The 230,686-nt window shown below is 39.2% G+C and carries 151 protein-coding genes, 2 tRNA genes, 40 pseudogenes and 2 riboswitches (2 of these 195 running past the window's edge); of the genes and pseudogenes, 92 read left to right on the plus strand and 101 right to left on the minus strand.

The genetic code is table 11. The annotated features are described in order from the left end of the window. The 10 genes from lolA to NYR89_RS04380 all read right to left on the minus strand — a co-directional run. Positions 1-63, minus strand: partial view of an outer membrane lipoprotein periplasmic chaperone LolA gene (gene lolA / locus NYR89_RS04335; RefSeq protein WP_279446491.1) — the 5' end (the start) only. 579 nt of this gene lie to the left of the window's left edge; 63 of the gene's 642 nt are visible here — the first part of the coding sequence; it begins with the start codon at positions 61-63; the stop codon falls past the left edge of the window. A gap of 138 nt (positions 64-201) precedes the next feature. Next, the gene (locus NYR89_RS04340; RefSeq protein WP_279446492.1) at positions 202-495 is read right to left on the minus strand and encodes a type II toxin-antitoxin system RelE/ParE family toxin; all 294 of its coding nucleotides are present in this window, start codon (positions 493-495) and stop codon (positions 202-204) included. Then, positions 485-640, minus strand: coding sequence for a hypothetical protein (locus NYR89_RS04345; RefSeq protein WP_279446493.1), 156 nt, complete (start codon positions 638-640; stop codon positions 485-487). The genes NYR89_RS04340 and NYR89_RS04345 overlap by 11 nt, the downstream gene beginning before the upstream one ends. A gap of 97 nt (positions 641-737) precedes the next feature. Then, the gene (polA, locus tag NYR89_RS04350; protein WP_279446494.1) at positions 738-3,611 is read right to left on the minus strand and encodes a DNA polymerase I; all 2,874 of its coding nucleotides are present in this window, start codon (positions 3,609-3,611) and stop codon (positions 738-740) included. A 108-nt stretch (positions 3,612-3,719) separates the two neighbouring features. After that, positions 3,720-4,868 (minus strand): restriction endonuclease subunit S, encoded by a 1,149-nt coding sequence (locus NYR89_RS04355; protein WP_279446495.1) that lies wholly within the window; start codon positions 4,866-4,868, stop codon positions 3,720-3,722. Between the two features lie 11 nt (positions 4,869-4,879). Next, positions 4,880-6,895 carry an HsdM family class I SAM-dependent methyltransferase gene (locus tag NYR89_RS04360; protein WP_279446496.1) on the minus strand — a complete coding sequence of 672 codons (2,016 nt, stop codon included), beginning with the start codon at positions 6,893-6,895 and terminating at the stop codon, positions 4,880-4,882. A gap of 232 nt (positions 6,896-7,127) precedes the next feature. Then, entirely contained in the window at positions 7,128-7,937 is an 810-nt protein-coding gene (trpA, locus tag NYR89_RS04365; protein ID WP_279446497.1) for a tryptophan synthase subunit alpha, read from the minus strand. 1 nt (position 7,938) lies between these two features. After that, entirely contained in the window at positions 7,939-9,129 is a 1,191-nt protein-coding gene (gene trpB, locus NYR89_RS04370; protein WP_279446498.1) for a tryptophan synthase subunit beta, read from the minus strand. Between the two features lie 271 nt (positions 9,130-9,400). Beyond that, positions 9,401-10,150 (minus strand): SDR family oxidoreductase, encoded by a 750-nt coding sequence (locus tag NYR89_RS04375; protein ID WP_279446499.1) that lies wholly within the window; start codon positions 10,148-10,150, stop codon positions 9,401-9,403. Positions 10,151-10,247: 97 nt separating this feature from the next. Beyond that, positions 10,248-10,694 carry a YcgN family cysteine cluster protein gene (locus tag NYR89_RS04380; RefSeq protein ID WP_279446500.1) on the minus strand — a complete coding sequence of 149 codons (447 nt, stop codon included), beginning with the start codon at positions 10,692-10,694 and terminating at the stop codon, positions 10,248-10,250. A 100-nt stretch (positions 10,695-10,794) separates the two neighbouring features. Here NYR89_RS04380 and NYR89_RS04385 point away from each other — a divergent pair, with 100 nt between their 5' ends. Beyond that, a complete protein-coding gene (locus NYR89_RS04385; RefSeq protein WP_279446501.1) occupies positions 10,795-12,465 on the plus strand; it encodes a formate--tetrahydrofolate ligase in 1,671 nt (556 codons plus the stop codon). 54 nt (positions 12,466-12,519) lie between these two features. Here the strand turns inward: NYR89_RS04385 and NYR89_RS10960 are convergent. Further along, positions 12,520-12,597 (minus strand): annotated as a pseudogene (locus NYR89_RS10960) (DMT family protein); the annotation flags it as partial. Here NYR89_RS10960 and NYR89_RS04390 point away from each other — a divergent pair. Beyond that, positions 12,598-12,957 (plus strand): annotated as a pseudogene (locus NYR89_RS04390) (transposase); the annotation flags it as partial. 62 nt (positions 12,958-13,019) lie between these two features. Here the strand turns inward: NYR89_RS04390 and NYR89_RS04395 are convergent. Both NYR89_RS04395 and NYR89_RS04400 read right to left on the minus strand, forming a co-directional pair. Beyond that, the gene (locus tag NYR89_RS04395; protein WP_279446502.1) at positions 13,020-13,994 is read right to left on the minus strand and encodes a substrate-binding domain-containing protein; all 975 of its coding nucleotides are present in this window, start codon (positions 13,992-13,994) and stop codon (positions 13,020-13,022) included. Between the two features lie 214 nt (positions 13,995-14,208). Beyond that, a pseudogene (locus NYR89_RS04400) lies at positions 14,209-15,734 on the minus strand (Na+/H+ antiporter NhaC family protein). 123 nt (positions 15,735-15,857) lie between these two features. Then, a riboswitch (Lysine riboswitch) is annotated at positions 15,858-16,028 on the minus strand. Between the two features lie 247 nt (positions 16,029-16,275). Between NYR89_RS04400 and NYR89_RS04405 the strand changes: the two are divergent. From NYR89_RS04405 to NYR89_RS04425, 5 genes are all read left to right on the plus strand, one after another. Further along, a complete protein-coding gene (locus NYR89_RS04405) occupies positions 16,276-16,683 on the plus strand; it encodes an H-NS family histone-like protein (RefSeq protein ID WP_279446503.1) in 408 nt (135 codons plus the stop codon). A gap of 400 nt (positions 16,684-17,083) precedes the next feature. Then, entirely contained in the window at positions 17,084-18,676 is a 1,593-nt protein-coding gene (locus NYR89_RS04410) for a lactate permease LctP family transporter (protein ID WP_279446504.1), read from the plus strand. 168 nt (positions 18,677-18,844) lie between these two features. Beyond that, the gene (locus NYR89_RS04415; RefSeq protein ID WP_279446505.1) at positions 18,845-19,570 is read left to right on the plus strand and encodes a (Fe-S)-binding protein; all 726 of its coding nucleotides are present in this window, start codon (positions 18,845-18,847) and stop codon (positions 19,568-19,570) included. A 9-nt stretch (positions 19,571-19,579) separates the two neighbouring features. Beyond that, positions 19,580-20,989: a LutB/LldF family L-lactate oxidation iron-sulfur protein gene (locus NYR89_RS04420; RefSeq protein ID WP_279446507.1), complete on the plus strand. Its 1,410-nt coding sequence runs from the start codon at positions 19,580-19,582 to the stop codon at positions 20,987-20,989. Between the two features lie 127 nt (positions 20,990-21,116). Then, positions 21,117-21,815 (plus strand): LutC/YkgG family protein, encoded by a 699-nt coding sequence (locus NYR89_RS04425; RefSeq protein WP_279446508.1) that lies wholly within the window; start codon positions 21,117-21,119, stop codon positions 21,813-21,815. 91 nt (positions 21,816-21,906) lie between these two features. Here NYR89_RS04425 and NYR89_RS04430 read toward each other — a convergent pair whose 3' ends face one another. The 9 genes from NYR89_RS04430 to mepM form a co-directional block, all read right to left on the minus strand. Beyond that, positions 21,907-22,227, minus strand: coding sequence for a YbjQ family protein (locus NYR89_RS04430; RefSeq protein ID WP_005600559.1), 321 nt, complete (start codon positions 22,225-22,227; stop codon positions 21,907-21,909). Between the two features lie 27 nt (positions 22,228-22,254). After that, a complete protein-coding gene (gene rdgB, locus NYR89_RS04435; protein ID WP_279446509.1) occupies positions 22,255-22,851 on the minus strand; it encodes an RdgB/HAM1 family non-canonical purine NTP pyrophosphatase in 597 nt (198 codons plus the stop codon). A gap of 39 nt (positions 22,852-22,890) precedes the next feature. Beyond that, positions 22,891-23,409 (minus strand): GNAT family N-acetyltransferase, encoded by a 519-nt coding sequence (locus tag NYR89_RS04440; RefSeq protein ID WP_279446510.1) that lies wholly within the window; start codon positions 23,407-23,409, stop codon positions 22,891-22,893. Between the two features lie 26 nt (positions 23,410-23,435). Next, positions 23,436-25,085, minus strand: coding sequence for a nitrate/nitrite two-component system sensor histidine kinase NarQ (gene narQ, locus NYR89_RS04445; RefSeq protein ID WP_279446640.1), 1,650 nt, complete (start codon positions 25,083-25,085; stop codon positions 23,436-23,438). A 69-nt stretch (positions 25,086-25,154) separates the two neighbouring features. Further along, positions 25,155-25,973, minus strand: a complete 819-nt coding sequence (locus tag NYR89_RS04450) for a pyridoxal phosphatase (RefSeq protein ID WP_279446511.1) — start codon at positions 25,971-25,973, stop codon at positions 25,155-25,157. Positions 25,974-26,056: 83 nt separating this feature from the next. Beyond that, positions 26,057-26,905 carry an OmpA family protein gene (locus NYR89_RS04455; RefSeq protein WP_279446512.1) on the minus strand — a complete coding sequence of 283 codons (849 nt, stop codon included), beginning with the start codon at positions 26,903-26,905 and terminating at the stop codon, positions 26,057-26,059. A gap of 133 nt (positions 26,906-27,038) precedes the next feature. Further along, positions 27,039-28,754: a single-stranded-DNA-specific exonuclease RecJ gene (recJ, locus tag NYR89_RS04460; RefSeq protein ID WP_279446513.1), complete on the minus strand. Its 1,716-nt coding sequence runs from the start codon at positions 28,752-28,754 to the stop codon at positions 27,039-27,041. Between the two features lie 251 nt (positions 28,755-29,005). Beyond that, on the minus strand, positions 29,006-29,692 hold the full coding sequence (dsbC, locus tag NYR89_RS04465) for a bifunctional protein-disulfide isomerase/oxidoreductase DsbC (RefSeq protein WP_279446514.1): 687 nt from the start codon (positions 29,690-29,692) through the stop codon (positions 29,006-29,008). A gap of 19 nt (positions 29,693-29,711) precedes the next feature. Continuing rightward, positions 29,712-31,229, minus strand: coding sequence for a murein DD-endopeptidase MepM (gene mepM / locus NYR89_RS04470; protein WP_279446641.1), 1,518 nt, complete (start codon positions 31,227-31,229; stop codon positions 29,712-29,714). Positions 31,230-31,426: 197 nt separating this feature from the next. Between mepM and znuC the strand changes: the two genes are divergently transcribed. From znuC to sucD, 6 genes and pseudogenes are all read left to right on the plus strand, one after another. Then, on the plus strand, positions 31,427-32,233 hold the full coding sequence (znuC, locus tag NYR89_RS04475) for a zinc ABC transporter ATP-binding protein ZnuC (RefSeq protein WP_279446515.1): 807 nt from the start codon (positions 31,427-31,429) through the stop codon (positions 32,231-32,233). Between the two features lie 241 nt (positions 32,234-32,474). Beyond that, on the plus strand, positions 32,475-35,285 hold the full coding sequence (gene sucA / locus NYR89_RS04480) for a 2-oxoglutarate dehydrogenase E1 component (protein ID WP_279446516.1): 2,811 nt from the start codon (positions 32,475-32,477) through the stop codon (positions 35,283-35,285). A gap of 113 nt (positions 35,286-35,398) precedes the next feature. Continuing rightward, the gene (odhB, locus tag NYR89_RS04485) at positions 35,399-36,628 is read left to right on the plus strand and encodes a 2-oxoglutarate dehydrogenase complex dihydrolipoyllysine-residue succinyltransferase (protein ID WP_279446517.1); all 1,230 of its coding nucleotides are present in this window, start codon (positions 35,399-35,401) and stop codon (positions 36,626-36,628) included. Between the two features lie 135 nt (positions 36,629-36,763). Beyond that, positions 36,764-37,630, plus strand: coding sequence for a VirK/YbjX family protein (locus NYR89_RS04490; protein ID WP_279446518.1), 867 nt, complete (start codon positions 36,764-36,766; stop codon positions 37,628-37,630). A 169-nt stretch (positions 37,631-37,799) separates the two neighbouring features. Beyond that, a pseudogene (sucC, locus tag NYR89_RS04495) lies at positions 37,800-38,965 on the plus strand (ADP-forming succinate--CoA ligase subunit beta). Position 38,966: 1 nt separating this feature from the next. After that, positions 38,967-39,836 (plus strand): succinate--CoA ligase subunit alpha, encoded by an 870-nt coding sequence (gene sucD / locus NYR89_RS04500; RefSeq protein ID WP_279446519.1) that lies wholly within the window; start codon positions 38,967-38,969, stop codon positions 39,834-39,836. A gap of 63 nt (positions 39,837-39,899) precedes the next feature. On the opposite strand, the gene gyrB is transcribed toward sucD, so the two are convergent. The 11 genes and pseudogenes from gyrB to envC all read right to left on the minus strand — a co-directional run bounded on the left by gyrB (position 39,900) and on the right by envC (position 57,971). Next, entirely contained in the window at positions 39,900-42,332 is a 2,433-nt protein-coding gene (gene gyrB, locus NYR89_RS04505) for a DNA topoisomerase (ATP-hydrolyzing) subunit B (protein ID WP_279446520.1), read from the minus strand. 220 nt (positions 42,333-42,552) lie between these two features. Then, positions 42,553-43,434, minus strand: coding sequence for a 4-hydroxybenzoate octaprenyltransferase (ubiA, locus tag NYR89_RS04510; protein WP_279446521.1), 882 nt, complete (start codon positions 43,432-43,434; stop codon positions 42,553-42,555). Next, positions 43,434-44,195 carry a DeoR/GlpR family transcriptional regulator gene (locus NYR89_RS04515; protein ID WP_279446522.1) on the minus strand — a complete coding sequence of 254 codons (762 nt, stop codon included), beginning with the start codon at positions 44,193-44,195 and terminating at the stop codon, positions 43,434-43,436. The genes ubiA and NYR89_RS04515 overlap by 1 nt, the downstream gene beginning before the upstream one ends. Positions 44,196-44,263: 68 nt before the next feature. Then, positions 44,264-45,632 (minus strand): annotated as a pseudogene (gene purB / locus NYR89_RS04520) (adenylosuccinate lyase). 56 nt (positions 45,633-45,688) lie between these two features. Beyond that, positions 45,689-46,320: pseudogene (hflD, locus tag NYR89_RS04525) on the minus strand (high frequency lysogenization protein HflD). Positions 46,321-46,482: 162 nt separating this feature from the next. Next, positions 46,483-48,150 (minus strand): heme ABC transporter ATP-binding protein/permease CydC, encoded by a 1,668-nt coding sequence (gene cydC, locus NYR89_RS04530; protein WP_279446523.1) that lies wholly within the window; start codon positions 48,148-48,150, stop codon positions 46,483-46,485. Positions 48,151-48,160: 10 nt separating this feature from the next. After that, complete coding sequence (gene cydD / locus NYR89_RS04535; protein ID WP_279446524.1) at positions 48,161-49,900, minus strand: heme ABC transporter permease/ATP-binding protein CydD; 1,740 nt, start codon at positions 49,898-49,900, stop codon at positions 48,161-48,163. 153 nt (positions 49,901-50,053) lie between these two features. After that, positions 50,054-54,020 (minus strand): annotated as a pseudogene (gene tamB, locus NYR89_RS04540) (autotransporter assembly complex protein TamB). 55 nt (positions 54,021-54,075) lie between these two features. Beyond that, positions 54,076-55,905 carry an autotransporter assembly complex protein TamA gene (tamA, locus tag NYR89_RS04545; RefSeq protein WP_279446642.1) on the minus strand — a complete coding sequence of 610 codons (1,830 nt, stop codon included), beginning with the start codon at positions 55,903-55,905 and terminating at the stop codon, positions 54,076-54,078. A gap of 9 nt (positions 55,906-55,914) precedes the next feature. Next, positions 55,915-56,763, minus strand: coding sequence for a divergent polysaccharide deacetylase family protein (locus NYR89_RS04550; RefSeq protein WP_279446525.1), 849 nt, complete (start codon positions 56,761-56,763; stop codon positions 55,915-55,917). After that, on the minus strand, positions 56,763-57,971 hold the full coding sequence (envC, locus tag NYR89_RS04555; RefSeq protein ID WP_279446527.1) for a murein hydrolase activator EnvC: 1,209 nt from the start codon (positions 57,969-57,971) through the stop codon (positions 56,763-56,765). The genes NYR89_RS04550 and envC overlap by 1 nt, the downstream gene beginning before the upstream one ends. Before the next feature lie 178 nt (positions 57,972-58,149). On the opposite strand from envC, the gene NYR89_RS04560 reads away from it, so the two are divergent. Then, positions 58,150-58,833, plus strand: a complete 684-nt coding sequence (locus tag NYR89_RS04560) for a 2,3-diphosphoglycerate-dependent phosphoglycerate mutase (protein ID WP_005623059.1) — start codon at positions 58,150-58,152, stop codon at positions 58,831-58,833. An 84-nt stretch (positions 58,834-58,917) separates the two neighbouring features. Here NYR89_RS04560 and NYR89_RS04565 read toward each other — a convergent pair whose 3' ends face one another. Beyond that, complete coding sequence (locus NYR89_RS04565; protein WP_279446528.1) at positions 58,918-59,553, minus strand: LysE/ArgO family amino acid transporter; 636 nt, start codon at positions 59,551-59,553, stop codon at positions 58,918-58,920. A 110-nt stretch (positions 59,554-59,663) separates the two neighbouring features. Between NYR89_RS04565 and udk the strand changes: the two genes are divergently transcribed. Next, positions 59,664-60,317: a uridine kinase gene (gene udk, locus NYR89_RS04570; protein ID WP_279446529.1), complete on the plus strand. Its 654-nt coding sequence runs from the start codon at positions 59,664-59,666 to the stop codon at positions 60,315-60,317. 8 nt (positions 60,318-60,325) lie between these two features. Continuing rightward, on the plus strand, positions 60,326-60,910 hold the full coding sequence (gene dcd, locus NYR89_RS04575; RefSeq protein WP_279446530.1) for a dCTP deaminase: 585 nt from the start codon (positions 60,326-60,328) through the stop codon (positions 60,908-60,910). 116 nt (positions 60,911-61,026) lie between these two features. On the opposite strand, the gene pntB is transcribed toward dcd, so the two are convergent. Both pntB and pntA read right to left on the minus strand, forming a co-directional pair. Beyond that, a complete protein-coding gene (gene pntB, locus NYR89_RS04580; RefSeq protein WP_279446531.1) occupies positions 61,027-62,475 on the minus strand; it encodes a Re/Si-specific NAD(P)(+) transhydrogenase subunit beta in 1,449 nt (482 codons plus the stop codon). A 10-nt stretch (positions 62,476-62,485) separates the two neighbouring features. Next, positions 62,486-64,022, minus strand: a pseudogene (pntA, locus tag NYR89_RS04585) (Re/Si-specific NAD(P)(+) transhydrogenase subunit alpha). A 200-nt stretch (positions 64,023-64,222) separates the two neighbouring features. On the opposite strand from pntA, the gene trmJ reads away from it, so the two are divergent. Beyond that, positions 64,223-64,951 carry a tRNA (cytosine(32)/uridine(32)-2'-O)-methyltransferase TrmJ gene (gene trmJ, locus NYR89_RS04590; RefSeq protein WP_279446532.1) on the plus strand — a complete coding sequence of 243 codons (729 nt, stop codon included), beginning with the start codon at positions 64,223-64,225 and terminating at the stop codon, positions 64,949-64,951. A gap of 43 nt (positions 64,952-64,994) precedes the next feature. Here the strand turns inward: trmJ and queF are convergent, their stop codons facing one another. The 4 genes from queF to hemW form a co-directional block, all read right to left on the minus strand. Beyond that, positions 64,995-65,834, minus strand: coding sequence for an NADPH-dependent 7-cyano-7-deazaguanine reductase QueF (gene queF / locus NYR89_RS04595; protein ID WP_279446533.1), 840 nt, complete (start codon positions 65,832-65,834; stop codon positions 64,995-64,997). A gap of 46 nt (positions 65,835-65,880) precedes the next feature. After that, the gene (gene gmhB / locus NYR89_RS04600; RefSeq protein WP_279446643.1) at positions 65,881-66,429 is read right to left on the minus strand and encodes a D-glycero-beta-D-manno-heptose 1,7-bisphosphate 7-phosphatase; all 549 of its coding nucleotides are present in this window, start codon (positions 66,427-66,429) and stop codon (positions 65,881-65,883) included. Then, a complete protein-coding gene (bcp, locus tag NYR89_RS04605; protein WP_279446534.1) occupies positions 66,429-66,899 on the minus strand; it encodes a thioredoxin-dependent thiol peroxidase in 471 nt (156 codons plus the stop codon). Before bcp ends, gmhB begins: the two co-directional genes overlap by 1 nt. Positions 66,900-66,973: 74 nt before the next feature. Next, complete coding sequence (gene hemW, locus NYR89_RS04610; protein WP_279446535.1) at positions 66,974-68,131, minus strand: radical SAM family heme chaperone HemW; 1,158 nt, start codon at positions 68,129-68,131, stop codon at positions 66,974-66,976. A 264-nt stretch (positions 68,132-68,395) separates the two neighbouring features. On the opposite strand from hemW, the gene NYR89_RS04615 reads away from it, so the two are divergent. The 5 genes and pseudogenes from NYR89_RS04615 to NYR89_RS04635 all read left to right on the plus strand — a co-directional run bounded on the left by NYR89_RS04615 (position 68,396) and on the right by NYR89_RS04635 (position 75,457). Next, complete coding sequence (locus NYR89_RS04615; RefSeq protein WP_279446536.1) at positions 68,396-69,970, plus strand: ABC transporter substrate-binding protein; 1,575 nt, start codon at positions 68,396-68,398, stop codon at positions 69,968-69,970. Positions 69,971-70,072: 102 nt separating this feature from the next. Continuing rightward, positions 70,073-71,026: an ABC transporter permease gene (locus tag NYR89_RS04620; RefSeq protein ID WP_279446537.1), complete on the plus strand. Its 954-nt coding sequence runs from the start codon at positions 70,073-70,075 to the stop codon at positions 71,024-71,026. Next, positions 71,026-72,999 carry a dipeptide/oligopeptide/nickel ABC transporter permease/ATP-binding protein gene (locus tag NYR89_RS04625; protein WP_279446538.1) on the plus strand — a complete coding sequence of 658 codons (1,974 nt, stop codon included), beginning with the start codon at positions 71,026-71,028 and terminating at the stop codon, positions 72,997-72,999. The genes NYR89_RS04620 and NYR89_RS04625 overlap by 1 nt, the downstream gene beginning before the upstream one ends. 3 nt (positions 73,000-73,002) lie before the next feature. Next, entirely contained in the window at positions 73,003-73,809 is an 807-nt protein-coding gene (locus tag NYR89_RS04630) for an ABC transporter ATP-binding protein (protein WP_279446539.1), read from the plus strand. A gap of 51 nt (positions 73,810-73,860) precedes the next feature. Beyond that, positions 73,861-75,457: pseudogene (locus NYR89_RS04635) on the plus strand (FAD-binding protein). Between the two features lie 61 nt (positions 75,458-75,518). Here the strand turns inward: NYR89_RS04635 and NYR89_RS04640 are convergent. Beyond that, positions 75,519-76,676 (minus strand): 5-methyltetrahydropteroyltriglutamate--homocysteine S-methyltransferase, encoded by a 1,158-nt coding sequence (locus NYR89_RS04640; RefSeq protein ID WP_279446540.1) that lies wholly within the window; start codon positions 76,674-76,676, stop codon positions 75,519-75,521. Positions 76,677-76,895: 219 nt separating this feature from the next. Between NYR89_RS04640 and metF the strand changes: the two genes are divergently transcribed. Next, complete coding sequence (gene metF, locus NYR89_RS04645) at positions 76,896-77,777, plus strand: methylenetetrahydrofolate reductase (RefSeq protein ID WP_279446541.1); 882 nt, start codon at positions 76,896-76,898, stop codon at positions 77,775-77,777. Between the two features lie 278 nt (positions 77,778-78,055). Here metF and NYR89_RS04650 read toward each other — a convergent pair whose 3' ends face one another. Next, on the minus strand, positions 78,056-79,651 hold the full coding sequence (locus NYR89_RS04650; RefSeq protein WP_279446542.1) for an ABC transporter substrate-binding protein: 1,596 nt from the start codon (positions 79,649-79,651) through the stop codon (positions 78,056-78,058). Between the two features lie 346 nt (positions 79,652-79,997). Between NYR89_RS04650 and NYR89_RS04655 the strand changes: the two are divergent. Together NYR89_RS04655 and NYR89_RS04660 are read left to right on the plus strand one after the other, a co-directional pair. Next, positions 79,998-81,226 (plus strand): annotated as a pseudogene (locus NYR89_RS04655) (serine/threonine transporter). 92 nt (positions 81,227-81,318) lie between these two features. Beyond that, positions 81,319-82,697, plus strand: a pseudogene (locus NYR89_RS04660) (L-serine ammonia-lyase). A gap of 488 nt (positions 82,698-83,185) precedes the next feature. Here NYR89_RS04660 and NYR89_RS04665 read toward each other — a convergent pair. Then, complete coding sequence (locus NYR89_RS04665) at positions 83,186-83,356, minus strand: hypothetical protein (protein WP_279446543.1); 171 nt, start codon at positions 83,354-83,356, stop codon at positions 83,186-83,188. 118 nt (positions 83,357-83,474) lie between these two features. Here NYR89_RS04665 and NYR89_RS04670 point away from each other — a divergent pair, with 118 nt between their 5' ends. Then, on the plus strand, positions 83,475-83,831 hold the full coding sequence (locus tag NYR89_RS04670) for a helix-turn-helix domain-containing protein (RefSeq protein WP_279446544.1): 357 nt from the start codon (positions 83,475-83,477) through the stop codon (positions 83,829-83,831). Between the two features lie 62 nt (positions 83,832-83,893). Here NYR89_RS04670 and mnmC read toward each other — a convergent pair whose 3' ends face one another. Then, entirely contained in the window at positions 83,894-85,897 is a 2,004-nt protein-coding gene (gene mnmC, locus NYR89_RS04675) for a bifunctional tRNA (5-methylaminomethyl-2-thiouridine)(34)-methyltransferase MnmC2/FAD-dependent 5-carboxymethylaminomethyl-2-thiouridine(34) oxidoreductase MnmC1 (protein WP_279446644.1), read from the minus strand. Between the two features lie 210 nt (positions 85,898-86,107). After that, positions 86,108-87,518, minus strand: a pseudogene (gene trpCF, locus NYR89_RS04680) (bifunctional indole-3-glycerol-phosphate synthase TrpC/phosphoribosylanthranilate isomerase TrpF). Between the two features lie 153 nt (positions 87,519-87,671). Between trpCF and NYR89_RS04685 the strand changes: the two are divergent. Genes NYR89_RS04685 through NYR89_RS04705 form a run of 5 tightly spaced genes read left to right on the plus strand, consistent with a single transcriptional unit; the run spans position 87,672 to position 90,050 of the window. Beyond that, positions 87,672-88,361 (plus strand): Fic family protein, encoded by a 690-nt coding sequence (locus NYR89_RS04685; protein ID WP_279446645.1) that lies wholly within the window; start codon positions 87,672-87,674, stop codon positions 88,359-88,361. Between the two features lie 2 nt (positions 88,362-88,363). Further along, complete coding sequence (locus NYR89_RS04690) at positions 88,364-88,675, plus strand: YqcC family protein (RefSeq protein WP_279446545.1); 312 nt, start codon at positions 88,364-88,366, stop codon at positions 88,673-88,675. After that, entirely contained in the window at positions 88,676-89,419 is a 744-nt protein-coding gene (gene truC, locus NYR89_RS04695; protein WP_279446546.1) for a tRNA pseudouridine(65) synthase TruC, read from the plus strand. A 1-nt stretch (position 89,420) separates the two neighbouring features. Beyond that, a complete protein-coding gene (locus NYR89_RS04700; RefSeq protein ID WP_279446547.1) occupies positions 89,421-89,576 on the plus strand; it encodes a YoaH family protein in 156 nt (51 codons plus the stop codon). A 3-nt stretch (positions 89,577-89,579) separates the two neighbouring features. Continuing rightward, on the plus strand, positions 89,580-90,050 hold the full coding sequence (locus tag NYR89_RS04705; RefSeq protein WP_279446548.1) for a pseudouridine synthase: 471 nt from the start codon (positions 89,580-89,582) through the stop codon (positions 90,048-90,050). 34 nt (positions 90,051-90,084) lie between these two features. Here the strand turns inward: NYR89_RS04705 and NYR89_RS04710 are convergent, their stop codons facing one another. Next, on the minus strand, positions 90,085-90,921 hold the full coding sequence (locus NYR89_RS04710) for a CYTH domain-containing protein (protein WP_279446549.1): 837 nt from the start codon (positions 90,919-90,921) through the stop codon (positions 90,085-90,087). 58 nt (positions 90,922-90,979) lie between these two features. On the opposite strand from NYR89_RS04710, the pseudogene NYR89_RS04715 reads away from it, so the two are divergent. From NYR89_RS04715 to serS, 3 genes and pseudogenes are all read left to right on the plus strand, one after another. Then, a pseudogene (locus NYR89_RS04715) lies at positions 90,980-92,388 on the plus strand (YcjX family GTP-binding protein). 133 nt (positions 92,389-92,521) lie between these two features. After that, positions 92,522-93,001, plus strand: a complete 480-nt coding sequence (gene smpB / locus NYR89_RS04720) for an SsrA-binding protein SmpB (protein ID WP_279446550.1) — start codon at positions 92,522-92,524, stop codon at positions 92,999-93,001. A 117-nt stretch (positions 93,002-93,118) separates the two neighbouring features. Next, positions 93,119-94,426 carry a serine--tRNA ligase gene (serS, locus tag NYR89_RS04725; RefSeq protein ID WP_279446551.1) on the plus strand — a complete coding sequence of 436 codons (1,308 nt, stop codon included), beginning with the start codon at positions 93,119-93,121 and terminating at the stop codon, positions 94,424-94,426. 79 nt (positions 94,427-94,505) lie between these two features. On the opposite strand, the pseudogene dcuC reads toward serS, so the two are convergent. After that, positions 94,506-95,796: pseudogene (dcuC, locus tag NYR89_RS04730) on the minus strand (C4-dicarboxylate transporter DcuC). A gap of 9 nt (positions 95,797-95,805) precedes the next feature. Next, positions 95,806-96,510: a dipeptidase PepE gene (gene pepE, locus NYR89_RS04735; RefSeq protein ID WP_279446552.1), complete on the minus strand. Its 705-nt coding sequence runs from the start codon at positions 96,508-96,510 to the stop codon at positions 95,806-95,808. A 250-nt stretch (positions 96,511-96,760) separates the two neighbouring features. Between pepE and leuS the strand changes: the two are divergent. The 3 genes and pseudogenes from leuS (at position 96,761) to holA (ending at position 101,065) form a co-directional block, all read left to right on the plus strand. Beyond that, a pseudogene (gene leuS, locus NYR89_RS04740) lies at positions 96,761-99,345 on the plus strand (leucine--tRNA ligase). A 99-nt stretch (positions 99,346-99,444) separates the two neighbouring features. Next, a complete protein-coding gene (locus tag NYR89_RS04745) occupies positions 99,445-99,939 on the plus strand; it encodes an LPS-assembly lipoprotein LptE (protein WP_279446553.1) in 495 nt (164 codons plus the stop codon). Positions 99,940-100,039: 100 nt separating this feature from the next. Continuing rightward, positions 100,040-101,065 carry a DNA polymerase III subunit delta gene (holA, locus tag NYR89_RS04750; RefSeq protein WP_279446554.1) on the plus strand — a complete coding sequence of 342 codons (1,026 nt, stop codon included), beginning with the start codon at positions 100,040-100,042 and terminating at the stop codon, positions 101,063-101,065. 121 nt (positions 101,066-101,186) lie between these two features. On the opposite strand, the gene NYR89_RS04755 is transcribed toward holA, so the two are convergent. Next, positions 101,187-101,945: a glycosyltransferase family 2 protein gene (locus tag NYR89_RS04755; RefSeq protein WP_279446555.1), complete on the minus strand. Its 759-nt coding sequence runs from the start codon at positions 101,943-101,945 to the stop codon at positions 101,187-101,189. A 120-nt stretch (positions 101,946-102,065) separates the two neighbouring features. Here NYR89_RS04755 and yhbY point away from each other — a divergent pair, with 120 nt between their 5' ends. The 12 genes and pseudogenes from yhbY (at position 102,066) to lpxA (ending at position 113,694) form a co-directional block, all read left to right on the plus strand. Next, on the plus strand, positions 102,066-102,383 hold the full coding sequence (gene yhbY / locus NYR89_RS04760) for a ribosome assembly RNA-binding protein YhbY (protein WP_005622694.1): 318 nt from the start codon (positions 102,066-102,068) through the stop codon (positions 102,381-102,383). An 87-nt stretch (positions 102,384-102,470) separates the two neighbouring features. Further along, complete coding sequence (locus NYR89_RS04765) at positions 102,471-103,175, plus strand: phosphatase PAP2 family protein (RefSeq protein WP_279446646.1); 705 nt, start codon at positions 102,471-102,473, stop codon at positions 103,173-103,175. Positions 103,176-103,177: 2 nt separating this feature from the next. Next, a complete protein-coding gene (gene nagK, locus NYR89_RS04770) occupies positions 103,178-104,095 on the plus strand; it encodes an N-acetylglucosamine kinase (protein WP_279446556.1) in 918 nt (305 codons plus the stop codon). Positions 104,096-104,157: 62 nt separating this feature from the next. Continuing rightward, complete coding sequence (gloB, locus tag NYR89_RS04775) at positions 104,158-104,865, plus strand: hydroxyacylglutathione hydrolase (RefSeq protein WP_279446557.1); 708 nt, start codon at positions 104,158-104,160, stop codon at positions 104,863-104,865. Positions 104,866-105,060: 195 nt separating this feature from the next. Continuing rightward, positions 105,061-105,752 (plus strand): annotated as a pseudogene (uppS, locus tag NYR89_RS04780) (polyprenyl diphosphate synthase). Between the two features lie 20 nt (positions 105,753-105,772). Continuing rightward, positions 105,773-106,643, plus strand: a pseudogene (locus NYR89_RS04785) (phosphatidate cytidylyltransferase). A gap of 6 nt (positions 106,644-106,649) precedes the next feature. Beyond that, a complete protein-coding gene (rseP, locus tag NYR89_RS04790; RefSeq protein ID WP_279446558.1) occupies positions 106,650-107,963 on the plus strand; it encodes an RIP metalloprotease RseP in 1,314 nt (437 codons plus the stop codon). 64 nt (positions 107,964-108,027) lie between these two features. Beyond that, positions 108,028-110,409, plus strand: coding sequence for an outer membrane protein assembly factor BamA (bamA, locus tag NYR89_RS04795; RefSeq protein WP_279446559.1), 2,382 nt, complete (start codon positions 108,028-108,030; stop codon positions 110,407-110,409). Between the two features lie 98 nt (positions 110,410-110,507). Next, positions 110,508-111,324, plus strand: a pseudogene (locus NYR89_RS04800) (OmpH/Skp family outer membrane protein). Next, positions 111,324-112,349 carry a UDP-3-O-(3-hydroxymyristoyl)glucosamine N-acyltransferase gene (gene lpxD, locus NYR89_RS04805; protein WP_279446560.1) on the plus strand — a complete coding sequence of 342 codons (1,026 nt, stop codon included), beginning with the start codon at positions 111,324-111,326 and terminating at the stop codon, positions 112,347-112,349. Before NYR89_RS04800 ends, lpxD begins: the two are co-directional and overlap by 1 nt. A 58-nt stretch (positions 112,350-112,407) precedes the next feature. Continuing rightward, complete coding sequence (gene fabZ / locus NYR89_RS04810) at positions 112,408-112,872, plus strand: 3-hydroxyacyl-ACP dehydratase FabZ (RefSeq protein WP_279446561.1); 465 nt, start codon at positions 112,408-112,410, stop codon at positions 112,870-112,872. A gap of 27 nt (positions 112,873-112,899) precedes the next feature. Next, entirely contained in the window at positions 112,900-113,694 is a 795-nt protein-coding gene (gene lpxA, locus NYR89_RS04815) for an acyl-ACP--UDP-N-acetylglucosamine O-acyltransferase (RefSeq protein ID WP_279446562.1), read from the plus strand. Positions 113,695-113,758: 64 nt separating this feature from the next. Here lpxA and ispC read toward each other — a convergent pair whose 3' ends face one another. Continuing rightward, complete coding sequence (gene ispC, locus NYR89_RS04820; protein WP_279446563.1) at positions 113,759-114,949, minus strand: 1-deoxy-D-xylulose-5-phosphate reductoisomerase; 1,191 nt, start codon at positions 114,947-114,949, stop codon at positions 113,759-113,761. Between the two features lie 71 nt (positions 114,950-115,020). Then, complete coding sequence (relA, locus tag NYR89_RS04825; RefSeq protein WP_279446564.1) at positions 115,021-117,231, minus strand: GTP diphosphokinase; 2,211 nt, start codon at positions 117,229-117,231, stop codon at positions 115,021-115,023. A 298-nt stretch (positions 117,232-117,529) separates the two neighbouring features. On the opposite strand from relA, the pseudogene hemA reads away from it, so the two are divergent. From hemA to rsmA, 6 genes and pseudogenes are all read left to right on the plus strand, one after another. Further along, a pseudogene (gene hemA / locus NYR89_RS04830) lies at positions 117,530-118,844 on the plus strand (glutamyl-tRNA reductase). Between the two features lie 157 nt (positions 118,845-119,001). Next, a complete protein-coding gene (gene der, locus NYR89_RS04835) occupies positions 119,002-120,519 on the plus strand; it encodes a ribosome biogenesis GTPase Der (RefSeq protein ID WP_279446565.1) in 1,518 nt (505 codons plus the stop codon). Positions 120,520-120,628: 109 nt separating this feature from the next. Then, positions 120,629-122,056 (plus strand): bifunctional D-glycero-beta-D-manno-heptose-7-phosphate kinase/D-glycero-beta-D-manno-heptose 1-phosphate adenylyltransferase HldE, encoded by a 1,428-nt coding sequence (gene hldE / locus NYR89_RS04840; protein WP_279446566.1) that lies wholly within the window; start codon positions 120,629-120,631, stop codon positions 122,054-122,056. 15 nt (positions 122,057-122,071) lie between these two features. Further along, positions 122,072-122,611 (plus strand): bifunctional pyr operon transcriptional regulator/uracil phosphoribosyltransferase PyrR, encoded by a 540-nt coding sequence (gene pyrR / locus NYR89_RS04845; RefSeq protein WP_279446567.1) that lies wholly within the window; start codon positions 122,072-122,074, stop codon positions 122,609-122,611. A 76-nt stretch (positions 122,612-122,687) separates the two neighbouring features. Beyond that, a complete protein-coding gene (locus NYR89_RS04850; RefSeq protein ID WP_279446568.1) occupies positions 122,688-123,638 on the plus strand; it encodes a peptidylprolyl isomerase in 951 nt (316 codons plus the stop codon). A 65-nt stretch (positions 123,639-123,703) separates the two neighbouring features. Continuing rightward, positions 123,704-124,573, plus strand: coding sequence for a 16S rRNA (adenine(1518)-N(6)/adenine(1519)-N(6))-dimethyltransferase RsmA (gene rsmA, locus NYR89_RS04855; protein WP_279446569.1), 870 nt, complete (start codon positions 123,704-123,706; stop codon positions 124,571-124,573). A 122-nt stretch (positions 124,574-124,695) separates the two neighbouring features. On the opposite strand, the pseudogene upp reads toward rsmA, so the two are convergent. The 6 genes and pseudogenes from upp to leuA form a co-directional block, all read right to left on the minus strand. Then, a pseudogene (upp, locus tag NYR89_RS04860) lies at positions 124,696-125,323 on the minus strand (uracil phosphoribosyltransferase). Positions 125,324-125,401: 78 nt separating this feature from the next. Beyond that, the gene (fadD, locus tag NYR89_RS04865; RefSeq protein WP_279446570.1) at positions 125,402-127,087 is read right to left on the minus strand and encodes a long-chain-fatty-acid--CoA ligase FadD; all 1,686 of its coding nucleotides are present in this window, start codon (positions 127,085-127,087) and stop codon (positions 125,402-125,404) included. Further along, positions 127,035-127,525, minus strand: a pseudogene (locus NYR89_RS04870) (SoxR reducing system RseC family protein). Before NYR89_RS04870 ends, fadD begins: the two are co-directional and overlap by 53 nt. A gap of 181 nt (positions 127,526-127,706) precedes the next feature. Beyond that, positions 127,707-128,327 carry a sigma-E factor negative regulatory protein gene (locus NYR89_RS04875; RefSeq protein ID WP_279446571.1) on the minus strand — a complete coding sequence of 207 codons (621 nt, stop codon included), beginning with the start codon at positions 128,325-128,327 and terminating at the stop codon, positions 127,707-127,709. Positions 128,328-128,346: 19 nt separating this feature from the next. Continuing rightward, on the minus strand, positions 128,347-128,925 hold the full coding sequence (gene rpoE / locus NYR89_RS04880) for an RNA polymerase sigma factor RpoE (protein ID WP_279446572.1): 579 nt from the start codon (positions 128,923-128,925) through the stop codon (positions 128,347-128,349). A 340-nt stretch (positions 128,926-129,265) separates the two neighbouring features. Then, positions 129,266-130,811, minus strand: a pseudogene (gene leuA / locus NYR89_RS04885) (2-isopropylmalate synthase). A 589-nt stretch (positions 130,812-131,400) separates the two neighbouring features. Here leuA and NYR89_RS04890 point away from each other — a divergent pair. Together NYR89_RS04890 and NYR89_RS04895 are read left to right on the plus strand one after the other, a co-directional pair. Continuing rightward, positions 131,401-132,216, plus strand: a complete 816-nt coding sequence (locus tag NYR89_RS04890) for a Cof-type HAD-IIB family hydrolase (RefSeq protein WP_279446573.1) — start codon at positions 131,401-131,403, stop codon at positions 132,214-132,216. Between the two features lie 101 nt (positions 132,217-132,317). Then, positions 132,318-133,499 carry an efflux RND transporter periplasmic adaptor subunit gene (locus NYR89_RS04895; protein WP_279446574.1) on the plus strand — a complete coding sequence of 394 codons (1,182 nt, stop codon included), beginning with the start codon at positions 132,318-132,320 and terminating at the stop codon, positions 133,497-133,499. Between the two features lie 83 nt (positions 133,500-133,582). On the opposite strand, the gene NYR89_RS04900 is transcribed toward NYR89_RS04895, so the two are convergent. After that, complete coding sequence (locus tag NYR89_RS04900) at positions 133,583-134,521, minus strand: bile acid:sodium symporter family protein (protein WP_279446575.1); 939 nt, start codon at positions 134,519-134,521, stop codon at positions 133,583-133,585. A 173-nt stretch (positions 134,522-134,694) separates the two neighbouring features. Between NYR89_RS04900 and NYR89_RS04905 the strand changes: the two genes are divergently transcribed. The 4 genes and pseudogenes from NYR89_RS04905 (at position 134,695) to greB (ending at position 138,475) form a co-directional block, all read left to right on the plus strand. After that, on the plus strand, positions 134,695-135,510 hold the full coding sequence (locus NYR89_RS04905; protein ID WP_279446576.1) for a 5'-nucleotidase, lipoprotein e(P4) family: 816 nt from the start codon (positions 134,695-134,697) through the stop codon (positions 135,508-135,510). A 112-nt stretch (positions 135,511-135,622) separates the two neighbouring features. Then, positions 135,623-136,914 (plus strand): annotated as a pseudogene (gene pepB, locus NYR89_RS04910) (aminopeptidase PepB). A 126-nt stretch (positions 136,915-137,040) separates the two neighbouring features. Beyond that, positions 137,041-137,976: a KpsF/GutQ family sugar-phosphate isomerase gene (locus NYR89_RS04915; RefSeq protein ID WP_279446577.1), complete on the plus strand. Its 936-nt coding sequence runs from the start codon at positions 137,041-137,043 to the stop codon at positions 137,974-137,976. Between the two features lie 10 nt (positions 137,977-137,986). Continuing rightward, the gene (greB, locus tag NYR89_RS04920; protein WP_279446578.1) at positions 137,987-138,475 is read left to right on the plus strand and encodes a transcription elongation factor GreB; all 489 of its coding nucleotides are present in this window, start codon (positions 137,987-137,989) and stop codon (positions 138,473-138,475) included. A 96-nt stretch (positions 138,476-138,571) separates the two neighbouring features. On the opposite strand, the gene hpf is transcribed toward greB, so the two are convergent. After that, complete coding sequence (gene hpf, locus NYR89_RS04925; RefSeq protein ID WP_279446580.1) at positions 138,572-138,883, minus strand: ribosome hibernation-promoting factor, HPF/YfiA family; 312 nt, start codon at positions 138,881-138,883, stop codon at positions 138,572-138,574. A gap of 164 nt (positions 138,884-139,047) precedes the next feature. Between hpf and NYR89_RS04930 the strand changes: the two genes are divergently transcribed. Both NYR89_RS04930 and dapA read left to right on the plus strand, forming a co-directional pair. Beyond that, a complete protein-coding gene (locus NYR89_RS04930; protein ID WP_279446581.1) occupies positions 139,048-139,989 on the plus strand; it encodes a Kdo(2)-lipid IV(A) acyltransferase in 942 nt (313 codons plus the stop codon). A 153-nt stretch (positions 139,990-140,142) separates the two neighbouring features. Continuing rightward, positions 140,143-141,039, plus strand: a pseudogene (gene dapA, locus NYR89_RS04935) (4-hydroxy-tetrahydrodipicolinate synthase). 89 nt (positions 141,040-141,128) lie between these two features. Here the strand turns inward: dapA and NYR89_RS04940 are convergent. Together NYR89_RS04940 and folD are read right to left on the minus strand one after the other, a co-directional pair. Then, positions 141,129-142,666 (minus strand): annotated as a pseudogene (locus NYR89_RS04940) (OFA family MFS transporter). A 149-nt stretch (positions 142,667-142,815) separates the two neighbouring features. Further along, entirely contained in the window at positions 142,816-143,673 is an 858-nt protein-coding gene (gene folD / locus NYR89_RS04945) for a bifunctional methylenetetrahydrofolate dehydrogenase/methenyltetrahydrofolate cyclohydrolase FolD (RefSeq protein ID WP_279446582.1), read from the minus strand. Positions 143,674-143,864: 191 nt separating this feature from the next. Between folD and NYR89_RS04950 the strand changes: the two genes are divergently transcribed. Continuing rightward, a tRNA-Pro gene (locus NYR89_RS04950) sits at positions 143,865-143,941 on the plus strand. A gap of 39 nt (positions 143,942-143,980) precedes the next feature. Further along, positions 143,981-144,057, plus strand: a tRNA-Arg gene (locus NYR89_RS04955). A gap of 178 nt (positions 144,058-144,235) precedes the next feature. Here NYR89_RS04955 and ribH read toward each other — a convergent pair. From ribH to glpA, 7 genes and pseudogenes are all read right to left on the minus strand, one after another. Continuing rightward, positions 144,236-144,697 (minus strand): 6,7-dimethyl-8-ribityllumazine synthase, encoded by a 462-nt coding sequence (gene ribH / locus NYR89_RS04960; RefSeq protein WP_005600491.1) that lies wholly within the window; start codon positions 144,695-144,697, stop codon positions 144,236-144,238. A gap of 110 nt (positions 144,698-144,807) precedes the next feature. After that, a complete protein-coding gene (locus NYR89_RS04965; protein ID WP_279446583.1) occupies positions 144,808-146,013 on the minus strand; it encodes a bifunctional 3,4-dihydroxy-2-butanone-4-phosphate synthase/GTP cyclohydrolase II in 1,206 nt (401 codons plus the stop codon). A gap of 63 nt (positions 146,014-146,076) precedes the next feature. Further along, the gene (ribE, locus tag NYR89_RS04970) at positions 146,077-146,724 is read right to left on the minus strand and encodes a riboflavin synthase (RefSeq protein ID WP_278225784.1); all 648 of its coding nucleotides are present in this window, start codon (positions 146,722-146,724) and stop codon (positions 146,077-146,079) included. 46 nt (positions 146,725-146,770) lie between these two features. Continuing rightward, positions 146,771-147,854, minus strand: a pseudogene (gene ribD, locus NYR89_RS04975) (bifunctional diaminohydroxyphosphoribosylaminopyrimidine deaminase/5-amino-6-(5-phosphoribosylamino)uracil reductase RibD). A gap of 132 nt (positions 147,855-147,986) precedes the next feature. Continuing rightward, a riboswitch (FMN riboswitch) is annotated at positions 147,987-148,112 on the minus strand. 51 nt (positions 148,113-148,163) lie between these two features. Then, the gene (gene glpC, locus NYR89_RS04980; protein ID WP_279446584.1) at positions 148,164-149,438 is read right to left on the minus strand and encodes an anaerobic glycerol-3-phosphate dehydrogenase subunit GlpC; all 1,275 of its coding nucleotides are present in this window, start codon (positions 149,436-149,438) and stop codon (positions 148,164-148,166) included. Then, entirely contained in the window at positions 149,435-150,721 is a 1,287-nt protein-coding gene (gene glpB, locus NYR89_RS04985; protein ID WP_279446585.1) for a glycerol-3-phosphate dehydrogenase subunit GlpB, read from the minus strand. The genes glpC and glpB overlap by 4 nt, the downstream gene beginning before the upstream one ends. Then, positions 150,711-152,393 carry an anaerobic glycerol-3-phosphate dehydrogenase subunit A gene (glpA, locus tag NYR89_RS04990; protein ID WP_279446586.1) on the minus strand — a complete coding sequence of 561 codons (1,683 nt, stop codon included), beginning with the start codon at positions 152,391-152,393 and terminating at the stop codon, positions 150,711-150,713. The genes glpB and glpA overlap by 11 nt, the downstream gene beginning before the upstream one ends. A gap of 259 nt (positions 152,394-152,652) precedes the next feature. Here glpA and glpQ point away from each other — a divergent pair, with 259 nt between their 5' ends. The 3 genes from glpQ to lon all read left to right on the plus strand — a co-directional run bounded on the left by glpQ (position 152,653) and on the right by lon (position 157,937). Beyond that, positions 152,653-153,738, plus strand: a complete 1,086-nt coding sequence (gene glpQ / locus NYR89_RS04995) for a glycerophosphodiester phosphodiesterase (protein WP_279446587.1) — start codon at positions 152,653-152,655, stop codon at positions 153,736-153,738. Positions 153,739-153,928: 190 nt separating this feature from the next. Further along, complete coding sequence (glpT, locus tag NYR89_RS05000; RefSeq protein ID WP_279446588.1) at positions 153,929-155,374, plus strand: glycerol-3-phosphate transporter; 1,446 nt, start codon at positions 153,929-153,931, stop codon at positions 155,372-155,374. A 154-nt stretch (positions 155,375-155,528) separates the two neighbouring features. Next, positions 155,529-157,937, plus strand: a complete 2,409-nt coding sequence (lon, locus tag NYR89_RS05005; RefSeq protein ID WP_279446589.1) for an endopeptidase La — start codon at positions 155,529-155,531, stop codon at positions 157,935-157,937. Positions 157,938-158,017: 80 nt separating this feature from the next. Here the strand turns inward: lon and NYR89_RS05010 are convergent, their stop codons facing one another. The 6 genes and pseudogenes from NYR89_RS05010 to NYR89_RS05035 form a co-directional block, all read right to left on the minus strand. Then, entirely contained in the window at positions 158,018-159,505 is a 1,488-nt protein-coding gene (locus NYR89_RS05010; protein WP_279446590.1) for a surface lipoprotein assembly modifier, read from the minus strand. A gap of 75 nt (positions 159,506-159,580) precedes the next feature. Continuing rightward, positions 159,581-160,903, minus strand: coding sequence for a transferrin-binding protein-like solute binding protein (locus NYR89_RS05015; protein ID WP_279446591.1), 1,323 nt, complete (start codon positions 160,901-160,903; stop codon positions 159,581-159,583). Between the two features lie 109 nt (positions 160,904-161,012). After that, the gene (locus NYR89_RS05020) at positions 161,013-161,255 is read right to left on the minus strand and encodes a hypothetical protein (protein WP_279446592.1); all 243 of its coding nucleotides are present in this window, start codon (positions 161,253-161,255) and stop codon (positions 161,013-161,015) included. Between the two features lie 407 nt (positions 161,256-161,662). Then, a pseudogene (gene glpK, locus NYR89_RS05025) lies at positions 161,663-163,175 on the minus strand (glycerol kinase GlpK). 30 nt (positions 163,176-163,205) lie between these two features. Further along, positions 163,206-163,993, minus strand: a pseudogene (locus NYR89_RS05030) (MIP/aquaporin family protein). 235 nt (positions 163,994-164,228) lie between these two features. Further along, positions 164,229-164,831 carry a curli polymerization inhibitor CsgI-related protein gene (locus tag NYR89_RS05035; RefSeq protein ID WP_279446593.1) on the minus strand — a complete coding sequence of 201 codons (603 nt, stop codon included), beginning with the start codon at positions 164,829-164,831 and terminating at the stop codon, positions 164,229-164,231. 171 nt (positions 164,832-165,002) lie between these two features. Between NYR89_RS05035 and corC the strand changes: the two genes are divergently transcribed. From corC to NYR89_RS05060, 5 genes and pseudogenes are all read left to right on the plus strand, one after another. Next, positions 165,003-165,896 carry a CNNM family magnesium/cobalt transport protein CorC gene (corC, locus tag NYR89_RS05040; protein ID WP_279446594.1) on the plus strand — a complete coding sequence of 298 codons (894 nt, stop codon included), beginning with the start codon at positions 165,003-165,005 and terminating at the stop codon, positions 165,894-165,896. Positions 165,897-165,991: 95 nt separating this feature from the next. Next, the gene (gene lnt, locus NYR89_RS05045; RefSeq protein WP_279446596.1) at positions 165,992-167,500 is read left to right on the plus strand and encodes an apolipoprotein N-acyltransferase; all 1,509 of its coding nucleotides are present in this window, start codon (positions 165,992-165,994) and stop codon (positions 167,498-167,500) included. A 152-nt stretch (positions 167,501-167,652) separates the two neighbouring features. Next, positions 167,653-169,197, plus strand: a complete 1,545-nt coding sequence (locus NYR89_RS05050) for a YjjI family glycine radical enzyme (RefSeq protein WP_279446597.1) — start codon at positions 167,653-167,655, stop codon at positions 169,195-169,197. 1 nt (position 169,198) lies between these two features. Continuing rightward, positions 169,199-169,987, plus strand: a complete 789-nt coding sequence (locus NYR89_RS05055; protein WP_279446647.1) for a 4Fe-4S cluster-binding domain-containing protein — start codon at positions 169,199-169,201, stop codon at positions 169,985-169,987. Between the two features lie 32 nt (positions 169,988-170,019). Beyond that, positions 170,020-171,272: pseudogene (locus tag NYR89_RS05060) on the plus strand (NupC/NupG family nucleoside CNT transporter). Between the two features lie 62 nt (positions 171,273-171,334). On the opposite strand, the gene NYR89_RS05065 reads toward NYR89_RS05060, so the two are convergent. The 6 genes and pseudogenes from NYR89_RS05065 to NYR89_RS05090 form a co-directional block, all read right to left on the minus strand. Next, the gene (locus NYR89_RS05065; RefSeq protein WP_279446598.1) at positions 171,335-172,657 is read right to left on the minus strand and encodes a HipA domain-containing protein; all 1,323 of its coding nucleotides are present in this window, start codon (positions 172,655-172,657) and stop codon (positions 171,335-171,337) included. Beyond that, positions 172,651-172,785, minus strand: coding sequence for a helix-turn-helix domain-containing protein (locus NYR89_RS05070; RefSeq protein ID WP_279446648.1), 135 nt, complete (start codon positions 172,783-172,785; stop codon positions 172,651-172,653). The genes NYR89_RS05065 and NYR89_RS05070 overlap by 7 nt, the downstream gene beginning before the upstream one ends. Beyond that, a complete protein-coding gene (locus tag NYR89_RS05075; RefSeq protein WP_279446681.1) occupies positions 172,772-172,897 on the minus strand; it encodes a hypothetical protein in 126 nt (41 codons plus the stop codon). The genes NYR89_RS05070 and NYR89_RS05075 overlap by 14 nt, the downstream gene beginning before the upstream one ends. Before the next feature lie 124 nt (positions 172,898-173,021). Then, positions 173,022-176,623, minus strand: a pseudogene (recB, locus tag NYR89_RS05080) (exodeoxyribonuclease V subunit beta). Positions 176,624-176,646: 23 nt separating this feature from the next. Then, positions 176,647-178,035: an MATE family efflux transporter gene (locus NYR89_RS05085; protein WP_279446599.1), complete on the minus strand. Its 1,389-nt coding sequence runs from the start codon at positions 178,033-178,035 to the stop codon at positions 176,647-176,649. 144 nt (positions 178,036-178,179) lie between these two features. Then, positions 178,180-179,263, minus strand: a pseudogene (locus NYR89_RS05090) (extracellular solute-binding protein). A 245-nt stretch (positions 179,264-179,508) separates the two neighbouring features. On the opposite strand from NYR89_RS05090, the gene grpE reads away from it, so the two are divergent. From grpE to NYR89_RS05110, 4 genes and pseudogenes are all read left to right on the plus strand, one after another. After that, a complete protein-coding gene (gene grpE, locus NYR89_RS05095) occupies positions 179,509-180,105 on the plus strand; it encodes a nucleotide exchange factor GrpE (RefSeq protein ID WP_279446600.1) in 597 nt (198 codons plus the stop codon). A 70-nt stretch (positions 180,106-180,175) separates the two neighbouring features. Further along, a complete protein-coding gene (locus NYR89_RS05100; protein WP_279446601.1) occupies positions 180,176-180,628 on the plus strand; it encodes a DUF441 domain-containing protein in 453 nt (150 codons plus the stop codon). 170 nt (positions 180,629-180,798) lie between these two features. Next, positions 180,799-184,765, plus strand: a pseudogene (gene hrpA, locus NYR89_RS05105) (ATP-dependent RNA helicase HrpA). Between the two features lie 225 nt (positions 184,766-184,990). Then, a complete protein-coding gene (locus NYR89_RS05110; protein WP_279446602.1) occupies positions 184,991-189,436 on the plus strand; it encodes an Ig-like domain-containing protein in 4,446 nt (1,481 codons plus the stop codon). Positions 189,437-189,506: 70 nt separating this feature from the next. Here the strand turns inward: NYR89_RS05110 and ung are convergent, their stop codons facing one another. After that, entirely contained in the window at positions 189,507-190,178 is a 672-nt protein-coding gene (gene ung / locus NYR89_RS05115; RefSeq protein ID WP_279446603.1) for a uracil-DNA glycosylase, read from the minus strand. Positions 190,179-190,382: 204 nt separating this feature from the next. On the opposite strand from ung, the gene grcA reads away from it, so the two are divergent. Next, positions 190,383-190,769 carry an autonomous glycyl radical cofactor GrcA gene (gene grcA, locus NYR89_RS05120; RefSeq protein WP_279446604.1) on the plus strand — a complete coding sequence of 129 codons (387 nt, stop codon included), beginning with the start codon at positions 190,383-190,385 and terminating at the stop codon, positions 190,767-190,769. A gap of 220 nt (positions 190,770-190,989) precedes the next feature. Further along, positions 190,990-191,445, plus strand: coding sequence for a LexA family protein (locus tag NYR89_RS05125; protein WP_279446605.1), 456 nt, complete (start codon positions 190,990-190,992; stop codon positions 191,443-191,445). A 52-nt stretch (positions 191,446-191,497) separates the two neighbouring features. Here NYR89_RS05125 and NYR89_RS05130 read toward each other — a convergent pair whose 3' ends face one another. Both NYR89_RS05130 and nfo read right to left on the minus strand, forming a co-directional pair. Then, entirely contained in the window at positions 191,498-192,094 is a 597-nt protein-coding gene (locus NYR89_RS05130; RefSeq protein ID WP_279446606.1) for a C40 family peptidase, read from the minus strand. A 120-nt stretch (positions 192,095-192,214) separates the two neighbouring features. Then, on the minus strand, positions 192,215-193,057 hold the full coding sequence (gene nfo, locus NYR89_RS05135; protein WP_279446607.1) for a deoxyribonuclease IV: 843 nt from the start codon (positions 193,055-193,057) through the stop codon (positions 192,215-192,217). A gap of 57 nt (positions 193,058-193,114) precedes the next feature. Here nfo and NYR89_RS05140 point away from each other — a divergent pair, with 57 nt between their 5' ends. Together NYR89_RS05140 and NYR89_RS05145 are read left to right on the plus strand one after the other, a co-directional pair. Then, positions 193,115-193,684, plus strand: a complete 570-nt coding sequence (locus NYR89_RS05140) for a TorD/DmsD family molecular chaperone (protein ID WP_279446608.1) — start codon at positions 193,115-193,117, stop codon at positions 193,682-193,684. 74 nt (positions 193,685-193,758) lie between these two features. Further along, positions 193,759-194,151, plus strand: a pseudogene (locus NYR89_RS05145) (hypothetical protein). Positions 194,152-194,198: 47 nt separating this feature from the next. Here the strand turns inward: NYR89_RS05145 and NYR89_RS05150 are convergent. From NYR89_RS05150 to NYR89_RS05165, 4 genes are all read right to left on the minus strand, one after another. Beyond that, a complete protein-coding gene (locus NYR89_RS05150; protein WP_279446609.1) occupies positions 194,199-195,395 on the minus strand; it encodes a Bcr/CflA family multidrug efflux MFS transporter in 1,197 nt (398 codons plus the stop codon). Beyond that, entirely contained in the window at positions 195,395-196,087 is a 693-nt protein-coding gene (gene rsuA / locus NYR89_RS05155) for a 16S rRNA pseudouridine(516) synthase RsuA (RefSeq protein ID WP_279446610.1), read from the minus strand. Before rsuA ends, NYR89_RS05150 begins: the two co-directional genes overlap by 1 nt. A gap of 121 nt (positions 196,088-196,208) precedes the next feature. Next, positions 196,209-197,186: an o-succinylbenzoate synthase gene (gene menC / locus NYR89_RS05160; RefSeq protein WP_279446611.1), complete on the minus strand. Its 978-nt coding sequence runs from the start codon at positions 197,184-197,186 to the stop codon at positions 196,209-196,211. Positions 197,187-197,203: 17 nt separating this feature from the next. Next, entirely contained in the window at positions 197,204-197,476 is a 273-nt protein-coding gene (locus NYR89_RS05165; RefSeq protein WP_279446612.1) for a GNAT family N-acetyltransferase, read from the minus strand. 177 nt (positions 197,477-197,653) lie between these two features. On the opposite strand from NYR89_RS05165, the gene purH reads away from it, so the two are divergent. After that, positions 197,654-199,243 (plus strand): bifunctional phosphoribosylaminoimidazolecarboxamide formyltransferase/IMP cyclohydrolase, encoded by a 1,590-nt coding sequence (purH, locus tag NYR89_RS05170; protein ID WP_279446613.1) that lies wholly within the window; start codon positions 197,654-197,656, stop codon positions 199,241-199,243. A gap of 153 nt (positions 199,244-199,396) precedes the next feature. Here the strand turns inward: purH and lptD are convergent, their stop codons facing one another. From lptD to NYR89_RS05195, 5 genes and pseudogenes are all read right to left on the minus strand, one after another. Then, a complete protein-coding gene (gene lptD, locus NYR89_RS05175) occupies positions 199,397-201,727 on the minus strand; it encodes an LPS assembly protein LptD (protein ID WP_279446614.1) in 2,331 nt (776 codons plus the stop codon). A gap of 44 nt (positions 201,728-201,771) precedes the next feature. Then, a pseudogene (gene hemN, locus NYR89_RS05180) lies at positions 201,772-203,138 on the minus strand (oxygen-independent coproporphyrinogen III oxidase). Positions 203,139-203,167: 29 nt separating this feature from the next. Then, complete coding sequence (locus NYR89_RS05185; RefSeq protein WP_279446615.1) at positions 203,168-203,635, minus strand: DUF2489 domain-containing protein; 468 nt, start codon at positions 203,633-203,635, stop codon at positions 203,168-203,170. Positions 203,636-203,650: 15 nt separating this feature from the next. Next, positions 203,651-204,229 carry a Der GTPase-activating protein YihI gene (gene yihI / locus NYR89_RS05190; RefSeq protein ID WP_279446616.1) on the minus strand — a complete coding sequence of 193 codons (579 nt, stop codon included), beginning with the start codon at positions 204,227-204,229 and terminating at the stop codon, positions 203,651-203,653. A gap of 147 nt (positions 204,230-204,376) precedes the next feature. Next, positions 204,377-206,035, minus strand: a complete 1,659-nt coding sequence (locus NYR89_RS05195) for a putative transporter (RefSeq protein WP_279446617.1) — start codon at positions 206,033-206,035, stop codon at positions 204,377-204,379. A 260-nt stretch (positions 206,036-206,295) separates the two neighbouring features. On the opposite strand from NYR89_RS05195, the gene gltS reads away from it, so the two are divergent. Next, positions 206,296-207,516: a sodium/glutamate symporter gene (gene gltS, locus NYR89_RS05200; RefSeq protein ID WP_279446618.1), complete on the plus strand. Its 1,221-nt coding sequence runs from the start codon at positions 206,296-206,298 to the stop codon at positions 207,514-207,516. A 64-nt stretch (positions 207,517-207,580) separates the two neighbouring features. Here the strand turns inward: gltS and NYR89_RS05205 are convergent, their stop codons facing one another. The 6 genes and pseudogenes from NYR89_RS05205 to NYR89_RS05230 form a co-directional block, all read right to left on the minus strand. Continuing rightward, positions 207,581-207,958 (minus strand): YacL family protein, encoded by a 378-nt coding sequence (locus NYR89_RS05205; protein WP_279446619.1) that lies wholly within the window; start codon positions 207,956-207,958, stop codon positions 207,581-207,583. Positions 207,959-208,053: 95 nt separating this feature from the next. Beyond that, positions 208,054-210,934: pseudogene (gene glnE, locus NYR89_RS05210) on the minus strand (bifunctional [glutamate--ammonia ligase]-adenylyl-L-tyrosine phosphorylase/[glutamate--ammonia-ligase] adenylyltransferase). 72 nt (positions 210,935-211,006) lie between these two features. Beyond that, positions 211,007-211,288 (minus strand): YciI family protein, encoded by a 282-nt coding sequence (locus NYR89_RS05215; protein WP_279445019.1) that lies wholly within the window; start codon positions 211,286-211,288, stop codon positions 211,007-211,009. A gap of 8 nt (positions 211,289-211,296) precedes the next feature. Beyond that, positions 211,297-211,788, minus strand: coding sequence for an acyl-CoA thioester hydrolase YciA (gene yciA, locus NYR89_RS05220; protein WP_279445020.1), 492 nt, complete (start codon positions 211,786-211,788; stop codon positions 211,297-211,299). Further along, positions 211,775-212,326 carry a septation protein A gene (locus NYR89_RS05225; protein ID WP_279445021.1) on the minus strand — a complete coding sequence of 184 codons (552 nt, stop codon included), beginning with the start codon at positions 212,324-212,326 and terminating at the stop codon, positions 211,775-211,777. Before NYR89_RS05225 ends, yciA begins: the two co-directional genes overlap by 14 nt. 1 nt (position 212,327) lies before the next feature. Then, positions 212,328-213,064: pseudogene (locus NYR89_RS05230) on the minus strand (hypothetical protein). 142 nt (positions 213,065-213,206) lie between these two features. On the opposite strand from NYR89_RS05230, the gene yfbV reads away from it, so the two are divergent. Together yfbV and ttcA are read left to right on the plus strand one after the other, a co-directional pair. Next, positions 213,207-213,641, plus strand: coding sequence for a terminus macrodomain insulation protein YfbV (yfbV, locus tag NYR89_RS05235; protein WP_279445022.1), 435 nt, complete (start codon positions 213,207-213,209; stop codon positions 213,639-213,641). Positions 213,642-213,809: 168 nt separating this feature from the next. After that, on the plus strand, positions 213,810-214,763 hold the full coding sequence (ttcA, locus tag NYR89_RS05240) for a tRNA 2-thiocytidine(32) synthetase TtcA (protein ID WP_279445023.1): 954 nt from the start codon (positions 213,810-213,812) through the stop codon (positions 214,761-214,763). Positions 214,764-214,816: 53 nt separating this feature from the next. Here the strand turns inward: ttcA and NYR89_RS05245 are convergent. Next, positions 214,817-216,870, minus strand: a pseudogene (locus NYR89_RS05245) (alpha-amylase). A 240-nt stretch (positions 216,871-217,110) separates the two neighbouring features. Between NYR89_RS05245 and NYR89_RS05250 the strand changes: the two are divergent. Both NYR89_RS05250 and xthA read left to right on the plus strand, forming a co-directional pair. Continuing rightward, positions 217,111-218,487 carry a Na+/H+ antiporter family protein gene (locus tag NYR89_RS05250; RefSeq protein WP_279445024.1) on the plus strand — a complete coding sequence of 459 codons (1,377 nt, stop codon included), beginning with the start codon at positions 217,111-217,113 and terminating at the stop codon, positions 218,485-218,487. An 88-nt stretch (positions 218,488-218,575) separates the two neighbouring features. Beyond that, positions 218,576-219,379: an exodeoxyribonuclease III gene (xthA, locus tag NYR89_RS05255; RefSeq protein ID WP_279445025.1), complete on the plus strand. Its 804-nt coding sequence runs from the start codon at positions 218,576-218,578 to the stop codon at positions 219,377-219,379. Between the two features lie 165 nt (positions 219,380-219,544). On the opposite strand, the pseudogene htpG reads toward xthA, so the two are convergent. Continuing rightward, positions 219,545-221,423, minus strand: a pseudogene (gene htpG, locus NYR89_RS05260) (molecular chaperone HtpG). 221 nt (positions 221,424-221,644) lie between these two features. Here htpG and NYR89_RS05265 point away from each other — a divergent pair. From NYR89_RS05265 to nrdB, 4 genes and pseudogenes are all read left to right on the plus strand, one after another. Next, positions 221,645-223,177 (plus strand): catalase, encoded by a 1,533-nt coding sequence (locus NYR89_RS05265; protein ID WP_481124186.1) that lies wholly within the window; start codon positions 221,645-221,647, stop codon positions 223,175-223,177. A gap of 192 nt (positions 223,178-223,369) precedes the next feature. Next, positions 223,370-224,448, plus strand: a pseudogene (locus NYR89_RS05270) (metallophosphoesterase). A gap of 231 nt (positions 224,449-224,679) precedes the next feature. Further along, positions 224,680-226,932 (plus strand): annotated as a pseudogene (gene nrdA, locus NYR89_RS05275) (class 1a ribonucleoside-diphosphate reductase subunit alpha). 152 nt (positions 226,933-227,084) lie between these two features. Further along, on the plus strand, positions 227,085-228,212 hold the full coding sequence (nrdB, locus tag NYR89_RS05280) for a class Ia ribonucleoside-diphosphate reductase subunit beta (protein ID WP_279445027.1): 1,128 nt from the start codon (positions 227,085-227,087) through the stop codon (positions 228,210-228,212). A gap of 53 nt (positions 228,213-228,265) precedes the next feature. On the opposite strand, the gene NYR89_RS05285 is transcribed toward nrdB, so the two are convergent. Further along, the gene (locus NYR89_RS05285; RefSeq protein ID WP_279445028.1) at positions 228,266-229,261 is read right to left on the minus strand and encodes a LacI family DNA-binding transcriptional regulator; all 996 of its coding nucleotides are present in this window, start codon (positions 229,259-229,261) and stop codon (positions 228,266-228,268) included. Positions 229,262-229,473: 212 nt separating this feature from the next. Between NYR89_RS05285 and NYR89_RS05290 the strand changes: the two genes are divergently transcribed. Then, positions 229,474-230,686, plus strand: the 5' portion of a protein-coding gene (locus NYR89_RS05290) for an oligosaccharide MFS transporter (RefSeq protein WP_481124185.1). 86 nt of this gene lie beyond the right edge of the window; 1,213 of the gene's 1,299 nt are visible here — the first part of the coding sequence; it begins with the start codon at positions 229,474-229,476; the stop codon falls past the right edge of the window.

Genomic DNA, 230,686 nt, shown 5'->3' on the forward strand with positions numbered 1-230,686 from the left:
TGCTACATTCGTCATAGAAAATAAAGCAAAACCTAATAATGATTGCTTAACTAATTTTTTCATCTTTTTTCCTTATATCAAAGAGAATCAAGTACCTCTTTGACAATCTATTCCGTAAAAGTTTCACAAAGCTCGTACTAGCGTAACGATACAATAAAATAAGCCAAACACCAAGAGGCATTTGGCTTTTATTTTACTCACTTAAGCAAGCGGCGGATATAACCGGCGAGTATGTAAAATGGTAAGGATGATAATTTCTTTCTTTAAATCATTTACCATATAAACAACTCTATATTGTCTAGGGTAAATTTCTCTTGTCCCTTTTATATATCCTTGCACCCCCATCATAGGCATATAAGCGAGTAAATCAATAGACGATTTAATATCTGATAACACATTCATTGCACTATAATTCCCGACAAATGCGGTAATGTTCTCAACAATATTATCAATGTTATCTAAAGATTTATGAGTATAGATTATTTTATGCCGCATCTTGCATATCTTTCTCTGCCTGAGCGATAGCTCTCATTGCTCTCTCATAAAATTGTTCGGAAGTATAAATCCTTCCTGCTTCATAATCTTTTATTCCCTGAGCAACGCTCTTTTCTAAAAACTCAAGATATTCTTCCGTCATCATATTCTTTCTCCTTATTTAATCTAAAGGATAAATAGTCTATCAAACAACAAACAAATTTTGTTTATATTCTGTTTATTTTTCGATCTGAGTCGCAAAATTAATGTGCTTCATCCCAGTTATCGCCAATGCCGACTTCGGCAATTAACGGCACTTTAAGCTGAATCGCTTTTTCCATTTCCGCTTTAATTAATTGGCTGTAATGTTCGATCAATTCTTCTTTTACTTCAAACACCAATTCATCATGCACTTGCATAATCATTTTAATATTGTCATCACCTCGAATCGCTTTATCAATGCCAATCATCGCCACTTTGATAATATCTGCCGCGGTGCCTTGCATTGGTGCATTGATCGCCACACGTTCTGCCGCTTTACGACGCATTGCATTACTGGATTTAATCTCAGGTAAATATAAACGTCTACCGAAAAGTGTTTCCACATAGCCTTTTTCACTCGCACTTTCACGAATATCGGTCATAAATTGTTGCACCGCCGGATAACGTTGGAAATAACGTTCCATATATTTTTTCGCATCGGCACGTGAAATACCTAACTGATTTGATAAACCAAATTCCGACATACCGTAAATTAGACCAAAATTAATTGCTTTAGCACTACGACGTTGCTCACTTGTTACTTGATCCAACGCTAAACCGAAAATTTCCGCCGCCGTTGCACGGTGAATATCTTTGCCTTCGGCGAAGGCAGTAATCATCCCATCATCATTTGCTAAATGCGCCATAATACGTAATTCGATTTGCGAATAGTCGGTCGCGACAATTTTATAGCCTTTATTCGCAATAAACGCTTGGCGAATACGTCTACCTTCCTCATTTCGAATCGGAATATTTTGTAAATTCGGATCGCTCGATGAAAGGCGACCGGTCGCCGTTACCGCTTGGTGATAAGAGGTGTGTACTCTACCTGTTTTGGAGTTAATCATTAATGGTAATTTATCGGTATAAGTCGATTTCAACTTACTTAAACCACGATGTTCCATGAGTAATTTCGGTACTAAATGCCCTTGTCCCGCTAATTCCTCTAACACTTCTTCATTAGTAGAAGGCGCACCTTTTGGTGTTTTTTTCAAGACAGGTAAACCAAGTTTAGTAAACAATATTTCCTGTAATTGTTTGGTAGAAGCAAGATTAAAGACCTCACCAGCTTCGCTATGCACAAGCTGTTCCAATTCAGCTAAACGCTGTTCGATTTCTGCCGATTGTGCGAGTAATTTTTCCGGATCAATCAATACACCGTTACGCTCAATACGAGAAAGCACTTCAACCAACGGCATTTCAATATCATTAAACAACTTAACCAATGTCGGCGTTTTGTCTAATTCCGGTACAAGTACCTGATGTAATTTCATCGTCACATCCGCATCTTCCGTCGCATATTTAGATGCAACATCAATCGCAATTTTATCAAATGTCAGCTGGTTTTTACCTTTACCGGCAATGTCTTCAAACTCAATCGTCTTATGCCCTAAATAGCGATCCGCTAATTCGTCCATATTATGACGGCCGGTACTATTTAGCGTGTAAGATTCTAGCATTGTATCAAACACCACACCTTGTACTTCCACACCATGATTTGCAAAAATCGTTAAATCATATTTGATATTTTGCCCGATTTTTTTCACATCGGTACTTTCTAATAACGGCTTAAGTTCGCTTAAACAAGCGGTCAAATTTAGCTGATTTTTTGCAAGCTCAAAACTTGTGGTAGATTCCGCTTCTGCCGGCTCAGAGAATAGATCACTTTGCTGAGGCTCAAGCGTTACCTGTTCTTTGTGAGTTAACGGAATATAGCACGCTTCTCCATTAACCAAACCGAATGAAATCCCGACTAAATTTGCCGACATAGAATCTAAATTATCGGTTTCGGTATCCACCGCCACTAATTTTGCTTGATTGATCTTTTCAATCCAAGACTGTAACTGTTCCATCGTTGTGATCGTTTCATATCGGCTACGATCAATTTCCACTTTTGCAAAAGTTTGCTCGGTTTCAACCGCTTGTGATACCGAAACTGTCGCCTGATAATTATTAGGTATTTTTTCCGATGGATTTTGTGTAACCGGATTGGCATCATTCATCACTTCATTCAACCAACGCTTAAATTCATAACGCCCAAACAGCTCAACTAATTCGTCACGTTTTTGCGGTTGTACAACTAATTGCTCATGGGTAACTTCCAGTTCAACATCAGTCTTAATCGTGGCAAGCAAATAAGATAGATCCGCCGCTTCTTTCTCTGCTTCTAATTTCGGTGCAAGCGTTTTAGCACCACGGAATGAAAGCGTAGCCACTTGATCCAAATTCGCATAAATCTCTTTCAACGAACCGATTCCTTGCAACAAACCTAATGCGGTTTTCTCACCTACGCCCTTCACACCAGGAATATTATCCGAAGCGTCGCCTTGCAATGCTAAATAATCAATGATCAGCTCCGGCGGAATACCGTATTTCTCAATCACACCTTCACGATCAAGCAAAGTATTGTTCATCGTGTTAATCAGCATAATGTGATCGTTCACTAATTGTGCCATATCTTTATCGCCGGTACTGATTAACACATTTTTGCCGTCATTCGCCGCCTGCACCGCGAGCGTACCGATCACGTCATCCGCTTCCACCCCCTCAATCGAAATTAATGGGATGCCTAACGCTTTAATAATCGTATGTAACGGTCGCACTTGTACACGCAAATCATCCGGCATCGGCGGACGGTGCGATTTATATTGCTCAAATAACTCATCACGGAAAGTTTTACCCTTCGCATCAAAAACCACCGCAATATGGCTCGGCTCAACCTGAGCAATCAAACTTTTCAGCATATTTAACACGCCATACATCGCCCCCGTCGGCTCACCATTTTTATTAGTCAGCGGCGGAAACGCATGAAACGCACGATAAAGATAAGAAGAACCGTCCACAAGAACGAGCGGATTTTGAGCAATTGTAGCCATTAAATAAAATCTCTTTTGTTAAAAATTTTTAGTCTATTATAACGAAAACAAGCGGTTAAATCCCCTTTAAATTTTGCAAAATTTTTAGAGGATTTAACCGCTTGTGGATTAATTAATAACTTTCTGATAAGCAGAAATTTCTTTATCCGCGTATTTTACTACATCGGTAATGACGAGTTTATGCATCGCTGAACCCAACAATGCCATAAATTCACAGTCAATTTTGCCATTTTTTACAGGCAAACTGATATTTAACTCATCGGCATCTTTGGCATAAAAATTCCGTGCATAGCTAAATTGCCCAGCATTAGCCACTTTATGAACCGCTGTTGTTAAGAATATCACCACATTTTTCTGCCAATCATTGCAATGTACAACAGCAATATGATCATCAGCTCCATAATCATAATTGCGATATTTTGCCGAACCGAACATATCGATGGTTACCGTGTTTTTCTTAAATACTTCAACCTTATTATCAATAAATGCTGAAATACCCATATCTGTTTCGCCAGCGGTAACAAATGGCAAATTGCCTGAAATTCTGTTCGCACTTTTTAAACGCTTACCGCGAGTCGCTTTACCAAACAACTTTTTGAGATTAAATGTTGCCCACTCAACTGTTTCCAGCTTCTCTATTGCAAATTTTTCTTTATTGGTCAATGTATAGTTTGATAATCCAGTTACTTTTAAATAACCTTGTAATTTCTGAAACCATTCCTCTTTCAGTTCTAATAACCGCTCTGTTTGCAATTCAGTGATGTAGTTTTCCATATAAGAAAATGCAGGTGTACTATTTAAAAGAGGAATAGAAAAGAGTTCACTCTTTATTCTTTCCCAACCTGCTTTATTTGACCAATCAAACCTAAATCTAACACTTTTTTGCAAAGCAGAAACTAAATATAAATAAGATTTATCAGACAAATCCGCATTTTTGAAACGAATGGCATAACTATCTTGTAAAACAGTAAATTCTTTTGGTTGGTAAAACATAACTCCCGTATTTGCACCGTTAGCGGACACACTAATCACATTTTTCAAAATTGTGGCATTTTTTCGTGGCACATAAAATGCTAATCCTTGATTATCTACACCTGCAGTAAGTGCAGGTAAACAATATTCTTCATCGTGCTTTCCTTTTAAATCACTAGCAGAATATTGCAATGATTTTGTTTTTATCTTTTCAAAATACTGTTGAATTTCAACTTCTCTAAACTCGCCCCCATTTGCCAAAAATTCCTGTTCTAATTCTAGCAAACGAGAGCTAGCTACTTTCCCTGTGAGCCTTCCTGTTTAAGAAGTTGTGAAACTTCCCAAGCTAAATAATCCGCCACCGTTTTCTTGAAATCAGTAAGAGTTGGTTTGGTGTCGATTTTTTTGTGTTGAGAAAAATTCCAATCATTGCCGTCAAGGGTGATGAAATCTTCCAAATATACTTCGTCCAAATTCCATTGAGCAACAACTTTGGCATTTTTCCCCGCTTTATAAATTTTGAGCATATCAGCGTAACGCTCAATAGGGCTATCAATTTCTGCTAAGGCACGCTCCGTACGTTTGTAACCATCGTTGGAAAAATCGATAAATTTCACAGGCACCTCCACATCATGTGGCGTGCCTGCTTCAAAAATATAAATGCTGGTTTGCACCCCTGCCATTGGCTGAAATAAATCCGTTGGCATTTTAATTGACGCTAACAAGCGGTGCGATTTTAAGATTTTTTGGTTGGTTACGGTCGCCTTGCCCGAACCTGCTGAATCTTGAATAATAATCGCTCCAAGTCCACCTTTTTCCATTTTATCCAAGCCATAAGCAATAAACGGCATTCCATTTTCTGCATAGGAAAATGGCGGGTTTAGCAATAATCTGTCTGCTTTAAAATTTGTAAATAGGCTATCAGGTCGATTAAAAGCACTGCCCTTTTCAATGTTTGATGAGCCATCGCCTCGCAAAATCATATTAGTAGCGACAAGGGTGTACATTTCAGCATTCAGCTCCACCCCTAGCAACTGATTCTTCTTAATTTTTTCAATTAAATCATTCGCTTGCATCGTTCCTTTGCCAAATTGTTTTTCGGCATCATCAATCATTAATGCCATTGCGGAAATCAAGAAACCTGCCGAGCCAGTCGCTAAGTCCATGACACGATTTTTGCTTGAGATACTCAAAATTTGAGCCATTAACTTCGTAACATAAGGTGGCGTTAATACAATGCCTAATTCTTTACCATCACCTAATGCGTATTTTAGAAATTCAGAATACAGCTCGCCCATAATATCAATATGCCCACCGAAACCATCGATAGATTTAAAGATATTTTCATAAATAAATGTGAAAATTTGTTTGTTCGTGCTGGCTTTTTCTTTTAAGAATTTTGCAACTTCTTTATCATTTTCTAATGGTTCATCACGTTGACTATCTTTAGAAATCTCCGAAAAAGACGCTAACATTAATTGGTGCTTTTGCTCCGAAATACTACGTGCTTTTAAAAATTCTTCAATTTGGTTCGTAATTAATTTACCATCTCGGACTTTATCTAATTTTGAACCAATTAAATCATCAGGCGTAAGCCCTTCGCCTAAATGCTCTCCTTGCTGATTTTTAATATCCTGCATTGCCAATAGCATACCCGATACATAAAGCACACGTTGCGGTGCAGTAACATTATGGTTATGCATTAATTTATTTAATTTTTTAGCATATTGTCTTAATTGTTCTTGGCTTTGAATTAAGATTTTATGTTTTTCTTCTTCGCTTAAAATAGCTGACTTATAAAATTCATCAAAAGTAGAGCTATTTTCTAAAAAATCAAAGGTTTTACAATCTCCAAGTAATTTATGTGCTTTTTCCGAAGCACCAAAAACGTAATAAACGGAAATTTCAACATTTTCGCTATTATCGCCTGCTACACCAATCGCAATGACTTCGTGATATTTTTCACTAGCAATCATATTTTGGGCGTAATAAATCGCACCATTAACAGCAAAATTTGCGATGGATTTCTCATCAAATTTCAAACCATCTTTGGTTTCTGCTTTTAATTTTTTTAATCCTAATTTATTTTCAATGATTACTGGGATTCTATAATTTTCCAAATGAAAATCAGGTTTACCAAAATTTGTCTTATTTTTAGTTTTTGCTGAGCCTCTTAACGATTCTTTAAGATAATCAGACATTGCTCCTTCTTCATTAAAGTCTTTATGCTTTTGCAAACCAAGTGCAGTTAATGTTGACTTCACAAAATCATTTACATCAGATTCAAGTTTATAGGCTTGGAGGCTAACCATTTAAGCCTCCTTTAAGAAAAGGATAAGCGGTAAGATTTTTTAGGACATTTACAAAATTCTGCTTGTAACTATCGTTTAGTTTAGGCAAGGCAAGGCAAGGCAAGGACATTTTTCACTCCGAATTTAACTTGTCAATAAAAAATGCCGAATTATACAAAAACAAGCGGTTAAATTCCCTTAAAAATTTGCAAAATTTCAAGAAAATTTAACCACTTGTCAAGTTGTGAGCTAATTAATTTCTCGTAGCTACTTTCATCGCTTTCACAAATTCCGCTAATTTATTAAGTAATTGAGTTTGGTTATCTAAATTCTGTTCGATAATTTTCACTATCGCCGATCCGGAAATCGCCCCGTCACAACCGAGTGCTAATGCTTCTTGAACTTGCTCAGGTTTAGCAATGCCGAAACCCTGCAAAATTGGGGCGGAATTTGATCGCTTGAGGCTTTCGATCAAGTTATCTAAATTTTTGGCGTGAGTTTGGTTCTCTGCACTGGTTACACCGGCACGTGAAACCAAATAGGTATAACCTTCAGTTAAATTTGCGATGCGTTCAATTGTTACTTGATCCGCATTTGGCGGACAAATAAAGACTGATTGAATACCGAGTTTCTTGGCAGTTTCAGTAAATTCTTCTGCGGCGAGAACCGGCACATCGGCAATGAGTACCGCATCCACACCCGTTTCAGCACAACGCTTAAAAAATACTTCTTGAGTCGGCACAAATACTAAATTGGCACACAGTAACAATCCGATAGGAATCTCAGGATATTTTGTTCGAATTTTAGCAATCATTTTAAAACAAGCATCGGTACTATAACCACCATCTAACGCTCGTTTATTCGCCGCTTGAATCACTGGTCCATCTAACAATGGATCAGAAAATGGGAAACCGAGCTCCAACGCATCCGCACCATTGGCAATCAATGTTTCGATAATTTCAAACGAACGATCAAAATCCGGATCACAAAGGGTAACAAACGGCACAAATGCCCCTTCGTTTTTTGCTTTTAAATCAGCAAACAAAGTATCAAAACGACTCATATTAGTTTCCCCCATTTAAAATTTTATCTACGGTAAAAATATCTTTATCGCCACGTCCTGAAAGGTTTACCACCAAAAGTTGTTCTTTATCCGGATTTTGTGCAATTAATTTCAGTGCGTAAGCCAATGCGTGTGAACTTTCTAATGCCGGAATAATGCCCTCATGCTGTGCTAACGCTTGGAAGGCATCTAACGCTTCTTTATCAGTAATAGATACATAATCCGCTCTGCCTGTGGCATTTAAATAGGCGTGCTGAGGCCCAACAGAAGGGAAATCCAGCCCTGCGGAAACCGAATAAGATTCTTCGATTTGACCGTCCTTAGTTTGCATAATCGGCGATTTCATTCCGAAATAAATCCCGGTTGTACCGTGTTTAAGTGGCGCACCGTGTTCACCGGTTTCAATCCCTTTGCCAGCCGGTTCTACACCGATCAGTCGCACGCTTTTTTCCTCAATAAAATCTGCAAACATACCGATTGCATTCGAACCGCCACCTACAGTCGCAATTACGGCATCCGGTAAGCGGTTTTCTTTTTCTAAAATTTGGCGTTTCGTTTCTTCGCCAATCATTTTCTGAAATTCTCGCACCATGGTCGGGAAGGGGTGCGGGCCTGTCGCCGTACCAATTAAGTAATGGGTTGTTTCATAGTTTGCCGCCCAGTCACGCATCGCTTCACAGCAGGCATCTTTTAATGAGCAAGAGCCTTTTTGTACCGGAATCACTTCTGCTCCCATCAAACGCATACGGAATACATTCGGTGATTGGCGTTCCACATCTTTAGCCCCCATATAGATCACACAAGGTAAATCTAACATTGCACACGCCAATGCGGTTGCCACACCATGTTGTCCGGCACCAGTTTCCGCAATAATGCGAGTTTTTCCCATACGTTTTGCTAACAGGGCTTGCCCTAATACTTGGTTGGTTTTATGAGCGCCGCCGTGTAACAGATCTTCTCGCTTAAGATAAAGTTTAGTTTTGCTTCCTTTTGTGAGATTACGGCAAAGCGTCAATGCAGTCGGACGACCGGCGTAGTTTTTGAGTAAATCGGTAAATTCCACTTGGAATAACGGATCATTTTGTGCTTCAACAAAAGCGACTTCGAGTTGTTTTAAGACTGGTACGAGAATTTCCGGAACATACATTCCGCCAAATTCGCCGAAGTAAGGATTAAGAAGTGTGTCTGACATATCGTGTTCTCTCTATAAGAAATATTATGCACTATTAAAATAGTACATAATTGCATGATATGCAAGTAAAAATTTATGATGACGAATTTAAAGAAGTAAATCTGTTCCTATGGTGTAGGGACGAATTGCATTCGCCCAAACAATTTATGATGAATATCACTAAGGGCGAACACAGTTCGCCCCTACAAATAAACTTTTATTTAACGGCTACTTAATACCTTAAAATCTTACAAATGTCCCTCTTTAGCAAAGAGGAGTAACAAGTTATAAATTAACCTCTTACCACCGCAAGTGGAGAGAAAGTTTGTGCTACCGGCATCACTTCAATACGGTTAATATTAACGTGTTCCGGTTGTTGATTCAGCCATAACACGATATTAGCAATATCTTCCGGTGCGACATAAGTCACGTTTTCATATACTTTTGCTGCTTTATCATCATCGCCTTTAAAACGTACATTGGAAAATTCCGTACCGCCGCATAAACCAGGTTCGACATTGGTTACTCGCACTTTCGTACCGGCTAAATCGGCACGTAAATTGAGGCTAAATTGTTTAACGAAGGCTTTAGTACCGCCGTAAACATTACCGCCCGGATAAGCATAATTACCGGCGATTGAACCTAAATTGATGATATGCCCGCTATTACGTTCAACCATCTCCGGTAAAATCAAGCGAGTCACAGTTACTAGCCCTTTAATATTGGTATCGATCATCTGATACCAATCTTTTAAATCGGTTTTATAAGCCGGTTCCAACCCTAATGCCAATCCAGCATTATTGACTAATAAATCGACCGCTTGCCAGCCTGCCGGACGATTATTTAAGGCTTGAGAGGTAGCATCTTCATCACTGACATCAAATGCAAGCGGTAAAAAATTATTCCCTAATTGCGAATGTAGCTCGGCAAGGCGTTCTTTACGTCTGCCGGTGCCAATCACTTTATAGCCCGATTGGATCAGTAATTTACAAATCGCTAAACCGAATCCTGCCGTTGCACCAGTAACTAATGCTGTTTTCATTGTGTTTGCCCTCTTATCATTTTTAAATTATTAAATAGTACAAATAACAAGCGGTCATATTTTGCAATTTTTTTACAAAAAATGACCGCTTGTTAGCTTAAACCTCATCAATCACAAATTCAAACCAATCTATCACATCTTTTTCATGAATACCGTTTGGGATGAGAATATTCGCTTTTTTTACCGATTGCGGATCGTTAGAGATCAACGGATGCCAATCAAATAACGACTTACCTTCATAAAGTAAGCGGTAGGCACAGGTTTTCGGCAACCAACCGAAATCAGGCAAATTTTTCTTGGTTAATTTAGTACAATCCTGCTCAATTTTAAAACGATTCGGATAATTGGTACAACGTCCGCTATTTACGTCCAACAAATTGCAAGCAACCGAAGTGTAATATAAACGCTCTCGTTTGCCTCTGCCTTGAATATATTTGCGGTAGCAACATTTTCCGCAACCGTCACACAATGCTTCCCATTCCGCATCATTCATTTCAATCAGGCTTTTTGTTTGCCAAAAGTTTGGGGTTAATTGATTCGTCATCTTTTTTGTTAAATATCTGTTACAGTTCTTTATTTTAAACGGATTTTAGCATATTCTAGCAGGGTTGAAAAAAGCAAACGTTTGCCAATCTGGAGGATGAATGAAAAGCGATGTAGAAATTGCTCAAGTCGCCATTATGCGACCGATTAATAAAATTGCGGAAAAATTAGGTTTAAACGCCGATCAAATCGAACAATACGGCAAATATAAAGCGAAAATTAATCCGGCGGATGTTTTCACATTACCGGCGAAAAACGGTAAATTAATTTTAGTGACCGCCATTAACCCAACTCCGGCGGGCGAAGGGAAAACAACAGTAACTATCGGTTTAACCGATGCGTTAAATCAACTTGGAAAAAATGCGGTGGTTGCGGCACGTGAACCGTCATTAGGTCCGGTATTCGGCGTGAAAGGCGGAGCGGCAGGCGGCGGTTATGCGCAAGTGCTACCAATGGAAGATATTAACCTGCACTTTACCGGCGATTTCCACGCTATCACCAGTGCCAATAACTTATTGGCGGCATTATTGGATAACCATATCTACCAAGGCAATACGTTAAATATTGATACCAAACGCGTATTATGGCGTCGTGTAATTGATATGAATGATCGTCAATTACGTAACGTATTAGGCGGTTTAGGTAATCCGACAGACGGTGTGATTCGTCCGGACGGTTTCGATATTACTGTGGCTTCGGAAGTGATGGCAATTTTCTGTTTAGCGAAAGATCTTGCCGATTTAAAAACACGTTTAGGTAATATCTTAGTTGCTTACACCACTGACAAACAACCGGTTTATGCAAAAGATTTAAATGCGCACGGTGCAATGGCGGCATTGTTGAAAGATGCGATTAAACCGAATTTAGTACAAACGATTGAAGGCGACCCAGCCTTTATTCACGGTGGTCCGTTTGCCAATATCGCTCACGGTTGTAACTCGGTTACTGCAACGCATTTAGCATTACATTTAGGTGATTATGCAGTAACAGAAGCCGGTTTCGGTGCGGATTTAGGTGCAGAAAAATTCTGTGATATTAAATGCCGTTTAGCTGATCTTAAACCGGATGTGGCTGTGGTCGTTGCCACGGTAAAAGCGCTGAAATATAACGGTGGTGTTGAAAAAGCGAATTTAGCTGAAGAAAATTTAACCGCTTTACAGCAAGGTTTACCGAATCTGCTTAAACATATCAGTAACCTGAAAAATGTATTCGGCTTACCGGTTGTGGTCGCATTGAACCGCTTTGTATCCGATACCGATGCGGAATTAGCCCTAATTCAGGCCGCTTGTGCAGAACAAGGTGTGGAAGTATCGCTCACTGAAGTTTGGGGTAAAGGCGGTGCCGGTGGTGTGGACTTAGCACAAAAAGTGTTAAAAGCGATTGATGAACAAGCGAACCGTTTTAATTTCGTCTATGACGTAAATGAAAGCGTGCAAAACAAGATCAAAGCGATCGCACAAAAAATTTATGGTGCGGATGATGTTAATTTTAGTGCCGAAGCCTTAGCGGAAATTAAAAATCTGGAAAAATTAGGTTTAGATAAATTACCGATTTGTATGGCGAAAACACAATATTCATTAAGCGATAATGCCAAATTACTCGGTTGCCCGACAGGCTTTAGCATTACCGTACGCAGTATTAGTATCTCTGCCGGCGCCGGCTTTATCGTAGCGATTTGCGGTAGCATTATGCGTATGCCGGGCTTACCGAAAGTTCCAGCGACAAATCGTATTGATGTCGATGAAAACGGTTTGATTACCGGTTTATTCTAAATTTATCTCTGTAGTAGGCGAGAGAACACTCTCGCCTTTTTTACACTCGTTTCTCTACTTTTGAAAGGCAAAATAAACAGCTCCTAAAATGCAGATAAAGCTGAGTAAATAGTTCAGTTTAAACCCTTCATTTCAATTGAGCAAGTGATGCAGATGCTAAAGCAAGCGGTCGCAAAACTGCCTCAGGACGCTAAACCGATTTTACATTCCGACCAAGGCTGGCAATATCAGATGGCAGACTATCAAGACATGCTGAGAAAACATCATATTAGACAAAGTATGTCGAGAAAAGGGAATTGCTTGGATAATGGGGCAATGGAAAGTTTCTTTGGACGATTGAAAACGGAATGTTACTTTGGTAAGCGATTTGACACTTTCGAACAGCTTGAGAAAGTGATTCATGAGTACATTCATTATTACAACAATGAACGTATTCAAGTGAAATTAAAAGGACTCAGCCCTGTACAATACAGAACTCAGTCCTTAAATTAAACAGTCTAACTTTTGGGGGTCAGATCATAGTCAATGCCCTTTTTCTATGTATCTATTTCGCATCAAAAATCACTAATATTACTTCTATCAATCGCAATTGCAGGAATACGCAAGACTCTATTGTCTAATTTCCATTCATGACTATTTTCAGGTATTTCTCCTTTAGCTAATAGCACCGCAAAATCAATGATTGCTTTACTTTGCATATGCCAATCATTAGTCACTGTTCCGGCTAATTTTCCTTTTTTAATTAAATGAATTGCTTCCGGTACCGCATCTACACCGTATACCGGCAAACTTTTATTTTTTTCGTCGAGAACTTCAACTGCACCGATTGCCATACTGTCATTATTAGAAATAATCACTTCAATATTATTTTGTGGCGTGGATAACCAAGCATTTACTTTTGTTTTCGCAATCTCTTTATTCCACAAAGCCGATTCCAACGCTAATTGTTCAACTGGAATACCTAAAGCGATTAACTCATCAATTACAGTTTTAGTTCGTTTTTCTGCATCCGGGTGATTAAGTTCACCTTTTAATAAAGCGTATTGCATTTTGCCGTCTTTATTTGTGTCAAATCCATGATTTTCTTTCCAATGTTTTGCAATCATTTTTGCTTGAGCCTTACCTGCCTCTTGTGGATCAGAACCTACATAATAGGCTTTGGCATAACTATTTATCGCTCTAGCTCCTGGATCTTTATTAAATAAAATAATAGGTAAATTTGCTTCTTTTGCCTTGCCAATCACAGTCATCCACGCAGATGGATCCACCAAATTAACCGCCAACACACTTACTTTTGTATCAATTAAAGTCTGCACTTGACTATTTTGTACAAATTGGGAATTTTGTGCATCATTCATTAGAAGCGGTAAAGATCTCTCTTTTGCATATTTGACCAATTCATTGTTCATTAAATGGATAAAATGATCGTCATATTGATATAAACTTACACCGACCGAGTCTTGTGCCATACTCACGAGAGAAACACCAAGCCCCAATGCTACGGTACTAATAGCAGATAACGTTTTCATATAATTCCTCCCATATCATTGCAATGAAGTTATTCAATGACTTACTTTGTAACAAGATAGTACACAATTCAATACTGAAAAAATGTGAGTTTCTTCACAAATTCGACAAATTTATGATGCAAGAGGAATGATTCGATTTGACAAAATGAAGAAAATGATAGTGGTCGAATTTGCAAAATTTTCAACAAATTCGACCGCTTAATTAAGAAAGGAATTAGGCTTCAGTTGCCGCTTTTTTCGATTTAAAGACAAAAATCAATGCAACCATTACGACAGCTGTCGTAACAAAACCTAAAAGTGCTGAGTGGCTAAAACCTAATACTAAATAGCCACTAATTGAAGCCACCGCAACCAATAAGGCATAAGGTAATTGTGAGGTAACATGATCCATATGATTACATTGTGCACCGGTTGAAGAAAGGATAGTTGTATCCGAAATAGGTGAACAATGATCACCACATACCGCACCTGCCATTACGGCAGACATACATGGAATTAACAAACTTGCATCAACATTAATTGCCATTGCTGCCGCAATCGGAAGCATAATCCCAAATGTTCCCCAGCTGGTTCCGGTTGCAAATGCCATTACGCTTGCCAATACAAATAAAATCGCAGGAAGGAATGCTGGATTAATATTGCCTGCAACTAAAGTAGATAGATAATCCCCAGTGTGCATATCCTTCACAACACTACTAATTAACCAAGCTAAAATTAAAATCGCAATCGCACCGAACATTGATTTACAACCGACCCAAACGGCTTTCGGATAATCTTCCGCCTTAATTAAGCCAAGTGTACACAACACAACCGCTAATACACCAGCAGAACCACCTATCACTAAAGAAAGGTTTACATTTGTATTTTCAAATGCACCTAATAGGCTGAATGTTTCAAGTGCTTGTGCACCGGTATAAAGCATTGATGCAACCGTTGTAAAAATTAACACAAGGATAGGAATAATTAATGCATATACACGACCTTTACTTTCCTCGTCTGACGATTCATCAGTACGCCCTTCCGCATGACAAGTGCTTTACGTTCAAAACGAGCCATTGAGCCAATATCAAATGATGTATATGCAACAATAAATACCATAATTAATGCAAATAACGCATAGTAGTTCATCATACTCATTGAAGCGAATGCACTAATCGCCGTATATTCGGTAATACTATAAGTCGTTAATAAACCGCCGATAGTCGCAATAATTGATGCTCCCCAACTAGAAACCGGCATTAAAACACACATAGGTGCGACAGTAGAGTCCAAAATATAAGCTAATTTTGCACGAGAAACCTTGAATTTATCTGTAACCGGTCGTGCAATCGCCCCTACGGCTAAACTATGGAAATAATCATCAATAAATGTCACAAAAACCAAACAGGCGGTTAATAATTTTGCACCACGGCGACCTTTTATATGCTGTTTAGCCCAGTTGGCAAAGGCTTGATTACTACCAGAATAGGTTAACAATGAAGTAAATATACCTAACAATAATAAGAAAATTAAAATTTGTACTTTACCGAAGGAATATTCACCGTCCGAATAAACTAAACCGACTGCAATATTCTTTAAATAAATAAAACCGTCTAAAAAAGACATTGAGAGCATAAATGCCCCGACTAAAATACCAATTCCTAAAGACAGCAGGACTCGGCGAGTAAAGATTGCCAATAATAATGCAAGCGATGCCGGCACAATTGACAGCAATGAGCTTGAATAATCAATTAAATTCATAAAACCTCTAAAGAAATAACTTTGTGATGAAATTAGAGTCAGACAAAGAAGAGGATCTACTGAAATGTATGCAAAGGCATAAGATGAGGTAGGTAATCTGAAATATAGAAATATAGAACCGACCCTAGCAGTAGCACTCCGTAATACAAGATTACGACAGTGTCGTCCCTTTCGGTAACGACCCCAACCAATTAAGATGACGCTTAACTGATTTCGGCAAATACGCCTTTCCTTCTTCCTCATCGTTTTCCACTCAGAAAAAGTACTTATCGGATTTGCACCTCTACAATTTGTAGGACGGCGTAAGATTACCCTAATATCGATAAATTGCCAATAGCAAAATGCAATCTTTTAACCTCTGTAATAAATCGTTTTTTATTTTTCCACTTATATTAGAGTAAATAATTTCTAGGCATAAATTATTTATTTACCTAAATAATTTATTTGGTTAAGATATTATTAATTTCGAAATATTATTATTCTCGGAGTTTATGATAAATTAAATTATTAGTTTTAAATGGTCTTTAATTTGGAGATAAAAATGTCTGATATCTTAAAAACATTATCAAATATCCGCGACTTACGTGTCTTAGCTCGTGAATCAAGTTTAGAACAAATGGAAGCTTTACTTGAAAAAGTTACTATCGTTGTTGAAGAAAAACGTGAAATGGTAAAAGCTCAAGAACTTGAACAAGCTAAATTGCTTGAGGGCTTAAATAAATATAAAGAGTTATTAGCAAAAGATGGTATCTCAGCTGAAGAGCTAGTTGTGTTATTAGGTAGTATCACGGAACGTAAAAAGCGTGAACCGCGTACACCTCGTCCGGCAAAGTACAAATATATTGATGAAAACGGTAATGAAAAAACATGGACGGGTCAAGGACGTACCCCTAGCCAAATTCAAAAAGCATTAAATGAAGGTAAGAGTCTAGCATCTTTTGCTCTCTAATTTTTCTAAAGAACGGGCTAACAATATGATCTGCACCCCAAAGTTGGACTAAATCTCCAATAGATTAAGGTGCAGATTTTTTATTATCGTTACATATTAATTACGCTCTATATTTTTCCTTTTAATATTACAAACCTCAAGGTAATAGCATTAGGTTATAAAAAATCCACAAGAATATTCCACATTCTTATAACTCATACGAGTTAATTTTACAAAATTGTTAAAATTTTATATTTTTTATTGCTTATATTTTAAGCATTTAAATCAAAAAAGTGTGATCTTTATCATAATTTGAAACAAACCTACTATTCTTTTAAAAAATCTCACATACAATGCCCCCACTCAACAAAGTTAACATTTTTTTAACTTATTTTAATAATCAAGCGACTCGAGGTTTCCTATGGCGCTATTTCTTAGTATCTTTCCAATCGTTTTACTCATTTATTTAATGGTAAAACGTAATGCATTACCATCCTATGTTGCGTTACCGTGGGTCGCCGTAGTGGTACTTGTTATTCACCTTCTTTTCTTTGCGACCGATATTACTATTATCAGTGCGAATATCTCATCAGCCATTATGTCGGTTTTCACACCGATTACCGTTATCTTCGGTGCAATTTTATTCAATCGTTTTTCCGAAGCGTCAGGTGTAACCAATACATTACGCAAATGGTTAGGTACAATTAATCCGAATCCGGTTGCACAGCTTATGATTATCGGTTGGGCATTTGCATTTATGATTGAAGGTGCAAGTGGTTTTGGTACACCGGCGGCAATCGCGGCACCGATTTTGGTCGGTTTAGGTTTTAACCCGATTAAAGTTGCGATCCTCGCATTAGTAATGAACTCAGTTCCAGTATCTTTCGGTGCAGTAGGTACACCAACTTGGTTCGGTTTCGGTTCATTAAATTTAGCCGAAGCACAAATTCTTGAAATCGGTTCAATGACAGCACTTATCCATGCTTTTGCGGCATTAGTGATCCCAGTAATTGCACTAAGCTTTATCGTAAGCTGGAAAGAAATTCGTCAAAACATCGTATTCATATATTTAAGTGTATTTGCGTGCGTAGTGCCTTACATCTTACTTGCTCAAGTAAACTATGAATTTCCATCTTTAGTGGGTGGTGCAATCGGTATGTTTATTTCGATTTTCCTTGCTAATAAAGGCGTAGGCTTAGCAAAAGTTGAAAATACTTTGGAAGGCTCTGTACCACTAAAAGAAGTGGCAAAAGCTCTACTTCCAACCGGTTTATTAATTGGTTTCTTAATCATCACTCGTATTCAACAATTACCATTTAAAGCGATGATGAACGATACAACCGCTTGGATTAGCACACAATTAGGTTCACTTGGTCAATTTGAAATCAGCCAAGGTTTAGTATTCAGCTTAAAAAATATCTTTGGTACAGCGGTAAGTGCTAACTACAAATTACTTTATGTACCGGCATTAATTCCGTTTGTAATTACCGTTTTAATTTGTATCCCACTTTTCTCTTTAAACTGCTCAAAAGTAAAAGATGTATTTGCAGGTAGCTTCAAACAAACAAAAAATCCGTTTATCGCATTAGTCGGTGCATTAATCATGGTTAACTTAATGCTAGTAGGTCATGATGGTTCAATGGTAAAAATCATTGGTAAGAGCTTTGCCACAGCAACCGGCGAATATTGGACCATCTTCGCTTCATATTTAGGTGCAGTCGGTGCGTTCTTCTCCGGTTCTAACACAGTTTCTAACTTAACCTTTGGTAGCGTACAATTATCCACAGCTGAAATTACAGGTTTATCTACTTCGTTAGTACTTGCACTACAATCTGTAGGTGGAGCAATGGGTAACATGGTATGTATTAACAATATCGTAGCGGTTAACTCTGTATTAAATATCCAAAACCAAGAAGGTGCGATTATTAAGAAAACTGTAGTACCAATGTTTATCTACGGTGTTATCGGCGCCGTTGTCGCATTAACAATTATTCCTCTCTTCTTTAATGTTTAATAAAAAAGTGGTAGAGAAAGATTAAAGTAATACGTGCTACACTGACAAGCGGTTAAATTTAAACTTTTTCTACCTAAATTTGCAAAAGGAAGTCGGATGACTTCCTTTTATCATTTATGACATTTTAAATACGATTGTTTCTTATTTTTATTTAATTGGGAGTTCTTTATGAACGTAAATTTCTATGTAACCTGCATTGCAGATATTGTGAAAGCAGGCGTAGCAAAAAACAGCGTACTCTTACTCGAAAAATTAGGCTGTAATGTGATTTTCTTAGAAAAACAGGGATGTTGCGGACAACCTGCAATGAACAGTGGTTATGCAAAAGAAGCGATTCCGGGTATGAAAAGTCTTATCGAAACGTTTGAAGCCAATGATTACCCTATCGTTGCTCCGGCAGGCTCTTGTGTTTATGCGATTAAAAACTATGCCGAATACTTAAACCGTTTCGGCGAACCTGAATGGGCAAGACGTGCAGAGAAAATCGCAAGACGTCTTTATGATTTAACCGATTTTATTGTCAATGTCTTAAAAAGAACCGATGTGGGTGCAAGTCTAACCGGTAAAGCGGTGTACCATCCTTCTTGCAGTTTAAGTCGTAAACTTGGTATCGTGGACGAACCGCTTACTCTCCTAAAAAATGTAAAAGGCTTGGAACTGCTCCCTATTCATAATCAGCAAACTTGTTGTGGTTTCGGTGGTACATTCTCAGTAAAAATGGCAGAAATCTCTGGGGAAATGGTTACTGAGAAAGTAGTTAACATTACTGAAGTTGAGCCTGAATATTTAATTGGTGCCGATGTTAGTCGCCTCATTAACATTGCCGGTCGTTTAAACCGTGAAGGTAAAAACGTAAAAGTTATGCATATCGCAGAAGTATTAATGCAAGAGTAAGGAATTTCTATGTCACATTTACAAACCAGTAACTTACCTTTTAAGCAACGTGTGGAACAACAAGTTCACAATGAAATTATGCGTAAAGCGGTGGTAAAAGCACAAGAAACTATCGGTGCAAACCGTCAAAAAATGGTGGATGAACTTGGAAATTGGGAAGAATGGCGTGATCTCTCAAAACAATTCCGTAACCACGTTTTAGCAAACTTAGATGCTTATTTATATCAATTAAGTGAGAAAGTAACGCAAAACGGTGGTCATGTTTTCTTTGCAGAAACCGCTGAAGAAGCAACCGCTTATATCCGTAAAGTTGCACTTGAGAAAAAGGCAAAAACCATTGTTAAATCAAAATCAATGGTAACTGAAGAAATTGGTTTAAACCACGTTTTAGAAGCGGAAGGTATGAAAGTGGTTGAAACTGATCTTGGTGAATATTTACTTCAAATTGTGGGTGATAAACCTTCGCACATTGTAGTCCCAGCAATTCATAAAGATCGTCATCGTATCCGTAAAGAATTACACGAAGTTTTAGGATATGAAGGGACTGAACAACCGGAAGAGATGAATGCTTTTATACGTAAAACCTTACGCAAGGACTTTTTAGAAGCAGATATTGGTATCTCAGGTTGTAACTTTGCCGTACCGGAAACCGGTTCTGTCTGCTTAGTAACCAATGAAGGTAACTTACGTTTAGCGACCACTTTACCGAAAACACATATTGCGGTAATGGGGATGGAACGTCTTGCTCCAACATTTAAAGAAGTTGATGCACTGATCACCATGTTATGCCGTAGTGCGGTAGGGGCAAAATTAACTGCATATAATACCTGGTTAACCGGCCCTCGCCTTGAAGGAGAAACAGATGGTCCGGAAGATTTCCACCTTGTGATTGTCGATAACGGTCGTTCAAAAATTTTAGAAAGTGAATTTGCTGAAGTTTTACGTTGTATTCGCTGTGGTGCTTGCTTAAATACTTGCCCCGCTTATCGTCAAATCGGTGGTCACGGTTATGGTTCGATCTATCCGGGTCCAATCGGTTCAGTGATTTCTCCATTACTCGGTGGTTATGAAGAATTTAAAGAATTGCCATATGCGTGTTCATTATGTACTGCGTGTAACAGCGTATGCCCAGTAAAAATTCCATTAGCACAATTAATTCTTAAACACCGTGAAAAAATTGCCGAAGCCGGTTTAACACCGTTGGCAGAACGCCTTTCAATCAAAGGTTTCACCTTTGCTAACGCTAATCCTTCTGTATGGAATATGGGGGTGAAAGTTGGTGCGAAGCTCGCCGGTAAGTTTATTAAAAACGGTAAAGCACCAATTCAAGTCGGTGCCTTAGCAGAATGGACAAAAGCTCGTGATTTACCAGCAACAGATGGCGAAAGTTTCCGTGAATGGTTTAAAAATCGTAAATAATTTGACTTGAACCACTATCTCCCATAGCCAAGCTGTTATCGTTAAGATCTTTTTGCAAAAATAAAGTGAATTTTAACCGCTTGTTGTATGGAAAATCTTGGTAATGTGGCAAAAATAGGACAGCACAATGGACTTACAAAATCGTGAAAACTTTTTAAATAAACTGGCACAACGTATGGGCAGAGAACGTAAATTAGTGCCTGACCAAATGGAAACGCCGGTAAATAATCATCCAACAACTCGCTTGACTCATCTTTCTCAACAAGAACTTTGCAATGAATTTATGAACTTTGCCAAAGTGTTATTAGTTGATGTGGTTGAAACTAAAGAAGCTGATGTCGCACAAGCTGTATTAGATGTCTGTGAAAAATATGGCGGAGGCGATATTGTTTTAAATAATGATACTCGTCTTGAAAATTTAGGTATTACCGATGCAGTAAAAGCAAAATTCAGCAGTTATGTATGGGATTTTACCAATCGTGATGCCAATATTTCGCACGCTGAAAAAGCGAATATCGGTATCGTTTATGGCGAATACGGCTTAGCCGAGTCAGGCGGTATCGTGTTATTTGCATCTAAAGATAACGGTCGTTCAACCAGTTTACTACCAACAACATCTATCGTAGTTGTACGTAAAAGTACCGTATTACCTCGAGTTGCACAACTTGCTCAAATTCTACATGAGAAAGCTCAAGCTGGAGAACGTATGCCATCTTGCGTAAATATTATTTCGGGTCCAAGTGCAACCGCAGATATTGAGTTAATCAAAGTTGTCGGCGTACATGGTCCGGTATCTAAAATTTATGTTGTGATTGATGATCTTTAATCTCTATTGATACCGATAAAAAATCTCCGCTTATTGCGGAGATTTTTTTAGCTTCTTTTGTAAAATAATCGTGAAAAATGACCGCTTATCTTTAACGAATAACCACTGCCGTACCGGTCGCAACTACGATAAACATTCCTTTATCACCACCCATAGATTGATATTCCATTGAAACACCCACCACCGCATTTGCACCAACACGTTTTGCTTCTTTTTCCAATTCTGCTAACGCTTCTTGTCTAGCACTATTTAACTTACTTTCATAAGCTCCCGAACGACCGCCAATCACGTCAGTAATACTCGCAAAAAAATCACGAATAAAATTAGCCCCAGAAACAACTTCGCCAAACACTAAACCTTTATATTCAGTAATTTGGTGACCGTCAATCGTTGGCGTAGTAGTAATAATCATATATTCTCCTCGTAGACGTTACTTAACTTACTTGAGTAACTGTTGTTTTAGCACATCTAATGCTATTGCACGATGTGAAATTTTCTTTTTCTCGCTGGTTTCCAACTCAGCAAAACTACAATTTTTAGGCGGATAGAAAAACAGCGAATCATAACCAAAACCATTTTGACCACGTTCTTCACGTAAAATCTCCCCGAAACATTCACCTAAAGCAATTTTTGGTGTTGGATCAGTTTCGTGCTGTAGAAAAACGATACAGCTGACAAATTTCGCACCACGTTTCTCGTCTGCAATATTTTGCATTTCGGCTAATAATTTGTGGCGATTAGCCTCATCATTACCTTCTTCGCCCGCATAACGAGCAGAATAAAGCCCCGGGGCACCACCCAGTGCATCTACCGCTAACCCCGAATCATCCGCAATTGCCGGTAATCCTGTTATTTTTGAGGCATAGCGTGCTTTTAATAACGCATTTTCAATGAAAGTTAAACCGGTTTCTTCCGGCGATTCGATACCAAATTCACTTTGTGCCACCACATCAAAGCCAAATTGTGCCAAAACATCCGCCATTTCTTTAACTTTGCCTTTATTCCCCGTAGCTAACACAACTTTAGTTCGTTCCATTTTTATTCCTTTTGCAAAAATTTGATAAAAAATGACCGCTTATTCAATGCCTTTTTGGTAAGACATCATCAACAACGTACGCCATTTATCCTGTCCTTGAGCATCTTTCCCCATATTAGCAATATTTGGAAATTTGCCCCATTGTTCAAAGCCATGCTTACGCATCAAATTTTGGCTGACTTGATTTAATTCAAACACATATGCCATAAGCGTATGAATATTATGCTTCAACATTTCCGCTTGCATAAATTCAATAATCTTCGAGCCATAGCCTTTACCTTTAGCACTACTGTCTAAATAAATACTGATTTCAGAGGTATGTACGAACGCCGGTCGTTCATAAAACGGCGAAAAACTAAACCAGCCGGCAATGCCGTTTTCATCTTCTACCGTCCAAATCGGATATTGTTCGCTAGTCAAATGAAAATCAAACCAAGCACGACGATTAATCGGTGTTGCTAACTCTAAATCCGCCGTAATTTGATGAGTCGGAATTGCTTGATTATAAATATTTAAAATTGTTTCGAAATCCGTTTCCGTCGATTTTCGAATCTGCATTTATTGCCTTCCTTAAAAAATAAAAATTATGCGGTAATCATATTCGGTAATATTACCATCACTTCAGTACCGCCTTCCGGACGGTTCTTAATACTAAATTCACCATTTAACTCAGTTGCACGTTCTTTCATAATCGTTAAACCGTAATGACCTTCCGGTTCGATTTCACTTTCCAAGCCTTTACCGTTATCTCTCACAATTAAACATTGTTCTCCATCGCTATTTGTTTCGGCAATCACTTCAATTTGAGTAGCATTAGCGTGTTTTATCGCATTAATTACCGCTTCACGCACAATTTGAAGTGCGTGTACTTGCTGTTGCGCACTAAAAATTTGCGAAGGTAATTTACAATGCAGAATAATTTGTGCGGAAGTTCTCGCTCGCAAGGAATCCAATACACGCTCCAATGCATGCGTCAGATTGGCTTCTTCAATTGTTAAACGGAATGTGGATAATAACTCACGTAATTGGCTATAAGCCTCATTTAATGCCCTTTCAAAGTCATTTAAAATTGCTTTTTGCTTATCCCAATCCTGTTTGGTCTCACCGTTACGCTTTAATAAACTGATTTGAATCTTAAAAAATGTTAACGATTGAGCAAGCGAATCGTGTAATTCACGTGCAATAATCGAACGCTCTTCCATTAACACTAACTGTTGCTGCTGCTTCTGTACTTGTAAAACATACAAACTACGCCCAATCATTTCAGAAACGTTCTGAATCAATCGCTCATCAGGACAAAGTAATGACGGCTTCCAACGTAATAATGCAATCTTTTCATTCTCTATAGCAATTTCGTTAAAACGCCAGTCTTGCGTTGGTGCATTGTCAATCGTCACATTCCAATAATCCGCACCATAAACCTGAATTTCAATGCCTCGTAATTGCTCATTATCTAAAATGGTCTGTAAGACTTGAAATAAAACATTTTGGTTCACTGGCTTTGCCGTTAATAACTGTGAACATTGGAACAAAACCAATAAAGAACGGTTAACCGCAATTAAACGGCGCGTTTTATCCTCCACTTTTTCTTCTAATGAAGCATAAAGTTTCGCTAACTCACTCGCCATTTGGGTAAAAGTTGAAGATAAAAAACCTAACTCATTCGGTTCATTTACCGCCAGTTCAATATGGTTAAAATCTTCATTTTTGACTTGTTCACTTGCCGTAACCAACTGATTAAGCGGCGTAATAATACGCTTACGTGTGTACCAAACACCGAAATATGCTAAAGCAATAATTAAAAACATTGAAGCGGCAATCACACCTATCGCCACTTTTAATTTTAACTCGACAAACTCTTGCAAAGACCAAACGAAATTATTTACTTGATTTGCATACCCTTCAATATTACTGACATAAGTCGCTCGATTACCGCTCACAATAAAGGATTCCATTTCTTGCCAGCTATCCTTTAAATTCTCATATCCTTTTTTGACTTTTGCCGGTAATAAACAATTATGGGAAAGCGACTCTTGGATCTCTGGGGAATTTAAACTTTGACGATATTCTTCCAAACGTTTCGGGATCGCTTGCGGATGATGTTCCATTTCATATAAGAACCGATAACTCTGCATTCGCAACGAACCTGATACGTTAATTAAACCCGCATCGGATTTATTACTCCACATAATGCCCAATGACAACCCACTAATCAACGAGGCAAAAGCAATCATAATAAGAAAATAAAATCCGATACGGCGTGTAATCGAATGTTTAGGTGTAATTATCAAAATGCAATCCTATTACAAAGAGAATAATGTCGTTAATTCTTTTGCAATGCTATCTTCGTTATTTGATCCTATTGTTTTTTTCGCGCCTTGCTGAACTTGTGGCTCTGAGCCACCCATCGCAATACCTAATCCAACTAATTCTAACATTGAAATATCGTTAAAATTATCGCCAAATGCCACCACATTTTGCGGATCTATTCCTTCAATTTTAAGTAACTCCGCAAGCATTGCACCTTTACTATTCCCAACACTGGTAATATCTACGCGATCCACCCAAGACCATTCGGGACTAAATTGATCAAGCGGTAAACTTTTTACAAAAGTTTGCATTTTATCTAAATCGGGATCACTAATCAGGACTTTCCAAACTATAGTACCTTGATCAATTTCTTGTTGAAAACTTTCAACTTGATGTACATTCGGTCTTACCGCTTCAGGACAAGATTGCACCCATTGCTGTAATTTAGTGAAATGCGGATTGATTTGCTCATAGGTCATCGCATCTTGAAAGTAAACAGCCGTATGAATCCCTTGTTGTTGTGCATCACGAATTAAATTTGAGGCTTGTACTGCTGTTAACGGCTTACCGACAATCACGCGATCTTGTTGGAAATCATATAAATAAGTACCATTACAGCACACAACCGGCGTATCTAGATTGATTTCTGCATAATAAGGACGTACCGCCGTATGATGACGACCAGTTACAAAGAAAACTTTTATGCCTTTTTCACGGATTTTTTGGATAGCTTGTTTCGTTGATTCTAAAATGGTTGCTTTAGCACTCAAAAGTGTACCGTCAAGATCAAAAGCGACTGCTTGATAAGTCATAAAAATTCTCCTATAGAAATAAAAAAGGGCAACTTTATAAAGTTGCCCCTATATTCTACTCTAGTTAGAGAGAAAACTAAAAATTATTTACCAGAGTTGTAAGCTGGTGTTTGGTATAATGGAGTAGGACCATTCGGACCTGCTACATTGCTACTTTCGTTTTGTTTTAATACACCACCGTTAGCAGTGATTTCAACGCGACGATTTGGACGTAAACAATCACGTAATTCTTGACCTTTTTCATCCGCACACGCTTTAACTTGATTTGCTTTACCGTAACCTACTGCATTAATATCTGCCGTTACACCTTGTTCGATTAAACGAGCTTTAACTCTATTAGCACGACGATTAGATAAATCTAAGTTGTATGCTTCTGAACCTAAACGGTCTGTATAACCTGCAACTTTAACCTTTTCTGCTTTAGATGATTTTAATTGTTCCGCGACATTATCAACAACTTTCTTACCTTCTGCTGTTAAGGTATCTTTGTCAAAATCAAATAAGAAATCACCGCTTAAATTGAATGATGAGTTACCATTACAGCCGTTTGGATACCAAAAGAAACTCTGAGCATTCATATTTTTGTCAAATAATACTTTGAATTGACAGATTTTATGTACGCCGTTTTCGCGATAATTAAATGCATAATCCCATTCACGAACACCATATAAACCTTCTTCAAAGTGTGGACGACCGATTAGGTTATATAATTGATCTTTATTCATACCACGTTCAATTTGACGAACGTTTTCCCAGTTTGGCCATGAACCAAATTGAGAACCGTCGTGGTTAAATTCTGATTCTGAAATTTTTGGGAATACCGGATTATCTGTAGTGCCTTCATCAGTTACTTTGCTTAAATTACCGCAAGCGACTACTGCTAATGCGATACCTGATAATAATAATCCGCGAAAAACAGTTGTATTTTTCATTGAGGTCGTTCCTTGTTATAGATAGCTTGAAAACTTTATTCATAATGCTATATTTATACAATCGAATAAATATAAACCAAAATATATTCTACAATACCCACTAATTTTATTCTAGTATTAACTGATAAATTATTTAGACAATCAAAGTTTCAATCCTTAATTGTAAATTTTTATTACCTCTAAATTCATTAATATCTAGCTTATAGACCATTTTAACTTGCTTAATAGAAAGATCCGGAAATATTCGTAAATCGGCATTAAACCAAATCGCATCAAATAACCCACCATTCGGTCGCTCCACCATTAATTTTAAATGTTTGCCACCTAAAACTCTCTGCTGTAATAAACGAAACTCCCCCTCAAATGTAGGCTCAGGGAAACTTTGTCCCCAAGGACCTGATTGTTGTAATAATTCCGCTATATCAAGCGTAAGCTCATTAGCCGATAATTCTCCGTCTGTATAAATTATGCCTTGTAATTGTTCCGGTTCAATCATTTCATTGATTGTGGCATCAAAGATTGCTTGGAAACGTATAAAATTATCTTGATGAATGGTTAACCCTGCCGCCATAGCATGTCCACCAAATTTCACAATTAAGTCAGGATATTTAAGATCTATACGTTCTAATAAATCACGCATATGCAATCCGGAAATCGATCGTGCTGAGCCTTTTAAATATTCGCTCTCCTCACTTTCTTGTGCAAAAGCAATTACTGGTCGATGAAACTGATCTTTAATACGAGAAGCTAAAATACCAATTACCCCCTGATGCCAATCAGACTGATATAACACGATTCCGTGAGCTTGTTCTTTTTGCATCAAACTTGGTAAGTTGGCACAAATCGCCAATGCTTCCGTTTTCATTTCTAGCTCAAATTCTTTACGGGTTTGATTCAAACTATCTAATTCAAAAGCTAACTGACGTGCAATCTCCATATTATCAGCAATTAATAGCTCAACGCCTAACGACATATTTTCCAAACGTCCAGCCGCATTTAAACGAGGAGCAATCGCAAAACCTAAATCACTAGCTTGTAGGGCAGATAAATTACGCTTAGACACTTCCGCTAATGCTCTGATCCCTGTTCTGCAATGCCCCGAACGGATTCGATTCAGCCCCTGATGAACCAAAATTCTATTGTTGTGATCAAGCGGAACAACATCTGCAACAGTTCCCAAAGCGACTAGATCCAATAATTCAGCTAAATTCGGCTCTTTCTCTGCGAATAACTGCTCTGTCCGCATTTGACTGCGTAACGCAAGCATAACATAAAATGCAACCCCCACACCGGCAAGAGATTTAGAAGGAAATCCACATTCACTTAAATTCGGATTAACCATTGCATCCGCATTCGGCAAAGTTTCCGCCGGTAAATGGTGATCGGTAACCAATACTTTCACACCTTTAGACTTTAGTAATGCAATGCCTTCAAAAGATGAAATGCCATTATCTACCGTAACGACTAAATCAACGCCTTTTGTTAATACCATTTCCGCCACAGCAATACTAAGTCCGTATCCCTGTGAAAAACGATCTGGAATTAAATAATCAACATTTTTAAAGCCTAGCTGACGTAAAGCCAATAAAGTTAAGGCAGTGCTGGTTGCACCATCCGCATCAAAATCGCCAACAATCACAATACGAGATTGTTGTTTATAGGCTTCTATCAGTAAACTTACCGCCTGATCAATATTAGCAAGTTGCTGTGGACGATGTAGATATTGTAATGAGCGATCTAATTCTTTAATGGAATTAACGCCTCGACTTTGATATAAACGATTGAGTAAAGGGTTATTCGAGAGTGTTACAGAGGTTAATTGTGATCGTTGTTTGATTAGCTTTTGCACAGTATTTTCTTCTTTTTTATAAATAAAACAAGCGGTGTAATTTTGCAAAAATTTCGAAATTATGTAGCAAATGCACAAAGAGGCTAAGCTGTTTCAATTATGTAGGGGCGAATTGCATTCGCCCAAACAATTTATGATGAATATCATAAGGGCGAACACGATTCGCCCCTACAAATAAACTTTTTTGCAACTGCTACATAATGCTGAAAAATTTTACAAAATCAGACCGCTTGTATTCAAGATACTTAATGCTATTCGCTTAGCATTTTAAGTAATTCTTTTGGTTCAACATAACCGGCAATTAATTGTCCATTGCTATCAACCATATTTGGCGTACCCGTTACACCGAATTTGATACCTAATTCATAATGTTTTTTCACGATATTCGGTGTTTTAAGTTCTTTGGGTAGGTTACCGTTTTCCGCATCATTGAGTGCTTTTACTTTATCTATTGATGTCCAAATTGCTTCCATTTGCTTTGCTGTTTGGGTATTCATACCACCACGAGGGAAAGCCAAGAAACGGATCGTAATACCTAACTCGTTATACTCCTTAATACGTTGGAACATTAAATGGCAATAATGACAGGTAATATCCATAAACACCGTCACTACATGTTTTTCATTCTTTGCCGGATACACAATCATTTCTTTTTCTAACGCATTTAAATCTGCCAATAAAGATTTATTCGTAATATCAACTGCCTTGCCGTTTTTAATTTCAAAAACTTGCCCTTGAATCACAAAACGCCCGTTATCACTAATTTGTACAACCCCTTCATTTGATACAGCAGTCCTAAAACCCGGTAATGCCGAATCACTTATTTTCACATTCGTTGCTCCCATACTCTCTAAAGTACGTTTTAGGCTTGCATCGTCTGCTATAACTGATGTACTTAGAAGTGATAAACCTAATAATGCAATAGCATTTTTTTTCATGTTCATAAATCCTTAAAAATTAAAGTTTTAGCTTCGCTTCTACCGTTTTTGCTCGTTTTAAGAAAGATTGTCGTTCTTTATCAACCATACCAGAGTTTGACCCTGGTAATTTTACCGTCATCGGATTGACTGGTCTGCCATTAATATGAAATTCATAATGTAAATGTGGTCCAGTAGAACCACCAGTATTACCGGATAAAGCGATTCGTTCGCCTTTTCTTACCCGTTGCCCAACTCGTACAAGCGTTTTACTTAAATGCATATAAACCGTTGTGATATGTCCATGGCGAAGTTTAATATAACGCCCAGCCCCTCTAGCTTGATATGCAATATGTTCAACAACGCCGTCAGACGGTGCTATAATCGGTGTTCCAGTAGGAATACCAAAATCGACTCCGTTATGCGGCCTTACTCGTCGTGTAATCGGATGAATACGACGGGGATTATAAGAGGACGAAACTCTCGCATTAAATAATAATGGAATACGAGCAAAACCTCGACTCAATGTTTCCCCATGGCTACTATAATAACGTCCGTTATCCGCTTGAATCGCATAATAACGTTTTTTACCGCTAACAATCAGAATCCCCTCTACATTGCCGACATCCGTTACTGTCCCATTAATGTATTCACGCTTGACTAAAATCGCAAAACGATCGCCTTTTTTCAATTTATCCGTAGCAATTTGCGATTGTAGTCCAACAGCTAATTGATTCACTTGCCGTTCAGAGAGTCCTACGGTTTTAAGGCTTGTCCCAAAATTATCGCTAATTACCCCTCGTACAACATCTTGTCGCCATTCACCTTTTTTCTCAATTTTTTGGAAAACCCATTTACCATTACTTTTTCGCTCATAGATACGTTCTTCTTTTTCAGATACTAGCCAGTTCATATATTCCAACTCCCCATGGTTATCTAATATCCAATAGAATTGTTGACCGCCATCTAAATTAGCTAATTCAGGAAAGCGTTTAATCATACTTCTCGCATCACTAGCTTCCAAACCTGACTGTTCTAAAACATCTTTAAGTTTATCGCCACGCCCGACCGTATAACTAAATTGGTCTTGAATACGTAATGCTTCATCTGCTACATCTAAAATATCATTAACAATTTTCTCTGCTTCTTCTGGTAATTTTTCTTCTTTTTTCTCTTTATTCTCTAGTTTTGCAATTTCACCAGCTTCACTTTCTACTTCATCATCTTCTGTTAATAAATCATCGTAAGAGGTTGCATTTTCATTATTTGCAAGCACCTCATCACTTGTATTCTCCTCAGACTCAGACCCTATATCTGTTGGCATCTCCAGCTCTGTTGGCTGTTGTTCTGTTGTTTCAGTTTTCTCATCTGAAACCGTTACTTCATTTTCAGCATTATCTGTCGGAGCCGCAATCGCTACCGATTCTTCTGGATCATCTTTATGTTGTTCACTCTGTTCATCTAATACGACATATTGCTCATTATTTTTCGTATCCTTGATTGAGGGTTGATTTTTTAACGCAAGCACGATCCCAACCAAAATGGATAACATAGCCATTAAGAAAATTAACCCTTTTACCCGAGATTTTTTCCGACGGCGATCTCTTGCTAATATAACGTGTTGCAAAATATTTCCTATGATTTTAATGCTTACAAACAGCTCCGACAAAATTCATGACTAAAAATTCATTCTTGTCAGCACCTTAAAAATCAGCTAATTTTATAGCCTTTCTTATATCCCTAAAAATTTTGAAAATGCAAATTAAGCAAATCTTACCTGAATATTCTCAGGTTAATAGAAGAAAAGGCGAGCCGTTAGTTCAACTTCAAAATATTGAAGTGGCTTTTAACGGACAACAAGCCTTACAAAATATTAATTTAATGCTTTATCCCAATTCGATTACTACCATTGTTGGTCCGAATGGTGGCGGAAAATCTACTTTATTAAAAGTGTTACTTAAATTACTTACGCCGACTAGCGGTAAAGTTATTCATCAAAAAGGGCTAAAAATCGGTTATGTACCACAAAAATTGCACCTAGATCATTCAATGCCAATCACGGTAGAAAAATTTCTATCACTCAAACCTGATTGTTCAGCCCAAGCAATTCAAGAAGCTCTTAAACTCTTTTCTATTGCTCATCTAGCAGAAAACAGTATGCAAAAATTATCCGGTGGTGAATTGCAACGCGTTTTACTTGCCCGTGCAATTTTAAATAAACCGCAACTATTAGTATTGGACGAACCGATGCAAGGGGTGGATATTACAGGGCAAACGGAACTCTATCAACTATTAAATCACACTCGTTCATGGTTAAATTGTGCGATTTTAATGGTTTCGCACGATTTAAACATCGTAATGGCAAATACTGATGAAGTTTTATGCGTAAATAAACATATTTGCTGTGCTGGTACACCAGAAATGGTGACGAATGATCCGCATTTTATTCACTTCTTTGGTGACCAATTTGCGAAGAATGTTGCCTTTTATTCCCATCACCATAACCACCATCATAATTTACACGGTGATGTCTGTAGCGGACAATGTAATTGTAGCCATTAACCTCAATAAGCGGTTATTTTTAGGTATTCTTTTGCAAATTTTCAGCTAAAAAACCGCTTGTTTGTTACTAATTTGTTAAAAATCTGACTTAGTTCACATTCTTATTTCTATTTTTCAGGCATAATATTGCTACTGTTTTATAAATAGGCTAATTATATGGAGTTTTAATCTATTTTATTTATATTAGCGTATATAATAACGCCCACAACTCATACACACATAAATACAAGGTTAGGTCTATATGCAACATAAAAATTTTGAAGACTGGTTAGCCTCTTCGCCTTTCGGTGGCTCAAATCAGACTTATGTTGAAGAAATCTACGAACAATATCTTGAAGACCCAACTAGCGTTGATGCTAGCTGGCGTGCCATTTTTGATGCTCTTCCGAAAATGCCAATCGTAGAACAACCCCATTCTCAAGTACGTGATTATTTCCGTAAACTCGCTCGTGAAAATGTCCCTGAATCCGTTACGGTTATCGACCCAGAAGCCAGTGCGAAACAAGTACGTTTATTACAATGGATTAATGCACATCGCTTCCGTGGCTACCTTGAGGCACAACTTGACCCACTTGGTTATTATCGTTGGAAGACATCTCAAGTGCCGGAATTAGATTATCGCCATCACGGCTTTACCGATGCGGATCTAAATGAAACAGTTACAATCGGCAAATATGTATACGGCAAAGAAACAATAAAATTCAGCGAACTTGCTGATGCATTAAAACAAACCTATTTAGGTACAATTGGTTTAGAGTTTATGCACGTGCAAGATATGGAACAACGCAACTGGTTACAAGCTAAAATCGAAAGCAGATTAAATCAACCGTTGTTCTCACATGAAGAAAAAGTCAATTTACTGACTGAATTAACTGCAGCTGATGGTTTGGAACGTTACCTTGGTGCAAAATTCCCTGGTGCAAAACGCTTCTCACTCGAAGGGAGTGATGCCTTTATTCCAATGATGAAAGAAATCATTCGTCATGCAGGTCGCCAAGGCATGAAAGACGTGGTGATGGGAATGGCACACCGTGGACGTTTAAATATGTTAGTAAACGTTCTTGGTAAAAAACCAGCGGAATTATTCGATGAATTTGCCGGTAAACACGCTGATGATAACCGTACCGGTGATGTGAAATACCACCAAGGTTTCTCATCTGATTTTGATGTGGACGGCGAACGCGTACATTTAACCCTTGCCTTTAACCCGTCGCATTTAGAAATTGTGAGTCCTGTGGTTATCGGTTCGGTACGCGCACGTCAAGAACGTATGCGTGATACTGAGCATAATAAAGTATTGGCCATTACCGTACACGGCGATTCTGCTGTTGCCGGTCAAGGTGTAGTACAAGAAACCTTAAATATGTCAAATGCTCGTGGTTATAAAGTCGGCGGTACGATTCGTATCGTGATCAATAACCAAATCGGTTTTACCACTTCTAATCCAAATGATACTCGTTCTACCGAATTTTGTACTGATATAGCGAAAATGATTCAGGCACCGATTATTCACGTTAACGGTGATGATCCTGAAGCTGTCGCATTTGTCGCTCGTATGGCAGTGGAATATCGTACCTTATTTAAACGCGATATTTTCATTGATCTGATTTCTTATCGTCGCCACGGTCATAATGAAGCGGACGAGCCGTTAGCAACACAGCCGATGATGTATAGCATCATCAAAAAACATCCGACACCACGTAAAGTCTATGCAGATCGTTTAGTTGCCGAAGGCGTATTAAGCCAAGATCAAGCGACTGAAATAATGAATAATTATCGTGATGCGTTGGATAACGGTGATCGTGTTGTACCGGAATGGCGTGAGATGGATATGGCGGCAGTTGATTGGTTGCAATATCTCAATTACGACTGGACAGCACCGTATGAAAGCAAATTCCCGTCAGATCGTTTCCAAACTTTGGCAAAACGTGTATGTGAATACCCTGAAAGTCTACGTCCGCACTCTCGTGTCGAAAAAATTTATAACGACCGTAAAGAGATGTACGAGGGTAAAAAATTATTAGATTGGGGTATGGCGGAAACGATGGCATACGCTACTCTATTAGATGAAGGTACGCACGTGCGTTTATCCGGAGAAGATGCCGGTCGTGGTACATTCTTCCATCGTCATGCTGTTGTACATAATCAAAATGACGGCACAGGTTATGTTCCATTAGCACATTTACACGCAAATCAAGGGCGTTTTGAAGTATGGGATTCGGTACTTTCCGAAGAAGCGGTATTAGCCTTTGAATACGGGTATGCGACAACTGATCCGAAAACACTCACTATTTGGGAAGCACAATTCGGTGACTTTGCAAATGGTGCCCAAATTGTGATCGACCAATTTATCAGTTCCGGTGAGCAAAAATGGGGCAGGATGTGTGGTTTAGTGATGTTGCTTCCTCACGGTTATGAAGGTCAAGGGCCGGAACACTCATCAGCGCGTGTAGAACGTTATTTACAGCTCTGTGCTCAACAAAATATGCAGGTTTGCGTACCAAGTACACCAGCACAGGTTTACCATATGTTACGCCGCCAAGCGATTCGCAAAATGCGTCGTCCATTAGTTGCGATTTCGCCTAAATCGTTATTACGCCATCCATTAGCGGTTTCTTCCTTAGAAGAATTGGTTGATGGTGAATTCCAAACAGTAATCGGCGAAATTGACAGTAATATCAAGGCGAAAAAAGTGAAACGTGTGGTGATGTGTTCAGGTAAGGTTTATTACGATTTACTCGAACAACGCCGCCAAAACGAACAAACTGATGTAGCGATTATTCGTATCGAACAACTTTATCCATTCCCATACGAGGATATGAAAAAAGTATTAGAACCTTATGCACACGTAAAAGATTTCGTTTGGTGTCAAGAAGAACCTCTGAATCAAGGTGCTTGGTATTGCAGTAAACATAATTTTGAAACGTCAATTCCGGAAAAAGCGACATTAACCTATGCCGGTCGTCCGGCATCTGCATCGCCGGCGGTTGGCTATACCTCATTGCATACTCAGCAACAAAAACAATTAGTGGCGGATGCTTTAACGCTTTAACAAATAAGCGGTCGATTTTTGCCGAATTTTTACAAAAAAGTGACAAAATATGACCGCTAACTAAATACTTAACATCGTTTTTAACGATGCCAAATAAATAAAGGAACATAAATATGACTATTGAGATCTTAACGCCGGATTTACCCGAATCTGTAGCGGATGCAACTGTTGCAACTTGGCATAAAAACGTCGGTGATGCGATTAAACGTGATGAAGTAATCGTTGAAATTGAAACGGATAAAGTCGTATTAGAAGTACCAGCGCCACATGACGGTATTTTAGCCGAAATCACTCAAGCGCAAAGTGCAACGGTAATTTCTAAACAATTACTCGGTAAAATCTCAACTGTTCAAGCAGGCGATTTTACCCAAGAAACGATTAAACCGGCTAATGAAGCAACACCGGCGGATCGTAAATCTGCGGCAATTGAACATGATCATTCCGATGCGGATTCTCAAGGCCCGGCGATTCGCCGTTTACTCGCAGAACATAATATTGAAGCACATCTAGTAAAAGGTAGCGGTGTGGGCGGTCGTATTACTCGTGAAGATATTGAGCATTACCTCACACAACAAAAAACTCAAACTACAACACAACCTACGGTAAGTGAACAAAATACGGTCAGTACCGTTGCCTATTCCGCACGTAGTGAAAAACGAGTACCGATGACTCGTTTACGTAAGCGTATCGCAGAACGCCTGTTAGAAGCGAAAAATACTACGGCAATGCTCACTACGTTCAATGAAGTGGATATGCAACCGATTATGAGCTTGCGTAAAACTTACGGTGAAAAATTTGAAAAACAACACGGAGTACGTCTAGGCTTTATGTCGTTCTACATCAAAGCTGTGGTAGAAGCATTAAAACGTTATCCGGAAATCAATGCTTCGATTGATGGTGATGATGTGGTATATCACAACTACTTTGATATTAGCATTGCCGTATCAACCCCTCGCGGATTAGTTACCCCGGTAATTCGTAACTGTGATAAATTATCTATGGCGGATATTGAGAAAACAATCAAAGCACTGGCTGAGAAAGGTCGTGACGGTAAATTAACCGTAGAAGATTTAACCGGCGGTAATTTCACCATTACAAACGGCGGAGTATTTGGTTCGCTAATGTCCACCCCAATTATTAATCCGCCACAAAGTGCGATTTTAGGGATGCACGCCATTAAAGAGCGTCCTGTCGCAGTAAACGGTCAAGTGGTAATTCGCCCAATGATGTATTTAGCCCTATCTTACGACCACCGCTTAATTGATGGACGTGAATCTGTTGGTTTCTTAGTTGCGGTCAAAGATTTATTAGAAGACCCGACACGTTTATTACTCGAAATCTAACTTATCTAAATCAGTCCGACTCAAACCGCTTATAGTCAATGCTATAAGCGGCTTTTCAAGAAAGCTCACCCACACTTTGTAAATTAATCAATTTTATTGTATTATAGTGTCATTATTGAGTACTTTTAGAGAAATATGACTGATTATAATTACCCTAGCGCATACCAAATATACCCCGATACTCCCCAAAAATCTTATCGTTTAAAACGCTTACGCTTCTGGTTGCGTTCTCGTTTACATCAAAAACAAATTAATCTATTTACGCAATTTGTAAATAAGAATCCGTCTCTTATCCCGTTACTGAATCAAAGAGCTAACTATAGCTATCCTCTTGTTCATCGTTTTTTAGATAAACGTTTTAACGCAACACAGCGTTTTCAAGCTATCTGTGATAACTTAACTTTTCTCCCTCATGCATTATCTCAATACCAATTACCCCCGTTATGGGAAAAATCAATAAGCTTTGGAGAAATCGCACCTGATTTTGAACTTCGCTTAAATATTAATGAACACCAACCGATGGAAGGTTTTTGGGCATTGGAGCTATATCAAAAAAGCTCTCAACAGCTTGTTTATCTATTAACTTTTGGACTAGTGAAAAATGCCTTACTTATCGGTGTGATTCAAGGCTCTAACCAAGCTAATGCAAAAGAGCTAATGAAACAATTAACTAAACAATGCTATGGCTTACGTCCTGCTTATTTGATGGTAGAAAGCATGAAGTTACTCACGTCAGCACTTGGTTATAACCAATTACTCGGTATTCCGCATAAATATCAAAATAAATCCCGCTTTATTCAAAGTAAACGTTATGTAGTTGATTATGATACGATCTTTAGTGAAAGCAATGGGATTCTAAAAGATTATTGGCAAATGCCTGTTGTTATAGAGAACTCTCTTGAAACAATCCCTAGTAAAAAACGATCTATGTACCGTAAACGCTTTGCATTACTTGAACAAATCGAAATAAATATTCGTAAAGTATTTGGAATCTCCCTATAAATTCTTATCTAAACACTCTTTCATTCTTAACCGCTTCTAATATTTAGACAAGCGGTTAGAATTTGAGATTTTTTTGCATTTTATTCTCCATCTTCAATTTGCTTTTTTAGCTTAGATCCTTTAAATTCTGAAAGATTTTTAAGAAAAATTATTCTATACGGGAAACTATATGAACCTACATGAATATCAAGCAAAGCAAATTCTTGCACAATATCAACTCCCGGTGAGTAAGGGTATCGCTTGTTCAAATACAGATGAAGCCATCGCCGCAATTCAGCAATTAAACGGTGATACATGGGCGCGAAATGTCAAGTCCATGCAGGAGGTCGAGGTAAAGCCGGTGGTGTTAAATTAGTTCGTAATGAAGCTGAAGTTCAAGCCTTTTGCGATAAATGGTTTGGACAAAATTTAATTACGTTTCAGACCGACGCAAACGGTCAACCAGTTAATACAATTTATATCGAAGAAACTTGCCAAATTGGACATGAATTATATTTAGGTGCTGTGATAGATCGCTCATCGCAAAAAGTCGTATTTATGGCATCTAGTGCCGGTGGAATGAATATTGAAGATGTCGCTCAGCAAACGCCCGAACTTATCCATAAAGTAACTATCGACCCGCTTACCGGCGCTCAACCCTTTCAAGGCAGAGAACTCGCTTTCCAACTAGGATTATCCGGTGATCAAATCAAACAATTCGCACATATTTTTGTGCAACTAGCCAAGCTTTTTATCGAAAAAGATCTCTCACTACTTGAAATAAATCCTCTCGTGCTAACCAAACAAGGTCAATTACTCTGCTTAGATGCTAAAATGGTGATTGATAGTAATGCACTTTATCGCCATCCTGAACTCAAAGCCCTACAAGATCCAAGTCAAGAAGATGCTCGGGAAGCTGAAGCAGCGGAATGGGATCTCAACTACGTTGCGTTAGATGGAAATATCGGCTGTATGGTTAATGGTGCTGGCTTAGCCATGGGAACCATGGATATTGTTAAATTACACGGCGGTCGTCCGGCAAACTTTTTAGATGTCGGTGGCGGTGCAACTAAAGAACGTGTTGCGGAAGCCTTTAAGCTAATTCTGTCTGATCACAATGTGAAAGCTGTGTTAGTCAATATCTTCGGCGGTATCGTCAGATGTGACTTAATTGCAGAAGGTATTATTGCCGCAGTTAACGAAGTCGGCGTAAATCTTCCTGTTATTGTACGTTTAGAGGGTACGAATGCCGAGCTAGGTCGTAACATTTTAGCAAATAGCGGACTAAGCCTTATGACAGCAAGCACATTAACTCAAGCGACAAAACTTGCGATCACAGCGACGGAAGGAAAATAGTATGGCGATTTTAATTGATAAGAACACTAAAGTGATTTGCCAAGGCTTTACTGGTGGACAAGGTACCTTTCATAGTGAGCAAGCCTTAGCATATGGTACTCAGCTTGTCGGGGGCGTTTCGCCTAATAAAGGTGGTACACCGCATCTCGGCTTACCGGTATTTAATACCGTGCGAGAGGCAGTGCAACAAACTGGGGCAACTGCAAGCGTCATTTATGTACCGGCTCCCGGTTGTAAAGATGCCATTTTAGAAGCAATTGATGCAGGGATTCAGCTGATTGTGTGTATTACCGAAGGTATTCCGACCCTAGATATGCTGATCGTTAAACAAAAATTAAAAGAAAGTGGTGTACGTATGATTGGCCCGAATTGTCCAGGTATTATCACACCGGATGAATGTAAAATCGGCATTATGCCAGCACATATTCATAAGAAAGGTAAAATCGGTATTGTTTCTCGCTCCGGTACATTAACCTATGAAGCGGTCAAACAAACGACTGATGAAGGATTTGGCCAATCAACCTGTGTCGGTATCGGTGGCGATCCGATACCCGGTTCCAGTTTTATTGATATTCTAAAACTCTTCCAAGCAGACCCAGAAACAGAAGCGATCGTAATGATTGGTGAAATTGGTGGAAGTGCTGAAGAAGAAGCGACCGAATTTATCAAAATGCATGTGACTAAACCGGTTGTAAGCTACATTGCAGGTGTGACTGCACCGAAAGGAAAACGGATGGGACACGCTGGTGCAATCATTAGTGGCGGTAAAGGTACCGCAGATGAAAAATTTAAAGCACTAGAACAAGCGGGAGTGACAACGGTTCGTAGCTTAGCAGAAATTGGAAGTGCATTAAAAACATTGCTAAAATAGTTTCAAGATTCTCTTAGGCGAGATAAACAAAACCCCGAGGCAAATGCTTCGGGGTTTTCGTTATTAAATGTCTAACTGAGCATATAACGCATTACTTTCGATAAAGTCACGACGAGGTTCGACTTCATCGCCCATTAAGGTACTAAACAATTTATCTGCGGCAATCGCATCGGTGATATTCACTTGTAACATCTTACGTGCTACCGGATCCATTGTGGTTTCCCATAATTGTTCCGGATTCATCTCACCTAATCCTTTATAGCGTTGAATGGTTAAACCTTTACGTGATTCACGTACTAACCAATCTAACGCTTCGGCAAAACTGCTAATCTCTTGACGGCGTTCACCTCGCATTACATAAGCACTTGGTGATAATAAATCGTTTAATTCGTTACCTAATGCGGTAATTTTTGCGTATTCGTTACTGCTGATAAAGTTAAAATCAAGACGATAAGTCGTATCCATACCGTGAGTGGTTACTACAATTTCCGGCTCATACACTTGACGCTCGCTATTAAAGAACACTTCGCTACGGTAGAAACTACCGCCGGTTTCTTTTTCCATTAATTTCGCCACAAACTGCTCATTCCAAGCGGTCACTTTTGCCTGATCTTTTACAAATTCAGCCGATAATGCCGAGCTATAAATTAATTCGTTTAATAACGCAACCGGATAACGACGACTTAAACGATCAAATAACTTTTGTACGCCGTTATATTGTGAAATGAGGCTTTCAAGTGCCACACCGCTTAACGCCGGCGCACCTTCGCTCACAAATAAGCCTGCACCTTCTAACGCAATATCAATCTCATATTGCGACATTTCATCGTTATCTTGAATATAACGCTCTTGCTTACCTTTTTTCACTTTATAAAGTGGTGGCTGAGCAATATAAATATAACCGTTCTCAATTAATTCCGGCATTTGACGGTAGAAGAAAGTTAATAGCAACGTACGAATATGCGCACCATCCACATCCGCATCAGTCATGATAATGATTTTGTGATAACGTAATTTCTCAATATTGTAATCATCACGACCAATCCCCGTACCTAACGCCGTAATCAAGGTTGCAACTTCTTGTGAAGAAAGCATTTTGTCGAAACGTGCTTTTTCAACATTTAAGATTTTACCTTTTAACGGCAGAATTGCTTGGTTTTTACGATCACGGCCTTGTTTTGCCGAACCACCCGCAGAGTCCCCCTCCACTAAGTAAAGTTCTGATAAGGCTGGGTCTTTTTCTTGGCAGTCCGCTAATTTACCTGGTAAACCGCCTAAATCTAATGCACCTTTACGACGTGTCATTTCACGCGCTTTACGCGCCGCTTCACGCGCACGCGCTGCATCAATAATTTTGGTTACGATATTTTTCGCATCGTCCGGATTTTCCGCTAAGTACTCCGCTAAAGCTTCATTCATTGAGCTTTCCACTGCACCACGCACTTCCGATGAAACTAATTTATCTTTAGTTTGTGATGAGAATTTCGGATCCGGTACTTTTACCGAAATTACCGCAACCAAGCCTTCACGAGCATCGTCACCTGACGCATCAATGTTCGCATCCGCTTTCTTCACCACACCGCTGTTATCCATATAGTTTTTTAACGCACGGGTTAATGCACCACGGAAACCGGCTAGGTGCGTACCGCCATCACGTTGCGGAATATTATTCGTAAAGCAGTAAACATTTTCGTTATAACTGTCATTCCACTGTAATGATACTTCAACACCAATACCGTCTTTCTCAGTTGAAAGATAGAATGGCGTGTTATGAATGTGGGTTTTACCTTCATTTAAATACTCAACGTAGGCTTTGATACCGCCTTCATATTTGAAGTGTTCTTCTTTGCCGTCACGCTCATCAACTAAACGGATTGACACGCCTGAGTTTAAGAAAGAAAGCTCACGTAAACGTTTTGACAGAATTTTATATTCGAATTCGGTTTTATTTTTGAAGATATCTAAACTTGGCCAGAAACGTACCATCGTACCGGTTTTGTCGGTATCGCCAATGATCGTTAATGGTGCATCCGGCTCGCCTAAACTATAAAATTGCTCGTGAACATGACCTTCACGGCGAATAGTTAGCTGTAATTTTGATGAAAGTGCATTTACCACCGATACACCCACACCGTGTAAACCGCCCGATACTTTATAGGAGTTATCGTCAAATTTACCGCCGGCGTGCAATACCGTCATAATCACTTCCGCCGCAGATACACCTTCTTCCGGGTGAATACCGACCGGAATACCACGGCCGTCATCTTGTACAGAAACCGAATTATCTGAATGAATCGTCACAATAATATCTTTACAGTGTCCTGCTAACGCTTCATCGATCGCATTATCTACAACCTCAAACACCATATGGTGTAAACCTGTACCATCATCGGTATCACCGATATACATACCCGGACGTTTACGTACCGCATCTAAGCCTCGTAAGACTTTAATGCTCGAAGAATCATAACTATTTGTTTGATTTTGTTCAGACATTCGTTATTCCTATACTTTATGAAATGGAAAAGGCTCTATTTCTTATCAAAAAATTTAAAGCCAAAAAATTGCGAAGATTATAGCAGAAAAATGCGAAAAAGTATTGGAAACAAGCGGTTAAAAAGGAAAGGAAATTTGTAAACTTAGGAAATCAAAAAGCGGCTAACTTTTCTTAGCAAGAATCTCAGAAAATTTAACCGCTTGCACTTAATTCATCTAATTAAGCATAGATGCCAACTAAAATAGCAAAAAACACTCCTAAACCAAAATAGTGATTATTTAAAAAGGCCTTAAAACATTGCTCTCTTGCTCGTTGTTTCGTGAGCCAACATTGATAACTAAATAGACCTGCACTTAATGCTAACACAACAAAATAGCCCCAGTGATGTTCACTTATCCAGCCAAAAATAACTAACAGCACTAACGCAATAAATTGCAATAAGGCAATGATTTTATTGTCGTATTGTGCAAATAAAATCGCTGTAGATTTTACCCCGATACGCAAGTCATCATCACGATCAACCATTGCATATTGCGTATCGTAAGCGACCGTCCAAAAAATATTGGCGAAAAACAATAACCAACATTCCAACGGCAACGATTCACTTACTGCACCATATGCCATCGGAATTGCCCAACCGAATGCCATCCCCAATACTACTTGCGGCAAATGGGTAAAACGTTTCATAAACGGGTAAATAATTGCTAACGCTACCGCAACAAACGACAGTAAAAAAGCATATCGGTTAAGTAATAAATCCAAAACAAAAGCAATACACAACAATAATACAAACAGTATTTTTGCTTCCGTCGTCGTCACTCGTCTGGTGGCAAGCGGACGTTGCGAAGTACGCTTCACTTCACCGTCAATATGACGATCGGCATAATCATTAATCACACAGCCTGCCGCTCGCATAACGATTACGCCTAATACAAAAATCACTAACACGGACAGAGGCGGAATACCGTCGGTCATGGCAAATAATGCCCATAGTGTCGGGTGAAGTAAAAGCAATGTACCGATTGGCTTATCAAAACGCATAAGTCGCGCATACGCCAACCATTTATGCCGAGAAAAATGTTGTTGAAAAAATGTCGTCATTAATTACCGCAGATTTGTACTGCCACTTTGGTTGCTACTAATCGTTGCCGCAATTCTAACGGTAATGGCAAATCTGTAAACAAATAATTTACTTCGGTAATATCGCCTAGGCGAACAATTGCACTACGACTGAATTTTGAATGATCGGTTACCAAAATCACTTGGCGCGAACTTTGCATTAATGCTCGTTTCACTTGCACTTCGTGATAGTCATAATCGAGCATTGAACCGTCACTATCAATCGCACTAATGCCTAAAATGCCGAAATCTAAACGGAATTGGCTAATAAAATTCACGGTTGCTTCGCCAATTAAGCCACCATCAGTCCTTAAATTACCTCCGGCTACCGTGATATGGAAATCTTCTTTCTGCATTAAAATATGTGCAGCATTAAGGTTATTAGTCACAATACGTAAATTTTGGTGAGACAACAACGCATAAGCCACCGCTTCAGAGGTAGTACCGATATCCAAGAATAATGAAGCACCGTTCGGAATCATTGCCGCCACATGGCGTGCAATCTCATTTTTTTGCTCAGAGAAAAATTGTTTACGTTCGGTATAATCGCTATTTTCACTGTTAGACGGCATTCCGGCACCACCGTGATGGCGGCGAATCAAATTCTTTTCGGCTAATTCATTTAAGTCACGGCGAATCGTTTGAGAACTTACATTTAATTGAGCAACTAACTCTTCTGTGCTGACATAACCCAACTGATTAACCAGTTCAATAATTTTATTGTGGCGAATAGATTGTTTCATTTGCTTATTCCTCCGCAAAGTTTTTAAAAAAAATGACCGCTTACAAGCGGTCATTTTCAACGTAATTCTTATAATTTTTCAACAAGTTCTACCGCATAACCGATGTAGCTTGCCGGCGTCATTTCTTTTAAGCGGGCTTTTTCTTCCGCCGGAATCTCAAGTTTCTCAATAAACTCACGCATTGCGGCTTCATCTACACGCTTACCACGAGTTAACTCTTTGAGTTTCTCGTATGGTTTTTCGATACCATAACGGCGCATTACGGTTTGAATCGGTTCTGCTAATACTTCCCAGTTTTGATTTAACTCATCACGTAAATGTTGCTCATTAACTTCCAACTTGCTTACGCCTTTTAAGGTTGCCGCATAAGCGATTAAGCAATAGCCTAAACCCACACCTAAGTTACGTAATACGGTTGAGTCGGTTAAGTCACGCTGCCAACGAGAAATCGGTAATTTTTGACCTAAATGGTTCATGACCGCATTCGCTAAGCCAAGGTTACCTTCCGAGTTTTCAAAGTCGATCGGGTTCACTTTATGCGGCATAGTTGATGAACCGATTTCACCAGCAATTGTGCGTTGTTTGAAGTGATTTAACGCAATATAGCCCCACATATCACGGTCAAAATCAATCACTATCGTATTAAAACGTGCCACGCAATCAAAAAATTCTGCAATATAGTCGTGCGGTTCAATTTGCGTGGTGTACGGGTTCCAAGTTACGCCTAACGATTCTACAAACTCTTGGCTGAACGTATGCCAATCCACATCAGGATAAGCGGATAAATGCGCATTATAGTTACCTACCGCACCGTTGATTTTCGCAAGAATTTCTAAATTTTCGAGTTGTTTATATTGGCGTTTTAAACGGTACGCCACGTTAGCCATCTCTTTACCAATAGTTGTCGGGCTTGCCGGCTGACCGTGCGTACGAGAAAGTAACGGAATATGTTGATAACGTTTTGCTAATTCTACCACCGCATCAATCACTTTTTTCCATTCTGGTAATAATACTTCTTCACGTGCCGTTTTTAGCATTAATGCGTGTGAAGTATTGTTAATATCTTCTGAGGTACAAGCGAAGTGGATAAATTCGTTTACTGCTTGTAATTCAGGTAACGCTTCACATTTTTCTTTTAAGAAATATTCCACCGCTTTTACGTCGTGGTTAGTGGTACGTTCAATTGTTTTGATGCGATTTGCATCTTCAACTGAGAAATTTGCAACAATTTGATTTAAGTAATCGTTTGCTTTTTCAGAAAAAGCTGGAACTTCTTTAATTTGTGCTTGAGAAGCCAATTTTTGTAACCAACGAACTTCTACCGTTACACGGAATTTTAGTAAACCAAATTCACTAAAAATCGGACGTAATGCGGCTGACTTTGTCTTGGTAACGACCATCGATTGGGGATAATGCTGTTAAAGCGGTAAGTTCCATTGTTTTCTCCAAATAAATAAATGTTCGACACATATTCTCCATCACGGAGAATATGTTTAAATACTTTTATACAACTGTTGTGCTTGATTAAGAATCTTTCTACGGGAAAATAAGAATTGCCAGCGAGTGCCACCGACTTGTTGCCATAAGATACCAGCACGGATACCGGCTAATAAACTGGCTCTGATTTTTTGCTGAATATCCGGACGCACCAAATAATCTTGTAAGCCTAGTACATGAATTTTTGAACCGAGTGGGCTAATCACATCACTGTAAATTGCGCTAAATTGGCAATCATTTGATCCGCCATAATATCATTCTCATAAAGCGGTAATTGACGTTCAATTTGCTGTAAACGTTCTGCTAATTTTGCTTTAGCTTCAGGATTTTTATTTAGCTTTTGACTTAAGGCGAGGACATTAATCCAATAACGACCGATTTCCGTATCCAATTTACCATTTTGACTGCCCATTTGTGCTTGAGCGGTTTCCAACCCTAATTTCAAATGGGATAATTGATCGTCAAAAACTGCTAAAGTCGAATCCGGCTGAGTAACGAGTAAACTTTTGATTGAATTTGCAAAAATCTCACGATCCGCTGAACCTTTGTGAGCAAATTGTTGAACTAAACTAACCGCTTGGCAAACTCCTGCAAAAGCAACCGTAATATCGTGATAATTTGTAGCCATAAATCAAAAATGAATGAAATGATAAAGAAAAGATTAAATCAAAATTGGTAATCAATATAACATTTTTTTATTTATTTTTGAATGAAAAAGCAAGAAATTTATTGTTGAAAAGAATAGAAAAGACGCCAACGTAACCGTTTGCGTCTTTATAAATTGCTTAGATTAATGAATAAACTTACCGTTATCCATTCGATAGACTTTATCGAACTTATCTAAACCGTGTAAACGGTGAGTAATCATTAATAATGTTCTATTTTGGCTATGCGTTAAAATTAATTCTAAAATTTGTTGCTCGGTTTCTCGATCTAATCCTTCAGTCGGTTCATCTAATAATATAATTTCCGCCGGACTGAGCAATAAACGGGCTAAGCCTAAACGGCGTTGTTCGCCACCGGAAAGCGGTCGACCGCCCTCACCTAACCATAAATCGAGTCCCTGTTCATTGAGTAAATAGGATAATCCCACTTGGTTTACGACCGTTATTAATTGTAGCTCCGTCGCTTGAGCATTACCAAATAATAAATTATCACGTAAGCTAGCGTTGAAAATATGTACTCGCTGACTCAAGGTAACGAGATGCTGACGCAGGGTAGATTCCGTATAATCCGCAATCTTGCAAGAATTTAAACAAATTTGACCGCTTGTCGGGTCATAATTACGATTCAGCAGTTGGAAAATGGTACTCTTACCACTACCCGTTTTACCTAAAATCGCCACTTTTTGTCCGGCAAAAATCTCAAACGAAATATTCTGCAACACTGGATCAATACTATTCGGATAAGCGAATGTTACCGCATCAAATTGCACAAGCTGTTGATTTTGCTCGACTTTTTTCCAATCGTCTTGGTTTCCGAAACTTACTAACGGTTGTTGTTCGGTAATTTCATTCAACCGCTCTGCCGCAGTAATCACTTGTCCTAAATGTAAAAATGCCAAACCAATTGGCATTAAAATCTCCGCCGAAGCCATTACACAAAAAACAACAAGTGCAATTAACGCTTCGGGATAATCAGCAGAAGACACATTAATTGCAGTGGATACCAAATAAATCACCACACAAACCAAAATACCATTAGCAAAAGTTAATAAGGCATTGGATAATCCGGTTAAATAGCTTTCCTTACTTTGTGCATTGAGCCATTCTTTTTCCGTTTGATTCAGTTTATTACTTGCTTGCTCCACCACACCGAATAATAAAAACTCGGCGTGCATTTGAATCCATTCAATAAATTGACTGCGATAGTTTGATCGAGCTTGAATTACTTTTGCCCCTGATTTACGTCCTAAACGATAAAATAATATTGGAAAAATCACTAATAAAGCGGTTAACGTCCCACAAATAATCAACGCAAGTAATGGCGATACAAAAGATAAGCCGATGCCCATAAATATAATCAGCATAACAGCACTGACAAAGGGCGAAATCAGATTTAAATACAACGTATCCAAAGTATCAACATCCGCCACTAAGCGATTGAGTAACTCGCTGTTTCTAAAGCGATTTAAACCACTCGGGCTAAGCGGAATCAATTTACGGAATACGGTAACACGTAAATTGGCTAATACACGGAATGTCGCATCATGTGTCACTAAACGCTCAAAATAACGAGCAATCGTACGACCAATTGCCAAACCTCTTACACCTGATGATGGGTAAAAGAAATTAAATATTATCGCTGAGCCAGCTAAAAAAGATGCCGATAAAAACCACCCCGATAAACTTAATAAGCCGATACTTGCCGTTAAACCGGTGATAGCTAAAACAATACCTAACAACAAACGTCCCCAATGGGTACGATAAAGAGAAAGAAAAGGAAAAATTGATTTCATGTATTACCTATTAGTGTTGTTGTAATTCTGCAAAGTAGCCCTCTTTTTCAACCGCTTCAAAGCGACCTTTTTGTACAATTTCGCCTTGTTTCATTACCCAAATTTCATCACATTGTTTGAGATCTTCAATACGATGTGTAATCATCAACGTTGTTTGTGTTTGGCTCAAATGTTGCAATGCGTTCAATACCTGTTGTTCCGATTGCATATCTAAACTGGCAGTCGGTTCATCTAGTAAAAGCAATTCGTAATTACGCAATAATGCACGTGCAATCGCAATACGTTGCGCTTGTCCGCCTGAAATCCCTATATTTGAATCTTGAACCTGGCTATCTAAGCCTAAACGATATACAAATTCATCTGCTTTTGATAAAGCTAATGCCTGTTCGAGTTGTGCTTCCGTTGCATTCGGATTACCCAATAAAATATTTTCTTTCAGCGATCCTTTAATCAACTGTGGATTTTGCCCTACCCAAGCTAACTTCTGGCGATATTGACTTAAATTTAGCTCTCGCAACTCCACGCCGTTTACCGTGACCGAACCTTGATAAGGTAAGAAACCTAATAACATATTCATCAACGAAGTCTTGCCTGCTCCGCTTTGTCCAACCAAAGCGATATGTTGGCGAGCAGTAAGAGTAAAATCCAACGATTTGGTCAATTCCTTACCTTGTGGTGAAAGAATCACACAATCTTTTGCAACGATTTCAATCGGTCGGTTTGGCAAATCTTTTTGCAAATCGGTTTGAACTTGCGTGACTTGTTGATTTAAAAAAGATTCTATGCCATCTGCCGCACCGATTGCCGCTTTATCATGATAAAACACACCTAACTCACGCAGAGGTTGATAAAATTCCGGTGCTAACATTAAACAGAAAAAACCGATAAATAGGCTCACTCCCGTTCCGTAATAACCAAAATCCAATTCGCCTAAATAGATAAAACCGAAATAAACAGCCATCACTGCAATCGATACTGCAGTAAAAAATTCCAATACGGCAGAAGACAGAAATGCCATTTTCAGCACATCCATCGTGCTTAAACGAAACGCTTCGGTACTTTGATAAATTTGTTCGGTTTGCTTCTCCGCCTGACCGAATAAACGAATGGTTTCCAATCCTCTTAATTTATCTAAAAATTGACCGCTAATCCGTGAAAGCACTCCGATATTACGTTGATTCGCTTCCACTGCTTTAATACCGGCAAGAGCCATAAAAAGCGGTAATAATGGCAATGTTATAAATAAAATAACACCAGCGACCCAGTTAATCGGGAATACAAAACAAAGAATAATCATCGGCACCAATACTGATAAAAATTGTTGGGGCAAATAGCGTGCATAGAAATTATGTAAATTCTCTACTTGCTCTAACATTAATGTTGCCCAGCTTCCTGCCGGTTTTTGCCGCATACTTATCGGACCGATTTCAACAAGTTTTGCCATAAGCTGTTCACGCAAATGTAAACGTAATACTTGCCCGGCTTTAAAACCAATTCGCTCACGTAGCCACGTCAGCAAAGCACGTGCACAAAAACAGACAAATAATAAGCCGATCTCGAATAAAAACATTTGAGGACGTTGATGTTCAATAATCATTTTATGCAACATCGTTGCCAATAGTGCCATTTGTCCAATCATAAAGACTGCACTCAAACTACCTAATAAAACATTAAGATACATCCACTTCTTGATGATATTCTGTTGTCCTCGAAGCCATTTTTGTAACTGCTTTTGTCGTTGTTTTTCCATTCTTGATAAATTTTTATTTAGGTAACACTTTGAATTAAATAGATTTTAACACGTTATCCAACATTATTGGGTAGAATTTATAGAAAAAATAAGCGATCCATTTCGCAAAAAAAATCACAAAACAGACCGCTTGTTTACCAGTTTTGATAAAAATCACTCAAACATTTCATCAAATTCAAAACGATACATTAAATCTACCGCTTGGTTCACGCTTGAAACCCATTGTAAGTAAAGTCTTGGTGCTAAATTATAACGCAGAGTCAATTCAGTCAACGCCGCAAAGATTCCTACCCCATATTTTACTTTAAATTTAGGTGTTAAGCTCGCACTGACTTCTACTTTGGTATTATCGCCAATACCCGCCGTTGTCACACTCAGATCATTTAAGCCGAAAGTACTACCAACAGTTCCCACAGTTTTACTACTTTTCGATAAACTCATACTCAATAATGTCTGCTGCCATAGAATTGCTGGAACCGGCATCACCACTATTATCTAATGAACGACCGGTCAAGATATAAGACAACGCTTCATTTTGTGACATAGACGGTTCGGAAAACACCTTCACTTCAGGACTATCCGCTAAACCAATCACTTTGATACCGGCAGTTACGCTTGGATCTTCCATTGCTTCCGGATTCCGAATCGCTTCAATATTTAGTGTCGGTTGTGACGGCAGACCAGCAAAACTGATTACTCCTTTACGAATCAGTAAATCTTGTCCAAATGAGGCATAACGGCCATTTTTTAAGTTTACTTGTCCATATAACCCTAAACCTTGCTTACCCTGACGAACAGCAATAGTACCGTTTAAATCACTTTTTAATCCATAAGCCTTTAAGCTCACATCATTGCCGATATTAATATTGATATTCGATTTAATCGCAAGTCCATTCGATGTTTTTTGCGGAATCTGACGTTGTGCTAACGGAATTTTTTGTTTTACTGAACCATCCATAATCACTTCATCACCACTCACGCTCACCGCACTTTCCGGCAATTCTTCCACCTCAATTCTTGCCCACGGAATATCAATATTACCGCCTAAAATCAGTTCTCTCGGTGTCGCAGTCACTTCAATATTCGGGCTAAATTCCACTTTTGCTATATTCGGTACATTCACTCGGAAGCGGTTTGCTTGTGCATGAACTCTAGTCTTCCAAGCATCTAAACGTCGCCAATCTGCATCACCATCTAAACGTAACTCGCTTTCCGTTGTTTGTACTCGTCCCGAAAGGGTTGAAGTTGCACCGTGGAAATGTAATGCTAAATTACCACCGGTTACATCAAACGGCATTGCAATCGCTTTTGCACGTAATTCAGTCAGATTTAACGTACCATTCAACAATGGAGATGTTACTGAACCTCCTAGGGTTAAACGTGCATTGATATTACCGTCAACCGACTCACCGCCGCTTAATAACGGTTTGATCAATTTAAGAGTTAACTGATCAATATGAATGTTACCTGATAATTTTCGGCTATTTGCCACATCATTCATCACAATATCTGTCGTAAGACGACCGTTATTTTCCACCTTAATATCAGTTTTTAGTTTTAAGTTATTATCCGCTAAATTCGCATTCACTTTAACTGGGCTTAACGTAAGTGGGAAACTGTTACCGCCTTCTAATTTTTGCACCAATTTTAATGTTTTTGAATCAAGTTCAACATTTACTTGAGGTTGTTTGTTTTTAAACCAAGCCGCATCCCCTTTTGCATTTACAATGCCTGATAATTGGGTATTTTTATCCAAAAATTCTTGAATCGTCGCTAAATTAAATTGCTTAATTTCAAACGGTACTTTCCCTTCTTGCCCAGCATTAAATGCTTGAGGAAAACATAAATTCAACTTTGGATTATGCCAACAATGTGCAGATACATTCGCATTAATTTTTTTATTATCATAATTCACATTAACTGCTTGGTTGGTTTTAAACGTACCAAATTCTTTGCTATCAATTGAAATTTGGCTTAGCTGACCTCGCCAAACTTGTTGCGAGCGGTCAAATTTTCCTGAAAGTTGCAAATTGGCACCGATAGGATTGCCCTTTGCACTTAACTTCAAATTGTGATTAGCTTCACTACCATTCGCGACTAGGCTTGCATTTTCCACTTTAACATCACCATACCCCAACTGTGCTAAGTTGATGTCCACATTTCCTTGGATAGTTTTTTCTGTGGTTATTTTTCCTTTTGCGACTAAATTTTTCAGGTTCAACTGTTCATAACTTAAACTTTTAGCGGTTAAATCCAAATCTAAATTAGGTTCCGTCACTTTACCGGTCAACTTGACATTCCCGTGAAGACTTGTCGCTAGTTTAGGCAATAAACCCGTTAAATTCGGTGCATTAATTTGGGCTGAAAAATCCGATTTATCACCAAGCTCACCTTTAAGTGCTATCGTATTTTCTCCATAAACTAATGTTGCGGCAGGCACATCTAATAAGGTTTTATTATTTGATTTAATCTCACCTTTTAATTGCAAAGTTTTTTGTAACAACGAACCGTTTAAATCTAGGTCAGAAAGTTCTACGTTCCAATCCGATCCGTTCTCTCCTCGACCAGCGTAACCTTTCGACTGTAAACCACCAGAAAGTACCGCCGCCCATTCTGGTGTAAGTGATTTAGTATTAATCGTGTTAAGTGCCGTTTTAACGTCCCACTCGACACCTTTTTCCCAATTCACTTTCCCATTCAGATTTGCTTTACCCTCTAAAGCCTCTAACGATAATTGCTCTATATTAAATTGCGTGATTTCACCTTTACCTTGCAAATGAATAAGGCTAGATGGAAGATCCATCCCACCGACGTTCACTTGTGTATCTAACTGATAATTGAGTAAATCACCAGTAAGTAATAGATTAACTTTATCTAATTTTAGCGGTTCTATTCCTTTCTCAGGCATAAACGGGTAAGCAATCGCATCACTCGTTAAACGCAGATTTAATGGCGTTTTAGCTTCAGCTAACTGAATATCTCCTTTTAGATCTGCCTTAACAGCACCGCTTGTTTGAATATCCAGCGAGGTTTTACCGAACAATTCTCCTTTTAGCTCCGCTTTTACTTGGCTAGCAGGAATTTTTAGATCCGCCAATAACGGTGAATCCGCATTTAATGACCACTTCAGCGGATAATTTTCTGCGAGAGTCAGTAAACCGCTACCACTTACATTACCTCGGTCACTATTAATCGATAACTGCGATAATTCAACCGATTGTTGATCAGCCTTTGCTTGCAATAAAAGCAATTCCACTCTCACAATAGATTGAGGTGTAACGAACTTTCCGTCTTTATCTTTTACTTTCTGTTCAATGTGAATATTTTTGGCTTCCAATTGTGGAATTGCCGCATCTAACGGCAATTTAATCGGTGCTTGTTTAGTCAATAACGGCTGAGCTAATTTCGCTTTAATTTCTGTCCAGTCAATACTAGAAGCGGTCTGTTTTACCGATTCTTTGGCAATTTCTTGCGTTTTTTCGACCGCTTGTTCCGCACTTGCCGGTGCAAGTGAAAGCGTTAAGCCGTCTAATGCTGTCGGTGCCAAATTCACCGCTCTGCCTTTACCTGAAATGCCTGAATGGAAATGCGTTAAGGCAATATCCATCTCATCGACTTTGACTTGAATATTATCTAAAGCAATCTTTTTAGCTGATATACCTAACGGTAAATTCAATTCGGTAAACGGTTCATTTTCCTTATCCGGTTGAGAAGAGGGTAATTTAGCTGTATCTACTACAACACTCGTATCCTTTAGTGCGAGATTTTCGATACAGGTTTCTCGATCCAATAAACAACCAAAGCCAATATGTAAATCTGCTTGTCCGACAGATACATCGATCCCCTCCATAACAAATTTAGCATCAGATAAAGTTAATCCATCTTGTAAACTACCTTTTACACTACCAATAGTTAATTGATTCAACCACTTATCCGCTAATTCCAAAGCAGTACGTTGCCCTTTCCCTGTCATTAAAAAAACAACGGGAATGAATATTAAGCACAATAGACCACAAGCAATATGACGAATCCAACGCCATTTACTTTTAGCTTTTGTTACGGACGGCTTTGGCTGAGTTTGGCCATTATCTTGTTGTTGCTCATTAGCTTGTTCATTCATAGCTATTCATCCACTAATATAAAAAAGCGGATAATATTATCCGCTTAAATCATTCTTATAATTCTGAACCTAAACCGATATAAAACTGTACACCGTTATCATTATTAGGTGATTTTACCGGCGTGGCTAAATCAAATTTAATCGCACCAATTGGTGAAGCCCAACGTACACCAATCCCTGCACCTGAGTGCAAATCTTTGGCTTTAAATTTATTTGAGGCTAATCCGGTATCATAAAACATTGCCGCCCACCAATTCGGATAAACTTGATATTGGTATTCCGCCGTTGCCGTTGCTAAATGAGAACCACCGACTAATTTACCATTTTTCGGATCTCTCGGTGAGATATCTTTATAACCAAACCCTCGTACACTCATATCACCACCGGCAAAATAACGTAATGCAGGCGGAATACGATGAAAATCTTTCGAATGAATATAACCGACTTCACCACGTAAGAAGAAACGATGATGATCAAAATACGTTCTCACCCATGCACTCGAGGCTTTCCAGCTATAGAAATTTACATCTGAAGCAAGTGCTTTCATTCCCCAATTCGCCGTTAATTTTTGACTATCTCCCCAAAGAGGAAAACGATTTCCATCCGTTCTAGTTCGATTGAGTGAAGCGGTCGGATAAATTAATAAAGTACGGTGTGATTCGTCTGCCTGAGTAAATGAATCATAACGAGCTTTAATTCCTGCAGAAAAAGACCAACCGGTTTCATGTGTCCAAAAACGTTGGAATCCTAATGTTGCCGCAGTCGATTTAGTATCATTTTGATCTTCATTTTCTAACGAACCTGAAAACTGGTAATAATAATGAAGCGGATCTTCCCTTAACGGAATGTTATAACCAAATTCAAAACGTTGTTCGGGTGCTGAAATATAGGTACGAGATTCAATACTATGCCCACGGCTATTAAGCCATGGTTTTTTCCAATTTAATTGGAAACGAGGGCCAACATCAGTTGCAAATCCAAGACCAATCTCCACATCATTCTTCTTTTTCGGTTGAAATAACACATTGAGATCAACCAATTTTTCCGATTCATTTAAATGGGGTTCAACCAATACCGAAGCAAACCAATTACTTGCAGAATAATCAGAAGTCATTTGAGAAAGATCATTCGCATAATACGGCTCGCCCGATTTCACTTTTAGAATATTACGTAAGTATTCTTCTTTAATCTGATTATCGGTAAAACTAATTTTTCCATAACGATAACGAATACCGCTGTCATAGTCTAAACGCCAATCAACCGAATGATCTTTAGGATAAACTTCTAAGCGATGATAAATCCAATGTCCGTCAAAATAACCTTTTTTGAACGCAAGACTTTCAAGATTACTTTTAAAACCCTCGTACTGCTCATGATTCAAATCTGTACCTTTTTTCGGCACAGAATCAACTAATTTAGTAAAATCTTCGTCTTTATTTGCTTCACCGTGAATACTGACTTCAGTTTCATCAATTTTGACTTTTTCTCTATCTAATTGAACATTTAGGGTAAGTAACGGCTTTTTACCTACTCGCGGCGTTTGAATAAATTGATATTGTGTATTGTAGTAACCTTTAGCCCGTAATGCTTTATCTACTGTGGTTTGTACAAGATATTGATGTCGTTCGGAACCATCTGCATATTCACTTGAAAGCTGATCTAAGTAAATCTTTACATTTGACCAAGCATCTTTATCTTCAATCCCTTTAACCTCTAAATCGACAAGCGGTTCGTTTTCAGATTCTTCTGCAATCTCTTGCTGTTCAGTTTCCTCTGATTGCTCTATGGAAACATCATTTTCTTGAATTGCCAACTGTTCAGCATAACTCACTTGAGCAAATGCTAATAAACAGCAATAGGTTAAGAAATTCGGTTTAAAATTCACAAGCATATCCTAATCTTTTGGAATGCCTCTTAGCAACGGAACATCATTAAATGGAGAAATAGATGTCGGTGCAGGCATATCATCAAATATCATAATAAACGGTTTATCCGGTATAATCGCTTCATTTCGCCATAAGGCTTTCATACCAACTAATTGAATATCTTTTGGCAAATTGACAATGCCTTTTTGTAATACTTCAATACTGTTTTTACGGGGATGACCAATTAAAATTGCACTACCGTGCTTACGGGCATATTGTAAAGCAAGATGAAACTGATTCTGTACCTCACTTAACGTATCGTTATCATCCAAAAATAAACTACGTTCTAGAGCATTCACACCAAATTCTCGAGCAACTTTAGTCGCCACACTCGGTCCAGTTTTACTATCAAGAAAGAATAATTGTTGCTTCGCTAATTCTCTCATTAAGTTTTGCATAGTTTGACGATCTGCTGTTGCTCCACTTCCCATATGATTATTCAAACCGATTGCATATGGGACTTGGTTACGAGCTGATTCAATCAACTGTTTTACTTTTTCCTCATTTGCCCCTACCAGCAATGCTTCGGATTCTATTGGTTGTGCTTTATTCTGTGGTCGCATTGGTAAATGAATTAAGACATCACGTTCTTGCTCATAAGCCATTTTTGCCCTTTGTGTTGCGTGAGGTGCAACAGGAATAATCGCCACGCTGACTTCTTTCGGTAAAGCATAAATCGCACTATCTTCTTTGGCTCGATAGCCAATATCATCAATCACGATTGCTAACTTTCCGGCTTGAGCAAGCGGTGACAAAATCAGTAAGCCTTGCAAAAAAAGACTAAAAATAGACCGCTTATGTTTCAATAAATTCCACATTATCTTACCCAGCCCATTGGATTTTTAGGATTTCCTTTGCGACGAATCTCAAAATAAAGTGCTGAACGATTCTGTCCGCCTGAATTACCGACTTTAGCAATTTGCTGACCCGCTGAAACTCGACTGCCTTTACGTACTGAAACAGACTGGTTATAACCGTATAACGACATATCACCGTTACCATGATCAATAACCACAACCTGACCATAACCTTGTAGCCAATCAGCTAAGATCACTCGACCGCCAGCAATCGCTCGTACCGGAGCACCAGCACCGGCGGCGATAACTATACCATGCCAAGTGACTTCACCCATTTGGCGAGAGCCGAAACTGTTTACCACTTTGCCTGCTACCGGCATATTAAATTGTTTATTCGGCGAACCTAAACCACTACCGGCTCGAAGCTGTTGTTTTTCCTGTTCCGTTGCTTGGCGTTTTTCTTCACTATTCTTTTTCTGTTCCAGTTTTGCGATTTCTTGTTTTTCTTGTTGCTCCGATTCAGCCGTTGCTTTCGCTAATTGATTACGTAACGCTGACTCATTATTTTTTAATGACTCTAAACGACTTTCATCCTGTTCTAACGTTTTATCAATTGATCGTAAGGTCGTTTCACGTTCGTTTTGAACTTTTTTTAAATCGTTTTCCTGCTTTTTCTGCTCGGTTAATTGCGTTTGTTGGCCTTTTTGTTGACCTTTTAATTCATCACGGCGATCTTTTAGTTCTTGCTGTGTACGTTTTAATTCATTGATAGTATCAATACGTACCTGATTGATATGCTCATAATAAGCGGTCATACGATCAGCATTTTTTGCATTTTCTGACATCAATCGCTCTAATACAGAAGGATGAATCCCTGAACGATAAGCCGAATCCAGTTGTTCTTTTAATTTTTCTTTTTGCTCTTTTTCTTGTTTCTCTAATCGTTGAATTTCTTGTTCAGTCCGCTTAATTGCCTGACGAGTTTCTGAGAGTGACATTTGCGTTTCTTTTAACTTACCAAGCACTTTCCCCATTTCAATTTCTTGACTTTTTAATGTCGATTGTAATGCATTACGTTTTTGACGCTGTTCATTAATTTTGCTTTGCTGTTGCTTAATTTTTTGCTGAATATTCGATAAATCAGTCGCAAACGATAATGTAGGAATAAATACGTCGCTAAAGCATATTATTAATAGTGGAATGAAATAAAACGGACGAAAAACTTTCACGAGATTACCTATCAGTATAGAAATCAATTAATTATAAAATATATCATTCTATCAAATATTTGAGGAAAATCAGCTTTTCTCTCGCTTTTACAAAAAGAAATTAGCTAACTATTTCAAAGTAGAGAGATTTTTGCTATAAATACGCCGTTTTCAAATCAACTAAAACATAGGAGTCTTTATGGAATTAGTATTTATTCGCCACGGTTTCAGTGAGTGGAATGCTAAAAACTTATTTACAGGTTGGCGTGATGTTAACTTAACAGAACGTGGTATTGAAGAAGCAAAAGCGGCAGGTCAAAAATTAAAAGCCGCCGGTTATGAATTTGATATCGCTTTCACTTCTGTTTTAACTCGTGCAATCAAAACTTGTAACATCGTATTAGAAGAATCTAATCAATTATGGATTCCACAAGTTAAAAACTGGCGTTTAAACGAACGTCACTACGGTGCGTTACAAGGTTTAGACAAAAAAGCAACAGCTGAACAATACGGTGACGAACAAGTTCACATTTGGCGCCGTTCTTACGATATTTCTCCTCCAGATTTAGATGCGGCAGATCCAAACTCTGCACATAACGATCGTCGTTATGCTCACTTACCAAAAGATGTGATTCCAAATGCAGAAAACCTCAAAATCACTTTAGAGCGTGTTTTACCTTTCTGGGAAGATCAAATCGCACCGGCATTATTATCTGGTAAACGTGTACTTGTAACTGCTCACGGTAACTCTTTACGTGCATTAGCAAAACACATTATCGGTATTTCTGATGAAGAGATTATGGATTTCGAAATCCCTACCGGTCAACCGTTAGTATTAAAATTAGATGACAAATTAAACTTCGTAGAAAAATTCTACTTATAATTTAAGTTGTCATTCAAACAAAAAACGCTCGAAGCTAAAACTTCGAGCGTTTCTTTTTGCAAAAAATTCCGCAAATTTAACCGCTTACCAAGCAAACATCTGTTTAGCTAACTGGAAAGCATATAGTGCCAAACTTATCGCGATCGCGTACATAATCACACCAGTAAGAAAATCCAAGATTTGCCACGTTCTGCGTTTTTCAAAATAAGGCGAAAGAAAACCAGCTCCATAGCCCACGCCAAAGAACCATAAGAACGAACAACTCAATGCCCCAAATAGAAATTCCATTTTACCGGTAAAATTCAAATTTCCACCAATTCCACCTAAAATCACTACCGTATCAATATAAACGTGCGGATTTAAAAAAGTAATCGCAAAAGTAATCATTAAGGCTTTTTTCAAACTTGTCGCATTTTCATTACTGGCTGTTAAGGCTTCACTACTCTTAAACATACTAATAAACGAACGACTACCGTAGGTAAATAGAAAACAAGCGCCGAGTAAAGCGATCACTAAACTTAAAGTAGGCAAATTCGCCACGATAGAACCTAGCCCTAATACGCCTAATGTCATTAAAAATACATCACCTAAAAAACAAAGCGATGCTACCCAAAAAACGTGTTGCTTTAAAATGCCTTGTTTAAGTAAAAAAGCATTTTGTGCACCAATTGATACGATTAGTCCAAAACAAACGATAAAACCTTGTACAAAAATATCCACTTTTTTCTCCAAATAAATACATTCAGGATAATTATACGGAAAACTTTAGTAAAAATACGGTATAATTGTCAAAATTTTGCCATATAAACAATTAAATGTAGGAATATATTATGTCTGAGATAATTGAAAACCAAGCCTGTATTGTGATTGCGATTGCAGGTGCTTCTGCGTCCGGTAAGAGCCTTATCGCATCAACGATTTATAAAGAATTAAAAGAAGAACTTGGTTCAGATGATATTGGTATTATTTCAGAAGATGCCTACTATAAAGACCAAACACATCTTACGATGGAAGAGCGTGTAAAAACCAACTACGATCATCCAAATTCTATGGATCACCATTTACTGGTCGAACATCTCCGCCATTTAAAACAAGGCAAAGCGATTGAGATTCCCGAGTATGACTATGCGGAACATAACCGTAAAACTACCACTAAAAACTTCGAACCTAAAAAAATTATTATTCTTGAAGGAATTTTATTGCTTACCGATGAAGAAATTCGCAACGAGATCAATGTTTCTATTTTCGTGGATGCACCGTTAGATATTTGTTTTATCCGCCGCTTACAGCGTGATATGGTTGAACGCGGTAGAACCATGGAATCTGTTATCGCTCAATATCGTAAAACTGTACGTCCGATGTTCCTACAGTTTATTGAACCGTCCAAACAATATGCGGATATTATCGTACCAAAAGGTGGTAAAAATCGTATCGCAATCAATATTCTAAAAGCTCAAATCAAACAATTATTAGCTAAACGATAGGATTTATTATGCGTTTATGTGACATTGATATAGAACGTTATTTAGATGAAGGATTAATTGAAATCAGTCCTCGTCCTTCCAATGAGAAAATTACCGGAGCAACGGTTGATGTTCGTTTAGGCAATTCATTTCGTGTCTTTCGAGAACACGCCACACCTTATATCGATTTAAGTGGACCTCGTGAAGAAGTTACTGCACAACTAAACAAAGTAATGAGTGAAGAAATTCTTATCGCTGACGGTGATGCGTTTTTCCTTCACCCGGGCGAACTTGCACTTGCGACAACATTAGAATCCGTAACATTACCGGATAATATTGTCGGCTGGCTAGATGGTCGCTCTTCTTTAGCTCGCTTAGGCTTAATGGTACACGTAACGGCACACCGAATCGATCCGGGTTGGCACGGTAAAATCGTATTAGAATTTTTCAATGCCGGTAAATTACCGCTTGCTTTACGTCCTAATATGGCAATCGGCGCATTAAGTTTTGAAGTGTTAAGTGGTCATGCGGCAAAACCTTATAACGCCCGTAAAGACGCAAAATATAAAAATCAGCAAAGTGCGGTTTCCAGCCGTATCAATCAAGACGATTAATACGATAAGCGGTCAAATTTTCCAACTTTTTGCAAAAGGTTAACGAAATTTGACCGCTTATTATCTTATAAGTACAAAAAAAGAGATCCGAAGATCTCTTTTTTATTGTCGCTAGATTAGCTATTTAATGCTCTTAAAATGTCATCCACACGCTCTTTCGCGTCACCGAATAACATTTGGGTATTTTCTTTAAAGAACAGTGGGTTTTGAACTCCTGCGTAACCAACCGCCATTGAACGTTTGAATACGATAACGTTTTGTGCTTTCCACACTTCTAATACCGGCATACCTGCGATTGGGCTTGACGGATCATCTAATGCCGCTGGGTTTACCGTGTCATTTGCACCGATAACCAATACCACATCGGTTTCTTCGAAATCATCATTAATTTCGTCCATTTCAAGCACAACATCATAAGGCACTTTCGCTTCTGCCAATAATACGTTCATATGACCTGGTAAACGACCCGCAACAGGGTGAATACCAAAACGCACATTAACACCTTTCTCGCGTAATTTCGCAGTGATTTCCGCAACCGGATATTGTGCTTGTGCCACCGCCATACCGTATCCCGGCGTGATGATCACAGAACTTGCATTTTTCAGCATTTCCGCCACTTCTTCTGCGGTTGTTTCACGGTGTTCGCCTTGTTCTTCATCACCTGAGCTTGCTTTCACTTCTGTACCGAAGCCACCTGCAATCACGCTGATAAATGAACGGTTCATTGCTTTACACATAATGTAAGACAGAATCGCACCTGATGAACCGACTAACGCACCGGTTACAATTAACAAGTCATTGCTTAACATAAAACCGATTGCCGCTGCCGCCCAACCTGAATACGAGTTCAGCATTGAAACCACTACCGGCATATCCGCACCACCGATAGATGATACTAAGTGCCATCCGAAGACTAATGCGATTACCGTCATAATCAGCACTGGGAAAATATTCTCAGGGTGATTTAAGAATACGACCATTAATAATGCAGAAACGATTAATGCCGCTAAGTTCCATTTGTGTTTATGCGGGATATTTAATGCGACCGAAGACACTTTACGACCGAATAATTTACCGCTTAATTTACCGAATGCTACTAATGACCCAGAGAAAGTCACCGCACCGATAAAGATACCAAGGAACACTTCAACGTTATGAATGTTAGCTAGTGTTGCTTGTTCTGCGTGGAATGCCGCTAACGCCACTTCATCTAAATTTGCCGGCGGAATCGCATCTACGTGTAAACCGTAGCTGTTAAAACCAACTAATACCGCCGCTAAACCTACAAAGCTGTGCAGAATCGCCACTAATTCCGGCATTTCCGTCATTTCAACTTTTAAGGCTTTTTTCACACCGATAAAGCCACCGATTGCCATAGCAATTAAGATCCAAAGCGTGCCGTGTGATTGTGGGCCGAAGATAGTTGCGACTAACGCAATCGCCATACCGACAATACCGTACCAACAACCTGCTTTTGCCGTTTCGTGTTTAGAAAGTCCTGCTAAACTCATAATAAAGAGAATCGCGACAATAATATATGCGACTGTTACAAATCCAAAAGACATGAGTTTCTCCTTAACCTTTTCTAAACATTGCAAGCATACGTTGCGTGACTTTGAAACCACCGAAGATATTAATGCTTGCGACTAAAATCGCAATAAATGCAAGAATATCAATAAAGAAATTACCGGTCGGTCGCGCAATTTGTAATACCGCACCCACAATGATAATGCCTGAAACCGCATTGGTTACCGCCATTAACGGCGTATGTAATGCGTGGCTAACGTTCCAAACCACATAATAACCCACCACACAGGCTAAAACGAATACGGTGAAGTGTGATAAGAATGCTTGCCGGTGCTACAGAGGCTAACCATAAGAATAATACACCGACACCAGCCATTACACCGTATTTAATACGTGGATCGGTCGGTTTTTCTTCTTTTTTCTCAACCGGTGCCGCGTACGCTTGTTTTTGCGGTTGAGCCGAAACTTGAATCGGTGGTGCCGGCCAAGTTAATTCACCGTCACGTACTACCGTTACACCACGTAACACCACATCTTCAAAATTGATATCGATTTGACCGTCTTTATTTGGGGCAAGTAACTTGAGTAAGTTAACTAAGTTTGTGCCATAAAGTTGTGAAGATTGGGTTGGTAAACGTGCAGGAAAGTCCGTATAGCCAATCACTTTTACTTGATTCTCGGTGACAACAACTTCGCCCGCTTTAGTGTAATCGCAGTTACCGCCGGTTGCCGCTAAATCGACAATCACTGAGCCCGGTTTCATTGAATCAACCATTTCTTTAGTGATTAAACGAGGTGTCGCTTTACCCGGAATCGTCGCTGTGGTGATAATAATATCGACTTCTTTTGCTTGTTCAGCATAAAGTTCCATCGCACGACGGTTAAACTCTTCTGACATCACTTTCGCGTAACCATCGCCTGAGCCGCCTTCTTCTTCAAAATCGATTTCTAAGAAGTCTGCGCCCATGGATTTAACTTGTTCTTTTACTTCCGGACGAGAGTCAAACGCACGAACAATCGCACCTAAGCTGTTTGCCGCACCGATTGCCGCTAAACCGGCAACACCCGCACCGATAACCAGCACTTTTGCCGGTGGAACTTTACCAGCCGCAGTAATTTGACCGGTAAAGAAGCTACCGAATGCATTTGCCGCTTCGATAACCGCACGATAACCGGAAATATTTGCCATTGAACTCAATGCATCAAGCGCTTGCGCACGCGAAATACGAGGCACTGCGTCCATTGCTAATACATTGATTTTCTTAGCTTGCAATTTTTCCATTAATTGTGGATTTTGCGCAGGCCAAATGAAACTCACTAGCGTTGCGCCTTCTTTAATAAGGGCAATTTCAGCATCGGTTGGCGCATTCACTTTAAAAATAATATCTGAATTCCAAACCTCTTGTTGCGTGCCAACAGCCGCACCTGCGTTTACAAATGCGTTGTCCTCAAAACTCGCTTTAAAACCTGCATCGTGTTCAACGAGCACATCAAAGCCGAGCTTTTTGATCTGTTCAACGGTTTTTGGCGTTGCCGCCACACGTGTTTCACCGTCTAACAGCTCTCTTGGTACACCAATAAGCATAAAGACTCCTGTATGGTTGATGTTTATATATTGTGCTAAAAATAGCCTATTTCGAAAAAATAAGACTAGGCGTAATGTACCATTAAATAAGTAGAATTTGTAAAAAAATTACGCCTCATAAATCAATTAATTGCAAATTCTCAGTTTGCGACAAATCTGCTAAAATCTAGCATAACAAAAATGTAATAAATAGAACCAGAATGAATAGCTTAGACCAAATTCAAATTATCCTGATCGAAACTTCCCTCCCCGCCAATATTGGCTCTGCCGCTCGTGCGATGAAAACCATGGGGCTTTCAAATTTACGTTTAGTTTCCCCACTTCACCCTATTGACGAACAAGCTCAAGCCCTCGCCGCCGGCGCAAAAGATGTGCTGGATAATGCTCAAATTTTTGACTCATTTGAGCAAGCGGTTGCAGATTGCCAATTAGTAATCGGCACCAGTGCTCGATTACGTCATCTACAAAATACTCTTATTGAGCCGAGAGATTGCGGCAAATTGGCGGTTGAACGTGCCGAAAAAGGCAAAGTAGCAATTGTATTTGGTCGGGAACGAGTCGGATTAACTAACGAAGAATTACTAAAATGCCATTATCATTTAAATTTTCCGACCAATCCTGACTACGGTTCGTTAAATTTAGCGATGGCGGTACAGCTGGCAAGTTACGAAGTGCGTATGGCGTGGTTGGATTTGCAAAAAAATCCGCAAATTCGACCGCTTGTTGAGGCAAAAGATTATCCGAATACTGAAGCTTTGGAGCATTTCTTTAATCATACCGAGCGACTTTATAAACAATTAGGCTTTATTCGCAATGATGCGGTAATGCTCAAGCTCCGCCGCTTATACCAACGAGCAGGACTTGAAACCAATGAGTTGAATTTATTAAGAGGAATGTTGACTTCGGTTGAGAAGCAGATAGAAAAATAAAAAAATCCCCAAAATATCGTTATCGATTTTCTGGGGCTTTTTCTTACTGCCTTGCCATTCTCAAATTTTGCGGAACAGACTCAAAATTTGAACGGAACGGATTGATATCCAAACCGCCTCGGCGGGTATAACGTGCATAGACCGTTAATTTTTCCGGCTGTGCAAATTGCATAAGATCGGTAAAAATACGCTCTACGCATTGTTCGTGGAACTCATTATGTTCGCGGAATGACACTAAATAGCGTAATAATTTTTCTCGATTTAATTTTTTACCGATATAGTGAATTTGCACACTGCCCCAGTCCGGTTGCGAGGTAATCAAACAGTTTGATTTCAGCAAATGGCTGACTAAAGTTTCCTCAACCACTTCCCCCTCTGCCACGCTTGCTAAATGCTCGTTAGAAAATTCGTAACTGTCAATTTGAATATCTTGTTCATCAATACACTCACCGGCAAAATCAACAATCGGTTGCTGGGTGTAAGCGGATAATTTGTAAACTTTTACCGAAACTTGACCGCTTGCACATTGGCTGAGATCTTTAGCCAATGTTTGTTCCACTTGCTCAAGTGAGGCAAATTTGGTTTGATTAAAGCTGTTTAAATAGAGTTTAAAACTTTTTGATTCAATTAAATTCTCGTCGCGAAAATCAATTGCCACATCGGCAATCGCTACCTGTGGTAAACCGTTTTCGTTTAACCAAGACAGTTCATAACAGGTCCAAACATCCGCACCACGATCAAACGGTCGCTGTTCGGTAATCCCTAAACCGTCACGGTTTAATTTACGTGGCACAGGCTGTAAAAGCGTAGGATCATACTCACTTTTATATTCGGTTTTTTGCCCTAATTTCAGAGCAGATAATGATTTATCGTTGTAGTTCATCTTTTTAAACTTTTGATTCTATAAAATAATTAATACATTGAAGTGATTACTTAATATAACGGACTAAATCCACTAAGCTGTCTAATACCAGATCGGCTTTCGCTTCGCCTTCTGCGGTAACCGCTTTACCGGTACGTACTAACACTTTTGTTTTCACGCCGGCGACTTCAGCCGCTAACAGATCTTCTAATTTATCGCCGACCATATACGATTGTGTTGGATCAATATTTAAATCGGCAATCGCTTGAGTAAACATTCCGGCTTTCGGTTTACGGCAATCGCAATCTTCTTTATATTCGCCTTTGCCTTCCGGATGATGCGGACAATAATAGATACCGTCTAACACAACCCCATAATCTTCATCCAGCGACCAATCCATCCATTCCGTTAATTGATTAAATTGTGCTTCACTAAAATAGCCGCGTGCAATGCCGGATTGATTGGTGACCAATACCAATAGATAACCTTTATCTTGTAGTCGCTTTAACGCCTTGCCGACACCCTCAATAAATTGAAAATCGTCAATTTGATGTACATAACCGTGATCAATATTGATCGTGCCGTCACGATCTAAAAATATCGCTTTATTCGCCATCATTTCGTTCCTTTTACAAAATCGACCACCATTTGATGATGCTCACCGGTTTTGAATTTATCGAATACCTGTTCGATCACGCCCTGTTCATTCACTAAAAAACTGATGCGGTGAATGCCGTCATAGGTTCTGCCCATAAATTTTTTCTCGCCCCACACGCCGAATGCTTCGGCAACTTGGTGATCCGCATCGGACAATAGCGTGAAATTTAGTGCTTTTTTCTCGACAAATTGGGCTAATTTTTTCGGTAAATCCGGACTAATACCTAACACCACCACATTTAATTCCTCCAATTCCGACTTACTGTCACGTAAGCCGCAAGCTTGTGTAGTGCGGCCCGGGGTTAAGGCTTTCGGATAAAAATAAACCAACACTTTTTTGCCGGCAAATTGGCTTAATGAAATTGGCTGTTCGTGTTGATCTAACAAAGTAAATTGAGGCACTTTATCGCCTGCTTTAAGTGTATTCATTGCAAAAAATTCCTAAAAAAAGACCGCTTGTATTCTACTACAAGCGGTCAAATCTTTGAATTTTTTTGCAAACGCTATTCTAAAAAACCTTCCAATAATTCATTTAAAAATAGCTTACCGTGCTGGGTGATCTGCCAATATTTTTCGGTTTCCGTGATGTAATTTTTGCTTAATGCCCAATCCATCGTTGGGCGCACAATTTCTCGATCTAGCCCTGTATAAAACTCAAATTCTTGTTTTGGGGTCGCTTCTAATAGACGGAAACGATTCATAAAAAATTCAAACGGACGATCCTCTCGTTCCACAAGATCTTGGCTATAACGATATTCCCCTCGCATATACCCTTTGGGGTGCTTGGTTTTGCTGAAGCGGTAAATTTCGCCGGTCGGATAACTAATCTTACCGTGCGCACCACAACCAATTGCCAAATAGTCGCCAAAACGCCAATAATTGAGGTTATGACGGCATTGATAACCTTTTTTCGCATACGCCGAGGTTTCATACTGCTCATAGCCGGCGGCAGTGAGTAGCTGATGACCTTGCTCGAAAATATCCCAAAGTTCATCATCATCCGGTAAAGTCGGTTGGCGATAATAAAACATCGTGTTCGGTTCAATAGTTAATTGATACCAAGACAAATGCGGCGGTGCGAGCGCAATGCCCTGTCGTAAATCGTCCAGTGCTTGTGCCACCGATTGATTAGGTAAGCCGTGCATTAAGTCGATATTAAAACTTTGCAAACCGGATTTTGCAGAATTTTGCGCAAAAATGACCGCTTGTTTCGCCTCATTCGAGTCGTGAATACGTCCAAGTTTGAGCAACTTTTCCGGCTCGAAACTTTGGATCCCCATCGAAATACGTGTTACACCACCCTGTGCATAGCCAAGAAAACGCTCCGCTTCCGCCGTACCGGGATTCGCCTCTAGGGTAATTTCAATATTCTCTTCAAACGGAATACGCTTTTCGACTTCTGCCAACAGATAAGCAATCCCCTCTGCCGAAAACAGACTTGGCGTTCCACCACCAATAAAAATCGAATGAATTTTGCGATTGCCGATTGCCGCCTGATAAGCGGTTAAATCTTGCGATAAATCTGCAAGTAGATGTTGAATATATTCCGCTTCCAGAATCACACCTTTTTGTGCATGTGAATTGAAATCGCAGTACGGACATTTTTGTACGCACCACGGAATATGGATATAAAGACTTAATGGAGGGAGGGTTAAATTCACGTTCTGACTACTATAGTTAAATAAAAATGATGATAACGAAAACCGTTCAAACTTAAAAGCAAAGTTTTCTGTGAGTGAGATCACAAATCTAAGATTATCAACTTTACCCTTATGGATAACTTGTTATGATAACTTTAATTCATTTTTAGATTTAATTTTGATTCAAACACTTCATTTTAAACCTAATCAAATGCTTTTATAGTCGTTCAGATTAAAGCTGTACTGAATATATTTAATCTTTATTAAAATATTAAGGGGTATGTTATGACTTCTCAATTTACCTATAACGACTCACGCCGCCACTTTATGAAACTTCTTGCAGGTGTCGGTGCAGGCTTTGCATTCTCCGGGACTTTAGGCACTTTTTCAAATCAAGCATTGGCGGCAACTGCAAAAAGTATTGAAGCCGGTATCGCATATCCTATTTCAACCGGTTTTGACCCGCTTACTTCGAGCGGTGCATCTTCAATGGTCGCAAACTTACATATCTTCGAGGGGCTAGTCGATTTACACCCTGCAACTCGTCAGCCTTATCTCGCTTTAGCGACAAAAGAACCTGAACAAAAAGATGAGGTAACATACCATATTACCTTACGTGAAGGGGCAACCTTCCACGACGGTAAACCCGTTACTACCGAAGATGTCGTTTACTCATTTGAACGTGTGTTAGATCCAGCTAAAGCCTCATTATTTGCTCAATTTATTCCGTTTATCGCTTCAGTCAAAGCACTTGACGATAAAGTAGTGGAATTTAAATTAAAATATCCGTTCGCATTATTTAAAGAACGTTTAACTATCGTGAAAATCGTGCCGAAACATATTGTGGAAGCTGGTCAATCTGCATTTGATGCCAAACCTATCGGTTCCGGCCCTTATAAATTTGTGTCTGCAACCAAAGACGACCGTATTGTCTTTGAAGCGAATACCGCTTATAACGGTATCTATCCGGCTAAAGTAGATAAAATGACCTGGTTCTTATTATCAGATGATGCCGCTCGTGTAACCGCACAAGAATCCGGTCGTGTACAAGCGATTGAATCCGTCCCATATCTTGATGCTGAACGTTTAAAACGAAAAGGAAAAGTGGAATCGGTACAATCTTTCGGCTTACTATTCTTAATGTTTAACTGTGAAAAAGCACCGTTTGATAATCCGAAAGTACGCCAAGCGTTACATTATGGTTTAGATACGCAAAAATTAATCGATATTGTGTTCTTAGGCAATGCCAAAGCGGCAAGTTCTTATGTACAAGACACTCACCCTGATTATGTTAAAGTCGCCAGCCAATATGACTTTGATAAAGCAAAAGCCGAAAGTTTATTAGCGGAAGCCGGTATCAAAGAATTAAAATTTGAATTACTCGCAACCGATCACGCTTGGGTAAAAGAATGTGCACCGCTTATTCTTGAATCTTGGAATGCGTTAAAAGGCGTTAAAGTCACACTTCAACATTTACAATCCGGTGCATTATACGGTACGCACGTTGACAAAGGTGCATTCGAAGTCGTTATCGCACCGGGCGATCCGTCCGTATTTGGTAATGACTTAGACTTATTATTAAGCTGGTGGTACCGCGGTGATGTATGGCCGAAACGCCGTTTCCGTTGGGCAAATACACCAGAATATGCCGAAGTGCAAAAATTACTGGATGAAGCCGCAAAAAATCCGGCCGGAGCTAAAGAGGCGTGGACTAAAGCAATTAATATTATTGCCGAACAAGTGCCGCTTTATCCGATCGTGCATCGTAAATTACCAACGGCATGGAGCGATAAATCACTTACTGACTTCCAACCATTACCGACAACCGGATTATCATTCTTAGGCGTTGGTCGTAAATAATGATATACAATGCCCTTTGTGCTGACAGAGGGCATTCTTACAAAAATATTCCAAATTTAAACCGCTTTTTCTTACTCTTACCACAATCAAGAGGGAGTCCCAATGGAAATTATCCTTCGTCTTTTATTTCGCCGCTTGCTTGCTCTACCGATAATGATTTTGGGCGTAACCGCTTTAGTTTTTATCGTATTGCAATTTACACCGGGTGATCCTGCTACGGTTGCTTTAGGTGAAAGCGCCAGTGAAGTCGCTAAAGAAATTTATCGAGAACAACATGGCTTAAATGACCCGGTAGTCGTGCAATATTTCCGTTTTCTCGGGAATTTGTTAGTGCTGGATTTCGGTATGACTACACCACCGGAACAGCCGATTATTGATATGATTGCTAAAGCATTTCCGCTGACCTTACAACTGACTTTTATCGGAGTATTCTTAGCGGCAATCGTTTCTTTCTCCTTAGGTATTCTTGCCGCGCTTTATCGTGACCGTTGGGTTGATCAAGTGATTCGTTTAATTTCGGTGGTCGCGGTTGCAACGCCATCTTTCTGGCTTGGCATCTTACTCATTCAATATTTTTCCTTAAAACTGGATTGGTTACCGTCCGGTGGTTTTGTATCGTTCAGTGAGGATCCGAACGAATATTTCCGTTCGATGATTTTACCGTCACTTGCGCTTGCCGTGCCGGTTTGTGCTTCATTAATTCGTGTTGTGCGTACCACCATGGTGGAAGAAATGGATAAAGATTACGTGCGTACTGCGATTGGTAACGGCGTACCTTACTCGACCGTGATTCGCCATAATGTCTTACGAAATGCCTTAATTACACCAGTAACCGTACTGGGTTTACGAGTTGGTTATTTACTCGGCGGTGCGGTAGTGATTGAACAAATCTTCGATTTACCGGGGATGGGTAAACTTATCTTTAACGGTATCGTGAACCATGACTTACATCTAGTTCAAGGCGTGGTGCTTACTATCGCCTTTACCTTCGTATTAGTTAATATCATTGTTGATATTCTCTATTTACTCATTAATCCAAAAATTCGGAGTCTATAATGTTTCGTCAAGAATTAGTAGCTCGACTAGCTAACGGTGGCGCTAGATTTAGAGCATTATCAACCAGTTCAAAAATTGCATTGATTTTCATTTTATTTGTGGCTTGTATTGCCATTTTAGCCCCGATTATCGCCCCTTATGATCCATTACAAACCATTAGACCTGTGCAAGCACCAAGCGGTGACTATCTATTCGGGACTGACCGTTTAGGGCGTGATATTTTCTCCCGCATGGTTTGGGGGGCAAGAACTTCACTCTTTATCGGTTTAGGTGCGGTGGGTGTTGCGATCTTATTCGGTGGGATTTTAGGTGCAACCGGCGCAACCGCAGACAAATTCGGTAACGAAGTGATCATGCGGTTAATGGATATTTTGATGGCATTCCCAGGCATTGCACTTGCCGCAGTATTACTTGCGACCTTTGGTAACTCCGTTCCGGTGATTATCATTACCATAGCGGTCGTTTATACACCGCGACTTGCAAGGGTGGTACGTGCGAATGTCGTATCCCAATGGGAAGAGGATTACGTGCGTGCAGAACGAGTGTTAGGCGGTAGCCGCACTTATATTTTAGTTAAACACGTTGTACGTAATACTGCCGCACCAGTGTTAGTGTTTGCCACAGTAATGGTGGCGGATGCAATCGTATTTGAAGCGTCTCTTTCATTCTTAGGTGCCGGTGTACAACCGCCATTCCCATCTTGGGGAAATATCTTATCGGAAGGACGTAACCTTGTCTTAAGCGGTTTCTGGTGGGCGACAACTTTTGCCGGTATTATGATTTTACTTACCGTATTAGCATTAAATATCTTGGCGGAAGGTTTAACCGATGCGTTAGTGAATCCAAAACTTAAAACATCACCAAAAACCAAAGAAGATGTGGCAAAACCGCTTTCTACCGATGTACAAGAAGCGATGGCGGAAACGCTCGCCTTAAAACGCTATTTACTGAAATTGCATGAAAAAGAAACCGCACGTACTGATCGTATGCAATTAAATGCCAATGCGAAACCGATTTTACAAGTGAAAAATTTATCAATTCGCTTCCCGAATCGTTACGGTGAAATTCCGCTAGTTGATAACATCAGCTTTACTGTACATGAAGGTGAAACCATGGGATTAGTTGGGGAATCCGGTTGTGGTAAATCAATTACCGCATTCTCTATTATGGGTTTATTACCGAAAACTGCCCAGATCACTGGTGAAATCTTATTTACTGATCGTAGCGGTAAACAGCATGATTTACTTAAATCGGAACAGCTCAATGCGTTGAGAGGACATGAAATTTCAATGATTTACCAAGATGCGTTAAGCGCACTTAACCCGTCTATGCGAATCAAAGACCAAATGGCACAGCTGATTAGCCGAGGTGGAAAACAAAGCGCAGAAACCTTATTACAATGGGTAAAACTCGATCCGGAAAAAACACTTAACCGTTATCCGCACGAACTTTCAGGCGGACAGCGTCAGCGTGTATTGATTGCCATGGCACTCGCTCGTGAGCCTAAATTATTGATTGCCGATGAACCGACCACTGCACTCGATGTTGTAGTGCAAGCGGAAGTGATCAAACTCTTAAATGAATTACGTGAAAAACTCGGTTTTGCGATGGTATTCGTCAGCCACGATCTTGCACTTGTGGCACAAATGGCACACCACATCACGGTAATGTATGCCGGTCAAGTGGTTGAAGCCGCACCGACTACACCGCTTTTAGCCAATCCGACTCACGAATATACGCGTGGATTACTTGGCTCGGTTCTTTCAACCGAATTACGTGCCGAACGCTTATATCAAATTCCGGGTAGCGTACCGTCACCATTCGACTTTGCGAAAGGTGACCGCTTCGCCAGCCGTTCATTACGTCCGGAAGCGGATCCGGAGCAACATTTGCAACTGGTTGCCACCGAGGATCATCCGCAACATTTTTGGGCATCACATTTAGCAACACAAGAAAAACGCGTGGAGGGATAAATCATGAGTATGAAAGTGTTAAAAGAACAACCGATTCTTGAGTTATCCGATATTGTGATGCAATTTGCTTCTCGAGACGGGACTTTGTTTAATCCGAAAAAATTCACAGCGGTAGATAATGTCAGTTTATCAATCTATGCAGGGGAAACGGTCGGGTTAGTCGGTCAATCCGGTCGCGGTAAATCGACCTTAGCCAGTATTATGATCGGTTTGCAAAAACCGACTTCCGGCACGGTCAAATTTAACGGCTTACAAATGAAATACGGCGGCACCGAGGCCCGTAAACAGTTCGGTCGTCAAGTTTCGGTCATTTTCCAAGATCCGGCAACTGCTCTCAATCCTCGTATGCGTGTATTGGATATTTTAAAAGATCCGATGGATATCCATAACGTATTGCAACCGCACGAACGAGAAAAACGAGTGTACGAATTACTTTCTCGAGTCGGTTTACCTCGTTCCGCCGCTTTAGTCGAGCCGACCCGTTTATCCGGCGGTCAAAAACAACGGGTTGCTATTGCCAGAGCCTTAGCACTCAATCCGAAACTGATTGTTGCCGATGAACCGACTTCCGCACTTGACGTATCGGTACGGGCACAAGTGTTAAATTTACTTGCTGATCTTAAAAAAGAGCTGAATCTTGCGATGGTGTTTATCTCACACGATTTACAAACCGTGCATCAAGTTTCGGATCGCATTGTGGTGATGAACGGCGGAAAAGTGGTGGAAACCGGTAGTTCAAGCGAAGTATTCAATTCACCGAAAGAAGAATACACTCGTACGCTGATTAATGTCGCACCGTCATTATTGTAATTTATGCTACATTCAGGGCAGGTTTATCCTGCCCTTTTATCTATATCCATTATGCATTCAATTCAAATTACTCAAACGATTTATACGGATTTACTGATTGTCGGTTCAGGTATCGCCGGACTTGCGCGGCAGTTGAAGCGGAACGACTTGGGCTGAAAACGACGTTAATCAGCAAAACGCCTATTGGTTCGGGAGCGAGCTTCTTTCCGTTAAAAGCCACACTGGGCATTCAAGTGACCGGTGAAAATGACTCGGAAAAATTCCGACTGGATATTGAACGTGTCGGCAAAGGCAGAATCAATCCCAAAGTGGTAAAAGCCTATATTGAAGATTCGCCCCAAGCGATTGGATTACTCGAAAAAATCGGCTTTAAGCCTTGGCTACGCAACGACAATCGCCCAGCCTGTTTCGCCGAGTATCCCCGCCCTATTTATCTGATCAATAATTGGCGAGAAGCCGCTCAACGGGCGAAACAAATTCTTGATAGCCAATCCACTAATGTTTATGAACAAGCGACACTACTGCATATCGTTACCGAACAAAATCAAGTGCAAGGAGCGGTGTTTAGCCTAAATACAAGCGGTCAAATTTGCTATATTTTTTGCAAAACCAGCCAAATCATTTTAGCAAGCGGTGGCATTGCCGGCTTGTATAAAGACAATCTTTATCCGGCGGATATTATCGGCTCAACTCATTCCATCGCTCAACAAGCCGGTGCAAAATTGACTAATCTCGCCTTTATTCAATTTATCCCTTCTTTTGTCGAACCGAAATACAAAGTGTTATTTGGCGAACATACGCTGAAATACGTCACCAAAATCACCGATGAAAATGGGCAAGATCTGTTTTCACATCTCACTCAAACACAATTTCAACAAATGATGTTAGCCCGCGACCATTATGCGCCATTTAGTGTGGATTTCCCTTGTGTCGAATTTGATTTGGTGATGATGAAGCATTTATTGGCTAACCCACAGCAAAAAGGCATTTACCTACACTACACCCCTGAGCTTTATCAAGATAAGCAAGAGTTTTATACGGTTTATCTTAATTGGTTACGCCAAGAAGTAGGGATAGATTTGGTTAAAGATAAAATTGCTATCGCACCTTTTGCACACAGTTGTAACGGTGGAATTGAGATTAATGAACATGGCGAATCTTGTGTCGCCGGATTGTTTGCGATTGGTGAAATCGCCCATTGTATTGAGGGAGCAAACCGCTTAGGCGGTAATTCGGTTGGAGGCGGCTTGGTATTCGCCAAACGATCGGTAGCACAAGCGGTCAAAAATTTGCAAAAATTTGCTGAAATTCAACCGCTTGTAAATACTGAAACTTATCGTTTACAGGCTGAAAAAGTGCTTAATCAGTTAAACAATCCAATGGGAGATAATACGCGCTTGCGAGTACGGTACTCAAACAAATTCGTGAACAAATGGCTCGTTTTGCTAATGTGTATCGCACCAAAGCCAACTTAACCTTATTGCTGAATGAGTTGCAACAGCTCGAACAGCGTTTTAATCCGATTGTGCATCATCAGCAACAAGGCATCGAAATCTTTTATGCACTGAAAACCGCACAACTTGTTGTTTCGCAGATGCTAAACGAACCGCACAGTTTAGGTGCGCATTACTTAGCCGATGAGCAGTAAAACAAAATACAAAAATAAAGGGCAAGATTTTATCTTGCCCTTTTGATCATCCGTTTAGTGATTATTTACCCCAAACTTCTTCGCTGATCTCACGAATAAAGTTCAGTTTTGCCCATTGCTGTTCTTCCGTCAGAATATTACCTTCTTCGGTTGACGCAAAGCCGCATTGCGGACTTAAACAAAGCTGATTAATGTCCACATATTGTGCCGCTTCTTGAATACGAGCAATTACTTCATCACGATTTTCTAATTGACCGTCTTTTGAGGTAATTAAACCTAATACTACTTGCTGATCTTTGATAAAACGTAACGGTTTGAAATCACCCGAACGATCAGAATCGTACTCTAAGAAGAAACCGTCAATGCGACACGTACCGAATAAAGTTTCTGCCACTGGTTCATAACCGCCTGCTGAGAACCAGGTTGAACGGAAGTTACCACGGCAAATATGCATCGTAATAGCAATATCATCCGCCGGTTTTGCATCAACGATTTTATTAACCATATAGACGTAATCTTTGGCAATTTGGTCTAAATCTAAACCACGTGCTTTATAGGTCGCACGTTTGTCCTCGGCACAAAATTCACCCCAGCTGGTATCATCTAATTGTAAATTGCGGCAACCTAATTTATAGAACACGTTCACCGCTTTGATATACGCATCGGCAATATCATCTAACAATAGCTGGTTGTTATTTTCATAACGTGCAATCGGCTGGTAATCTTCCGCACGTACATTGGTAATTAAATGTAACATTGATGGCGAAGGAATCGTGAATTTCACTTCAGTTTCACCGGCAATTTTTTGTAGTGAACGAAAATGTTCTACAAACGGATGTGATTCCGAAAAATCCACTTTATCGACAATCTTAATGGTTTTCGGACGTACGCTGTGGTGTTTAAATTGTACCGAGAACTTCTCTGCATCCACTTCCTGAATACCGTCTAATGCGGCTAAGAAATCCATATGCCAGAACGTACGGCGAAATTCGCCGTCAGTTACCGCGTGTAAACCTACTGCTTTTTGATGTTCAACTAATTTTGCAATTTCCGCATCTTCTACTTGGGTTAAATCTGCACAAGAAATATCGCCACAAGAACATTGCTGACGAGCTTGTTTAATCGGATCAGTACGTAAGAAACTCCCTACGATATCAAAACGATAAGGCGCGGAAGTACGTTGTGTTGCATTGGGGAAAAGTTTAGACATAGTCATCATTCCTAATATATAAATATAACCTTTTCTTTATTCTAACAAACTTCTCTCTATTTCGTGCCTGAAAGTTTTTATCAACCTATATGAATTATATTCATATTCCTACCCAAACACACATATGAATAAAAATAATAAAAAATATGAAAATAATGAAATTGATTTAACTTGAACGGCATTTTAAAGTGTTCTTATTACATATCAGAATAATACGGAGACACTTCTATGAGCTATGCCAAAGAAATCGATCACTTAAACCATACCCTTGCTGATTTAAACGGTAATATTAATGCCTCTTTTGAATTTTTCCCGGCCAAAAATGAAAAAATGGAGACGCTACTTTGGAACTCTATTCATCGACTCGCTCCGCTTAAACCGAAATTTATTTCTGTGACTTATGGTGCAAATTCAGGCGAACGCGAGCGTACTCATTCGATTGTAAAACGTATTCAACAAGATACTGATCTAGTTGTTGCACCGCATTTAACCGGTATTGATGCCAATCTCGAACAACTTCGTTCAATTGCACAAGATTATTGGAATAGTGGTATTCGCCATATTGTCGCATTGCGTGGTGATGAGCCTGCCGGTTATGCTAAAAAATCCTTTTTTGCCAAAGATTTAGTAAAACTCTTAAAAGAAGTCGCAGATTTTGATATTTCGGTTGCGGCTTATCCCGAAGTACATCCGGATGCAAAATCGGCACAATCCGACCTAATTTACTTAAAGCAAAAAGTGGAAGCCGGTGCTAATCGAGCAATTACCCAATTCTTTTTTGATATCGACAGTTATCTGCGATTCCGCGATCGCTGTGTAATGATGGGAATTGATGTAGAAATCGTACCGGGCATTTTACCGGTAACGAATTTTAAACAATTACAAAAAATGGCAAAAATCACCAATGTTAAAGTACCGCATTGGATGAATAAAATGTATGAAGGATTAGATGACGATCAAACGACTCGCAATTTAGTTGCCGCCAGTATTGCTATGGATATGGTTAAAATTCTTTCAAAAGAAGGGGTCAAAGATTTTCATTTCTATACGCTGAATCGCTCCGAATTAACTTATGCCATTTGCCACGCATTAGGCGTACGACCGACCTAAATAGAACAAAACGCACTAAATCACCAAATTTAGTGAGTTTCCTAATCAACACAAGCGGTTAAATTTCTATCTGAATTTGCAAAATTACCGCTAGTTTTTATGTTTCTGTTTTTTATTTTGCGTATGGTTAATATAAATTCCAGTACAAAGCAATATTAATGCAAGAATCGTTAAGAAAATGCTAATTGACAACATAAGACCTCCATAAACATATAGTTTATCGAGGTCTTAACAAAAAAGTTGAGAAAAAACAGATTTTTGCGTTCTTGCTCGTAAAATTATTCTGTTAGGCTCACATTATAGAAAGAAGTGTAACCAAACGGGCTTTGCACAAAACCTTGCACACGCTTACTGACCGGCACATAGTTAATTGCATGCGCAATCGGAATTATCGGTGTATTTTTTTGGAAAATTTCGACCGCTTGTTGATACAACTGCTGACGTTCAGCGGTATTTTGTGTTTGTACCGCTTTTTGTAATAAGCCTTCAAATTCGGTATCCGTCCAACGTGAATAATTGGTACCCGGAATATTTTCTTTGCTTAATAGAGGAAACAGGAAATTATCCGGATCACCGTTACGGCTCGTCCAACCGTAAGTGCCGGCTGAAAATTCGCCTTCACGAGTTCGTTTATTAAAATCCGCCCATTCGTGGCTCACTAATTTCGCTTTTACCCCGATTTTCGCCCAATCTGCTTGAATAATTTCTGCCGTGCGTCTTGGATTCGGATTTGATGGGCGCACCACCGGTTGCACCCAAATCTCCGTTTCAAAACCGTTCGGATAGCCTGCTTCCGCTAATAATTTTTTGGCTTTTGCCAAATCAAATTCATACTGAATCAAGTTTTCATTATAGCCAAGCACCGAACTTGGGAACGGATTAGTCGCTACCGTACCGCCACCTTGGAACACCGCATCAACAATCGCTTTTTTATCGGTAGCGTGTTGTAGTGCTTGGCGCACCTTCACATTATCTAATGCCGCTTTTTTCGTATTAAGTCCGATATATGCCAGATTTAAACCTTCACGCTCAAATAACGTCACTTTTGGATCTTGTTTCATTTGTGGAATATCGGCGATATTCGGGAAATCAATTACATCACATTCACCGGCTTTTAATTTAGCATAGCGTGTACCGGCATCGGGGGTAATTGCAAAAATTAATCGCTCAAATTTTGCTTTACCTTGCCAATAATTCGGGTTCGCTTTATAACGTACCGCTTGATCGGTTTGATAAACCTGAAATTCAAACGGTCCTGTACCAATCGGCTGTTGATCCAATAATTCCGGCTTGCCCTCTGCTAATAATTTGTCCGCATATTCTTTTGAATAAATCGATAAGAAATCCATTGCAACTGTTGTAAGGAATGGACTATTCGGCTGATTTAGCGTCATTTTCACCGTATATTCATCCACTTTCTCAACTGACTTTAAAATTTTCGGCAAATTCATCCATTGATAATAGAAATAAGTCTTGCCAGAAACATTGTAGTACGGATGATTTTTATCCGCCTGACGTTGAAAGGAAAATACCACGTCATCGGCATTTAAATTGCGACTTGGGGTGAATAACTTGTTAGTGTGAAACGGTACGTCTTTACGTAAATGGAAAGTGTAAGTTAAACCGTCTTCACTTACTTCCCACTTTTCCGCCAAACTTGGCTCGACCTCAATTTTGCCGGCTTTAAATGCTAATAAACGATCATAAATCTGCTGAGAACTAGCGTTAAAGTCATTCGCATCATTGGTAATTGCCGGACTTAACTTTTGTGGGGCGGTTGCAATGCAATTTACTAAAGTATGAGCAGGAGCGACAACTAAAAATGGTGAAATACCAAACAAAGGTAGTGCTAAAAAAGTCTTAGAAAAACGCATAGAAAATCCTTAGTTAAATTTTTTTGCGAACATAAAAGATTTTTAGCCTAATTTGAAATAACAAAATCTACATTCTTATAACTAATAGATGATATATATTACAATTTTGTAAATTAATGTCCACCAACCATAAAAATCCCATAACCCACAAAAGATTAAAATCTTATAAATTAAATATAAATAGTTTTTATCACTAAATATACAAAAAATAATCAAATTATATTCTAAGTAGAAATAAAATTTTAGCTAGATCACAAAATTGACATTTTCAGCTTGTTTCTGATGAGAAGAAGATTATGATCCGCGAAAAATTTTTATAAATCTAACTTTTAAATAGGAGAATCTTATGGCTACGCCATCTAATCGTTTTTCCCTTACTTGGGTACTCAATCTCTTTGGTACTGCTGTGGGTGCGGGAGTTTTATTTTTACCGATCAATGCCGGTATGAGTGGTTTTTATCCATTAATTATTATGACCTTATTAGTTGGACCGATGACTTATCTCGCACACCGAGGACTGGCTCGTTTCGTACTTTCTTCAAGTAAACCGGGTAGTGATATTACCAATGTAGTACGTGAACATTTCGGTGAAAATGCCGGTAAATTTATTACCTTGCTCTATTTCTTTGCCATCTTCCCGATTCTCTTAATTTATGGCGTAGGTATCACCAATACGGTCGGTTCATTTATTGAAAACCAATTACATATGGCAGTACCGCCTCGTGCTCTACTCTCTGGTGTATTAATTGCGGTAATGATTAGTGTGATGTTACTTAGCGAACAAGCGATGTTAAAAATCACCACTTACTTAGTTTACCCATTAGTATTAATTCTATTCGGTTTATCTATTTACCTGATTCCGGAATGGAACGGTGCGGCATTACAACAAATGCCAAGTACAGGAGATTTCTTAACCACTTTATGGCTAACGATTCCGGTCTTAGTATTTGCATTTAACCATTCACCGGCAATTTCATCTTTTGCACTTTCACAACAAAAACATTATCAAGATCCGCAAAAAACTGAAGTTGAATCAAGCAAAGTATTACGTTCAACCGCAATAATCTTAGTGTTATTCGTTATGTTCTTCGTTTTCAGTTGTGTATTAACGCTAACACCTGAAGAATTAGCACAAGCGAAAGCACAAAATATTTCAATTTTGTCTTACTTAGCCAATAAATTCGATAACCCGATTATTTCTTACTTTGGACCTTTCGTAGCATTCTTAGCTATCGGCGCTCATTCTTCGGTCACTACTTAGGTGCACGTGAAGGTTTAGAAGGTTTAGTGAATCAGTTACGTGATAAACCGATTGAATCAGCAAAATTCAAAAAAATTACTGCGGTTATCTTCTTTATCACGTTATGGATTGTCGCAACAATCAACCCAAGTATTCTTGGTTTCATTGAAAGCTTAGGCGGTCCGATTATTGCGATGATTCTGTTTATTATGCCTGTATATGCAATTTATACCGTGCCGGCATTAGCTAAATATAAAGGCAATATTGTCAGCAATCTTTTTGTGGTTGTAATGGGTACCATCGCTATTTCAGCAATAGTGTACGGATTACTGTAATCGCTGTATAATCCGCCATTCGAATTTTCAGGCAACAAACGCTATCTTCTTCTGTTTGTTGCCTATCCCTCTTTTTATTGTGTGTGAATTTTATGATTAGCGTATTTGATATTTTTAAAGTGGGTATCGGCCCTTCAAGTTCCCATACTGTAGGTCCGATGAAAGCGGCTAAACAATTTATTAATGAATTGCTGGCTCGCAAACTTTTGGCAAAAACCGACCGCTTGCAGGCTGATATTTATGGTTCTCTAGCCCTAACCGGTCGAGGTCATAGCACCGATATTGCGGTAGTAATGGGCTTAATGGGCTATTTACCCGATAATGTGGATATTGAACGCATTGATAGTGTTATCGAACAAGTGAAGCAAGAAAGCAAATTAGTTGTTGCTGAAGCTGTACCTGCAATGGCAAAAACTATCACTTTCGATTTCTATAAAGATATGCCTTTTCATTACGATTTCTTACCTCGTCATGAAAACGGAATGATTTTAAAAGCCTTTGAAGGTGAAACGCTATTATTCGAAAAAACGTTCTATTCTATTGGTGGCGGTTTTATTGTTGATGATGAAAATTTTGACAGCCAAGCAGACGATACAGTATCTGTACCGTTTCCTTATAAAAACGCAGAAGATTTACTCAAACACTGTAAAGAACAAGGTTTGCCACTTTCAAGTTTAGTATGGAAAAACGAAGCCGCTCTGCGTCCAAAACAAGAAATTTCAGATTATCTGGCAAAAATTTGGAAAACGATGGAAGACTGTATCCAACACGGTTTACATACGGAAGGTTTATTACCCGGTCCATTAAAAGTGGTACGCCGTGCTCCGTCTTTACGCAGAACATTAGAAGCGACCAGCAAATTTAATACTGACCCAATGCAAATTATTGACTGGGTAAATATGTTTGCATTGGCGGTAAATGAAGAAAATGCGGCAGGTGGACGTGTTGTTACAGCTCCTACTAATGGTGCTTGCGGTATTGTACCGGCGGTTTTAGCTTACTATCAGCAATTTATTGCCCCTCTCAATCAAGAAACAATTGAGCGTTATTTATTAGCGTGTAGCGTTGTCGGTACACTATATAAAATGAATGCGTCTATTTCCGGTGCGGAAGTAGGCTGTCAAGGTGAAGTTGGTGTGGCTTGTTCGATGGCGTGACCGGTTTAACCGAAATTATGGGCGGAAGTCCGGATCAAGTTTGTATCGCCGCTGAAATTGCAATGGAACATAACCTCGGTTTAACCTGCGACCCTGTAGGCGGACAAGTACAAGTACCTTGTATCGAACGTAATGCGATTGCTTCGGTTAAGGCGATCAATGCAAGTCGTATGGCTTTACGTCTTACCTCACAACCTCGCGTGACTTTAGATAAAGTGATCGAAACGATGTACGAAACCGGTAAAGATATGAATGCTAAATACCGTGAAACTTCAACCGGTGGTTTAGCCATTAAAATTTTACCTTGTGATTAAGCATTGTATTTGACAACAAGTGATTAACCACTTATGATTTGAAGAATTGAGCGGATGAACCGCTCAGTTGAGTTATTTCTTATTAGTAAGCTGGGGAGCTCAAGACTAACAAGAAAATAACTAGGATAATGTATTTAAACATTTGGTTATCCTCTTCAAAGTTGGTGGGATTAAAGGTCACCACCAGCTCGTTTTAGCTTTATTGCTAAAACTTGTAAATTATAGTAAAGACAGTATGTTTTTACAACCAACAAAAAAACCTCGAATATCACTATTCGAGGTTTTGTTTTTCTTGCCGTCTCGCCAATCAATTTAAAAATCGATCATTTCTCACACCGATTAATATACTTACCGGCCCTAGCACAATCATCAGATTTGTTAAGTGGATATTTACAATTTGCTTTACAAGGATAAGTTTGCACTCTATCAATATGGCTAAAAGTAAAATTTGAAGCCAATATCCCCAGCAATAAAACCCACCGTTTCATCTAACGATACACTCCCCCATGCCCAGAACAAGTACCAGTTCCGCTTGATGATGAATAACTCCCATCACGACAAGTTGACTTGATATTCGGATCATATGGATTACGAGTGGTATATGCCATCGTTGAGATTGAAGATACTAATAAAATAGTTGCAATTACTGTTTTAAACATTGTCATTCCCTCATAAATTAAAACGAAGTTAAATCAGTCAATGATTTAACCATTTTAGTTTAAAACAAACCAATTCAGTTTACAATATATTTTGTAGTTCAAGCATAATTTATGAACTATGAAAATTAAAACAGATAAAGAAAGATTTAGTGAACGCTTAAAATTTGCCTTAAGCGTAGCCTATCCTAAAGGCTTAAAAACAAGTCAGATTGCTATAAAATTTAACTTACAATATGCTGAACAACCGATCACTCAACAAGCTGTCCATAAATGGCTAAACGGATTAGCTATTCCTTCTCAGGATAAAATAGAAACTTTAGCAAATTGGTTAAATGTGAAACCGGAGTGGTTAAGATATGGTGTTGCGGATGAGCAGGAATTTCAATCAACTGATGAAATTTTATCCCGTCTTATTCAAGGGCTATCAGAACAGCAAAAAACAGTTTTGATTAATTTAATTACATCATTCAAATAGATAATATTAAATGGGCAGACACAATGGTCTGCCCTTATCTTTTATAGTATCAATGCTTCAAATCATTCAACTTTTGATCCTTTCAACAATTTTCGTATCCAAGTGCGATTTGGGCTAAGTACGTGCCAAATATCTTCGCTAATAGGTAACGGTTCATGACAAATCAGGCTTGCCAACAGTTCGCCTAATAACGGTGCAGTAGTTAGGCCTCGAGAAGCTAAGCCGTTTACCATATATAAATTTGCAAAATTTTCTGCATTTTCAACCGCTTGTTTGCGACGGAGCTGATTATACAAATTCTGATATTGTACTTTTTGAACTCTAAAATTCGGCATTTTCCCAACCATCGGCACACGATCTCGCAGTGCGGCTCTCACCCCTTGTTTAGCTAAATTTTGCGAAAGATCGATATTGCCCGTCCAATCACAAGCGGTCAAATTTTGCTGAAGTTTTGCTACATTCTCGTGATGTTCTTCCAAAGAGAAATCTGTTTCGGCATTATCACGTACATGGCTGGCACCAATACAATGGGTATTCGCTTTAGAAACCGGTGTCAAATAACCGTCATAACACACCACACATTTTAACTGCTGTAAAGCCGGTGTGGTCGGAATCTGGCTCACTTGCCCACGCACCGGATACAGCGGTATCCCTTGAGCTTGCTGAAATTGCGTGAGAGTATGTCCATTTGCCAGCACTAAAATCTGATGACTGAACGTTTCACCATTGTACTGCCAATGCCACTTCCCTGCACTAAATTGCGGATCTTTTACTTCGTGATTTAACACAATTTGTAATCCTTTTGCCTGTAAATAAGCAAAAGTGCCTTGTACAAACTGTATCGGCGATAACCAACCGCTTTGTGGCATAAATGCACCACCGTTCGGCACTTTTAGCCCGATTTTTTCGCTTAACTCAGTCGCATCACATAGCTTAAACAAACTATCATCATTGGTTTGCAAAGCCATTTTTTCCAATTTCTTCGCCGTTTTATCGTTATAGGCATATAACGCAACACCGGTTAAGGCGTGTTCAAACTCAGCAAGCGGTTCAATTTGTGTCAAACGTTGCAATGCATAGTCAAAACAATGCACATAAAAACGGATATTACGCTCATCATCGTCACTCAGTTGCGGATAAATCGCACCTTGTAAATTGCCGGAAGCATTTTGTGCCAACGCATTATCTTTGCAATAAAGCGTGACTTTTTTACCTTTTTCAAGTAAGGATAATGCAACAAACAAACTGGCGACACCGCCACCGACAATCGCAATATCATTTGCTTCTGTTTGTGGATCGCTATAAAAATATGGATAATTTACCTGTATAGTTTCGCTTTGTTGCGGTTTTTCACCCCACAGCATTTCTCGTTTTTTACCAAAGCCTTTGCGTTTTTTGACCTCAAATCCGACCGCTTGTAAGCCCTTTCTTACCGCACTTGCGGCAGTAAAGGTCGCAAAACTGCCGCCATTTTTCGTTAAACGGAACATTTGACGATAAAGCGTTTCATTCCACATTTCCGGATTTTTATCCGGTGAAAAGCCGTCTAAAAACCACGCATCAATTTGATTGCTATATAAATCGCCTAATTGCGGTAAGTTCTCCAACATATCGCCAAACCACACATCAAGATAGATTTGCTCAAAATGATAACGCTGACAACCGGTTTGGCGAGGTCGCCAACAAGCGGTCATTCTCTGTGAAAGTTTTGCAAATTGCGGGTAATTTTTATGAACGGTCGTTAATTGCTCAGAAGTGAGGGGAAATTTTTCAAACGAAATAAAATATAAACGCTTAAGTTTACTATTGGGAAACTCACTTAAAAACTGCTGAAATTTATCGGCAACCGCTAAAAAATTCAGTCCGGTACCAAAACCGGTTTCGGCAATCACAAAAGATTCGGCATTGTGTGCTTGCCATTTTTGCCAAAGCCGATTACCTTCTTGGAAAACATAATAACTTTCTTCAAGACCGTCTTGAGTGGAAAAGTAAATATCGTCGAATTGTTCGGAAACGGGGGTATGATTTGAATTGAAAGAAAGAGATGCAAAGCTGAGTTTGTTCATAATATTGACCACAGAATATACGGAAAGCACGGAAGTTACTGATAACATTCTGTGCTTTCCGTGCTTTTCCGCAGTAACAGATTAGAAGATATTGTAAGCGAAAACTACGATCATACCTAATGCCGCTACAACAGTCATCATTGAATAACCTAAAGTACCCATTTTGTCCTCTCTTTGTTAAATATTATTGATCAAAGTCTATCACACTTCTTAGGCTTTGAGAATTTTCTCCGCACAAGCGGTGATTTTTGCTAAATCTTTTACGCCTTTATGCTGTTCTACACCGGAATTGAGATCGACACCTAAACAACCTTGCGTGAGTGCCTGCTTGATATTTTCAACCGAAATCCCACCGGCAAGCATTGCTTTTTGTTTTAATTCATTCGGAATGAGTCGCCAGTTAAATGTTTCACCTGTACCTCCCTGCTTGCGTACCGTTTTTGCTATCAAGAATATAACGTGCCACTAACGGGTTATCGTGATACTCAACTGTTTCCGCTTGAATATCTACCGAAATTGCCTGCCAGATTTGCGTTTTTCCAGCTAATTTTGCTGAAAGATCGGCAATATAGGCCTCATCTTCCGAACCGTGTAATTGCACCGCATATAACTCAAGCTGTTTTGCTATTTTTTCAACAAATTCGACCGCTTGATTTTGGAACACACCGACATAACGCAACGGTTCATTCACCACTAATTCTTGTGCTTGGCGTAGTGATAATTGGCGAGGCGAATTTTCAGCAAAAATTAATCCGCCATATAAAAAGCCATTCTCATACACTGCTTTTACATCTTGTGGACGGGTTAAACCACACACTTTATTTTCACCGAAAATCACAGAACGTACCGCATTATTTAAATCAGTACTGCCCATCAAACTGCTACCGATCAAAAATGCGTGTGCAAACGGCTTAATTGCTTTTACCTGTGAATGATCATAAATACCTGATTCTGAAATCAAACGGACATCTGCCGAAATTTGATCCTGATATTTTTCTACCAAACGCACAATACGATTCATATCCACCGTCAGCGTATGCAAATCACGGTTATTCACGCCGATCACTTTTGCGCCCAATGCCAACGCTCGCTCAAATTCTTGCTCGGTACTGGTTTCGGTTAAAACCCCCATACCTAATGAGTGAGCTAAATCCGCCAATCTGCGATAAGTTTCGTCATCAACTACCGATAACATCAGCAAAATTGCATCCGCATTTGAATAACGAGCCAAATACACCTGATACGGCGAAATCATAAAATCTTTGCATAAGATCGGTTGCGTTGTTTGGCGTTTAACTTGATCAATATAACGAAAATCACCTTGGAAATATTGTTCATCGGTCAGCACAGAAATCACAGAGGCGTAATGTTTATAGACCTGTGCAATCGCATCCAAATCAAACTCGGCACGAATCAGTCCTTTGGAAGGTGAAGCCTTTTTACACTCTAAAATATACGCAGGCACTTGGTGCGAAGCTGTCGCTAATGCCGCATAAAAATCTCGGTCAGTATGAACAATTTGATGTTGGAATTGTGAAAGTGGAAATTCTTTTTGTTTTTGTTCTATCCAAACGGCTTTATCTTGTACGATTTTTTGCAGAATAGTTGGCTGATTTTGCATATTTTCTCTTTTTATTATGAATTGGTGGATAACACAGATAATGGTAGAATACGGCACTTATTTTGATTTATCAATAAATTCACTATGCTGATTACCAAACTTCATAAAATGCGTACTTTGCTTGATAAGCATCGCCCCCTTAATATCGCCGTAATGAAAAACATTCAAGCAGATTTAATGTTGAAATATAATCAGCAATCCAATGCGATAGAAGGAAATACACTAGATATATTTGAAACGTGCGTGTTACTTGAAAGTGGAATTACCGCCAACGGTAAACCATTTAAAGATCATTTAGATATTATTAACCACCAAGAGGCTATTGGTTACTTAACTGATCTTGTAAAAGAAAACGCACCACTGACAGAAGCAACAATAAAAAACTTCCACTATTTGTTACTACAAAAAACCGATAATGCACGAGAAGCCGGACAATACCGAAATGTACCGATAGTCATTAACGGTGCGGAATATCAACCGCCTCAACCTTTTTTAGTTCATCCGCAAATGGAAGAATTAATACATTGGAACCAACAAAATCTCAATATATTGGAACCGATAGAACGCATTGCGATGCTACATAACAAATTTGTGGCAATTCACCCTTTTATTGATGGTAATGGACGTACTGGACGTTTATTGATGAATTTAGAATTAATGAAAGCCGGTTTCCAAGTGACGATTTTAAAAGCTGAGAATCGAGCTGACTATTATCGTGCATTGGCGTTAGGTGATTTAGATAATTATCAACCGATCACAGAATTTATCGCAAAAGCCGTTTATGAAACAATGGAACGTACCTTAAACCTTATTTACCCAAACTGGATTAACGAACTCAATTAAATATGAAAACCAAAGTTAGACAACACTTAACCGATTTAGAAATTGCATTACGCACACATAAGCAATGGGATGCGGTTGCACCGAGCTTGAAAGATTTAGCGAATGATCAACCGTTTTGTATCGGAACACTTAGCCCAACGCAATGGCTACAATGGATTTTTATTCCTCGTATGCACGCTCTTTTAGACGCTGGTGCGGATTTACCCCGCAACTTTTCGATTACGCCTTACTTGGAAGAAGCCCTAAAAGACGAAAGCTATTTAAAAGCGATTCATCAGCCGGTGTTATTGATTGAATTATTATTAAAGGACTAAATGGAACTGGAAATTTTATACCGTGATGATGAACTGATTGCGATTAATAAACCGGCTGGAATGTTAGTTCACCGTTCATGGCTAGATAAACACGAAACACAGTTTGCAATGCAAACCTTACGTGATCAAATCGGTCAACACGTTTTCCCGATTCATCGCTTAGATCGCCCGACTTCCGGTGTGTTATTGTTTGCATTAAATAGTGAAATGGCTCGCCTAATGAGTGAACAATTTGAACAGCATCAAATGGAAAAAGGCTATTTGGCGGTAGTGCGAGGCTATCTGCTCGACAAAGGCGAGATCGATTATCCGCTAAAAGTGATTTTAGACAAGATTGCCGATAAGTTTTCGCAACCCAAAGAAGCGCAACAAGCGGTCACTTTTTACCAAAATCTTGCAAGTGTCGAAATGCCTTATCCGGCAGGTAAACACCAAACGGCACGTTACAGTTTGGTTGAATTATTGCCGAAAACAGGGCGTAAGCACCAACTTCGCCGCCATATGAAGCATTTATTTCATCCGATTATGGGCGATACTAAATATGGTGACTTGCACCAAAATCGTACCCTAACCGAGAAAACCGGTTGCGACCGATTAATGCTACATTCGCATTTTTTAAAATTTACGCATCCGAAAACAGCGCAAAAAATTGAAGTTTTTGCGGCGCTTGATGAACAATGGCGAAATTTATTTCTTACTTTTAACTGGAACTTTCCACACTTTTTTCAATCTGACAAAAATTAATATGGATAACGCATTACTTTCTTTAACACACGAACAGCAACAAGCCGCTGTAGAACAAATTCAAGAACTGATGGCTCAAGGCGTGAGCGGCGGTGAAGCGATTCAAATTATTGCCAATCGTTTAAGAGAAGAACATCAATCAAAGACAGAGGATTAAAAGATGAAGAAACATTTAATATTATCAATGGGCTTATTGTCTTCAGTAACTGCAATAGCTAATACTACTCCAGACACAACACCAGCAAAAGAAACCAGACCAATGCTCGCAATCTATTTGCTCGATTTGAATGGGAAAGTGGCGAAACCAATTAGAAGCACGACTTATTCAGTCAGCCAAAAAAATTTACATCTTTGTTGGGAAGCGGTGAATGTTCCTTTTACTGCTAAAAATCAGGTAACAGAAATCTTTAATGCACCGGCTCCTGCTAAATTTACCGAACAAGGCGTTACTGTAGTATCTAGTAATGATGGCAAAACACATACGATTTCCAGACAGTTAGCAAGCCATAATAATGAATTTATCCGTAAATGTTGGAAATTCGATAAAACCGATCCGAAAGGCGAATATACTTTACAAGTACGCATAAATAATATTGAATTTCCTGCTATGCCATTTCATATCGTTAAATAGCCAATAGCCACTCAAGCGAGTGGCTATTTTGCTTCTATGAATAAAGACCTTGTAAATAGGCAATATTCTTTATTAAATATGATTGGCTTTTCAAATGATTTTGCAGTTCGAGCCAATTATGATGTTTCTCACTTAAAAAACATTCATTAAATGTCGCCAAAACCGGCTTATTCTCCGGCATTGTACGAATATAGTCTGCCAATATTTGCTCCAATTCATAACCTGCTTTTGTCTGAATCGCTTTAGCAATTTCTTGCTCCAATTTCACTGCTTGTCCAATCAAATAACCACGTTGTGCTTTACTTAAACTACTAAACCACATTCCGTCACGCACAGGCATTTCAGCTAATAATTGCAAAATATCGGCTAATGAACCTTGTTTCAATTCAAACTCCAGTTCACAAATTTTTGCTTGTCCGAACTCATTTTTAATCACGCCATTATCTAAGGCCACTTCAATTTGTGATTGCTGGAACTCAATCAACCACTTGTGGCGTACAAAATCCGTACTAAAAGTCGGTCTTAATTGTTCGGCTATCTGTTCAACATTTTCTATTTGTAAATCAAAGTGAGAAACCAATCGCTTGAAATCAGGCTGATTACTCGCTAACGGCAAGTTATACTCCGGACGAATATGTAAACCGCCTATAATCTCCCCTTTTGTTTTTAGCGTCATTTCATAGCATTGATTTTTACTTCTTACTCTTAATCCCATTTGCTGACCGGCAAAAAATTGTGTTGGGGTATCAAAATACGTATTACCTAATTCATCAATATCTTGCTGAATAATACGTTGTTGACTCAGCCAAGTTTTAATAAACTCAGCATTATCTTCCGTTAACATTATTTTTAATTCAATTTCGTTTTCCATTTTGTCATACCGCCTTTTTTGCTATGATCGAATTATCTCATTTCAAACTATTCTAGCAATGTTTAATCAAATCCAAAATAAACTACATAAATTTGTACAGCGTGGTTTAGATAATCATCTTCGCCTTGCCGTGACCGGCTTAAGTCGCGACGGTAAAACCGCTTTTATTACCAGCTTTGTCGATCAGCTATTGCATATCAATAAAGACAGCCATGCACACGTCAATTTATTCGGTGTCGCTCGTAACGGACAAATCCTTTCAGTAAGACGAGTTGAACAAGGCGATTTAACCATTCCTCGTTTTGAATACGATAAAAACCGTCAATGTTTGGAAAACGATCCACCGGTATGGGCGCCTTCTACCACCGGTATCAGCGAAATTCGTTTAGCGATCCGCTACCAACGCCAAGACGGTTTAATCAAACATTTAAAAGAAACCGGTACGCTCTACTTGGATATTTTCGATTATCCGGGCGAATGGCTATTGGACTTGCCACGCTCTCGCAATCTTTTAAACAATGGTCACAAGCACAGCAATTAGTGCATAAAGGAAAACGTACGGAACTGGCACAGCCTTGGTTACAAGCGGTCAAAAAATTAGATCTTTTTGCCAAAGCGGACGAAAACCAACTTGCCGAATTAAGCGAAATTTACACCACTTATTTGTTGGAATGTAAACAAGCCGGTATGCAATATATTCAGCCGGGGAGATTTGTCTTACCGACAGAAAATTTAAAAGGTGCGCCGGTTTTTCAGTTCTTTCCGTTATTAGATTTAAGTGAAGCCGATTGGGAAAAACTTGAGAACTCTCCGGCAAACAGTACGTTCCAAATGCTTAAAAAACGTTACAATCAATATCAGCAAAAGATTGTTAAACCGTTTTATGAAGACTATTTTTCACAATTCGACCGCCAAGTGATTCTTGCCGATTGTTTAACGCCGTTAAACCACGGCTTAGAGGCATTTTTAGAAATGAAAATCGGCTTGCGACAGTTGTTTAAACATTTTCATTATGGCAATCGTTCGTTATTTCATCGCCTGTTTTCGTCCAATATTGATAAACTCCTATTTATTGCGACCAAAGCGGATCATATCACTAGCGATCAACTACCAAATTTGGAAAGTCTGATGCGTCAATTAGTACAGGAAGGCGGACGACATGTCGCTTTTGACGGTATTGAAACCGGCTATCACGCCATTTCGGCAATTCGAGCGACCGATCCGGTGGTGGTTACCCAAAACGGTACGCAAATTAAAGCGATTCGAGGCATTCGTTCAACCGATAAAAAACAAGTGACGCTTTACCCCGGCACGGTACCAAGCCGTTTGCCCGATGCAAATTATTGGCAGTTTAACCGCTTTGAGTTCGACCAATTCGAACCTAAACCGCTCGCCTATGGCGAACCAATTCCGCATTTGCGTATGGATGCAGTATTACAATTCTTATTGGCAGATATGTTGGAATAGCAATCACAAGCGGTTATTTTTGCAAAATTTTTCGCAAATTTAACCGCTTGTCGCTTGATTTTAAACGGTTACTGTTCACTGTTAGGCGGCTTTGCGGTAGAATCTTATAAATTTTTCTCAATCTTTTTAAATTATGGCAAAAAAACCAAAAGTAGCTTCGAATACGATTGCACTAAATAAACGTGCTCGTCATGAATATTTTATCGAAGAAGAAATTGAAGCCGGCTTAGAATTACAAGGCTGGGAAGTAAAATCGGCGCGTGCCGGTAAGGCGAATATCGGCGACAGTTACGTGACATTTCGTAACGGCGAAGCGTTTCTATTCGGTGCAACCATCACCCCATTAAATATGGCTTCCACTCACATTGTTTGTGATCCGACTCGCACCCGCAAATTATTATTGAATAAACGGGAACTGGATTCACTATTCGGTAAAGTAAATCGAGACGGTATGACGGTTGTGGCACTATCGCTCTACTGGAAAAATGCGTGGGCGAAAGTGAAAGTCGGCGTGGCAAAAGGTAAAAAACTACACGATAAACGTGAAGACATTAAAGACCGTGAATGGCAAGTAGCGAAACAGCGTATTATGAAAAACGCAAATCGTGGCTAATTTCAAAAACTACGGATAACAGCAAGCACGGAACAAGCGGTCAAATTTGACCCGTTTTTTACATCTCCGAGCCATCTGTGCCGTCCGTGGTCACAATTAAAAATTAAGGAATAAAAAATGATCGACCAAAATCTTCTTCGTACTAATTTAGACGATGTTGCAAATGCACTTAAAGTTAAACGTGGTTTTACCCTTGATGTAGAGCGTGTGAAAGCATTGGAAGAACAACGTAAAACACTTCAAGTAAAAACAGAAACCTTACAAGCGGAACGTAATGCCCGTTCAAAAAATATCGGTGCGGCAAAAGCACGTGGCGAAGATATTTCTGCGTTATTAGCGGAAGTAGATAATATGGGTAACGAATTAAACGAAGCGAAGGTCGCTTTAGACCAAGTACAAGCGGAAATTCGTGAGTTACTCTTATCTGTGCCGAACTTACCAGCTGACGAAGTACCGTTAGGTAAAGATGACACGGAAAACTTAGAAGTATCACGTTGGGGCGAGCCTCGTCAATTTGACTTTGAAGTAAAAGATCACGTGGCATTAGGTGAAGCGTTAAACGGTTTAGATTTTGTCGCAGGTGTAAAATTAACGGCTAGCCGTTTTGTGGTAATGAAAGGTAAACTTGCTCGTTTACACCGTGCCTTATCGCAGTTTATGTTAGATCTTCACACTGAACAACACGGCTATGTGGAAACAAACGTACCGTTCTTAGTCAACCACGATACGCTGTTCGGTACTGGTCAATTACCAAAATTCGGAGAAGATTTATTCCATACTCAACCATTAACCGGTCAAGATCCAAACGAAACTCAACGTCCGTTCAGCTTAATTCCAACAGCGGAAGTACCGGTAACTAACTTAGTGCGTGACGAAATTATTGATGAAGACAGCTTACCGTTACGCTATACGGCACATACGCCGTGTTTCCGTTCTGAAGCCGGTTCTTACGGTCGTGATACACGTGGTTTAATCCGTATGCACCAATTTGAAAAAGTGGAAATGGTACAAATCGTTGCTCCGGAAAAATCAATGGAAGCATTAGAAGAATTAACTGGTCACGCTGAAAAAGTATTACAACTTTTAGGCTTACCATACCGCAAAGTTTTACTCTGTACCGGTGATATGGGCTTCGGTTCAGCAAAAACTTACGACTTAGAAGTTTGGTTACCGGCACAAAACACTTATCGTGAGATTTCTTCTTGCTCAAATATGTGGGATTTCCAAGCTCGCCGTATGTCTGCACGTTGCAAAGCAAAAGGCGATAAGAAAACTCGCTTAGTCCACACCTTAAACGGTTCAGGTTTAGCGGTGGGTCGTACTTTAGTAGCAGTAATTGAAAACTACCAAAACGCTGACGGCTCAATCACCGTGCCTGAAGTATTACGTCCATATATGGGCGGTGTGGAAGTGATTACCGCTTAATCATTCTACTGAAATAACGCAAGCGGTCTGAATTTGTTAACTTTTTGCAAATTCAGACCGCTTGTTTTTTATCGCTACATTACAACATAAACAATGCTAAAAATAACGTTGCTAAAATCATACCGGGTGCGGTACGTTTTACCATTTCGACCGGACTAACCATTGCCAATCCAGCACAAACAATCGTTACCCCGGCAATCGGTGACATCGTACGACCGATAGCGCCGGCAATCGCCGCCATACCTAAATTCACGTGGGTATAACCCAATTCTACAGCATGAGGCGTTACTGCCGTATTAAATGCAATCGCCGCCGCATCGCCCGAACCGGTCACAATCCCCATTAGGAACGGACCGATAGTTGCTCCCCAACGCACAAATTCATTGGAGTGTTTAAGAAATTCAATCGCTGAATCCACCGCACCGGTTGCTTTTAAACCGGATACAAATACGCTTGCGGCAATAATAATACCGAGAACATTAGCATACGAATTACCCATACCATTGAAAAATTCTTCGGTAATTTTGATCGGCGAAATACGAGTGACGATAATTGCATAAATCGCACCGATTAACATTGCTTGCGGTACGCCCATTTGGGTCCATTCTAAGCCCGGTGTCTTTTGTAATTCCGTACCGCCAATAACAAGAATAATTAACGGCAATAACGGTGCAAGTGCATATAACGGATTAACACCGCTAAATTTAGTTTCTGCATTTTGTTGCTCAGCTAAATAGGCTTTACGGTGTTCCTCACCATAATCTTTCAAAATAATTGCCATGACCGTCAAAGCAATCGCTCCGATAACACCGGCAATCGTTGTATAAGGTGCGTGGGCTAAATTCACTTCGGTAATGGTTAAATTTGACATTTCACTCAGCATTGCCGAATGAGAAGAACCCGGACTCATCATTGAACCGAATGTACCGGCTAAAATTGCCGCCCCTGCGGTTGCCGGACGTACACCAGCACTTTTTAATACCGGAATTAAAGTTGCCCCTACCAGCTGCTGCACAGCCTGTCGCGGATGGAATTGCAATATTGATAAAGAAAGTTAGAATCGTTGCAATCGGAATCAAAAAGAATTTCAAACCGCTTAACGGTTTAGTAAGTAAATGCACCAAATGCGTATCGCATTGGGTATATTTCATCACATAAGCAAAACCCATACTGGCACAAATCGCCATAATCAGACCGCTTGAAGTCATTGATTTAGCAAAAGCATCTAATGCTCCCATCGGATTAAGCGTTACAACCGACATAATCAAACCGATACCGATTAATACCGTTCGGGTTTCATATTTTTTAATTAGCAGATAAATCGTTGCTAAGATACCTATCACAGCAACAAAAGGTTTTAACTCATCCATAAAAATTCCTTAGTAGTTAAATGTTGAATTTACCGCTTTAGTATCAAGTCGCATTTTTTCACTAAAACAGAGAATATCTTGCGCACCGAGGACGGTCGCTTGTTCGCCTTGAATATGTAATGCAGTCCCTTCCGGCAAAGCATAAACCTGAGCTTGAGGGTTAACAATCAAAAACTCTTCTAAACGTTCTTCTCGGCTTTCGCCGTTATGCCCTTGCATTTTGCCGGAAATAAAATGCGGATTAATTTGATGTGGAAAGAGATTTAACGCATTAAAAGACGGAGGGTAAGTAATCGGCATATCGTTAGTAGTCATAATCGAATTGCCTGCAACATTTGCACCGGCACTCCAACCGAAATAAGGTGTGCCGCTATTTACTTTGGCTCGGATAGCATCTAATAAATGATGTTCATACATTTGCTTCAACAAGCAGAAAGTATTACCGCCACCAACGGCAATCACATCCGCTTGTTCGATAATATCTCGATGTTGTTTGGCTCGATGCACCGATACGATTTCAACCTCTAAAGATTGCAATGCGTTCTGTACAGTCGCTTCATATTCATCAAATGAACGACGTACGCCTGCATAAGGTACAAAAGCGACTTTCTTACCTTTATAGTTAGCTAAAAATTGTGCCAGCCAAGGTAAAGTATGCACTAAATAAGCGGTATCTTTATATTTTGAACCGCTCATCAACAACATATTTTTCATAGTGATTCTCCTTTATTTTTCACTTTTGATATTATCTCGTGTGGCAAAAGAAATACCAAAAACAAAAAATCTATTTTTTGACGGCAATCACAAAATAAAAATGCTAATACACAAATTTTGTACGATCTATACGGCGATTACCCTACACTTGTAAAAAATCCCTAAAATCAGACCGCTTACCATTCAAAAAAAGTCGTTTTTGAGGTATGCTAACTGCAATTTTTTCGACAAGATTCAAAGGTTAAAATTTATGCAACAACAATATAACCCAAGTGCGATTGAACCTAAAGTTCAGCAATTCTGGGCAGAGAATAAAGTTTTTAAAGCGGTTAAAGATGTAACAAAAGAGAAATACTATTGCCTTTCAATGTTGCCGTATCCATCAGGCAAATTACATATGGGTCACGTGCGTAACTACACAATCGGTGATGTGGTTTCTCGTTATCAACGTATGATCGGTAAAAACGTATTACAACCAATGGGGTGGGATGCTTTTGGTTTACCGGCGGAAGGTGCGACAGTAAAAAATAATACCGCTCCGGCAAAATGGACTTATGAAAACATTGAGTATATGAAAGGTCAGCTCAAAATGTTGGGCTTTTCATACGACTGGGATCGTGAAGTCACCACTTGCCGCCCGGAATACTATAAATGGGAACAATGGTTCTTCACTGAGCTTTATAAAAAAGGTTTAGTGTATAAGAAAACCTCTACAGTAAACTGGTGCCCGAATGATGAAACCGTGCTTGCAAACGAGCAAGTTCACGAAGGTTGTTGCTGGCGTTGTGACACACCAGTAGAACAACGTGAAATTCCACAATGGTTTATCAAAATTACCGACTACGCGGAAGAATTATTAAATCACTTAGATAATCTTCCACAATGGCCTGATCAAGTAAAAACTATGCAACGTAACTGGATCGGTCGTTCTGAAGGGGTTGAAATTACCTTCAAAATCGCCGGTTCAAATGCGGAATTACCGGTTTACACTACTCGTCCGGATACATTCTTCGGTGTGAGCTATGTTGCGATTGCCGCACTCATCCATTAGCGGAATTAGCGGCGGAAAACAACCCTGCACTTGCAGAATTTATTCGTGAAGCGAAAAACACCAAAGTTGCTGAAGCAGAACTAGCAACAATGGAGAAAAAAGGGATGGCGACAGGCTTATTTGCTATCCATCCGTTAACAGGTAAAGAAGTACCGGTTTGGGTTGCGAACTTTGTGTTAATGCACTACGGTACTGGTGCGGTAATGGCTGTACCTGCACACGATGAGCGTGACTTTGAATTTGCTCAAAAATACGGTTTGCAAATTAATCAAGTAATTCAACCGCTTGACGGTTCTGAATGGGATTTCTCAAAAGCGACTTACACCGAACACGGCAAGCTCATCAATTCAATGGAATTTGACGGCTTAGACTTCAATGGTGCATTCAATGCGATTGCTGATAAATTAGAATCGATGAAAGTAGGTAAACGCCAAGTAAACTTCCGTCTGCGTGACTGGGGTGTGTCTCGTCAGCGTTATTGGGGTGCGCCAATCCCGATGATGACGACTGAAGATGGCGAAGTGGTTACCGTACCAATGCAAGATTTACCGGTGATTCTACCTGAAGACGTAGTAATGAATGGTGTACAAAGCCCGATCAAAGCTGATCCTGAGTGGGCAAAAACCACTTACAACGGCAAACCAGCGTTAAAAGAAACCGATACATTCGACACCTTTATGGAATCATCTTGGTACTACGCACGCTACACTTGCCCGCAATATCACGAAGGGATGTTAGATTCTGACGAGGCAAACTACTGGTTACCGGTAGATCAATATATCGGCGGTATCGAACACGCAACAATGCACTTGCTCTATTTCCGCTTCTTCCACAAATTGTTACGTGATGCAGGTATTTTGAACTCCGATGAACCGGCAACTAAACTTTTATGTCAAGGTATGGTGCTTGCTGATGCGTTCTATTACACCAGCCCGACTAACGAGCGTATTTGGGTTAGCCCAACACAGGTAACACTTGAGCGTGATGAGAAAGGTCGTATCATCAAAGCGACTGATCCGGAAGGTCGTGAATTAGTACATAGCGGTATGACCAAAATGTCGAAATCGAAAAACAACGGTATCGACCCGCAAGAAATGGTGGAAAAATACGGTGCGGATACAGTACGCTTGTTTATGATGTTCGCATCTCCTGCGGAAATGACGCTTGAATGGCAAGAGTCAGGTGTTGAAGGGGCAAAACGCTTCTTAGGTCGTGTGTGGAATTTAGTGTATGAATACAACCAAAATCCTGCAACTGCCGCATTAGATGTAGCCGCATTAAGCAAAGCACAAAAAGAACTTCGCCGTGACGTACACAAAACGATTGCGAAAGTGTCTGACGATATCGGTCGCCGCCAAACATTCAATACCGCAATCGCGGCGATTATGGAATTGATGAATAAGCTAACAAGAGCATCACTGGAAAATGAACAAGATAAAGCGGTCATGGCGGAAGCATTAAGTGCGGTAGTACGTATGCTTTACCCAATTACGCCACATATCTGTTTCGAGTTATGGCAAGCATTAGGCAATAGCGATACGATTGACTTTGCACCATGGGTGGTTGCGGACGAATCAGCAATGGTTGAAGACGAAAAATTAGTTGTGGTACAAGTAAACGGTAAAGTACGTGGCAAAGTTACTGTTTCAGCAACAGCAACCGAAGATGAAGTTAAAGCAATTGCAAAAGCGGATGCAAACGTAGCGAAATTCTTAGAAGGCGTAGAAATCGTGAAAGAAATCTATGTACCGTATAAAATGTTAAGTTTTGCGGTAAAAGCCTAATAGCAATGAGGGCGAACTATGTTCGCCCTTTATTGTGAATATTACGGAAATGGGTATATGTAGCACTTCTCTACAACCCTATTTTGATTGGAGTTCCCAATGTTAAAAAAACTCTCTCTTTTAGCCGTTCTCGGTTTAACCGCTTGCGGTTGGCACTTCAAAAACAATGAAGTGCTACCGCAAGATCTGCGTACACTGACATTTGAAAGTGCCGATCAGCATAGCGATATGTCGCGTACTTTACGTCATCAACTACAACTTAACGATGTAGAATTAGTTTCCGCAACGGAAGGCGTCGCTAAATTACGTCTTGTTGGTGCTTCAAGCGGCAGTAAAGTCGTCTCGGTGTTTAAACAAGCGCGTGAAGCGGAAAAATTACTCACGTTAAATGTACAAGCAATCGTGGATATACCGAAAAAAGGTGCATATCCGTTAGAAGTTTCTGTTCATCGTACTTTCTTTGATGATTCTCGTGCCGCATTGGCAAAATCGGCAGAACAAGAAATGATTATGAAAGATATGTACGAACAGGCATCTCGTCAGCTTATTATCAAAATGGCTGGCTTACACAAAGAATTAAATCAAACGAAATAATTCATTAACCACTGATAACACGGATTTCATGCAAACAAGCGGTAGATTTTTTGCAAATTCTACCAATCCGTGTTTATCCGTGTAATCCGTGGTTTTCAATATGCAAAAAGTTTTCCCTGAAGCACTTCCTACTGTTTTATCCAAAAGTCTCTCCCCTTTTTATCTCTTGACCGGGAATGATTTGTTATTACTCAACGAAAGTAAAGATCATATCGTACAAGTTGCTCGTTTAGCCGATTTCGATGAGAAGCAAGAAGTTAGCATTGCAAATGACACAAAATGGGAAGATATCTTTGAAACGGCACAATCAAACGGTTTGTTTTTTAACCGTCAAATTATCATACTCAATCTGCCGGAAGCACCCACCGCACTACAAATGAAAAACGTTGCTGAGTTATGCCGTTTGAACCATCCGGATCTATTACTGATTCTCTGCTTACCGAAATTCAGTAAAGCAATGGAAAAACAAGCATGGTTCACTCAAATTGAAGCCCAAACCATACAAGTTAATTGCCAAACACCGGAAATCACTAAATTACCCACTTGGCTTTCACAACGAGCCAAAGCGATGGAATTGCAGATTGAGCCGGAAGCAGTGCAACTACTCTGTTATAGCTATGAAGGGAATTTATTAGCGTTAAAACAAGCATTACAAATGCTACAACTCCGCTTTAATGACGGTAAAATTTCCCTGGCTCGTGCGAAAGAAGTCGTAGAACAATCCGCACAATTTTCACCATTTCAATGGATTGATGCACTCTTAGAAGGCAAAATTGCTCGTGCGGAACGTATTTTAAAACATCTACAAAATGAAGAAGTTCAACCGGTTGTCTTATTACGTATTATTCAAAAAGAGTTACTGGTGCTACTGGAAATTACTCGCTCTCCGCAACCAGTACAAAATAGCAGTCAGCCGTTATATATGGGTAATTTACGTGCTGAATTTGACCGCTTGAAAGTCTGGCAAAATCGCCGCCCTTTTTATCAAGCGACCGTGCAACGCTTAACCTATAAAAAGCTGTATCAACTTATTCAACGCTTAGCAGAATTGGAAAAGCAAGTAAAACAAGAATTTAGTGATGAAATTTGGCTGGAATTAGAACGCTTTTCAGCTTATTTTGAATAAAATATTTCTACGACTGATACAGTCAATATTCAAAAACACTCATTCCGTGTACTCGTATTATTCTTGGTTAAAAATGTCTACCACGAAATATACCGAATACACGGATTTTAAATGAGCTAGATTACTTCCGAGTTCTGTTCCAAAGATCCGCATATTTAACGAAAGTTGAATGCGCTGAGAGTACTGCTAACAGCAAACCTTGTTTACCGTCTAAGAAGCCTGCTTTTAATAAATACATTTTCACAAAACAACCTAAAGCGTGCGTGACGCCATCTAATAAACTCGCCTTTTTGCCTGCATTCGCACGTTGAATTGCCCATGCTTTTGCATAACTTGCCGATTTCACTAAATAGTGATGAATATCTTTATAAGTAAAATGCAGTAAATCACCGGTTAATTTTTCCACCGTGGCATTTTTCGGATAATGGACTTTTTCATGTACCAATTCTTCACCGTATTTCGCAAAATCGGTACGATACAAACGCACTACATAATCAGGATACCACCCCGAATGACGAATTTGCTTGCCGAATACTTCGCTTAAACGACTTACTTGATAGACAGTATTTTTTTCATCTTTTTCGACCGCTTGTAAAATGCTCTGTTTTAATTCCGGTGTGACACGCTCATCCGCATCCAACCATAAAACATAATCGCTTGTTACATATTGTTGGGCTAACTGGCGCTGTTTGCCAAAGCCTTGCCAGTCGGAATTCACATACACTTTCGCACCAAAACTTTCAGCGATTTGTACGGTTTCATCGCTACTGCCACTATCCAGCACAATAATTTCATTTACCCAACCTTGCACGGTTTCCAGGCATTTCGCTAAATCCTGAGCCTCGTTTTTTACAATCATCGCAACACTTAACGTTGGCATAATCTGTCCTTTTCTGGTTTATTTTGTTTGTTGTTCATTGCATTTTACTTTAAAATTCGCCCCTTTTGTGCTATTTTCTACGCCAAATTTTATTCTCAACAAACCACAGGTTTAAAAACAATGTCTATTACATTAACAACGAAACAAAAACAATTTTTAAAAGGTTTAGCACACCACTTAAGCCCAGTTGTCATGCTTGGTGGCAACGGCTTAACGGAAGGCGTGTTAGCTGAAATCGAAAACGCATTAGATCACCACGAATTAATCAAAGTAAAAATTTCAGGTGCGGAACGTGAAACCAAACAATTAATCATCGATGCGATCGTGCGTGAAACAAAAGCAACTAACGTGCAAACTATCGGTCACGTTCTTGTTCTTTATCGCCAAAGCGAAGAGAAGAAAATTAGCTTACCAAAAGCAACGAAAGCAATTTCGTAATTTATTAGCCAAATCTGACCGCTTGTAGGCGGTCTTTTTTATAAGGAAATTTTCGTGATTAAAAAACTCTCGATTTTCACTTTTTTGATGTTACTTGTGCCGTTATTCACTTGGGCGACAGGTTGGAAATGGACATTTGGCGGAATGGATTACCGTCTTTACGATCTTGATTTTTGGTTGTTTTTCTTAACCGAAACGGGTTCAACTCCTTACGCATTAATTACCTGTGTACTCTTTATGCTTTGCTTGATGTGGCTTACACGTAAACGTTACTCGTGGTTTTTAGTCGGTTTTATTTGTGCAGGTTCTGTTGTCGGCACGCAAATCATCAAAGAAGGGGCGAAAGCAGTATTTAAAGAGCCTCGCCCCTTTGTGACAGAAATGTTCCAAGCACAAACAGAACAATTCTATGCACTACCGAAGAAAGAACAAGCACAAACCGTACTTTCTCTCGCTGAAAAAACGCATCCGGCTGATGCTAATTTCGTAGCGGAGCATCAAGCGGGCGAATTAGGTTATTCATTCCCTTCAGGTCATACTATTTTTGCCGTTTCTTGGTTATTGGTCTTCAGCGGGTTGCTATTTGGTTTAAACGGAAAAGCGGTCATTTTTGCCCAAATTTTTGCAATTTTATGGGCAGGTTTGATGTTGATCAGTCGTTTACGCTTAGGTATGCATTATCCTATTGATCTGTTTGTCAGCACGTTAATCGCTTGGTTATTTCACATTATCGTGTTTGTTTGGGTGATCCCTTTCTTAGAAACATTCAAAATCTTTCAAAAACGAGGTTAATTATGGCTGTTTATTACGGTTTAGATGTCGGTGGTACTAAAATTGAATTAGCGGCATTTAATGAACGTTTGGAAAAACTTTATAGTGAGCGAGTACCAACACCACAAACCAATTATGAAGAATGGCTTGATACAGTGGAAACTTTAGTACGTAACGCTGATCATAAATTCGGCGAACAAGGTTCCGTTGGTTTAGGTTTGCCCGGCTTTGTAAATCGTGAAACCGGTATTGCGGAAATTACCAATATTCGAGTGGCTGACGGCAAAGCGATTTTAAAAGATTTAAGCGAACGTTTAGGCCGTGAAGTCCGTGCAGAAAACGATGCGAACTGCTTTGCCCTTTCGGAAGCTTGGGATCCGAATAACCAACAATTCTCAACCGTACTCGGTTTAATTATCGGTACTGGTTTTGGCGGCGGTTTTGTGTTTGACGGTAAAATTCATTCCGGCAGAATCGGTATGGCGGGAGAAGTCGGTCATATGCAACTGAATTATCACGCTTTAAAACTATTAGGTTGGGATAATGCACCGATTTATGAATGTGGCTGTGGTAACCGCGCTTGCTTAGATACTTATATTTCTGGCCGTGGCTTTGAGATGCTATTTAGAGATCTGGTTGGCGAAAGCCTATCAGCAAAAGAAATTATCGAACGTTTCTATCAAAAAGAGCCGAAAATTGTCGAATTTGTGGATAAATACATTGAATTAATGGCAATCAGTATCAGTAACCTCATTACGATTCTTGATCCGGATATGATCGTATTCGGTGGCGGTTTATCTAATTTTGATCATATTTATGAGGCATTGCCAAAAGCACTTCCACCACATTTAATGCGTAGTGCGAAAGTACCAGTCTTCAAAAAAGCGATTCACGGTGACTCAGGCGGTACACGTGGTGCGGCGGCACTCTTCTTAAAATAATTCGATTTGATGAATACATGGGTTTCCTATGTATTCTTTTTTATATTTTATAGGAAAGTATTATGTTAAACATTACTCCCATTCCGGCACTCTCCGATAACTATATTTGGGCAATTCAAAAAGATAATGACGTGATTATTGTCGATCCGTCAGATGCCACGCCTGTGTTAGCATTTCTTGCAAAAGATCAGCTAAATTTGACCGCTATCTTATTAACACATAATCATCACGATCACACCGACGGTATGCCGGAATTGCTCTCTCGTTACCCTCAAATACCGGTTTATGGACCACAAGAAGTTGCTCAGTTCGCTAATCAAATTGTTCGACCAGAGGATCACCTTACTTTATTTGATTATGATATCCGAGTGATTGAAAGTGCTGGTCATACCGCTCAGCACATTAGCTATTTATTTGGGAATGAATATCTGTTCTGTGGTGATTCGCTGTTCTCTGCCGGTTGCGGACGTGTTTTTACCGGCGATTATCAAGCACAATTTGAGGCATTACAGCGTTTTAAAGCATTGCCTGAATTTGTCGAAATCTTTCCGGCACATGAATACACCTTAAGCAATCTCAAATTTGCAGAAGCAGTCTTGCCGCCAAGTTGTGAACTGTTTGAAATTCAGGAAAGAGCGGAAATTCTTCGTTCTCGTAACCAGCCAACCTTACCGACTACTTTAGCAAGAGAATTACAAATCAATCCGTTCTTACAAGCGGTCGATTTAGCTCAATTTATTGCATTACGCCAGCAGAAAGATAATTTCTAGCCTCTCTCTTTAATCAGGAAGTAAAAACTTCCTGATTTATTCACTTTCATTATAAACTTTTGAATTTTTATATGGTCAATTCCCTTGGTGTCTATCTTAGCGTCTTATCCTATGATATAGTTATTACCATTTTACTCATTTGTTAATTACTATCTAACTAAAGCGAGAACTTCTGTGAATTTTGATCCGCAAAATATGCCTCAACACGTTGCAATTATTATGGACGGCAACGGACGCTGGGCTAAACAACAAGGGAAATTACGCGTTTTTGGCCATCAAAAGGGAGTAAAAGCGGTACGTTCCGCAGTAAGTTTTGTCGCTAAACACGGGATTAAAGTATTAACACTTTATGCTTTTAGTAGTGAAAATTGGAATCGACCGGAAGCGGAAGTATCAGCATTAATGTCATTATTTATGCGAGCCTTAGATTCCGAAGTAAAAAAACTGCATAAGAATAATATCCGCTTAAAAATTATCGGTGATAAAAAAGGATTCGATGAGAATCTCCAAAAACGTATCGCTGAATCTGAAGCACTTACGGCTAATAATACTGGGCTTACTTTAAATATTGCGGCGAACTATGGCGGTTATTGGGATATTACTCAAGCGCGCAACAACTTGCCGTTAAAGTAAAATTAGGTGAAATTAGCGTTTCTGATATTACAACAGAGTGCTTTCAAAAAGTCTTAGTAACAGGTGAACAACCTCAAGTGGATTTATTGATCCGCACAAGTGGCGAGCAACGTATCAGTAACTTTTTGTTATGGCAAATTGCTTATGCGGAACTTTTTTTCAGTCCGGTTTTATGGCCTGATTTTAATGATGAATATTTTAGTGAAGCAATTATTGCTTATCAACAACGAGATCGCCGTTTCGGCGGTTGCTAATAATTATAAGGGTTTTATCAATGCTTAAGGAACGTGTACTTTCTGCAATCGTTATGGTTATTGCCGTACTTGCAGGGATTTTTCTGCTTTCGCCTCTGCCATTAACTATTATTTTAGCCGCAATCATTACTGCGGCGATGTGGGAATGGGCTCAATTCGCAGGTTTTAAACATTCTTTATCTCGTGCTATTGTTGCTTTTGTGACAGTATGTTTATTTATTTTACTGATTTTTGCAAATTCGGATTATATCCGTGCTAGCTCGTTTCCTAACAGATGAAACCACCCCCCTACTCTTTATCTCTTGTATTTGGTGGTTTATCGCTTTCCTTTTAGTTGTCAGCTATCCACAATCTGCAAATGTCTGGGCGAAATCCGTGATTGCGAAATTTTGTTTCGGTTTTTGTACCTTAATTCCATTTTTTATTGCGGCACTTGCTTTACGCTTTAATAACTATGCGATTGATGAATTTCAAGGAACCTATTTATTACTCTACGTTTGTTTATTAGTTTGGGGAGCAGACTCCGGCGCATATTTCTTTGGTAGAGCATTCGGTAAACACAAACTTGCTCCAAAAGTTTCTCCGGGGAAATCTTGGGAAGGTGCTATCGGTGGTTTAATTACTTCATCTGTCATCGCTTTTCTATTCTTAGAACTCGCACCAAATAATGTATTCGGACGTGAATTAGCAACGCTACCGTTTATTTTGGTTTCTGTAGCTACTGTTGCTATTTCAGTATTAGGTGATCTTGCTGAGAGTATGTTTAAACGCCAAGCAAACATTAAAGACAGTAGTAACTTAATTCCGGGGCATGGCGGCATTTTAGATCGTATTGATAGCTTAACCGCCGCAATTCCGTTCTTTGCAACTTTCTTTTTCTTTGTACTTTAGGATGTTATGACCTCTGTTATTGCATTTTTTATCTTAATTTGCGTACTGGTTTTTGTACATGAATACGGTCACTTTTGGGCGGCACGTAAATGTGGTGTCAAAGTGATTCGTTTTTCTATCGGATTCGGCAAAGTTTTATTTAAAAAAACGGATAAACACGGTACGGAATTTGCTTTCTCATTAATTCCGCTGGGTGGTTATGTCCAAATGTATAACGGCGAAAGTGAGTATCAAGTTCCAAAAGAACAAATGCTTGAAAGCAAATCCGTATTACAAAGAACTTTTATTATTATTGCCGGTCCACTCGCTAATTTTATTTTTGCAGTATTTGCCTACTGGATTGTATTTGCAAACGGTATCCCGACCTTAAAACCGGTCATTGGTCAGGTTTTACCAAATACAATTGCGGCACAAGCAAAGCTACCTACTGACTTTGAAATTAAGCGAGTTGATTCTTCTAACGTGCAAGACTGGGAAGAAACCACTTTAGCATTAATCGGTTCAGTCGGAAAAAATCAAGTCGAGATTGAAGGTAATCTAATGGGAGAAGATCGTTTACAACGATTCTCTTTGGATCTCTCGAATTGGAATGTGGACGGCAATAAAGAAAACCCTCTTACTACATTAGGGATTCGTACCAAAAGCAGTATTGTTATGCCTGAAATCAAACAGGTAATAGAAAATTCTCCGGCGGCTAAAACCGGTTTACAAGCCGGCGATAAAATCCTATCGGTTAATCAAAAGCCTTTTGATTGGTTTGATTTAATTAAACAGGTTCAAACCGGACAAGTTATAGAATTAGCTATCGAAAAAGCGGGTCAAGTCCAAACGGTATCTATTCAACCGGAAATGAAAGATGAACGTTATCTTATCGGTATTGTGCCGAATTATGAGCCTTTAGCCGATAAGTATCGAACCGAGTTAAAATATGATATTCTAACGGCTTTATGGAAAAGTGTTGAAAAAGTAGGAGCTCTTGTTAAAACTATCCTGCAATTTATTGGTAATTTAATTACAGGAGAATTATCACTAAAAAATATGGGTGGCCCTATATCCATGGCTAAAGGTGCTGGAGCTACAGCTGAAATCGGTTGGGTTTATTACATTGGTTTTATGGCATTAATTAGTGTAAATCTTGGGGTAATGAATCTGTTTCCAATACTGCCTTTAGACGGTGGACAACTTATTTTACTTGGTGCAGAAGCTGTGAAAGGCAAAGCACTCTCCGAAGTGATTCGCATCCGTTTTCAACAAATTGGTGTGTTTTTTGTTTTAAGTTTAATGGCATTTGCCTTCATTAATGATCTGATTCATTTTTAATTTTTTAGGTTATATGCGGTTATTTTCGCAGATAATTTTACAAAACGTTCATAGGATAATTTCAATGAAAAAATTATTACTTTCTTCTCTTTTAATTGCAAACGGTGTGGTTGTCGCACCTTTTGTCATTAAAGATATCCGTGTTGACGGTGTACAAACCGAAACGGGACAAGCAATTATTTCCACTCTTCCAGTAAAAGTCGGTCAAACGGCAACAGATAATGATGTGGCTAATGTAGTCAAACAACTTTTTAGACAAAATCGTTTTGACGATGTACGTGCAACACGTGAAGGCAATACACTGGTAATTAAAGTGGCTGAACGCTCTTTGATTAATAGCGTAGATGTTGAAGGTAATAGTGCTATTCCTAAAGAGCCTTTACAAGATAATCTTAAAGCAAACCTGATTACTAAAGGTGAAATCTATGATCTTGCGAAAGTAGAAGGTTTTAAACAAGGTCTACTGGATCACTATCACTCTATTGGTCGTTATGAAGCAAAAATTGAAACGACAACAACACGTGCTGAGAATGGCGGCGTAAATGTCAAACTTAATATTACCGAAGGCGATGTTGCTTACGTTAAAAATATTAAATTTGAAGGCAACCAAGCATTTAGTGCTAAAGAACTTACCAAACAATTAGATATTCAGCCTGATGTATCTTGGTGGAATATTTTTGAAAGTAGTAAATTTGAGCAACAATCTTACAATAAAGATTTAGAAACTATTCGTGATTACTATCAAAATCGTGGTTATGCTCAATTTGCATTAAAAGATACTGATGTAAGTTTTAACGATAAGAAAACAGAAGTTGATCTGACTTATAAAGTACACGAAGGTGCACAATATAATGTGAGTGAAATTCGTATTATTGGCAATACAGCTAAATTAGATAAAGAGCTAAATGCTTTACTTAAAGACTTTAAACCTGGTCAATTATTCCGTAAAAACGAATTACTAGAAATCGAAGAAGGTATTAAACAAGTACTTGGTGATCATGGTTTCGGGACTGCTAAGGTTGATCTCTATCCAAAATTCAATGAGCAAGACAAAACTGTTCAGATTAACTTTGTTGTAGATGCTGGTCGTCGTATTTATGTACGTAATATTCGTTTTGAAGGTAACGATGTTACTGCAGACTCAACATTACGTCGTGAAATGCGTCAGCAAGAAGGTGCTTGGTTATCGACAACTAATGCCGCATTAGGTAAATCTCGTTTAGAACGTACTGGTTTCTACGAGTCGGTTGAGATGTCAATGCCAAATGTTCAAAATTCAGATGACCAAGTAGATTTAGTGTATAAAATCAAAGAACGTAATACCGGTTCTATCAACTTCGGTATCGGTTACGGTACAGAAAGCGGAATCAGTTATCAAGCTGGTATTAAACAAGATAACTTCTTAGGTATGGGTTCAACAGTAAGTTTAAGCGGTACGCGTAATGATTACGGTACAAGTGTGAACTTAGGTTATACCGAACCGTACTTTACTAAAGACGGTGTAAGTTTAGGCGGAAATATCTTCTATGAAGATTATGATAACTCTGATAGCGATACATCAGCGTCTTATAAACGTCAAACTTATGGCGTTAATGGTACATTAGGCTTTCCGGTAAATGAAAATAATTCATATTATTTAGGTTTAGGCTATACCCACGATAAATTAAAAAATGTAGAACGTGAATATACACGTGAAAAATATGTGAAATCAATGGATTTCCCAATCATTGCTGGTCATACGCATTATGAGCGTATCAAAGCGGATGATTTTGATTTCTCATTAGGTTGGAACTATAACAGCTTAAACCGTGGTTATTTCCCAACAGAAGGAACTACAGCCAATATCGGTGGTAAAGTTACCATTCCGGGTTCTGATAATAAATATTATCGCTTAAGTGCTGACTTCAGAAACTATTATCCATTAAACCGTGAGCATAAATGGGTAGTTTCAACTAAAGCTGGTGTGGCTTATACAAAAGGCTTCGGCGGTAAAGAGGTTCCATTCTATCAATTATATTCAGCAGGTGGTATTGGCTCACTACGTGGTTTTGCTTATGGTGGTGTAGGTCCTAAAGCAATTTATTACTCTGCGGATCAACGTGCATTTACTTCTGTAAGTGATGACGTTATTGGTGGTAATGCAATGGCAACAGCAAGTTTAGAATTAATTACACCGACTCCGTTTGTTAGTGAAAAATACCAACACAATGTGCGTACTTCATTATTCGTAGATGCAGCAAGTGTTTGGAATACTAAATGGAAAAAATCGGCATATCCAACTTTACCGGATTACAAAGATTACAAACGCGTGCGTGCATCAGCAGGTGTTGCGTTCCAATGGCAATCACCGATTGGTCCTTTATCATTCTCTTATGCTAAACCAATTAAAAAATATTCCGGTGATGAAATCGAACAATTCCAATTCAGTATTGGTAGTTCATTCTAATTGTTAGTAAAAGCGGTCATCTTTCATAATTTTATTGCAAAAACGCTGAAAATAATGACCGCTCTCTTTTATCAATACAATCTAATAAGGTCATATTCATGAAAAAATTTTTTAAAATCGCGACGGTAAGTGCTTGCATTAGTAACTGCAGGTTTAGCACAAGCAAGTGATACTATCGGCTTCGTAGATCCAAACTACTTATTACAAAATCACCCAGTTGCAATTGATGCTTGCACAAAAATTTGATAAATTTGTTAAAGAAAATCAAAATAAATTTGCTGATGAAGAGAAAAAACTTGCGGCAGAAAATAAATCTTTAACCACAGAAAGAAATAAATTAGAGAGCGATGCCAAAAAATTACAGGCGGAACAAGCAAATGTTGAAGCATCACTTAAGAAAAAAGCGAAGCATTAGAAAAAGATGCTCCTCGTTTACGTTCTAAAGAGATCCAAGCTCGCCAAAATGCGATTGAAGCTGAATATAAAGCGTTCCAAAATAAAGTTGCGGCAATCCAAAAACGTGAAACAGATTTTGGTAAGAAAGCCGAAGCATTCCAGAAAAAAGCAAATGCTTTCCAGGAGAAACTTAATAAAGCACAACAAGAAGCTGGTGGCAAAGATCCTCAAACCGTACAAAAACAAGTAGTAGAAGAAATTAACACAACTATTAAAGAAGTCGCTAAATCTAAAGGTTATACTCTAGTATTCCCACCTTCTGTTGCACTTTATGCACAAGATGAGAGTAAAGATTTTACTGAAGCCGTTTTAGACACATTAAAAGCGAAACATCCGGAAATCAAAATTGATCAGCCGGCACCAAAAGCAGATGTAACTCCAGAGGATGCTAAATCAGCTACAACAGAAGCACCTAAGACTGAAGATACCGCAACTAAACCAGAAGAAGCGAAAAAATAATGGCTAATTTCCGTTTAATTGAGCTTGCGGAGCAGATCGGCGGTACTCTAAAGGGTAACGCCGATTTGGCTATTTCCAGTATTGCCGCATTAGATAAAGCAAATTCGTCACAAATTACATTTATTTCCAATGCAAAATATCGTCCTCAGCTAGCACAATCTCAAGCAGGAGCGATTATTGTTAGTGAAGCGGATATTGAATTTTGTAGCGAATCTCAAAATTTAATCATTGTTAACAATCCTTATTTGGCTTATGCACAACTTGCTCAATATATGGATTCTACACCTAAATCAGCAAACGGTATTTCAGCTCACGCAGTCATTTCACCCGAAGCAAAACTAGGCGAAAATGTATCTATCGGAGCAAACGCAGTAATTGAGAGCGGTGTCGAACTGGGTGATAACGTGATTATCGGTGCCGGTTGTTTTATCGGTAAAAATACTAAAATTGGTGCTGGTACTCAACTTTGGGCAAATGTTTCTATATATCATAATGTAGAAATCGGTAACGATTGTTTGATCCAATCTTCTGCGGTTATCGGTTCTGACGGATTTGGTTATGCGAACGATAAAGGTCAATGGATTAAAATTCCACAAACCGGTGGCGTGATCATTGGTAATCGAGTGGAAATCGGGGCTTGTACTTGTATTGACCGTGGTGCATTAGATCCAACCGTAATCGAAGATAATGTAATTATTGATAATCTCTGCCAAATCGCCCATAACGTACATATTGGTTTTGGCACTGCTGTTGCCGGTGGTGTAATTATGGCTGGTAGCCTAAAAGTAGGTAGATTCTGTCAAATTGGTGGTGCAAGTGTAATCAACGGGCATATGGAAATTTGTGATGGTGCAATTATTACCGGTATGAGTATGGTTATGAAACCGATCACAGAAAAAGGCATTTATTCATCGGGTATTCCAGCACAAACTAATAAAGAATGGCGTAAAACCGCCGCACTCACAATGAATATTGATGAGATGAATAAACGTTTAAAAACTCTAGAAAAACGTTTGTCCGAATAAACTAAACTTTTATAACTCACTTAATTAAAATTTATATAATCTTATTGAGGCAAAATAGATGACTATTGAAGTACAAGAAAATAGAGAGCCAAAAGTAATTGAAGTGACTGAAATCATGGATATGCTTCCGCATCGTTATCCGTTTCTTTTAGTGGATCGTGTAACCGATTATGAAGAAGGTAAATGGCTAAAAGCGATCAAAAATGTAACGGTTAATGAGCCTTGTTTTACCGGACACTTCCCTGCTAACCCTATTTTCCCCGGCGTTCTTATTCTTGAAGCAATGGCACAAGCAACCGGTGTATTAGCTGTGGCAACTCATGGTAAAATGAACCCGGATGAACTTTACTATTTTGCCGCTATTGACAATGCTCGTTTTAAACGTCCTGTTGTGCCGGGTGATCAAATCGTTTTCGAAGTTGAGTTTCTAAAAGAAATGCGTGGCATCACAAAATTCACAGGTAAGGCTTTCGTAGAAGGTAAATTAGTCTGTGAAGCTGATTTAATGTGTGCTCGTAAATAATTTCCTCCCAGTAGCAAAGGAGACGCTATGCGATTAATCGATTCTACTGCAAAAATCAGCCCATTAGCAGTAATTGAAGAAGGGGCTCAAATTGGTGCTCATGTTGAAATTGGCCCGTTTAGCGTCATTGGTAAAGACGTAAAAATCGGTGCAAAAACCATTATTCATTCTCATGTAGTTATCAATGGTCATACCGAAATTGGTGAACAAAATCAGATCTTCCAATTCGCTAGTATTGGTGAAATTAACCAAGATTTAAAATATCAAGGTGAACCGACTAAAGTCATTATCGGCGATCGAAACCGAATCCGTGAAAGCGTTACCATTCATCGTGGTACGGTTCAAGGTGGTGGTATTACTCGTATCGGTAACGATAACCTATTTATGATCAATACACATATTGCTCACGACTGTTCTATCGGCAATCGTTGTATTATTGCTAATAATGGTACGCTTGCCGGTCACGTAACGTTAGATGATTTCGTTATCGTAGGTGGTATGTCTGCTATTCACCAATTTGTTGTTGTCGGCTCACACGTTATGCTAGGCGGTGGCTCAATGGTTAGCCAAGATGTACCACCGTACGTTATGGCTCAAGGTAATCATGCCCAACCGTTTGGTGTGAACCTTGAAGGCTTAAAACGCCGTGGTTTTGACAAACCGGCAATGCATGCCATTCGTAATGTGTATAAACTGATTTACCGTAGCGGTAAAACGATTGAAGAAGCGATTCCGGAAATCGAGCAATTTGCGACAAATGAACCAACCGTTCAATTATTCTTAGATTTCTTTAAACGCTCAACTCGTGGCATTATTCGTTAATTCGTTGCCATATAGACAAGCGGTGTAATTTGCAAAATTTCTGACAAATTACACCGCTTGTTTTTTATAAATTAATCACAGCTTGCCCCGCTAATTCTCTTGCCAATTTATCAATATGTAATACATCAGCAATTTCTTTGACTTGAATCGGTGCGATATTTTCTACTACCGTTCTATTCACATTCACAATATCAATAAAGCGAATACGTTCATTTAAGAAAGCCTCTACCGCCACTTCATTTGCCGCATTCATTGCAGTTGTGGCATATTGTCCCTCCGCAAACGCATCAATCGCTAATTTCAAATTCGGATAACGAGCAAAGTCCGGTTCAATAAAGGTTAACTCTTTCAATTTAAAGAAATCTAACGGAGCTACGCCAGCATTAATCCGCTTCGGATACGCCATCGTATGCGCAATCGGCGTACACATATCCGGATTCCCCATTTGGGCAATAACTGATCCGTCAATATAACGCACCATTGAATGAATAATCGATTGCGGATGAATAATAATTTCCATTTCATCTGCTGAAGCATTAAATAGCCAACGGGCTTCAATATATTCCAAACCTTTATTCATCATAGTAGCACTATCGACTGAGATTTTCTTACCCATCGACCAATTCGGATGTGCCACCGCTTGTGCCGGAGTAATACTTGCAAACTCATCGAGTGGTTTTACACGGAACGGGCCACCAGAACCGGTTAAAATAATTTTACTCACGCCTAAATCAGCAAGCGGACAAAAACCGACTTTTTGTTGTGCTTCTGGTGGGAGAGATTGGAAAATCGCATTATGTTCGCTATCAACCGGTAATAATTTTGCACCGGATTTTCTTGCTTCATCAATAAAAATTTGTCCGCAAGTGACTAACGACTCTTTATTTGCTAATAAAACTTTTTTACCGGCTTTAACCGCTGAAAGCGTTGGTAACAAACCTGCCGCTCCAACAATCGCCGCCATGACCATATCCACTTCTGGATTTGCACTTAGTTCACAAATTGCCTTTTGACCACTTAAGACTTCGGTTTTCACATTGTATTGTTTAAGCTGTTCCGCTAATGCTTTTGCCGCATTCTCATCATCTAATGCAACAAATTTCGGTTGAAATGATAGACATTGAGCCAACATTAACTCAACATTTTTACCGCCAACTAAACCGAATACTTCATATTCTGTTTTATTCTGTTCTACCACAGACAATGTACTTTTACCGATTGAACCGGTTGAACCTAAAATCACTAATTTTTTCATAGACATTCCTAATCATTAAAAAAACAAGCGGTCTGTTTTGCAATTTTTTTGCAAATTTGACCGCTTGTCACTTAATTTGATAAACGTTTCGCTTCAATCACATCTTCAAGTTGTGCAATACGTGCTAATAATTTACCCAGTATTTCAACATTGCTCAGTTCAATCCCCATATCCATAATGGCTAGACCCCGTTTTGCATCAATACGACTTGAAACACTCAATACATTCACTTTTTCATTTGCCATTACTGCACTCACATCACGTAATAAACCGTTACGATCATTTGCGGTTACTCTGATCGCTAAACTGAAACCACTCGCATAATGCGTACCCCATTGAGCACCGACAACACGTTCTGGATTTGCACTACGTAACTCAAACAACTGTTCACAATCGGCACGATGAATTGAAATCCCTCGTCCTTGCGTGATATAGCCAACAATTTCATCGCCCGGAATCGGCTGACAACAACGAGCAATGGTGTGCATAAGATTACCAACACCATCAATAATAATTGATCCGTTTTTACCTTTTTGTTGTGCGATATTATTGGCATTTTTATTGACTTGTTTAAGAACCGCTTCATCTTCTTGCTCTGCGGTCGGTTTAATCAACTTACTTTGTAAATAATGACTTAATTGATTTAAGCGAATATCTCCGCCACCAATGCCTGCATATAAATCATCCATTTGTTTCAGATTATAACGAGGCAAGGCATACTGCTCGATTTGCTTATAAGTAAAACCGAAACGAGCCATTTCCGCTTCTAAGGATTCTTTACCAATCGGAATATTTTTCTCACGATCCAGTTTTTTAAACCAAGCAATAATTTTGGCTCGTGCTTTAGATGTATTCACGAAGCCGGCATTCGGATTCAGCCAATCTCGACTTGGGTTCGGATTTTTCTGGGTAATAATTTCAACCTGATCCCCCATTTGCAACAAATAGGTGAATGGTACAATTCGACCGGCAACTTTAGCTCCGATACAACGATGTCCGACTTCGCTGTGAATTGCATAAGCAAAATCAAGTGGCGTTGCATTTTTAGGCAAATCGATCACTTCGCCTCGAGGCGTAAACACATAAACACGATCATCAAATACCTGTGAACGCATTTCCTCAGCCATAATCTCACCGGAATCGGCAATATCATTTTGCCACGCTAATAACTTACGTAACCAAACGATTTTCTCTTCATAACCGGAACGACCTGCTGTTGCGCCTTCTTTATATTTCCAATGTGTTGCTACACCCAATTCGGCATCTTCGTGCATTTTTCGGGTTCGAATTTGCACTTCAATCGGTTTTTCACCTTGACCTAACACAACCGTATGAATCGATTGATAACCATTTGGTTTCGGATTAGCAATATAATCATCAAAGTGTTCAGGTAAATGTTTATATTGTGTATGGATAATCCCTAAAGCGGTATAACAATCTGCTAAATTAGGCACAATGACTCGCACCGCACGAATATCAAATAATTGTTCAAAACGCAGATTTTTTTTCTGCATTTTTTTCCAAATACTGTAAATATGTTTTGGTCGCCCATACACTTCCAAATCTTCGATTTGTTCACTTAGACAGGCGGTCAATTCTTGCACAAAATTAACAATATAACTTTCACGTTCTAAACGGCGTTCGCCAAGTTGTAAAGCAATGACTCGGTAACATTGCGGATGTAAAGCACGGAAACAGTAATCTTCCAACTCCCATTTAAGCTGACCGATACCTAAACGATTAGCTAACGGTGCGTAGATATGCGAACACTCTTTTGCCGCTAAAACCAAATCTTCTTCTGTATGACGATGCTTTCCTCTCAAATAGACAATACGCTCCGCTAATTTAATTACAACACAGCGGAAATCATCCACCATCGCAAGTAACATACGGCGAATATTGTCAATTTGTAAATCAGAGGCACTATTCGCACTTAGCTGGCGAATATTGTCCATTTCAATCACGCCTTTCACGAGATTTTTAACTTGGTTACCGAATTTTTCTTTGACCTGTGCAAGATCGATAATATGATTCTTTACGAGAGGAAACAGCAATGCGGCAAGTAGTGAATCGTCATCCATATTTAAACCATGTAAGATTTCGACCATTTCGATACTGTCCCACATTAAGTGATAACTATCCGTATCTAATTTTTCTTGTGCATATTGCCAAGCGATTTGTAATTCATCAAAGGTTATCGGCGATATTTGTAAAGCGACACCCCAACTCGCTAACTCAAAAGTACCAAGGTTAAGCTCGTGTGAACGGCGAATTGCTACCATAAATCCTCCTTTGCAAAATATCGCGAAAATTTAACCGCTTATCGGTTGAAAAGATGTGGCACATTATACTGCGATTTAAAAATTATTGTTAGTTATTGTCGCCTTCTTGCTATTTTTCTTTGCTATGCGAAATAACAAAATCATATTTTTGCATGCTTTATATATAACTCTATTAAGGTAGTCTAATTGTGATAAATCAAACCAATCTCTACAATTATTTGCACCGATTTATATGATTCGCTAGAATAAAAAGATTGTGACGGCTTTTGCCGTTTTTTATTTTATATGTGGGATATAGATGACAATTTTAGCGCTTGGGATTAACCATAAAACAGCCTCGGTAAATTTGCGTAGTAAAGTGGCATTTGATGATCAAAAACGCCAACTTGCTTTTGAGCAAATTCAACGCCGTTCGCTTGCTGAAAGTGTTGTGATTCTATCAACCTGTAATCGTACTGAATTATATTTCCATCACTCTGAAATTACCCCTCGAGAAGAACACGAAGACAATATCGTATGGCGTGAAAAATGTTTTGAATGGTTTGCAGAAATTCATCAACTTGAACACGATGAATTACGTGAATGTATTTATTTCAAACAAAATCTGGAAGCGGCACGTCATCTTATGCGAGTGGCGTGTGGGTTGGACTCCCTTATCCTAGGTGAACCACAAATTTTGGGTCAAGTAAAACAAGCCTATCAATATAGCGAGAATTTTTACCAATCGCAGAACAGCCATATTTCTACTAAATTATCTCGTCTATTCCAACGTACATTTTCTACTGCAAAACGTGTTCGTTCCGAAACCGAAATCGGTTCAAGTGCGGTTTCAGTTGCTTACGCCGCTATGCGGCTTAGCTCGTCAGATTTTTGATAACTTTGGGAAATTACGTTTTTTATTGGTTGGTGCTGGCGAAACGATCGAACTGGTTGCTCGCTACTTAATTCAACACGGTGCTAAAAATATTATGATTGCTAACCGCACCCCTCAACGAGCGGAAATGCTAGCTACACGCTTAAATACACCAATGCAAATTCTATCATTGAGTGCGTTACAAATCGGCTTAAACCAAGCAGATATCGTTATCAGCTCTACCGGTAGCCCTGATATACTGATTAATAAAGAAATGGTAGAAATCGCCCAAAAACAACGCCAGTTTGATCCAATGCTTCTTATTGATATTGCCGTACCTCGAGATATTGATGAAAATGCCGGCGAATTAGATGCTGTCTATTCTTATAGCGTGGATGATTTACAACATATTATTCAACGCAATCTTGCCCAACGCCAACAAGCGGCTGAACAAGCTGCTGAAATCGTAGAACAGGAATGTAAAGCTTTCTTTGAATGGTTAAAACAACAGCAATCCAGCGATTTAATTAAACGCTATCGCCAAGATGCCGAACAAACTCGTCAAGAATTACTTAATAAAGCAATACAAGCGATGAGTTCCGGTCAAGATGCTGAAAAAGTCTTAAATGAATTAAGTTATAAACTGACTAACAGCTTATTACACGTACCAACCCAAGCCTTACAAGCAATGGCAAAAGGTGGCAACTCTAAAGGCTTACAATCTTTCTCTAAAGCCTTGAAATTAGAAGAAATGGAATAACTCACAATATTAATAACCAAGCGGTCAATTTTTTGTAAACTTTTGCAGAAAATCGACCGCTTGTTTTCGATCCTTTTTCCGTTCTCAATGCTTTTAGTATATAATATGACGATTTTGCGACTCGCAAAGACAGAATTTTTAGAAGGACAGAATAAGAATGACTCCAGTTGTTGCCCTTGTCGGCAGACCGAATGTGGGTAAATCCACTTTATTTAACCGCTTAACCCGCACACGTGATGCGCTGGTAGCGGACTTTCCGGGACTTACACGTGACCGTAAATATGGTCATGCAAATATCGCCGGTTATGATTTTATCGTAATTGATACCGGTGGTATTGACGGTACGGAAGAAGGTGTTGAAGAAAAAATGGCGGAACAATCGCTACTGGCGATTGAAGAAGCCGATGTTGTGCTTTTCTTAGTCGATGCGCGTGCCGGTTTAGTACCTGCGGATATTGGTATCGCTCAATATCTTCGCCAACGTGAAAAAACGACCGTGGTGGTAGCAAACAAAACCGATGGTATTGATGCGGATTCACATTGTGCGGAATTTTATCAATTAGGCTTAGGTGAAGTTGAACAGATCGCGGCACAAGGTCGTGGCGTAACACAACTTATCGAGCAAGTATTAGCCCCGTTAGGCGAGCAATTAAATGCGAATCAAGCGGTCGAAAATGATGAAGATTCTGCAAACGAAGAAGCGGACGAATGGGATACCGACTTTGACTTCGATAATGAAGATGATACCGCATTACTTGACGAAGCACTTGAAGAAGAAAGCGAAGAATCGATTGAAGATAAAAACATCAAGATTGCGATTGTCGGTCGTCCGAATGTGGGTAAATCAACGTTAACCAACCGTATTCTCGGTGAAGATCGTGTAGTGGTTTACGATATGCCGGGTACGACACGTGATTCTATCTATATTCCGATGGAGCGTGACGGTCAGCAATATACGATTATTGATACCGCCGGTGTACGTAAACGTGGTAAGGTCAATTTAGCGGTGGAAAAATTCTCCGTAATTAAAACCCTACAAGCGATTCAAGATGCGAACGTGGTATTACTTACCATTGATGCACGTGAAGGGATTTCTGATCAAGATTTATCACTACTCGGCTTTATTCTAAATGCCGGCCGTTCACTTGTAATCGTCGTGAATAAATGGGACGGTTTATCACAAGATATTAAAGATCAAGTGAAATCCGAATTAGACCGCCGTTTAGACTTTATTGATTTCGCACGTGTGCATTTTATTTCTGCATTACACGGCTCAGGCGTAGGTAACTTATTTGATTCCGTGAAAGAAGCCTATACGTGTGCGACACAGAAAACTTCAACTTCGATGCTGACACGTATTTTACGTATGGCGGCGGATGAACATCAGCCACCGCTAGTAAATGGTCGCCGTGTTAAATTAAAATATGCTCACCCGGGTGGCTACAACCCACCGATTATCGTCATTCACGGTAACCAAGTCGAAAAGTTAGCGGATTCTTACAAACGTTATTTAAGTAATTACTTCCGTAAGAGCTTGAAAATTATCGGTTCACCGATCCGTATTCAGTTCCAAGAAGGGAATAACCCGTTTGCCGGTAAGAAAAATAAACTCACACCAAACCAATTACGTAAACGTAAACGCTTGATGAAGTTTATTAAGAAAAGTAAGAAATAATTAGACAACTCTCTCTTAATTAGTACCCGTCTTTGACAGGTATTATGACTGAACAAGGTTTAAGGCATTCGTCACAGATGAGTGCCGTCATTTAATAGAGAAATTAACTATGATGATGCAATACTCTCCGAAATTTAATAACGCTAAAGTGCTTGTACTTGGCGATGTAATGTTAGACCGTTATTGGTTTGGTGCAACAAACCGTATTTCTCCGGAAGCACCGGTGCCGGTGGTAAAAGTACAGGATATTGAAGAACGTGCCGGTGGTGCGGCGAACGTGGCAATGAACATTGCCAGCCTTGGCGTACCGGTTGCTCTTCACGGTTTAATCGGGCAAGATGATGCTGGCCGTGCTTTAGACAAATTACTCAATTCACATAATATCCAAAATCACTGTGTTGCATTGGATTCACACCCGACTATCACCAAATTGCGTATCCTTTCACGTCATCAACAGCTTTTACGTTTAGATTTCGAAGAAGGCTTTCACCATGTTGCAAGCGATTCTCTACTTGCAAAACTTGAGCAAGAAATTACCGCTTATGGAGCATTAATCTTATCGGATTACGGCAAAGGTACGCTTGAATCGGTACAGCAAATGATTCAAGTGGCACGCAAAGCCGGCGTACCGACACTGATTGACCCGAAAGGTACCGATTTTGAACGTTATCGTGGTGCAACGCTCTTAACGCCGAATATGTCTGAATTTGAAGCGGTAGTCGGTCACTGCAAAGATGACGCTGAAATTGTAGAAAAAGGCTTAAAACTGATTGCTGATTTCGAATTAACCGCATTATTAGTGACGCGTTCGGAAAAAGGGATGACGTTATTACGCCCGAATCAAGCGCCGTTCCACTTACCGACCCAAGCAAAAGAAGTTTATGATGTGACCGGTGCCGGCGATACAGTAATTAGTGTGCTTGCTACTGCGATTGCTGATGGTCGCCCTTACGAAGAAGCCTGTTATTTAGCCAATGCGGCTGGTGTGGTTGTAGGCAAATTAGGGACTTCAACCGTGACACCGACTGAATTGGAAAATGCGATTCATCACCGTGAAGAAACCGGTTTCGGCATTTTAGCGGAAGATGAATTAAAACGTGCGGTAGAACAGGCAAAACAACGAGGTGAGAAAATTGTGATGACCAACGGTTGTTTTGACATTCTGCACCCGGGACACGTTTCTTATTTAGAAAATGCACGTAAATTAGGCGATCGTTTAATTGTGGCGGTAAATACCGATGAGTCGGTCAAACGCTTAAAAGGTGAATCTCGCCCGATTAACGATTTAAGCGATCGTATGGCGGTACTTGCCGGTTTAGCTTCTGTTGATTGGGTCGTACCTTTTGCGGAAGATACACCTCAGCGTCTGATTGGTGAAATCTTACCTGACTTATTAGTTAAAGGTGGCGATTATAAGCCTGAAGAGATTGCCGGTAGCCAAGAAGTTTGGGCAAATGGTGGTGAGGTTAAAGTGCTAAACTTTGAAAATGGTTGTTCAACTACAAACGTTATTAAGAAAATTCAGGCAACAAAATAGGTTCTTTATCCTATAATGGAAAAAATTATTATTGACTCTGAACAATTTCAACGCACAATCTCTCGTATCTCACACCAAATTATAGAGAAGCATTCTTCGTTTGATAATTTGGTGTTAGTCGGAATAAAACGCCGAGGTGCTGAAATTGCGAAAATGTTACAAAAAAGGATTGATGAGTTAGTTCAAATACAACTACCATTGATGGCTTTAGACATTACTTTTTACCGAGATGACCTCAATGTGATTCATCAGGATCCAATCTATTCCGGTGCTGAAGATCAGATTGATATTACCGGAAAAAATGTTATCCTGATTGACGATGTATTATTTACTGGTCGAACTATTCGGGCGACACTTGATGCACTACTTGATTTTGGACGAGCAACTCGTATAGAGCTTGTGATTTTAGTCGATAGAGGTCATAGAGAGCTTCCGATTCGAGCTGACTACGTCGGAAAAAATATTCCTACTTCAAAAAATGAAAAGATTCAAGTTCGGACACAATGCTATGATAATGTAAATCAGGTGGCACTAATACGTGCCAATCATGAATAAGTGTCGGAACCTTTTTAAGAAATTTAGCTCTAAGTGTTTTTAGAGCTTATCTTTAACCTTTAATAGGAAATAATAAATGAAATTAATCTCGGCAAAATCTTTATTAATTGCATTAGTTACCGCTATCGGTATTTCACAAAGTGCTATCGCAGTTGAAGAGCGTGTTGTCGCACTCGTTGACGGTGCACCAATAATGGAAAGTCAAGTACAACGCACATTAGGGAAAAAAGCTAACTCGGAAGCAAATCATAAAGCGACTGTAGAACAAATCATTGACGATATATTAGTTCAAAAAGCGGTAAAAGAAGCCGGTGTTAAAGTGAATTATGCTAAAGTCGATCAAGTAATTGAAGATATCGCGGTCCGTAACGGTATTACTTACGGTCAATTGCTAGATGCGTTAGATTATCAAGGGATTACTTTAGAGCAATACCGCCATCAAATTGCACAACAAATGGCGATGGAGCAAGTGCGTAATATCAGTATCGGCAAATCTATCCAAGTAGATCCCCAAGCGGTACAAGCACAAGCTAAGGAGATGCTTGCAAAAGACAAAGCTAATGGAAAATTGAAAACGGTTACAGCTACTCAACATAGAGTAAGCCATATTTTAATTAAGACATCACCAGTGTTAAATGACGCTCAAGCAAAAGCGACCTTAAACAAAATTATTGCAGATATTAAATCTGGTAAAACGACTTTTGAAGAAGGCGCAAAATTAAACTCTGTCGATTATCTTTCAGCGGCGGACGGTGGTGATTTAGGTTATAATTTCTTAGATATTTATGATCCCGCGTTTGCAAAAGCGACTAAAACGGCTAAACAAAATCAAATTACTGCTCCGTTTAAATCACAATTTGGTTGGCATATTCTTAAAGTTACTGGAACTCAACAAGGAGACCGTACTGAAGATGCTTATCATCAACGTGCTTATGAACAGTTAGTTGATAAACAAGCTCAAGAAGCGGCAAAAGATTGGGTAAAAGCGTTAAGAAAAACGGCTGATATTCAATACGTTGGTAAATAAAAATAACTGATTTCTTAAGAACCTCGCTCCTTGCGGGGTTCTTTGCTTATTTGAAAAGGATAAAAATGAGTAATCAAAATTCAAAAAAACATTTAGGTCATACCGCTCGTAAACGTTTTGGGCAGAACTTTTTACATGATATGAATGTGATTCATAACATTGTATCGGCAATTAATCCTAAAAACGGTCAGTTTTTACTGGAAATTGGTCCGGGGCTAGGTGCATTAACTGAACCGGTTGCCGAGCAAGTGGATAAATTAACGGTTGTTGAGCTAGACAGAGATCTTGCCAAACGTTTACGTCATCATCCGTTCTTAAATCATAAATTAACAATTATTGAGCAAGATGCGTTACGTTTTAATTTCCGTGAATATTTTGAAAGCCTTAACTTAAAAGAAGGTGAAGGTGTACGTGTATTCGGTAACTTACCGTATAATATTTCAACACCATTAATGTTTCATTTATTCAAATTCCACGATTTGATTCAAGATATGCACTTTATGTTGCAAAAAGAAGTGGTAAAACGTTTATGTGCGGCACCAAATAGTAAAGCGTATGGTCGTTTAACCATTATGGCACAATATTATTGTCAAGTAATGCCAGTCTTAGAAGTACCGCCAACCGCATTCAAACCGGCACCGAAAGTAGATTCTGCGGTAGTACGCCTAATGCCACATAAAGTTTTACCGCATCCAGTAAAAGATGTGTATTGGTTAAACCGTGTCACTACACAAGCATTCAACCAACGCCGTAAAACGTTGCGTAACGCACTCTCAACCTTATTTAGTCCAGAGCAATTAGAAGCACTTAGTATCGACTTAAATGCACGAGCGGAAAATTTAAGTATTGCGGACTATGCCCGTTTGGCTAACTGGTTATATGACAATCCACCGGCAGTGGATAATCAAGAAGAAATCGTTGACGAAGATATTTAGCCTTAAGCAAGCGGTTCAATTTGTAAAACATTTTGCAAATCAGACCGCTTGTTACAAGATAAATAATTTTGTAGATATAAAAAACCTAAGATTTCTCTTAGGTTTTTTTATTTTATCAGTAATTATTTCGTACCAAAAATCTTATCGCCGGCATCGCCTAATCCCGGAATAATATAGCCGTGTTCATTTAGATGACTATCAATTGAAGCCGTAAATAACTCAATATCCGGATGTGCTTGCTTCTAATGCTTTAATCCCTTCTGGAGCCGCTACAAGTACAAGTACTTTAATATGTTTACAGCCTGCTTTTTTCAATAAATCAATTGTAGCAATCATTGAACCACCGGTTGCTAACATTGGATCAACGATAATCGCTAAGCGTTCTTCTACATCGTTCGCTAATTTTGTGAAATAAGGCACTGGTTCTAACGTTTCTTCATTACGGTAGATACCAACAACACTGATACGTGCGCTTGGGATATGTTCCAAAACACCGTCCATCATCCCCAAACCAGCACGTAAGATAGGTACTACCGTTACTTTTTTGCCTTTAATACGTTCAACTTCAACTTTACCGCACCAACCGTCAATTTCGACTAATTCTGTTTCAAGATCAGTTGTTGCTTCATATGTTAATAAACTCCCAACTTCTGTTGCTAATGCACGGAAATCTTTGGTATTAATATCCGCCGCACGCATTAAACCCAATTTATGTTTTACTAGCGGATGTTTTACTTCTACAATTTTCATTTATCGCTCCTAAGGCATTTTAATGCTCACGTTATTTTATTTTGGCAGAATTTCACATTCCACCTCTCCTAAAATCATTTATATAGTTTTCACTTTTGAGAGTTCTTCATCTCTAAGCACTCGACGCAGAATTTTACCCACATTACTTTTCGGTAATTCATCACGAAATTCGATTTCACGTGGAATTTTATAGCCTGTTAGGTATTGACGGCAATAATTGCGTAATTCTTCACGAGTTAAACTTTCATCCTTTTTCGTCACAAAGATTTTTATAGCCTCACCCGATGATTTACTTGGTATACCGATTGCAACTACTTCATTAACTTTAGGATTATGTGCAACTACATCTTCAATTTCATTCGGATAGACATTGAAACCAGACACAATGATCATATCTTTTTTACGATCGACAATACGTAAATTCAGATCTTCACCCATGACAACAATATCACCGGTCGCCATCCAACCGTCTTTTAACACCTCTGCCGTATCTTCAGGACGTTGCCAATAACCTTTCATTACTTGAGGACCTTTGACCCAAAGCTCTCCTCTCTCACCCATAGCAACATCATTACCTTCATCATCAACAATACGAATATCGGTATTCGGTACAGGCACACCGATAGAACCGGTATGCTCAACCGAATCGCTTCGAGTTGCGGCAATCAGCGGTGAACATTCTGTCATTCCATAACCTTCAATAATATGACAACCGGTTAATTCATGCCAACGTTTTGCAACAGCGGATTGAATCGCGACTCCGCCACCTACACTTAATTTTAAATTTGAAAAATCAACTTCTTTGAAGTGTTCATTATTTAATAAAGCATTAAATAATGTATTCACCCCAGTTAATGCGACTACCGGATATTTTTTTAGTTCTTTTACAAACCCAGGAATATCACGAGGATTGGTGATCAAAAGCCCGGTAATCCCCATTTCAATAAAGAGTAAACAGTTTACCGAAAGAGCAAAAACGTGATAGAGCGGTAAAGGAATAACCGCAATACGTTCTTTCCCCTCTTTTAATAAAGGCTCAGCAACCCATTTTGCCTGCTGGATATTTGCAATTACACTACCATGAGTCAACATTGCACCTTTTGCTACGCCTGTCGTGCCGCCCGTATATTGCAAAAATGCAAGATTATCACGCTCTAATGTGGGCTTGACATACTGACGTTGCTTACCAATACTGAGCGCTTCACGAAAACTTACGGCATGAGGCAATTTATATTTTGGTACTAATTTTTTGACATATTTCACGACAAAATTAACCAAAGTACGCTTACCAAATGAAAGTTGATCGCCCATTCGGGTAAGAATCACGTGTTTGATACTGGTATTAAATACAACTTTTTCAAGTGTTGTCGCAAAATTAGAGATAATAACAATAGCCTTTGCACCACTGTCATTTAATTGATGTTCTAATTCTCGAGGAGTATAAAGAGGGTTAACATTCACGACCACTAATCCGGCTCTTAAAGCACCAAATAGTGCAATAGGATATTGCAACAAATTTGGCATCATAAGTGCAATTCGATCGCCTTTTTCTAAACGCAACTCATTTTGTAAATAAGCGGCAAAAGCTCGACTACGTTCTTCTAATTTACGGAATGTCAGCACTTTACCCATATTAATATAAGCAGGAATATCCGGATGCTTACGCACTGCCGATTCAAACATTTCAACTAATGAATCATACGGTTGAACATTAATTGTATGTGGTGAACCTTCCGGATAATTTTCTAACCAAATTTTTTCCATATCGTTTCCTATTGAATTTTTTTAAAAAAACAGGCATAAACTCGCCTACCTGTTTTTTATCCATTATTTTTTTTATGTTCCAAAAAGCGATTCCGGTACTTATCAATACGAAAACAGCGATCAATAACTCATTTGAGAGTAATTGGGAGAAAACAATCGCTGAAACAACCAACACAAACAAAGGAACACAATAAATCCAAAACACACTAGATAATAAGGTCTGCTCTGATAAACCGATCTGAATTTGATCTCCGGTTTTTAATGGTACATTAACCGGCAAGTCTAATTGCGGTGCAAACTTTTCGCCGGCGAGTGCCGATAAAGATTTTGTCCCACAACTATTTCTAGCGCACAACTGCCACAAGCACTTTTTGCGTGGCACTGAACAGTAGCAATTCCATCTTGATAATTTACTACTGTTGCTGTTTCGATCATCATGAGCATACCCTCAAGGGATTGAAAATAGCCTAATAGTATTCTTATACTATTTTGCATATAAAATAAAAACGGTAAGATTGTAACAAATTTTTGCAAAAAATTCGCTAAATCTTACCGCTTTCTTTATTTAGAAATCCAATTTGTTAATCTTAGATTTTGACTTGATTGATTTCTATACCGATTAATTTTTATGTGATTCAGGCTTTTTATCAGTTGATGAAGTTTGAGATTTTTCTTTTTGTTCTTCAGTTAATGTCACCGCACCTACTGTTGCCTGGCGTTGAAATTGTTGAGCCTGCAATAACGTATTAATTTTATGTTGCTGACTCTCTAATTGTTCTGCTGATGCAACATCATGACGCGGTGCATTGTAACTTACAGGTTGGAGTGAATCACTAAACGGTTGAGTTTTTAATACCGGTTGCTCTAATTGAGCTGTTTCAGAATTAGAATTCATAAAATTCACTCCTAAAACAGCGACTAAACACACAGAAGCAACAATACCAGCTTGCATAAGTGGCACGCTCCAACGTTTTAATTTTAGTAACATCCCTTTAGGCTGAACGGATTGTTCCGCTTTATTTGAAGATAAAGATTCAATCTCTTCATTTTCAAGTAATGCTTCCATTTTTGCCGAGAAATCATTACCTAAAATAATTTCATCACCATGTAAAACACTTTTAATTGCATGATAATTAGCCCATTTTTGCTTTAACTCAGGACTTTCACATAAAGCGTCAATAAACGTATCATCTGCTTTATGTCCGTCCATAAAAGCGGAAAGGGTTTCTTTTTGTTGCATAATAAACTCCGATTGAATCTTAAATCTCTTGCATCAGTGGATTGACTTTCGCATCAATCGCTTCTCTAGCCCTAAAAATACGAGAACGAACCGTACCGACAGGACATTGCATTACTTCTGCAATTTCTTCATAACTTAAACCTTCCAACTCTCGCAAAGTAATTGCTGTCTTGAGTTCTTCCGGTAAATTCTCGATCGTATCGAATACGACACGTTTTAATTCATCTGATAACACCATATTTTCCGGCGTATCACTTTCACGAAGCTGGACACCAACATCAAAACTTTCAGCATCTTCCGCCAAAATATCTTCTTTGGGAGGTCGTCTTCCTAAAGCGGTTAGGTGATTTTTAGCCGTATTCACCGCAATACGATAAAGCCACGTATAAAAAGCACTTTCACCACGAAAAGATTCTAATGAACGATATGCTTTAATAAAGGATTCTTGTACGATGTCTGGAATATCATCTCTGGAAACGTAGCGAGTAAGCAATCCTGCTACTCTATTTTGATAACGTACAACCAGTAAATTAAATGCTTTTTTATCACCTTTTTGGGCTCGCTCAACCAATTCTTGATCGGCTATTTGCTCACTCATCTATCTGCGTTCTCCTAACCTATGTACGCATATTCTTTATGTGCTTCTCGTTTTATATCTCGTTAGTATGCAATAAATATAAAAAGTTCCGATAAAGAATAAATTAATTAAAAATATTTATAAATATGCCCATAATAAGCGAGTCAGGATATTACAAATATTCGTAATACGCTAGACTTCTTAACTGAGTAAAAATTCAATTTTTACGTTAAAAAATATTTCCCGTTTAAAAGACAAACTACTTGATATGCTTATAAAAAGAAAGCGGTCTGATTTTACTGAAATTTTACAAAAATTCCATAAAATCCGACCGCTAACATGAATGTTTATGCAAAATAAGTTACTTTTTTGCTTTTAAATCTGCTACTTTATGTGCACGATAAATCGCATTGATAGCGTGAATTAATGCTCGAGCCGAAGATTCAACAATGTCAGTTGCCAAGCCAACACCATGGAAACGGCGACCTTCGTGTTCTACCACTATATCCACTTGTCCGAGTGCTTCCGCCCCTTCACCTTTTGCTGTGAGATTATAGTGCGACATTTTAATATCCATACCTACAATTTTGAGAATCGCATTATACACTGCATCGACCGGACCATTACCACCGTTTGATACTTCACTAATACGTTTGCCATCAAGTTCAACCTGAACGAAAGCCGATGCAGGTAAGCCACTAATCATTTGTGATGTAATCACATCTAAATGCAATCTATCTTCATCGCCTGCCTGCATATCAATAAAGGCTAGCGCTTCCAAATCATAATCAAATACTTGACCTTTCTTATCCGCTAATTTTAAGAAAGCCTCATACAATTTATCCAAATCATAATCACTTTCTTGGTATCCCATTTCAGCCATATGATTTTTTACTGTCGCACGACCTGAACGAGCGGTTAAGTTTAATTTTTCTTTCTTCAAGCCAATCGTTTCCGGTGACATAATTTCATAGGTATTTTTGTTTTTCACCATACCATCTTGGTGAATACCTGATGAATGAGCAAACGCATTTGAACCGACAATCGCTTTATTCGGCTGAATCGGCATATTACATAATTGACTAACCATTTGGCTGACACGATGAATTTCTTGCGTATTAATGCGAGTATCTTTGCCATTGAACATATCTTGGCGAGTTTTGATCGCCATGACCACTTCTTCTAATGCTGTGTTACCGGCACGCTCACCAATACCGTTAATAGTACATTCGATTTGTCTTGCACCGTTTAATACTGCCGTAAGTGAATTTGCAGTCGCCATCCCCAAATCATTATGGCAATGCACCGAAACAACCGCTTTATCAATATTGGGTACTCGATTCATCACATTCGCAATGATATCCCCATACTGATATGGCAAGCAGTAACCTACCGTATCCGGAATATTTACCGTTGTTGCCCCCGCATTGATTGCCGCTTCAACGATACGACAAATGTTATCAATACCGGTACGTCCGGCATCTTCACAGGAAAATTCCACATCATCAGTATAACTTCTTGCACGTTTTACTGCTTTTACCGCCATTTCAACCACATCATCAAATGAGCGTTTTAATTTAGATTCAACGTGAATCGCAGAACTTGCAATAAACGTATGAATACGGAATGCTTCTGCGACTTTTAACGCTTCTGCTCGCAACATCAATATCTTTATCGACTGCACGAGATAAGGCACAAACACGGCTGTTTTTAATATGTTGTGCAATAGTTTTTACCGATTCAAAATCACCAGCCGATGAAACCGGAAATCCTACTTCCATCACATCAACACCTAAACGTTCTAACGCTAATGCGATTTGGAGCTTTTCTTTTACGGTTAAACTTGCTTTAAGTGCCTGTTCGCCATCACGTAATGTTGTATCAAAAATAATAATGTTGTTATTCATAGGATCTCCTGTTAAGTGCTTAACACTTTGTTCTTATAAAATGGTTTGAATAATACATTTAAACATTAACACTTTATTCTCGTCCAAGGATAAGAAAAAGAATAAAAAAACCCGCATCATCGTGCGGGTAAAGTGTGGATAGTGAACGATTTCACTCCAAACGATCTTTATCCTCGCACAAAATGCGATAACAGAAGAAGTCGGAGAGAAAGTCGTTTTTCCATTATGTTGTGTGTGTTTATGTTTGCATTGTTATTCGAAAGTGGAACTCATATTAACTTCAAATAGAGTGAAGTCAATAGAATTTTTCACTATATGCAAACGTTTTCTTGAGAAATCGCCATCATAAAATAGTGATTAATTCTTTATTAACTAAATTAATTAGCAATTTAAACTGCTTTATTTTTATTCCTCCAAATAAATCTTATCACTTTTTAGGAAAAACAAAGCCTTCTACTTTTTGTTCATTTTATGATTTTTTAACCAATTTCTTGATTAGAATATGAAAAACAGGCTATTTCTTTTGAAGAATGACGGTAAATTTGTTAGCCTTTAATGCAATATAAATCAGTTAAATTAAGGATTATGTATGACGCTTCCATTTCGAGCCATTGTGTCCGATCTTGACGGTACACTTCTAAATGCAGATCATAAAATTGGTCAATTTACGATTGAAACGCTCCAAAAACTCTCACAAAAAGGCGTTGATATTATTTTTGCTACCGGTCGAAATTATCCTGATGTTAAACATATCATCCGAAAAGTTGATGTTAATGATGCAATGTTAATTACTTCTAATGGGGCAAGAGCTAATTTTCTGTCAGGAGAACAAGTTTTAAGTCATCATCTTCCGGAAGATATTGCATTACAATTAATGAATATGCCGTTTGATAATAGTCGAGTGTGTTTAAATAGCTATCAGGGCGATGAATGGTTTATCAATGTCGATATTGAGCGACTCAAAAAATATCATAAGGATTCCGGTTACTCTTATCAGGTGGTTGATTTTAGCCGTCATCACGGCAGACAAGTCGAGAAAATCTTTTTTATCGGTAAAACCGCCGAAGATCTCTTACCTATCGAGCAGTATGTTAAAACACATTTCGGCGATCGTGTGTATATGACTTATTCGGCGTTACTCTGCTTAGAAGTAATGAATAAAGCCGTTTCCAAAGGCAATGCCTTAGCGGAATTAGTACAATTACGCGGTTACGATTTACAAGATTGCATTGCATTCGGTGACGGAATGAATGATATTGAAATGTTATCTCGTGCAGGAAAAGGTTGTGTAATGGGCAATGCGGATCCTCGTTTACTTGAAGCATTACCGCATAATGAGAGAATCGGTAATCACAAACACGAAGCGGTCGCAAGTTATATTCGAGCGATATTTGGTATCATCTAATCAACGATAATGCCAAACAAGCGGTCGTATTTCAGAACGATTTTGCAAGAAAATTGTCTGAATAGACCGCTTATTATTTATAACTTTTAGTCGGGAAACAGATGAAATTAAAATCTTTAATGACAGGATTAGTGCTTGCAGGGATTGTTGCGGCAAGTTATTTCTATTTTGTCGGTAATAATGAAAGTGAGCAAGTATATTATATTACCGAGCCGGTAACTCGCAACACTATAGATAAAAATGTCTTAGCCAGCGGTTCAGTTCGAGCGAGTAAACGGACTGAAGTCGGGGCGCAAGTATCAGGAAAAATTATTAATCTTTATGTCACACTAGGACAACAGGTTAAAAAAGGCGATCTACTGGCTGAAATTGATTCAAGTAATCAAAGTAACAGTTTAAGTACGGCTGAAGCAACATTGGCATCTTATCAAGCACAACTAAAATCTGCGCAAGTTGCACTTGAGGTGGCACAATCTAATTTCAATCGCTTAAGTAAACTTTATAAACAGCAAAGCACTTCCGAAACGGAATTAGAAACGGCTAAAAATACATTAGCCTCCGCCAAAGCGACTGTGGATAATGTAAAAGCCCAAATTAAATCGGCACAGATTTCGGTAAACGATGCGAAAACGAATTTGAATTATACCCAAATTATCTCGCCGATGGACGGAACTGTCGTATCCATTCCGGTTTCTGTCGGGCAAACAGTCAATTCAAATCAAACGTCGCCAACGATTGTACACGTTGCCGACTTAACTAAGATGTTAGTTAAACTCGAAATTTCAGAAGGCGATATTGCACAGGTTAAAGCCGGTCAAATGATTAGCTTTACAACCTTATCTGAACCGAATCATTCGCATCACAGCAAAATTGATAGTGTTGATCCGGCGTTAACCACATTAAGTGATGATCACGCTTCCAATAAATATATTGAAAAATCCGGTAATACTGAGGCGATTTACTATTATGCTAATTCACTGATTGATAATAGTGAACAGCGTTTACGTATTGGAATGACAGTGCAAGGGCAAGTTAATATTGCTAAGCGAGAAAATGTATTAGTTGTTTCAACCTCAGCGATCAAGAAAAAAGGTAAAGAAGCCTTTGTTAATATTTTAGAAAATAATCAAGCTATTGAGAAAAAAGTAGAACTGGGACTCGCTGACAGTCAACATACTGAAATTATTAGCGGTCTAAATGAAGGAGAGCAAGTGATCACCGCTCAGCGAGCTGATGGGGAAAAAGTGAGTGCAGAAATGCGAAGAAGACCCGGCGGTTTCTAATTGTCTTCTGCTAAAAAACAAGCGGTCGAGATTTACTCAAAATTTGTAAATCTCGACCGTTTTTTATGTACTGAAGTGAGCAATTATTTATCGTTTTTAATCGAAGAGAAAATCATCGCTAAGACCGGACCTGAAATATTGTGCCAGAAACTAAATACTGCACTCGGTACAGCGACCACAGGATTTGCTTTAAAATGTAAGGCGGCTAACGCAAGACCTAAACCGGAATTTTGCATCCCCACTTCAATCGCAATCGCTTTACTGTCTGCAATCGGCAATTTTAATACACGACTTACAATATAACCAATTAAATAGCCTAAACCGTTATGCAATACCACCACAAAGAAAATCAATAAGCCAGATTCAATAATACGATCTTTACTAACCGACACGACCGCTGTAACAATTAAAATAATCGCAACTACTGAAATTAATGGCATTGTTTGGCTAAACTGTTCCACTTTTTGCTTAAAGATAGAACGAATAACGACTCCAACAAAAATAGGGAGCAGTACCATTTTTAACACAGAAATAAACATTGCACCCGCATCAATTTCTAACCACTCACTTGCAAATAAATAGAAAATTGCCGGTGTTAATACCGGTGCTAACAAGGTTGAAACCGTAGTACACGCCACAGATAATGCAGTATTTCCCCTAGCCAAATACGTCATCACATTTGATGACGTACCACCAGGACAAGACCCAACCAAAATCACCCCAATCGCTAAATCAGGCGGTAATTGAAACGCTTTTGCCAATAAGAAAGCAATACTCGGCATAACCACAAATTGAGCAATAACACCAATAATTGCCGCTTTCGGGTTTTTAGTGACTTCTGCAAAATCTTTAAAGGTTAAAGTTAAGCCCATCCCCAGCATAACAATACCGAGTAAATAGGGAATCCATGGCACAAATTGCTTAAAAGTTTCCGGAAATTGAGCTGAAATAAACGCAAAAACCACCACCCAGATCGCAAAGGTTTTACTTACGAATTGAGTCAGTTTTAATAACATATTCATGTTGTGTCCTTATTTTTAGAATTAAATTTGATTTAAGTTAAAAGGAACTAAAGGCTACCCGAATTTTTTCAAAATGTGAATAGACAATCACTGATATTCTTTGTAATCTTCACACACTTTTAGCCTTATTCTGCTAAGAGTAACTCAAAGGAACGAAAACGAAGGAGAAAACCATGAAATTGTTTAAATTAACCAGTATTGCATTAACCTCTGCATTTATTTTGAGTGCTTGTGCAAATCATAACGACGCAAAACACGATGAAATGATTCTACAAGAACAAGCAACTTTAGGCCTTAACTGGGTACAACAATCTGGTGAATACCAAGCACTTGCTCATCAAGCATTCAATACAGCGAAAGTTGCGTTTGATCACGCTAAAGTGGCAAAAGGTAAGAAAAAAGCGGTTGTCGTTGATTTAGACGAAACGATGGTGGATAACAGCCAATATGCCGGCTGGCAAGTAAAAAATCATCACGCATTTGATGGAGAGAGCTGGACTCGTTGGGTAAATGCACGCCAAACTCAAGCTATCGCCGGTGCAGTAGAATTTAATAATTATGTAAACAGCCATAAAGGTACAATGTTCTACGTGTCTAACCGTAAAGATAGCGACGAAAAAGCGACAACGATTGATGATATGAAAGAATTAGGTTTCAATGGAGTGAGCGAACAAACGCTTTTCCTTAAAAAAGATAAATCAAACAAAACTCCTCGCTTTGAAGAGATTGAAAAACAAGGTTATGAAATCGTACTTTACCTAGGTGATAACCTAAATGACTTCGGCGATGCGACCTATAAAAAATCAAATGCTGAACGTCGTGACTTTGTTTCAGCGAACAAAGATAAATTCGGTAAACAATTTATTGTACTTCCAAATCCTAATTACGGTGACTGGGAAGGTGGCTTAGATAAAAATTACTATAAAGGCGATGCAAAAAGCCGTGTAGATATTCGCCACGGAGCAATCAAAGCTTGGGACGGCAAATAATCCTCTCCTGATATTTCTTTCCAAAGACCGCGACAAGCGGTCTTTTTTCTATTTCTGTTTACAAGTTTTTGCTAGAATCAGGCCGCTTACACTAATGTAAAAGGATATAAAAATGATGACTATGAATATTACGCTTTCACAACGCTCAGCGCCCGAACAATGGGGAAAAAATGCAATTCTGTCTGCCAATCAACACGGTATGACCATCCATCTACAAAAAGATCCATTAACCACCATTCAACGTGCGGCACGAAAAATAAAGAATCAAGGCATACTAAATGTAACGCTGGTCGGCTCAGAATGGGGATTAGAAGAATGTTGGGCATTCCACCAAGGGTTTGTTAGTGTTCGTAATGCAGGCACAGTAACTTACCCTGACTTAGCCGAACAACAAGCAGAATTTGATGCTCGAGTATATTGTTCTAATTTTACTCGTACTTTAATTAATGAATCTTCCGAAACCCTTACTCCTGAGAATTTAGCTCAAAAAGCGGCGGAGTTTATTAGCAAACAATCAATACAATATCTTGGCAAAAATGTGGTATCAGCAGAAATCATTAGTGGTGAAGCATTAAAACAACACGGCTATCACGGTATTTGGACGGTAGGCAAAGGTTCGGCAAATAAACCAGCATTACTCAAATTGGATTTCAATCCAAGCAACGATATTAATGCACCGGTGCTTGCTTGTTTAGTCGGCAAGGGGATTACTTTTGATACTGGCGGCTATAGCATTAAACCGAGTGATTCAATGAGTACAATGCGTACTGATATGGGCGGTGTTGCCTTATTAACCGGTGTATTAGGTTTTGCGATCAGTCGTGGCTTAACACAACGTGTAAAACTTTATCTATGCTGTGCAGAAAATATGGTAAGCAGTACTGCGTTTAAATTAGGCGATATTATTGAATATCGCAATGGCGTGACCGCAGAAGTGCTGAATACCGATGCGGAAGGTCGCTTAGTATTAGCGGATGGTCTAATTGAGGCGAGCGAACAAAATGCACAATTTATCATTGATGCGGCAACCTTAACCGGTGCGGCAAAAGTAGCTGTCGGCAATGACTACCATTCAGTACTTTCAATGGATGATACATTAACCGCTCGCTTATTTAATGCGGCAAAAGCGGAAAATGAACCATTCTGGCGTTTACCATTTGAAGAATTTCATCGCTCACAAATTTCGTCATCCTTTGCCGATATTGCCAACATCGGATCTGTACCGGTCGGTGCGGGAGCAAGTACTGCAACGGCATTTTTATCATACTTTGTTAAAGATTACGCACAAAATTGGTCGCATATCGATGCTTCAGCCACTTTCCGTAAAACAGCGAGTGATTTATGGGCACCGGTGCAACCGGTTTAGGGATGAAAACGCTAGCTAATATGCTTTTATCTCAATAAGATTTTTGTAAAATTTCCGAAAAATTTAACCGCTTGTTCCGCTAAAATTAGCGTAAAACAAGCGGTTTTCTGTTGCATTATGTATAATATGACTAATTTTATTTACTTTGCCATTTAGGAACTTATATGAATTACTTAGAGTGTGCGAAAGAAACCCTCAGTCTTTATACTCAAGCGATTAGTCAACTTAATCAGCGTTTAGACAGTACATTTAATCAAGTGATTGAAATGATTTTAAACTGTGAAGGACGTGTCGTGGTTGCTGGGATCGGTAAATCGGGCTTAGTCGGACAAAAAATGGTAGCAACCTTTGCATCCACAGGTACACCTAGTTTCTATTTACATCCGACCGAAGCGTTCCACGGTGATTTAGGTATGTTAAAACCAATTGATGTTGTCATTCTCATTTCTAATAGTGGTGAAACAGATGATGTCATTAAACTCCTACCCAGTTTAAAACGTTTTGGGAACAAAATTATTGCAATGACCGGCAATCCTCATTCAACCCTCGCTCAACACGCCAATCTTATTCTTAATATTAGTGTTGAACGAGAAGCCTGTCCTAATAATCTAGCACCAACAACATCGACACTAGTTACTATGGCTTTAGGTGATGCATTGGCAATTGCATTAATCAATGCTAGAGGTTTCAAAGCAGAAGATTTCGCACGTTTCCACCCGGGTGGTAGCCTAGGTCGAAAATTACTTAATCGCGTAAAAGATGTCATGCAAACCAAACTACCGGTTACTCAACCGAATGCAGATTTCAGCACGATTTTGAGTGTAATGAACGAAGGAAGAATGGGCGTTGCGTTAATTATGCAAGGCGAAGAATTAAAAGGTATTATTACCGATGGTGACATTCGCCGTACACTTGCTCAATTTGGTACACAGAGTTTAGCTAAAACAGCGGAACAAATTATGTCGAAACAACCAAAAACCATTGCTGACGATACGTATTTAGCAAAAGCGGAAGAAATGATGAAGGAGCTTCACGTTCACTCGCTTATTGCCTTGAATAATGAAGGTAAAGTATCTGGTATTATGGAATTTTCAAGTTAAGGGCATTTCGGTGGCGAAATCAAACTATATTACACGTAGTGGCTGGCAAGTCTTAGATCAAGAGCTTAAATTCTTATGGAAAGACGAACGTCCTAAAGTCACACAAGCCGTTTCCGAAGCAATTGCGTTAGGCGATCGTAGCGAAAATGCAGAATATATCTATGGTAAACGCCGTTTACGAGAAATAGATAGACGAGTTCGTTTTTTATCAAAACGTTTAGAAGTGTTACAAATTGTGGATTATCACCCTAAACAAGAAGGTAAAGTCTTTTTTGGTGCATGGGTTGAACTAGAAAACGAACAGGGTGAAACAAAGCAATATCGTATTGTCGGCTGTGATGAATTTGACCCGGCAAAAAATTGGATTTCGATTGATTCCCCTGTTGCTAGAGCATTAATTGGCAAAGAAGTTGATGATGAAATTAAAGTCGATACGCCACTTGGCAAAAGCACACTTTATATTAATAAAATTTGGTATGAGAAAGAAGCATTATATTAGAGATAATTTCAATATATAAAAAAGCACCTTAATAATTCGTAATATCTCATTATTAAGGTGCAATTTAATCAGCTTACTTAATTTATAATTTAAATATTATACATTTAGTGTCGTATCTGTACGGCGAGCTTCGTTTTTATGAACCAATTTATTTAATTGTGTTTCCAGTTTGGTTTCTACTTCATTGATTGCTTTATATAAATCTTCATTATCAGCCTTCGCAAAAAGTTCTCCAACTGGAGTGCCGATTGATGCTTCAACTTCGTAACTATTTGGCAATTTATGTATCATAAAATGTGGATTAATTAACTGAGTTTGCCATTTTTCGAGTTTCGCTAAACGTTCTTCAATATGGGTACGGATTGCAGGAGTCACTTCCATTTGTTTACTTGAAATATTGATTGTCATAGCATTTTCCTCTTTGTGAAGGGGTTATTAAATTGATTTCAAAATATGACTTTTACTCCAAAATATCAAGTCAAAAAATGAAGTAAAACTTAAAAATTTGATCTAGTTAACACTTTTTCTGTGTTTTTGCTTATAATCTATCCGAAATAGAAGGATAACGGAAAATGACCGAGAATAAAAAAATTCCTCCATTTGAATTGGATTTTTTACACCCTAAATATTGGGGATTATGGTTTGGATTGGGCCTATTTAAATTAATTTTATGTTTGCCTTATCCTATATTGGTAAAACTTGGCAAAGGATTAGGAAAACTATTTACTAATCTCGGATTTGGTAAACGAAGAATCCGTATTGCTCGCCGTAATTTAGAACTCTGCTTCCCACACTATTCAAACGAGCAAATTCAAGAAATTCTAGAGCAAAATATTGAATCCGTCGGTATGGCGATCATTGAAACCGGAATGGCGTGGTTTTGGTCGGATAAACGAATCCTAAAATGGTCTAAAATAGAAGGGCTGGAATATCTCAAAAATCAGCCTGCAGACTCAGGGATTTTATTAGTTGGAGTACATTTTCTAACATTAGAAATGGGTGCTCGTATTGTGGGACTTCATCATCAAGGTGTGGGCGTTTATCGACCTAATGATAATCCGCTATTGGATTGGATTCAATTTCGAGGCAGAGTACGCTCAAATAAGGCAATGCTTGATCGTAAAGATCTGCGAGGAATGATTAGAGCTTTAAAAGCGGGCGATACCATTTGGTATGCTCCAGATCACGATTATGGACGAAAAAATAGTGTATTTGTGCCGTTTTTTGCCGTATCAGAAGCCTGTACCACAGCTGGCACTCGTATGTTACTACGTTCTGCACCGAATACCGTTGTCGTGCCATTTACACCAATCCGAAATGCAGATTTTTCCGGATATACCGTTAAAATCAGCCCTGAGGTTGATTTTAGTGAATGTGAAAATGAACTGGATACCGCAACCAAAATGAATAAAGTTGTAGAAGCGGAGATTCTTAAATCAGTAAGCCAATATATGTGGCTTCATCGACGTTTTAAAACTCGTCCACAAGAATCAGATAAAAATCTATATGATTAAAAATAACCCGACATACGCAATATAATGTCGGGTTTATTTTTTATTTGCTGATTTTTACGAAAATTTTACCGCTTCTCCGCAAAAAATACTTGCATATTTAAGACGAATTTTGCAAGCTAACAAGAAATTTGCACATAACAAAAAATACAGGAGATGATTATGGCAACCCCACTATTTCACGGCAGTATCGTTGCATTAGTAACCCCAATGACTCATGGCGAAGTAAATTACGATGAATTAAAAAAATTAGTTGAATATCACGTCGAAGCCGGTACGCATGGTATTGTATCTGTCGGTACAACAGGTGAATCAACCACATTGAGCATTGATGAGAATGTTAAGGCAATCAAGAAAACCGTGGAATTTGTCGCAGGACGTATTCCGGTTATTGCCGGAACTGGTTCAAATGCAACTAGCGAAGCTGTCACAATGACAAAATTATTAAACGGTAGTGGTGTTGCAGGTTGTTTAAGTGTTGTACCTTATTATAATAAACCAACTCAAGAAGGCATGTATTTGCACTATAAAGCAATCGCTGAATGTACTGATTTACCACAAATTTTATATAACGTACCGGGCCGTACCGGTAGCGATTTAAAACCAGAAACCATCGGTCGTTTAGCTGAAATCCCAAATATTGTTGGTGTAAAAGAAGCAACAGGTGATTTAACTCGTCTTCCATTAATCAAGCAATTAGCTGGTGAAGATTTTATTTTCTTAAGCGGTGATGATGCGACTGGTTTAGAATCAATGAAACTTGGTGGTCAAGGTGTAATTTCAGTAACCAATAATGTTGTCTGCAAGCAGATATGGCAAAAATGTGTGAACTTGCCTTAGCCGGTAAATTTGAAGAAGCGGAAGCGATTAATCAACGCTTGATGGCATTACACCATGATTTATTTATTGAAGCAAACCCAATCCCAGTAAAATGGGCGACCTATAAATTAGGTTTAATTAGTGAGCCGAATTTACGCTTACCATTAACGACCTTATCAGAAAATGCTCAACCAACCGTATTAGCAAGCATTACAAAAAGCTGGTTTAATTTAACCGCTTGTGACTCAAACAAAACCCCGTACTTTGATACGGGGTTTTTTATTCAATAAGCAGTTAAACTTTCTAAAAGTTACAACACGTTATTAAAACAGTTCCACAACTTTAGCGAATACCATTAACACACCATAAGCAAGTGGAACAGTAACAATAATCCAACGTAACCACACCATACAGCCACCATGAACAACTTCTTCTGCAACCAAATAAGTATCCGAAATCACGGTTTCATCACATGGTTTTACACTATGTGCCGCCTCTTTAATCGGTAACTCGTGATGTTTTTCATGCACGGCTTTCACGCTTAAATTGCAAATCAGTCCAATAATTAATAAACCTGCCATAATATACATTGTAATGCTGTATGCTTGTGCTCGCCGGTACACCACTATCAATTTGCATCTGGCGAATATAGTTTACGAGTACAGGACCAACTACTGCGACCGTAGACCACGCAAGTAATACTCGACCGTGGATTGCTCCAACTTGATAACTACCGAATAAATCACGTAAGTAGGCAGGAATCGCGGCAAAGCCACCACCGTACATTGAAATAATCACACAGAAGCCGATTACAAATAAGGCTTTATTGCCACTCTCCCCTAATGACGGAATCAGAAAGTAAAGTACCGATCCCAATAAGAAGAAAATAGAGTATAAGTTTTTACGTCCGATTTTGTCCGAAATACTCGACCAAAAGAAACGTCCTCCCATATTAAACAAGCTGAGTAAGCCGACAAATCCGGTCGGCTAAGGTGCTGATTGCCGCTTGTTTACCGACCGAAACTTCGGAAAATAATTCTTGAATCATTACCGATGCCTGACCAAGCACACCGATTCCTGCCGTTACGTTTAGACATAAAATCCAAAACAGTAACCAAAATTGTGGTGTTTTCATTGCTTTATTTACACCGACATTATGTGAGCTAACGAGTTTATTAGTAGATGGTGTCGCAACAAAACCTTTTGGCTTCCATTCCGGGTGAGGCAAACGAATGGTAAACACGCCAAACATCATAAAGATGAAATAGAAAATGCCTAATACAATAAAGGTTTCAACAATACCGACAGACGTAGGGCTACTAAAGAAATTCATTAATGCCACAGAAATTGGTGAAGCGAGCATTGCCCCGCCGCCAAAGCCCATAATCGCTAAACCGGTTGCCATTCCGGGCTTATCAGGGAACCATTTCATTAACGTTGAAACAGGGCCAATATAACCAAGTCCTAAACCAATTCCACCTAATACACCGTTCCCCAAATATAACAACCATAGATTATGTGTATGTATACCAAAAGCGACGACTAAAAAACCCAAGCTAAAACAGATCGTTGCAACAAACATTGCCTTACGAGGACCAACACGCTCCATCCAAGTACCAAACAGTGCGACTGAAGCCCCCAATACCGCAAGTGCAATACTAAATACCCAACCAACGGTTGTTAGCTTCCAGTCATCAGCAACTGATTGAGTAATACCAATAACTTTCGTTAGTGGTGCATTGAATACCGAATAAGCATAAATTTGTCCGATAGATAAATGTACGGCAAGTGCGACAGGAGGAATAAGCCAGCGATTAAATTGCAGAGGTGCAATCGTTTTTTCACGATCTAAGAATGACATGGAAGCTCCATTTAGAGGTTATTAACAATAATTTAACTTAATTATAACAGCATTTCATGCTCACGCAAACGTTTGCGTAAGAAAAAACAAAAGAAATTCCGATAAAAAAGCCTCTTTTAAAAAGAGGCTTATGTAAAAATAAATTAAAATTAAACCGCTTGTAAATGAGCTTGGTAAGCCTGAAGCGTATTTTGCATCAACATCGCAACCGTCATTGGACCAACGCCACCAGGCACAGGGGTAATAAAACTCGCTTTTTGTGCCGCTACCTCATATTCTACATCACCGACTAATTTTCCCTCCACGCGATTAATTCCAACATCAATGACAATCGCCTTATTTTTAATCCATTCACCTTTTACAAAATTTGGTTTGCCTACACCGGCAACTACAATATCTGCTTGCGAGATATGATAAGCTAAATCTTTGGTACGGCTGTGAGTAACGGTTACAGTACAGCCTGCAAGCAGTAATTCCAAAGCCATTGGACGACCGACAATATTTGATGCACCGACAACAACGGCGTGTAAACCGGCAAGATTTACGCCTGTACTTTCCAATAATTTCATTACACCGTATGGAGTACAAGAACGTAAAGTAGGAATTTTCTGGCATAAACGCCCTACATTATAAGGATGAAAACCGTCTACATCTTTATGTGGCACAATCGCTTCGGTGACTTTCGTTGCATCAATCTGTTTCGGTAGCGGTAATTGCACTAAAATGCCATCAATAGACTCATCATTATTTAATTGTTCAATAATTGCTAATAATTCTGCTTCACTGGTTTCTGCCGGAAGATCATAAGATTTCGATTCAATACCAATTTCGGCACAACTTTTACGCTTGCTATTTACATAAACCTGAGAGGCAGGATCCATGCCTACCAAAATCACTGCTAACCCCGGTTTACGTTTTCCTTGTGCCGTATAAACTTGAATTTGCTCAGCAATATTTGCTTTCACTTGTTTTGCGACACTCGTGCCTGAAATAATTTGTGCGGACATCGGTTCTCCTCTAATTTTGATATGAATTGCAAACGTTTGCTATTGTGTCAGAAAACTGACGATTTGCAAGAAAGATATAGGTCTATGTTCTATTTGCATTAATGAGCAAAGTTCAAGCAATCAATTCTCTATCTTAAAAAAAGAGATTGACGGGAGTTAAGATAAGTCTATAATAAAACTCACTTTTCAGTCGGCGAGTAGCGCGACTTGGTAGCGCAACTGGTTTGGGACCAGTGGGTCGTAGGTTCAAATCCTATCTCGCCGACCACTTTATCCTCATAAATATTTCTTCCTTATCTATTTCATTGCGCCCTTAGCTCAGCTGGATAGAGCAACGCCCTTCTAAGGCGTGGGTCAAAGGTTCGAATCCTTTAGGGCGTGCCATTATCTTTTCTAAAATTAATTTCTTATATTATTCATCTTTTCTTTATTGAAATCTCAATAAAGTTTATCAGACAACGTTCACATCTCAAGTCAAATAAAAGCGGTCACTTTTTTATTCTGATTTATCAAAATCTAATAAAAAATAACCGCTTATTTTCTTAACTTGTAAACGAAAAAATTAGATCGCTTTTAATACGTTTACCATTTCAATTGCGCCTAATGCACACTCTGAACCTTTGTTACCTGCTTTCGTGCCCGCACGTTCGATTGCTTGCTCGATATTTTCTGTGGTTAATACACCGAAAATTACCGGTACACCGGTTTCTAATGCAACTGCACCGATACCTTTTGCCGCTTCATTACATACGTAATCATAGTGAGTTGTTGAACCGCGAATTACCGTACCTAAACAGATTACCGCATCATATTTACCGCTGGTTGCCATTTTTTTTGCGACTAACGGAATCTCAAATGCACCCGGAACCCATGCCGTATCAATATCATTTTCATCGGCACCGTGACGCACTAACGTATCAATTGCACCGCTTAATAATTTATCGTTGATAAAATCGTTAAAACGTGCGGTTACGATACCGAATTTTAAACCTGTCGCAACTAAGTTACCTGTAATCTTTGCCATTTTTTTGTCCTCTTGAAATATGCAAAATTTTATAAAAAAGTGACCGCTTGTATCATTTTATAGTAGGGACGCAACGCTTGCATCCCTAACACTACATACGGTTGTTAAAGTTAGAAGTTAAACATATGCCCCATTTTTACCTGTTTTACTTTTAGATAATCAATGTCATTTTTGTTCGGTTCTACAATAATCGGCTCACGTGCAACGATATTTAGTCCTTGCTCTTTTAACCCTTCAATTTTTGCCGGATTATTGGTTAATAAACGGATCGATTTCACGCCTAACTGCTGGAACATTTGTGCACCAATATAGTACTCACGCTCGTCTTCTTTAAAACCTAAAGCAACGTTCGCTTCAACGGTATCCATCCCTTTATCTTGTAATTCGTAAGCACGTAACTTATTAATTAAACCGATGCCACGACCTTCTTGACGTAAATACAGTACAACGCCTCTGCCTTCTTTTTCAATTTGTGTCATTGTCGCGGCAAATTGCTGACCACAATCACAACGTTGAGAGCCGAAAGCATCACCGGTTAAACATTCCGAATGAATACGTGCCAATACCTGCTCACCGTCCGTTAAATCGCCTTTGACTAACGCAACGTGTTCTTTACCTGAAATCACTTCAACAAAACTATGTGCCATAAATTCGCCATATTTGGTCGGCATTTTTACCACAGAAATTTGTTTCACTAAGCTATCATGCTTACGGCGATATTCTTGTAATTGTTGAATCGTGATAAACGGCATATTGTGTTCTACCGCAAATTTTTGTAGATCCGGCATGGTCATCATGGTGCCGTCATCTGCCATAATTTCACAACATAAACCGGCGTGTTTTAAACCGGCTAAACGAGCTAAATCCACAGTTGCTTCGGTATGACCATTACGTACTAAAACGCCACCGTCTTTTGCCACCAATGGGAACATATGTCCCGGGCGGCGGAAATCAGTTGCTTTCGCATTATCATCTACAATTTTCATTGCGGTAATTGAACGTTCAAAAGCAGAAATGCCCGTTCCTGTGTCAATATGATCCACCGATACTGTAAACGCCGTTTCATGGTTATCTTCATTGACTGCCACCATCGGATGAAAATTTAACTTTTTAGCAATTTCCGTTGAAACCGGTGTGCAAATTAAACCTTTGCCGTAAGTTGCCATAAAATTGATATTTTCCGGTGTCGCGAATTCCGCCGCACAAATAAAATCACCTTCGTTTTCACGATCTTCATCGTCAGTCACTAAAATGATTTTACCTTGACGAATCGCTTCAATCGCATCTTCTACTTTTGAAAATTGGAAATCTGTCATCTTATTTTCCTAAAATATACATTTTTTGTCGGTAGAGACACACTGCGTGTGTCTCTACAAATTTTAAAATCCTGCCTGCTTTAAAAAGTCTAAACTAAGATTACTTTTCGGTTCATCCGCCGGCTTTTTCAATAAAAACTGTTCGATATATTTGCCGACAATATCATTTTCTAAATTGACAATACTGCCGATTTTTTTCGAACCTAAATTGGTTTCTTTAATCGTATGCGGAATAATCGACACGCGGAAACTTTCATCATTGGTATCCACTACGGTCAGGCTAATACCATCAATGGTAATCGAACCTTTCTCGATAATATAGCGCATTAACTTCGGAGAGGTTTTAATCCGATACCACGTTGAATTATGTGCCGGTGTGATTTCCGCAATTTCGCCCGTGCCGTCAATATGACCCGAAACAATATGTCCGCCAAAACGTCCGTTTGCCGCCATCGCTCGTTCCAAATTAACCGGACTATTCGGTTTTAATTCGCCTAATGAAGTACGTTTTAACGTTTCAGACATCACATCGGCGGTAAATTGATTGCTTGAAAAAGACGTTACGGTTAAACATACGCCGTTTACGGCAATACTGTCGCCTAAATGAACATCTTGTAATACCTTTGTCGCATTAATCGTCACTACCGCAAATTCGCCCTGTTTATGAATCTGGGCAATTTTACCGACTTCTTCAATAATACCCGTGAACATTTTTCCTCCGCTGTTTATATCTACTCGCTCTTAGCCAGAGAGAGCATCATAAAACTTCATAATCCAACAAAATATCTTCACCAATTAGCTCGGTTGATTTCAGTATTAATTTAACCGCTTGGTCGATTTGTTGAATTCTCACCACCGATTGGGGTTTTCGCTTGTTTACCACCGACTAATTTAGGCGCAATATAACAATGTACTCGATTCACGATACCGCTTTCTAACGCACTGAAATTTAAACTTGAACCACCTTCCAATAACAGACTGTCGATCTGCATTTCACCAAGCTTTTGCAAAAGATCTTGCAAATCTACCCGCTTGTTTCGTGCTTTACACACTAATACTTCTACGCCAAGCGGTCTAAATTGCTCAATTTTTTGCAAATCGTCACTAACGGTTGCAATCACGGTGCGATATTCTTTCGCTGTTTGCACTAACTGGCAATCCAACGGTGTACGTAATTGGCTATCGCAGACAATCCGAACAGGTTGTTTCGCATTCGGCATTCGGCTATTTAGCATCGGATTATCGGCAAGCACCGTATCCACTCCCACCATAATCGCACTATATTGATGACGAGTTTGTTGCACTCTTGCTCTTGCCAATTCACCGGTAATCCATTTGGATTCGCCGCTACTGGTTGCAATTTTACCGTCTGCCGTCATGGCATATTTCATCAGCACATACGGGCGTTTAGTTTGAATATAGTGGAAAAAAATCGGGTTTAGCGCATCACATTCTTCTTTGAGTAAACCTTCCACCACTTCCACACCGGCTTGACGTAACTGACCTGCACCACGCCCCGCCACTAAAGGATTCGGATCACTTGAACCGATAAACACTTTTTTAATGCCCCGTTCAATTAATAAATCCGAACAAGGTGGCGTGCGTCCGTGATGACAACAAGGCTCAAGTGTTACATAAGCAGTCGCCCCGAAAAGATCTTCCTTACAATGTAAAATGGCATTACGTTCCGCATGCCAACCACCGATCTTTTCATGGTAACCTTCGGCAACGATTTCACCGTTTTTGACAATTACACAACCGACAAGCGGATTGGGATTCGTCCAGCCTAAACCTTGTTTTGCCAATGCAATGGCACGGCGCATATAGTCTAAATCAGTCATTGTTTTGAAACTATTTGAGGGCAGAGGAAAACACATTACAGGCGTGTTTACCCTAATGATGAAAAAAGCCTTGAAATCTTTCGATCTCAAGGCTTGTAAAAAAGATAGGAAAAACCACCGCTTACACGGTTATTTCATCTTCTTCCATCCAGACTATACTGTCGGTACCGGAATCTCACCGGTTCCTGCCAAACCTTTTTCGTTCGGCTCGCGGACTTTACCGCCGATCGGGAATTTCACCCTGCCCTGAAGATTATTAAAAAATTGTTGCAAATTTTGCGACTTTTGATTGTCAATGTCAAGCAAGAATTAGCGTTTATCCAATGCCATTGATAATAAAGTAATTGGATGTAAACAAGTAACATTGCTCGACATATCAATCTGCCATTTACAGGTTTCACACTCTGAAATCACATAATCAAAACCGCCTTCATTGATATGCTCAAATAAAGTTCGTCCGATTGCTTGTGACGTTTCGTAGTTTTCCGCTTTAAAACCGTAAGTACCTGCGATACCGCAACATTGCGATGGCAACATGACTACTTCTAACTCTGGAATTTGTTTTAATAATTCCAACGTATAAGGCGCCCAACCGGCTTTTTCTACGTGACAAGCAGTATGATAAGCAACACGTAAACGCATCGGTTTAAGCGGTAATTTTCTGCCTGCTTTTTGCAATTTGTATAAGTGGCGTGTCACAATATCAATATGCGATTTCACTTTGGTATTCGGCATACCGAGGACATGGCTGTATTCTTCTTTAATATTTGCCGTACAGCTTGAAGACGTACCGATCACTTCCAACTGTTTATCGACAGTTTTTTCAAGATATTTCAGGTTAAATTCAGCCTGTTTTTTCGCTCTTTCCGGAAAACCGTTCACCATTAACGGTAAACCGCAACATTTTTCTTTTTCAAGCAAGACCACACCAATATCCAGTGCATTCATCACATCAATCACTTCTTTACCTAACTGCGGATTATTATAGTTCACATAACAACCGTGGTAATAAGCGACTTGCTCTTTGAATTGCGCTTGGCGTTTCGCTTCTTTTTTCATATACCAATTACGGAACGAACCGAATGAATATTTCGGTAAGGTACGGTGTTGGCTGACTTTTAAGGTTTTCTCTAACAAGAAACGGGTCGCTTTTAAACCGGTAATCGTATTCACAATCGGCGCAAACGGCGTATTCATCGTACCCATAATATCGGTATTACTTAATACCGCATCACGTAATTTGTGAATCAACGGTTTATTTTGACGCTCAACGTGACGATTTCTCGCACGCACAATAATGTCACCGATTTTTACATCTGACGGGCAAGCAATTTCACAACGTTTACAGTTTGTACAATATTTCAAGGCTTCATCGTAGAAGTCTGGGCTTTTCAGACGTAAACGCTCGCCGTCCGGACCAGATTGTTTTGGTCCCGGATAAAACGGATTATTACGAGAAACCGGACATACCGCCGTACAAGCGGTACATTTCAAGCAACTTTCAAAACTTGGGTCAAAATGTTGATGAACAACCGGAGATTGTACGCCTTGACGTGCATTTTCAATTAATTGTTGAATATTCATTTTGTACCTCCGATTTGTTCTGCAACGGTTAATGCCGTTACCACAGCAACACCCGAACCACAACCTTGCTCAATACCTTGGAAGCCTCCGATGACATTTCCCACCGCATATAAATTCGGCACAACTGCACCGTTTTTTTGCACTTGGCAAGCCGAGTTAATCACCACACCGGCAGATTGGTAAGGTTGAGGTGCCGCAAAGCGGTTATTTGTCCAAGTAAAGCGGTCGGAACTGTCAAAATTTTTGCAACCGCAAATATCCAAATCAAACACCGGTTCTTTCACTCGCTCAAATTCCGCCACAAGTCCGTTGCTAAAAAAGCTACCGGCGACCAACACAAAATGATCCGCACTAATCGGTTCTTCTTGGTGTGACGTAGTAAAAATACGTGCGACATTTTCACCATCAAACTCAGCCCTTACCGCTCGGTCACCGTTCATCATCATGCCGCCTAATTGCTCAAAACGTAAACGTAATTGGCGATGTTGGCGAATACCTAATAAAGATGGCGGTAATGTCGGTAATTCAAATAATGCCAAACCGGTTGCTTGTTGTAAGCTATTGAAGAAGTCTTGGTTATCTAAGCCGAAACAAGCCGGTAAAAAGACTGCTTTCGCACTCCCTGCCGCCTGTTTAATTTCTTTCACAAGATCTTGGAAAGACAATTTATGCTCTAATAATTGTGCGATATTCACGCTACGAAATTCTCGTGAGTTTTGGCGTAAATGATCCAATTCCGGAATATTCAGATAACCAATCGTAAATTCATAATCGGCAAATTGAGGGTTTTGTTTTAAATTATCCGCCAATAATTGCGGTTGAAAATCGTGATAACCCTCAATGCCCAATAACGCAATATGTTTTTCGGATAAATCTGTCAAATGCGGAACAGTCGGCACGCTATTCGGTGATAACCACGTCGCACGTAATCCGCCTAACGGGGTGATTCGCTCGTGATTTTGTGAGGTTGAACCCTCTAAATATAAATTTAATGCTTTTGCCAACTGTTCGAATTGCTGGGCTTTCGCTAATACTTGTTCTTTACCGAGAATACTGTACGGATGTTCCGGAGCCTGAGCTTTTAATTCATCTAACGATTGGTAAACATTTTGCACTTTTTGACCGCTTGGTAAGCGAGAAAGTAAATCCATTGAACCGGAAGAAAAATCAATCGCGACTTGTCCGTTATTAATAATCGCACAGCTTTTTCCTTGTTCTTGAAGGGCAATCCCACAGGTTAAACCGGCGAGTCCGCCACCGATAATCACTACATCAAAATTCATTGCTATTTACTCCTGTGCTTTCGCTTGCCGGAACATCATTCAATCCAAGTAAGCTATAATAAATCCAACTAGTAAATTCGGCTTCTCGCATCGCATCACCCCATGCAATCGGCTGAATACCACGCCAACGCTCTTCCATAAATGAGGCTAATTGTGTGGTTGATTCTTTCGGTGTAGCAACGTTGAAACGACTCATCAAACCGGTCGCACGACAAGCACAAAGCTCTGCTTGGCAAGTCCCCATACCCACACGAGTACGGCGACGTAAATCCACAAGATTATTTACGTTTAATTCATCAACTGCATAGCGTACCTCACCGGCGGTCACAGCTTCACATTCACAAACTAATGAACGGTCTAAACGTTCATTCTCAAGTAAACGTGTTGCACGAGAACCGTGACGATATACCGCAGAATGGCGGATTGTATTTGGCAATGAAACAATTTTTTTACTGGTTTCTTCTCGACTTTCACTTGATCCTGGTAATGGACGTTCCGCTGTAGTACAGCGGTCCGATTTATTCAATTTTTTACAAACTAAATCGGTTGCCCATTCTGCCATTAAACGATAAGTCATTAACTTACCGCCGGTAATGGTAATAAAACCGTCTAAACCATCACGTTCTGCGTGATCAAGTAATACAATACCACGGCTAACATTACGACCGGATGGATCATCATCACTCGCAACCAGAGGACGAACCCCCGCATAAGCACGTAACACACGAGTATGACGCAAACTCGGTGCAAGTTTCTCCCCTTCACGGAATAACACATCCACTTCTTCCGGTGTTACCACCATATTGTCAATTTGATCATAAGGAATACGGTCGGAAGTCGTACCGATAACGCAAATGGTATCGCCCGGCACCAAAATATCGGCATTTGCCGGTTTACGGCAACGGTTGATCACCATATTGTTAATACGGTGTCCCATTACCAGTAACGAACCTTTTGCCGGGAACATTTTGATTTTGAGATCGGCATATTCGGCAATACCTTGCCCCCAGATTCCGCCGGCATTCACCACGATTGGCGCAAAAAATTGGCGATCAATATGATTTCTGTGATCGTACACATTTACCCCGATCACTCTACCACCCTCACGAATCAAACCTTTCACTTCGCAATAAGTAAAAATCTGAGCGCCATTTTCCGTTGCATCCAGCATATTTGATGCCGTTAAACGGAACGGATCAATCGAACCATCCGGTACGACTACCGCTCCCACTAATGATGGGTTAACAGACGGCTCCATATATTTTGCAAGATCCGGCTCAATTTCGACCGCTTCAATACCTGATGCCGTACAAGATTCAATAAAAGTTTTCTGATAATTCAGATCATCTTCCGGCAAACTGATAAACAGCCCTTTGGTATCATCCACACAATGACGTGCGATCTGTTTGAGAATTAAATTTTCTTTAATACATTCTTCGGCAGATTCTCGGTCGTTTACCGCATATCTTGCACCGCTATGTAATAAACCGTGATTACGCCCTGTCGCACCTGTGGCAATATCTCTGCGTTCAAGTAATATACATTTTAAGCCTCGTAAAGCACAATCTCGTGCAATGCCGGCACCCGTTGCACCACCACCGATAATAATAACGTCTGTATTTACCGGTGAAAAATCTGCAACATTCTTATACATTTGAGGTGAAATGTTCATAGTCAACCTCTCCCACATTAAATGAAATGAAACGAACAAAAGGAAACAACGCCATTGTATAAAAATGAGCGTTTTGGAACAAGCAAATGAGCAAAAAAGAAATCAGAAATGTGAATGAACTCACAAATTCTTTCAATTAAAGAAATTATTTGTGGCATAGATCACAAATTTACATAAATTAGCTTTTATATTCACTTCCTTAATATATCCTTACGTCCGTTTGTTGATATATAAACACTGATAACCTAGGAGAATTAAAATGAAAATTAAAGTATTAGTCGCTAGCCTTATCGCTACTGCAGTATTAGCCGGTTGTACCCATTCTCAATCTATGCAAATGACACAAACGGACAAACTCGTCATTGCACACCGAGGTGCTAGCGGTTACTTACCGGAACATACCTTAGAATCCAAAGCACTCGCTGTTGCACAACAAGCGGACTATTTAGAGCAAGACCTTGCCATGACTAAAGATAATCGCTTAATCGTTATCCATGACCATTTCTTAGACGGTTTAACCGATGTCGCTAAAAAATTCCCAAAACGTGCACGTAAAGACGGGCGTTTCTATGTTGCAGATTTTACCTTGAAAGAAATCCAAACCCTTGAAATGACCGAAAACTTCAAAACTGAAAACGGTCAACAAGTCCAAGTGTATCCAAACCGTTTCCCAATGTGGAAATCACATTTCAAAATTCATACTTTTGAAGATGAAATTGAATTTATCCAAGGTTTAGAAAAATCAACCGGTAAAAAAATTGGTATTTATCCGGAAATCAAAGCCCCTTGGTTACATCACCAAGAAGGTAAAGATATCGCATTAGAAACCTTAAAAGTCTTGAAAAAATATGGCTATGATCAAAAATCAGATCGCGTTTATTTACAAACCTTTGATTTTAATGAGCTAAAACGTATCAAAACCGAATTATTGCCTAAAATGGGTATGGACGTGAAATTAGTACAATTAATCGCTTACACCGATTGGCATGAAACAGAAGAAAAAGATGCCTCAGGCAAATGGGTTAACTATAACTATGACTGGATGTTTAAAGACGGTGCGATGGCTGAAGTAGCGAAATACGCTGATGGCGTAGGTCCGGGCTGGTATATGTTGGTTGATGATAAAAATTCAAAACTAGGCGATATTAAATACACTCCAATGGTAAAAGATATTGCGAAAACCAAAATGGAATTACACCCGTACACAGTACGTAAAGACGCTTTACCTGACTTCTTTAGCAATGTAAATCAAATGTATGACGCATTATTAAATAAAGCAGGTGCAACCGGTATCTTTACAGATTTCCCGGATACAGGTGTTCAATTTCTTAAAGGAACAAAATAAGTATTTTTTCTGAGCGAAAAAGAAGATAAATTGGTGAATCACTCACTTTTTTAGCTAAATCGCACATAAAAATGTGAGTGTATTCACAAATTTTAATAAATTATATGGAGTATTACTTTTTTTTCGATAAAATATACTTGATTGTTCGTAATCGAACGTTTTATCAATAAATATAATTTGGAGTGTTTCTATGTTTGGTCCATTTAAACCGGCTCCGCATATAGCGGAATTACCGGCAGATAAAATAGATGCAAGATACAAATTCTTACGTTGGCAAGTTTTTGCAGGCATCTTTTTCGGATACGCCGCATATTATTTCGTGCGTGCAAACTTCGACCTTGCTCAAAAAGGTTTAATCGAAGCAGGTTTATATAACAAAGCGGAATTAGGTATTATCGGTACCGGGGCAGGCCTTGCTTACGGTTTATCTAAATTCGTGATGGCAGGTATGTCTGACCGTTCAAACCCGAAAGTATTTTTACCGTTCGGTTTATTACTTTCTGGTCTTTGTATGACTATGATGGGTTTAATGCCATGGGCAACTTCAGGCATTGCAGTAATGTTTGTCATGATCTTCTTAAACGGTTGGTTCCAAGGTATGGGTTGGCCTCCATGCGGTCGTACAATGGTACACTGGTGGTCTAAATCAGAACGCGGTACTATCGTTTCTATTTGGAACTGTGCACATAACGTTGGTGGTATGGTACCGGGTGCAATGGTGTTATTAGCAAGTGCAATCTACTTCAGCAATACCGGCGAACATGCAACAGCAAAAGATGTATGGCAACAAGCGCTTTACTATCCGGGTATTGCGGCAATGATCGCGGCAATTCCAGTATATTTCGTTATGAAAGATACGCCACAATCTTGTGGTTTACCACCGGTAGAAAAATGGCGTAATGACTATCCAGATGACTATAATGAAGAAACAGCGGAAAAAGACTTAAGTACCAAAGAGATCTTTGTAACTTACGTTCTTAAAAACAAATTATTATGGTATATCGCAATCGCTAACGTATTCGTATATTTAATTCGTTACGGTGTATTAAAATGGTCACCGGTTTATCTTGGTGAAGTAAAACACTTCAATATTAAAGGTACTGCATGGGCTTATACCATTTATGAATTAGTCGCGATTCCGGGTACATTATTATGCGGTTGGGTATCAGATAAATTATTCAAAGGTAAACGTGGTTTAACCGGCTTTATCTTTATGATCTTAACCACTCTTGCAGTTATTGCATTATGGAAAAACCCAGCAACACCTGAAGCTGAATTAGCATTATATGCAGGTAAACCATTCTATGAAAACCCATATCAATTAATGGACTTCATTTTAATGACAACAGTAGGTTTCTTAATTTATGGTCCGGTAATGTTAATTGGTTTACACGCTCTTGAACTTGCACCTAAAAAAGCGGCAGGTACTTCAGCAGGCTTTACCGGTTTATTCGGTTACTTAGGTGGTACAGTTTCTGCATCAGCAGTTGTAGGTTGGGCGGCTGAATATTACGGCTGGGACGGTGGTTTCTATGTAATGATTGCCGGTGGTGTATTAGCTGTATTATTAATGCTTATCGTAATGGTTGAAGAAGGCAAACATAAAGCAAAATTAGGCGACCACTACGGCAAATAATTTCATAGTAAATAAATGAGAACACAGAGAGGGAAATACTGAATAGTATTTCCCTCTTTTTTACTTTTAATCAAATTTTTCCTTGTTTTTCCTAAAATCAGCCCCATAATGAGTAAATTGTAAATTGATTCTAAAAAAGAAAGAGAGCAAATTTATGGCACCGAGAAAAAAGAAAGCGATTGAATTGCCACTACTTCCGTTACGTGATGTAGTGGTATTCCCTTATATGGTTATGCCGTTATTTGTAGGACGTGAAAAATCGATTCAAGCCCTACGTGCGGCAATGGATAATAACAAACAATTATTCCTCGTTACTCAGCAAGATCCAAATAAAGAAGAACCAACGACTGCCGATGTCTATGATGTTGGTGTCATTGCCAATATTATTCAAATGTTGAATCTACCCGATGGCACGGTAAAAGTATTAGTTGAAGGTCAACAACGCGCTAAAATTGAGCATATTCATGACGATGAAAATGGCTTTTGGGCAGGGGTTCAACCACTCATTTCAGAATATGATGATGAAAATGATGAATTAAAAGCGATTGCTAAAACGGCATTAAATGAATTTGAAGGTTATGTAAAAAATAATAAAAAAATTCCAGCAGAAATTTTACCTAAATTACAAAAAATCTCACTGGAAGATCGTCTAGCCGACACAATGGCTTCAAATTTAATTGCACCAGTTCAGAAAAAACAAGCATTATTAGAAGAAGTGAATTTAATTGCTCGTTTTGAAGCATTATTAGTCGTTATGGCGACCGAGTTAGATTCCTTAGAAACTGAAACCCGTATTCGTAATCGTGTAAAACAGCAAATGGAAAAAAACCAACGCGATTATTACTTAAATGAGCAGATTAAAGCTATTCAGAAAGAATTAGGTAACGGTGAAGATGCTGAACAAAGTGAGCTAGATAAACTAAAAGAAAAAATTGATGCGACTAAGTTACCGGTTGAAGTTAAAGAGAAATTAGACAGCGAATTTAAAAAGTTAAAAGCAATGCCTCAAAGCTCTTCCGAAGCAACGGTTGTACGTGGTTACATTGATTGGATTTTACAAATGCCATGGCATAAAAAATCTGCGGTCAAAAAAGATTTAGCCAAAGCTCAGGAAGTTTTAGATAAAGATCACTATGGTTTAGAGCGAGTCAAAGAACGTATTGTTGAATATCTTGCGGTACAAAGTCGCTTAAATAAACTCAAAGGTCCTATTCTATGCTTGGTTGGTCCTCCGGGTGTCGGAAAAACCTCACTTGGTCAATCTATTGCCAATGCAACAGGACGTAAATATGTGCGTATGGCATTAGGTGGCGTGCGTGACGAAGCGGAAATCCGTGGTCATCGCCGTACTTATATCGGTTCTATGCCGGGTTCATTAATGATGAAAATGGCAAAAGTCGGAGTGAAAAATCCACTATTCTTGCTCGATGAAATCGACAAAATGGCACAGGATATGCGTGGTGACCCTGCATCTGCTTTACTCGAAGTATTAGATCCGGAACAAAATAAAGCGTTTAACGATCACTATTTAGAAGTTGATTATGATCTTTCCGATGTAATGTTCGTGGCAACCTCAAACTCAATGAATATTCCGCCGGCATTACTCGACCGTATGGAAGTTATTCGTCTTTCCGGTTATACCGAAGATGAGAAAATGCATATTGCCCGTGATCATTTAATTGCTAAACAGCAGGAAAATAACGGTTTAAAAGCCGGAGAACTAGTGATTGAAGACAGTGCGATTTTAAGCATTATTCGTTATTACACTCGTGAAGCCGGCGTACGTAGTCTTGAACGTGAAATTGCAAAAATCTGTCGTAAAGCAGTGAAAACTTTGGTGTTAGATAAAAAAGTGAAATCACTTAAAGTGACTGAAGAAAATATCGCAGATTACTTAGGTGTAAAACGTTTTGATTACGGCAGAATGGATAACCAAAATCGTGTTGGTGAAGTCACCGGTTTAGCTTGGACTGAAGTTGGGGGTGATTTACTAACGATCGAAACAGCATCAGTAAGTGGTAAAGGTAAATTCTCATTTACAGGTTCATTAGGCGATGTCATGAAAGAATCTATCCAAGCGGCAATGATGGTGGTACGAGCAAGAGCGGCTCAATTAGGTATCGCAGATGACTTCCACGAAAAACGTGATATTCACGTACACGTGCCGGACGGTGCAACACCAAAAGACGGTCCAAGTGCTGGTATCGCAATGTGTACTGCACTAATTTCTAGCCTAACCGGTAACCCAGTTCGCAAAGAAGTGGCAATGACTGGTGAAATTAGCTTACGAGGTAAAGTTTTACCAATCGGTGGCTTGAAAGAGAAATTATTGGTCGCACATCGTGGTGGTATCACAACCGTGATTATTCCAAAAGATAACGAAAAAGATTTGGAAGAAATTCCGGAAAATGCAAAAGCGACATTAACGATTCACGCAGTTGAAACGATTGATGAAGTATTAGCGATTGCATTAGAAAATCCGCCAATGGGCATTGAGGTTATTCCAACAAAACCTCAAACGATTAAAGTGAAAAAAACACGCACAAAAGCGGCTATTCAGTAGTTAATCCATAATAAAAGGGCTTCAAATAAATTGAAGCCCTTTTTATTTATCTATAACAATTCTTAAACTAATAAATAATATTAAAATGATTTAGATACATCAAAGAAAATCTGATGTTTATCATAGCTATAAATAGCAAGATTACTATTTGTCTTAGTATAACTCCAAGTTATTCTAGGTGTGAAACCTTGATAATGAAGCTCTTTGTGCCAAACAGAGAGAGAGGTTGATAACTCTTTATTTTTTTGCTTACCTAAGAATGAACCTGCTTTATAATTACGTTTACCTATACCAACAGATGCTTGCGTTGACAAACCAAGAGGCCATTCTTGTCCCCAAATTAAACGTCCACCAATTCTTTCATAAGCATTAGTTCTATCTTTCGCATCTTTTTTATGTAAGTCTAAAGCTAATGACCAATACTGAGTCGCACTTGGCATATACATAAGAGAATTTGATAATGCGTGAGCTGGTCCACTATAAATTTGGTCATATTTACTATGCTCATATTTATCATAGCCATAGTCATAATATAAAGAATATTTAAAGTTTTGGTTTAGCCAATAACTGAGTGAAAGATTCGCACCATAAGTATTTGAATATTGTTTTAATGATTCTCCTGAGTTCATTCCACCGGCATACCATCTCTTACTAATATAAGGAATTAATTCAATGTTAAATCGAGCATCTGCATATCCTAAACCAAAGCCAATATTCGTATTTATATCATTATAACGTTTATTATCCCAATAATATTTTCCGGATAAACCTGTTTCTAATTTAGTATATTTTCCATCGGATAGCATCCATTGCTTATCTGCACTAAACCACGCAGAAATTCCCTGCCCTTCTTGGCGAGCTGAGTTATAAGTAATCACACCACCGTTTTCCAATGCCATTTTAGTGCCTTGTTTTGCAGAATTAGCTAAATTCTTGTCATTTAAAAAAGTCGCACCAAATGAAAAATTCCAACTATCTTTATTATTAATCGCGTCAATAAAACGATCAAATACCACAATATCGTTTTCACTGATATTCTCAGTTGCTCTCAATCGCTCAAATTGCGTTTTAGCGGCTTCATATTCTTGATTATAAAAAAGTGTTTCTGCTAATTGAAAACGGACATACTCATTATTAGGAAAACTTGATAATAATTTACGATACATATTAACCGAACCATTTAAATTCGTATCTCTGAGCAAAATTGCATTTGCCCAATCAATTAATGAAGTATCTGCTGAAGGAACTAATTGATATAACTTAATATAAGTAGGCAAAATCGCTTTATTTGCATTAACTAATGCTGACACAAATAAATCTTCAAGAATTTCAGGCTGTTCGATTAGTTGACGTGCGGTATATTTAATTTCCGACTGATTTTTATTTTCTGTTTGGGCGGATAATTCTTGTTTTCTAAGTTGATCTAATTTTAATTGCGGTTCATTAACTTCCGGCGTTTTTACATTAATTTGTGTCGCTTCTCTATCTACGATTGCTTGAGTCTCATCTGTCGCATAAGCTGATGAGAACATTCCTAAATATATGACGAACGCGAATGTTTTTCTCATAGTTACTTCCATATTTTTTTAAGCTAAAAAAACAGCCCAAAACTGGGCTGTTTATTACATTTCTAAATAAAAGAATTATTTAGTAATTTGTGCATCTACTTCGTCTGTTTTAACACCCCAAGCTGATACATCTTTTGGAGTTACAGGAGCTTCTGGTTTAAATAAGTTTTCCTGAACTTTAGCACCAAATGCCGCACCCCAGCTGTTTTTCGCATCTACAGCTTTAGATGCTAATGCACCACCTAACTCTTCTGCATTTTTACCGAATAAGTTAGCATTTAATGAACCTTCTGCTTTATCCGCTAAACGAGTTGAAGTACCTGCGATTACACCAGCATTGTTTAAAGAACCGTTAAATGCCGCAATGTTTTGATTCACTTCTTTACCATCAACAGACCATACATCATATAGGTTACCTGTTACAGATTTAGTTGCTAAATCAATGTTTGCTTTTGCGTGAGTACCGCTAACAAGTTGGATAGATTTATCTGTACCAAGTGCATTTGGAACATTACCTTCTGCAACTAGAGGTGCCGTATGTTCAAAGCCGTAAGTTACAGCGTGACCTTGGTAAGTTAAGTTACCTTGTGCTTTATCTGCATTATAGTAAGCTTTTGCTAAGTAACCAGTTAAGTTCGCATCGTACCCGGTATCATTAACACCACGGTAGAAGTAGCTGTTTTCTGTACCTTTTTGGTTGTATTCGCCATAACTAACCACTTTTGTACCATCTGCATTAACATCTTTACCTGCTTTAACTGTCGCCGGTTGTACTTTATCTAATTTAGAAGTTACACGACCATATTGAACGTGGTTAAGTTTCACATCAGTATAAGTTACTGAACCATCTTTATTCGCTGTTGCTTTACCAAATGGTGCATTTGCTAATGCTACTTCACCTTTTTCTGCAGAAGTTACAGAATCACCCTCTACGAAAGTTCTGTGGCCATAAACTTCAGCTACGGTAGTTGCACGATCACGGAATGCTTCTGCAGTATAAACTACATCATTACCCTCACCGTTTTTAGCTACGCCATTTTTATCTAAAGTCTTACCGCCTTTGCCATCTTTGTCCACAAATACTTTAACTGTCTCATCAGCACCGATATAGTTTTGACGATCTGCTTGGTATACTAAAGCTTTACCTTGTTCTTTACCCATTGTACTGGTTTTAGTTGTAGCTACAACACCACGAGCTTGACCATTGTCTTTGGTAGAACCATCTGCAGTTTTGTAGATATGTTGTAATGTATGTTCACCTTTAGTATTGTTAGTATTACCACGGAAGTCGAAATCTTCTAAGTAACCTACAGGCGCATTAGGAATAATATTACCGTTTTTATCTACAGGAACAGAAACTACGACTGTATCTAAGCTAGGATGTAACTCAAGTGCCATATTCTCTGCATTGCCAGTTGATTTAGATGAGGTTTCTACTTCACCTGCTTTTAATACAAAATTAGAGTCTGTTTTCTTAACTAATTTGTGACCAACAGATTTGCCATCTTTAACAGCTTGCTCTCTGCCGCCGCTTTCTCAATGCCGCTTTTTCTGCTTCGCTTTTTCTCTTCGTCGCTTTTTCTCTGTCGTCTTTCTCAGCTGCTACTTTAGCTTGTTGTTGTGCCTGTTGCTGAGCCTGTTGTTTAGCTTGTTCGTCATTATTTGATGAACCGCTTGAAGAACTACATGTCGCTAATACTGCTGATGCAACTAAAGTTAAACTTAGTTTAACGAATTGGTTTTTATTCATAAAATCCTTCTTATTAATAAGAATAGCAAATAAACAATGGCAAGCGACTATAAATCGACTGCCCCTTTTGTATACAAAAGGCATATGCCTTTCAGGGCAGTATTTAATCCCAAACAAGAAAACAAGTAAACCAACCAAAAGCAAAGCAAAGCAAAGCAAAGCAAAGCAAAGCAAAGCAAAGCATTGTATTTATTTATATATTTAAGTAAATACAGAAAACTAAAGCTTGATAATGTTAATTTATGTAATGCCAAACCTATTTTTCCTATATGAGATAAGTGTAGATAAAATTATTATGTATAGAAAAAGGGCTTCAAATTAAATTTGAAGCCCTTGTTTTTTAGGTAGCTAGTGGTCAGATTTTTTGTAAATTTTACGAAGAATCCGACCGCTTGTAAGAAGATCTGCTATTCCTCAGAGTCCTCTTTTGCCCATTCTAAGGCACGTTTAACCGCTTTTTTCCAACCTTTATAACGTCTGGTACGTTTTGCTTCGTCACCGTCTGGGATAAAGGTTCGTTCGATTGAAGCCTTACCGCGTAATTCTTGTAAGTCTTTCCAGAAGCCCACCGCAAGACCGGCGAGATATGCTCGCACCTAATGCAGTGACTTCACGTACAACCGGACGTTCTACATTCGCATTCAGAATATCCGCTTGGAATTGCATTAAGAAGTTATTCGCAACTGCACCGCCGTCAACACGTAAAGTGGCAAGATGTTTACCGCTGTCGGATTGCATTGCATCTAAAACATCACGGGTTTGGTAAGCAATAGACTCTAAAGTTGCACGTACAATATGATTACGATTTGCCCCACGAGAAAGCCCTAAAATTGCACCTCGTGCATACGGATCCCAATATGGTGCACCTAATCCTGTAAATGCCGGCACAACATAAACGCCATTTGTACTTTCTTCTTTCATAGCAAAATATTCGGAATCTTTACTATCGTGAACAATTTTTAGTTCGTCACGTAGCCATTGGATTGATGCACCGCCCATAAAGATAGAACCTTCTAACGCATAGCATGGCTCACCTTTTGCATTACACGCAATCGTTGTGACTAAACCATTTTTAGATTCTACCGCTTCATCACCGGTATTCATCAACATAAAGCAACCGGTTCCGTAGGTATTTTTCGCTTGGCCGGCTTCTACACATAAATGTCCATAAAGTGCGGCTTGTTGGTCACCCGCCATACCAGCAACCGGAATACGCACACCACCTTTACCACCGATATTGGTTTCACCATAAATTTCTGATGAATTTTTTACTTCCGGTAACATAGAACGAGGAATGTCTAATAATTCCAACATTTTATCGTCCCATTGTTTGGTATGAATATTGAATAACATTGTACGGGAAGCATTAGTGTAATCTGTCACGTGAACACGGCCTTGGGTTAATTTCCAAACTAGCCAAGTATCGACCGTACCAAATAGCAATTCACCACGTTCCGCTTTTTCTCTAGCACCTTCAACATTATCTAAGATCCATTTTACTTTCGTACCAGAGAAATAAGGGTCAACCACTAAACCGGTGGTTTTGCGGATATAACTTTCGTGACCGTCTGCTTTTAATTTGGCACAAATATCCGCTGTACGACGACATTGCCATACAATCGCATTATAAACCGGTTTACCGGTTTCTTTTTCCCACACAATTGTGGTTTCACGTTGGTTAGTGATACCAATTGCGGCAATTTTATCCGAGGTAATGCCTGCTTTTGCCACCACTTCATTTAATGTCGAACTTTGTGTCGCCCAAATTTCCATTGGATTATGCTCTACCCAACCGACTTGCGGATAAATTTGGGTAAATTCACGCTGTGAAACTTCTACAATATTAGCATTTTTATCGAGTAATACCGCACGAGAACTGGTTGTGCCTTGGTCTAACGCAATAATGTATTCTTTAGTCATAGTAATCACCTTCTCTATTAAATGAGTAACTTAGTTACAATTACAGTTACATGGTAAATTTTTACCGATAAAACGACGATAACCCCAAGCACCTACAAGCCCGCCAATAACCGGAGCAATGAAAGGAACAAGAAAATAAGGAATATCTCGTGCGCCGGTTAATGCGACATCACCCCAGCCGGCTAAAAATGCAAATAATTTCGGACCAAAGTCACGTGCCGGATTCATCGCAAAGCCGGTTAACGGACCGAAAGCACCACCAATAGCCGCAATTAATAAACCAATTAGTAATGGAGCCATAGGGCCTCTTGGTACACCGTTACCATCATCGGTTAAAGCTAAAATGAGGGCAACTAATGCCATTGTGATGACGGCTTCAACACAAAATGCCTGTAATACGCTGATATGTTCATGAGGATAAGTAGAGAAAACACCTGCAAAACCAACTGTTTCACCTCGAACCATATTTTTTGCCGCTTCGGTCACGGAGAAAAGATCTTTATAAAGGAAATAAACTAATGCAGCTACTGCAAAAGCACCCAGAAATTGAGAAACAATGTAAGGAAGCACTTTCTTACCATCAAAACAAGCAAACTTCCATAACGCAATAGTCACAGCCGGATTTAAATGAGCACCGGAAACACCGGCAGTAGTATAAACAGCGAGTGCAACCCCTACCCCCCACATAATTGAGATTTCCCATAAACCGAAAGTAGCCCCAGCTAATTGAGTACCGCAACACAACCAACCCCAAAGAAAATAATAAGTCCAGTGCCAATAAATTCAGCAATACAAGCACCTTTTAACGATCTTTCCATATAGTCCTCCTACGGATAACGAAAAGTAAATTACGCTAGTGAATGTTGAAAAACGCAAACGTTTTCGGGGTGCAATATATAAAAACAAACATTTTTAGCAAATGGGAAAATGTAAATTTGTGACATTACGCACATTTTGATTCTCAAAGGTGTGATGAACTTCAAATTTTTAATTTTGAAAATAAATAAGCCCCAATAAAATATATATTGAGGCTTATTTATGACTTCGAGATAATTACTGCTGTTTTTTTGCCCATTCCAAGAAACGTTTTTGCGTTTCTTTATCCGCTTTTTTAAATAAAACTTGCAACTGTTCTTCTTTTACATTTGCCGTTTCAATGACCATTTGTCCTTTAGCTTCTAGAGCAACATTAGTGAATGCCTGCACAGAAGCAGATGCTTTACTTGCATTATATTTTGCAAGATTATCCTCAACACGGGAATTTGGGGCAAAACCTTCACCTTTTAACAAATCACGCTTATAACTAATTTCTTTACCTGATGCCGTTTCAATTTTGAAATTTAGCTCTTTTCTGAATTTATCTACGGTAAAATTTGAGGTGAATTTTGGTGTAACGATTTTTGCATCTTCATCCGTACCATTAAAAGTTAAGATAACCGGATCAATTGAAAAATAACTGCCGTCTACAATATCACTTACACTTACAACAACTTGATGCACTTTACTATCAATAGATAAACCTGCCGTACCTCTAGCCACTTTTTGACCATCAAATGCAAGTAATTCCACACTATCTGAAGCCGTTAATGTGCCAGTTGCTGAAAAAGAACTGACCGCTAATGTTGCAACAGCAACCGCTATTTTCGCTAATTTCATTAAGAAACTCCTTAAATTGAATCAATATAAAAAATATCAATCTTATGCTATGCTAATTTTTGAAAAATAGAAATAAATTTATTATCAAAGCCCTTAATTTGTGATAATTTTCTATATTACCTGATAAATCATAAATTATCGGGTAAACAGATTATTTTAAGAGTATATACAATGAGTGATGAACAACAGAGCGTAAGCTCGCAACAAGATAAAAAATCGTTTTTACAATCCATTTTTGGCGGTTTATTTCAATCAGAGCCGAAAAATCGTGAAGATTTAGTCGAAGTCATTCGAGATTCATTAGAAAATGACTTAATCGATAATGATACGAAAGAGATGATTGAAGGAGTGATGGAAATTTCCGAACTGCGTGTACGTGATATTATGATCCCTCGTCCACAAATTGTATATATTGATGCAAATCTTGATTTAGCCGCCTGTGTTGATCTCATCATTGAATCCGCCCATTCTCGCTTCCCAGTTATTTTAGATGATGGCAAAGATACCATACTCGGTATTTTACACGCTAAAGATTTACTCAAATTTTTGAGAAGGAATTCCGAAGCCTTCGATATGTCAACAATTCTTCGCCCGGCGGTTATTGTGCCGGAAAGTAAACGCGTTGATCGAATGTTAAAAGAATTCCGTTCGGAACGCTTCCATATGGCGATTGTTGTGGACGAGTTTGGGGCTGTATCGGGTTTAGTTACGATTGAAGATATTCTCGAACAAATTGTCGGCGATATTGAAGACGAATTTGATGAAGAAGAAATCGAGCCGATTCGTCAGCTTTCTCGTCATACTTATGCAGTATCAGCACTGACTGATATTGAAAAATTCAATGAAACCTTTGCGACCGAATTTACCGATGAAGAAGTGGATACTGTGGGCGGTTTAGTAATGCAAGCATTTGGGCATCTTCCTCAGCGAGGCGAACAAATTCAATTAGAAGGCATTGATTTTAAAGTCACTTCTGCTGATAGTCGCCGTCTGATTCAATTACGCGTTACCGTTCCGGACGAACAGCTGGAAAAAATGGAACAGCTGGTCACCAACGAAGAATAATCAACAAAGCATAATATCTAGGTGAGGTTTTATCCTCACCTTTTATTTGCGTTGTTTCGAAGCATCTTTCTCTATTACTTAATTAACTCTCTCAAATGAAATTTGTAAAAAATCCATCAATTTTAACCGCTTGTTTGCTTGCCGCCCTCGGAGGCATTGGGACATTCGCCTATTCCCCTTTTGATATTTGGGGACTCATCTATCTTTCCGTCGCCGGCTTAATTTGGGCGGCAACACTTCCGCAACGTAAAACCGCACTTTGGGCAACTTTTGCTTGGTCACTCGGTTGTTTTTGTGTCGGGGTAAATTGGGTACACGTCAGTATGACCCAATTCGGTGGCGTACCGCTTGTGGTGAGCTATATCGCAGTATTTTTATTGGCTTGCTATCTTGCCCTTTATAATTTGCTGTTCAGCTACATTGCCCAGCGTTTTCAAATCCGTAATCCTTTTGCACTTGCGGCGATTTTTACCTTTACCGAATATCTGCGTGGTGTCGTGTTTACCGGCTTTCCTTGGCTACAGTTCGGTTATACGCAAATTGACAGTCCGTTTGCCGGCATCGCACCGCTGTTAGGTGTTGAAGGACTCACTTTCTTTGCGATGGTTGTAAGCGGTTACTTTGTGTTATTGGTAAAAAAATCTGCAAAAACAACTGCTTCTCTTGCCACCTTAGCAGTATTATGCGGATTAGCATTTGCCACCAAATTTATTTCGTTTGTGCAAATTGATGAGCAAAAACAACCGCTTAGCGTGAGTCTTGTACAAGGCAATATTGAGCAAAAAATGAAATGGGATCCGGCACATTTCGATTATACGTTACAAACTTATCAACGTTTAATTAGTCCGCTATTAGGCAAAAGTGATGTGATTGTATTGCCTGAATCGGCTATTCCAGCATTAGAAACGCAAATTTATCCGCTACTTAACCAACTTCAACAAGTTGCTACGGAAAAAGGTAGTGAAGTGATCATTGGTACACTCTACCAAAACGAAAGTGAGCAATTATTTAATAGTGCGGTGGTGTTAGGTAATCAATCGCAACCTTATGACTTGCATCATTCCACACGTTACAACAAACACCATTTAGTACCGTTTGGCGAATATGTGCCTTTCGGCTCGGTATTGGATTGGATGCGTGATGTGTTTATTCTGCCGATTAACTTATCGCAAGGCGAATTTGTGCAACAGCCTCTTTTCGCTAAAAATCGTAAATTTAATATGGCGATTTGCTATGAGGTAATTTTCGGTCACCAAATGCAACAAAACCAACAAGCACAGCAATCGGATTATTTATTGACGATTACCAATGATGCCTGGTTTGGTGCCTCTATCGGCCCTTGGCAAGATTTCCAAATGGCAAGAATGCGCGCACTCGAATTAGGCAAGCCGCTACTCCGTGCGGCAAACACCGGGATTACGGCAATTATCGGTGCAAAAGGCGAAGTCATTGAACAAATTCCACAGTTTGAAGCGAACGTATTAACTGCACAAATTCAGCCGACTAAAGGCGAAACTTTATTCGCCAACACTGGAAGTTGGTTGATTTATGCGATAAGTCTATTTTGTCTAATCTTATCTTTTACAAAATTTAGAAGGAAATAGACCGCTTATTTGACGAATAAAGCACCAAAAATCAGTCATTTTTGGTGCTTTTGTTTTTTTCGGAATCGAAAATTGAGATCTATTTCACAGTATTTTTTTGAGCAAATCCGTACAATATAGCCCAAATTTCCTGATTTATTTGAGGCTATAATATGCAATCTTCATTACAAGACATTTTAGATACAGTTAAATCAAATTCGCTCACTTATCATCAAAAATTAATGATCCTCGGAAACATTGCTGAACGTCTGTTTAATCCTATCGAATTATTGGGCTATACCGAAGAAGAATGGCAATATATCGAAAACCAAATGATCTGCGATCTTAATGAAGGTTATGCCATTTATCGTCCTCGTTACATTTTGCCGGATTATAATGTTTATATCCAAAAAGGCTGTAAATTTTTAGATTTACCGCCGCCAACCAATCTTGATGAGGCATTAGACGGTTTACTGATTATCTATTCTCATGTGCCGTCTATTACCACCTACCCGGTTTATATCGGTCGCTTAGATGTATTACTCGATCCGTTCATTACCGATGAAGAACAAGACTATATCAAGATCAAACGTTTCTTAAATCATATTGATAAAACCGTGCCGGATTCTTTCTGTCACGCAAATATCGGCCCTTATGACACCAAAGCCGGTCGTTTGATCCTTAAAGCGGTGATTGAGCTAGAGAATCCGACTCCAAATATGAGTATTCGTTACGACAAAAGCAAAACCTCTCGTGAATTTGCTGAGCTAGCGGCAAAAGCTTGCTTATTGGTGTCTAAACCATCTTTTGCTAACGATGCTTATTATCTTTCCGATTTAGGCGAAGATTACGGTATTGCAAGTTGTTACAACGCCTTACCTGAGTGCGGCGGTGCTTATACCCTAACTCGCTTACGTTTAGGGACTATCGGTCGTGCCTGTAACAGTGTAGATGAAATGGTTAATGAGTTGTTGCCGAAAGTAGCAAGACTCGCCCTTTCAACGATGGATAAACGTCATAAATTCCTTGTGGAAGAAAGTAATTTCTTTGAAACCGACTTCCTTGTGAAAGAAGGCTTTATTAAACGTACGAATTTCACCAGTATGATTGCAATTGTCGGTTTAGCCGATGCGACAAATCACCTCTTACAAAAAGAAGGTTTAAACGAAACCTTCGGCCAAAGTAAACGAGGCGATGAGATTGCAACCTTAATTATGGATAAGTTGAAAGAAATCAACGATGCACATCAAGGCTTATATGTAGAACGCACCAATAACCAATACTTATTACACGCACAAGTTGGGGCAAGTAATCACGCCGAAGATAAAATGAATACACCGGCACACCGTATTCGTGTCGGTGAAGAGCCAACCTTATTGGCACATTTAAAACAATCGGCGCCATTCCATAAATATTTCCCGTCAGGAACTGGCGACTTATTTGCGTTTGACCAAACCTATACCGACCATTTAGATGCGGTAGTCGATATTATTGACGGTTCGTTTGCCAACGGTTATCGCTATATCACGACTTATCTCAAAAATACCGATTTAATTCGTGTTACCGGCTATTTAGTGAAGAAAAGTGAAGTAGAACGTTATCGCAAAGGTGAGGCGGTTCTACGTGATACCACTTGGTACGGTGCCGGTACAGATGATTGTGCAAATGTCTTTGACCGCCAATTACGCGATAAAGAAGACGTGAGTGCCGATGAGTAAAGTGCCGATACTCTCTGAAATTCTGGTGCCGTTACACCGCATTATTCCGTTCTCGAATGTGGAAGGACAGGGTAACCGCACCAGTATTTTCCTACAAGGTTGTAAGCTGAATTGCCTCTATTGCCATAATCCGGAAACCATTCCACGTTATACCTCGGAAGCGAAACAAGTCAGTTTGCAATACTTGTACGAGCAAGTGATGGATGCCGTGCCGTTTATTCGAGGCGTAACGGTTTCCGGTGGCGAACCAACCATTCATCACAAAAAATTAATACCATTATTTAATGTTCTCAGACAACAAGGGTTAACTTGCTATTTAGACAGTAGCGGCTTTTTTGATTATGAAACGATTGAGCCGTTAATTCAGGTTACCGACAAATTTTTATTTGATCTAAAAGGTGACGGAGAAGGCTTACAGACACTCTGCTTTGATCGCAAAAATCAGCAAGGGAAAGTGCCGAAACAAATCATTCCAACGATTAATCATATCAAACAGGAAAACCTGCAACGTAATTTGCAAAATTTAGCCAAATTATTACCGCTTGATAAAGTGGAAGAAGTCAGATTGGTTTATGTAAATGACTTTTTTGATGCCAAAGCATTAATTAAAAAAGTTGCAACGCTACTTACTGATTATCCTGATGTCTTGCTAAAAATTATTCGAGTACATACCAAAGGCGTACGGGATGAAGAAGGGCTTAAACCGTTTGTTCCTACAATTGAACAAACAGATGAATTAGTCGCATTTGCTAAATCATGCGGCATTACAAAAATTGTCACGATTTATTAATTTAACTTTTTATTTTTTATGAGGTGTTTAGTATGAGTACATTAATGAGTGTTATCGGTATCTTCGTGTTACTGGCAATAGGCTTACTCTTTTCCAATAACCGGCGAGCCATCAACTTCCGTACCGTATTTGGGGCGTTAGCTATTCAAATCTGTTTTGTCGCGCTTATTCTATACGTGCCGGCAGGTCGCAATGCATTATTAGTCATGCGGCAAACTGTATCAGTAACGTTATCAATTACGGTAATGACGGTATTGCTTTTGTCTTCGGTAACTTAGCCGACCCGAGTAATTTAGGCTTTATTTTTGCGGTAAAAGTATTACCGGTAATCATTTTCTTCTCTGCATTAATTTCTGTGTTGTATTACATCGGTGTAATGCAATGGGTGATCAAAATTTTAGGTGGAGGCTTACAAAAAGCGCTTGGCACATCTAAAGCGGAATCCATGTCTGCGGCGGCAAATATCTTTGTCGGTCAAACAGAAGCACCATTGGTCGTTAAACCGTTTATCAATAAAATGACCGAATCGGAATTATTCGCGATTATGTGTGGCGGTACAGCCTCTATCGCTGGTTCAGTGATGGCGGGTTATGCAGGAATGGGCGTTCCGCTTACTTACTTGATTGCCGCATCATTTATGGCGGCTCCAGCAGGTTTATTATTTGCGAAATTAATGTATCCGCAAACAGAACAATTTAAAGATACGATTGATGAGGGTGTTGATCTTGAACAACCACACAACGTAGTAGAAGCACTCGCAAACGGTGCAAGCTCAGGTATGATGTTAGCCCTTAACGTTGGTGCAATGTTAATTGCCTTTATTGCGGTGATTGCACTGTTAAATGGCTTAATCGGCGGTGTGGGCAATACGTTCGGTATTGAAGGTTTAACCTTACAAGTCTTACTTGGTTACTTATTTAAACCGGTTGCTTACTTAATCGGTGTACCATGGGAAGAAGCCGGTATTGCAGGTCAAATGATCGGTATGAAATTAGCAGTAAACGAATTTGTCGGTTATTTAGAATTTGCCAAATACTTACAACCGGATGCGGCTGTGGTGTTAACCGACAAAACCAAAGCGATTATTACCTTTGCCTTATGCGGTTTCTCAAACTTCAGTGCGATCGCAATTCTTATCGGTGGTATCGGTAGTATGGCGCCAAACCGCCGCTCTGACATCGCACGTCTTGGCTTAAAATCAGTGATTGCCGGTACATTAGCAAACTTAATGAGCGCAACCATCGCCGGCTTCTTTATTGAATTAAGCGGTGTTGCGTTAAGCTAAACAAGAGATCCAATTTCTTTCCTTTTTTACAAAAACAAGGCTACCAACCGGTAGCCCTTTTATTAAATCCTATCTAATTTGATTTTATCAATCTGTTTTTTAACTCCATTAAAAATTTGATCTCTTACTTGTTCATTAATATTTATTGGCAACCTATCCGCTACAAAATCTAACGTTCTTAATGCCGTATCTGAAATCTCTTCAATGATATGTTTCATTTCTAACTGATTAAATCCAACAGATTTGGCGGTAGACAGATAATGTACATGTCTTATTTTTTGCCAATTCCATTTCTTACCCTTTTGGGTACTACACAGACTCATCGCAAGTTGTAAATCACTCTGATGCCACCCTTTACCTCCCAGCATTGGATAAGCCGATATAACATCATAAATTGGCGATAAGTGATAACGACTCTGCGACTTCAATGCAATAGAAAAGTTTTTCGCATGCCCATCTATTGCTCCAAGTACCCAAAATAAAAATTGGGTTTTCATGAATTGTGCACGATCCGAAGTATGACTGGAATACAAAAGTTTATCCATAATGTGTCGAATCCCGATACCACCATCACTCTCATATTTTTGGGTTGGTGCTAAGCCGAATACTTGGCAAAAATCTTCATAAGGCAGACGTAAAAAATATTGATTTGAAGAATGTAATTTACGATCAAATCGTTCTACTGCTAATGCTCGTACGTCCCCGACCTCTAATAAATTTACACTTGCACTCGGTAAACCGAAGGCGACACATAAGCGTAAACAAATTAATTCGTTGTCTACACTTTGAGATAGATCTAATTGATATTTAGGTGTTTGTATTTTACCTATCGGTAATTTAATAATATGTGTCGTTGGGGTTAATCCGTGGGGTAATTGCCAGCATTTGTTATGCCATAATAACGCTGTCTTTTCTTGAGCCCCTGCGATAGAAATTCGAAAATCTTGAGCCTCATCTAACATACCAAGCGGTGCATTTTGACGATAACCTAATAATAAAGAATGAAGCTCATTTTTGCTTAATTCCGTTGCATGAATAACTTTATGATTGGGAATTTCTGTATTTTCTTCTAATAGGGTTATTGCTCCGGTTGCATCTCGCCCAATCTTAGCTAACAATTCAAAAGGTTGTTGTGTTTCAGCTTGAAATCGTGTAGCAATTCTAGCTCTAACTTGAGGGTGATCAGGTAATAAGTTATCAAAAAAATTAATCACTTCTTTACCTTGATAAACCTCCCTTCTTAATGGCATAGAAAGAGAAATCGGTCTAACATTTGAGGATAAAAACCACTCCTCTGCATAACGGAATAAATGCGAACCGGACATAGTACGCTCAAAAAAACCGACTAATTCCCCATTCATTAACACGCATAAACGCTTTACCATTCATCGCTCCCATTATTAAACCTATTCTTATGTTTTTCTTCTAAATGGATTTCTAAACCAAGGGAATGAACTATTTTAAATAACGTTTCTATTGTGACTTTATCCGACTGAGTTTCAAACGTAGAAATCGTTGCTTGCCGTAAACCGACTCGTTGAGCAACGACTTTTTGTGATTGTTTCTGCTTGCTTACGAATATCACGTAAATACACGGCTAGGCTATTAGGATCATTGATTAGCATAACACCTCCTTTTATACGGATAACAGTATATATCAAATTTGATACGCTATAAAGTATATTTATGCAGTTATACTATATTCAGTATAAAAAAGACTACCAACCGGTAGCCTTTTTCTCTATGTTATTAACCAAATATTTCATCCATACCGTCAATAAGCTGTTTGCAAGGTTTTTCAAAAAATACACCGCTATTCGCTGTGCCGTTCATTCCTCGTAAGAATAAATATGCCACGCCACCAAAATCACGCTCATAATCATACTGCTCGCCTAAACGCACGCGTAAATAACGATGAAACGCCAGCGTATAAAGCAGATATTGCAAGTCATAACGATATTGCCCGATGGCTTTTTGTAGATTTTTCTGGCTGTAATCTTGTGCTAAATAACCTAAGAAATTGGACTTATAATCAATCAAATAAAATTTATCGTTGACTTGTACGATACAATCGACAAAACCGCGTAAATATCCTTCTAACTGCGGTAAATTCAAATCTGGTAAGTTGGCTGATACCGTACTATATTGTTGTAACAACTGATTTAACTTACGTAATCCATCAGCATTTTTTAAACGTAAATAGAATTGCCATTCATTCAAACGTTTTGTGATTGGCACATCTTTTAACCTAAATTCTGCTTCGCTAAACGGCGTTTCAAGCACTTTTTCAAGCCATTGTTGCAAAGGAGTGTACCAATATTCATCTAATCCTAACTGCTCACAAATAGTAAAAACTTGCTCAAAAGCGACCGCTTGTTGGAAATCACAATGTTCAAAAAAACGATGTAAAACACTACCGACTTTTGTACTATGAGGAAATTGATAAGCAGAATAAGCCGTATTCTCTTCTAGCCCATCTTGCTCATCTAATCCGCCTAAATCAACTTGTCGATCATAATCCTGCACTTTTTCACTCAGTAGATTTTGTCCAGAACTAAGTTGTTCGTTTCGTTCATGATAAGCGTGCAATGCAGTAAAACTACTAATTTGCCCATCACGTGCAATTTCATGATTAAAAGATCTTGCTTGTAATTCACTCGGCAAAGATATCTTTGGTCGCCAAGTATCGACTATTGCCGGCGAACTTAACTCAACCGCTTTATATTTAATGCTTTTACGATCTAAATATTCCTGCGTAGATACCTCCGTAGCAAAAGCGGTCGCCACACCAAATTCACCGTTACTCAATAAATAGTGCATTGGATTCCAACCTTCCGCAAAGATAGTTGGCAGAATCAGGTTTAATTGTGACTCGGCACGAGTTAACGCAACATATAATAAACGTAAATCTTCGGCAAATTCCGCTTTATCCATTAACGCTTGGGTCGTCTTATCTCTCTTACCTAAATGCCAGCTAATCTGATCTTGTTCATCTCGATAGAGAGAAATCTTTGGCGTTTCTTCTCCTTGCGGTGGTCGATCTCCTCGATTATTTTTACCAATAAACGGTAGCCATACAATCGGATACTGTAAGCCTTTTGAACCGTGAATCGTGATGATTTTGATTAATTCATCCTCACTTTCCAAACGCAGTTGCTGATCTTCCTGTTCCTGTGGATTCTCTAATTGACGTTCGTACCAACGTACTAATGCTGATTCATTTTCTAAGCTCGGCATTGCATTTTGCAATAATTCCGCCAAATGTAATAAATCCGTTAAACGGCGATCACTATCTGTACCGGCTCGCAGACGGTGAATAATCCCTTCTTGCATAAACAACTGGTGCAACATTGGTAAAATACCTTGCTGTTGCCAAATCTGTTGGTAGTGAATAAAGGCTGTAACTTGTTTATCCCACGCATTTTCATCATTTTTTAGCCGATAAATCTCTGTCGCCGATAATCCCCATAAACTTGAGCCAATAGCAGTTAATACGCTCGATTGATGATAAGGATTTAAACAGGCATATAACACCCATTTTAATTCTTGTGCGATGTCCGAGGCATAAACACTACGTCTGTCTGACAGAAAGACCGAACGTATACCACGCGTCGCTAAAGCGTCTTTAAGTAAGATAGCTTGATTTTTACCACGCACTAAGATGGCGATATCTTTGGCTTGAAAAGCGGTAAATGTCTGATCTTTTGCAAAATGTAAACCAAAATCGCCCGCTTCCATTGATTTTAACTGTTGCTGAATCTGATAGGCACAATGTTCCGCGCCTCTTGTTCGTTAAATTCTGCTTGTAAATAACAATTAAAATGCTCAGCACCGACTAATTGTGTATCCGTCTGCTTATGTTCAACCGCTTGAAAGCGAATACCGTCATATAAAAACGGACTATGTTCCACACCTTCAAGAAACGTAAACAAACGATTGGTGGCGGTGACAATTTCAGGTAACGAACGCCAGTTTTTTGGTAATGTTCGCTTTTCTTGTGCTTGTTGCGAAGCGGTCAAATACGTAAAAATATCCGCTCCACGGAATTTATAAATCGACTGTTTCGGATCACCGATCATAATAAAACCGCGATTTTGCCGTTCTCCTTGCATAAAGATTTTATGGAAAATCTCGTATTGTTCTTTATCGGTATCTTGGAACTCATCGATCATCGCAAATGGAAATAAGCGGCGAATCTGCTCAGCTAACACCTCGCCTCGCTCACTTTTCAACGCTTGATTTAGAAAAGCACGTAAGTCATTAAAACTCTTTTCACTATGTGTTGCCTTATAATCCGCCAATTTTTGACGAACGGCGGATAAATATTGATAAAGCAATAATGCTTTTTGTTTCTCCGACGTAAATTCTGTCTGATAAGCGGTCCAAATTTGCTGATTTTTTACCAACAGCGGATCAGATAACGGCTCTGCCCCCTCTTCCGCTTTAGATTGCATAAAATCTTGGCAGAACCGTTCAAATGCTTCCGGCAAACCTATCTCTTGACTATTTGCCCAATCATTTATCTTCTTAATCCAAGCCGATACTAAATTGCTTTTATATGAAAGTCGGCTGAGTGATTTTTTTATCCCCTTAGCATAAGTTTTAGCCAATTCTGCTTGCACCAAGCCAATAATTTGCTCGCCATTATTCAACCAATGCAGTTTTGCTTGCTGAAAGAAATCATTCGCTTGTCTAACATAGTGAGCTAAATCGGATTCTACCCAAGATTGCTCAGAAGAAAACGCAGGTAATTCTTTATCGATAAATTGTTGAATATCACGTAAAGCCTTTTTCGGCGTACCTAAAGATTGCACAATCAATGCCGTTTCATTTAACCCCATCGGATAGAACATTTCTCGCCAAACTTCTTCGCTGATACGGCGTAACAGATCACTTTCATCCGCTTGTAGATCACTATCGAAACGAACTCCTGAATCAAATGCAAATTGAAACAACATTTTTTGGCAGAAACTGTCAATCGTAAAAATACTGGCTAAATCAATCTCTCGTTCGGCAATACGTAAGCGTAGAATCGCTTCTTCCACTCGTTCAATTTGCTGATGTAATTGGAAGAAAAAATCATTGGTATCATAGGATTGATCCGCATCGTACTCTTGTAAAAACATACGACAGGCTTTGATGTTTTTGCGAATCCGATCACGTAATTCTTCGGTTGCCGCTTTAGTAAATGTTACCACTAAGATCTGCTCAACTGTTAAAGGCTGACAGCCTACACCCAGCAATAATCGCAAATATAAATTTGCCATAGTAAAGGTTTTACCCGTACCGGCAGAGGCCTCAATTAATGCGGTACAATTTAGTGGTAATTCAATCGGAGAAAGGGTTTTCATTATTTCACTCAATATTTCTATAATTACTTAATGCGTTCTAATTTTGATAAGAGTTCATCCGCCGGAATTTGCTGAATTTTGTGCATTTGGTAAATTAACAAACCGGCGACAATACTTAAACTGACGCAAAAAATAAACCAAAAGCCTGATCTTGCCATCGGCTCAACAATCCAATCCGTTCTCGCTAAAATATAGCCGAACGGCATACCAATCACCCAATAACAAAACATCGTGACATATAAAATCGGCTTAGTGTGTTTATAACCACGCAAAATCCCGTTTGCCACCGCTTGTAACGAATCCGGAATTTGATATACCGCCGCAAACAACAATAAATGTGCCGCAATTGCAATCGATACCGGGTCGCTGGTAAATGCCAACGGAATAATTTCATCTAAAATCACAATCATAATTGCCGCCAAAGCTAAAAATGCCCCGGTAATCAATGCGTGATAGCTAATAATTTTTGCCTGTTCAACTTGTTTCTGCCCCAAAGTTTTTCCGACCACAATCGTGGTCGCAATGCTGAAAGACATCGGGATCATAAATAATAAAGAACTGGTTTGCGCTGTCGCCTGATGGCTCGCCACCACTTGCGAACCGAGTGGCGAAAGCAGTAAAGCGGACGCTGAAAACAACATCACTTCAGTAAAAGTCGCAAAGCCGATCGGCAAACCTAATTTGCAAATTTTTAGCAAAGTTTGACCGCTTGGCATTTCAAACCAACGATTAAATAAGCCGATATCTTTCTGAGATTTATTAGTGTAGCTGTAATGGAATAATAACAAGAACATCACCCAGTTCACGATAGCTGTTGCCACGCCACAACCGACCGCTCCCATTTCTGGCAGACCGAACTTACCGAAAATAAAAATATAATTGAGCGGAATATTCAGCAATAGCCCGAGAAACATAATACGCATTGCCGGCTTAGGGTTAGATAAACCGTCATTCATACAACGTAAATTGATACCTAACAATGCAGGAACAACACCAATCGCCATAATCGCTAAATATTGTTGAGATTTAATCGAGAAGGCTTGCGGCGTATTCATATAATCTAAAATCCAATGACTATTTAGGAACACGAAAATCAAAGGAATTGCACACGCCCAAACCAACCAAAAACCTTGGCGAATTTGGTGGGCAATCAAATGACGCTGATTTGAGCCATTTAAATAAGAAACAGTTGGAGTGATCGCATTAAGTAAACCTAATACAAATAAAAAGAGAGGGAAATAGATGGAATTACTTACCGCAATCGCAGATACATCATCATCACTCACCAGCCCCGCCATCACAATGTCAGCCAGCCCCATACCGGCTACCGAAAGCTGAGAAATAAAAATCGGCAGCGTGAGTTTAAATAGTTTACGTGTGTTTTCCGGATATTTTTGCCATTGCAGATTCATAATTACCTCTTTCAAAATACAGAGGTTATTATACGGCAACAAGCGGTCGTTTTTCGCAAAAATTTTGTAAAATACGACCGCTTGTAACAACGAAAAAGCCCTCGAAAATCGCTTCTCGAGGGCCTTATCTATTCAGCTAACGAATTATTTCGCCGCTTTTAACTCTTGGTAATATTTTTCGTAAAGTTCGATTGCATCACCTACATCGTCTTGCCATTGTGCCGCTTTTAACACTTCAGCTGTCGGATAGATTGCCGGATCTTCGGTAATCTCTTTCGGTAATGTTTTTAACGCTTCTACGTTTGAAGTCGGGTAACCGATTTCTAAAGTTAATTTTTCCGCAACCGGTGCGCTTAATAAGTAGTTGATTAACTTATGCGCATTTTCTTTGTTTTTCGCATTCGCCGGAATGGCTAACGTATCAACCCAAAGCACAGGGCCTTCTTTCGGGAACACCATATTTACCGGTGCTTGCTCTTTTTTCGCAATACGTACAGAACCGTTCCATAATTGGCCTACTGATACCTCACCTGAGATAAATGAGTTAGCCGGGTTATCCGACGTGAAAGAAAGTACGTTTGGACGTAATTTTTTCAATTCTTCGTAAGCCGCTTTAATCTCTTCCGGATTAGTTGTGTTCGGGTTTTTACCTAATTTTAATAACGCAATATTAAATACTTCACGTGCATCATCTAATAATTGTACTTTATTGGCAAACTCAGGTTTCCATAAGTCGCCCCAAGATGTGAACGCATCGCCTTTATAGTCATTTGAGTTAAATGCGATACCCGGTGCACCTAATAATTGCGGTAAAGAGTATTTGTTACCTTGGTCATAAGGCTTGTTTAACCAATCTTGGTTTAACTCTTTGATTACAGGAAGTTTTGCGTGATCTAATTCCGCTAACATACCTTCTTTCGCCATTTTTGACACGAAGTAGTTAGAAGGTGCGATAACATCATAACCGCCGTCTTTACCTTGTAATTTTAATTTCGCATACATGGTTTCGTTAGATTCAAGGCTTGAAACCTCTACTTTGATACCAGTTTGCTTTGTAAATTCATCTAACAAGCCTTCAGGCACATATTCAGTCCAAGTATAAAGGTGAACTGTTCCTGCTCGCCGCTGGTTGAGCCGCAGCTTCAGTCGCTTTTGGCTTTTCTTCATTACACGCTGTTAATGCAACTGTTGCTAAACCTGCCGCAAATAAACCCGCTAATTTTTTCATTTAATTTTTCTCCATTAAAGAAAAGATGAGTAAAAAATATAGCCTTGCCTAAGGGCTTAAAAGACGAGGGCGATTTTAAGCCACCCCCTAGATTTTGCAAGGATTTTCTAATCAAAATGGCAATTTTTTGCAAATTATCTTTAATAATTAATCCACATTGTCGCTTTTACCTTGAAATCAGCAAATTTAGCGTTATATTAGTAACGTTTTTTTCAGTGATATATTTGAAACAAAGAGGATTTAAAATGACAACTCAAAACGAAAATGCACAAGCTCAAACAGAAGAAGTTGAAGTTGCAAACGAAGCACAGTTAGAGCAAGCAACCGAAGAACAACAAGAACAACCTATCGAAGCTGAATTAGCGGCGGCTTATGCACGTATTAATGAGTTAGAAACTTATATTGCGGAAGCGGACAACCGTGAAAAAGATATTCAATTACGTGCGCAAGCGGAAATCCAAAATATCCGCCGCCGTGCCGAACAAGATGTGGAAAAAGCACATAAATTCGCACTTGAAAAATTCTCCAAAGAATTATTAACCGTAGTAGATAACCTTGAGCGTGGCTTAAATGCACTTGATACGGCAGTCACCGATGAAAAAACACAAGCATTGGTTGATGGTGTGGAAATGACCCATAAAGAATTTATCTCGACTTTGGCTAAATTCGGTGTAGAAGCGGTCGGTGTTGTCGGCGAAGTCTTCAATCCGGAACTTCACCAAGCAATTTCTATGCAACCGGCGGAAGGTATCGAAGCAAATCATATCAGCGTGGTTTTACAAAAAGGTTATACCCTACAAGGCCGCGTACTTCGCCCGGCAATGGTAATGGTTGCTGGTTAATTCCTAAAAGAACCGCTTGTTATGCTGTGGCGAACAAGCGGTTAAATTTTTCTGACTTTTGGCAAATGTTATGTCCCTACAATTCAACCCTATCTCGCTTTTTTTGGTCGCACTGATTTTTCTTGGTGTGATCGGAAACAACAATTCAATTACCATTGTCGCGGCAGTATTATTACTGGTGCAACAAACATTCCTTAGTAAATATCTACCTTTCTTAGATAAACACGGTTTAACTGTCGGGATTATTATTCTGACTATAGGTGTATTAAGCCCGATTGTTTCCGGCAAAATATCCCTCCCCTCCTTCTCTGAGTTTTTAAATTGGAAGATGTTACTTGCCGTAGTTGCAGGAATTGCAGTAGCTTGGTTAGGTGGCAGAGGGGTAAATTTAATGGGTAGCCAACCGCTGTTAGTTACCGGATTACTCGTCGGTACGATTATCGGTGTGGCATTACTTGGCGGCGTGCCGGTTGGTCCATTAATCGCCGCAGGCATCCTTTCTCTATTAATCGGTAAAGGCTAATTGGTAAAATTTATGCAAAATCAGACCGCTTGTTCCCCTCACCCATTAAGTGAGCGCCGCAAGCGGTTTCTTCTGCCTACTGTTTCCCCTCAATTTAGGCTATAATTTGCCTCAAAATATCTCGCATAATGCCGAATATCGTTAAGGCAATACATAGTTAAGACAAGACAATGAAACCTTCACAAAAAAATTTCAAAAATAGACCGCTTGATGAGAGCCAAAAAGCATTAATCGCCAACTTAAAAGAACTCACCAATACCGATTATCGTCGTTTACGTTCTCGTATTCACGGCATTTCTGCCATCAAAAAACAAGAAACCAAAAACAATGTGATTGCGGAAATTGAACGTGAAATTCTCTCGGCACAAGCGACTTTCCAAGCCAGAAAAGCACAACATTCCAGCCTTGAAATCACTTATCCCGATTTACCGGTTTCCACTCGTCGTGAAGAAATCTTAAAACTGATTGCGGAAAATCAGGTGGTGGTGATTGCCGGTGAAACCGGTTCGGGTAAAACTACTCAGTTACCGAAAATGTGCTTGGAACTCGGGCGTGGCGTAAAAGGCTTAATCGGGCATACTCAGCCTCGCCGTTTGGCGCGCGTTCAGTGGCGAATCGAATTGCCGAAGAATTAAAAAGCGAAATGGGTGCAACTGTCGGTTATAAAGTACGCTTTAATGATCAAGTGGGCGAAAATACCCTTGTAAAATTGATGACGGACGGTATTTTGCTTGCCGAAATCCAAAACGACCGCTATCTCAATCAATACGATACGTTAATTATTGACGAAGCTCACGAACGCTCGCTCAACAACGATTTTATCCTCGGCTATCTGAAACAAATTCTGCATAAACGTCCCGATCTAAAAGTGATCATTACCTCGGCAACCATTGATGTGGAACGTTTTTCTCGCCACTTTAACAATGCACCGATTATTGAGGTTTCCGGACGCACCTTTCCGGTGGAAGTGCGTTATCGCCCTGTTGTTGAGGAAGAAGATCAAGACCAATTACAGGGCATTATTAATGCAGTCGATGAGTTACAAGCCGAAGGTCGTGGCGATATTTTGATTTTTATGAGCGGTGAACGTGAAATTCGTGACACTGCCGAAGCCCTACAAAAACAAGAGCTAAGATTCACTGAAATTCTACCGCTTTACGCTCGCCTCTCGGCGCCGAGCGGCAACGCATTTTCCAGCCAAGCGGTCTAAATCGTGTGATTTTAGCCACCAACGTGGCGGAAACCTCACTTACCATTCCGAATATCAAATATGTGATTGATACCGGTACGGCACGTGTTTCTCGCTATAGTTACCGTACTAAAGTGCAACGTTTGCCGATTGAGCCGATTTCACAAGCCTCTGCCAACCAGCGAAAAGGCCGTTGTGGACGAACCAGCGAAGGGATTTGTATCCGCCTCTATTCAGAGGAGGATTTTAACGCACGTCCGGCATTTACCGATCCGGAAATTCTGCGTACGAATCTCGCTTCGGTTATTTTACAAATGACCTCACTCGGTTTGTCGGATATTGAGGCATTTCCATTTGTTGATCGTCCGGATACTAGACAGGTGCAGGACGGTGTGCGATTGTTGGAGGAACTCGGGGCAATCCGTAGGGGCGTATCGCATACGCCCGATAGTTCTGATGATATTAAAGAGGGCGTACACAGTACGCCCCTACAAAAAAATCATCTGACAAAAATTGGTAAACAACTTGCTCAACTCCCAATCGATCCTCGCTTAGGCCGTATGGTCATTGCCGCTAAGACAAAACGGTTCGTTACACGAAGTGATGATGATTGTCTCCGCACTTTCGATTCAAGATCCGCGTGAGCGTCCGCAAGAACGCCAACAGGTCGCGGATGAAAAACATCACCGTTTTGCCGATAAAGATTCCGATTTCTTGGCGTTTGTGAATTTGTGGCATTACATTCAAACCCAACAAAAAGAACTGACCAAAAACCAGTTCCGCAAGCAATGTCAGAAAGATTTTCTCAACTATTTACGTGTACGTGAATGGCAAGATATTTATCATCAACTACGTCTTGCTGTACGTGAAATGGGCTTGCCGATTAATAGCGAAGATGCAAATTATCAGCAAATTCACACCGCTTTACTGACCGGTTTGCTGTCGCATATCGGGATGAAAGACAGCGAAAAAATGCACTATCTCGGGGCGAGAAATGCACATTTTTATGTATTCCCAACTTCAGTGCTTTTCAAAAAGCGACCGAAGTGGCTTGTCGCGTCCGAACTGGTAGAAACCACCAAATTGTGGGCAAGAACCGTGGCAAAAATTGAACCGGAATGGATTGAGCCACTCGCAGGGCATTTACTTAAACGTAGTTACAGCGAGCCGCATTGGTCAAAATCTAAAGGTGCGGTGATGGCGTATGAAAAAGTCTCGCTCTACGGTATTCCGGTGGTAGCGAATCGTCTTGTCAATTACGGTTCAATTGATCCGACTGTTAGCCGCGAAATATTTATCCGCTCGGCAATGGTTGAGGGCGATTGGCATAATAATTACAAATTTTTCAAAGAAAATAACCGCTTGATCAAAGAAGTGGAAGACCTCGAGCACAAATCTCGCGCCGAGATATTTTAGTGGACGAACAAACCCTGTTCGACTTCTACGATCAACGAATCGGAACAGAAGTGGTATCCAGCCGCCATTTTGATACATGGTGGAAAAAAGCGGGTCAAAAAGATCCTGAATTGCTCAACTTTGAAAAATCATTCTTAATGAATGAAAACGCCAACACGGTCAGCGATTTGGATTTCCCGAATTTTTGGTATCAAGGGCGACTTAAACTGAAATTAAGTTACCAATTTGAAATCGGTAAAGATCACGATGGTGTCACCGTGCATATTCCGTTACCTTTACTTAATCAAGTAGAGCCGGAAGGCTTCGACTGGCAAATTCCAGGGCTTCGCCATGAGCTAGTGGTGGCGTTAATTAAATCATTACCGAAAGCAACTCGCCGTAATTTTGTACCGGCACCGAACTATGCAGATGCGTTCTTAGGCAGAGCCGAGCCGTATCAAAAACCATTGCTAGAAAGTCTGGCTTACGAGCTTCGCCGTATGACCGGTGTAACTATTGATCCGGAGCTGTGGGATCTGTCGCAACTTGCGCCGCATTTGCGTATGACATTCCGTGTGGTGGATGAAAAAGGTAAAAAACTACAAGAAAGCGAAAACTTGGACGAACTGAAGTTTGCGCTCAAAGATCAGGTACAAGAAAGCCTTTCGACGATTGCTGATGACGGTATCGAGCAAAGCGGCGTACATTTGTGGAATTTCGCTAACTTACCGCAATGCTACGAACAGAAAAAAGCTAATTTCAGCGTAAAAGCCTATCCGGCAATTGTCGATGAGCAAACTGCCGTAGGCGTGAAATTATTTGAAACCGAATTTGAGCAAGCCCGTGCAATGCGAGCCGGTTTACGCCGTTTGCTATTGCTCAACGTGCCTTCGCCAATCAAATACCTACACGAAAAATTACCGAACAAAGCAAAACTTGGGCTGTACTTTGCCCCATTCGGTAAAGTGTTGGAATTGATTGATGACTGTATCGCTTGTGCGGTAGATAAATTGGTGGATGAATTCGGTGGCTTTGTTTGGACCGAAGAAAAATTCAATGAATTGCATGAATTTGTACGAGGCAACTTAAACGACACTACCGCAGAAATTGCGCTACAAGTGGAGAAAATCTTAACACTTGCCTTCGAGCTAAATAAGCGAATGAAAGGCAAAATGGACTTTACAATGGCTTTTGCCCTGTCGGATATTAAAGCACAATTAAGCGGTTTGGTTTATCCGGATTTTGTAACCAAAACCGGCTATCAACGCCTTGCCGATTTACACCGTTATTTAACCGCTATCGACAAGCGTTTGGACAAACTCGGCACGGACACCAATACCGACCGAGCGAAGATGTTACGGGTGGAACAGGTGGAAAACGCTTATAAGCAATTACTCACCAAACTCCCGAAATCTAAAGCAATCCCTGACGAAGTGTTAGAAATTCGTTATATGATTGAAGAGTTACGTGTCAGCCTATTCGCCCAACAACTCGGCACCAAATACCCGATTTCGGACAAACGGATTTTAAATGCGATTGGGGAGATAAAATAACGTGTAGAAGGTGGCTAGTTCTATCCACCGAATCCCCCCTCTCCCTAATTTTTCTTCTACACGAAGAAAAATCTTTCCCTCTTCTACAAAGAGCGAGTAATAACAAAAACCTAGCTAATTTTAGTTGGGTTTTATTGTTTTTATCGATGAAAATCTATTGGTTTAACCACAAGAATTCGATAATATAGCACAATCTATAACAATTTTTTTACAACAAGGTAATTTATGGCATATCGTCTAAAAATCAATCAAGGAAATAATGTTCAAATCGTTGAACTTCCTAATGGCAAAATCTCAACAACACCAAATACAACTTATCAAGTTCTTTCTGAGTCAGGCGAAGTGCTTTCTCAAGAACAGCTTTCTAATTTAAAGTTAGAAGGTGATGATCTTTATATTTATTTAGATGGTTCAGCAGAGCCTAGTTTTGTTCTTGAAAATTATACTAAGTCATTCCCTATTGATAACTTACATTATCTGGAAAAACAACCTGCAACTTTTGCAACTGCAGTTAACGCTGTCGTAGCACAAGAACTATCCTCTTCAGTATTAGCCTCAGAAGTGACGATGGCGGCTAAAGTAGGTTTAGGTATTCTTGCCGCCGGTGGTCTTGCTATCTGGTTGAAAAATCGAGATAACGACGGTTCTAGCGCTTCAAATTCGCCGAATAAATCTAACGAACAACCCGTTGCAGTAGAACAGAATGTAGAGCCAGAGCAAACAGTTACACCGGTTCAGCCTACAGTGTCTGAGCAACCGTCTACACCTGCTCAGCCTGCTACGCCTGAGCAACCGGCTACACCAAATCAGCCTACTGCACCTGAGCAACCGGCTACACCAAATCAGCCTACTGTACCTGAGCAACCGGCTACACCAAATCAGCCTACTGCACCTGAGCAACCGGCTACACCAAATCAGCCTACTGTACCTGAGCAACCGGCTACACCAAATCAGCCTACTGTGCCTGAGCGACCTCCTGTACCTGAGCTTATTTTATCAGTCACATTGGATCCTATCTCAACAGATAATATTATCAATGCGACGGAAGCGAATGAAAAAATTACCGTATCAGGTGCTCTATCAGCAAATTTACCTCTCGAACAAGCGAATGTAGAGATTTTACTAAATGGAAAAACATATTTAGCAAATTTATCAGCAGATCGTACCGCCTTCCAAATTGATATTGATGGGATTAATTTTGCAAATAATTCGACAATTACGGTAAATGCAAATGGCAGTAACGGTGAATCCAAAGGTGTTGCAACAACAATGGGAGAATATCAATATGATGTGACTCTACCAGCTGTTGAGGTAACTATTGCATCTATTGCAACGACGAATACTGTTAATTTTGATGCATCAAAAAATACACAACAAATTGTTGGTGCTTTAAGTTACGCTGATGATGTTGACCCTGCTACTGTCAAAGTAAATGTTGAAATTAACCAGAAAGTTTACGATGCCATTGTTGAAGGTAAGCAATGGTCATTAGATATTAATGGCTCTGAATTAGCATTTGCAGAAGGCACTCAACAAATTAAAGTAACAGCTTCTGCGAGCGATAATGCTGGAAATATCGGTAATAATGAAGCTACACAAGATTATTTTGTCGATACGATTCCACCGGAAGCAACGATTAAATTAAATCCGATTGATCTAGATAATAAAGTTCCACAAGATGCAACCGATAATATTGTAATTTCCGGTGTTGTTGAAGGCGATTTTCAACCAAATTCAACGGTTATCATAAATATTGCTCAGCAAATATTTGAAGCGACTGTTGCGGAAAACGGCGAATTTAACGTGGATGTACCTGCATCAGCATTGATTAACAATACTGGTTTGCAAGTTACCGCGACCCTGAATAACCAAGATAACGTTGGTAATGTAAAAGAAGTTACGGCTCAACAAGATTATGCGGTTGTTATTGGTGATATTCATATCGCTTTAAATAATATTACCGGTCAAGACAGTTTAATCAATGTGACTGAAGCTCAATCGGACAAAACGATCATAAGCGGTAAGATTTGGGGAGATGACGCTAGCTCAAATAGCGTTGTAACACTCCAAATGAATGGCAAGTCATTTACTGCTAATGTCGTCGCAAATTTAACCTTTACTGTAGAAGTAAACACAGACGATCTAAAAACAAATGATGGCTATAAAGTAATCGCTACTGCTATGGGCAGTAATAATGCAAAAGCCTCCGTAGAACACGTTTATGACATTAGCCCTGAAGTCGTTGCAAAAGTCGATATTACTCATATTGACGATTTTGCATTATCGCAAACAGAAACAACTCGTTTATCCGGTAAGGTCAATTTATCCGGTGTTTCAGCGACCGGACAAAACCCATATAGCGTTAAGGAAATTCAGCTAAGTTTCGGCGGAAAAACTTATGAATTAGGTGTAAACGCAAAAGATCAAACCTTTTTCGTTGATGTTCCGACCGAAGAACTCGCTAAAGCAAGCGGTTCAGAAATTACATATAAAATCAAAGCAACATCAATGTTTGAATTGCTGACCAATGCAAACGGTAGCTACACGATTCGAAACTATACGTTCAAAGAAAGCGATGCAAAACTGACTTTCGATAATTTTGTAAACACTGATGCTGTTGCTAATACACATAAATTAGCTACGATTAGTGAACCAACTTCAGTGATTAGTGGCGAAGTAAGCGGCGTTGCGGTAGCTGGTGATAAGATTAAAGTTGCTGTAGGTAATGCGGTTTATAATACTGAAGTCAAACAAGATAACGGCAAACTGGTTTTCTCAATTGAAGTACCAACTAAATCGCTAACAGAAAATGCGGATAAACAAGTCGTTGCGACATTAATGACTACAGATAAATCCGGTAAAGAAATCAGCGTAAGTGATGTTGAAGTTTATACAGTAACAAATACTAACGATGCTATTTTTGTTAATCCGCATACGGCAGTAACAGCGGTAAATGTTGATCATACGTCTGCAAATTACAATTTGCCATATTTTATCGATCGTGTGAATTGGGGTTCTCCGAGTGGCTATCACGCAAAAACACCTTATGGTGGAGATGAAACGCCTTTAGTGGTCAAATATGCTTTTGTTTCTGCACAAGATGCGAAGACGATTGCTCCACCACAAAATCAAGGGTCCGTGCAAAAAGATAATGACGGTAAATATGTATATCTCGATTTTCAAGAGAATACGAAAAATACTATTCGTGGTGCGTATCAGAAAATTGAAGAATACCTTAATGTTAAATTTGTAGAAGTAACAGATCCGACAGAAGCGACTTCCGGCGTTCAGCACTATTACACGACCTTAACCGGGAATTTTGAATACGCTTCGGCAATGGCTTGGAACGGCGGTGATTTTATTTGGAATACTGGATACGATGGTGGTCCGGATTATGCGTTCTATACGGCATTGCATGAGCTTACTCATACATTACAAATGAACCATAACGAAAACTATAATGTTGCTCAGGATCAATATATTGCGAAATCAGGTTATGCTGAATTAGAAGCTACAACGGAATTTACCAATATGTCTTATAACATTATGGGAACAACACAAGCCCAACGTGATTTGAGAATGTATGATCTCGCATTCCTACATTATCGTTTTGGGGTAAATCATTCTCAGCGTACCGGTGATGATGTTTACGGATTCCGTAATTATAACTTTGATTCGTCTGATGGCGGCGGTATGTATATTTGGGATGGTAATGGGGTTGATACCTTCGATGCTTCTCAAGAAACAAAAGAACTGCATATCAACTTAACACCGGGATCTTGGGTATATAAAGGTAGTGAATTAAAAGCGAATTTTGCAGTTGAAAGTTATTCAATTTTTGACAAATTTAAGTATTTCGATCTGAATAATACCGAAACTGTTAATGTGCAAGGTAGCCGTAATAATAATCTTAATGCTGGTGTAAAATATTATCATGATGACCAAGCGTTTATCGGTTACGGTACGCAAATCGAAAATGCGGTAGGTGGTTCAGGTAATGATGAAATTATTGGTAATAAAGCAGATAACAACATTAATGGCGGTGCCGGCGATGATACGTTAAAAGGCGGAGAGGGCAACGATTATCTCAATGGTGGCGAAGGTGCTGATAAACTCTTTGGTGAAGCTGATAATGACATCTATATCATTGATAACAATGGTGATGTTATTACTGAACTATCCGGAGAAGGAGAAGATACCGTCTATAGTAGTGTAGATTATAGTTTATCCGAAAATGTAGAAAATCTGATTCTGACTGGCACAATAGCTACTTCTGCGGTAGGTAATGCTCAAGATAATACCTTAGTGGCAAATAACATCGGTAATATACTAAACGGTAAATCTGGGATCGACCGATTAATCGGTGGATTAGGTAAAGATCAGCTTACCGGTGGGGATGGAGACGATATTTTCGTATTCAATACTGTATTAAACGGTAATGCAGATGAAATCACAGATTTCACCGTCGGTCAGGATAAAATTGAGCTTGCTCAGACAGTGTTTAATGCTCTAAGCACTGGAATGACTGGTTTTAATGACTATATCCAATATGATGCGACTAACGGTAAATTAAGCTATGATCAAGATGGTACAGGAATCTCTGATTCAGTACATTTTGCAACCTTAACCACCGGCTTAACGATTGATCAATCGCAATTTATTATTGCATAAGCCATAAATTGATGGTTTAACAAGCGGTCAGAATTGCAATATTTTTGCAAATTTGACCGCTTGTCATTCGTTATATATTCATTGGTAATTGCCAATTAATTTCTTGAAGACCTTTCTCTCTTAAATAAGTATTCGCTTTTGAAAAATGACGACAACCTAAAAATCCTCTATGGGCGGATAGCGGAGATGGGTGTGGTGCGGTCAATACGCAATGGCGAGAGCGATCGATAAACTGTCCTTTTTTCTGTGCGTGGCTACCCCATAATAAAAAGACTAAATTTTCTCTGTGTTGATTGAGTTGAGCAATCACTTTATCCGTGAAAATTTCCCATCCCAAATTAGCGTGTGAGTGAGCTTGCCCTTGACGTACCGTAAGTACAGTATTCAGTAAGAGAACGCCCTGTTTTGCCCAATCAACCAAATAGCCGTGATTTGGAATTTGAAACCCTTCAATATCTTGTGCTAATTCTTTATACATATTCACTAAAGAAGGTGGCGGTGTAACCGGTGGTTTGACCGAAAATGCTAAACCGTGTGCTTGGTTTGGACCATGATAAGGATCTTGCCCCAAGATCACCACTTTCACCTCTTTAAATTCGGTTAAAGCAAAAGCACTAAATACTTCCTTTTGTGGTGGGAAAACCGTTACACCATTCATTCTTTCTTGATGTACTTGCTGTAAAATTTGTTGAAAATAAGCTTGTTGCTTTTCTTCGCCTAGCGCTTCCGTCCAATTATTCATAGCTTGTCCTGTTAAAAAGTGTTAAACAATTTTAAGTTTTTTCTACATTTTAGATTATTTTTTAATCAATTAATAATTTTTTTATTACATTTTTCAACTTTTAGTAGAATTCTTCAAAAAAAGTGATAAAATTCACCACATCAACAAAATTTGAATTTATCAAAAAATTTTATAATTATCTAGCCAATACTTAGGAGTATCAAAATGATCAAAGGCGTACAAATTACAGAATCTTCAAACAGCAACTTAGTAAACTCTTTCTGGTTATTAGATGAAGAGAAAAACGAAGCTCGTTGTATCGCGACTAAAGGCGATGCTTACAAAGAAGACCAAGTTGTTGCAATCAGTGAATTAGGTCAAATCGCATACCGTGAAGTACCGGTAAATGTAGCACCAACAATCAAAGTTGAAGGTGGTCAACACTTAAACGTTAACGTTTTACGTCGTGAAACATTAGAAGATGCGGTTAAAAACCCAGAAAAATATCCGCAATTAACTATCCGTGTTTCTGGTTATGCTGTTCGTTTCAACTCATTAACACCAGAACAACAACGTGATGTAATCACTCGTACTTTCACAGAAAGCTTATAATAACAGCTTTATTGTCGATTTTCTTAGAAAAGCACCTTCGGGTGCTTTTTTCTTGCTCTGTATTTACAAATCCTCTCTAAAATTCCACCGCTTAATCCTTTTCATCACATAACAAAATACTGTATATTTTTACAAAAAAATCCTAATATAGGATTGACACTGTTTTTTTAATCAGTAAAATAACCTGTATAAACACACAGTTTAGATAGAGGATATTAAAATGGCTTCAATTCGAGTGCTTACCCGAGAATTATCATATCAACCGCTACCAATGTACCGTGATATGAATAGCGAACGTTCAATCAAATTAGATCTTAATTCACTTTGCATTAAACGTCCGACAGAAACCTTTTTTATACAGGTTAAAAATCCTAACCTAATCGCTTGGGGGATTGAATTGGATGATCTGCTGATCGTTGAGCAATCGGAGCAATATTTAGTCAATGATATGCTGGTCATCGAAAAAAATGGTGAATATAAGTTTTATCAGTTCTTTAAAGAAATTGAGAATAGTGAAGGGACAAACGAAATTATTCTGTTTTCATTAGATGTGAGTGAACCTAACTTACGTATTAAAAACTGGCAAGATATTATCATAGCCGGTGTCATTACGAATGTCGTTCATCAAATGCGTCATCGATTCACATCCATAAATGAGAAGAAATATGCGGCATAGTAAAAAGTCGTCAAATATAAAATTATTTGACGACTTTCCATATAAAACTTAATTATAAAACTCGGCGAGATTGCGTATAGTTTCTTGCCCAATAACTTTCAGATAATGAACTTGTTGTTACGCCTTGGCTTGAACTCGCATGCACAAACTTGCCACCACCGATATAAACACCGACGTGATTATTACGACGGAAAAAAACTAAATCGCCCGGACGTAATTCCGATTTTGAAATCGAACGACCTGAATGGCGTTGCTCTGCTGTTGAACGAGGTAAATCAATATTGAAAGCACCGCTCATTGTTTTCTGTACAAAAGCAGAACAGTCAATACCACCACGCCCTTCACCACCTAAACGATAACGAGTTCCCACCCATTTACGATAAATACGATTTACTTTTTGAATGGCATTCCCACCCTCGGTAGAAAGCTCTTCACGGTGAGATACTCGGGCTTTAATCCCTTGTTTATAAGAAATTTGAGCTTCGATCTGTTCTGCCGTTGTCGCTTTTGCAACAATTCTGATTTGGTTAGGTGTGGCAGGATTACTACTTAAACTAGCGGAAGCGATTTGAGAATAACAACCGAACATTGCAAACAGTGATGTGATTAATAATGGCTTTAGCCCTGTAAAAGTAGAAGTTTTTTTCATAATAATTTGTCTCGCCAGAACAACTACAGCGGTTGGTTCCTATTAAAATTTCGTTTGTTTAATCTATCTGACCTACCAAATCGATAGGTCAAGACAATGAGGTCAGAGCAGTATAGCCGATTATTTCGCTAATGTCCGCAAAAATTTTATCTCATCTGCCCAAATTTCAGGCTGAATTGTTTCTAAAATAAGCGGAATATCATCAAAGCGGTCATTTTGCATAAGAAATTTGCAAAAATCTGTGCCAATTGTCCCTTCTCTTAAGGTGTGATGACGATCTACTCGACTGCCTAATGGCGTTTTTGAACCATTTAAGTGCATACCTCTTAAATATTGAAAGCCGACAATCTGTTCAAACTCGGTAAATGTCTGCTCACAGGTTTGTAATGAACTGATATCGTAACCGGCTGAAAACAAGTGACAGGTATCTAAACAGACACCTACTCGGCTTTTATCTTCCACTTGGTCAATAATTTCAGCTAAATGTTCAAAACGATAACCAAGATTAGATCCCTGACCAGCGGTATTTTCAATTACCGCCACAACATTTGGTACTTTTTCTACCGCAATATTAATTGACTCGGCAATACGTGCTAAACATTCACTTTCCGAAATTTTATTTAAATGCGCTCCCGGATGAAAATTCAGTAATTTTAATCCTAACTGATTTGCTCGCTCCATTTCATCAATAAATGCTTCTCGTGATTTTGCTAAATTTTCCGCATCCGGATTACCTAAATTAATGAGGTAACTGTCATGCGGTAAAATATGATCCGGCGAAATTTGGTGTACTTTACAAAAGCGTTTAAATTTCTCGATGCTGTCTGCTTTCAATGCCGGCGCTTTCCATTGGCGTTGGTTTTTAGTAAATAAAGCAAAAGCATTTGCACCGATTTCAACCGCTCTTAATACGGCATTTTCAACACCACCTGAAGCACTCACGTGCGCACCAATATATTTCATCTTCTTATCCTATTCGTGTAAAATGGCTAATTTCTTAACCTTTATAAATCATTACTTATGAGCGAAACAACCATTAACGATTTTTCACTATTGTGCCGTTTATTCGGCAACTTATTCTACCGTTCTCCAACCGATCCGATTCTTGCCGGCACTTTTGCTTGGCTTGCACAAGGCGGTTTACGCCAACATTGGGCTTTATCGACCGATGCTCAAAGTGAATTAGCTTTAACGGTGTTAGAAAAAAATGCTAACCCTACGCAATTACAAGCAAGCTATCAAGCACTTTTTGGTGAGGCTGGAGCTATTGCTACAACAATTTCCGCCTATAAGATCTCGCTTGAGGACTTTATCAACTTCCGTCAAATACGTGCAATGCCGGCGTTAGAAAAACCCGATCATGTTGCACTCTTATTACTTACAGCCTCTTGGATTGAAGATAATTTAGATTCAGATGCAAGACAACAAGCCTTTTTTGAGCAATTCTTATTACCGTGTGCGGCTAAATTCTTAGGACAAATCGAAGCGCATGATAGCGGTTTCTATAAAGCGCTTGCTCAACTTTGTCGTGATGCACTCAGTGCAATGGCTGACGAATTAGAAGAATTATCCGAACAAGACAGCGAATAATTTGTGTGAATAAAAGCTCTTTGAGTGATAAACTCGAAGAGCTTAATTTTTAGCGTAATCATTTGGAGGCTAATATGAAAAAATGTATTCGAATAACGCCTGTCTTGTTCTCATTATTGCTTTCTGCTTGTGCTTTAACGCCACAGCAACAAGTCGCCAGACAGGCGCAACAACTCAAGGCACATCAAGCCTTATCGGTAGCATTAGCTAAACAGTGTGATGTAGAAACTGCCGAATTAATGGCTCAGTTATATGATCCGCCGGTGGCTCAAACCGAAAAAGAAAAAGCCGCCTTTACCAAGCGCTACCAGAAAAAAGCCAATGATCCACTGTTCCAATCTTGATCTTGCTATAAACTCGCGTGGGATAACTATAAACACCAAGCGGAATTAGAGGAAATGCAACGTTACTATGATTTTGAGCGTACTCGTTTCCGCCCTTGGCATTATTGTTATGCTTGTTGGTAAAAAAACGGACACTATAAAGTGTCCGTTCTCGTAAAATTTAAGCCAAATTAGCCCGCTTGTTCACTACTGTTACGACATAGCAAATAATAAATCGCAGAAGCCGCCAAGGTACAGATAGCCATTGCATATAACATCGGGCGCTCACTCGTCACCGCAATATGCGATAACATTGCGCCAACCACAGAAGCGATACCAAAACGTGCGGTTCCGGCTAAACCGTTTGCCGTACCTGCCATTTGCGGGTAACGATCTAAAATCGCCGCCGTTGCATTACTGCCGATGGTCGAAAGCATTCCCACATAAAATGGAATACCTAATGCCATCGCCCAAAAGCCTAATTGGAAGACGGCGACACACGCAAGCCAAATGCCGGCTAATAATTGAACGAGCAAGCCGATTTTCAACATTTTTTCTGAGCCGACTTTTACCACAATACGTCCATTTAGTGCAGTCATTGCTACCATCACAATCATATTTAGACCGAAGAAATAACCGAAATATTCCTGTGATACGCCGTGAATACCAATATAAACTAACGAGCCTGAGGTTAAAAAGCAGAACAAACCGGCAAAAGTTAAGCCCCCAACTAAAACATAGCCTAATACGCTTTTGTCCGATAACAATTTCCAGAAGTTTTTAAAGACGATACCGAATCGTAGCGGTTGGCGTTTTTCTCGAACTAATGTTTCGGGGATTTTCCAACTGATCAAGAACACACAACTGACACCCATAAATACTAAGGTGTAAAAAATCGAATGCCAGTGAAAATATTTTGCAATATAGCCACCTAAGATCGGTGCTAATAACGGAGCGAGCATTGAAATGATCATAATAACTGACATCATTTGAGCAAACATATTGCGATCAAATAAATCTCGAACTAAAGCCCCCAATACTACGGCAGGTGTCGCTGCACAAAGCCCTTGAATTAATCGTAATAGATAGAAGTTCTCGATTGTCATTACTGCGGTAAGGAAATAGGCGGCAACCGCTGAACCGGCAAGCCCGAATAAGATAATCGGCTTACGTCCGAAACTATCAGCTATCGGTCCCCAAAATAGCTGACCAACTGCAAAGCCAAAGGTAAATACCGCTAATGTCGTTTGTACTTTTTCCTGAGAAACTTGTAAATCACGTGCAATATCAAGGAATGAAGGCAGATACATATCAATCGCCAACGGCGGTAGCATCGCCATCATTCCTAAAATAATAAAAAAGCACGGATGCGGTCTTTGGCTTGCCATTAAAAACTCCCTATTTCTTGTTCGGTCAACGGACGATATTCGCCCTCTTCAAGGCTTTCATCTAACACCACATCACCAATACGCCAGCGATGTAACGCCTCTACTTTATTACCTAAAGCGGCAAACATACGTTTTACTTGATGATAACGCCCTTCGCTAATGGTTAAATTCACATTATAATCGTCAATAATTTCCATTTGTGCCGGTAAACAAGGCTCACGTTCACCGCGTAATAAAATCCCTTCCGCTAGTTTTTCCGCATAAAAATCTTCCACCGGATCAGCAAGCGTTACTAAATAGGTCTTTTCACAATGGTGTTTCGGCGAAGTAATGCGGTGTGACCATTTACCGTCATCCGTCAATAAAACCAAACCGGTTGTATCCACATCTAAACGTCCTGCGGTATGCAATTTAGTCATCAGCGGATAATCAAAAAATTGAAAGACTGTCGGATATTCGCCGTCATCATTTGAACAGATATAGCCTTGCGGCTTATACAACATAAAATATTGTCCTTCATCCACCCATTCTAAACGTTCGCCCTCGTAACAAATTTCATCGGTTTCATTGATTTGTGCCGAACCGCTTTTTACTGTTTTTCCGTTAACTGTCACTAAACCGCTTTTAAGGGCTTTACCAGCTTGAGAACGAGTTAGCCCCGTATTTTCGGCAATAAATTTATCTAAACGCATAATTTTCTCTTGAATATAAAGGAGAGAGCCAACTTATTGGCATTGGACAAATGGAAAGCGGTCAAAAATACTTAATATTTTGCAAATTTTTCTCTGATTTTGACCGCTTATAGATTGGGGATTATAGCATAATTTCTTGCACAAACGGGCTATCTAAATCGGCAATAGGTAAGTTAGAACCTTTCCAAGGGCGTATTAACTGGTATTGCATCAGATCTAGCGTATCTAAACCGGGTGTTGTTTGAGGCGTATATTGTTGTGCAAAACGAGCCAGTTGAGTTAAAGCTAAACTGGATTCAATACTGGAACTGATAACCGCGATAAGTCCTTGTTGATGAGCCTGCTCAATTAAACGAATACATTTTTGTAACGAACCGACTAAGGTTGGTTTAATCACAATAGCGGTCACATTCGATTCATTTTTTACCACAAAATCCAGTTCTCGTACTGTTTCGTCCCAAGCGATCGCAATACCGGATTCTTGAGCAAATTGGCGAGAAAGTTCCGGCGTTTTGCACGGTTCTTCAATAAACTGGATACGACTTTTATGTTCACTTGCAATTTTTTCGGCAAATTTAACCGCTTTCTCAAGCGTCCAGCCCCGATTAGCATCTAGACGTAACTGCAAATCAGGTAAGGCTTCCAACAACATATTGGCAATTAAGCCGTCACGATTGGCTTCATATAAACCAACTTTCATTTTACCGACTTTCTCACCTTCAATCGCATTTAACTCTGTATATAATTCGTCCGGATCACCATAGCAAAGTACCGCCGCACGGTAATTCCCTTGCTCGCCAAGCTCTCCGTTTAATTCCGCTAAGGCACAACTTAATCCAAATGCAACAGAAGGAGAATAATTATCTAAGTGATCCGCTTGCTCTTTTAACCATTTATCGATCCAAATTTTGGCTTGTTTCTCCGCCTCATCTAACGTTTCAATACTAAATTCCGGAAGCGGTGCAATTTCACCCAACCCCATTTTATCCTCAACCTGTAATACGACAATCAGTCCTTCTCTTTGTTTTAATCTGCGATTACGTAGGATCACACCAGTTTCAACCGGTAATTGATAGCGATAAAGTTTCGCTTGTTTCATCACGATTTTCCTTTTATTTACGCCATGAGATCTTTATGTGTTCTTTGCATTTTAACGTCAATATAGCTACAACTCGGCTTAATTTTTAAATGATTCTGTTCTGCGAAGGCAATTACCGCTTTATATAATTCACCGGCAATTCCCTTCCCCTGAAACTCAGCCTCCACTTTTGTCGTAAATACATCAATCACGGAATCAGAAAGATAACGATAGCGTAATCGCCCCATTTTTTGATGATTCTGATCTATATAAGCGATTTCAAAATTCTCTTTATCGTGAATAATTTGCATAGTATTTTCCTCTCATCTTTATATCATGGCATTCCTATGACGATTTTTGCTTATTTGCCTACTTTTTGCAAATTTAAACAACGACTAAACAAAACTTTTGGAATAAAGCAATCGTTTGCGTTATAATTTAAACCGATTTTTTATGTTTACCTCATCTTTTTATACAAAGGAAAAATAATGGCTATTCAACAAGCATTACTCAGCGTGTCTGACAAAAAAGGGATCGTAGAATTTGCACAAGGGCTTGTCGCTCGTGGCGTAAAATTACTCTCTACAGGCGGCACAGCAAAACTTTTAGCTGAAGCAGGTTTACCAGTCACAGAAGTATCCGATTATACCGGTTTCCCTGAAATGATGGATGGCCGTGTCAAAACCTTACATCCGAAAGTGCATGGCGGTATCCTTGGTCGCCGCGGCACAGATGATGAAGTAATGAATCAGCACGGTATCGAGCGTATCGATATGGTGGTAGTAAACTTATATCCGTTTGCGGCAACGGTTGCGAATCCAAACTGTACTTTAGCGGATGCGGTTGAAAATATTGATATCGGTGGTCCGACAATGGTCCGTTCTGCGGCGAAAAACCATAAAGATGTGGCGATCGTGGTAAATAATAACGATTTTGATGCCATTCTTGCCGAAATGGATCAACACCAAAATGAATTAACTCTTGAAACACGTTTCAATCTCGCAATTAAAGCATTCGAGCATACTGCACAATATGATTCAATGATTGCGAACTACTTCGGTAAACTTGTCCCACCATATCAAGGTGCAGAGGAAGAAGATTTAACACAAGTCTGCGGTCAATTCCCTCGTACTTTAAACTTAAATTTCGTCCGCAAACAAACCATGCGTTACGGTGAAAACTCACATCAAAATGCGGCGTTCTACGTTGAAAATGAAGTGAAAGAAGCTTCTGTTTCAACCGCAAAACAATTACAAGGTAAAGCGCTTTCTTATAACAATATTGCGGATACCGATGCGGCACTTGAGTGTGTAAAAGAATTTGCAGAGCCGGCATGTGTGATTGTGAAACACGCTAACCCTTGTGGCGTTGCATTAGGTAACGACATTTTAGAAGCGTACAACCGTGCTTACCAAACTGACCCAACATCAGCATTCGGCGGTATTATTGCTTTCAACCGTGAGTTAGACGGTGAAACGGCACAAACAATCGCAGAACGTCAATTCGTGGAAGTGATTATTGCCCCAACGGTTTCAGAAGCAGCAAAAATAGCACTTGCGAAGAAGAAAAATGTGCGTGTCTTAGAATGTGGTGAATTTACTCAAGCACAAAAACGTTTAGACTTCAAACGTGTAAACGGCGGTTTATTAGTGCAAGATGCGGATCAAGGCTCGGTTTCAATTGATGATTTACAAGTGGTATCTGAACGTAAACCAAGCAAAGAAGAGCTTGAAGACTTACTATTCTGCTGGAAAGTGGCAAAATATGTGAAATCAAATGCAATTGTCTATGCGAAAAACGGTCAAACTATCGGTATCGGTGCTGGCCAAATGAGCCGAGTCTATTCAGCGAAAATTGCTGGTATTAAAGCGGAAGACGAAGGCTTACAAGTTGCAGGCTGTGTAATGGCTTCAGATGCGTTCTTCCCATTCCGTGACGGTATTGATGCGGCGACTAAAGTTGGCATCACTTGCGTCATCCACCCGGGTGGTTCAATGCGAGATCAAGAAGTGATTGATGCGGCTAACGAACACGGTATGGCGATGGTATTAACCGGTATGCGTCATTTCCGCCACTAATTCTGTTTGAACAAGCGGTCTATTTTCTCTAAAACGTTGTAAATTCTCCTCCGTTCTAATTAAATTGCGAAAAATAAAAGAAAATAGACCACTTTCTTTCGGCCTCATCCATAAAAAAAGCGAGATTTCTCTCGCTTTTTTAGTTTGAATTAACTAGTTAATTCCGTATTGCTCTGTATAAGGAATTAAACCTTTTTTCAGCATCTTACGTACGCCGCTACTATAATTCGTACCAAAGCGTAATTCAAAATTCACCCCGAACTTATTATCGTAGTATAAATCTTTAATCGTATCAGCCGCACCAATTGGTGTAGTCGTGAGTTTGCGTGCTACATAGATATTAGCACTCCAACAGCAGGTGTTGTAATTCATCGAAAACTGAGTTTCTACCGGTTTTCTTAATGCAAGATCACGATAATGGCTTGCCATAAATGCGATTTTATCGGTTAACTCCCAACCGACAACGGCACCAACTTGTTTAATATCTTGTCCGTATCTATTGCTACGTAAGTTCTGATCAATATAAGCCTTACTTGCAAAACGATAATTTAATTGAACCAGTTTATCCTGACTCGGTTTATATTGTAACGATGTATTCGCTAATGACGTTTGGTTTAAACGTGTATCATATTGATAAGCACCGTGCCAATTCCATTTAGGATGGAATTTCCAGTTAGACTCCAATGCCCAAGAGGATGAACGTCCGGTTGTTCGGAAATCATCTGAAATTTTAGATGGACTCAAATAATACATTTGACCCCCACTAAAATTGAATACCTCTTCACCGGTTTTGTCGCTATAGAAACGAGTCGTACCGCCGGCTGTTAAACGATTTGCAGATGAAATACGATCTAAACCGCTAAATGCACGATCATTAAAGAAACTATAGAAGTCCTGTTGTAATAATGTCGAATCATAACCAAAACTAACACTTCGATTTAAACTTGAACCGATATTACTTTGGTCTTTATATGGACGATAAACATATTGGACACGAGGTTCAAAGGTTTGATTAAAGCCTTTAAATAATTGCTTATCCGCCTCTAATACCGTTTGAAGATCAATTTTAATCTGAGGAATCACACGGCTCACATTTTTATCAACATTCTCGGCTTGATTACTACTGCCTTTCTCTTGAATATAATGCGTTGCATAAAGTTTTGTTTCGACATTTAAACTGCCATAGCGATTTGCAAATGGGAAATTCAGTGTCGGTTCAATATGAAAACGCCACGCTTCCGGCATAAGTTTACTGTCATTTTCAAAACGTGCCGTTTGAGCAAAGAGTTTAAAATTCCCGCCTTTCACCAAATCATCTTTGTAGTAATTAAAATCAATTTGCGGTAAGACACGGTATGGACCGATATCCAAATCATCGAAAGTTTGAAATTTCTTACCAGAAATCGATAAATTATAGTTTGGTTGATAATAACCTAATTTAAATTGTTGTGTCGCATAGCCATCAGTACTACTACCGTATTCCGAATCAAAATCAGAGAAATAACGTTTATCGCTGACTTTAGTATAGTCCACAAATAAACGCCAATCGCTTAAGAAACTCATATTATGACGCCAGTGCATCAAATAACGTTTACGATCATTATCATCCGTTTTATATTCGTCTAAACGATCTTTACCCATATATTCACTTGCAATAAGCCCTTCGCCCAAATGCGTTAAATAACGAAATTCAGGGCTAATTTGCCAGCCTCGGCGAGAATAATAGGTTGGTGTAATCGTTGCATCCATATTTGGTGCAATGTTCCAATAAAACGGTTGAGAATAAGTAAAACCATTTTTACTCGAACGACTGAAATTTGGAATCAACAAACCTGAACGGCGACGATCACCGATTGGAAATTGTAAGTAAGGTGAATAAAACACCGGCATACCTAATACTTTAAAGCGTGCATGCCAAATCTCCGCATATTCCTCATCAATATGCTGAATCATTTCATTACCTTCAATCGCCCAAGAATCATCATTCGGCAAACAAGCAGTAAATGTCGCATTTTTTAAGATACGTTTATTTTTACTGAATGAACCGCTTTCAGCAGTACCTCGTCCTTGACGACCAACTAATTGAAATTCGGTATTCTGTAAATCGGCTGTATCAGCGGCTATATTCATTGAAGCATCACGACCTTTCGCTTGAATAAGATTATCTTGATATTGATAATTCCCTCTCAAAAATGCCATCTGAGCTTTTCCAGCATCTTGTTCTACCCGAACTTCATCGGCAAGAATCGAACGGTTACCTTGCTTAACGCTGACATCTCCGGTATAGGTAGCATCTTTCGGCTGATTAATTACCGCACTATCCGCCTCAATCTCAATTGGCATCATCGTCTGATCGCCTTGAACCTCTTCACCTTGAAAATGAGGGACACCTAATAAGCATTGTTCTCTCAAATCCGCTTGGGCATACTGAGCATAGAATGCAGTCATCATTGCAACGGAAAGAACACTATAACGAGTTTTCATAATAGTTCCTTGTTGATTTCCAGATATATCACTATACCTTTTACTTAAATAATTCTTGAAAATTGTTGTCTTTTTGCAAGCTGTCTTGAATATACGTCAAAACACAAACAAATATTACGAATTAACAAACGACCTCGTGGCGAAACAACAATACTATTTTCGTTAATTTCCAATAAACCGTCTTTTGCCAATGGTTCTAATAGTGCTAAGTCCTCAGCAAAATACTGTTTAAAATCAATGTGATATTCAGCTTGCAAGCGGTCAAATTCCAACTTAAAGTTACAAATCAGTGCTTTGATCACATCACGGCGAATACAATCGTCTTTACTTAACGCTAAGCCTTTATGTAACGCAATACCATGTTCTTCAACGTTTGCATAATATTGCTGCAATTCTTTATGGTTTTGTGCATAAGTATCGCCAAGTAAACTAATTGCCGACACACCCATACCTAATAAATCACATTCTTCCTGAGTAGTATAGCCTTGGAAATTACGATGTAATACGCCTTGTTGCTGTGCAATTGCCAATTCATCATCCGGTTTAGCAAAATGGTCCATACCAATAAATTTATAACCGTTACTACCTAAAAACTCGATGGTTTTCTGCAGAATAGTTAATTTGGTTTCCGGTGCCGGTAACATATCGTCTTTAATTTTGATTTGGGCGACAAAACGGCTTGGTAAATGTGCATAGTTGAATACGCTCATACGATCTGGGTTCAGCTCAATAACACGCTCAAGCGTATACATAAAGCTCTCGACATTTTGTTTTGGTAAACCATAAATCAAATCAATATTGGTGGAAGTGAAACCAAGCTCTTTCGCACGTTTCATTAAAGCAAAAATGAATTCTTCATCTTGCTCACGATTTACCAATTTTTGCACTTCTTTGTTGAAGTCTTGAATCCCCATACTGATACGGTTAAATCCAATGCGACACAAATGATCCAACATATCCAATTCAATTTCACGCGGATCCATTTCAATACTGATTTCAGCGTCATCGCTCACATTAAAATGCTTACGTAACATCGCCATTAAACGCTCTGATTGCGCTTCATCCAAATAAGTTGGCGTACCACCGCCCCAGTGAATTTGGGTCACGGTACGATTTGTGAAAAGTGAAGCTCGTGTTTTAATTTCCTTTTCAAGATAATCCAAGTAAATATCTACTTTATGACGATGACGAGTAATAATTTTATTACAGGCACAGAAATAACATAACTTATGGCAGAATGGGATATGTACATAAAGTGATAAAGGACGATTCGGATAACGAGTAGCTACGCTTTAAAATCATCGTCATTGTAACTTTCGTTAAATTCTAATGCGGTCGGATAAGAGGTATAACGAGGACCGGACTGGTTATATTTTTGGATAAGGGCTAAATCCCAAATAATGTCTGACATTGGCTTTCCTTCAAAAATGATATCACGCACTATAATGTGAGTTTTAAATGGTCGATATCAATCAATAATTGCTGACATTCCGCTTTAATCTGCTCTTCCAATTCAACTTCTTTTGATTGTCGAAGCAGATCTTGCTTCATACGCTCATTACGTTTTAACGCCTTACGTTCGTCTAAAATCGGCATATTTTCCACAATCTGATACAGTTCCCACATTGCCGAATATTGACTTAACGGTTTACCCAACACATCGAGTAAGGGCTTTAAACGAAGCACACCCTCCGAAAAATCACATTGTTCGGATAACATCGCACGAGCAATTACATCAATACTATCAATAATACGTTCAAAACGTGCTTTCTTTGCCTGTTCCGCTTGTTCTAATAACGCTTTATTTTGAGCGTTTTGTTTACGCAATTTAAACAATAAATAGGTCGCATAACCAGCCATTGAAAACACAATTAATATCGCAAGAATAATGAGAAAAAATCGAATCATACGTTTTTATTCATATTATCTAAACTGATTAATATCCATTGTTTCAAATTGACGGAGTAATGCATCACCGTTATCTTCGTCTTCATCTTGGATACCTAATTCGGTCATTAACTCATCAATACGATCTAAACACTCATCGACAAATTGTTGATCTTTAGCCGATAACGTTTTACCCGCTTCGATTTCATCTAATAATTGATTTAAGATCTCATTGTTCTCTAATTGTTCAAGTTCTAATTCCGGCGATAAATGTGATTTATATTCTTCGACTGCAACTGGCTTAATGATTTGTCCTTTTTCTGGTTTATTCACAAATTCGACCATAAGTGGCACTTTTTTACGGCTACCGATACGAGGATCTTTTACTTCTTTTACTACCGTTTTTTTCTGCTCTGCCGGATCAACATTACGCGAACCGGTCGGCAAGCCTTTATGTTTACGCTTTTTCTTTTCTTCACGGGCTTTGGCGTCAAGTTCATAACGGGTAGGTTTACGGTTTTTACCACCGCTTAATTTTGGTTGTTCCGGTTTTTTATCTGCTTTTCGAGCAGGCATAATGTCGGTAATACGACGTGTTTTTTTCGAGCGACTCATAATATCTATTCTTTTCTATAAAAAATTAAACGATTATTCTACAAGGAATCTGATTTGCTGAACAGAGAAGAAATGAAAATAGCGGTCGGATTCATCGAGAATTTTGCAAAAATCTCACTAAATCCGACCGCTATTCAATTAATTAGCCTAACTTGCCGTCCAAAGTAGAATAGCGAGTAATTGAGGTAAGATAATCCGTAAGAACATCACAAGCGGATATACCGTTGCATAAGAAAGTGCAGTTGCACCGTGACCGTCTTTAATTTCATTAGCAAAAGCTAATGCAGGTGGATCGGTCATCGCACCGGATAATAAACCGCATAATGATAGATAATTCATTTTGCCGTAAACACGAGCGACAAATCCGGTTACAATGAGCGGAATAAAAGTAATAATCGCACCGTATCCCATCCATGAAAGCCCCTCGGGGCTAAGTAACGTATCAAGGAAATTCGCTCCGGCTTTTAAGCCAACCACAGAGAGGAATAGAACAATACCGATCTCACGTAATGCTAAGTTAGCACTTGGTGGCATAAACCAATAAAGTTTACCGATACTACCAATTCGAGCAAGAATTAACGCTACAACAAGCGGACCACCGGCTAAACCTAATTTTAATGCGACCGGGAACCCTGGAATATAAAGCGGTAGAGAACCAAGTAACACGCCTAAACCAATCCCAACAAAGATCGGTAACATTTGTACTTGTTGCAGTTTCTGGTGTGCGTCACCAATAATCGCTCTGACCGTTTCAATATCTTCTTGATGACCAACCAAATTTAATACGTCACCGAATTGTAAGGTCATTTCACCATTTGGTACTAATTCCACCCCAGCACGGTTTAAACGAGAAATCACCACTTCGTACTTACCTTTCAGCATTAAATGGCGAATTTTTTTACCGAATACATTTTCGTTGGTTACGACTGCTCGTTCTGAACGGAAGCAAGTACCTCGAGTGGAAAGAGAAACATTCGCTTCTTCACCTAAAATCAATTGCATTTTAGATAACGTGGCTTTTTCACCGACTAGATGTAATACATCCCCCACTTTTAATACCGTATCTACATTCGGCACAATTAATTCATCCTCACGTTTTAAACGAGAATAAATCACTGTATGTGATTCAAAATCAGGGATTTCTTTTAATTTTAAACCACCTAAGTTAGGATTCGTCAAACGCACATTAAGCGTATCCAATCCCTCTTTCTTTTGGTTTTGGTTTTCGTCAAACTCTTTGGCTTCTTTATCAATATTCACTTTAAATATGATCCGAATTAACCACATAGAAAGTAAAATACCAATAATCCCAAACGGATAAGCAATTGCATAGCTCATCCCCATGACTGCGGTAATATTATCTCCGCCAAGTTCAGTTAGAACTTGTTGACCGGCACCTAAAGACGGTGTATTAGTGACTGCACCGGAAAAAATACCTAAAATGACCGGTAACGGTACATCAAATAATTTATGAATTAGTGCCACTAATACACCACTTATTGCGACAATCATTACTGCAAACCCATTCAGTTTTAATCCTGATTGGCGTAATGATGCGAAAAAGCCCGGGCCGACTTGAATACCGATTGAATAAACAAACAGAATCAATCCGAATTCTTGGATAAAATGTAAGGTATGTGCATCTAATTTAATGCCGTAAAGATTGGTACAATGCGAAACGATGATTCCACCAAATAACACGCCACCGATACCAAGCCCTACGCCTTTAATTTTGATGTGCCCTATCCATAAACCTAATACTGCAACTAATGATAACAAGCTGACAATAATGGCTATATCACTCATTTTTGCCTCCAAACAATAAAAATTACTTATTAAATTTTAGCAAAATCGACTCCAAAAAAATGAGAACTAACTCAAGAAATTGGCAAATACCAAGCCTATAATATGATCTTCCTCAAAAAATTTTCACTTATTTAATAAGTTTTTTTAATTCGAATAATAAATTAATTTATAGATACCTTTGACAAATGATTTCTATTGTTCTAGTATCGGGCAATCATCATTTTTAAACATTCATTTAACATTTTAGTAGAGGAGCACCTATGGAACCAATAATTCTGAATGGTTACCACACATTGATTGTCGCAACGCTCGTACTTTTAGTCGGACGTTTTTTTGTAAGTAGAATCAAATTTCTGCAGGACTTCAATATTCCGGAAGCGGTAGCCGGCGGTTTAGTTGCGGCAGTTGTTATTCTTTGCTTATATCATTGGATGGGACTTTCTTTCCAATTTGAAAAAAGCCTACAAAACGCCTTTATGTTAGCATTCTTCTCATCTGTTGGTTTATCTGCTGATTTCTCTCGTTTAAAACAAGGTGGTATGCCTTTAGTTGTCTTCCTTGCAGTTGTTGGTGTATTTATTATTATTCAGAATGGTGTCGGCGTAGGGCTTGCAACTGTATTAGGCTTAGATCCGTTAGTCGGTTTAATTACGGGGTCAATTACTTTAACCGGTGGTCATGGCACCGGTGCCGCATGGGCAAAAATTTTCTCTGAACAGTATGGTATTACCGGTATTATGGAAATGGCTATGGCATCAGCAACCTTCGGTTTAGTTGCCGGTGGTTTAATTGGTGGTCCGGTTGCTCGCCGTTTAGTGAATAAAATGAAGAAAGATCGCAAACAGGGTGTAACTAAAAAAGTCGATACTTCCGCAGAACAATATGATGATAATACCTTTGAATCTGCAGATACTATTCGCTTTATCACATCAAGTTCAACTATCGAAACGATGGCATTATTTGCGACTTGTTTAGCATTCTCGTCAGTAATGGCAAATGCTTTCCCGGATTTAGGTTTACCACAATTCGTTTGGGCATTGGGTTTCGGTGTGGTATTACGTAACGTATTAACTAAAGTGTTTAAATTTGATATGTTCGACCGTGCCATTGACGTATTTGGTAACGCATCATTAAGTTTATTCTTAGCAATGGCATTAATGAGTATCAAATTATGGGAATTATCCGGATTAGCAGGTCCATTACTCATTATCTTACTCGTTCAAACCATTGTGATGATTATATACGGTTACTTCGTCACTTTCCGTGTCATGGGCAAAGATTATGATGCGACCATTTTAACTGCCGGTCACTGTGGTTTCGGTTTAGGTGCAACACCAACTGCGGTCGCCAATATGCAATCTGTGACAGAAACTTTCGGTCCGTCACACAAAGCATTCTTAATCGTACCATTAGTCGGTGCTTTCTTCGTAGACCTTTTAAACTTAGGTGTGATTACTTGGTTTATTGAGTTCTTACGTTAATCTTTTAAATATATAACACAAAGGGGCGACTTTTATAGTTGCCCCTTTCGTTTATAAATAAGAATTAATGATAAGTTTTACTAAATTTTTGATAAGCCGTCAAAAACCGCTCAAAATCTTCTAAGCCACAAAATGCGATACTTTCTTGATCATAAAACTGAAAACCATCTTCCATTTGCTCCTCATCAAATGCATCATCTAAATTATTCGCTTTGACCATAACCTCATCACAATCCAAAAATAGGCTATATTCTTTTCCTTCGATCACACATTCGTAATGATTCGGATAAGTCGCTCGGCATTTCTCGATTTCAGCAAAAATATTGCTCAGCTCTTTAGGATTTTCAGTTATTTCCGTATTTAACCAACGCGCAAACGCTTCGTGATCCATTGAACATTTTGCGACAACACCGTGAATCGAATGTGTAAATTGATATTCCATTGCAAACTCCTTGAATGGGTAAATTTACCTTATTATAACGGAAAATAAGCGGTTAAATTGACAAAATTTTTTGCAAATCTAACCGCTACCTGATCTTACCCAAAAATTCGTCGCCAAATGTACGCTACAAAAGCACGCTCTTCAACAAATTCATCTGCACTTACCACACTTGGTCTACGCAATAAATTCAAATGATGAATACGATTTCGGATAGATGTATAGCAATGTTTCAGTCTTTCTCCGTCAGCAGCGGATAAAATCCCACATTCCACCGCCGAATCAAAAATACGTACATTATCCGACCAAACTGCCATTTGCGGATATTGATGAGCATATTCCAACACTAAACATTGTGCGACAAATTCAATATCTGTAATACCGCCTTTATCTTTTTTCAGATCAAAATAATCATTATCGCTATGGCTTAAATGTTGATACATCTTATAACGCATTTCGCAGATTTCTTGGCGTAATTGACCGCTTTCACGCGGCATTGCCAAAGTTTCACGGCGAATCCGCTCAAAGGTTTGCACCAGCTCTTGCGAACCATAAACACAACGGGTACGTACTAATGCTTGCGATTCCCAAGTCCAGGCCTCATTTTGCTGATAACTCTCATAAGCATTCACCGTACTGACTAATAAGCCTGCTTCACCGGAAGGACGCAAACGCATATCCACTTCATAAAGCACACCGGCACTGGTATTTAAGTTAAAAATCGAATTAATTTTTTGTGCTAATTTTAAATAGAACTGATGACTTGAAATGGATTTTCTCGCCCCAGTCGTTTCACTCTCTTGCGGTGCATTATGCAAAAAGACCAAGTCTAAATCTGAATTATAGCCAAGCTCAATACCGCCTAATTTCCCATACGCAATTACTGCAAAACCTTGTTCTGCATCCGTTAAATGATTCGGCACACCAAAACGCTGTGATAGAGATTTCCACGCCATATTGACTACTGCACCGATAATCGCTTCCGCCAAATAAGTAAGATGATCGCTAATTTTCATTACCGGTAATACACCTAAAATATCCGCTGCCGCAATATGCAAAATTTGGCTCTGCTTAAACTGGCGTAAGGCATCAATCAAGGCTTCCTCATCTTCTTCCGGAATACGAATCAAATAGTCATTCAATGCAACTTTGTACTGATTCAACTCAATCACTTGTGTCAGGCTATTTTGGATAATGAGTTCGTCTAACAACATCGGATAATGAGCGATTTGCTCGGCAATCATAATCGATTGACTACACAAGGTAATCAGAAGTGGTAGGATTTGCTCTCTTTCTTGCAAAAGTTCCAAATAGGTAGTTCGCATAGTAATTTTATCAATGATATTCAACATACGCGGCAATACCACCAAATAATCTTCTCGGCTACAAACCATATCTAAAATTTTTGGCATTAATTTTAGTAAGACATTTCGCCCACGCACGCCAATCGGGCGTTTTACCCAATCCTGAAACATACCGGAAAGCTGTCTAAAAATTTCATGGTAATCATTCTGGCTAACCGGATAATCATCCAAAACCGCCGCCAAATCTTCTTCGCTGATTTGATAATGTAAAATATCCTGCCAAACCGCTAATTTTTCATTAAGCGGTGATTCTTCATCGTCCTCTTCTTCGCCGATAATTTGATTAAATACCGCTCGCACATTTTGCTGATGTTGTTCCAGTACCTGTAAAAAGTCTTGCCAAGTATGAATATCATGTTCAACAACAAGCGGTTGATTTTCCGCATTTTTTTGCAAATAAGATTGGCAAGCAAACATAATCCTTACTCGGTCTTGTTCATCGGTCGGCAACGTTTGCGTTTGCTTATCATCAATCGCTTGCAGTACATTTTCGACCTGACGATGGAAGATATAAGCCTCATATAATTGCTGAGTTTGCTGTTCGGTGAGCAATTTCAATTCAGCTAGACGAGGCAAAACACGCAATAAACTCCGTTCTTGGAGGATTTTATCCCGCCCGCCTCGCACCATTTGGAAAGTCTGTACGATAAATTCAATCTCTCGAATACCACCCGCCCCGAGTTTAATATTGTCAGTTAAATGGCGGCGTATCACTTCTCGGCTGATTTTCTGTTTCATCTCTCGTAATGATTGAATCGCACTGAAATCCAAATAACGGCGATACATAAACGGGCGTAGCATTTGGCGTAAATAGCGATGATTAATATTCTGCGGATCTTCGCCTAAAATTTTGGCTTTGATCATCGCATAGCGTTCCCAATCTCGCCCTTGTTCCTGATAGTAATCTTCCATTGCGGCAAAACTCAGCACTAACGCGCCGCTATCGCCAAACGGACGTAAACGCATATCGGTACGATACACAAAACCGTCTAACGTGATTTCATCTAATGCTTTAATTAAACGCTGTCCTAAGCGAATAAAGAATTTGCTATTTTCAATCGGTTTACGACCGCCTACCGTTTCGCCAGCATCCGGGTAAGTAAAAATCAAATCAATATCCGAGGAAAAATTCAGTTCTCGTCCGCCTAATTTGCCCATACCCAAAATCAGTAATTCTTGCGGTTCGCCCAGTGAGTTTATCGGCGTGCCGTATTCTTCGCGACAACGTTTAAACAACCAATCTCTTGCACCGATAATTAATGCTTCTGCCAAATCCGATAAGTGTTCGAATACAAACTCTACGCTGGCAAGTTTATTCGATTGCAGAAAACTGAGTGCTTGCCATTTCACGGTGACGAAACAAACGTAATTCTTGTGCTAACTGAGCTTCATCTTGTACCAAGGCTAAAACAGTGACTAAACGCTCTGTATAATTGCCGACATTGGCGATAGACGGATATTCCGTTAGCCACGTTTGCAATAATTGCGTACGCTTTTTTAGTGTTTGTTGCACAAAATTTGACATCCCCACCGCGATAGCAAGCGGTCGAATTTTATCAGCATTTTGCAAATCAGATTCACTTACTAGATCGGAAAGATTAGTTTGAGCGAACATATGATGCCTCTTCAGAAATTGGACGAGAAAAAGGCACAAACGAAACCGCTTGTGCCTATTGAGAAAATATCATTAAAACACTTTTTTAAATGGCTTGATGATTACATCACCATAAACGCCGGCTTCGACATAAGGATCTTCGGAAGCCCAAACTTGAGCATCGGCTAACGAGTCAAATTCGGCAATCACGGTAGAACCGGTTACACCACTACCATCTTCGGTTGGATTTGGACCTGCAGTTAATAAGCGACCTTCCGCTTGTAATTTTTCTAAACGTGCTAAGTGAGCTGGGCGTACTTCCATACGTTTTTCCAAAGTATTTGGATTATCTTGTGCAAAAATAACGTAATACATTTTTACCTCTATGCAGTTGGTTGCTGATTTACAAGCTCTGCCTCAAAGGCTAAAGCCTGTTCCATTAATGATAATGCTTCATCAAGCTCAGGATTATTTTCACGAGGAATTGCACGAGATTTACCTTCTTTATCGACCGCAACATAGGTAAATAGTGCTTCTGTTACACGAAAACGCTCTCTTGAACCTTGATAAACCTGTTTAATAAATACTTCAACTTTAACTTGTAACGATGAACGTCCGACTTTAACTAAAGTACCATAGCAACAGACCACATCACCGACCGAAATCGGCATATGGAAAACCATTTTATCCACGGTAACAGTCACCACTCTGCCTTTCGCCAATTCTTTTGCAAGGATAGCACCGCCTAAGTCCATTTGTGACATAATCCAGCCGCTGAAAATATCGCCGTTAGCGTTAGTATCTGACGGCATTGCGAGCGTTCTTAGTAGTAATTTACCATTAGGATTTCTGTCATAAGGTTTATTTTTGCTCATTGGTATTCTCCACATTTTTAAGATGAGGATAGAGATAAGCCCCGGTTGCAATCGCGACGACTAAACTCAATCCCGTAAATCCGAAGGTTTTAAATGTTGCCCATACGTCATCTGAAAAATAATGACTAATTACGATATTAAGCAACATACAGATAATAAAAAAGCCTGCCCAACCTAAGTTGAGATTATGCCAAACTTGTTCTGGCAATTTCAGTTCTTTGCCTAATAACATCTGAATAATCGGCTTTTTGAAAACAAATTGGCTGATTAAGAGTACAGCAACAAATAAACCATTAATAATCGTCACTTTCCATTTCAAGAAATTTAAGTCATTGAAATAAGCGGTCAAAATTCCGAAGAAAACAACAAAAACACCCATAATCCATTGCGATTTTTCAATCTTTCTATAAAGCACTTGTAACGCAATCAACTGAATAATGGTTGCAATCACTAATGTAATTGCCGCTTGTTGCACACCATATAATTTGTATACCGCAAAAAACAGAATCAACGGAATAAATTCAAGTAATTGTTTCATCTTAACCTCTTACTACATTATTTTGACTATATACTTGGTAAAACCGAAAACTAAATACGGTAATAAATAAAGAGAAAAATGAACTGACAAACACAGTAATCGCAAGCCCGATAGCACTCGCTCCCAAACCACTTAAAAATGACATTAGAATTTGCGGTACAAAGTAGGAAATTACGCAAAATAGCACTAATGCAATACCTTTACCACGACTTAACTGCCACGTAAAACGAAGCGTTTCACCAATCCCATTAAATTCTTCAATCAAATAAGCATAGACTGACAAACAAAGTTTGATAAATAAAAACGCACCACCAATAATTAACGGAAAAGCGACTAAAGCTAATCCACTACCGGCTTGAGAACCAAAGAGTTGAGAAGCCATACCGATTGAAAGTGGGAGTACCATAAGAATATTCAGCACGATAACCGGAAATAATTTAGCTAATGAAACCGAAAGATTTTGAAAGAAATGTTTAAAACTGCCTCGATTAATATCTTTAATATTTAAGATAAGCAAGCTCGTCAGAAAAATATTTAAAACGCCCATTAATAAGAGAGGATACAAAGCAGATAGCGTCATTTCTGTATTATTGGCATCAACTTGCCCCATGTTAGGCACTAACAATAAATTCACAAGCTGTAATGCACTGAATAAAACGATTGCAAACAATGAAAAGTGCGTTGATTACGGATAAAATTCCAACTGTCTTGTAACAAATCGGGAAATTTAATGGGCATTTATCAATCCTTCTAACAGGTGTAAAAAAATTGTTGCAAAGTATAGCAACAGTTTAGTGTAACTGCATTAAAATCTACGCATTTTCGAGCGATAAAACTTATGCTATGCTGTTTTTATCGTTTTTTGCACAAAATTACTATTATGAACACGACTCTCCAAGCCGGACAACGCTATCTTGCTACCTATCCGAATCAAAAGAAGCTCTCACTGTTTATGCCTGATTATCGGCTAATTAGGTTAGTAAAACTTGCTTCTCGCTTTATGCCTGCTTTTGCTTGCTTTGCGATCTTATGGCAATACTTTTTTGCTGATCCGAGCCAATCCATTTTGGCTAATGCGATTATCACTTCACTCTTCGCATTAAGTTTACCCTATCAAGGACTCTATTGGTTAGGAAAACGGGCGACCTCACCTTTACCGCTTTCCCTGTTAGGCTGGTATCAAGAATTAAAACAAAAGCTGATTAATGAAAATAAAAAAGTCGAAGACCAAGCAATGCCCTCTTATCAAGATTTCGCCAATTTGCTACAACTTGCCGAACAAACTTGGGGTAATGAATATTTTGATAAGCTATAAAATGACAAAAAAATGCTAAAATTAGACCGCTTGTTTGCAGATAAAGACTTATCTATCGGTAAAAACAGCAAATGAAATGCTTGCAAAAAATACTGAAGGCTTTAGTATGGCGAACTTCATTTTTTATCTCATATACCGAACCGAAAATTTACTTAAAAACTCATAATTATGAATCAAGATACTCAATCAGCTAATACTCAACAAGAAAAAAAGATTGCCTATAATTTCAATAAATTACAAAAACGTTTACGCCGTAATGTCGGTAATGCGATTGCCGATTTCAATATGATTGAAGACGGCGATAAAGTAATGGTATGTTTATCCGGCGGTAAAGACAGCTATACATTATTAGATATTCTGCTCAACCTCAAACTAAGTGCACCAATTCACTTCGATATTGTGGCGGTCAATTTAGACCAAAAACAACCGGGTTTTCCGGAGCATATTTTGCCTGAATATCTCGAGTCTATCGGAGTTGAATACAAAATTGTCGAAGAAAATACCTACGGCATTGTAAAAGAGAAAATTCCGGAAGGCAAAACCACTTGTTCACTTTGCTCTCGCTTACGTCGTGGGATTTTATATCGCACCGCCACCGAACTCGGTGCAACTAAAATTGCCCTTGGTCACCATCGTGACGATATGCTGGAAACCTTATTCTTAAATATGTTTTACGGCGGTAAACTCAAATCAATGCCGCCAAAACTCATTTCGGATGACGGTAAACAAATCGTGATTCGTCCGTTAGCGTACTGCAAAGAAAAAGATATTGAAAAATATTCGCAAGCCAAACAGTTCCCGATTATTCCGTGTAACCTATGCGGCTCTCAACCAAATTTACAACGCCAAGTTGTCAAAGAGATGCTTCAAACCTGGGATCGTCAATATCCGGGGCGAATCGAAACCATGTTTAGTGCAATGCAAAACATTACCCTTTCTCATCTTTGTGATCCGAGCCTGTTTGATTTTAAAGGCTTAAAACGCGGTCAAGTGTTAGATGGTGTGGAAGGCGATATTGCATTTGATAAAGCGGAAATTCCAAATCAGCCGTTCATTCAAGATGAAGACGAACAAGCTGATTACAGCGAAAATGGAATGATTCAATTTAAAGAAGTCCAATAAAAACAAAGAGCAAACTTTTAAGTGCAAATTACGCTAAAGTTTGCTCTTTTTTTCTATGGCCGATTACCAACCCAAACGACCATCACTTTGTCATCTTGGTAACGGCGGCTAAATGCAAAATAAGACTTATTTTGTTCAACAATTTGCTGTCCTTTACCTACAGCGATATGATTTTTCCTAAAATTCGCTAATTTTTGCCAATGTGATTTTAATGCTTGGTTTTGGAATTTATTTTTTAAATCATCCCAATTCATATCCGAACGTGTTCCTTGAATCGGATCCGAACCGGTTGCACCAAATTCTCTTCCACTTTCATCACCATAATAAATTTGCACAGCTCCGGGAGCCAGCATTAATAAACTCAGCGCAGTTTTTTGTCTATCAAAATATCGTTCACTATCAGAATGGAAAAACAGACGAGTATCATGTGAAGACAAGTAACTCAACATATTAAAATCAGCTAATTTTTCACTCATTTTTTGATATGTGGGTTCAATATTCGCAAAACAGTTTAAACTTTCTTTAGCTTGATCTTGAAAATCAAAATTTATCATGGCATCAAAACCGTTTTGGAAATAATCACTTTTAACAATCGTATGTCCCCATGCTTCTCCCACCATCCAAAATTTATCATCAAATTTCTTCGTTGGATTTTTTTCTTGCCATTCGTGTAATGCTTTTTCTGCCGACTGCTTCAACGCGCCCATGTGCTTTTTTCAACATGTTTTGCCGTATCGACACGGAAACCATCCACACCATATTTTCTTACCCAATCGGAAAGCCATCCAATTAAGTAATCGGAAACATTGGCATTGTCACGTTCAATCGCATTAGTGTCTGACTTATTTGCCAAGAATATCGGTAATTTAACCGCTTGTTTTGCTTCTGTTTTTAAATCCGGTAATGAGGCGAGCGACATTTTTAAATCATCAAATTTAGGGCTATCATAATCGCCTAAATCGGATCTCGTCCAATCTTTCCCCCACCATTTTGCCCAAGCCGCTTTATCGGAAAAATTAATAAAATTATTGAATGAATGCCAATTTTGACCGGTTTGAGGTTTCCAATCAGTCCATTTTTCGCCTAATATTTGACTAACTTCTTGTTCTTTTAAATAAAGTGAACCGAAACCGAATTCTTGCATATCCGCCAATGTCGCATACCCAGTATGATTCATCACAATATCAAAAATAACTCTCATACCACGTTGATGAGCTTGCTCAATTAATTGTTGCAAATCTTGCTCAGTTCCCATATTGGCATCAATTTTAGTCCAATCTTGATGATAATAACCATGGTAAGCATAATGTGGAAAATCGCCTTTTTCTCCACCACCAACCCAACCATGAATTTGCTCTAACGGTGAGCTAATCCATAACACATTAACACCCAGTTTGTGTAAATAATCGAGTTTTTGAGTTAATCCCTTTAAATCTCCACCATGAAACGTACCGATTTCTTGAAGTCCATCATATTGTCTGCCATAGCTGTGGTCATTCGTTTTATCACCATTATAAAAACGATCAGTTAAAACAAAATAAACCGTTGCATTATGCCAATCGAATTTAGATTCTGTTTTCTGCTCTACTTTTTCTAACAGTAACAAACCGTTAGAGTCTGATGAAGGTAAAAAGTGTACCTTACCATTTTTCACAATATCCGTTTGTCCTGAATAAGCATCTCTTACTTGCTCATTTTCTTGAAAAGTATCTTTTACATCAATTTCTACCGCTTGCCCATTCCAAACTGGACAAATTTTCGGTTTATCTTCTTTTTGTTCGACACTTAAACGTAATGTCGGCGTACCGCTTCTTAAATCAATTTGAGCGGAATAATTACCATCACGGAAAACACGAAATGTCGGAACATCTGAAGTACAAGAGGAAAGGGAGAGTGTCTGATTTAATTTAATCGGTAATTGAGGCTGAAAACATTGATGTCCGCTTTGAAAAGTGAGCGGATAAGTTCCTTTTTTTAATGGTTGCTCCGATTTTAAAATTAATTTTTCCGATTCTTTAAAATTCGGAAATAACGTACTCTGCCAGTTATTTGCTATTGCAAGAGGCGAACATAAAGCCAACCACAACACATTTTTAGAGAAAGACATAAAACCTCCGAGTATAAAAATATTCCGATTTTTATCTTATGTAAAAATTAAGTGGAGGTAAATCCTCCTTATTGAGAAAAGTAAAAGTATGAGAATAAAGGCGTAAAATGTGCTAAAGCACAGCGATTTTGTATCATCATTTTATAAATTAGCCTATATCTACAAAAAATACTCGACAACAATATTTTTTGCGTTACATTAGAGAATTATTTTATTTCTTACAAAAAAAGGTAAAACACAATGTTGTCTAACGAAGTTGTTATCTCAATTATCATATTACTTGCTTTGAGCTTGCTCAGAATTAATGTGGTAATTGCGTTAATTATTGCGACACTAACCTGTGGAGTAATCGGTTTCTATGGGGTTGACGGTATGAGTATATTTGAAGCGTTAACCAAAACCATCGAAAAATTTACTGGCGGTTTGGGCGGTGGTGCAGAAACTGCAATGAATTATGCCGTTCTTGGTGCATTTGCAGTCGCATTATCCAAATCTGGCGTTACTGATTTATTAGCTTATAAAGTCATTTCTGCTTTCGGTAAACGTCCTTCCGGTCGCTCGGTATTTTGGTTTAAATATATCGTGTTATTTGTATTGACTGCATTTGCAATCTCATCACAAAACTTAATTCCGATCCATATTGCTTTTATTCCGATTTTAGTTCCACCACTATTAAGCGTAATGAATCAATTAAAAATCGACCGCCGAGCGGTAGCGTGTGCATTAACATTCGGTTTAACCGCAACCTATATGCTCATTCCAGCTGGTTTCGGTCAGATCTTCATTGAAAGTATTTTGGTTAAAAATATCAACCAAGCCGGTCAAACATTTAATTTAGTTGCAAGCACATCAGAAATGACCAAAGCAATGGCAATTCCAGTTGCTGGTATGATTTTAGGATTACTGTTTGCTTTCTTTGTTTCTTATCGCAAGCCTCGTACTTATATAGAAAATGTAAAAGAACCAACTGCTGATGAAGTGGTCGCACGAGTAGCAAAAGTAAAACCGTTCCATATCGGCATCAGTATTCTAGCAATTTTGGCGACTTGTTCGGTACAATTGGCGACAAATTCAACAGTAATTGGTGGCTTAGCCGGTTTAATTATTTTTGCATTAGGCGGTGTCTTCAAATTAAAACAAACTAATGATTTATTCCAAGACGGTTTACGTTTAATGGCAATGATCGGCTTTGTGATGATTGCCGCATCCGGCTTTGCAAGTGTCGTCAATGCAACCGGTGGTGTGCCGGAATTAGTTGAAGCATTACGTGGTTCTATTCAAAGCAAAGAAATGGTCGCGTTATTGATGCTAATTGTCGGTTTATTTATTACGATGGGTATCGGTTCTTCATTCTCAACCGTACCGATCATTACTTCTATTTACGTGCCTTTATGCGTTTCATTCGGTTTTTCTCCGTTAGCAACAATGGCTATCGTGGGTGTGGCGGTTGCTTTAGGCGATGCAGGTTCTCCGGCTTCTGATTCAACATTAGGCCCAACATCAGGCTTAAATGCTGATGGTAAACACGACCACATTTGGGATTCTGTTGTGCCAACTTTCTTACACTTTAATATTCCGCTATTAGTGTTTGGTTGGATTGCCGCAATGACCCTCTAATTTTTACTTACACCACGGATAATGCAAATTTTTGCGGAAAAATGACCGCTTGTTTGCTTTATCCGTGGTTTCTATTTGGATTTTATTTATGAAGTTTATTTCTTTTAATATTAATGGCTTGCGTGCTCGTCCACACCAATTGGAAGCATTGATTGCAAAACATCAGCCGGATGTTATCGGCTTACAAGAAATCAAAGTGGCTGATGAAGATTTTCCTTGGGATTTAGTCAACCATTTGGGGTATCACGTATTTCATCACGGACAAAAAGGACACTACGGTGTGGCACTTTTAACCAAAAAAGAACCACTTGCCGTACGTAAAGGTTTCCCAACCGATAATGCTGATGCACAAAAGCGTATGATTATGGCAGATATTGAAACAGAATTTGGCGTACTAACCGTGTTAAACGGCTATTTTCCACAAGGCGAAAATCGCTCGCACGAAACTAAATTCCCGGCAAAAGAAAAATTCTACGCTGATTTACAGCATTATTTAGAAACTGAACTGACTCCAGAAAATCCTATTGTGATTATGGGCGATATGAATATTAGCCCGACCGATTTAGATATCGGTATCGGCGAGCCAAATCGCAAACGCTGGTTACGTGACGGTAAATGTTCATTCCTACCAGAAGAACGTGAATGGTTAGATCGTTTATATCACTATGGTTTAGTTGATACATTCCGAGCAATGAATCCAAGTGCATATGACAAATTCTCATGGTTTGATTACCGTTCGAAAGGATTTGATGACAATCGTGGGTTACGTATCGACTTAGTATTGGCATCTAAAGGCTTAGCGGAACATTGTGTGGAAACAGGTATTGATCTCGAAATCCGTGCAATGGAAAAACCATCTGATCACGCACCAGTTTGGGCAGTATTTAAATAATCGCTAGACACAAAAATGTCTGATGCCGGATAATCCTCTATCTAATGAATTTACTTATAAGATTCATTTGAAAAACTCGTTTACACATACTATTACTGTGACAAAAGGGCATAGCAGATAAAATAAAAGGCTATCTCTCGATAGCCTTTTTTATATCTCTAGCAATTAACCAAGCAATTTATTCATACGTTTGATAAATGTTGCCGGATTTTCTAATGAACCACGTTCTGCAAGCAATGCTTGTTCAAACAATAATTCAATCCAATCATGGAATTCTGTTTCATCGGTAAGATCTGCAATTTTCTTAACCATTCGATGATCCGGATTTAACTCAAATGTATATTTCACTTCCGGGGCTTTTTGTCCCATTGCGGCAAACAGTTTTGCCATTTGCGTAGTCATTTCATCACTATCGGTTGAAACCACTGCCGGCGTGTCGGTTAAGCGATACGTTAATACTACTTTTTTTACACGGTCACCAAAATAGTTTTGCGCACGTTCAAGGAAAGATCCGAATTCCGCTTGTTGTGCTTTTTGGCTCTCTTCTTGTTCCTTATCGGCGAGATCGCCTAAATCCAGATCCGATTTTGTGATACTTTGCAACGGTTTGCCGTCAAATTCAGTTAAATGACCAACTACCCACTCGTCAATACGATCAGATAATAGCAAGCACTTCAATACCTTTCTTATTAAACAGTTCAAGGTGCGGACTATTTTTCGTCGCTACATAGCTATCTGCGGTTAAGAAATAAATCGCTTTCTGACCTTCTTTCATTCTGCCGACATAATCCGCCAAACTTACTGTTTGTTCACTAGAATCTGTCTGGGTTGAAGCAAAACGGAATAATGATGCAATTTGTTGTTTATTGGCAAAATCCTCACCAACGCCTTCTTTTAACACTAACCCGAATTCATTCCAGAAGGTTTGGTATTTAGCTTGATCGTCCTTCGCTAATTTTTCCAATAATTGCAATGCACGTTTAGTTAATGCCGAACGCAGTGAAGCGGTGACTTTATTTTCTTGTAAAATCTCACGTGAAACGTTTAACGGCAAGTCATTCGTATCTAATAAACCTCGCATAAAACGTAGGTAATTCGGCATAAACACTTCGGCATCGTCCATAATAAATACACGCTGTACATAAAGTTTTAAGCCGTGTTTCTGATCACGATTGAACATATCCCAAGGTGCTTTTGCCGGCACATAAAGTAAGCTGGTATATTCTTGTTTACCTTCTACTTTATTATGTGCCCAGATGAGCGAATCATTATAATCGTGGCTTAAATGTTTATAAAACTCTTGGTATTCTTCGTCTGAAATTTCGGTTTTTGAACGAGTCCAAAGTGCTTGCGCTTTGTTAATTTTTTCCCATTTTTGACCGCTTGCTTTGCCTTCTTCATCATATTCTGTCGTTTGGATTTCAACCGGCAAGCCGATATGATCCGAATATTTACCGATAATTTCACGTAAACGCCATTCGCTTAAAAATTCTTTTTCATCCTCACGCAGATGTAAAATAACGTCCGTACCGCGTGTTAATTTCTCAATATCTGCTACCGTGTAATCGCCTTCACCGGCAGATTCCCACATAACGCCTTGTGCTTCACCCGCCGCACGAGTTTTCACCGTCACTTTATCTGCCACAATAAAAGCTGAATAGAAACCAACCCCGAACTGACCGATTAATTGACTGTCTTTCGCTTGATCCGTACCTAACGAATTTAAAAACTCTTTGGTGCCTGATTTAGCGATCGTGCCTAAGTGATCGATCACTTGCTCACGGTTCATACCGATACCGTTATCGCTGATAGTCAGTGTGCCTAAAGTTTCATCAAAGCTCACTCGTACACGTAATTCGCCGTCACCTTCATATAACGCAGGATTGGAAAGCGCTTTAAAACGCAGTTTATCCGCCGCATCAGACGCATTGGAGATTAATTCACGTAAGAAAATTTCTTTATTTGAATAAAGTGAATGGATCATTAACTGAAGTAATTGCTTAACTTCCGATTGGAAGCCTCTTGTTTCTTGATTGGTACTCATTTTATCCCTCTTTAATTTACAAAAAATAAGCGGAATTCCACCGCTTTTAAACGCCTTAGTAAATGGGGAAACCTTATTTACTTTTCAAGCCAAAAATCAAAGTTATTTCCTATTAAAAAATCTAATTTAATCGTTATATTTTATCAAATTGATAGTTTTACAAAATAAAATCTATCAATAATAATATATCCATACGCAAAACCTATTAACATTCCAAGGTAATTATTATGTCTAAATGTCCATTCCATCATACATCATTAACGATGAACAACGGTGCACCTGTTGTTGATAACCAAAACAGTTTAACTGCCGGCCCTCGCGGTCCGTTGCTTGCACAGGATTTATGGTTAAACGAGAAATTAGCCAACTTCGTGCGTGAAGTTATTCCTGAGCGCCGTATGCATGCTAAAGGTTCCGGCGCATTCGGTAAATTCACCGTGACCCATGATATTACTCAATACACTAAAGCGGCAATCTTTAGCGAAGTGGGTCAAGAAACCGAATTATTCGCACGTTTTACCACTGTAGCCGGTGAACGTGGTGCGGCAGATGCAGAACGTGATATCCGTGGCTTTGCGGTTAAATTCTATACCGAACAAGGTAACTGGGACTTAGTCGGTAACAACACACCGGTATTCTTCTTACGTGATCCACGTAAATTCCCTGACTTAAATAAAGCGGTTAAACGTGACCCGCGCACAAATATGCGTAGTGCGACAAACAACTGGGACTTCTGGACGTTATTACCGGAAGCATTCCACCAAGTAACGATCGTAATGTCTGAGCGTGGTATCCCGGCTTCATACCGCCATATGCACGGTTACGGTTCACACACATATAGCTTAATCAATGCAAATAACGAACGCTTCTGGGTGAAATTCCACTTCCGTACCCAACAAGGTATCAAGAACTTAACCAACGAAGAAGCGGCGGCAATTATCGCAAATGATCGTGAATCACACCAACGTGATTTATACGAATCAATCGAAAAAGGCGATTTCCCGAAATGGACGCTTTATATCCAAGTGATGCCAGAAGCTGATGCGGAAAAAGTACCATACCACCCGTTTGACTTAACCAAAGTGTGGCCAAAATCAGACTACCCATTAATCGAAGTGGGCGTAATGGAATTAAACCGCAACCCAGCAAACTTCTTTGCAGATGTTGAACAATCTGCATTTGCACCGAGCAACTTAGTACCGGGTATCAGCGTATCTCCGGACCGTATGTTACAAGCTCGTTTATTTAACTATGCGGATGCACAACGTTACCGTTTAGGTGTAAACCACCACCAAATTCCGGTAAATGCACCTCGTTGTCCGGTTCACAGTAATGCGCGTGACGGTCAAGGTCGAGTGGACGGTAACTACGGTTCAACCTTACATTATGAGCCGAATAGCTTCGGTCAATGGCAAGAACAAGCGCAATTTGCTGAACCACCACTCAAAATCAACGGTGATCAAAGACATTGGGATTATCGCCAAGATGATTCAGATTACTTCAGCCAACCACGTGTGTTATTCAACAATATGACTGATTCAGAAAAAGAATCACTATTCAAGAATACAGTCGCTGGTATGGGCGATGCGTTAGACTTTATTAAATATCGCCATATCCGTAACTGCTACTTCTGTGATCCGGCTTACGGTGAAGGCGTTGCAAAAGCATTAGGTATGACAGTTGCCGATGCAATGGAAGCATACAATACTGATCCGGCGATGGGTCAACCGGGTTTATTAAAACCTAACTTCTAATTTAGAAGTCACCAAATTAGCAAATGCAACTGTTCAAAAACCCGCGAGATAATCGCACACAGTAGTCCTCCTTACATAAATGCATTTGCTCTATCAAAGCCCTATCTACACGATAGGGCTTTTCTTTTGTTTGAAAAATCAATCTGCGTTACAATTCCCACGTTTTTTATTTTTAAACAAAAAGGAAAGCTTTTGGAATATCGTTATTACATCACCACGGGAATTGCCATTCTTGTTTTGCAATGCCTCGTATTTAACTTTTCTCGTACCGTAGGTTGGCTATTCAACTTATCCACCAAATCACGCAAGATCGTGACATTTATTAGCTATTTAGCCGCAAATGGCTTAGCGATTCTTACTGTCACACGAACATTTAACGGTTTTAGAATTACGGCGCTAATGCTCGCTTTACTACTGTTTGCATTATTCGTTAGCCTTGCTTGTGTGGTGATTTACCGCCTATTTAAAGGCAAACAAGCGGTCAATTTTGCCTTAAAAATTACCTATCCTTTCGCATTTTTCGGTATTGTTGGGTTCGCCTTATATAACGCTTATACACCGAAAGTGGTGCATTATTCCGTAAAGTTGGATAAACCGCTTGATCAACCGCTACGTATTGGGGTAGCAAGTGATCTGCACTTAGGGCAATGGTTTGGTGCGAAACAATTAGATAAATTAGCGGAGATCTTTAATCAGCAAAATGTCGATCTGATTTTATTACCCGGCGATATTATGGACGATAATACCGATGCTTATGTCGCCGAAAATATGCAACCGCATTTAGCTAAGCTCAAAGCACCTTTAGGGGTTTATGCCACTTTGGGTAATCACGATTTCTTCGGAAAGCGACAAGCGATTGCCGCCGAAATTCAAAAAGCAGGTATCCAAGTACTATGGGATCAAGCGGTCGAAATTAACGGAAAATTTACCATTATCGGACGTAACGATGACCTCGTAAAAAACAGACCGAGTGCCGCTCAATTATTAACGGAGGTAAACTCGAATTTACCGGTGTTTTTACTTGACCATCGCCCAACGCAAATCGAGCAACATTCACAATTACCGATTGATTTACAGGTGTCCGGACATACGCATAAAGGACAAATTTTTCCGGCAAATTTAATGACTAACGTGATTTATCGACTGCACTATGGCTATGAAAAGATCGGATTAGGTCATTATTTTGTTACCTCAGGTTATGGCTTTTGGGGCATACCGATGCGCTTGGTTCGCAATCCGAAGTCTTTATTATTGATGTGAAAGGTAAATAACCTTAGTTTTTTTATGCAAACCCCTGAATTGATTTTCAGGGGTTTATTTTTTTACATTTCTCGAATCGTCCTATCTTCAATCACTTATCTTTTGTCAATATCCTTTTACAAAATTTTCTGCTTGCACACGCCTCAATAAAACAATATCTTGTATATAAGAATTTCAAAACCACAACATATAGTGGTTAAACAATACAATAAAAGGAGACACATTTTATGCAGAAAACATTGATGGTAACCAAACGCAACGGCCAGCAAGAGCCGTTTGATTTGGATAAAATTCATCGTGTCATCACTTGGGTCGCCGAGGGTTTACATAATGTATCGGTATCACAAGTGGAACTGAGCGCCCATATTCAGTTTTACCAAGGTATTCGTACCGCCGATATTCACGAGACAATCATCAAAGCTGCTGCTGATTTAATCAGTACCGAAACGCCGGATTATCAATATCTTGTCGCGCGTTTAGCGATGTTTCATCTGCGTAAAAAAGCCTACGGGGACTTCACCCCACCTCATTTATTAACTCATATTAAAAAGCTGGTTACACTCGGTAAATACGATAAAGCACTGTTAACCGACTATACCGAACAAGAATGGCAGTTAATGAATGAGTTCCTCGTACACAGCCGAGATATGGATTTTTCTTATGCGGCTGTCAAACAGCTCGAAGGAAAATATTTAGTCCAAAATCGAGTGACCGGTGAGATCTATGAGTCGGCACAATTCTTATATCTTTTAGTGGCGACCTGCTTGTTTTCGAAATATCCGAAAGCCACTCGTTTGGATTATGTAAAACGCTTTTACGATGCGACTTCAACCTTCAAAATTTCATTGCCTACCCCGATTATGTCGGGGGTAAGAACACCGACTCGTCAGTTTAGTTCTTGTGTATTAATTGAATGCGGCGATAGTTTGGATTCAATCAATGCCACTTCTGTCGCGATTATTAAATATGTCTCGCAACGTGCGGGCATTGGCATTAACGCCGGTGCAATCCGTGCATTAGGCGACCCGATTCGTCAAGGGGAAGCTTTCCACACCGGTTGCATTCCGTTTTATAAGCATTTCCAAAGTGCGGTGAAATCTTGCTCTCAAGGCGGTGTGCGTGGCGGCCGCAACGGTTTATTACCCGCTATGGCACTTAGAAGTAGAAAGTTTATTGGTGTTAAAAAATAATCGAGGCGTGGAAGACAACCGCTGTCGTCATATGGACTACGGCGTACAGCTCAACAAGCTGATGTATCAACGCTTAATTAAGGGTGGCGAAATCACCTTATTCAGCCCGTCTGATGTCGATGGTTTGTATGAAGCGTTTTTTGCTGATCAAGAAAAGTTCGAACAGCTTTATCTGCAATATGAGCAAGACCCGAACATTCGTAAACGCAGTGTGAAAGCGGTTGAGTTATTTTCACTGCTCATGCAAGAACGCGCTTCAACCGGCCGCATTTATATTCAGAATGTCGATCATTGCAATACGCATTCACCGTTCAATCCGCAAGTTGCACCGATCAAACAATCAAATTTATGTTTAGAAATCGCATTGCCGACCAAACCGCTGAATGATATTAACGATGAAAACGGGGAAATAGCACTCTGTACCCTTTCAGCATTTAACTTAGGTACTTTGCAAAATTTAGATGAATTTGAACCGCTTGCCGACTTAGTGGTACGAGCGCTAGATGCCTTGTTAGATTATCAAGATTATCCGGTGAAGCGACAAAACACGCCGCATTAGCTCGCCGTTCGCTTGGCATTGGGGTCATCAACTACGCTTATTACTTAGCGAAAAACGGCGTGCGTTATTCGGATGGTTCTGCCAATGCACTTACCCACAGAACCTTTGAAGCGATGCAATATTATTTACTAAAAGCCTCGCTTAATTTAGCCAAAGAACAAGGGGCTTGTAAGTTATTCGGTGAGACGAGCTATGCTCAAGGTATTTTACCGATTGATAGCTATAAGAAAGAATTGGATAACCTGACTCAAGAACCTCTACATTATGATTGGGAAAGTTTGCGTGCAGAGATTCAACAATTCGGCTTACGTAACTCAACCTTAAGCTCATTAATGCCGTCAGAAACGTCCTCACAAATTTCCAATGCAACCAACGGTATTGAACCGCCACGTGGTTACGTGAGTGTTAAAGCCTCAAAAGACGGCATCTTAAAACAAGTTGTGCCAGAATATGAAAAGCTCCGTTCACAATACGAACTATTATGGGATATCCCAGATATGAGCGGTTACTTACAGCTGGTCGGTATTATGCAGAAATTCATTGATCAGGCAATTTCGGCAAATACCAATTATGACCCGCAAAAATTTGAAGACGGCAAAGTACCGATGAAACGCTTACTTGCTGATTTACTGACCGCTTATAAATACGGATTAAAAACACTCTATTACCAAAATACCAGAGACGGCGCGGAAGATTCCCAACAAGATTTAAATGACGGTTGTGCCGGTGGTGCTTGCAAAATTTAGTGTCTAGTCTGAATTTAACTAACCACGGAATACACGGAGAACACAGAAATAATTCGGAGAATGTTAAGAGCCACAGCGTGGCTCACTCAGCCGAAGGCTGATCATAACCACGTACGGCTTGCCGTGCGTGGGCAATTCAAAAAGGATACAAAATGGCATACACCACTTTCTCACAAAATAAAAATGATCAATTAAAAGAACCGATGTTTTTCGGGCAAAATGTGAATGTTGCTCGTTATGACCAACAAAAATATGAATTATTTGAAAAGTTAATCGAAAAACAACTCTCATTTTTCTGGCGTCCGGAAGAAGTTGATGTCTCGCAAGATCGCATCGACTACCAATCATTGCCGGAACATGAAAAACATATTTTTATCAGTAACTTAAAATATCAAACATTACTTGATTCTATTCAAGGTCGCGACCCGAACGTAGCATTTTTGCCGTTAGTATCGATTCCGGAACTAGAAACTTGGATCGAAACCTGGACGTTTTCCGAAACGATCCATTCACGTTCTTATACGCACATTATCCGTAATATCGTGAATGATCCGTCGATTGTGTTTGACGATATCGTGACTAACGAAGAAATTATTAAACGCGCGAAAGATATTTCTTGTTACTACGATGATTTAATTCGAGATTCGCAACTTTATACGCTCTACGGAGAAGGTTGCTATACGGTGGACGGCAAGCAATACCAAGTGACTTTACGCAATCTAAAACGCCAACTTTATTTATGCTTAATGAGTGTGAACGTGCTGGAAGCGATTCGTTTTTACGTATCATTCGCTTGTTCTTTTGCGTTTGCCGAGCGTCAGTTAATGGAAGGTAACGCTAAAATTATTAAATTCATCGCACGTGATGAATATCTACATTTAACCGGCACACAAAATATGTTGAACATTATGGCATCCGGACAAGATGATCCGGAAATGGCACAAATTGCCGAAGAGTGTAAACAAGAAGCGTATGAGCTTTTTGTGGCGGCAGAACAAGAAAAAGAATGGGCGGCGTATTTATTCAAAGACGGTTCAATGATTGGTTTGAATGAAGATATTTTGGTGAAATATGTCGAATACATTACCAATATTCGAATGCAAGCGGTCGGATTACCTCGCCCTTTTGCCACCGCTTCAAATCCGATTCCTTGGATTAACGCTTGGCTGGTGTCTGATAACGTACAAGTTGCACCGCAAGAAGTCGAAGTCAGTTCCTATTTAGTTGGGCAGATTGATGCCAAAGTCGATAGCAACGATTTTGATAATTTTGAACTTTAATTATCAAAAATACGGAATACATCGATTTATCGCTGTATTCCGTTTGAAATAAGCTAACAAGACTTCCGTTGAATTAAAGGACACTCAAGATAATGAACGTCTTTATCTTGTTTCGCTTCGATTAAGTGTAATGCGGCTTGCCGTCCCATTTCATAATGTGGTAGCTGTACTGTCGTCAAAGGCGGTAAAAATAAATGAGCCACCCCAACCATATTATCATAACCGACAACCGCAACATCTTGCGGAATACGCAATCCACGAGCGAGTAATAACTGATAAGCAAGCATTGCAATCCGGTCATTACCGCATACGATGACATCATAGTCAAAATGCTCAAGATCTGAGGCTAAAATCTCTTTTAATCGATCTGCACCTTCTAAATAATCATCGCTTTCGTTCATAAAAAACTCGGTCGGCACATTTGCATTTTTTTGAGAAAACCAAACCGCTTGAAAACCTTTTTGGCGTTCCTTAGCCGCAATCGCATTATATGGAATATACAAACATAATGGTTTCTTATAACCTTTTTCGACTAATAAACGAGTCACATCCGCTTGTCCTTGAAAGTCATTCGGAATATAACTGGCAACTTGTATATCATCGGTAACACAATTCGCCAAAACAATCGGGTAATTTGCTAAACGTTTTGGAATCTGAATTTTCTTTAAACCGTGACGACTAATAATAATTGCGGTCGGACGATGTGAAAGCAATAACTCTACTGCCTTTTCAACATCTTGCTGGTCATCTTCAAACGTATTAATGACAAACGAGTTCCAACCGTGTTGACGAACGGTTTGTTCGATTGCTAATAAAATCTCAACCGAAAACGGCGTCGTGGCGGTACTAAAGGATAAAACACCAATCGTATTTTCTGTTGCCCCACGAATTTTCTGTGCGCCTAAATTCGGTACATAATTTAATTGCTCAATTGCTTGTTGAACCGCTAATCGAGTTTTATCTGAAAGCTGTTTCGGGTTATTTATCGCTCGAGAAACCGTCATTACTGAAACACCGGCTAATTTTGCAACATCTTTCAAAGAAGCCATATACTACATTCTATTTGTTATTTTTCTGAAACATCATTGTCCATTATCGTCTACGGATTCGCAATCACTAAGAATGTGATCTCCTTCACACTTTCAAAATGTTAACGTTAAAAAACGTGATTTAAATCACATTTTCATTATTTTATTCTTTTTATTCAAAAATGATAACGTTAACATTCAAAACAAGAAATCATCAAAGCAAGAGGTGTTTTATGCAAACTCAAACAACGCAACAAAATAACAAAGTGTATTATTGGGGGAATCGCAACTATTTAGCTTTTAGCGGTTATTTCTTTACTTATTTCTTTGTTATGGCAACTTGTTACCCTTTTCTTGGCATTTGGCTAGGGGATATTAATGGGTTAAATGGTGAGGAACGGGGTATCGTCTTTGCCGCAATGTCTTTCTTCGCACTCTGTTTTCAGCCGGTTTTTGGTTTTGTGACCGATAAACTTGGTTTAAAAAAACACATTCTGTGGGCTGTTTCTATTGCTCTTCTCTTTTATGCACCTTTCTTTATTTATGTCTTTGCCCCCTTACTTAAAACAAATATTTGGTTAGGTGCCATACTTGGCGGTATCTATATGGGATTTGTGTTTGCCGGAGGAGCCGGTGCATCAGAAGCCTATATTGAAAGAGTAAGCCGCCAAAGTCGTTTTGAATATGGACGAGCAAGAATGTTCGGTATGATTGGCTGGGGTATCTGTGCATCTATTGCCGGCATACTCTATAGCAAAAATCCTAACTCCGTATTTTGGCTTGGTTCTGCCGGTGCATTAGTTGTCGTCATTTTGGTTGCCATTGCGAAACCGGAGCAACAAAGTCAAACTGCAATGGTAATGGAGAAACTTGGTGCAAATAGCAATCCGGTTAGTATCAAACAAGCCTTTATGCTATTCAAATTACCTCGTTTCTGGGCATTACTTGCTTATGTCATCGGTGTTGCCTGTACCTATGATATTTTCGACCAGCAATTCGGTAACTTCTTTAATACGTTCTTTGAATCTAAAGAACGCGGTATCGAAATTTTCGGCTATGTCACCACCATGGGTGAATTTTTAAATGCGGTAATTATGTTCTTTGTGCCATTTTTAATTAATCGCATGGGTGCCAAAAATGCCTTACTTACTGCGGGGATTATTATGAGTATCCGCATCTTAGGTTCCTCTTTTGCAACGGAGTGGTGGCACGTGGTGGTGCTAAAAACGCTACATATGTTTGAAGTGCCGTTCTATCTTGTTGGCTTATTCAAATATATTGGTAACGTGTTCGAAGTTCACTTCTCTGCCACCATCTATATGGTTGCCTGCCAATTCATCAAACAAGTCGGTAATATGCTTGCCTCTTCTGTTGTTGGCGGTTGGTATGACAAATTCGGTTATCAAGATACTTACTTTATTTTAGGCTGTGTGGCATTAGGCTTTA

Source organism: Actinobacillus arthritidis, assembly GCF_029774155.1.
Lineage (GTDB): Bacteria > Pseudomonadota > Gammaproteobacteria > Enterobacterales > Pasteurellaceae > Actinobacillus > Actinobacillus arthritidis.

Coding starts and splice junctions, on each gene's coding strand:
- NYR89_RS04340 (WP_279446492.1), bottom strand. CDS start 495: ATGCGGCATAAAATAATCTATACTCATAAATCTTTAGATAACATTGAT.
- NYR89_RS04345 (WP_279446493.1), bottom strand. CDS start 640: ATGATGACGGAAGAATATCTTGAGTTTTTAGAAAAGAGCGTTGCTCAG.
- polA (WP_279446494.1), bottom strand. CDS start 3,611: ATGGCTACAATTGCTCAAAATCCGCTCGTTCTTGTGGACGGTTCTTCT.
- NYR89_RS04360 (WP_279446496.1), bottom strand. CDS start 6,895: ATGGTTAGCCTCCAAGCCTATAAACTTGAATCTGATGTAAATGATTTT.
- trpA (WP_279446497.1), bottom strand. CDS start 7,937: ATGAGTCGTTTTGATACTTTGTTTGCTGATTTAAAAGCAAAAAACGAA.
- trpB (WP_279446498.1), bottom strand. CDS start 9,129: ATGTCAGACACACTTCTTAATCCTTACTTCGGCGAATTTGGCGGAATG.
- NYR89_RS04375 (WP_279446499.1), bottom strand. CDS start 10,150: ATGAAAACAGCATTAGTTACTGGTGCAACGGCAGGATTCGGTTTAGCG.
- NYR89_RS04380 (WP_279446500.1), bottom strand. CDS start 10,694: ATGACGAATCAATTAACCCCAAACTTTTGGCAAACAAAAAGCCTGATT.
- NYR89_RS04385 (WP_279446501.1), top strand. CDS start 10,795: ATGAAAAGCGATGTAGAAATTGCTCAAGTCGCCATTATGCGACCGATT.
- NYR89_RS04395 (WP_279446502.1), bottom strand. CDS start 13,994: ATGAAAACGTTATCTGCTATTAGTACCGTAGCATTGGGGCTTGGTGTT.
- NYR89_RS04405 (WP_279446503.1), top strand. CDS start 16,276: ATGTCTGATATCTTAAAAACATTATCAAATATCCGCGACTTACGTGTC.
- NYR89_RS04410 (WP_279446504.1), top strand. CDS start 17,084: ATGGCGCTATTTCTTAGTATCTTTCCAATCGTTTTACTCATTTATTTA.
- NYR89_RS04415 (WP_279446505.1), top strand. CDS start 18,845: ATGAACGTAAATTTCTATGTAACCTGCATTGCAGATATTGTGAAAGCA.
- NYR89_RS04420 (WP_279446507.1), top strand. CDS start 19,580: ATGTCACATTTACAAACCAGTAACTTACCTTTTAAGCAACGTGTGGAA.
- NYR89_RS04425 (WP_279446508.1), top strand. CDS start 21,117: ATGGACTTACAAAATCGTGAAAACTTTTTAAATAAACTGGCACAACGT.
- NYR89_RS04430 (WP_005600559.1), bottom strand. CDS start 22,227: ATGATTATTACTACTACGCCAACGATTGACGGTCACCAAATTACTGAA.
- rdgB (WP_279446509.1), bottom strand. CDS start 22,851: ATGGAACGAACTAAAGTTGTGTTAGCTACGGGGAATAAAGGCAAAGTT.
- NYR89_RS04440 (WP_279446510.1), bottom strand. CDS start 23,409: ATGCAGATTCGAAAATCGACGGAAACGGATTTCGAAACAATTTTAAAT.
- narQ (WP_279446640.1), bottom strand. CDS start 25,085: ATGATTGCTTTTGCCTCGTTGATTAGTGGGTTGTCATTGGGCATTATG.
- NYR89_RS04450 (WP_279446511.1), bottom strand. CDS start 25,973: ATGACTTATCAAGCAGTCGCTTTTGATCTTGACGGTACACTTTTGAGT.
- NYR89_RS04455 (WP_279446512.1), bottom strand. CDS start 26,905: ATGAAAAATACAACTGTTTTTCGCGGATTATTATTATCAGGTATCGCA.
- dsbC (WP_279446514.1), bottom strand. CDS start 29,692: ATGAAAAAAAATGCTATTGCATTATTAGGTTTATCACTTCTAAGTACA.
- mepM (WP_279446641.1), bottom strand. CDS start 31,229: ATGGCTATGTTATCCATTTTGGTTGGGATCGTGCTTGCGTTAAAAAAT.
- znuC (WP_279446515.1), top strand. CDS start 31,427: ATGCAAATTAAGCAAATCTTACCTGAATATTCTCAGGTTAATAGAAGA.
- sucA (WP_279446516.1), top strand. CDS start 32,475: ATGCAACATAAAAATTTTGAAGACTGGTTAGCCTCTTCGCCTTTCGGT.
- odhB (WP_279446517.1), top strand. CDS start 35,399: ATGACTATTGAGATCTTAACGCCGGATTTACCCGAATCTGTAGCGGAT.
- NYR89_RS04490 (WP_279446518.1), top strand. CDS start 36,764: ATGACTGATTATAATTACCCTAGCGCATACCAAATATACCCCGATACT.
- sucD (WP_279446519.1), top strand. CDS start 38,967: ATGGCGATTTTAATTGATAAGAACACTAAAGTGATTTGCCAAGGCTTT.
- gyrB (WP_279446520.1), bottom strand. CDS start 42,332: ATGTCTGAACAAAATCAAACAAATAGTTATGATTCTTCGAGCATTAAA.
- ubiA (WP_279446521.1), bottom strand. CDS start 43,434: ATGACGACATTTTTTCAACAACATTTTTCTCGGCATAAATGGTTGGCG.
- NYR89_RS04515 (WP_279446522.1), bottom strand. CDS start 44,195: ATGAAACAATCTATTCGCCACAATAAAATTATTGAACTGGTTAATCAG.
- cydC (WP_279446523.1), bottom strand. CDS start 48,150: ATGAAATCAATTTTTCCTTTTCTTTCTCTTTATCGTACCCATTGGGGA.
- cydD (WP_279446524.1), bottom strand. CDS start 49,900: ATGGAAAAACAACGACAAAAGCAGTTACAAAAATGGCTTCGAGGACAA.
- NYR89_RS04550 (WP_279446525.1), bottom strand. CDS start 56,763: ATGTGGAATTTATTGAAACATAAGCGGTCTATTTTTAGTCTTTTTTTG.
- NYR89_RS04560 (WP_005623059.1), top strand. CDS start 58,150: ATGGAATTAGTATTTATTCGCCACGGTTTCAGTGAGTGGAATGCTAAA.
- udk (WP_279446529.1), top strand. CDS start 59,664: ATGTCTGAGATAATTGAAAACCAAGCCTGTATTGTGATTGCGATTGCA.
- dcd (WP_279446530.1), top strand. CDS start 60,326: ATGCGTTTATGTGACATTGATATAGAACGTTATTTAGATGAAGGATTA.
- pntB (WP_279446531.1), bottom strand. CDS start 62,475: ATGTCTTTTGGATTTGTAACAGTCGCATATATTATTGTCGCGATTCTC.
- trmJ (WP_279446532.1), top strand. CDS start 64,223: ATGAATAGCTTAGACCAAATTCAAATTATCCTGATCGAAACTTCCCTC.
- queF (WP_279446533.1), bottom strand. CDS start 65,834: ATGAACTACAACGATAAATCATTATCTGCTCTGAAATTAGGGCAAAAA.
- gmhB (WP_279446643.1), bottom strand. CDS start 66,429: ATGGCGAATAAAGCGATATTTTTAGATCGTGACGGCACGATCAATATT.
- bcp (WP_279446534.1), bottom strand. CDS start 66,899: ATGAATACACTTAAAGCAGGCGATAAAGTGCCTCAATTTACTTTGTTA.
- NYR89_RS04615 (WP_279446536.1), top strand. CDS start 68,396: ATGACTTCTCAATTTACCTATAACGACTCACGCCGCCACTTTATGAAA.
- NYR89_RS04620 (WP_279446537.1), top strand. CDS start 70,073: ATGGAAATTATCCTTCGTCTTTTATTTCGCCGCTTGCTTGCTCTACCG.
- NYR89_RS04625 (WP_279446538.1), top strand. CDS start 71,026: ATGTTTCGTCAAGAATTAGTAGCTCGACTAGCTAACGGTGGCGCTAGA.
- NYR89_RS04630 (WP_279446539.1), top strand. CDS start 73,003: ATGAGTATGAAAGTGTTAAAAGAACAACCGATTCTTGAGTTATCCGAT.
- NYR89_RS04640 (WP_279446540.1), bottom strand. CDS start 76,676: ATGATGACTATGTCTAAACTTTTCCCCAATGCAACACAACGTACTTCC.
- metF (WP_279446541.1), top strand. CDS start 76,896: ATGAGCTATGCCAAAGAAATCGATCACTTAAACCATACCCTTGCTGAT.
- NYR89_RS04650 (WP_279446542.1), bottom strand. CDS start 79,651: ATGCGTTTTTCTAAGACTTTTTTAGCACTACCTTTGTTTGGTATTTCA.
- NYR89_RS04665 (WP_279446543.1), bottom strand. CDS start 83,356: ATGTTTAAAACAGTAATTGCAACTATTTTATTAGTATCTTCAATCTCA.
- NYR89_RS04670 (WP_279446544.1), top strand. CDS start 83,475: ATGAAAATTAAAACAGATAAAGAAAGATTTAGTGAACGCTTAAAATTT.
- mnmC (WP_279446644.1), bottom strand. CDS start 85,897: ATGAACAAACTCAGCTTTGCATCTCTTTCTTTCAATTCAAATCATACC.
- NYR89_RS04685 (WP_279446645.1), top strand. CDS start 87,672: ATGAAAAACATTCAAGCAGATTTAATGTTGAAATATAATCAGCAATCC.
- NYR89_RS04690 (WP_279446545.1), top strand. CDS start 88,364: ATGAAAACCAAAGTTAGACAACACTTAACCGATTTAGAAATTGCATTA.
- truC (WP_279446546.1), top strand. CDS start 88,676: ATGGAACTGGAAATTTTATACCGTGATGATGAACTGATTGCGATTAAT.
- NYR89_RS04700 (WP_279446547.1), top strand. CDS start 89,421: ATGGATAACGCATTACTTTCTTTAACACACGAACAGCAACAAGCCGCT.
- NYR89_RS04705 (WP_279446548.1), top strand. CDS start 89,580: ATGAAGAAACATTTAATATTATCAATGGGCTTATTGTCTTCAGTAACT.
- NYR89_RS04710 (WP_279446549.1), bottom strand. CDS start 90,921: ATGGAAAACGAAATTGAATTAAAAATAATGTTAACGGAAGATAATGCT.
- smpB (WP_279446550.1), top strand. CDS start 92,522: ATGGCAAAAAAACCAAAAGTAGCTTCGAATACGATTGCACTAAATAAA.
- serS (WP_279446551.1), top strand. CDS start 93,119: ATGATCGACCAAAATCTTCTTCGTACTAATTTAGACGATGTTGCAAAT.
- pepE (WP_279446552.1), bottom strand. CDS start 96,510: ATGAAAAATATGTTGTTGATGAGCGGTTCAAAATATAAAGATACCGCT.
- NYR89_RS04745 (WP_279446553.1), top strand. CDS start 99,445: ATGTTAAAAAAACTCTCTCTTTTAGCCGTTCTCGGTTTAACCGCTTGC.
- holA (WP_279446554.1), top strand. CDS start 100,040: ATGCAAAAAGTTTTCCCTGAAGCACTTCCTACTGTTTTATCCAAAAGT.
- NYR89_RS04755 (WP_279446555.1), bottom strand. CDS start 101,945: ATGCCAACGTTAAGTGTTGCGATGATTGTAAAAAACGAGGCTCAGGAT.
- yhbY (WP_005622694.1), top strand. CDS start 102,066: ATGTCTATTACATTAACAACGAAACAAAAACAATTTTTAAAAGGTTTA.
- NYR89_RS04765 (WP_279446646.1), top strand. CDS start 102,471: ATGTTACTTGTGCCGTTATTCACTTGGGCGACAGGTTGGAAATGGACA.
- nagK (WP_279446556.1), top strand. CDS start 103,178: ATGGCTGTTTATTACGGTTTAGATGTCGGTGGTACTAAAATTGAATTA.
- gloB (WP_279446557.1), top strand. CDS start 104,158: ATGTTAAACATTACTCCCATTCCGGCACTCTCCGATAACTATATTTGG.
- rseP (WP_279446558.1), top strand. CDS start 106,650: ATGACCTCTGTTATTGCATTTTTTATCTTAATTTGCGTACTGGTTTTT.
- bamA (WP_279446559.1), top strand. CDS start 108,028: ATGAAAAAATTATTACTTTCTTCTCTTTTAATTGCAAACGGTGTGGTT.
- lpxD (WP_279446560.1), top strand. CDS start 111,324: ATGGCTAATTTCCGTTTAATTGAGCTTGCGGAGCAGATCGGCGGTACT.
- fabZ (WP_279446561.1), top strand. CDS start 112,408: ATGACTATTGAAGTACAAGAAAATAGAGAGCCAAAAGTAATTGAAGTG.
- lpxA (WP_279446562.1), top strand. CDS start 112,900: ATGCGATTAATCGATTCTACTGCAAAAATCAGCCCATTAGCAGTAATT.
- ispC (WP_279446563.1), bottom strand. CDS start 114,949: ATGAAAAAATTAGTGATTTTAGGTTCAACCGGTTCAATCGGTAAAAGT.
- relA (WP_279446564.1), bottom strand. CDS start 117,231: ATGGTAGCAATTCGCCGTTCACACGAGCTTAACCTTGGTACTTTTGAG.
- der (WP_279446565.1), top strand. CDS start 119,002: ATGACTCCAGTTGTTGCCCTTGTCGGCAGACCGAATGTGGGTAAATCC.
- hldE (WP_279446566.1), top strand. CDS start 120,629: ATGATGATGCAATACTCTCCGAAATTTAATAACGCTAAAGTGCTTGTA.
- pyrR (WP_279446567.1), top strand. CDS start 122,072: ATGGAAAAAATTATTATTGACTCTGAACAATTTCAACGCACAATCTCT.
- NYR89_RS04850 (WP_279446568.1), top strand. CDS start 122,688: ATGAAATTAATCTCGGCAAAATCTTTATTAATTGCATTAGTTACCGCT.
- rsmA (WP_279446569.1), top strand. CDS start 123,704: ATGAGTAATCAAAATTCAAAAAAACATTTAGGTCATACCGCTCGTAAA.
- fadD (WP_279446570.1), bottom strand. CDS start 127,087: ATGGAAAAAATTTGGTTAGAAAATTATCCGGAAGGTTCACCACATACA.
- NYR89_RS04875 (WP_279446571.1), bottom strand. CDS start 128,327: ATGCAACAAAAAGAAACCCTTTCCGCTTTTATGGACGGACATAAAGCA.
- rpoE (WP_279446572.1), bottom strand. CDS start 128,925: ATGAGTGAGCAAATAGCCGATCAAGAATTGGTTGAGCGAGCCCAAAAA.
- NYR89_RS04890 (WP_279446573.1), top strand. CDS start 131,401: ATGACGCTTCCATTTCGAGCCATTGTGTCCGATCTTGACGGTACACTT.
- NYR89_RS04895 (WP_279446574.1), top strand. CDS start 132,318: ATGAAATTAAAATCTTTAATGACAGGATTAGTGCTTGCAGGGATTGTT.
- NYR89_RS04900 (WP_279446575.1), bottom strand. CDS start 134,521: ATGAATATGTTATTAAAACTGACTCAATTCGTAAGTAAAACCTTTGCG.
- NYR89_RS04905 (WP_279446576.1), top strand. CDS start 134,695: ATGAAATTGTTTAAATTAACCAGTATTGCATTAACCTCTGCATTTATT.
- NYR89_RS04915 (WP_279446577.1), top strand. CDS start 137,041: ATGAATTACTTAGAGTGTGCGAAAGAAACCCTCAGTCTTTATACTCAA.
- hpf (WP_279446580.1), bottom strand. CDS start 138,883: ATGACAATCAATATTTCAAGTAAACAAATGGAAGTGACTCCTGCAATC.
- NYR89_RS04930 (WP_279446581.1), top strand. CDS start 139,048: ATGACCGAGAATAAAAAAATTCCTCCATTTGAATTGGATTTTTTACAC.
- folD (WP_279446582.1), bottom strand. CDS start 143,673: ATGTCCGCACAAATTATTTCAGGCACGAGTGTCGCAAAACAAGTGAAA.
- ribH (WP_005600491.1), bottom strand. CDS start 144,697: ATGGCAAAGATTACAGGTAACTTAGTTGCGACAGGTTTAAAATTCGGT.
- NYR89_RS04965 (WP_279446583.1), bottom strand. CDS start 146,013: ATGACAGATTTCCAATTTTCAAAAGTAGAAGATGCGATTGAAGCGATT.
- ribE (WP_278225784.1), bottom strand. CDS start 146,724: ATGTTCACGGGTATTATTGAAGAAGTCGGTAAAATTGCCCAGATTCAT.
- glpC (WP_279446584.1), bottom strand. CDS start 149,438: ATGAATATTCAACAATTAATTGAAAATGCACGTCAAGGCGTACAATCT.
- glpB (WP_279446585.1), bottom strand. CDS start 150,721: ATGAATTTTGATGTAGTGATTATCGGTGGCGGACTCGCCGGTTTAACC.
- glpA (WP_279446586.1), bottom strand. CDS start 152,393: ATGAACATTTCACCTCAAATGTATAAGAATGTTGCAGATTTTTCACCG.
- glpQ (WP_279446587.1), top strand. CDS start 152,653: ATGAAAATTAAAGTATTAGTCGCTAGCCTTATCGCTACTGCAGTATTA.
- glpT (WP_279446588.1), top strand. CDS start 153,929: ATGTTTGGTCCATTTAAACCGGCTCCGCATATAGCGGAATTACCGGCA.
- lon (WP_279446589.1), top strand. CDS start 155,529: ATGGCACCGAGAAAAAAGAAAGCGATTGAATTGCCACTACTTCCGTTA.
- NYR89_RS05010 (WP_279446590.1), bottom strand. CDS start 159,505: ATGAGAAAAACATTCGCGTTCGTCATATATTTAGGAATGTTCTCATCA.
- NYR89_RS05015 (WP_279446591.1), bottom strand. CDS start 160,903: ATGGCACTTGAGTTACATCCTAGCTTAGATACAGTCGTAGTTTCTGTT.
- NYR89_RS05020 (WP_279446592.1), bottom strand. CDS start 161,255: ATGAATAAAAACCAATTCGTTAAACTAAGTTTAACTTTAGTTGCATCA.
- NYR89_RS05035 (WP_279446593.1), bottom strand. CDS start 164,831: ATGAAATTAGCGAAAATAGCGGTTGCTGTTGCAACATTAGCGGTCAGT.
- corC (WP_279446594.1), top strand. CDS start 165,003: ATGAGTGATGAACAACAGAGCGTAAGCTCGCAACAAGATAAAAAATCG.
- lnt (WP_279446596.1), top strand. CDS start 165,992: ATGAAATTTGTAAAAAATCCATCAATTTTAACCGCTTGTTTGCTTGCC.
- NYR89_RS05050 (WP_279446597.1), top strand. CDS start 167,653: ATGCAATCTTCATTACAAGACATTTTAGATACAGTTAAATCAAATTCG.
- NYR89_RS05065 (WP_279446598.1), bottom strand. CDS start 172,657: ATGGTAAAGCGTTTATGCGTGTTAATGAATGGGGAATTAGTCGGTTTT.
- NYR89_RS05075 (WP_279446681.1), bottom strand. CDS start 172,897: ATGCTAATCAATGATCCTAATAGCCTAGCCGTGTATTTACGTGATATT.
- NYR89_RS05085 (WP_279446599.1), bottom strand. CDS start 178,035: ATGAATCTGCAATGGCAAAAATATCCGGAAAACACACGTAAACTATTT.
- grpE (WP_279446600.1), top strand. CDS start 179,509: ATGACAACTCAAAACGAAAATGCACAAGCTCAAACAGAAGAAGTTGAA.
- NYR89_RS05100 (WP_279446601.1), top strand. CDS start 180,176: ATGTCCCTACAATTCAACCCTATCTCGCTTTTTTTGGTCGCACTGATT.
- NYR89_RS05110 (WP_279446602.1), top strand. CDS start 184,991: ATGGCATATCGTCTAAAAATCAATCAAGGAAATAATGTTCAAATCGTT.
- ung (WP_279446603.1), bottom strand. CDS start 190,178: ATGAATAATTGGACGGAAGCGCTAGGCGAAGAAAAGCAACAAGCTTAT.
- grcA (WP_279446604.1), top strand. CDS start 190,383: ATGATCAAAGGCGTACAAATTACAGAATCTTCAAACAGCAACTTAGTA.
- NYR89_RS05125 (WP_279446605.1), top strand. CDS start 190,990: ATGGCTTCAATTCGAGTGCTTACCCGAGAATTATCATATCAACCGCTA.
- NYR89_RS05130 (WP_279446606.1), bottom strand. CDS start 192,094: ATGAAAAAAACTTCTACTTTTACAGGGCTAAAGCCATTATTAATCACA.
- nfo (WP_279446607.1), bottom strand. CDS start 193,057: ATGAAATATATTGGTGCGCACGTGAGTGCTTCAGGTGGTGTTGAAAAT.
- NYR89_RS05140 (WP_279446608.1), top strand. CDS start 193,115: ATGAGCGAAACAACCATTAACGATTTTTCACTATTGTGCCGTTTATTC.
- NYR89_RS05150 (WP_279446609.1), bottom strand. CDS start 195,395: ATGGCAAGCCAAAGACCGCATCCGTGCTTTTTTATTATTTTAGGAATG.
- rsuA (WP_279446610.1), bottom strand. CDS start 196,087: ATGCGTTTAGATAAATTTATTGCCGAAAATACGGGGCTAACTCGTTCT.
- menC (WP_279446611.1), bottom strand. CDS start 197,186: ATGAAACAAGCGAAACTTTATCGCTATCAATTACCGGTTGAAACTGGT.
- NYR89_RS05165 (WP_279446612.1), bottom strand. CDS start 197,476: ATGCAAATTATTCACGATAAAGAGAATTTTGAAATCGCTTATATAGAT.
- purH (WP_279446613.1), top strand. CDS start 197,654: ATGGCTATTCAACAAGCATTACTCAGCGTGTCTGACAAAAAAGGGATC.
- lptD (WP_279446614.1), bottom strand. CDS start 201,727: ATGAAAACTCGTTATAGTGTTCTTTCCGTTGCAATGATGACTGCATTC.
- NYR89_RS05185 (WP_279446615.1), bottom strand. CDS start 203,635: ATGATTCGATTTTTTCTCATTATTCTTGCGATATTAATTGTGTTTTCA.
- yihI (WP_279446616.1), bottom strand. CDS start 204,229: ATGAGTCGCTCGAAAAAAACACGTCGTATTACCGACATTATGCCTGCT.
- NYR89_RS05195 (WP_279446617.1), bottom strand. CDS start 206,035: ATGAGTGATATAGCCATTATTGTCAGCTTGTTATCATTAGTTGCAGTA.
- gltS (WP_279446618.1), top strand. CDS start 206,296: ATGGAACCAATAATTCTGAATGGTTACCACACATTGATTGTCGCAACG.
- NYR89_RS05205 (WP_279446619.1), bottom strand. CDS start 207,958: ATGGAATATCAATTTACACATTCGATTCACGGTGTTGTCGCAAAATGT.
- NYR89_RS05215 (WP_279445019.1), bottom strand. CDS start 211,288: ATGTATTACGTTATTTTTGCACAAGATAATCCAAATACTTTGGAAAAA.
- yciA (WP_279445020.1), bottom strand. CDS start 211,788: ATGAGCAAAAATAAACCTTATGACAGAAATCCTAATGGTAAATTACTA.
- NYR89_RS05225 (WP_279445021.1), bottom strand. CDS start 212,326: ATGAAACAATTACTTGAATTTATTCCGTTGATTCTGTTTTTTGCGGTA.
- yfbV (WP_279445022.1), top strand. CDS start 213,207: ATGAACACGACTCTCCAAGCCGGACAACGCTATCTTGCTACCTATCCG.
- ttcA (WP_279445023.1), top strand. CDS start 213,810: ATGAATCAAGATACTCAATCAGCTAATACTCAACAAGAAAAAAAGATT.
- NYR89_RS05250 (WP_279445024.1), top strand. CDS start 217,111: ATGTTGTCTAACGAAGTTGTTATCTCAATTATCATATTACTTGCTTTG.
- xthA (WP_279445025.1), top strand. CDS start 218,576: ATGAAGTTTATTTCTTTTAATATTAATGGCTTGCGTGCTCGTCCACAC.
- nrdB (WP_279445027.1), top strand. CDS start 227,085: ATGGCATACACCACTTTCTCACAAAATAAAAATGATCAATTAAAAGAA.
- NYR89_RS05285 (WP_279445028.1), bottom strand. CDS start 229,261: ATGGCTTCTTTGAAAGATGTTGCAAAATTAGCCGGTGTTTCAGTAATG.